129 protein-coding genes and 7 pseudogenes (2 of these 136 cut by a window edge) are annotated in these 230686 nt (G+C 69.6%); 90 read left to right on the plus strand and 46 right to left on the minus strand.

All coding sequences use genetic code 11. The features are described from left to right. The 6 genes from ACMTAK_RS42915 to ACMTAK_RS42940 all read left to right on the plus strand — a co-directional run. A protein-coding gene (locus tag ACMTAK_RS42915) for a hypothetical protein (RefSeq protein WP_413811139.1) crosses the window boundary here: on the plus strand, positions 1-90 show its 3' portion. The gene continues 72 nt to the left of window position 1, outside the view; the window shows 90 of its 162 coding nt (coding positions 73-162); the start codon falls outside the window, past its left edge; it ends in the stop codon at positions 88-90. Further along, complete coding sequence (locus tag ACMTAK_RS42920) at positions 87-1733, plus strand: GMC family oxidoreductase (protein WP_413811140.1); 1647 nt, start codon at positions 87-89, stop codon at positions 1731-1733. The genes ACMTAK_RS42915 and ACMTAK_RS42920 overlap by 4 nt, the downstream gene beginning before the upstream one ends. Positions 1734-1762: 29 nt before the next feature. After that, positions 1763-3745 carry an oxidoreductase gene (locus ACMTAK_RS42925; protein ID WP_413811141.1) on the plus strand — a complete coding sequence of 661 codons (1983 nt, stop codon included), beginning with the start codon at positions 1763-1765 and terminating at the stop codon, positions 3743-3745. A 12-nt stretch (positions 3746-3757) separates the two neighbouring features. Continuing rightward, on the plus strand, positions 3758-4789 hold the full coding sequence (locus ACMTAK_RS42930; protein ID WP_413811142.1) for an NADP-dependent oxidoreductase: 1032 nt from the start codon (positions 3758-3760) through the stop codon (positions 4787-4789). 269 nt (positions 4790-5058) lie between these two features. Beyond that, positions 5059-5667 (plus strand): helix-turn-helix domain-containing protein, encoded by a 609-nt coding sequence (locus ACMTAK_RS42935; protein WP_413811143.1) that lies wholly within the window; start codon positions 5059-5061, stop codon positions 5665-5667. Positions 5668-5863: 196 nt separating this feature from the next. Further along, on the plus strand, positions 5864-7882 hold the full coding sequence (locus ACMTAK_RS42940; RefSeq protein ID WP_413811144.1) for an NB-ARC domain-containing protein: 2019 nt from the start codon (positions 5864-5866) through the stop codon (positions 7880-7882). Here the strand turns inward: ACMTAK_RS42940 and ACMTAK_RS42945 are convergent. Continuing rightward, entirely contained in the window at positions 7879-9477 is a 1599-nt protein-coding gene (locus tag ACMTAK_RS42945; protein WP_413813168.1) for a translation initiation factor 2, read from the minus strand. The two genes, ACMTAK_RS42940 and ACMTAK_RS42945, sit on opposite strands and share 4 nt — an antisense overlap. A gap of 373 nt (positions 9478-9850) precedes the next feature. On the opposite strand from ACMTAK_RS42945, the gene ACMTAK_RS42950 reads away from it, so the two are divergent. From ACMTAK_RS42950 to ACMTAK_RS42975, 6 genes are all read left to right on the plus strand, one after another. After that, complete coding sequence (locus ACMTAK_RS42950) at positions 9851-10306, plus strand: hypothetical protein (protein ID WP_413811145.1); 456 nt, start codon at positions 9851-9853, stop codon at positions 10304-10306. 498 nt (positions 10307-10804) lie between these two features. After that, positions 10805-11467, plus strand: a complete 663-nt coding sequence (locus ACMTAK_RS42955) for a HEAT repeat domain-containing protein (RefSeq protein ID WP_413811146.1) — start codon at positions 10805-10807, stop codon at positions 11465-11467. Continuing rightward, on the plus strand, positions 11461-12495 hold the full coding sequence (locus tag ACMTAK_RS42960) for a MerR family transcriptional regulator (protein ID WP_413811147.1): 1035 nt from the start codon (positions 11461-11463) through the stop codon (positions 12493-12495). Before ACMTAK_RS42955 ends, ACMTAK_RS42960 begins: the two co-directional genes overlap by 7 nt. Before the next feature lie 297 nt (positions 12496-12792). After that, complete coding sequence (locus ACMTAK_RS42965) at positions 12793-13686, plus strand: amidohydrolase (protein ID WP_413811148.1); 894 nt, start codon at positions 12793-12795, stop codon at positions 13684-13686. Between the two features lie 149 nt (positions 13687-13835). Further along, positions 13836-14231, plus strand: coding sequence for a nuclear transport factor 2 family protein (locus ACMTAK_RS42970; RefSeq protein WP_413811149.1), 396 nt, complete (start codon positions 13836-13838; stop codon positions 14229-14231). A gap of 656 nt (positions 14232-14887) precedes the next feature. Continuing rightward, entirely contained in the window at positions 14888-17803 is a 2916-nt protein-coding gene (locus ACMTAK_RS42975; protein ID WP_413811150.1) for an AfsR/SARP family transcriptional regulator, read from the plus strand. A 22-nt stretch (positions 17804-17825) separates the two neighbouring features. Here the strand turns inward: ACMTAK_RS42975 and ACMTAK_RS42980 are convergent, their stop codons facing one another. Continuing rightward, on the minus strand, positions 17826-17966 hold the full coding sequence (locus tag ACMTAK_RS42980) for a hypothetical protein (protein WP_413811151.1): 141 nt from the start codon (positions 17964-17966) through the stop codon (positions 17826-17828). A gap of 268 nt (positions 17967-18234) precedes the next feature. Here ACMTAK_RS42980 and ACMTAK_RS42985 point away from each other — a divergent pair, with 268 nt between their 5' ends. From ACMTAK_RS42985 to ACMTAK_RS43020, 8 genes are all read left to right on the plus strand, one after another. Further along, a complete protein-coding gene (locus ACMTAK_RS42985) occupies positions 18235-19017 on the plus strand; it encodes a class I SAM-dependent methyltransferase (RefSeq protein WP_413811152.1) in 783 nt (260 codons plus the stop codon). Positions 19018-19030: 13 nt separating this feature from the next. After that, positions 19031-19744, plus strand: coding sequence for a 7-carboxy-7-deazaguanine synthase QueE (locus ACMTAK_RS42990; protein ID WP_413811153.1), 714 nt, complete (start codon positions 19031-19033; stop codon positions 19742-19744). A 37-nt stretch (positions 19745-19781) separates the two neighbouring features. Next, on the plus strand, positions 19782-20144 hold the full coding sequence (locus ACMTAK_RS42995; RefSeq protein WP_413811154.1) for a 6-pyruvoyl trahydropterin synthase family protein: 363 nt from the start codon (positions 19782-19784) through the stop codon (positions 20142-20144). Positions 20145-20181: 37 nt separating this feature from the next. Next, positions 20182-20772: a GTP cyclohydrolase I gene (gene folE, locus ACMTAK_RS43000; protein ID WP_413811155.1), complete on the plus strand. Its 591-nt coding sequence runs from the start codon at positions 20182-20184 to the stop codon at positions 20770-20772. Between the two features lie 83 nt (positions 20773-20855). Next, the gene (locus tag ACMTAK_RS43005; protein WP_413811156.1) at positions 20856-21836 is read left to right on the plus strand and encodes an aspartyl/asparaginyl beta-hydroxylase domain-containing protein; all 981 of its coding nucleotides are present in this window, start codon (positions 20856-20858) and stop codon (positions 21834-21836) included. Position 21837: 1 nt separating this feature from the next. After that, positions 21838-22527: a 7-cyano-7-deazaguanine synthase gene (locus ACMTAK_RS43010; protein ID WP_413811157.1), complete on the plus strand. Its 690-nt coding sequence runs from the start codon at positions 21838-21840 to the stop codon at positions 22525-22527. Continuing rightward, the gene (locus tag ACMTAK_RS43015) at positions 22524-23549 is read left to right on the plus strand and encodes an isopenicillin N synthase family dioxygenase (protein WP_413811158.1); all 1026 of its coding nucleotides are present in this window, start codon (positions 22524-22526) and stop codon (positions 23547-23549) included. The genes ACMTAK_RS43010 and ACMTAK_RS43015 overlap by 4 nt, the downstream gene beginning before the upstream one ends. Positions 23550-23789: 240 nt before the next feature. Continuing rightward, positions 23790-25622, plus strand: coding sequence for an AfsR/SARP family transcriptional regulator (locus tag ACMTAK_RS43020; RefSeq protein WP_413811159.1), 1833 nt, complete (start codon positions 23790-23792; stop codon positions 25620-25622). A 3-nt stretch (positions 25623-25625) separates the two neighbouring features. Here ACMTAK_RS43020 and ACMTAK_RS43025 read toward each other — a convergent pair whose 3' ends face one another. Then, on the minus strand, positions 25626-25751 hold the full coding sequence (locus ACMTAK_RS43025) for a hypothetical protein (protein WP_413811160.1): 126 nt from the start codon (positions 25749-25751) through the stop codon (positions 25626-25628). Between the two features lie 24 nt (positions 25752-25775). Here ACMTAK_RS43025 and ACMTAK_RS43030 point away from each other — a divergent pair, with 24 nt between their 5' ends. The 6 genes from ACMTAK_RS43030 (at position 25776) to ACMTAK_RS43055 (ending at position 35230) form a co-directional block, all read left to right on the plus strand. Further along, positions 25776-27047: an ATP-grasp domain-containing protein gene (locus tag ACMTAK_RS43030; protein ID WP_413811161.1), complete on the plus strand. Its 1272-nt coding sequence runs from the start codon at positions 25776-25778 to the stop codon at positions 27045-27047. A 302-nt stretch (positions 27048-27349) separates the two neighbouring features. Continuing rightward, complete coding sequence (sbnA, locus tag ACMTAK_RS43035; RefSeq protein WP_413811162.1) at positions 27350-28300, plus strand: 2,3-diaminopropionate biosynthesis protein SbnA; 951 nt, start codon at positions 27350-27352, stop codon at positions 28298-28300. Between the two features lie 38 nt (positions 28301-28338). Further along, positions 28339-29334: a 2,3-diaminopropionate biosynthesis protein SbnB gene (sbnB, locus tag ACMTAK_RS43040; protein WP_413813169.1), complete on the plus strand. Its 996-nt coding sequence runs from the start codon at positions 28339-28341 to the stop codon at positions 29332-29334. Between the two features lie 3 nt (positions 29335-29337). Next, positions 29338-29547, plus strand: coding sequence for an MbtH family protein (locus tag ACMTAK_RS43045; protein ID WP_413811163.1), 210 nt, complete (start codon positions 29338-29340; stop codon positions 29545-29547). Beyond that, complete coding sequence (locus ACMTAK_RS43050; RefSeq protein WP_413811164.1) at positions 29544-30281, plus strand: thioesterase II family protein; 738 nt, start codon at positions 29544-29546, stop codon at positions 30279-30281. The genes ACMTAK_RS43045 and ACMTAK_RS43050 overlap by 4 nt, the downstream gene beginning before the upstream one ends. A gap of 14 nt (positions 30282-30295) precedes the next feature. Beyond that, the gene (locus tag ACMTAK_RS43055) at positions 30296-35230 is read left to right on the plus strand and encodes an amino acid adenylation domain-containing protein (protein ID WP_413811165.1); all 4935 of its coding nucleotides are present in this window, start codon (positions 30296-30298) and stop codon (positions 35228-35230) included. A 186-nt stretch (positions 35231-35416) separates the two neighbouring features. On the opposite strand, the gene ACMTAK_RS43060 is transcribed toward ACMTAK_RS43055, so the two are convergent. From ACMTAK_RS43060 to ACMTAK_RS43070, 3 genes are all read right to left on the minus strand, one after another. Then, positions 35417-36253 carry a hypothetical protein gene (locus ACMTAK_RS43060; protein ID WP_413811166.1) on the minus strand — a complete coding sequence of 279 codons (837 nt, stop codon included), beginning with the start codon at positions 36251-36253 and terminating at the stop codon, positions 35417-35419. Between the two features lie 58 nt (positions 36254-36311). Continuing rightward, a complete protein-coding gene (gene sbnA / locus ACMTAK_RS43065; protein ID WP_413811167.1) occupies positions 36312-37265 on the minus strand; it encodes a 2,3-diaminopropionate biosynthesis protein SbnA in 954 nt (317 codons plus the stop codon). Positions 37266-37422: 157 nt separating this feature from the next. Beyond that, entirely contained in the window at positions 37423-38574 is a 1152-nt protein-coding gene (locus tag ACMTAK_RS43070; RefSeq protein WP_413811168.1) for a GNAT family N-acetyltransferase, read from the minus strand. Between the two features lie 321 nt (positions 38575-38895). On the opposite strand from ACMTAK_RS43070, the gene ACMTAK_RS43075 reads away from it, so the two are divergent. Together ACMTAK_RS43075 and ACMTAK_RS43080 are read left to right on the plus strand one after the other, a co-directional pair. After that, entirely contained in the window at positions 38896-40299 is a 1404-nt protein-coding gene (locus ACMTAK_RS43075) for a hypothetical protein (protein ID WP_413811169.1), read from the plus strand. 9 nt (positions 40300-40308) lie between these two features. Then, positions 40309-41673 (plus strand): MFS transporter, encoded by a 1365-nt coding sequence (locus tag ACMTAK_RS43080; RefSeq protein WP_413811170.1) that lies wholly within the window; start codon positions 40309-40311, stop codon positions 41671-41673. A gap of 28 nt (positions 41674-41701) precedes the next feature. On the opposite strand, the gene ACMTAK_RS43085 is transcribed toward ACMTAK_RS43080, so the two are convergent. Continuing rightward, positions 41702-42691 (minus strand): helix-turn-helix domain-containing protein, encoded by a 990-nt coding sequence (locus ACMTAK_RS43085; protein ID WP_413811171.1) that lies wholly within the window; start codon positions 42689-42691, stop codon positions 41702-41704. Positions 42692-42971: 280 nt separating this feature from the next. Here ACMTAK_RS43085 and ACMTAK_RS43090 point away from each other — a divergent pair, with 280 nt between their 5' ends. Continuing rightward, the gene (locus ACMTAK_RS43090) at positions 42972-45683 is read left to right on the plus strand and encodes a helix-turn-helix transcriptional regulator (protein ID WP_413811172.1); all 2712 of its coding nucleotides are present in this window, start codon (positions 42972-42974) and stop codon (positions 45681-45683) included. Positions 45684-45737: 54 nt separating this feature from the next. Here the strand turns inward: ACMTAK_RS43090 and ACMTAK_RS43095 are convergent, their stop codons facing one another. From ACMTAK_RS43095 to ACMTAK_RS43105, 3 genes are read right to left on the minus strand one after another with little or no spacing between them, the layout of a single operon-like run. Further along, positions 45738-46508, minus strand: a complete 771-nt coding sequence (locus ACMTAK_RS43095; protein ID WP_413811173.1) for an FkbM family methyltransferase — start codon at positions 46506-46508, stop codon at positions 45738-45740. Positions 46509-46516: 8 nt separating this feature from the next. Then, positions 46517-47683: a C9 hydroxylase cytochrome P450 gene (locus ACMTAK_RS43100; RefSeq protein ID WP_413811174.1), complete on the minus strand. Its 1167-nt coding sequence runs from the start codon at positions 47681-47683 to the stop codon at positions 46517-46519. 30 nt (positions 47684-47713) lie between these two features. Further along, positions 47714-48718 (minus strand): FkbO/Hyg5 family chorismatase, encoded by a 1005-nt coding sequence (locus ACMTAK_RS43105; RefSeq protein WP_413811175.1) that lies wholly within the window; start codon positions 48716-48718, stop codon positions 47714-47716. 249 nt (positions 48719-48967) lie between these two features. Between ACMTAK_RS43105 and ACMTAK_RS43110 the strand changes: the two genes are divergently transcribed. The 4 genes from ACMTAK_RS43110 (at position 48968) to ACMTAK_RS43125 (ending at position 52488) form a co-directional block, all read left to right on the plus strand. Beyond that, positions 48968-49999, plus strand: a complete 1032-nt coding sequence (locus ACMTAK_RS43110) for an ornithine cyclodeaminase family protein (protein WP_413811176.1) — start codon at positions 48968-48970, stop codon at positions 49997-49999. Positions 50000-50092: 93 nt separating this feature from the next. Continuing rightward, positions 50093-51031, plus strand: a complete 939-nt coding sequence (locus tag ACMTAK_RS43115; RefSeq protein WP_413811177.1) for a class I SAM-dependent methyltransferase — start codon at positions 50093-50095, stop codon at positions 51029-51031. Between the two features lie 69 nt (positions 51032-51100). Then, positions 51101-52258 (plus strand): cytochrome P450, encoded by a 1158-nt coding sequence (locus tag ACMTAK_RS43120; protein ID WP_413811178.1) that lies wholly within the window; start codon positions 51101-51103, stop codon positions 52256-52258. 5 nt (positions 52259-52263) lie between these two features. Further along, positions 52264-52488, plus strand: a complete 225-nt coding sequence (locus tag ACMTAK_RS43125) for a ferredoxin (protein WP_413811179.1) — start codon at positions 52264-52266, stop codon at positions 52486-52488. A gap of 151 nt (positions 52489-52639) precedes the next feature. Here the strand turns inward: ACMTAK_RS43125 and ACMTAK_RS43130 are convergent, their stop codons facing one another. From ACMTAK_RS43130 to ACMTAK_RS43145, 4 genes and pseudogenes are all read right to left on the minus strand, one after another. Beyond that, positions 52640-53272, minus strand: a complete 633-nt coding sequence (locus tag ACMTAK_RS43130; protein WP_413811180.1) for a class I SAM-dependent methyltransferase — start codon at positions 53270-53272, stop codon at positions 52640-52642. A 67-nt stretch (positions 53273-53339) separates the two neighbouring features. Then, entirely contained in the window at positions 53340-54917 is a 1578-nt protein-coding gene (locus ACMTAK_RS43135; protein ID WP_461773850.1) for an acyltransferase domain-containing protein, read from the minus strand. After that, positions 54897-72092, minus strand: a pseudogene (locus ACMTAK_RS43140) (SDR family NAD(P)-dependent oxidoreductase); the annotation flags it as partial. The pseudogene ACMTAK_RS43140 and the gene ACMTAK_RS43135, both read right to left, overlap by 21 nt. Before the next feature lie 46 nt (positions 72093-72138). Next, on the minus strand, positions 72139-76737 hold the full coding sequence (locus ACMTAK_RS43145; RefSeq protein ID WP_413811181.1) for an amino acid adenylation domain-containing protein: 4599 nt from the start codon (positions 76735-76737) through the stop codon (positions 72139-72141). A gap of 395 nt (positions 76738-77132) precedes the next feature. Between ACMTAK_RS43145 and ACMTAK_RS43150 the strand changes: the two genes are divergently transcribed. The 5 genes and pseudogenes from ACMTAK_RS43150 (at position 77133) to ACMTAK_RS43165 (ending at position 134699) form a co-directional block, all read left to right on the plus strand. Then, positions 77133-102926, plus strand: coding sequence for an SDR family NAD(P)-dependent oxidoreductase (locus tag ACMTAK_RS43150; protein ID WP_413811182.1), 25794 nt, complete (start codon positions 77133-77135; stop codon positions 102924-102926). A gap of 23 nt (positions 102927-102949) precedes the next feature. Then, positions 102950-105706: pseudogene (locus ACMTAK_RS52755) on the plus strand (type I polyketide synthase); the annotation flags it as partial. Between the two features lie 654 nt (positions 105707-106360). Further along, positions 106361-126322 (plus strand): annotated as a pseudogene (locus ACMTAK_RS43155) (SDR family NAD(P)-dependent oxidoreductase); the annotation flags it as partial. Positions 126323-126379: 57 nt separating this feature from the next. Then, positions 126380-133585: pseudogene (locus tag ACMTAK_RS43160) on the plus strand (SDR family NAD(P)-dependent oxidoreductase); the annotation flags it as partial. Positions 133586-134081: 496 nt separating this feature from the next. Next, entirely contained in the window at positions 134082-134699 is a 618-nt protein-coding gene (locus ACMTAK_RS43165; protein WP_413811183.1) for a TetR/AcrR family transcriptional regulator, read from the plus strand. On the opposite strand, the gene ACMTAK_RS43170 is transcribed toward ACMTAK_RS43165, so the two are convergent. Then, entirely contained in the window at positions 134689-135768 is a 1080-nt protein-coding gene (locus tag ACMTAK_RS43170; protein WP_413811184.1) for a methyltransferase, read from the minus strand. The two genes, ACMTAK_RS43165 and ACMTAK_RS43170, sit on opposite strands and share 11 nt — an antisense overlap. A 295-nt stretch (positions 135769-136063) precedes the next feature. Between ACMTAK_RS43170 and ACMTAK_RS43175 the strand changes: the two genes are divergently transcribed. After that, positions 136064-137671 (plus strand): protein kinase domain-containing protein, encoded by a 1608-nt coding sequence (locus tag ACMTAK_RS43175; RefSeq protein ID WP_413811185.1) that lies wholly within the window; start codon positions 136064-136066, stop codon positions 137669-137671. 60 nt (positions 137672-137731) lie between these two features. Here the strand turns inward: ACMTAK_RS43175 and ACMTAK_RS43180 are convergent, their stop codons facing one another. Both ACMTAK_RS43180 and ACMTAK_RS43185 read right to left on the minus strand, forming a co-directional pair. Further along, a complete protein-coding gene (locus ACMTAK_RS43180) occupies positions 137732-138922 on the minus strand; it encodes a sensor histidine kinase (protein ID WP_413811186.1) in 1191 nt (396 codons plus the stop codon). Next, the gene (locus ACMTAK_RS43185; protein ID WP_413811187.1) at positions 138913-139575 is read right to left on the minus strand and encodes a response regulator transcription factor; all 663 of its coding nucleotides are present in this window, start codon (positions 139573-139575) and stop codon (positions 138913-138915) included. Before ACMTAK_RS43185 ends, ACMTAK_RS43180 begins: the two co-directional genes overlap by 10 nt. Positions 139576-139746: 171 nt before the next feature. Between ACMTAK_RS43185 and ACMTAK_RS43190 the strand changes: the two genes are divergently transcribed. From ACMTAK_RS43190 to ACMTAK_RS43200, 3 genes are read left to right on the plus strand one after another with little or no spacing between them, the layout of a single operon-like run. After that, positions 139747-141021 carry an ABC transporter permease gene (locus tag ACMTAK_RS43190; RefSeq protein ID WP_413811188.1) on the plus strand — a complete coding sequence of 425 codons (1275 nt, stop codon included), beginning with the start codon at positions 139747-139749 and terminating at the stop codon, positions 141019-141021. 34 nt (positions 141022-141055) lie between these two features. Then, a complete protein-coding gene (locus tag ACMTAK_RS43195; protein WP_413811189.1) occupies positions 141056-142435 on the plus strand; it encodes an ABC transporter permease in 1380 nt (459 codons plus the stop codon). Positions 142436-142441: 6 nt separating this feature from the next. After that, positions 142442-143149, plus strand: coding sequence for an ABC transporter ATP-binding protein (locus ACMTAK_RS43200; RefSeq protein WP_413811190.1), 708 nt, complete (start codon positions 142442-142444; stop codon positions 143147-143149). A gap of 120 nt (positions 143150-143269) precedes the next feature. Here ACMTAK_RS43200 and ACMTAK_RS43205 read toward each other — a convergent pair whose 3' ends face one another. Continuing rightward, positions 143270-143770, minus strand: coding sequence for a DinB family protein (locus ACMTAK_RS43205; protein WP_413811191.1), 501 nt, complete (start codon positions 143768-143770; stop codon positions 143270-143272). Between the two features lie 28 nt (positions 143771-143798). Continuing rightward, positions 143799-144425, minus strand: a complete 627-nt coding sequence (locus tag ACMTAK_RS43210; protein WP_413811192.1) for a class I SAM-dependent methyltransferase — start codon at positions 144423-144425, stop codon at positions 143799-143801. 789 nt (positions 144426-145214) lie between these two features. Between ACMTAK_RS43210 and ACMTAK_RS43215 the strand changes: the two genes are divergently transcribed. The 21 genes from ACMTAK_RS43215 (at position 145215) to ACMTAK_RS43315 (ending at position 172830) form a co-directional block, all read left to right on the plus strand. Further along, positions 145215-146693 (plus strand): sugar transferase, encoded by a 1479-nt coding sequence (locus ACMTAK_RS43215; protein WP_413811193.1) that lies wholly within the window; start codon positions 145215-145217, stop codon positions 146691-146693. A gap of 73 nt (positions 146694-146766) precedes the next feature. Beyond that, positions 146767-148092: a nucleotide sugar dehydrogenase gene (locus ACMTAK_RS43220; protein ID WP_413811194.1), complete on the plus strand. Its 1326-nt coding sequence runs from the start codon at positions 146767-146769 to the stop codon at positions 148090-148092. Further along, positions 148082-149320 carry a glycosyltransferase family 4 protein gene (locus ACMTAK_RS43225; RefSeq protein ID WP_413811195.1) on the plus strand — a complete coding sequence of 413 codons (1239 nt, stop codon included), beginning with the start codon at positions 148082-148084 and terminating at the stop codon, positions 149318-149320. Before ACMTAK_RS43220 ends, ACMTAK_RS43225 begins: the two co-directional genes overlap by 11 nt. Next, positions 149317-150714: a Wzz/FepE/Etk N-terminal domain-containing protein gene (locus ACMTAK_RS43230; protein ID WP_413811196.1), complete on the plus strand. Its 1398-nt coding sequence runs from the start codon at positions 149317-149319 to the stop codon at positions 150712-150714. Before ACMTAK_RS43225 ends, ACMTAK_RS43230 begins: the two co-directional genes overlap by 4 nt. Then, positions 150711-152231, plus strand: a complete 1521-nt coding sequence (locus tag ACMTAK_RS43235) for a Wzz/FepE/Etk N-terminal domain-containing protein (protein ID WP_413811197.1) — start codon at positions 150711-150713, stop codon at positions 152229-152231. Before ACMTAK_RS43230 ends, ACMTAK_RS43235 begins: the two co-directional genes overlap by 4 nt. A 3-nt stretch (positions 152232-152234) precedes the next feature. After that, positions 152235-154151, plus strand: coding sequence for an asparagine synthase (glutamine-hydrolyzing) (asnB, locus tag ACMTAK_RS43240; protein ID WP_413811198.1), 1917 nt, complete (start codon positions 152235-152237; stop codon positions 154149-154151). Continuing rightward, entirely contained in the window at positions 154148-156352 is a 2205-nt protein-coding gene (locus tag ACMTAK_RS43245; RefSeq protein ID WP_413811199.1) for a bi-domain-containing oxidoreductase, read from the plus strand. The genes asnB and ACMTAK_RS43245 overlap by 4 nt, the downstream gene beginning before the upstream one ends. Continuing rightward, positions 156349-158307 carry an alginate lyase family protein gene (locus ACMTAK_RS43250; RefSeq protein ID WP_413811200.1) on the plus strand — a complete coding sequence of 653 codons (1959 nt, stop codon included), beginning with the start codon at positions 156349-156351 and terminating at the stop codon, positions 158305-158307. The genes ACMTAK_RS43245 and ACMTAK_RS43250 overlap by 4 nt, the downstream gene beginning before the upstream one ends. Positions 158308-158505: 198 nt before the next feature. Continuing rightward, positions 158506-160041: a right-handed parallel beta-helix repeat-containing protein gene (locus ACMTAK_RS43255; protein ID WP_413811201.1), complete on the plus strand. Its 1536-nt coding sequence runs from the start codon at positions 158506-158508 to the stop codon at positions 160039-160041. A gap of 1 nt (position 160042) precedes the next feature. After that, entirely contained in the window at positions 160043-161269 is a 1227-nt protein-coding gene (locus ACMTAK_RS43260) for an O-antigen ligase domain-containing protein (protein ID WP_413811202.1), read from the plus strand. Between the two features lie 2 nt (positions 161270-161271). Beyond that, positions 161272-162492 carry a glycosyltransferase gene (locus tag ACMTAK_RS43265; protein ID WP_413813171.1) on the plus strand — a complete coding sequence of 407 codons (1221 nt, stop codon included), beginning with the start codon at positions 161272-161274 and terminating at the stop codon, positions 162490-162492. Further along, positions 162493-163728, plus strand: coding sequence for a class I SAM-dependent methyltransferase (locus ACMTAK_RS43270; RefSeq protein ID WP_413811203.1), 1236 nt, complete (start codon positions 162493-162495; stop codon positions 163726-163728). Positions 163729-163739: 11 nt separating this feature from the next. Next, positions 163740-164534 carry a glycosyltransferase family protein gene (locus ACMTAK_RS43275; RefSeq protein WP_413811204.1) on the plus strand — a complete coding sequence of 265 codons (795 nt, stop codon included), beginning with the start codon at positions 163740-163742 and terminating at the stop codon, positions 164532-164534. Next, the gene (locus ACMTAK_RS43280; protein ID WP_413811205.1) at positions 164531-165178 is read left to right on the plus strand and encodes a PIG-L deacetylase family protein; all 648 of its coding nucleotides are present in this window, start codon (positions 164531-164533) and stop codon (positions 165176-165178) included. Before ACMTAK_RS43275 ends, ACMTAK_RS43280 begins: the two co-directional genes overlap by 4 nt. Before the next feature lie 3 nt (positions 165179-165181). After that, a complete protein-coding gene (locus ACMTAK_RS43285) occupies positions 165182-166207 on the plus strand; it encodes an NAD-dependent epimerase/dehydratase family protein (RefSeq protein WP_413811206.1) in 1026 nt (341 codons plus the stop codon). Next, a complete protein-coding gene (locus tag ACMTAK_RS43290) occupies positions 166195-167478 on the plus strand; it encodes a DUF4910 domain-containing protein (RefSeq protein ID WP_413811207.1) in 1284 nt (427 codons plus the stop codon). Before ACMTAK_RS43285 ends, ACMTAK_RS43290 begins: the two co-directional genes overlap by 13 nt. Then, positions 167475-168782, plus strand: coding sequence for an MATE family efflux transporter (locus ACMTAK_RS43295; RefSeq protein ID WP_413811208.1), 1308 nt, complete (start codon positions 167475-167477; stop codon positions 168780-168782). The genes ACMTAK_RS43290 and ACMTAK_RS43295 overlap by 4 nt, the downstream gene beginning before the upstream one ends. Beyond that, a complete protein-coding gene (locus ACMTAK_RS43300; protein WP_413811209.1) occupies positions 168779-169726 on the plus strand; it encodes a glycosyltransferase family 2 protein in 948 nt (315 codons plus the stop codon). Before ACMTAK_RS43295 ends, ACMTAK_RS43300 begins: the two co-directional genes overlap by 4 nt. Next, the gene (locus ACMTAK_RS43305; protein WP_413811210.1) at positions 169723-170949 is read left to right on the plus strand and encodes a polysaccharide pyruvyl transferase family protein; all 1227 of its coding nucleotides are present in this window, start codon (positions 169723-169725) and stop codon (positions 170947-170949) included. The genes ACMTAK_RS43300 and ACMTAK_RS43305 overlap by 4 nt, the downstream gene beginning before the upstream one ends. Continuing rightward, positions 170946-171497: a dTDP-4-dehydrorhamnose 3,5-epimerase gene (gene rfbC / locus ACMTAK_RS43310; RefSeq protein WP_413811211.1), complete on the plus strand. Its 552-nt coding sequence runs from the start codon at positions 170946-170948 to the stop codon at positions 171495-171497. Before ACMTAK_RS43305 ends, rfbC begins: the two co-directional genes overlap by 4 nt. Positions 171498-171504: 7 nt before the next feature. Beyond that, positions 171505-172830: a glutamate-1-semialdehyde 2,1-aminomutase gene (locus ACMTAK_RS43315; RefSeq protein ID WP_413811212.1), complete on the plus strand. Its 1326-nt coding sequence runs from the start codon at positions 171505-171507 to the stop codon at positions 172828-172830. Positions 172831-172837: 7 nt separating this feature from the next. Here the strand turns inward: ACMTAK_RS43315 and ACMTAK_RS43320 are convergent, their stop codons facing one another. Together ACMTAK_RS43320 and ACMTAK_RS43325 are read right to left on the minus strand one after the other, a co-directional pair. After that, entirely contained in the window at positions 172838-173566 is a 729-nt protein-coding gene (locus ACMTAK_RS43320) for a phosphatase PAP2 family protein (RefSeq protein WP_413811213.1), read from the minus strand. Between the two features lie 209 nt (positions 173567-173775). Next, on the minus strand, positions 173776-174393 hold the full coding sequence (locus ACMTAK_RS43325; protein ID WP_413811214.1) for a TetR/AcrR family transcriptional regulator: 618 nt from the start codon (positions 174391-174393) through the stop codon (positions 173776-173778). A 138-nt stretch (positions 174394-174531) separates the two neighbouring features. Between ACMTAK_RS43325 and ACMTAK_RS43330 the strand changes: the two genes are divergently transcribed. After that, positions 174532-175524, plus strand: coding sequence for a 4,5-dihydroxyphthalate decarboxylase (locus tag ACMTAK_RS43330; protein WP_413811215.1), 993 nt, complete (start codon positions 174532-174534; stop codon positions 175522-175524). 137 nt (positions 175525-175661) lie between these two features. Continuing rightward, a complete protein-coding gene (locus tag ACMTAK_RS43335) occupies positions 175662-176264 on the plus strand; it encodes a hypothetical protein (RefSeq protein ID WP_413811216.1) in 603 nt (200 codons plus the stop codon). A gap of 36 nt (positions 176265-176300) precedes the next feature. On the opposite strand, the gene ACMTAK_RS43340 is transcribed toward ACMTAK_RS43335, so the two are convergent. Next, on the minus strand, positions 176301-177665 hold the full coding sequence (locus ACMTAK_RS43340) for an LLM class flavin-dependent oxidoreductase (RefSeq protein WP_413811217.1): 1365 nt from the start codon (positions 177663-177665) through the stop codon (positions 176301-176303). Between the two features lie 200 nt (positions 177666-177865). Further along, a complete protein-coding gene (locus ACMTAK_RS43345) occupies positions 177866-178132 on the minus strand; it encodes a hypothetical protein (protein ID WP_413811218.1) in 267 nt (88 codons plus the stop codon). A gap of 500 nt (positions 178133-178632) precedes the next feature. Between ACMTAK_RS43345 and ACMTAK_RS43350 the strand changes: the two genes are divergently transcribed. Further along, entirely contained in the window at positions 178633-179574 is a 942-nt protein-coding gene (locus ACMTAK_RS43350) for an endo-beta-N-acetylglucosaminidase H (protein ID WP_413811219.1), read from the plus strand. Positions 179575-179732: 158 nt separating this feature from the next. Here ACMTAK_RS43350 and ACMTAK_RS43355 read toward each other — a convergent pair whose 3' ends face one another. Next, positions 179733-180410, minus strand: a complete 678-nt coding sequence (locus ACMTAK_RS43355; protein WP_413813172.1) for a TetR family transcriptional regulator — start codon at positions 180408-180410, stop codon at positions 179733-179735. A 204-nt stretch (positions 180411-180614) separates the two neighbouring features. Between ACMTAK_RS43355 and ACMTAK_RS43360 the strand changes: the two genes are divergently transcribed. Both ACMTAK_RS43360 and ACMTAK_RS43365 read left to right on the plus strand, forming a co-directional pair. Beyond that, positions 180615-181400, plus strand: coding sequence for an electron transfer flavoprotein subunit beta/FixA family protein (locus ACMTAK_RS43360; RefSeq protein ID WP_413811220.1), 786 nt, complete (start codon positions 180615-180617; stop codon positions 181398-181400). Between the two features lie 84 nt (positions 181401-181484). Next, positions 181485-182447: an electron transfer flavoprotein subunit alpha/FixB family protein gene (locus ACMTAK_RS43365; RefSeq protein WP_413811221.1), complete on the plus strand. Its 963-nt coding sequence runs from the start codon at positions 181485-181487 to the stop codon at positions 182445-182447. Positions 182448-182610: 163 nt separating this feature from the next. Here ACMTAK_RS43365 and ACMTAK_RS43370 read toward each other — a convergent pair whose 3' ends face one another. Next, on the minus strand, positions 182611-183039 hold the full coding sequence (locus ACMTAK_RS43370; protein ID WP_413811222.1) for a response regulator transcription factor: 429 nt from the start codon (positions 183037-183039) through the stop codon (positions 182611-182613). 99 nt (positions 183040-183138) lie between these two features. Here ACMTAK_RS43370 and ACMTAK_RS43375 point away from each other — a divergent pair, with 99 nt between their 5' ends. The 3 genes and pseudogenes from ACMTAK_RS43375 to ACMTAK_RS43385 all read left to right on the plus strand — a co-directional run. Next, entirely contained in the window at positions 183139-183387 is a 249-nt protein-coding gene (locus tag ACMTAK_RS43375; protein ID WP_413811223.1) for a Cif family virulence factor, read from the plus strand. A 262-nt stretch (positions 183388-183649) separates the two neighbouring features. After that, a complete protein-coding gene (locus ACMTAK_RS43380) occupies positions 183650-184153 on the plus strand; it encodes a hypothetical protein (protein ID WP_413811224.1) in 504 nt (167 codons plus the stop codon). Positions 184154-184162: 9 nt separating this feature from the next. Then, positions 184163-184381: pseudogene (locus tag ACMTAK_RS43385) on the plus strand (hypothetical protein); the annotation flags it as partial. 98 nt (positions 184382-184479) lie between these two features. Here ACMTAK_RS43385 and ACMTAK_RS43390 read toward each other — a convergent pair. Both ACMTAK_RS43390 and ACMTAK_RS43395 read right to left on the minus strand, forming a co-directional pair. After that, positions 184480-187290 carry an ABC transporter ATP-binding protein/permease gene (locus tag ACMTAK_RS43390; protein WP_413811225.1) on the minus strand — a complete coding sequence of 937 codons (2811 nt, stop codon included), beginning with the start codon at positions 187288-187290 and terminating at the stop codon, positions 184480-184482. A gap of 338 nt (positions 187291-187628) precedes the next feature. Continuing rightward, positions 187629-187814: pseudogene (locus ACMTAK_RS43395) on the minus strand (methyltransferase); the annotation flags it as partial. A gap of 309 nt (positions 187815-188123) precedes the next feature. On the opposite strand from ACMTAK_RS43395, the gene ACMTAK_RS43400 reads away from it, so the two are divergent. From ACMTAK_RS43400 to ACMTAK_RS43410, 3 genes are read left to right on the plus strand one after another with little or no spacing between them, the layout of a single operon-like run. After that, a complete protein-coding gene (locus ACMTAK_RS43400) occupies positions 188124-188933 on the plus strand; it encodes an ABC transporter ATP-binding protein (protein WP_413811226.1) in 810 nt (269 codons plus the stop codon). Next, a complete protein-coding gene (locus ACMTAK_RS43405) occupies positions 188930-189691 on the plus strand; it encodes an ABC transporter permease (RefSeq protein WP_413811227.1) in 762 nt (253 codons plus the stop codon). Before ACMTAK_RS43400 ends, ACMTAK_RS43405 begins: the two co-directional genes overlap by 4 nt. Before the next feature lie 15 nt (positions 189692-189706). Then, positions 189707-190507, plus strand: coding sequence for a MerR family transcriptional regulator (locus tag ACMTAK_RS43410; protein ID WP_413811228.1), 801 nt, complete (start codon positions 189707-189709; stop codon positions 190505-190507). On the opposite strand, the gene ACMTAK_RS43415 is transcribed toward ACMTAK_RS43410, so the two are convergent. The 3 genes from ACMTAK_RS43415 to ACMTAK_RS43425 form a co-directional block, all read right to left on the minus strand. Then, the gene (locus ACMTAK_RS43415; RefSeq protein WP_413811229.1) at positions 190501-190758 is read right to left on the minus strand and encodes a hypothetical protein; all 258 of its coding nucleotides are present in this window, start codon (positions 190756-190758) and stop codon (positions 190501-190503) included. The genes ACMTAK_RS43410 and ACMTAK_RS43415 overlap by 7 nt on opposite strands. Before the next feature lie 254 nt (positions 190759-191012). Beyond that, positions 191013-192956, minus strand: a complete 1944-nt coding sequence (locus tag ACMTAK_RS43420) for an ATP-binding cassette domain-containing protein (protein ID WP_413811230.1) — start codon at positions 192954-192956, stop codon at positions 191013-191015. A 359-nt stretch (positions 192957-193315) separates the two neighbouring features. Then, positions 193316-193540 carry a hypothetical protein gene (locus ACMTAK_RS43425; RefSeq protein ID WP_210945700.1) on the minus strand — a complete coding sequence of 75 codons (225 nt, stop codon included), beginning with the start codon at positions 193538-193540 and terminating at the stop codon, positions 193316-193318. Between the two features lie 139 nt (positions 193541-193679). Here ACMTAK_RS43425 and ACMTAK_RS43430 point away from each other — a divergent pair, with 139 nt between their 5' ends. The 3 genes from ACMTAK_RS43430 to ACMTAK_RS43440 all read left to right on the plus strand — a co-directional run bounded on the left by ACMTAK_RS43430 (position 193680) and on the right by ACMTAK_RS43440 (position 199280). Then, a complete protein-coding gene (locus ACMTAK_RS43430; RefSeq protein WP_413811231.1) occupies positions 193680-194609 on the plus strand; it encodes an aminoglycoside phosphotransferase family protein in 930 nt (309 codons plus the stop codon). A 187-nt stretch (positions 194610-194796) separates the two neighbouring features. Further along, a complete protein-coding gene (locus ACMTAK_RS43435) occupies positions 194797-195951 on the plus strand; it encodes a serine hydrolase domain-containing protein (RefSeq protein ID WP_413811232.1) in 1155 nt (384 codons plus the stop codon). Positions 195952-196142: 191 nt separating this feature from the next. Continuing rightward, entirely contained in the window at positions 196143-199280 is a 3138-nt protein-coding gene (locus ACMTAK_RS43440) for a discoidin domain-containing protein (RefSeq protein WP_413811233.1), read from the plus strand. A 38-nt stretch (positions 199281-199318) separates the two neighbouring features. Here ACMTAK_RS43440 and ACMTAK_RS43445 read toward each other — a convergent pair whose 3' ends face one another. From ACMTAK_RS43445 to ACMTAK_RS43455, 3 genes are all read right to left on the minus strand, one after another. After that, positions 199319-199576, minus strand: coding sequence for a hypothetical protein (locus ACMTAK_RS43445; RefSeq protein ID WP_413811234.1), 258 nt, complete (start codon positions 199574-199576; stop codon positions 199319-199321). Positions 199577-199662: 86 nt separating this feature from the next. Next, the gene (locus tag ACMTAK_RS43450; RefSeq protein WP_413811235.1) at positions 199663-200409 is read right to left on the minus strand and encodes a hypothetical protein; all 747 of its coding nucleotides are present in this window, start codon (positions 200407-200409) and stop codon (positions 199663-199665) included. 370 nt (positions 200410-200779) lie between these two features. Then, positions 200780-201688, minus strand: a complete 909-nt coding sequence (locus ACMTAK_RS43455) for a LysR family transcriptional regulator (RefSeq protein ID WP_413811236.1) — start codon at positions 201686-201688, stop codon at positions 200780-200782. Positions 201689-201796: 108 nt separating this feature from the next. On the opposite strand from ACMTAK_RS43455, the gene ACMTAK_RS43460 reads away from it, so the two are divergent. After that, positions 201797-202903 (plus strand): YeiH family protein, encoded by a 1107-nt coding sequence (locus ACMTAK_RS43460; protein ID WP_413811237.1) that lies wholly within the window; start codon positions 201797-201799, stop codon positions 202901-202903. Between the two features lie 9 nt (positions 202904-202912). On the opposite strand, the gene ACMTAK_RS43465 is transcribed toward ACMTAK_RS43460, so the two are convergent. Further along, positions 202913-203809: an NAD-dependent protein deacetylase gene (locus ACMTAK_RS43465; protein ID WP_413811238.1), complete on the minus strand. Its 897-nt coding sequence runs from the start codon at positions 203807-203809 to the stop codon at positions 202913-202915. A gap of 92 nt (positions 203810-203901) precedes the next feature. On the opposite strand from ACMTAK_RS43465, the gene nthB reads away from it, so the two are divergent. The 5 genes from nthB (at position 203902) to ACMTAK_RS43490 (ending at position 207854) form a co-directional block, all read left to right on the plus strand. Continuing rightward, entirely contained in the window at positions 203902-204573 is a 672-nt protein-coding gene (gene nthB, locus ACMTAK_RS43470) for a nitrile hydratase subunit beta (protein ID WP_413811239.1), read from the plus strand. Continuing rightward, positions 204570-205172 carry a nitrile hydratase subunit alpha gene (nthA, locus tag ACMTAK_RS43475; protein ID WP_413811240.1) on the plus strand — a complete coding sequence of 201 codons (603 nt, stop codon included), beginning with the start codon at positions 204570-204572 and terminating at the stop codon, positions 205170-205172. The genes nthB and nthA overlap by 4 nt, the downstream gene beginning before the upstream one ends. Then, positions 205169-205570 (plus strand): nitrile hydratase accessory protein, encoded by a 402-nt coding sequence (locus ACMTAK_RS43480; protein WP_413811241.1) that lies wholly within the window; start codon positions 205169-205171, stop codon positions 205568-205570. Before nthA ends, ACMTAK_RS43480 begins: the two co-directional genes overlap by 4 nt. A 322-nt stretch (positions 205571-205892) precedes the next feature. After that, complete coding sequence (locus ACMTAK_RS43485; RefSeq protein ID WP_413811242.1) at positions 205893-207008, plus strand: M24 family metallopeptidase; 1116 nt, start codon at positions 205893-205895, stop codon at positions 207006-207008. Between the two features lie 204 nt (positions 207009-207212). Beyond that, on the plus strand, positions 207213-207854 hold the full coding sequence (locus ACMTAK_RS43490; RefSeq protein ID WP_413811243.1) for a discoidin domain-containing protein: 642 nt from the start codon (positions 207213-207215) through the stop codon (positions 207852-207854). On the opposite strand, the pseudogene ACMTAK_RS43495 reads toward ACMTAK_RS43490, so the two are convergent. Beyond that, a pseudogene (locus ACMTAK_RS43495) lies at positions 207814-208080 on the minus strand (SpoIIE family protein phosphatase); the annotation flags it as partial. The gene ACMTAK_RS43490 and the pseudogene ACMTAK_RS43495 overlap by 41 nt on opposite strands. Positions 208081-208229: 149 nt before the next feature. Between ACMTAK_RS43495 and ACMTAK_RS43500 the strand changes: the two are divergent. The 4 genes from ACMTAK_RS43500 (at position 208230) to ACMTAK_RS43515 (ending at position 210400) form a co-directional block, all read left to right on the plus strand. Further along, the gene (locus tag ACMTAK_RS43500) at positions 208230-208919 is read left to right on the plus strand and encodes a siderophore-interacting protein (RefSeq protein WP_413811244.1); all 690 of its coding nucleotides are present in this window, start codon (positions 208230-208232) and stop codon (positions 208917-208919) included. A gap of 76 nt (positions 208920-208995) precedes the next feature. Then, positions 208996-209175, plus strand: a complete 180-nt coding sequence (locus tag ACMTAK_RS43505; RefSeq protein ID WP_413811245.1) for a ribbon-helix-helix domain-containing protein — start codon at positions 208996-208998, stop codon at positions 209173-209175. Between the two features lies 1 nt (position 209176). After that, on the plus strand, positions 209177-209521 hold the full coding sequence (locus tag ACMTAK_RS43510; RefSeq protein ID WP_413811246.1) for a VOC family protein: 345 nt from the start codon (positions 209177-209179) through the stop codon (positions 209519-209521). 21 nt (positions 209522-209542) lie between these two features. Then, complete coding sequence (locus tag ACMTAK_RS43515) at positions 209543-210400, plus strand: class I SAM-dependent methyltransferase (RefSeq protein ID WP_413811247.1); 858 nt, start codon at positions 209543-209545, stop codon at positions 210398-210400. 68 nt (positions 210401-210468) lie between these two features. On the opposite strand, the gene ACMTAK_RS43520 is transcribed toward ACMTAK_RS43515, so the two are convergent. Beyond that, positions 210469-211071, minus strand: coding sequence for a TetR/AcrR family transcriptional regulator (locus tag ACMTAK_RS43520; protein ID WP_413811248.1), 603 nt, complete (start codon positions 211069-211071; stop codon positions 210469-210471). A 99-nt stretch (positions 211072-211170) separates the two neighbouring features. Between ACMTAK_RS43520 and ACMTAK_RS43525 the strand changes: the two genes are divergently transcribed. Next, positions 211171-211785 carry a dihydrofolate reductase family protein gene (locus ACMTAK_RS43525; protein WP_413811249.1) on the plus strand — a complete coding sequence of 205 codons (615 nt, stop codon included), beginning with the start codon at positions 211171-211173 and terminating at the stop codon, positions 211783-211785. A 113-nt stretch (positions 211786-211898) separates the two neighbouring features. Next, positions 211899-213089 (plus strand): alginate lyase family protein, encoded by a 1191-nt coding sequence (locus ACMTAK_RS43530; protein WP_413811250.1) that lies wholly within the window; start codon positions 211899-211901, stop codon positions 213087-213089. Positions 213090-213113: 24 nt separating this feature from the next. Here the strand turns inward: ACMTAK_RS43530 and narI are convergent, their stop codons facing one another. From narI to ACMTAK_RS43565, 7 genes are all read right to left on the minus strand, one after another. Next, on the minus strand, positions 213114-213806 hold the full coding sequence (gene narI / locus ACMTAK_RS43535; protein ID WP_413811251.1) for a respiratory nitrate reductase subunit gamma: 693 nt from the start codon (positions 213804-213806) through the stop codon (positions 213114-213116). Then, entirely contained in the window at positions 213803-214438 is a 636-nt protein-coding gene (gene narJ / locus ACMTAK_RS43540; RefSeq protein WP_413811252.1) for a nitrate reductase molybdenum cofactor assembly chaperone, read from the minus strand. The genes narI and narJ overlap by 4 nt, the downstream gene beginning before the upstream one ends. After that, positions 214435-216069, minus strand: coding sequence for a nitrate reductase subunit beta (gene narH, locus ACMTAK_RS43545; protein ID WP_413811253.1), 1635 nt, complete (start codon positions 216067-216069; stop codon positions 214435-214437). Before narH ends, narJ begins: the two co-directional genes overlap by 4 nt. A gap of 1 nt (position 216070) precedes the next feature. Next, entirely contained in the window at positions 216071-219811 is a 3741-nt protein-coding gene (locus ACMTAK_RS43550) for a nitrate reductase subunit alpha (protein ID WP_413813173.1), read from the minus strand. Between the two features lie 286 nt (positions 219812-220097). Beyond that, positions 220098-221132, minus strand: coding sequence for a tellurite resistance/C4-dicarboxylate transporter family protein (locus ACMTAK_RS43555; protein WP_413811254.1), 1035 nt, complete (start codon positions 221130-221132; stop codon positions 220098-220100). A 479-nt stretch (positions 221133-221611) separates the two neighbouring features. After that, on the minus strand, positions 221612-224467 hold the full coding sequence (locus ACMTAK_RS43560; protein WP_413811255.1) for a hypothetical protein: 2856 nt from the start codon (positions 224465-224467) through the stop codon (positions 221612-221614). A gap of 58 nt (positions 224468-224525) precedes the next feature. Beyond that, on the minus strand, positions 224526-226094 hold the full coding sequence (locus ACMTAK_RS43565; RefSeq protein WP_413811256.1) for a purine-cytosine permease family protein: 1569 nt from the start codon (positions 226092-226094) through the stop codon (positions 224526-224528). 303 nt (positions 226095-226397) lie between these two features. Here ACMTAK_RS43565 and ACMTAK_RS43570 point away from each other — a divergent pair, with 303 nt between their 5' ends. Then, entirely contained in the window at positions 226398-227426 is a 1029-nt protein-coding gene (locus ACMTAK_RS43570; protein WP_413811257.1) for a LacI family DNA-binding transcriptional regulator, read from the plus strand. 73 nt (positions 227427-227499) lie between these two features. Here the strand turns inward: ACMTAK_RS43570 and ACMTAK_RS43575 are convergent, their stop codons facing one another. From ACMTAK_RS43575 to ACMTAK_RS43585, 3 genes are all read right to left on the minus strand, one after another. Further along, positions 227500-228396, minus strand: coding sequence for a geranyl diphosphate 2-C-methyltransferase (locus ACMTAK_RS43575; RefSeq protein WP_413811258.1), 897 nt, complete (start codon positions 228394-228396; stop codon positions 227500-227502). A 17-nt stretch (positions 228397-228413) separates the two neighbouring features. Next, positions 228414-229574, minus strand: coding sequence for a family 2 encapsulin nanocompartment cargo protein terpene cyclase (locus ACMTAK_RS43580; RefSeq protein WP_413811259.1), 1161 nt, complete (start codon positions 229572-229574; stop codon positions 228414-228416). A gap of 430 nt (positions 229575-230004) precedes the next feature. Next, positions 230005-230686, minus strand: the final stretch of a protein-coding gene (locus ACMTAK_RS43585; RefSeq protein ID WP_413811260.1) for a SpoIIE family protein phosphatase. It continues 1445 nt past the right edge of the window; 682 of the gene's 2127 nt are visible here — the last part of the coding sequence; its start codon lies off the right edge, out of view; the stop codon is at positions 230005-230007.

Here is a 230686-nt window from a genome sequence, read left to right on the forward strand (position 1 = left end):
CGCTTCGGCCACGTCGTCAGCAGTGAGACCGTCGCCTCGCTCGACGAGGCGACGATGTCCAGCGTGTGGATGGAGGTGGGGGCACCATGACGCCGACAGTGGAAGCCGACTGGGTGGTCGTCGGCGGCGGCAGCGCCGGGAGCGTGCTGGCGGCGCGTCTGAGCGAGGATCCGGCCAGCGAGGTCGTGCTGCTGGAGGCCGGGCGCGACTGGCGGCCCGCCGACGCCCCACCGCAGTTGCGCAGCATGAACGGCTGGCGGGCGTTGGACGAGACGGCCTGCGCGGAGTTCCAGTGGCCAGGTCTTACGTCACGGCGCAGCCGCGCACAGGCGCCGCGGCCGCATGTGCGCGGACGGGGCCTCGGCGGTTCGTCGTCGGTCAACGGCATGATCGCCGTCCGGGCCATGCCGGACGACTACGACCGGTGGGCGGCGTACGGCTGTCCCGGCTGGTCGTACGCGGACATGCTGCCGTACCTGCGACGCATGGAGAGCGACGCGGACTTCGGCGACCGCCCTCACCACGGCGATCACGGACCCGTACCGGTGCAGCGGCTCGGCCGCGAGGACTGGGGCCCCGCCGACCACGCGCTCGCCGAGGCCGCGCTGGGACGTGGCCATGCCTGGTGCGACGACCACAACGGGCCGGCGGGGACCGGTGTCTCGCCGTACGCCATCAGCTCCCGCGACGGTGCGCGGGTCACGACCAACGACGGATACCTCGAGCCGGCCCGACAGCGCCCCAACCTGCGGGTGTTCGGCGGCGCGACGGTGGACACGGTGCTCGTCGAGGGCGGCAGGGCCGTCGGGGTGCGGCTGCGGCGGGGGAACGACTGGACGGAAGTCCGTGCCCAGCACGTTGTCCTATGCGCCGGAGCGGTGCACTCTCCGGCGATTCTGCTGCGGTCCGGCATCGGACCGGACGGCCCCGTGGCGGCGCTCCCGGTCGGGGAGGGGATGCAGGAACATCCTCTGGCGCTGTTCTGGCTGTACGCCCGGCCCGGGGTCCATCCCGACGTCGATGCCCGGCAGACCAACTGCTGTCTGCGCTACTCCTCCGGACTCGAGGGAGCGGGTGAGAACGACATGATGATCGTCTCGATCAACCAGACGCTCGCCCTGCCGAACCCCGGCGACTCCCATCTCGTCGCGGAAGGCACCGGCGGAACCTGGGGCGGCGCAGGCGGCGGCCACACCGTGGGCGGGCCCGGCCTGCTCTGTCTGTGGGCGAACCGGCAGTTCTCGCGCGGCGTGCTGCGCCTGGCCTCCGCGGACCCCGACGCGCATCCGGTGATGGACCAGGATCTGCTGAGCCACCCCTCGGACCTCGTCCGGATGCGTGACGGCGTCAGGCACTGCGTGGAGTTGCTGCGCAGTGGGCCGTTCGACACCGCCTTCGAGCACATCGCCATCGACATCGCCGGCCGGGGCCTCGACACGCTGTCCGACGACGCGACGATCGACCGCTGGCTGATGGAGACCATCGGCGACACCGGCCACATCTGCGGAACCTGCCGCATGGGCGCACCCGACGACCCCCGTGCGGTGGTCGATCCGTCCGGCCGCGTCCTCGGCGTCGACGGGCTCTGGGTCGCCGACGCCTCCGTGTTCCCGGAGGTGCCGCGGGCCAACACGAACCTGCCGACCATCGCCGCCGCGGAACGGCTGTCGGACCTCATCCGCGGACGCCTCGCCGGCCCCGTCGCGGGCGAGAGCGCCGTCACCCCGGCGTAGTCACGATCATGACAGACCCCGGAGGGCCCATGGCCGCATCACATCTTCCGTCGGCCGCCGCGCCGCTGGTCATCGGTTCGTCGACGCTGCGGAACCGGCTGGTCGCCACGGCCCACGCCAGCGGTTTCGTACGGGACGGGCTACCGGTCGGCGGCGACGCCGAGTACTGGGGCCGTCTGGCCGCCGGTGGCGCGGCGCTGCTGGTCTGCGGCGGTACGACGGTGGCGCCGGAGTCCGCGCCGCGGCAGGGGAACATCCTTCAGCTCCATCGTCCGGAGGCGGTCCAGCCGCTGCGGGAGCGGGTGGAGGCCATTCACGCCGAAGGCGCGGTCGCCGTCTGCCAGCTCGTTCACCTCGGCCGGGAGACGCTCGGAGCGCAGTCGTACTACGCACCGGTCGCTCCCGCGGCCGTGCGCTCTCCCCGTGAGCAGACGGCGCCGCGTGCTCTGCTCGGCAGCGAGGTCGACGAGGTGGTGGAGGCGTTCCGGGTATCGTCCGCCCACGCTCTGGAGGCGGGGTTCGACGGCATCGAATTGCACGCCGCTCATGCCTACCTGCTGGAGCAGTTCCTCTCGCCGCGCACGAACCCGCGACGTGACGGGCTCGAGGTGCTGGAGCGGGTGATCGCCGCGATTCGCGGGCTGTCAACCACCGCCCTGCTGGGCATCCGTTTCAGCGTCGACGCCTCGGAGGACGTGGCACTGAGGCCGGACGAACTGGCCGAGCTGCTGCCGGCCGTGGATCCGCTGGTCGACTACGTCAACGTCACCGTCGGGGTGCGGACCACGTACGTCCGTGACATGGCCACCCAACGCCCGCCGGTGCTGGACGATCTGGCGCGTCTGCGGCCACTTGTCACCCGGCCGCTGGTGGCGTCCCACGCCTTCCGCACCGCGGCCGCGATCGGTGACGCCCTGGCGGCCGGAGCCGACCTGGTGGGGATGGCGCGCGCACTCATCGCCGATCCGGACCTGCCGCGCAAGGTGCTCACGGGACGTGCGACGGAGGTCCGGCCCTGCGTGGCCTGCAACGAGGACTGCCGGACGTTCGACCCGGTGCTGCTGTGCGTGGTCAACCCGGACCTCGCACCCCCCGGCGAACCGCGTCGGCCCGCCGCACCGCTGGTGCGCGCGTGGGATCCGGCACGCGTCACCGGACAGCGCGTCGCCGTCGTGGGGGCGGGACCCGCGGGCCTGGAGTGCGCGCTGAGTCTCGCCCACGCCGGGGTGGCGGATGTCGTCCTCTTCGAGGCCGCCGACCGGCTGGGCGGACAGCTCGCCACGGCGGCTCTGGCGCCCCACCGCACCGGTTGGGCCGCGCTGCTCGGCTTCTACGAACGGATGCTGTCCGCCGCGGGTGTCGACGTACGACTGGGGCAGCCCGTGGAGCCGGGCGCCGAACTCGAAGGATTCGACGCCGTGGTGCTGGCCACGGGCGCGGTGGAGACATCGCCGCTGCTGGAGGCCGGTGCCATGGCCTCGTCGGTCGCGTTGGCGCGGGGAGTTCCGTCATTGGCCGGTGCCGCCCATGTGCTGGTGGCCGACGACGGGTTCGGCTGGTGGCCGGGGTGCGACGTCGTAGAACTGGCCGTAGCCGCGGGGGTTCCCCGCATCACCTTCGTCACGCCGGGAACGGCCTTCGCCGGGGCGATCCCGCCCGAGAGCCGCGTCCAGTTGCTGGAACGTCTGTCGGGCACCTGCGAACTCGAGATCCTGCCGCTGTGCACGGCGACCGGCATCGGCCCCGGGGGCGTCACCGTCGATCACCGCACCTCCGGAGGGACCACCACCGTGCCCGCGGACCGGGTCGTCGTGGTGGGGGAGCGCCGCCCGCGCACCGCGCTGGACTGTGCCGTCCCCCTGGTACTGACGGTTGGCGACGCCGTGGTTCCGCGACGTGTGGCGCACGCGATCGCCGAGGGGCGGGAGGCCGCGGCCAGAATCGCCACCGCTGTACGACCCCGTATGCCGCACGGACGCGCTCAACCATTGCGCCCGGTCAAATCAAACTGATATTAGTTCAACATGGTGATGCGGACCGGACGGGAGATCCGGGTCAGGACATACCCGGTCGGCAGCGTCAGCCCGGACGACTTCGAGGTGGTCGAGGTCCCTGTACCCCGGCCCGGGCCGGGGCAGGTGCTCGTACGCAACACGTGGACATCGGTGGACCCCGGCCTTCGGCTGCGGCTGCGTCCCGACGCGCCCTCCGGCTATTTCGCCGCCTTCGCTCTCGGCCGCGCCATGGACGGCATCATGACAGTGGGGGAGGTGGCGGAGTCCCGGGCCGAGGGCTTCGCGCCGGGTGACGTGGTGTGGCACGCCCAGGGCTGGCGCGAGTACGCCGTCGTGGACGCGGGTGCCGAGCAGCTCGGCGGACTCGGCACCCTGACACGCCTGGACGTCGATGAATGCGAGCCGCAGTGGTATCTCGGCCCGCTGGGCGGCATGGGACTGACGGCCTACGCCGGTCTGCACGTCGTTGACGCGCTACGAGGTGGGGAAACGGTCTGGGTCTCGGCTGCCGCGGGGGCGGTGGGCAGCTTGGCCGTGCAGATCGCACGGCTCATGGGCAACCGGGTGGTGGCCAGCGCGGGCACCGACGACAAGGTCGCCTGGCTGCGCGACCGCTTGGGCGCCGACGCCTTCAACTACCGGGTGGGCGACATCGAGGCGAGGCTGGGCGACATCGCGCCCGACGGAATCGACGTCTATTTCGACTCCGTCGGGGGGACCCACCTCGAGGCCGCCCTTTCACACCTGAGGAGGGGCGGGCGCGTAGCGATGTGCGGCTCGATCTCGGAGTACGAGTCCGGCTCGGCCGGGCCACGGAACCTCTTCCTCGCGGTGTCCAAGGACTTGACCCTCCGTGGGTTCCGCGGGAGCAGCAATCTGCGTCTCATGGAGCAGATGCGGCACCGGATGACCGGGTGGCTGCGCAGCGGTGAGCTGGATTGTCGCGAGACCGTTTTCGCGGGTCTGGAGTCGGCTCCGCACGCGCTGACGGAGATGATCGCCGGCCGAACGGCTGGAAAGACGCTCGTCAGCCTCGGCTGACTCGATGGGTGAGGTGTGCTGTGCCGGCCGGTAGATGAACGCATCAAGAGGTCGATCCGTGGGAGGCGTTCGTCGAGGAGGGCCGGACCGCAGAGCTTCTGGAAGCCGGGTCCGATCGGGTGGAGACGGGCGGGGAACGCCCTCGCCACACGCCACGGGCCGAACGGCCAAGTGGTTCAGTGCGTTCGCGTGGTGTCGGTAAGCGCTCAGTCGTGGCAGGCGCACCACGACCTGGCACCAAAACTTGCGGTAATGGCAAGGTGGGCCTCATGGATCTCAAGACGGACGACGACGTGCTCGCCGCGGTGGGGCCGCGGCTACGTGTGTTGCGTCGTGACCGCGGCATCACCCTCGCCGACCTCGCGGCGAGGACCGGCGTGTCGGAGAGCACCCTGTCCCGGCTGGAGAGCGGGCAGCGCCGGCCGACCCTGGAACTGCTGCTGCCGCTGGCCCGTATCCATGACGTTCCGCTGGACGACCTCGTCGGTGCCCCGCGCACCGGCGACCCCCGGATACACCTCAAGCCGATCAGGCGGTTCGGCATGACGTTCGTGCCCCTGTCCCGGCGACCGGGCGGTGTGCACGCGTTCAAGATGATCATCCCCGCCGAGCGGGAACCACTCGAACCGACCCCGCAGACCCACGAAGGCTTCGAATGGCTCTATGTGCTCAACGGACGCCTGCGACTCGTGATCGGCGAGCGCGACCTGACGCTGCCGCCCGGTGAGGCGGCCGAGTTCGACACGTCCTTGCCCCACTGGCTGGGCAGCGCCGACGGCGGCGTGGTCGAGCTTCTCATCCTCTTCGGTCTGCAAGGGATACGTGCGCACGTACGCACCGACCCTCATCGGCCGTCCCGGGCCCAGAGCCGACGGTGAGCTCGTAACGCGCCCGAGCCACAACGTGGGCACACATGCACTCCGCCGGCGACCGAACCGGCCCGCACGACTACTCCGCAGAGCCCGAGTGTTCGCCACACCCGGCTCTTGGTCGAGGTCTCGGCAGAAAGTCTCTAGAGTGCGTGATCGTCGGGTAGTGCGCGCAGGGCACCGCAGATGGTCGAGGGGGGCTGTTGTGAGGGTCGAACTTCCGCCGGAACCGGTGTACTTCGTCAACCGCGACGATGAGCGGGAACGCGCCTTGCGCGCCGTGACGGACTGGCGGAGCCGTTCCCGCCCGTTGGTCCTCGCGCTGAGCGGGCCGGGCGGCTTGGGAAAGACGGAGTTGGCTGTCCTGATCGCCCGCACTCTGGGCGAGCGGTTTCCCTTCACGGATGGTGTGCTCTCCGTCGATCTGGACAACTTCCGCGCGGACGGCGTGCTGGACCCCGGTGATGTGCTCTCCCAGTTGCTGGATTCCCTCGGGGTGCTGCCGGACCAGGTGCAGGCCCAGTACGCGGCTCGGTGCCGGCAGTACTGGAACAGGACCTCCGACGCGAAACTGGTCCTCCTGCTGGACAACGCTCGCTACGCCTCGGAGGTCGTTCCCCTGCTCCCGGCATCGGGCGCCAGCGTGGTGATCATCACGAGCCACGGTCCACTCCACGATTTCGAGGCCGGCGCGTCGGTGGATCTGGTGCTGCCGCCACTGGACGAGCGGGCGGCGACGGAGCTGTTGGAACTGATCGTCCGTGACCACCGGCTGGCCGCGGATCCGGAGGCGGCGCGGGCGGTGATCCGGTTGTGCGACGGCCTTCCCGCGGCGCTGCATGTGGCCGGCCGGTGGGTGCGCACGCACCGGCTGCGTCCGCTCTCCCGTCTCCTCGCCGATCTCAGGGCCGAGCTGGACGAGAAGGGCGTGTCCGGTGTGGAGCGGATCTGGGACACGGTGTATGCCGATCTGACCCGCCCGGCGGCCCTCCTCTACCGGTTGCTGGCGCACCATCCCGGTGAGACGTTCACACTCCACTCCGCCACCGCGATGTCGGGGCTGGGACTGGAGGATTGCCAGGACGCCCTGGAGGAACTGGACCGGGCCGGGTTACTGGACCTGCGTCTGCTGTCGCTGACAGAGGCCGGTCAGATGAGGCTGGCAGGACCGCTGCGCGCACACGCCCTGCGCCAGTCCCGCCGCGAGGCGGCGGAAGGGGAGGTGGCCGAGGCACAGATGAGGCTGGTGCGCTGGTTCGTCCGGCAGGCTCAGCTCGCCGACCGGTTCGCCGCCGGTCGCCGACTGACCGTCGTGGACCTGTCCGATCCCGTTCCCGGTGTGCCGGACGTTCCACTGGAGGATCCGGAAGCGGCCGTGGACGACGAAGCCCGGGCTGAGCACGCCGCCCGCGCGGCCCGCTGGCTCGAGGAGGAACGGCATGTGCTCTTCGCGTGCTCGCGCCTGGCACACGGCCGTGAGATGGACACCGAGGTCGTGGCCCTGTCCGAGCCTGTGTGGACGCATGCCCTGGACCATCCCCACCAGTCCGAGGTCATCGAGGTCTTCCGGCGCGCCGTCGACTCGGCTGTCCGGCATGGGGGGAACGCGGGATGGCTGGTGCGCACGCGCTGCCAGCTGGCCAGGCCGCTGTGGGAGTCGGAGCAGCTGAGCGAGGCCCAGGAGCAGATCGACAGCGCGATGTCCGCCCTTGAACTGCTGGGGGACTCCGAACGGGACCGCAAGCTTGCCGCGTCGGCCGTTGAGCACCGCGGCATGCTCAAGGGCGTACGAGGCGAGTGGAATGCCGCTCTGGCCGACTTCACGGCCTCCCGCGACATGCACCGGGCGATCCCCAACCCCTATGGCGTCCTGCTCCAGACCTATCGCATGGGAGAGGCCGGCGCGAAGGCGGGTGACCTTGAGACAGCGCATCGTCTGCTGTCCGAGGCGCACGCCGGGTTCGTGGCGAAGAAGCGCGAGAGGCTGATCGGACGCTCCGCGTTCGCCCTCGCCGGCGTCCTGTACCGCCTCGGCCGGATGGACGAGGCCCGTGAGCTGTACCAGCGGTCGCTCGGGCAGGCCGACAAGCGGCGCTCGGGCTTCGACCTGGCACGTGTCCACGACGCTCTCGCCGAACTGGACGCGGCCGAAGGACACCTGGCCGAGGCTGAGGAGCACCGTGTGGCGGCCCGGACCTTCCGGCGGCGCAACGGCCTGGTCTAGATCACTCGCGCGGCTTCGGCGTCCGTGGCCGGGCGGAGGGTGATGCGGAAAGTCCGCTCTCCGACGAGGCAGTTCATCGTGGTGGGGCTGTCCGGGGCGGGCTGAGGCGAGACCAGCCGGGCGTGGACGGCCGACAGCGCGATGGCCGGGTCGATCAATACGATCCGGCCTGCCTCGGACCGGGGTTCGACCCGGGCGGCGTACATCCGCTCATGACCGCGGACTCTGAGCAGGCACCCGCCGGACGGCAGCACAGCCGCCGCGGAACGGCAACCGGGGTAAGCGGACAGGGCATGCCGGGTCCAGCCGTCGGCGGTCCAGGCCAGGTCCACGGGGGCGGCGGAGGCCGGGAGCGGACGACGGTACAACAGGCCCGCGGAACGGGCGGGCCGTTCGGCGGCAGCGCCATGCTCCACGGCCAGGTGGTGGCCGGGCGGCCCGAGGCCGGCCGGGTGCCGGGTGATCCGGACGCCGGCCGTGGTGGTCGCCACATGGACATCGAACGCCGCGGGGGCACGTGCGGCGGGTCCGGGCGAGGGCAGCGGCCGGGGTGTGACGCCGTGGGCGGGCGGCGCAAGGCCAAGCAGGCCGTAGACCTCGGTTCGCAGCCGGTCCACGGCCTCACCGGCGGGCGCGAACGCGGCCTGCGCGGCGGCGTGCCCGGGACCTGGCCGGTACGCCCGCAGCGCGTCGGCGATGTCCTCGGCTCGTCCCAACCGAGGTATCCGGTCGAGGAGTATGTCCATCGGGCTGCCGGGGATCAGTTCGCCGCCGCCTTGGTGGACGCTCACGACGGGGCGATCCTGGGCGGCGCAGTAGTACAGGGCGGCCGATCCGTGGTCGGTGACCAGGGCGTCCGCGGCGACCAGGACGGAGGCCCACTCCTCGTGCGGATCCGGCAGGATCAGTCCCGCGTCGAGGGCCTGCGCGAGGCGTTCGGTCAGCTCGTACGTCCCCAGCCGGCTGCGCTCATTGGGGTGGACCACGAGCGCCAACTGGTATTCGTCGTAGGGCAGTTGGGCCACGAGCCGGGCGGGCAGTCCGGGATGCCGCCGGACGAGGGACTCGGGCCCCCAGGTGGAGACCAGGACCAGCAGCTTACGCGCCCCGGTGCCCAACGCCGCCCGGTAGCGATCACGCAGGGACGTCGAGGCGAGGACGCGTTCCAGAGTGAGATCGCCGATCACCTTCGCGCGCCGGGCGGCCCGCGGGTCTGCGGCGGCCAGTCTGGCGATCTGATCGGGGTGGGCCAGGGCGTGCAGCGCTGCCGGGGCATGGTCGTGGGTTCGCCGCAGATACGCCGGGTCCAGTCCGGATGCCGAGTCTGCCGAACCCTCGCCGCGGATCGACTTGTTGAAACCCGCCCCGTGAGGGATGAGGACGTGTGGGCCGCGCAGCAGCCTGAGGTCGCCCTTCGGGCTCGCGGCGACGATCAGGTCGTACGAGCGACCGCGCGCTTCGCTCCACGGCACCGTGCGGCCCCCGAGGGCGTCGATCGCGGAGAAGGCGTCGGCTCCGAAGTCGGAACCGGGGACGAGGGTGAACAGGCGGGTGATCCTGGCGTCTCCGGAGAAGACCGGAAGAACGTCGAGCAGGCGGTATAGAGCAACCGCCGACCGAGCCGCGAACAGAACCGTTCGCCCGTCGCCCGTCGCCCGTCGCCCGTCGCCCGTCGCCCGTCGCCCGTCGCCCGTCGCCCGTCGCCCGTCGCCCGTCGCCCGTCGCCCGTCGCCCGTCGCCCGTCGCCCGTCGCCCGTCGCCCGTCGCCCGTCGCCCGTAAGTGTTCAGCCTAACGGAAACCGGCGGCCGGACACCGCTGTTTCCGCAGGTCGAGGTAGGTTCATTCGCGTCGTCGGGCGACATGATCCGATCCTATCGCGCGCTGTTCGAGGGTCGCGGAGAGTGATCCACGCCGCACATTTGGCAAGGGTGGTGTGGCATGCCATGGCTGATCGCGAGGATGGCGGCATGAGTGACTGGGGAATCGCCCTGATTGCCGCGGGCTCGGCGATCGCGGGCAGCGTCGTGACCGGCTGGTACGCCCGCAGTGCCGGGCTCCGGCAGGCCGCTGCGGCACGTCACGCGGGGGATCGCCAGGCGGACGCGCTACTCGAATCCGTGCGCATGACGCTTCGCGCGGAGTCCGGCCACCGCGAGTTCGCCCTTCGCCGTCAGACCTACGCGGAGTTCCTCGGAGCCGCGGAGGCGAGGATCCTCACCGAGCGGAACGGTCGGGGCCAGGCCGACGACGACGTCCTGCTGCAACGCGCCTTGAGCGGAGTACTCCTGGAAGGCCCGCCCGACGCCGCCGCCGCGGCACAGCACCTCGTCGACTGTCTGCGGCGCCATGAGAGGCCGGACGAACTCAAGCGTGCGAAGCTGGCCTTCGTATCGGTGGCGCAGGAATGCTGCCGGTCCCGGTGACCTTCCGGTGAGCGGGTTGTGGCGGTCAGTCGCGGGGATCCGGGGCCGCCCGGCCCCGCGGCGCCGGATCCACACCGTCGTCGCGATCAATCACGATCCCGGCGCGCCGGTCTTCGATCAGTGCGACATTGGTCTGGTGGCCGACTGCCGCTGACGCTCGGCTTCGTCGTCCTCATGCTGTCCGTTGCCGTCTGGACCGCGGGCCACCGCATCACCCCCCATCCCAGTCGGCGTTGGGCGGCGGCGCCGATCGTATGTGGTGTGCTTCCTGTCCTCGCGGCGCTCCTCCTGACCGGATTGCTGCCGTCGAGAGGCATCGCCCTGGCCGTGCAGTCCATCGCGGTCTGGGCCACTTTGGAGCTGGTCGCGCGGGGACGGATCGTGGGTGTGTCCGAGAGGCCGCTAACGGGTTTGACCTTGACACGGTGATAAGGTTTTTCCTTGGTGCCGGAGGTGGTCCCGATCAACACGACAAACGGAACTCCGCAGCACACCCGCGTGGCCAACGCCCTTGGCGCCGAAGACTCGTCGGTCCGGCTTCAGGCGGCCCTGGCGGTGGGCTCGAACCCCGATCCTGGCCTCCTGGAGACGCTCGTCGAGCGGTGCGCGGTCGAGCCGGACTTCTTCGTGCGAGACATGCTGTCCTGGGCGCTGACCCGCCTCTCGCCGGAGATCGCCCTGCCCCGGATTCGCCAGGAACTCGACTCCGAGCGCACTCAGGCCCGCAGCCAGGCGTTGCACACGCTCTCCAAGATCGGCGACAAGAGCGCGTGGGCCTGGATCACGCGCGACATGCTGCGTGACGCCGACGGCGAGGTCGCGCGGACCGCGTGGCGCGTCGCGGTCGTCCTCGTGCCCGAGGACGAGAAGAAGGACTTGGCCGACGAACTGGTCACGCAGCTCGGCCGTGGCGATCACAGCGTGCAGCTGAGCCTGAGCCGGGCCCTCGTCGACCTCGGCGAGGTGACCGAGCTCGTCCTGGAGAAGGCCGCGACGAACCCCGACCCGGAGGTGGCCGCGCACGCCCGTGCCACCGAGCTGCTCCGGCAGAACCCGGAGACCGGTTTCGACACGGCCATTGACGAGGCGAAGCGACTCGTCACACTCGGCCCGGAACGAGCCGCCGAGGCCGCGGAGCGTGCGGAGATCGCGGATTGCTGATCGGCGATGTGGCCCGTCACTCGGGGGTGAGCGCCCGGATGCTCCGGCACTACGACGCCCTCGGGTTGGTGCGACCGACCGGTCGCACCGTCGGCGGCTACCGCGAGTACTCCGCCGAGGACGTCCGCAGGATCTTCCACGTGGAGAGCCTGCGGTCCCTCGGGCTCTCGCTCAAGCAGATCGGGCGCGCGCTGGAGGACCCGGCCTTCACGCCGTCCGCCCTGGTCAGCGACCTCATCCGATGGACGGAAGACCGCTTGGAGCGGGAAGCGGAGCTGCTCGAGCGGCTCCGTACGATCGATGCGTCGGCGCCCACCGGCTGGCAGGATGTCCTGCGCATAGTCGAACTCATGCAGGGGCTCAACTCGACCAGCGCCGCGCGCAGACAGCAGGCAGTCCTGGCCCGGCCGGAGGGCGTGACGGTTCCCGCCGAGCTGCTGGCCGGGGCGGTGCTGGCCGAATCCGACCCCCATGTCGCGGGCGCCCTGCGCTGGGCGCTGGCCCGTTCGGGCGGCGACGGCGTGGCAACGCTGGCCGTCGGCGCGCGGTCGGAGGACGTCGACGTCCGGCGGCGCGCGGTGCTGGCGATCGCCGAGATGTGCGCGGCCCCGGGCGCGACCGCGGTGCTCGCGGACGCGCTCGGGGACCCGGACGCGACGGTGCGCAGACACGCCGCTCTGGCGTTGGGCAGGCGTGGCGTGACGGCGGCCGTGCCGACACTCGTCGGCTTGGTGGTCGAGGGCTCCAGCGACGTCGACGCGGCGGAGGTTCTGGGAACGCTGTCCCAGGACCCCGGGTGCGCGGACCGGATCATGACCGCACTGATCGGCGAACTCGCCGCGCCCACCGCGGACTCCGCGACGCGGATACGCCTGATCCAAGCGCTGATCGAGCTGTCGGGGACCACCGCGCAGGAGGTCCTGCGCCAACTGGCCCACGACGACGACCGCGCTGTCGCCCTCGTCGCCTCGTACTTCATCGGAGTTCTCGGCGCTCGGTCCCCCGAAGACCGAGGCGACGAGGACTGAGGATTTCCCGCACGCGCGCGATCGCGGCAACCAAGTGGATCGCGCCGTCGTCCTCAACGACGGGTCGCCTCAAGGAGGTCATGCGGTGCGTTCGCACGCCGACATCGTCGGACCGCTGCCGGAACTGCTCGGGGACCACGCCCGTCGCCTCGGGGACAAGGTCTGTTTCCAGGACCGGCTCGGGCGCGGGCGAAGGCCGGATGCAGATCCCGCGACTCGTACAGCTCACGGCCCATGCCGGCGCGTTGGCTGCCCTGACCGGTGAACAGCAGGGCCGACGGGCCGTGGTGGCGGGACGTGCCCGTGTGGACTCCCGGCGGATTCGCCTCGACGAACGGCGCGATGCACGCGTGCGGCCATGACGCCCACGCCACCATCGGTGTCGGCCTGCTCCACCGCCTGTCGGACCATGACTTCGAGGGCACGCTCCGGGTCCTGTTCCAGCCGGCCGAGGAGGGCGTCAGGGGAGCGCAGACGATGATCGACGCCGGGGTGGCCGACGAGATCGACAACATGCTCGCGGTGCACATGGCCGGAGACATGGCCGTCGGCGGGGTCGTGGGGAGCTTCACCGGTGGCATGGCGACCCGCAAGCTGAAGGTCGACTTCACGGGCAAGGCCGCTCACGCGGCCGGCACACCGGAGGCCGGCCGCAACGCGCTGCTCGCGGCATCGATGTCCGTGCTGGGCATCATGGGGCTCCCGCGCTTCAGCTCCGCGGACACGCGGCTCAATGTCGGCACGCTCGTCGCCGGCGACGGGGTGAACATCGTGCCCTCCTCCGCGGTGATGACCTGCGAGGCGCGCGCGACCGACGACGAGGTCGTCGATGAGCTGGCCGACCGGGTCCGATCGATTGTGGAAGGGGCGAGCCTGGCCCAGGGGGTCCGGGCGAACGTCGCGGTGATGGGCCAATCCGCGACCGTCGCGCCGGACGACGAACTGATCGACCGCATCGTCGACGTGGCCACCGCTCACGACGATGTCACCGAGGTCATCCGGACCCGGGCGTTCGCCGGAAGCGGTGACGCCAACCTTCTCATCAGGCATGTTCAGCGGCGTGGGGGCAAGGGCGCCTATCTGATGGTCGGAGCGGGCAGCCCAGGGCCTCATCACAGCGAGAACTTCGATATCGCGGAGGAATCGATTCCGACCGCGATCGAGATCCTCGAATCGCTGATCCGCGGGTAATCCACCGTCCGCCGACGCACCGGGATAGCCCACGGCGACCCGGTCGCGACGGCGCGTCCGGCCACAACACCCTCCGTTGACAATGGGAACATCGTTCCGTATAAGTAAAACGGAGGAAGCTCCGATTATTTTTCAGAGGAGTAAGGCCATTGAGTGACAGCCCGCGCGCGGTGTTCGAGAAGCTGCTGGCCGGCATGGTCAACCGCGACTTCGACAATCTCTGGCGGCTCTATGCGCCGGACATCGTGCTGGAGCACCCGTTCGCGGTGCCGGAGCCGACCGTGACCCGCGGTCAGGAGGGTCTGCGGCGGCTTCTGGACGGACTGCGGGAGTGGTTCGAGATGACCGCGAAGAACGTGGTCATCCATGAGACGGCCGACCCCGAGGTCATCGTGGCCGAATGGGACTACGAGATGCGCGTGCCCGGCACCGACAAGCGGCTCACCACGGCCAATGTGATCGTGATGCGCGTCCGCGACGGCCGGATCGTCGAGTCCCGCGACTACCACAACCATGCGGCCCTCACCCAGATCATCACCGGCTGAGCGCCCCGTGCCTGGCCGCGTACGGCCGTACCCGGTCCTCCGTGCCGCCCGGGGTGCCCGCGGTCCTGATGGCCGTCGAACCATTCGTCGCCGCGGCGCCCGCTTGTGGCGCTGATGTCCTATCGGAACGTCGCTGTGGTTCAAGTCCGCGCTGCGCCGATCTTCCTAGGCTTCGGAAGCAGCGGAACCCCGAGCGGTTGTAGACTCCACGTACTTGAAAGACGAGTGACCCGTGAACCAGGAAATTCCGGCCGCGTGGCCTTCATCACGGGTGTCGGTGCCGGCCTCGTGGGGCCGCTGTCGCGCACAGGTTCGCATCGACGGGTACACCGGGGTGCTCGTGGTCGCGCTGCGGCGGCTGCGCGGGAGCCCCTGAAAGAGCGCCCGGCCAACTGCGGCCAATCCACCGTATTGATCAACGGCTTGGCCGAATGTGCCATGAAAGGCCCCGAGAAGCACGGCGTGTCGCCCGTCAAGCGGACTGGTGACATCCGTGACCAGACATGGAACCTTTCGTGTCAGATACACATGTACCTGACTGTGGCAGCACTCGCGTTGGCCAACGGTCGCGGATGAGCGGCCCGGTCGGCATGAGTTCCGCCCCCCATTGCGCGAGCCGGACCAGGTCTGGCGGGTACCACAGAAACAGGGTGTGCATGGCATCTTCGGCAGAGTATGGCGGCAGCGGCGTGACGGCGGCTCCCTTCCGGGTGCTCGGGCCGCTTGAGGTGAGCGGCGAGCTGGGGGCCGTCTACGTGGCACCGGGGCGACAGGAGATCGTCCTCGGGGCGCTGGTGCTCGAACTGAACCGGGTGGTGGAGACCGCCTATCTGGTGGATGTGATCTGGGCCAACGATCCGCCGAAGACCGCACGTACCCAGGTGCAGATCTGCGTCTCCCGGCTCCGCAGGGCGCTGGCGGACGGGGGAGTCGACGCCACCATCGAGACCCGCGCTCACGGGTACGTCCTGAGGGCGCCGGAGGACGCGACCGACGTCGGCAATTTCCACCGCCTGGTGACTGAGGCGCATGCCCTGGCCCGTGATGGTCTGAAGGTGGCTGCGGTGGACGCGCTCCGCCCCGCGATAGGCCTGTGGCGGGGCCGGTGCCTGGCGGGTGTACCCAGCGAGGTCCTGGCCGGTACGGCGGCGCAGTTGGACGAGAGCCGCCTGGAAGCGGTGGAGACCTGCATGCGGCTGGAGCTGGAGCTGGGCCGTCACGAGCACCTGGTCGGCGAACTGCAGCAGCTCGTCGCCGGCCATCCGCTGCGCGAGCGGCTGCGGGGGCACCTCATGGTGGCGTTACACCGCTCGGGCCGGCAGGCGGAGGCGCTGGACGTCTACCACCAGGGCCGCGCGATGCTCACCGAAGAACTGGGCCTGGATCCGGGAAGGGAACTGCGCGACCTGGCGCAGGCGATCCTGACCGACGACGCCGACCTGGCACTGGCCGAACCCGCCGAACCACGTTCTCTCGTGGTGACGCCGGTCTCCGAGGCGGTGCAAGAGCGTGGTGCCGATCCCAACCCGGTGGTGACCCCAAGGCAACTTCCCGCCGACATCGGCGACCTCGTAGCCGACGACGTGATCGTTTCAGCCGTCTCCGACGCCGTTACCGGGGGACAGGAGAAGGGGCAACTGAACGTGGTCCTGGTGCTCGGCGGACCCGGTGTCGGCAAATCCACGTTGGCCAGGCATGTGGCGCACCGACTCGCGACCGCGTACTTCCCGGACGGACAGCTCTACTGCGACCTCCGGGGGCCGGGCGGACAACCGGTGAGCCCCGCCCAGGCGTTGGGGCGGTTCCTCCGAGCGCTGGGCGTACCGGGCCAGGCCATACCCGATGCGCTTGACGAGCGCGCGGAGATGTACCGCAGTCTGCTGGCCGATCGCCGGGTCCTGGTGTTGCTGGACCACGCGGTGAGCGAGTCGCAGGTGATGCCGCTGCTGCCCGGAACCGGCAGCAGCGGCGTGCTGGTCACCAGCCGCGGCCAGCTCACGGCGCTGCCGGGCACCCGCCGGTTCGACCTGGAGCCGCTGAGCCCGGAACCGGCCGTCCAGCTCCTGGGGCGGATCATCGGAGAGCACCGTGTGGAGAGCGAGCGGGAGGCGGCGCGGGCCCTCATAGGCTTGGTGGGCGGGCTGCCCCTCGCGCTGCGTATCATCGGCGCCCGCCTGGCCGCGCGCCCGCACTGGTCACTGACCTCCATGTGGCACCGGCTCGAGAACGAGCACCGCCGGTTGGACGAGCTGGCGTACGGCGAGCTGTCGATCCGGGCAAGTCTCTCACTCAGCTACGACGGCCTGGCGGCGGCCGACCGTCGCCTGTTATGCCTGATCAGCCTGGCCGAGGGGACGGAGATTCCGAGCTGGCTGGGTGCCGCCCTTATCGACGACCGCACGCCGCACCCCGCTGACCTGCTGGAACCGCTCATCGACAGGCGGCTCCTCGACATCACCGCCATGGACCAGGGCGGGGAGTTCCGATGCGGACTGTCGCAGATGGTACGGACGTTCGCGCACGAACGGCTGCCCGCGGAGATTCCCGAGGCAGAACGCGCCGAAGCGGTGCGGCGTATGGTCGGGGGCTGGATGGCGCTCGCGGAGAGGGCACACAAAGAGATCTACGGCGGTGCGTACACCATCATGACGGGCCGGGGCGAACGGTGGTATCCGCCGGAGGACCATGTCCGGCGGTGCCTGCGCGACCCGCTCGGATGGCTGGAGAGCGAGCAGACCAACCTGTTGAACGCGGTCGAGTTGGCGGCCCGGTCCGGGCTGGACGAGTTGTGCTGGGAGCTGGCCACGACTCTGGTGACGCTCTTCGAGGCCCGTGGCTATCCCGAGCTCTGGGAGCGCACCCATCGGATAGCGCTGACCGCGGTGCAGGAGGCCGGCAACGAACGGGGCCAGGCGGCGGTTCTCGGCTCGTTGGGGACCCTGCACCTGCACCGGGGCGAGCACGAGGCAGCGGGCCCTTACCTCAGCACCGCTTTGGAGATATTCGAGCGGATCGGGGAGCTGGGTGGCCAAGCGCTGTGCCTGCGTGACCTGGCGCGCATCGAGCGGCACCACGGTGACGACGATCGGGCGCTGGCCCTCTACGAGAGAGCCGAGCGCAACTTCGTGCGGGCGCAGGACGTCGTTGGCCGGGCGTACGTGCTTGGCGAGATGGCGCACATCACGATGCGGCGAACGGACTTCGCGCGAACCCGTTCGTATCTCGACGAGGCTCTCGGGATCTGCCGGTCGGCCGGCTTCGACCGGGGCCAGGCCCTCACCCTGCGGCGGCTGGGCCAAATGCTGATGTACCAGCATCGGTACGAGGCGGCGGAACGGACCCTGCTCGAGGTCCTCGCCATGGTCAGAGCCAGCGGCGACCTGGTCGGAGAGGGCTATGTGCTGCACGACCTCGGCCGGGTCAGTGCCCACCTGCGCCGCGTGGAACAGGCCGTCCAGTACTACTCGCAATCAGCCAGGATTCGGGAGCGGATCATGGACCACAGCGGAGCCGCCGTCGTGCGGGCTGACATCGTTGCCATCCTGGGCAGGCCGATGACGTCGGTCGGCTGATACCAGGAGGCATGCCGGTCCGTCACGTCCACGGAGTGTTGCCGACGGGCTTTTCGTCGGCCGATGTGACGGCGACAGGGCCCTGCCCCACGCCGTGCTGATTTCCTACGGTGCCCAGCACGACGGCGGCCCCCGCGGCAGCCGGCGACTTCTTGATGACCATCTCGGTTCTCCACCCTTCGCGATCTGTCCGGGCGTTGCTGAGACCAGCGTGAACCAGGTGCCCATCGCGGCCGCATGCTCGCGCTATCACCGCCCTATCCCGGCCGCGTCCCGCCGTGGAGGCGCCGTGATGCCGGGCCGATAGGGCGACGTCGGAGATTGGGTCCTGCCGACCTCGGAGCCCCTTCAGCCCCTTCGGGGGACGGCCCGCAAGGAGTGGTCCGCATGACCGTAGTGACCACTGTGACTCAGGGGAAGGTGCACGGCCGATGACGATGGACGCGGAGTTCTACTCCCGGGTGGCCGAGCGGTTCGGCGGCTACTTCAGCGATGCGCGGAGCACCGACGTATTCCCCGACGGCCGCCCGGACGCCGTCTTCGATGAACTGGTGACCGCACTGGGAGCGCCGCAGGCCCGCCTGCTGGATGTCGGCTGCGCCGACGGGCGTAGCTTGTTGCGCGTCTCTCCCGCGTACGGGGCCGCGACCGGGATAGATCTGTCGCCGTCGATGCTGGAATGCGCCGCGCGGTATCGAGCGGAGGCGGGCCTGGAGCACGTCACGTTCGAGCTGTGCGATGCCGCCCACACCGGGCTGCCCGATGGGCACGCCGATGTGGTCACGTCCCGCCGCGGTCCGCTGATCGCCCGGGAGTTCGAGCGGGTGCTCCGCCCCGGTGGAGCCGTGGTGTACATGGGAATCGGGGAGCAGGACGCGCGCGAGCTCAAGGAAACGTTCGGCCGCGGCCAGGACTTCGACAGCTGGAACGGCAGGCCACTGTCCGAGGGAATTGCTCAAGAACTGTCCGACGCAGGCTTCGTCGTGACAAAAAACCAGGCGTTCCGGTTCGAGGAGTTCTACCACTCGCCGGGCGATCTGGACACTTTTCTGCACCAAGTGCCAATCCTCGAAAACTACGATTCGACGGCGGACAGGGAGGCATTCGATCGATATGTCGCCGCGGCGACCGTCGATCAGGGCGTCCGGCTGAGTCGGCATTGGTTCATAGTGCAGGCGCAGAAGCCGACGGCCGTCGAGCCGTCCCACTCATAGGAAACGGTGCGCCATGGAGCAGGATCTCGTAGTCAACGAAATCTTCGGTCCGACCGTCCAGGGCGAGGGCCGGTCCCTGGGACGCAGATGCGCGTTCCTGCGGCTCGGCGGGTGCAACCTTTCGTGCTCGTGGTGCGATACGCCGTACACGTGGGACTGGACCGGAGCCAGTGAGAGCGGGGTCGCCCACGATCCGCGCAAGGAGCTGCACCGCCGCCCGGTCGGAGATGTCGTCGCAGAGTTGCTCGCATTCGACACCGAACTGATCGTGATCTCCGGCGGTGAGCCCCTGGGTCAGCAGGAGCGACTGATTCCTCTGGTGGCGGAACTGACCGGACGCGGTAAAGAGATCGAGATCGAGACCAACGGGACGCACGCCGCGCACCCCGAACTCATCGCCGCCGGCGTCAGGTTCAACGTCTCGCCGAAGCTGTCGCACTCGGGCGACGCCCTGCGGCGCAGGATCGTCCCGGACGCACTCACCAGTCTCTCGGCACTGCCGGGAAGCACGTTCAAGTTCGTCTGCCAGAGCACCCGCGATCTCGAAGAAGTCGCCCAGCTGGTTTCCACCTTCGACCTGTCCTCGGTATGGATCATGCCGATCGGGCGGACCGCCGACGATGTCACAAAACACATGAGCGAGTTGGCCGACGCTGTGGTGGAGCGCGGCTGGAACCTGACGACCAGACTTCACACCTTGTTGTGGGACGAAAAACGCGGCGTGTGAGCAACGGCACACGCAAAGGAGAAGGGAACTCGGATCGATGACATTTCGAATCACGAAGAAGTTTGAATTCTCGGCCAGTCATCGGCTTACCGGCCTTGCTCCTGAGCACCAGTGTGCCCGAATGCACGGGCACAACTATGTGATCGAGTTGGAGCTTTCAGCGGGTGATGCGAATCTGTTGCCCGTGGGCTTCGTCCGGGACTACGGAGACCTGTCCGCATTCAAGGCCTGGCTGGACAACCATCTTGATCACCGGCATCTGAACGATGTGATGGACGAAAATCCGACGGCTGAGAATATGGCAGCCTGGGTCTACAAGACATGGTCGATGGAGTTTCCCGAATTGACCTGCGTGCGGGTTTCGGAAACTCCCAAGACTTGGGCCGAGTACCGGCCGTGAGGTCAGTGACTCCCAAGCCCAGAGGAAAGGTGACCGCATGTCGGTGACAGAATTGGACCTCGATGGTGACTCGTCGGCGTCGAGGACGACCGAGGACCCACTGGTCGGGCTCGCCCGCCAACTGTTGGAGGAGATCGGCGAGGACCCGAATCGCGAAGGCCTGCGCGACACACCTGCGCGGTTCGCTCGCTGGTGGCGAGAGTTCATCAATTACGACCCGGGTTCGCTGGGCACTCTTTTCGAGTCCATCGGCACGAGCCAGCTCGTCGTCGTCTCGGACATTCAGGTCTGGTCCCTGTGCGAGCATCACCTCCTGCCGTTCAACTGCTCCGTGACGATCGCCTACCGCCCGGCGGGGCAACTGCTCGGCCTGTCGAAGTTTGCCAGGGTCGCCCATCAGTACGCGCACAGGCTGCAGGTCCAGGAGCGCCTCGTGGACCAGATCGCGCTCGAGATCAGCACCCTGAGCGGCACCCCGGACGTGGCGGTCATAGCGAAGGGCGAGCACCTTTGCATGTCGATGCGCGGCATCAAGGCTGCCGCGCAGATGACATCGACCGCATATCGCGGCGAGTTCAGCACGGACTCCGGGCTCCGGGGCGAGCTGTTCGACCTGCTCCGGGCGTGACGAGCCATCCGATTCGAATCGGCGCTGATCGACTTCGCCAGCATCGCCGGAGCGGTGGGTTTTCTCGTCATGAAAGGACAACGATGAACGACAATGACTCTTTGACGCCCGCGGAAGCGGTTCGCCTGCTCCCCGCGCTGGACGCCGACCGCCTGGTGGCCGATCTCATGACGGCGCGCGACCACCTGTGGGACCAGCAGCGCGTGTACCGGGACGGCGCTGTGGTCAGGCAGGCCGAGGAGGACTGGCGCTGCCTCGCGGTGCGCAGCCCCGGTGGTGACAAGACACGTACCGACCCGGGCGGCCCCGGTGGTGCGGAGTTCGCCGACACCGAGTGGCTCGACCATATGCCGTATGTGCGGGAGATCCTGCGTTCGATCCCCGGACCCCTCTTCGCGGCCCGATTCATGGATCTCGGACCCGACACCGTCGGATACCGCCACTGTGACTTCAAGTTTGCCCCGGACTGGGGAATGGCCCGGCTGCACATCCCGGTCATCACTCATGAGAAGGCCACGCTGGAGCTTGACGGAGTGACCTATCGCTGGCAGCCCGGCGAGTTCTGGTTCGGTGACTTCAGCCGCATGCACCAGATCGAGAACCTTGGCCCCGAGCACCGGGTGCATCTTGTCGTCGACGTACTCGTCACACCGGAGCTCGCACAGCTCTTCCCGGCTGACTGGGCCGACTACTTCAACGGCCCGGATGTGCTCTACAACCGGTCGTCGGTGGCCCTGGCCGACAGCGAGCGGGAAGCGGCACCGTGTTCGTTCGACGCGCCGGCGCACCTGCTGGAGGTGGAGGAGTTCGGGTCGCTCACCGGCCCGCAACCACAGGCCACCTTCCACGTCGTCGACACCGGCACGGATCTCGCCATCCGATCTCCCCGGGACCACCTGTTCCCGCTGGTGGCCCTCGGAGGAGACGAGTACCGCCTGGTCGGGTGGAGCGAGGAGCGAACCGTGACCATGCGGCTGGACGGTCCGCGGCCCGAGGTCGAGCTGACCTACCGCAGGGGCCGGCGGGCGACCCGGCTGGTCGTCCCGGCCACGCTGGCGGCATGACATGCCCAAAACTGTCGCAATCGTGTCCGGCGGCCTGGACTCGGTCACCATGGCCTATCACCTCCAGGCACAAGGACACACACTCCGACTGCTGTCCGTGAACTACGGGCAACGCCACCTCATCGAGCATGAGTTCGCCGCGAAGGCGGCTCGAACGCTCGGGGTGCCGCACGACGTCGTCGATCTCAGCCCGGTCGGCAAGCTCATGCACGGCTCCTCGCTCACCGACCCGGACGTCGACGTGCCGGATCAGAAGAGGGATTCGCCCGGCGAGAGCCCGAACGTCGTGCCCAACCGCAATGCCCTGCTGCTGTCCGTCGCCTTCGCGGTCGCCGTCGCCGAGAAGGCGGAAGCGGTGGCCATCGGGGTGATCGACGACGCACAGGCCGCGCCCGACGCCAATACCGCGTTTCTCGACTCCTTCCTCGCCATGGAGAAGATCGCGACCCGCGGATACGCGCACCCCGAGCTGACCTTGACGGCGCCGCTGGCCGAGCTGCGCAAGAGCGGCGTGGTGTCGCTCGGAGAGGAGCTCGGCGTTCCCTGGACCGAGACCTGGACCTGTATGCGTGGTGGCGCGCTGCACTGCGGACGGTGCGCTTCCTGCTGGGACCGGCAGGAAGCGTTCCGAGACGCGGGCGTGACCGACCCGACGACCTACCAGACCAGCCATGCGAAGGTGCTGCCATGACCGACCCCTTTCCGGTACTCGACCTCCGTGACGCCGCCGGTTCGGAAGAAACCCGGGCAGAGTTCCTGAACCGGTTGCGCGGGGCCATCCACGAGGTCGGCTTCTTCCAGCTTGTCGGCCACGGTGTCGAGGACGCCGAGGACATGCTCGAGCTGGCCCGCCGGTTCTTCGCCCTGCCCGAGGCCGATCGGCTCGCGCTGAACATCCTCGACTCGCCGCTGTTCCGCGGCTACTCCGAACTCGGCCGCGAACACACCAAGGGCATCCCCGACCAGCGCCAGCAGCTGGACATCGGGCCGGAGCAGCCCACGACGACGTCCGCGCCCGGCGACCCCGCCTACCGGTGCCTGATCGGCCCGAACGAGTGGCCCGAGGCGATGCCCGAGCTGCGCCCGGCCATCGAGTCATGGATCGCCCGGCTGACCGATCTGTCCCATCGGCTGCTGCGGCTGATGCTCGAGTCGCTGGACGCCCCCGCCGGGTTCCTGGACGACGTGGTCGATCCGGATCCGCAGATCCACCTCAAGCTTCTGCACTACCCCGGTCCCACGCAGCAGAGCGAGGACGACGGCTCCGGCCAGGGGACCGGCATCCACAACGACCTCGGGCTGCTCACCCTGCTCGTCCAGGACGGCAACGGCGGCCTCCAGGTCGCGGTCGAGGACGACAAGTTCATCGATGTGCCGGTGATCCCGGGGGCGTTCGTGGTCAACCTGGGAGAGCTGCTGGAGGTGGCGACGAGGGGCTATGTGCGTGCCACCCTCCACCGGGTGGTCCGGCCCGCCCCGGGCGTCAACCGCTACTCCATTCCCTTCTTCTACAACCCTCGGCTGGACGCCACGATGCAGCCACTGCCCAGCCCCTATGTCGAGGGCGCCGGCGGAGTCATCGACGTCGCCGACAACCCGTTGTTCGCACTGTATGGCGACAACGTCATGAAGGGGCTGGTCCGCTCCTTCCCCGACATCGTGGCCCGGCACCACCCGGCCCTGGCCGCGGCGGCCAAGTCCACGAGTGCCTGACCGGGAGCCGCACACCCGAGCAGGTCATCGGGCCGGCCCGCCGATTCAGCCGCGTCGGAGTGGCGAAGTTCGACGACAGGGCGCGACTCGCCGAAGGGATTGTTCGTTCGCCGGGCCACTCACCCGGAGGGGTCCGGGCGGACGGCGTCGCCGGCCGGGGTGACGCCGGGCCGGGCGGCTGCGATCCGGCACCGAACCCCTCTGACGGGGACCGAACGAACATGAGGCAGGGCGAATTTCATGAGAATCAACCTTCTCGGGCCGCTCCAGGCCTACGGGGACGATCACCGCGTCGACCTGGCGCCGGCCGCCCAGAAAGTACGTCAGACACTGGCACTGCTCGTGCTGAACGCGGGCCGGGTGGTGCGCTTCGAGCAACTCATGGACGAGTTGTGGGACGACGACCCGCCGGCCAGCGCGCACACCGCTCTGCAGACGTATGTGTACCAGCTCAGGAAGCGGTTCTCCCTCGGCAACCCGAGGAGCGGTGGCGCGGTACGGGCGGCCGGCCCGCTGCTGGGCACGGTCGACGGCGGCTACCAGCTGTCGCTGCCCGCCGACCACGTGGACGTCTTCCGGTGCGAGCCGCTGCTCGCCCGTGCCCGTGCGGAATTCCGTGACGAGGACTTCGCACGGGCCCGTGACACGGCCGCCGCGGCGCTTCAGCTGTGGCGGGACGACGCCCTGGTGGACGTGCGCAAGGGGCCCGCCCTTCAGGCCGAGGCGGTCCGCCTGAAGGAGTTGCGTATCAGCGCACACCATCTGCGGATCGAAGCCGACCTGCACCTCGGCCGGCACCACGAGGTTCTCGGCGAGCTCACCTCGATGGCCAAGCGGGAACCCACGAACGAGTGGGCCCAGCGCAATCTGATGACGGCTCTCTACCGTATGGACCGGCGGGTCGAGGCGCTCCAGGTCTACCAGCGGGCCCGCGAGCGGATCGCCACCGAGCTGGGTCTCGACCCTTCCCCCGAACTCCAGGCCCTGCACACGGCCGTGCTCACGTCGGACGAGGAGCTGCTGCGTCCCGCCGGGCGGCTTACGGCCGTGACCGGCGCCACCCGGGCGCCCCGCCACCTGCCCGCCCCGCGCGAGCGTCTGACCGGACGCGCCGGCCAACTGGCGCGCATCACCGAGGCGCTGGCCGGCCGGGCGCGGGCGGACCGGCCGCTCGTGATCGTGGGGGGCGCTCCCGGCACGGGGAAGAGCGAGCTGTGCCTGCACGCCGCGCATCAGGTGAGCGGTCACTATCCGGACGGACGGCTCTACGCGCGGCTCCGTGACGACGCCGGCCGGCTGGTGCGGCCCGCCGAGATCCTCCGCTCGTTCCTGCGTGGACTCGGCGCGACTGAGGAGCAGTTGCGACTGGGCACGACCGACCTGAGCCTGCTGTTCCGTAGCTGGACCGCCGACCTGCGCGTCCTGGTGGTGCTCGACGACGTGTGCGACGTGGGGGACCTGACGCCGCTGCTGCCCTCCGGCGGCGGCTGCGGCGTGGTGATCGGCAGCCGACGGCGGCTGTTCGTGTCATCGTCGGCGGTCCACGTCGAACTGGCGGGACTGCCCTTCGACGACTGTCTGCACCTGCTGGCATCCTCCGTGCCGAGCCACCGGACCACCATGGACCCGGAGGGGCTGCGACGGCTGGCCGGGCTGTGCCGGGGGCTGCCGGGCGCGCTCTTCGCGGTCGCTTCGCAGCTGCGCCGCCGCCCGCACTGGACGGCCCGGCAGGCCATTGCCTGGGCCCTCGCGTCCGGGGGCGCCGACAGCGATCCGCTGGGCGTGCGAGCCGGGTTCGACCGGACGCTCGCGACGCTGCCCGCCGAGTCGCGGTCGCTGGCGTACGCGCTGTTGTCTCCCGGCGTCCCCGATCGGCTCACGCCGGCGCTTGCCGCCGTGGCCCTGGGGATCAGCGATCAGCGGGCCGAGGACCTGCTGGAGGAGCTGTCGGAGAGCTACCTGCTGCGCGCGCGGCACCCGTGCGTGAACGGCCGGTTCTCCTATGAGTGGGAGCCTGGGGTACGCCCGTTCGCGGCGCGGCAGAGCAACGCGCCGGTCATGTGCTCGGCCTGACGGTCACGGCTCCAGGCCGACCTTGCCCGTCGCGCCGCGCGTCTCCAGCGCGTGGCGCGGCTCCGTGCTCGCCGGGACGGTCTCACGCAGGACCGTACCGGCCTGCGCGCCTCGCCCGAACCCGCCCAAGCAACCGAACCTTGGAGAACCGTCATGCCACAGCGCCCGAAACTCGTCCTCGCCGGTCAGTTGTCCGTCTATCCCTGGGTGTTCGAAGCAGCCGAGCGTGCCGGTATCGACCTGATCCTCGTCCCCAGGGGGGACGACTCGGCGGAGTCCGCCGGGCGGGCCAAGGCGGTGGTCGAACTGCTGCCCCTGGACGTCGACGAAAACCCGGAAGGTGCGCTGGCCGAGCTCACCGACCGCTACCGGCGGGAGCCCTTCGACGGAATCATGGCGGGCAACGAGAGGGTCGTGCCGTTCGTGGCGCGCGCGGCTCGGGAGCTGGGCCTCACCGGCCTGACCGATGAGGCGGCGGCCGTGGTGCGCGACAAGCGCAGCATGCGCCAACGCCTGCGGGAGGCGGGTCTGGGCGCGCCCGGCTTCGTGGTCATCGAGGATCCGGACGGCTGGACCGACGCGCTGACCCTGCGGTTCCCCGTCGTGGTCAAGCCGGCGAACGGCCACTCCAGCCTCGGTGTGATCCGTGTGGATGACAAGGACAGCCTTGAGCAGGCCGTGGCCCGCGCCTGGAAGCTCGTCGAGACCCACCACCTCGGGGCCGCCGACGGATCGACCCCGGAGGCCGGTGTGCTGGTCGAGGAGTACCTGGACGGGCCGGAGGTCTCCGCCGAATCCCTCGTGTACCACGGGCAGGTACGGGTCTGTGGCATCAGCTGGAAGGGGGAACTGGCGGGGCCCTACTTCGAGGAGACCACGTTGCGGGCCCCCGCCCAGCTGCCCGCCGAGATACTCGCCGCGATCGAGAGGGAGGTGATCGGTGCCCACCGCGCCTTCGGCGTCACGGAGGGCACCACACACACCGAACTGCGGCTGGTCGGCGGGGTGCGGCCGGTGCTGCTGGAGATGGGCGCGCGCATCGGCGGCGGGGGCTTCATGCACCACCTCGTCCACCTCAGCAGCGGGATCGACCTGGCCGCCGAGGCGATGCGCATCCACCTCGGCCGGGAACCGCTCTGCTGGAGTGAGGAGCCGGTACCGGTCGGCCATGTGGCGGCCTATCAGGCGCCGGTCGGCAGCGGCGGACGGATGAAGCGGATACGCGGCCTGGACTCGGTGCGCAACGACCCGCGGGTGGACTACGTGGTGGAGGCCGTGAGCCCCGGCGAACTGCTGCCCCCCTACCCGGACCATGGCGGATACCCGGTCATGGTGATCTCCCGTCATGAGTCGGATGCCGAGGCCGAGGCGTACCGCGCCCACCTCGCGCGGACGCTGCACGTCGAGTACGAAGAGCAGGGTTGAGCACGAAGAGCAGGGTCGAGCACGCGCCACGGCGCGGCGCGCCGTGGCGGTGGGCCGCTTCCGGGCAGGCGGTCGGCGCGGCTGTCCGCCCGGCTCCGCCCGAGTGGCGCCGAGGGGCCGTTCAACCGTCCGTCGTGGACGGTTGAACGGCCCCTTTCCTTTCTGCCGCCCGGCCTTTGTCGTATCGCGCTTGAGTCGCGGTTGAGCCGCTTCGAGTGATTCCGTGCCAGACTCGGCCCATGCTCCACGGGCGTGCTGATCAATCTCTGATCGAACGGGTAAGGCAAATTCGCGGGGGCCTCATGGGAACCCCGCTGATTCCCCTGGCGGACGAGCGGTGCGATATCGTCGCCAAGCTGGAATTCTGCAATCCCACGGGAAGCAGTAAAGACCGTTCGGCACTGTGGATTCTGGAACAGGCGATCGGTCGCGGGGAGATAGCGCACGACACCACGGTGGTCGAGTCGTCGTCCGGCAACTTCGCGCTGGCCCTGGCTTTCTACTGCCGCATGCTCGGCATCGCGTTCGTCCCGGTCATCGATCCGAACTGCAACGAGGCCACCGAGGCCCAGCTGCGGCTGTTGTGCGAGCGGGTGGAGAAAGTCGCCATCCGTGATGTGACGGGCAGCTACCTGAAGAATCGGCTGTCCCGGGTGCGGGAACTGCTGGTCGAACTCGACTCGGCCTATTGGCCCAACCAGTACGCCAATCCCGATGCCCGTGACGCGCATTACCACTTCACCGCAGGCGAGTTGATCGCGCAGGCGGGCCCGCTGGACTATCTCTTCGTCGGTGTGGGCACGGGCGGCACGATCGCCGGGCTCTCCCGCCGGATCAAGGAAACGTATCCGGGGTGTGTGGTCGTCGCCGTCGACGCCGAGGGGTCGGTGATCTTCGGGGGTCCGCCGAAGGAACGGCGGATACCCGGCATCGGCTCCAGCATCGTGCCGCCACTGTGCGGTCAGGCGCTGATCGACCAGGTCGAGATCGTCTCCGAGGCGCGCGCCGTCGAGGCCTGCCGCGCCCTGGCCGCCCGGTACGGCTTGTACGCGGGCGGTTCGACGGGCAGTACCTATGCCGCCGTCCAGGACTACTTCGCCCGGCACCCACCCGGCGCCCACCGTCCCCGGGTCGCCTTCATCGCCGCCGACCGCGGCCACGCCTACGCCCAGACCGTCTACGACCCCACATGGGTCCAGCAGCTGCGCGCGGAAACGGCACAGCCCCCCGTCGAAGCCCTGGCCGCCAACTGAAGGAGAACCACTCCGTGTCCACCCTGGCCCCGCCGCCCATGACCGTGATCGGCGCGGGCGACATCGCCGCCGAGACGGATCGTCACCGTCCGGAACTCATCGAGGTCGTCCGTGCCGCCTACCTCGCGCACGACGCCGGACAGAGTTCGAACCCGCACAGCTCGTTCCTGCGCTTCCCCCACCAGAGCCGGTCGCGCATCATCTCGCTGCCCGCCTATCTGGGCGGCGAGTTCGAGGTCGCCGGCAACAAGTGGATCGCCAGCTTCCCGGACAACACGCGGCACGGAATCCCCCGCGCCTCGGCCACGCTGATCCTCAACGACTGTGTCACCGGCTATCCGTTCGCCTGCATGGAGTCCTCCATCGTCTCGGCGACGCGGACCGCGGCCTCCGCGGTACTGGGCGCGCGGACGCTGCTCGGCGCGCGCCGTGCCCGCCGAGTCGGCATCGTGGGCACGGGTCTGATCGCCCAGCACGTATGGCGGTTCCTGCGTGATCTCGAATGGGAGATCGACGGCTTCCGGCTCTTCGACCTCGACCCGGCGGCGGCGGACCGCTTCGCCGCCGTCGTGGCCGAGCACACCAAGGCCGAGATCGTGGTCGCCGACGCGGTGGAGGACGCGTTCACCGACTGCGACCTGGTGGTGCTGACCACGGTGGCCGGTGAACCGCATCTGCACGACCCCCGGCTGCTGGCCCACAACCCGGTGGTCCTGCACCTGTCCCTGCGCGACCTCGCCCCCGAGATGATCCTCGCCGCCCAGAACTTCACCGACGACGTCGACCACGCCGTACGCGAGCGTACCTCGCTGCACCTGACCGAACAGCGCACCGGCAACCGGGACTTCGTCGACGGCACCCTCGCCGACCTGCTGCGCGGGCGGCTGACCCGGGACCACGGACGCCCGGCGGTCTTCTCGCCGTTCGGACTCGGCGTACTCGACCTCGCCGTCGGCAAGTGGGTGCACGACCGGGTCGTCGCCGCGGGCCGGGGCCACCGTGAGAGGGACTTCTTCACCGGGGTGGGGGTCTGACGCATGAGCGCCTCGCCCGCCCCGCGCCCCGCCGGGGACCGGTACGTCGTCGTGGTGAACCACGAGGAGCAGTACTCGGTCTGGTTCGCCGACCGTCAGCTGCCCGCGGGCTGGACCGCCACCGGCGCGCAGGGCACCCGCCAGGAGTGCCTGGACCACATCGAGCAGGTGTGGACCGACCTGACCCCGCGCTCCGTACGAGCCTCACGATGACGGCCGGTGCCCTGGCAACGGCCTGGCTGCGCGGGCTCGGCAGCCGTGAACCCACCGCGCGGTGCCGCCTGTTCGTCTTCCCGCACGCCGGGGCGGGGGCCTCCGCCTACCGGCTGGCGGCGTACCTGCCGGACACCGTCGAAGTCTGCACGGTCCAGTTGCCCGGCCGGGAGAACCGGTTAGCCGAACCGGCCCTGACGTCCCTGGACGACGCCGTGGCCGCTCTCGCGCCGCTCATCGCGGACCATACGGACCTGCCGTACGCCTTCTTCGGGCACAGCATGGGCTCCCTGATCGCCTTCGAGACGGCCCGGAGACTACGTGCACTCGGCACGCGCCTGCCCGGCCGCCTGTTTCTGTCGAGCATGCGCGCCCCCGGCCTGCCGGACCGCGACCCGCGGCACACGCTGCCGGACGACAAGCTGCTCGCCACAGCCGAATTCGACGGCGTGGACCCCGAGTTGCAGGAGCTGTTGCTGCCGCTGCTGCGCGCGGACCTGACACTCTGCGAGACGTACACACACCGGGCCGAGGCACCCCTGCCCTGTGCCTTGACCGTTCTGGCCGGCTCGGACGACGACAGTGTCGACAGGACCGAGCTCGCCGGCTGGCGCGAGCACACCTCGGCCGACTTCGAACTGCACCTGTTCCCGGGCGCCCCCCACCTCTATGTGCGCGGCGCGGAACGACAGCTGGCAGAGACGATCACGCGTAGCTTCCCCGCACGGGGCTGAGGAGGGATCCGTTCATGGCGCCGACCACCCTGGTCGCACTGTGGGAGCAGCAGTCAGCTGCGACACCCGACGCGGTCGCCGTCGTCGCGGGAGCGCACCGCGCCACGTACGCCGACGTGGACCGCCGGGCCACGGTACTCGCCGCCGAGCTACAGGCGCGCGGCATCGGACCGGAGAACCTGGTCGGCGTGTGTCTCGGCCGTTCGGTCGAGTTGGTCGTGGCCCTGCTCGGCATCCTGAAGTCGGGCGCCGCGTACCTTCCCCTCGACCCGAGCTACCCGGCCGACCGGCTGCGGCACATGACCACCGACTCGGGCGCCGGGCTGTGGCTGTGCGACGCGGACCACCGCGCGCAGGCCCTGGCGTCCGGCGCGGCCGATGTCCTGCTGGTCGAGGACCTCCCCGCGGAACCCGCCGCTCCGGTGGCCCCGGTGGTACGCCCCCACCACCTGGCTTACGTCATCTACACCTCCGGTTCGACCGGGCTGCCCAAGGGCGTGGCCGTCGACCACGCGGCGATCGCATCGTTCCTGCGGAGTGTGGCCGAACGACCCGGCCTCGGGGCGGACGACCGGGTCCTCGCGCTGACCCCGCTGTCGTTCGACATCTCGGCGCTGGAGCTGTTCCTGCCGCTGACCCGGGGAGCGACGGTGGTGATGGCCCCGCGCGCCGCCAACACCGACCCCGAGCTGCTGGCCGCCACCATCGCCGAGGCGGGTGTGAGCGTCGTCCAGGCGACCCCCACCACCTGGCGGATACTGCTGGCGTCCGGCTGGACGGACGGGCACGGCCGGGTCCTGCTGTCGGGCGGTGAGCCGCTCGATCCGCGGCTGGCCCGCGACCTGCTCGCCACCGGCGGCACCCTGTGGAACCTGTACGGGCCGACCGAGGCGACGGTGTGGGCCACCGCCGCCCGTATCGACGCCGTCGCCGACCGGGTCACGGTCGGCACGGCCCTGTCCAACACCCGGCTGCACGTCGTCGACGAGACCGGGCGGGAGGCCGGCCCAGGAGTCACCGGCGAGCTGTGGATCGGCGGCGCGGGCGTGGCGCGCGGCTACCTCAACCGGCCCGCGCTGACCGCCGACCGGTTCGTGCCCGACCCGTTCGGGGACGGCTACGGGCGCCTGTACCGGACCGGCGACCTCGCCCGGTGGTCCGCCGACGGCACCCTGGAGGTGCTGGGGCGCGACGACCACCAGGTGAAGGTGCGCGGCTTCCGCATCGAGCTCGGCGAGATCGAGGCCTGTGTGCGCAGCCACCCCCTCGTCGCGGACGCGGTGGTGGTCGTCGACCGCGAGGCAGTCGGCGGCGACCAGTTGGTGGCGTACCTCGTGCCCGCGCCCGATGCCCGGAACGTGTCCGGGGACCTGCCCCGCCAGGTCCGCGACCACCTCGCGCGGCGGCTGCCCGCCCACATGGTGGCCCAGGGCTACGCGGTGCTCGACGCCCTGCCCCGCACCTCCGCGGGCAAGGCCGACCGCGGCGCCGTGCGGCGGATCCCGCACAGCCCGGTCCGGGCGAGCGGGCCGACGCCCGACGACGCCCCGCTGCCACCGCACACCGCGGCGGTGTGCCGCGTGTGGGCCGAGGTGCTCGGGCTCGACGACGTGTCCCCGTACGACGACTTCTTCGGCCTGGGCGGCCAGTCGCTCACCGCGGTACGGGCCGTGGCCCGGCTGCGTGCGGAGCTCGGCGTGCCGGTCGACGCCCAGTCGGTCTTCGCGCATCCGACACCCGCCACGCTCGCCGCCGCCCTGGACGGCGTGGCGCCCTCGGACGACGAGCCGATCACCGCGGCCGAGACCGCCGAACTCTCCTTCGGCCAGGAGCGGATCTGGTTCTTCGAGCAGCTGAACGACGCGGTGCCCGCCTACCATCTGCCGGTCGCCCTGGGCCTGCCCGGCGGGCGCGTCGACCTGACGCTGCTGGCGGACAGCCTGTCCGCGCTGGTGCGCAGGCACCCGGCGCTGCGCACCGCCCTGGTCGCCGTCGACGGCCGGGTCCGCCCCGAACCGCGCGAGGCGACCTCGGTGCCGCTGCGCCGCGTCGAGGTCGCCGAGGAGGACCTGGACGCGCTGCTGACCGAGCGGATCCGCGCCCCCTTCGCCCTCGACCGCCCACCGCTGCTGCGCGCGGACGTGCTGCGCACCCCGAGCCGTGACATCATCCTGCTGACGATCCATCACATAGCCTGCGACGGCGTGTCGATGGACCTGATGGTGCGGGAACTGGGCGAGCTCTACACGGAGCTCGCCGCCGGCCGCCGCCCAGCACCGGCACCGCTGCCCGTGACGTACGCCGACTACGCGGCCTGGCAGCGCGACCGGCTCACCGGCGCCGAGCTGGAGCGGCTGCTCGACCACTGGCGCACCCGGCTGTCCGGCGTGCCCGTCCTGGAGCTGCCGACCAGCCGCCCCCGGCCTGCCGTCGCGAGCCACCGCGGTCGCCGCGAACTGCTGCGCGTCCCCGCCGACCTGGCGCACCGGCTGCGCGCGCTGTGCCGGGCCGAGGGCGTCACCCTGTTCATGGGCCTGCTGGCCCCCTTGCAGGTGCTGCTGGGCCGGTACGCCGACGAGAGCGATGTCGCCGTCGGCACCCTGGTGGGCGGCCGGCCGCGCCCCGAACTGGACGAAGTGGTCGGTTACTTCGTGAACACCGTCGTCCTGCGCACCGACCTGTCCGGCGACCCGACCTGGCGCGAGCTGCTGGGCCGCGTCCGCGAGGTGGCGCGGCAGGCGTACGCGCACCAGGAGCTGCCCTTCGAGAAGCTGGTGGCGCGGCTGAGCCCGGAGCGCGACCTGAGCCGCAACCCGCTCTTCCAGGTGCTGTTCGCCCTGCACGAGGAGCCGAGGGCCGGTCACCTCACCGAGCTGTACGACCGCAAGGAGCTGGAGGGACGGCTCGGCACCGCCCGCTTCGACCTCGCCCTCGACGTGACGAACCACGCCGCCGGGGCCGGCGACCTCAGCGTCTCCATCGAGTACGCCACCGACCTGTTCGACGCCGACTTCGTCCGGGGCCTCGGCCGGCACTTCCTGCGGGTGATTGAGCAGATGGTGTCCGGCGCCACGGCCCGACTGTCCGAGCTGGAGATCGTCTCGGCCGATGAGCTGCGCGCCCTCTCCACCGGCGACCGGGCCGAGCCGCTGCCCGAGCCGACCACCCTGGTCCGCCTGTGGGACCGCCAGGTGCGGACCACCCCGGACGCGCTCTGCGTCGTGGGCGACGGCCGGTCGCTGACGTTCGCCGAGACCGACGCGCGGGCCTCCGCCCTGGCGCGGGAGCTGCGGGCCGGGGGCGTGCGCCCCGAAGGCCTGGTCGGCGTCTGCCTGGAACGCTCGGTGGAGCTGGTGGTCGCCCTGCTGGGAGTGCTGAAGGCGGGCGGCGCCTACGTCCCGCTCGATCCCGGCTACCCGCCGGACCGGCTGCGGTACCTGCTGGCCGACTCGGGCGTACGCCTGGTCGTCGCGGACCCGGGACACCCCACCTCGGCCCTGTTCGGCGACGGCGTTCGGCTCGTGGCGGTGGACCAGGAACCCGGGGCGGACCCCGGGCCGGCCGAGGAGGCACAACCGCACCACCTCGCCTACGTGATCTACACCTCCGGCTCGACCGGCAACCCCAAGGGTGTCGCGATCACCCACGCCAACATCACCGGGTTCCTGGAGTGGAACCAGCGGCTGTGCCGGCTCACCGGGCGGGACCGGGCCCTGCTCAACCACTCGGTGGCGTTCGACAACTCGGTCTGGGAGATCTTCCAGTGCCTGGTGTCCGGCGCCGAACTGCACCTGGCGAGCTCCACCGCCGCCTACGACCCCGAGGAGTTCCTGCGAGAGGTGGCCGAGCGCGGCATCACCACGCTCAACGCGACGCCCTCGCAGATGCGGATCCTGCTGGAGTCCGGCACGGATCCCGCTCCCCGACTCGCCTCCGTACGCCTGGTGTTCACCGGCGCCGAGGCCGTGCCGCACGATGTGGCCCGCCGCATCCTGTCCGCCACCGCGCCGGGATGCCAGGTCTTCAACGAGTACGGGCCCACCGAAGCGACCGTCACCTCGGCGTTCTGCCCGATCACCGAGGAGCTGCTCGACCGGCACAGCCATCGCCCGAGCGTCCCGTTCGGCCGCGCGACCGACAACGCACACCTCTATGTGCTGGACCCGCGGCTGCGCCCGGTCGCCCCAGGCTGTCGCGGCGAGCTGTACGTCGGCGGCAGCGCGGTCGGCCGCGGCTATCTCGGCAGGCCGGCCCGCACGGCAGGGGCGTACCTGCCCGACCCGTACGCCGCGGAGCCCGGCGCCCGTATGTATGCCACGGGCGACGTGGTCCGGTTGTTGCCCGACGGGAATCTGGTCTTCCTCGGCCGCAACGACCACCAGGTCAAGGTGCGCGGTTTCCGCATCGAGCTCGGCGAGATCGAGTCCGCACTCCAGACCCACCCCGCCTGCGCCGACTGCGTGGTGGCCGTGCGCCGCACCAGCGCCGGTGCGGACCAGCTGGCGGCCTACCTGATCCCCGAGCACCCCGACCGGCCCGCCCCGGACCCGGCGGAACTGCGCGCCCACCTGGCGGAGCGACTGCCGCTGTACATGCTGCCGCAGAGCTACACCGTGATCGACGAGATCCCACTCACCCCGAACGGCAAGGTCGACCGGGACGCACTGCCCGACCCGCGTCCGGTGCCCGCCCCGGCCCCCGCCACCCGCCGGGCCGTCACCAAGCGGCAGCTCCTCGTCGCCGACGTGTGGCGGGAGAGCCTGGGCGTCGAGGAGGACTTCGGGCCACAGGACGACTTCTTCGACGTCGGCGGCACCTCGTTGACCATCGCCACGGTCGCGGGCCGGCTCAGCGAGCGGCTCGGGCGCCGGGTCTCGCCGGTCCTGGTCTTCAGGAACCCCACCGTCGAGGGCCTCGCCGAGGCCCTCGGGGAGGACACCCAGCGGTGAGCGGCACCAACAGCACGAGCGTCGTCCTGGCCGACGCCCATCGGTCGAGTTAGGCGCCGGCGCGAGCGTTCACCGGGCCTGCCTCCCGCGCCGGGCGTCGACGGTCTCGCACGGAGTCGGCGAACGCTCGGGGGAGGCAGGCCCTGGATGTCTGCGGCGGCCGGTCACGCCGCCGGCCCGGTCGGCTCAGGTCCAGCTCACGACCGTCCGGGGATCGGTGAACCCCATGATGAAGGACACCGTGGTGCGGTTGCCGGTGTTGGCGTCCACCGCGTGCACGAACGCACCGTTGAAGGCGTAGACGTCGCCCTCCCTGATGTCCAGGCGCAGTTCCTCGAAGTCCGCCAGGGCCTCCGCCTGGTAGGGCAGCCCCGTCAGCTCGATGCCGAGCGAGCGCCGGGTCGCGTCGTCGGGGCGGATGTTCCAGATCACCAGCCGCCCTCCGGCGCTGTGTTCGGTGCACATGTTCACCGCGCAGATCTGGTGGTCCAGGACCCGCTGGATCTCGAAGCCGCTCTGTCGCGGGTCCTTGCACTGGGCCTCGTCCTCGTGCGGGTCGAGGGAGAAGTCGCCCTCCTTGTCCCACGCGCGGATCAGCGCGGCGCACGCCGAGCGGCCGTTCATCCGCGCCACCCGCAGGGACGCGCCCTCCTGCCGCAGGGCCTCGTCCACGCCCTGGCGGAACTCGTGCCAGGGCGAGTTCGGGGCGTCGATCACCTGCCGGACGTGCTCGGCGACCTCGGCGGACTCGTCGAGATAGGTGTCGGCGTCCTTGTTCCAGTGGTAGGCGCCGACGTAGTGCGAGGGCTCGCCCTCGCGATGCTGCCGGGCGGGGCTCGCCCAGAATCGTTCGGTCAGTTCCTTGCGCGCCACCGTTGGGATGACGTCCCGGAAGATCACTCCCAGCCTGCGGCCGTGCAGGACGTCCAGAACGAGCTGGTAGTCCAGTTCGCCGCGCTCCTCGAAGCGGAAGAACTCCGGATCGGCCTGCTGTCCGCTCAGCCGTATCTTGCTCTGCTGCATCTGTTCTCTCTCTTTCACGCGTACACCACTGCTCTCACGGAGCCGGGGTGGTTCTCCTTCAGTTGACGGCCACGGTTTCGACGCCGGGGGGCTGTGCCGTTTCCGCGCGCAGCTGCTGGACCCATGTGGGGTCGTAGACGGTCTGGGCGTAGGCGTGGCCGCGGTCGGCGGCGATGAAGGCGACCCGGGGACGGCGGGCGCCGGGTGGGTGCCGGGCGAAGTAGTCCTGGACGGCGGCATAGGTACTGCCCGTAGAACCGCCCGCGTACAAGCCGTACCGGGCGGCCAGGGCGCGGCAGGCCTCGACGGCGCGCGCCTCGGAGACGATCTCGACCTGGTCGATCAGGGCCTGACCGCACAGTGGCGGCACGATGCTGGAGCCGATGCCGGGTATCCGCCGTTCCTTCGGCGGACCCCCGAAGATCACCGACCCCTCGGCGTCGACGGCGACGATCACACACCCCGGATACGTTTCCTTGATCCGGCGGGAGAGCCCGGCGATCGTGCCGCCCGTGCCCACACCGACGAAGAGATAGTCCAGCGGGCCCGCCTGCGCGATCAACTCGCCCGCGGTGAAGTGGTAATGCGCGTCACGGGCATCGGGATTGGCGTACTGGTTGGGCCAATAGGCCGAGTCGAGTTCGACCAGCAGTTCCCGCACCCGGGACAGCCGATTCTTCAGGTAGCTGCCCGTCACATCACGGACGGCGACTTTCTCCACCCGCTCGCACAACAGCCGCAGCTGGGCTTCGGTGGCCTCGTTGCAGTTCGGATCGATGACCGGGACGAACGCGATGCCGAGCATGCGGCAGTAGAAAGCCAGGGCCAGCGCGAAGTTGCCGGACGACGACTCGACCACCGTGGTGTCGTGCGCTATCTCCCCGCGACCGATCGCCTGTTCCAGAATCCACAGTGCCGAACGGTCTTTACTGCTTCCCGTGGGATTGCAGAATTCCAGCTTGGCGACGATATCGCACCGCTCGTCCGCCAGGGGAATCAGCGGGGTTCCCATGAGGCCCCCGCGAATTTGCCTTACCCGTTCGATCAGAGATTGATCAGCACGCCCGTGGAGCATGGGCCGAGTCTGGCACGGAATCACTCGAAGCGGCTCAACCGCGACTCAAGCGAGCTGCGGCAAAAGCTTGATGGGAAAAGCGGGAGGCCAGGAGTCAGCAGTACGGCTCCCAGAGCTCGTATTCCAGGGCGTCGGAAACCGCGGGCGAGGAGTCGCGCAGGCGGGCGAGCAGGGCGCGGTTGTGCTCGCGGATCTCCCCGTCGTACCCGGCCAGCGGGCTGTCCTCGGACAGATCCAGCAGCCACAGCGGCCGGAGCGTCGCGCCGCGCAGGGCCTTTCCCTCCGCGGTCCCGGTGCCCGCGTGCAGCCGGCGCACTCCCGGGAGCCGCGCCTGCATGTAATAGGTGAGGTTGAAGTACTCGGCGGCCGAAACGAGTCGGTCGTGGTCGAAGCCGAGCGCCCGCAGGTACACGGTGTCGCCCCAGCGGTAGTACAGGCAGAACCCGACGGGCGGTTCGCCGAGGCGCGAGCACAGCACCACTTCGGCGCGCGAGCCGGCGAGTTCACCCTGCTCGCGGAAGGACTCGGCTATCGGGGCCACGTCGACAGTACTGCCGTAGCGCAGTAGCGAACGGGCCAGCAGCCGGGCGACGTCCTGCCAGGACTCGGTGAGCGTCCGGTGCTCCACCTCGTATCCGGCCTTCTCGAACTTCCGTGTCTCGCTGCGGATACGGCGGGCCCGGTGCGCCGACAGCGACGCCAGCCAGGCGTCGTAGCCGCCGGGCGGGATCTCGATCCAGGCGTCGGTATTCAGCGCGACCGGGGCGGTCCGCACCCCCGCCGCGCGCAGCGCCCGCACGTCCTCGGTGGTCAGGTACATCGCCACGCGGGCGATCTTCGATTCCTCGTGCAGGGGTGAGCGCAGGGCGCGGACCGCGTCGAGCACCGCGGCGGCGGCCTCGGTCCGATCGGTCCCCTCACCGGTCAGCAGGTGCGCCAGATAGCCGCGGCGCTGGCCGATGAGCAGGCCGCCCGGCTCGGGCGCCGGCAGGCCGTGCGCGGTGAGCAGGTCATGCCATCGCAGCTGCGGGTTGGGCTCGTCGGCCACCGCCGCCACGGGGATCGCGGCCCGGCCGCCGCCCGGGGTCTCCACATGCAGTCCGCCGGAGACCGACCCGGGCTCGAGGACGGCGCACTGGCGCAGCCACAGCGCCGACGAGTAGAACCTGCCGTCGGCGAGCCGGTCCCACTCGGTGTCCCCGAGCCCGCCGATGGCGTCGGCGAAAGTGTCCGTCGTGGCGGTCATGGCGCCTCCCATAGTTTCTGCCCGACCGTGCCCGGCAGCGAGAAGACGTGCTCGACTTCGGGCTCGGAAACCCCTTTGCCGCGCTTCGGCCGCCACGGCCGACAGCGGCGCGGCATGGCCGCAAATAAACCTTCCCCCATTGCTGCAGAGCCATTTCCTTCGGGTGTTCAAGGACTCTAGTGTTAACACAGATGCTCCATGCCCACAGGGGCCGTTGGCCGGGAATTGAGCCGCAATTGAGTCACGCATGAGATCGGGGTGAAACGTTGACTCCTGCGGGCTGAGGGGCTCAGTCACCATCGAGCGGGAGTTGGAGACTTCATGTCGGCGGAGCGGGTAACAGCCCAGTACAACGAGGAGTTCCGCACACCGGGCAGCGATTTGCCCACGGTCGCCCAGCACGTCAAGGACTTCCCGACGCTCGCACCGTGGCACGGCGAGTATTTGGCCAGGCCCCTCTTCGTCGCCGAGCGTGAGCTTCGCGAGTTCGCCGATGACCTGCAGCACCTCATCGAAACGGTCTTTTCCTTGCCGGACCGGATGTTCGGCGGCGATCTGGACGCATTCCGGTCGGTGCTCGGCATCAGCGACGGCCGCTGGGAAGTGATACGGCGGTTCGGTGACGTACTGCCACCCCAGTTCGGCCGGGCCGACATGTATCACGACGGCACCTCGTTCAAACTCCTCGAGTTCAATCTGGGGAGCGAGGCCGGCGGCTGGGGCCTCGCGAGTGAAATCTCCCGGGCCACGATGGAGATTGACGCCTTCGCCGACTTCGCGCGCCGGAACCGGCTTGGTTACGTGCATCCCATTCGCGCCGTGGTGGAGGCGCTGCGCCACTTCGGCGCCCGGGTGGCACCCGGGCGTGAGCCGGTGGTGGCCCTTCTGGAATGGCGTGGCGGTCTGGCGGACTACGGCGAGCTCTGGCTCAACTTCCAGTCCGCACTGCGCTGGGCGGGCCTCGACATCCTGGTGGCCGAGGTCTCCGACGTGCACGAACGTGGCGGGGCGCTCTACCTCGGGGACACGAAGATCGACGTGGTCTACCGCTCCTTCGTCCCGGACCAGATCGCCGAGGAACCCGGCGGCTGGGATCTGGTCGCGCCCCTGCTGCGTGCGCACCAGGCGGGCGAGACGCTGCTGTGGACCCCGCTTTCCAGCAACATGTTCGCCAACAAGGCCTGCATGGCGCTGCTTTCGGACCCGGCGCGGCGGCGCGACCTCAGCGAGGACGAGTGCCGGATCATCGACCGGGTGCTGCCCTGGACCCGGCTGATCAACACTGACGCGCTCAAGACCGACACCGACCTCATCGACGAATGCCTGGAGCGGCGCGAGCAGTTGATCCTGAAGGTCAACGGGCGCGGTGGCGGAGTCGGCGCGGTGGTGGGCTGGGAGACGGACGACGCCACTTGGCGGCGGGCTCTGGAGGACTCTGCCGCCGAAGGATGTGTCGTGCAACAGAGAGTGGTCCCCCGGCCCGAGCTCGTGGTGGACCCGGTGTCCGGGGAAACCGAGGAATGGCATGCGGCCTATGGCATGTTCTACACCCCGCACGGTTGTGCGGGAGCATTCGCCAAGGTGGTGCCGGCCGGTTCGGGCGGCATCATCTCCATCGCGGCGCATGCCAAGGCGCGCAGCGCGGCCGTCTTCCACCAGAGCGAGCCGCCCGCCGGGGGCGAAGTGCCTGCCGCGGGGGAATCGCCCGTCGATGCGGCGAAGTAAAGAGAAGTCATGACGCCGCGGCATTCCCCCGCGCCTTCGGCGTGGCGGCGGATTCATACGGCCTGGGGTCTGCCGGACCTCGCGGGAAAAGGCCGATTCGTCACGGCCAATCTGATCGACAGCCTGGGAAACGGGTTGGTGATGGCGTTCACCGTCGTCTTCTTCGTGAAGACGACGTCGCTGTCACTGGTCGCCGTCGGCGCCGCGCTGACCGTCGGCCAGCTGCTCGCCCTGCCCATTCCGCCCATTATCGGGCTGCTGTTGGACAGATATGGTCCGCGCATCGTGGTCGCCGCGGGTAACTGGATCTCGGTGGCCGGATTCATCGGTTTCCTGTTCTCGCACGCGGCCTGGCAGATCGTGCTGTGGCAGTTCGTGGTGCAACTGGGTTCCACCGCCTTCTGGATGGGCAACAGTCCGCTCATCGTGCTGGTCGCCCGGGGTGTCGAGCGGGCCCGCTGGTTCGGCTTCGTCCGTGCCCTGCGCAATGTCGGCGTCGGTTTCGGCGGCGCCGCGTCCGCGGTGGCCCTGAGCATCGGGACCGTCGCCGGGCTGCGGGCGGTCATGGTGATCAACGTGGTCTCCTTCGCCGTCGCGGGATGGCTCATGATCACCTTCCGGGGCGCGGACACGAGCGGGGCGGCCGACGCCGGGCCCGCGGAGCCGAAGCCCGCCGGGCCGGAGCAGGCGGCGGGCGAAACCACCGGACAACCCGCGGGCGGCTATCGCACCGTGCTGAAGGACACCCGGTATCTGCGGCTGGTCGCGACGAACATCTCCTTCGTCTTCGCCTCCACGGTGATCATGGTGCTGCTCGCCGTCTACGCGGCGGACGACCTCCATGTCGGCGCCTGGATCGTCGGCGTGCTCGTCGTGCTGAACGCGGCCATGGTCGCGCTGCTCCAGACGCTCGCCAGCCGGTGGATCGAGGCCCGCAGGCCGGTGACGGTGCTGGTGCTGGCCCTGCTGCTCAACGCGGCGGCGTTCGTCGTCTTCGGCACGCTGCTCGTGCTGCCCGGCTGGGCGGTGATCGCCGGGCTGCTGATCGCGATGGTGCTCTACACCGTGGCCGAGATCCTCAGCTCGCCGCCGACCAGCGAACTGAGCGTGGTGATGGCTCCCGAGCATCTGCGGGGCCGCTATCTGGGCGTCTACCAGATGTCCTGGTCGGTCGGCGGTGCCGTCGCCCCGGCGCTGCTCACAGCGCTGTTGGAGGGCGGTGCCGCGCTGCCCTGGGTGTTCCTCACCGCGATCAGCATGCTGGCCGTACCGCTGGTGCTCGGGCTCGACCGGCGGCCCGCGGCCACGAGCGGGGCCGCACCGGCCGGTGACGTGGCCCCCGTGGAGCAGTTCGACGGTGGCCCCGTCGGCTGAGCCTGCCGCGCCTGTTGAGCGGGCGGGTTCAGACTTCGGTCAGCCCGGTCGAGCGGGCGTACTTGGCGGGCGTCTGGCCGTAGGTCTTCTTGAAGATCCGGATGAAGTGGCTGCTGTCGGCGAACTGCCAGTGGGCGGCGAGTTCCGAGACGCTCAGCCTGCCGGCCGAGGCGATGAGAGCGCGGCGGGCCTCCTCCAGCCGCCGGTGGCGGATGTAGGCGATCAGCGACTCTCCCGCCACGGTGAACGCCCGCTGCAAGGTGCGTAAGGAGACATTGAGTTCACGCGCCAGCATCGTGGGAGAGAGCTCGGGGTCGGTGAGGTGGCTGTCCGCGAGATCCTTCGCGGCCTGGGCGAGCGCGGGAGCCAGCCCGGGTTCCGCGTCGTCGAACCGACGCCTCGCCACCGCCTGGGCCAGTTCGAGCAGGGTGCTGTGGGCGGCTTGCACACCGGCCGGGCCGAGGCCGGTCATGGTCTCGTACACCATATTCGCGTGGGCCACCAGCAGGCGTACTTCGGCCGAATCCGCCGGCCCGGTGATGGCCCGGTTCCCCAGCAGTGGTGTGAGCGGCGCGGGGGGCAGGAGGAGGATCTTCACCGTCGTGTGCGGCGCCGCCTCGAAGCGCCACGGCTGCCCGACGTGCCGGAGGAGGAACTGCCCGGCCGCCACGGTGTGCCGGTCCCGATCGCGCGAACCCTGCAACGTCCATGCGCCGCGTTTCACGACGTACATCCGTACGCGATCCTCCACGCCGCCCAGGGCGTGCGCGGTCCGGATGGCCGACATGCTGTGGAGATCGGTGAACGCCAGGTCGCGGACCTTGGCGGCGCGGCTCTTGACCCGGAAGTCACCGGTTACGTCCCGGTTGAAGCTCCGCAGTGGTAAGCCGTCGCCGAGCTCCGCGTCCCACCCGCGCCGGAAGGCTTGGAAAAATCCTTGTGGTGCCGCGCCCGGGACGGTGGAGTCCACGGAGAACACCCCGCGCGATCCATCGCCCACTCCAGCGCCGTTCGTCATCCGCCGGTCCCTTCGCCTGTGTTGCTCCGGCTTTGTCTTGTGGCGGTCATATTCCACCAGACGGCGGTGTGGTTCAAGTTCGTGTTGTGTGCATCTTCCTAGGCTGCGAAACAGGCAACCCCCGGGCTCTTCCGGCCCATATGAAGGCCCGAACAGGCCGCTTGGCCAGAACCCCACTAGAACTCCGCAATGTACTCGTCGATCAGCCGCAGAAGAGTCCGCTGTCACATACTTTGCGGTGGAAAGCAATTGGGTTGTCCGACGTGAGGTGATGCCTGCCGTGGAGAGCTATGAACTGGACGCCCGCGATGACGAGCTCAGAAGACTGGAGGAGGCTGTAGGCCAGGCGGGCAACGGCCGGGGTGTGGTGGTCACCATCACCGGACCGATCGCCTGCGGCAAGACCGAACTGCTCGACACGGCCGCTGCGAAGGGCGACGCCATCACGTTACGCGCGGTCTGCTCCGAGGAGGAACAGGCGCTCCCGTACGCCCTGATCGGTCAGCTCATCGACAACCCGGCGCTCGCCTCCCAGGTACCGGATCCGGCCACCATGGCCTTCCCGGGCGAGCATCTGTCGCCGGAGGCCGAGAACCGGCTGCGCAGCGACCTCACCCGTACCCTGCTGGCGCTCGCCGCCGAACGGCCGGTGCTGATCGGCATCGACGACGTGCACCACGCCGACACCGCCTCTTTGAACTGCCTGCTCCACCTGGCCCGAAGGGTCGGCTCGGCCCGGATCGCCATGGTCCTCACCGAGCTGCGCCGGCTCACCCCGGCCCACTCACAGTTCCAGGCCGAGCTGCTCAGCCTGGGGCACCACCGCGAGATCGCGCTGCGCCCGCTCAACCCGAAGCACATCGCCGAGCTGGCCCGCGCCGGCCTCGGTCCCGACGTCGACGAGGACGTGCTCACGGGGTTGTGCCGGGCGACCGGCGGCAACCTGAACCTCAGCCACGGGCTGATCAAGGATGTGCGGGAGGCCTGGGCAACGGGGGAGACGGGCATCAACGCGGGCCGCGCGTACCGGCTGGCGTACCTCGGTTCCCTCTACCGCTGCGGCCCGGTCCCGTTGCGGGTCGCTCGGGTGGCCGCCGTGCTGGGCCAGAGCGCCAACACCACCCTGGTGCGCTGGATCAGCGGGCTCAACGCGGACGCGGTGGGCGAGGCGACCGAGATCCTCACCGAAGGCGGCCTGCTGCACGACCTGCGATTCCCGCACCCGGCGGCCCGTTCGGTCGTACTCAACGACATGTCCGCCCGGGAACGACGCCGCCTGCACCGGTCCGCTCTGGAAGTGCTGGATGACGTACCCGTTGAAGTGGTCGCGCACCACCAGGTCGGCGCCGGTCTCATGCACGGCCCGAAGGCCGCCGAGCTCTTCGCCAAGGCCGGCCAGGAGCTGCATGTGCGCGGCGAACTGGACGCCGCGTCCGACTATCTGCAACTGGCCCACCAGGCCTCCGACGACGCCGTCACCCGGGCCGCGCTGCGGGTCGAGGCCGTGGCGATCGAGCGCCGCCGCAATCCGCTGGCCTCCAGCCGGCACCTCGACGAGCTGACCGTCGCCGCCCGTGCCGGTCTGCTTTCCCCCGAGTACGCGGCGCTGGTGATCCGCTGGCTGGCCGTCGGCGGGCGGTCCGGCGAGGCAGCCGAGGTGCTGGCCTCGCAGCGCCCGCGTGCGGTCACCGACCGGGACAGGGCCCATATGCGGGCCGCCGAGGTATCGCTCGCGCTGGTCAGCCCGGACGCGTCCGGCCCGGATCGGCAGCCGCGTCCGGTCCCGCCGGATGAACTCGCGAACCTGCCGAAGGCGGCCCGGCTTTCCGCGACCGCTGATAACGCTGTCATGTCGGCCCTGCGCGGTCGTCCCGAGCTTGCCGCCGCCGAGGCGGAGAACGTCCTGAAGCACGCTGACTCGGCGGCGGTCGGCACCACTGCCCTGGCCGCGCTGACGGCCTTGCTGTACGCGGAGAGCACCGACACCGCTCAGCTCTGGGCCGACAAGCTCGTCTCCGAGACCGGGGCGTCGAACGAGGAGGAGGCGGGCTACGCGGGGCCGCGCGCCGAGGCCGCGCTGCGTCGCGGCGACCTGGCCGCAGCGGTCGAGGCGGGCAGCGCCATTCTGGACCACCGGCGGCTGTCATCGCTCGGCGTCACCGCCGCGTTACCGCTGAGCAGTGCGGTAGCCGCCGCTATCCGGCTGGGCGAGACCGAGCGGGCGGAGAAGTGGCTCGCCGAGCCGCTGCCGCAGGCCATCCAGGACAGCCTGTACGGCCTGCACCTGCTCTCGGCACGAGGCCAGTACAGCCTCGCGACGGGCCGGCACGAGGCGGCGTACACGGCGTTTCGCATCTGCGGGGAACGTATGCAGAACTGGGGCGTTGACGTGCCGGGTCTGTCCCTGTGGCGCGTCGACGCCGCCGAGGCGCTGCTGCACGGCCGCGACCGGGACGAGGGCCGGCGGCTCATCGACGAGCAGCTCACCCGTGCGATGGGACCCCGTTCCCGCGCTTTGACGCTGCGGGCACAGGCGGCGTACAGCCCGCCGGCGAAGCGGGTCGACCTGCTCGATGAGGCGGCCGACCTGCTGCTCTCCTGCAACGACCGGTACGAGCGGGCCCGGGTGCTCGCCGACCTGAGCGAGGCGTTGAGCGCGCTCCGGCACCACAGCCGGGCGCGGGGACTGCTTCGGCAGGCCCGGCACCTGGCCGCCCAGTGCGGCGCGACCCCGCTGCTGCGCCGGCTCGGGGCCAAGCCCGGAGGCCCCGGCTGGCCGGAGGAATCCGGCCTGCCGCAGCGGATCAAGTCGCTGACCGACGCGGAGCGGCGGGTGGCGTCGCTGGCCGCCGGCGGCCAGACCAACCGCGTGATCGCCGACCAGCTCTTCGTCACGGCCAGCACAGTGGAGCAGCACCTCACGAACGTCTTCCGCAAGCTGGGAGTCAAGGGCCGCCAGCAGCTGCCGGCCGAACTCGCCAACGCGGAATAGCCGCGGACGACACGAGACCGCGCCGCTCGGGAAGGGGGAACGGGCGGCGTGTGGTCAGGCGTCCCCGCGGCGGGCGACGACCTGGTAGATGTCGGTGCCGGCGAAGAGCGGCTCCTGCTCGCTGAGGACCGTGAAGCCCTGCCCGCGCAGCAGTGTGAGGACCTCGTCGAGCCTTCCGTCGATGTCGTGCACCTCGGTGACGACCTGGCGGATGCGCGGCCAGTCGGCCGCGTCGATCCCGCCCATCACCTGCCGCTCGTTCTTCTCCACATCGATCTTGAGCAGGCCGATCGAGGTGATGCCCCGCTCGGCGATGACGTCGGAGAGGCGCACGACGGAGGTTTCGATCACCTGGCTGGTGTCCGGCAGCTCGGCCAGCATCCGGTCGGCGGCCTCGGCACTGTACCCGCCGTTGATGGCGAGCCTGCGCAGCAGCTCCGTGCGGGTCGCCGGATCCGGGTGGAAGCCCGACATCATCGTGGTATCCGTGTAGAACGTCATCGTGCCGCGGCCGGCCACGTCCGAGACCGCGCACTGCTCGAACCGGCCCGCGATGCCGTACCGCTCGGCGTTGGCCCTGAGCGCGGCGTACGGCACCGGCGCCGGCTCGAAGGCGTGCACCGTGACATCGGGGCACTCCAGGTGGGCGAAGAGCGAGAACATGCCGATGTTCGCGCCGACGTCGAAGACCACATCACCTGCTCGCAGCTCGAGACCGCGCCGCAAGTAGCACCGCTCGGCGAAGATCTCCTGGTAGAGGAACCGCGCCTCGCCCGGGTTGACGTGTGCGACGGTCTTGCCGTTCGGCAGCTTGATGGTCTGCACGGACGGGCTCACTCCGCTCCCCAGGTGACCCGCAGCTCGGCCGGGCTGAACAGGCCCAGGCCCTCGTTCATCGGCACGTCGCCGGCCAGCCGCACGTCCGGGAAGCGCTCGAACAGGCGCAGCGCGGCGACCTTGATCAACACGCGGGCGAGGTGCTGGCCCGGGCACTTGTGGATGCCGTACCCGAAAGCGAAGTTGTGCTCGGGCCTGCGAGTGATGTCGAACGTGTCGGGGTCGGCGAAGACGCCGGGGTCGCGGTTGGCCGTCGAGTAGAGCGGGATGACGCTGTCGCCGGCGCTGATGGTCTGGCCGCGCAGCTCGACGTCCTCGACGCAGACCCGCGGCACGCCGAGCTGGTTGAGCGGGAGGTAGCGCAGCAGCTCCTCGACCGCGCCGTCGATCAGGTCCGGGTTCTCCCGCAGAGCCGCCCGCTGCTCGGGATGGGAGAGCAGTGCGTACAGGCAGTAGCCCACCATCTGCTGCATCGAGTCGTGCCCGGCGAACAGCAGCGTGGCGAACACCCCGGTCGCCTCGTCGTCGCTGAGCAGGATCTCGTCCTCGCCGGCCTCGGCCAGCCGGTGCAGGAGTTTGTCGCCCGCCTGCTCCCGCTTGGCACGCACCAGTGCCAGTACGTGACCGAAGAATTCGTCGGTCAGTCTCTTGATGCTCTCCATGTCGGTGCCGCCCTCCATGGCCCGCATCTGGCCCTCCAGTACGGGCCCTTCCTCCTCATTCAGGCCGTAGAGGTCGTGGATGGCCAGGGACGCCAGGCGCTTGGCGTACCCGGGAACCAGGTCGGTGCCGGGACCGGACGCCTCGATGTCGTCGAGGCAGGCGTCCGCCGCCTGGATGATGAACTCCTCCTGCTTGCGGGCGGCCCGCAGGGTGAAGTCCCGGGCGATCTTCTGCCGATAGCGGTTGTGCTCCGGCGAGTCCATCCCGGAGAACCAGCCCGGGCGCCGCTCGCCGAGTATCCCGGACGGTGCCGCCGAGCTGAACCGGGGGTCGTTGGTGACCAGCTTGACGTCCTCGGCCGCGGCCACGAGCCATTGCCTGACGCCGAAGAGTTCATGCGCGCCGATCGTGCCGGTCTCCAGGATCGTGCGGTGCCCGTCCTGGATCGAGAAGGGGCAGCGCGCGGTGGGCGTGCTCTCTTGCTGAGCTTCGGTGCTCATCGGTGGTCCTTCCAGGTCATCTCGGCGGGGTCACGCCACCACACCCTCGATCTCGACCAGCAGATCGGTGCGGGCGATGTCGGTGTGCAGTACGGCGACCGTGGCCTCGCGGGAGAGGCGCTCGGCGCAGATCCGACGGACGGTCGAAATATCCTCGCGGTGGCGTACGTAGACCTTCAAGTGATCGACGTCGGCGAGAGAGTAGCCTCGGCGGAGCCCGTGCCGCCCCAGGTTCTCGGCACCGATCACCCGGGCGATGTTCTCAAGCGATACCTCGCATTGCGCGGTGACGTCGCCGTGGTGCACCGTCTCGTGACCGAGGATGCCGGCGGTCGCGGAGATGAAGAGCCGGCCGTCGTCCGTCCCCGGCGGCGAGAGCCAGGTGGCGCGGGCGAAGACCGGTGGGCGGGGGCCGTACTGCTGCGGGTAGCGGTGAGCCGTGAGCACAGCCGGGTTCTCTATGTTGACCCGGTCACCGGCGCGTGCGGCGATGAAGTAGCACGTGATGCCGCCGCCGTGGGCGCCGATGCCGGTCGCCGCCGGCATGGTCGCCGGGTCGATCCCGCGGGCGTCCAGCGCCTCGGCGCGGCCCACGCAGAAGTCCCGGTAGACCTCGAGGCCGTCGGCGTTCGGCGTGTTGATCCCGCTGACGTAGTTCCAGGTGCGGGCCAGACTGGGGTATCCCAGTGTCCCGATCAGGTCGAAGATTCCGGTGTAGACGGCCGCGGTGCCGGCCGCGTACCGGTCGCCCTCGGGCACCCGGGCGACGCCGAAGAGGTAGTCGGCCGTCCGAGCCCAGGCGACGCCCCCGTGGCTGCCCGATTCCTTCGGTCCCTCCGCGTGCCACGCCTCGGCGAACGACTCGTCCTCGCGAGTCGTCGTGTGTACGGCCGTCCGGGGGTAGCCCTCGGCCAGTGAAACTCCGGTGTGTCCAGCGCGATGTTCGATGACGCCGAGAAGTGTCTCGTCGCCGTCGAGATCGGACGCCCCGATCTTCTCGAAGCGGCTGTACGGTGCCGTGACCGGCGGAGTCAATTGCCTCACCCTTCCCCGCCGTTCCCCGGCGTGTACCAGGAAGAAAATACGGGCGAGTCAGATCCCGCAACCCCCTACAAACGACCACCCGGAGCTGCGGAATCATCCAGGGGGGAGTTGGGGGGGTGATGGTTGTCAGCCGACTGCTAGCGTCGCCGATGTCCGCTCGTGACCTGCCTTGCGTGCCGGCGCCGGTGAGGACGAGATCCCTGAGACCCCGCCGGGCCAGGCGCACGAAAGAGAGGTGACATGCAGACCAAGGTTCTGTGCCAGCGTGACATCAAGCGGATCCTCTCGGTGGTCGGCCGCGACGTCATGATGGATCGTCTGATCAGCGAGGTGCACAGGGGTTTCGCGCGGTTGGGCCGCGGCGAGACCAACGAGCCGCCACCGCGTACCGGCTTTGCCCGCGGCGGCGACGTTCCGGGCGTCATCGAGTTCATGCCGCACCGCGCGTCGGGCATCGGTGTGACGATGAAGACAGTCAGCTACAGCCCGCAGAACTTCGAGCGCTTCAACCTGCCGACCATCGTCGGGACCGTGTCGCGGCTCGACGACGACAGCGGAAGCATGGTCGCGCTCGCCGACGCCGGCACCATCACCGCCATGCGGACCGGTGCGGTCGCGGCTGTCGCCACCCGGCTGCTCGCCCGGCCGGGCAGCGCCACCCTCGCCCTGACCGGCGCGGGCGCCCAGGCGGTCACCCAGGCACACGCCCTCAGCCGCGTCCTCCCGCTGGAACGCATCCTGATCAGTGACGTCAAGGCTGAGCACGCGGAGTCGTTCGCCGGCCGGATCGCGTTTCTCAAGGTGCCCGTCGAGGTCACCGACGCGGCGACCGCGATGGCGACCTCGGACGTCCTGTGCACCGTCACATCGGTACCGGTCGGCGGTGGGCCGGTGGTGTCGGCCGGACCGCGTCCGCCACATCTGCACGTCAATGGCATCGGCGCGGACGAGCAGGGCAAGACCGAGCTGCCCAAGGCGTTGCTCGACGACGCGTTCATCTGCGTCGACCACCCCGGGCAGGCTCGCGCCGAGGGCGAGTTCCAGCAGCTGCCCGATCGGGAGCTCGGCCCGTCGCTGGCCGACCTGTGCGCGGCGCCCGAGATCGCCGCTCCGCACCGGGAGAGCCTGAGCGTCTTCGACTCGACCGGCAGCGCGTTCGCCGATCACATAGCCCTCGACGTACTGCTCGGCTTCGCCGACGAGCTCGGCCTCGGCCGCAAGATGGCGATCGAGTCGACGCCCGAGGACGTCCTCGATCCGTACTCGCTGTAGTGGTGACCGACCATCTCGCGCGCGTTCATCCACTGGAGCAATGATCGAACCGATCCGGCGAATTCGGAGACCCGCATGATCCAACCCGACGTCGTGACCGCCTTCACCAGCGGTATCGAGAACATCAATCTCGATGAATCCGGCACCCCGCAGGCGGAGACGAAGGCCGCCACCTTCAAGTCCGCCAGCTCCTCCATCTACGACTTCGCCGCCGGCATGTCCGCAAAGGGCGAGCTGTGGAACTGGGGCGTGCACAACTCCGAGTTCGTCGCCGAGATCGAGGCCAGGCTACCCGGATTCACCGAGTACGGCACCGACGGATTCAGCGAACAGCTCTACTACCTGGCCCTGCGCGACCTTCCAAAGGGTTTGGAGAGCTGCGACGGCCGGACGGTCCTGGAGGTCGGCTGCGGGATGGGGGAGGGGCTCAACTTCCTGTCCCGTCTCGTCCCCACCGCCCGGATGACCGGGCTGGACCTGGCACCGAAGGCGATCGCCAGCGCCACCGCCACGCTGTCCCGCGGCGATACCCTGCGGTTCGTTCAGGGCGATGCCGAGGAACTGCCCTTCGAGGACTCCTCGGTGGATGTGCTCGTCAACATCGAGAGCTCGCACACCTACCCGAACCTGGGACGTTTCCTGCGGGAAGCCGCGCGCGTGCTGCGCCCGGGTGGCGCGCTGTCGCACATCGACGTGTTCACGCGGCAGCGCCTCCAGGCGATGCGGCGGATCACAGCGGAGATACCCGAGCTGGAGTGGGTCAGCGATCACGACATCTCCGATCAGGTCCGTGCCGCGGTGCGCCGGCGGATGGCCCCGGGCAGTCGCCTCCGCCGCAACCTGAACAAGCAACGGATGAACTGGCTTGCGCGCACGCTCGCCCTGCACAGCCAGATCACGGTGTTCGGCGGCACGTTCGCGGACTACCAGCCGCCTGCTTCGGTCAAAATGCTCAGCCGACTCGGCCTTGTGCCGCCGATGGACAGCCTGCCGATGGAAAGCTACCGGCACCAGATCGCCGTCCGCGTGTGAACGGAGAAAAGAATGTCGACGACCGATCCGGGGGAGGCCCGTAAGGCCTGCCCTTATCCTTTCGCCGAAATGCGGCGACTCGAGGTCCACCCCGAGTACAACCGGCTACGGGACGCCGGTGAGCTGGGCCGGGTCCGGATGCCTTACGGCGGGGAGACCTGGCTGGCCACCAGCTGGGAGGACGTCGCCAAGGTGTTCGTGGACCCGCGGTTCAGCCGCAGCGCGACGCTCGGCAAGGACGTCCCCCGGGTCCTCCCGGCGATCCAGGACCAGCCCGTCATCATGCTGATGGACCCTCCGGAACACACCCGCCTGCGCCGGTTGGCGACCAAGGCGCTGACCAGCCGCCGGATGGAGGCCCTGCGCCCGCGCACCCAGGAGGTCGCCAACGATCTGATCGACAAAATGCTGGCCAAGGGCGCCCCGGCCGATCTGATGGAGGATTTCGCCCTGCCTCTGCCGATCATCATGATTTGTGAGCTGCTGGGTGTGCCGGTCGAGGACCAGACCAAGTTCCGGACCTGGTCGGACCAGATGCTCTCGAACGGCGCCTACCCGCAGGAAGTCGTGATGGCGGCCGGCCAGTCGCTCTACCTCTACCTCTCCGAGCTGATCGCCGAACGCCGCAAGCAGGACACCAACGACCTGCTCGGGTCGCTGGTGCGGGCCCGTGACAAGGACGACCGGCTCAGCGAGACGGAGCTGGTCGGCTTCGCCGTCACGCTGCTGATAGCGGGGTACGAGACCACCGCCAACGCGATCGGCAACAGCGTCTACACGCTGCTGAACCACCCGGAGAAACTCGCCGAGCTGCAAAAGGACCTCTCGCTGATCCCGAAGGCGGTCGACGAGTTGCTCCGGATCATCCCGATCGCCAAGCAGGCGAGCTGGGTCCGGATGGCGGTGGAGGACGTCGAGCTCAGCGGCACGACCGTCAAGGCCGGTGAGGCGGTGGCGATCCAGACGTACTCGGCCAACACCGACCCGAAGATCTACGACCATCCGGACGAGATCGACTTCCACCGGACGAGCAACCCGCACATGTCCCTCGGGCACGGCGCGCACCACTGCATGGGCGCTCAGCTCGTCCGGGTGGAGATGCAGACCGCGCTCGGTTCGCTCATCTCCCGCATCCCGGCGCTGCGGTTCGCGGTGCCGGAGCCGCAGATCACGTTCCTGCGCGGGCGGCTGGTGCCCAGCCTCGAAGCGTTGCCCCTGGCATGGTGAGTGGCATGGCGCGATGGGAGCTGTGGGTCGACCGGAGCGAGTGCATCGGCTCGGCCGTCTGCGTGGCCAGCGCGGGCGCGTACTTCGAGATGCACGGGCACCAGTCGCGCGCCCGCGCGAGCGAGATCGACGCGGACGAGCACGTGATCGCGGTCGCGCAGGCCTGCCCGTCGGGGGCGATCCACGTCCGGGTCAAGCAGACCGGAGAACTGCTCGAACCCCAGGACTGAAGAAGCCGTCCGTGCAGCTTGTCGTCACACGTCCGAGGGGCGGCCTCCGTGAGGCTGCCCCTCACCACTTCCCATGACCCGATGCACTCCAGCCGCCCAGACAAACCCACGGGTCGGACAGCGAAATCCGGCTGGACCACTGAGGCGCGGCTCACGCCTCCAGGGTGGCGACGATCGACTGCGTCCATCCGTTCGGCCCGGCCGACTCGTGATGATCGATGGTGAAACCGTTCTCTTTCAACCTGTCCACCAGGCCACTTCCGAACACCTCGGGGGCAAACTTCGGCTCCATGACCTTCATGAAGAGATCCATCGTCCACCCGTACTTGGTCCGGCGGTCGAGATCGACGATGACGAAGCGGCCTCCGGGCTGGAGTACCCGCGCGGACTCGCGGATCGCGCTGAGGCGGCCCGCGGTCGGGACCTCATGCAGACCAAAGGCCGACATCACGGTGTCGAACGAGTTGTCCGGGTAGGGCAAGGCGGCAACGTCACCCTCGACCAGGGTGACGTTATCGACCCCCCGCGAGGCCAACTTGCGGCGGCCTACCGCGGTCAGCTCGGGTGACAGATCGATGGAGGTGGCCCGTACCTTCGAATGCTTTTCGGCCAGCATTCGCGATGCGAAACCGGTCCCGCCGCACAATTCCAGTACGTTTTCGATGCGGCCGCCCTCGAGGAGGCGGACCAGTACGTCGTAGGGATGGCCCTGTAGGTGCGGATTGACAGCTTCGAGGAGCTGTCCGGCAAATTTGAACTTTAAGCGGTTGCCCAATTCCAGCATTACATTAAATTATTCTTGCCCGATCGATATGTCAAGTGCGAGTAGCCACGCCACATGAGGCATCCCCTTATTCGTCCCCGGTCTTCCATTTTGCTGAGAGCTTTTCCAGTAGTGCGGAGATGGCCTTGTGTTCCGCCGCGGTCATGTCGACGGCTTCTGTATCCAGTTCGTTGATCTCTTCCAGAAGGGCATAAACGCCGGCCGCGTCAATATCGGAGTCAAGCAGCGCATCCAAGTGCGAGGCCAATTCGGCCGACGTGGGGTGCTCGAACAGCAGAGTGGCCGGTAGGTCGAGTCCGGTGGCCTTCGACAGCCGGTTGCGTAGCCGAACGGCGCTGAGCGAGTCGAATCCCAACTCGAGGAAGGACGAGTCGTCGAGTATGACGCCGGGGTCGGTCATGCCCAGGACGCTCGCCACCTCCATCTGAACGAGTTCCAGCATGGTGCGAGGCTCATCCGCATAGGAGGGCTCGTCATACTCACCGTCCTCCTCCTCGACCACAGGCGTCACAGCCGTGGCATCCGGGGCGGCCGGGGCCAGCCAGTAGGACTGGTGCTGGAACGGATAGACCGGCAGATCCACCGCCCGGCCGCCGGACAGCACCTTCGTCCAGTCGATTGCCGTCCCGCCCGCATGCAGCTCCGCGATGGCCGTCATCAGGCAAACGTCCTCCGGCGACCGCGGGCGCAGCACGGCGTGGAACGAGGCGTCGCCGCCCAGACACTCCATTCCGGCCGACGCGAGCGCCCCCGAAGGCCCTATCTCGACGAATGTGCCCACCCCCCGTTCGGCCAGTTCGCGGACGGCGTCCTGGAAGCGGACGGGTTGCCGGACCTGGCGCAACCAGTACTCCGGCGTGCCCATCTCATCCGGATCGATCAGATGCCCGGTCACGCTCGATACCATCGGCAGCGCCGGGGCGGAGAACTTCAGGGACTCCAGTGCCGTACGGAACTCATCGAGCACGGCCTCCACATGGCGGGAGTGAAAGGCATGGCGGACCCTCAGTCTCCTGGCCTCTCGCCCGGACGCCGCCCACGCGGCTTCGAAGCCTGCCACCGTGTCCGGCTCACCCGATACGACGACAGCCTCGGGGCTGTTGACCGCCGCCAGATCCAGCGCCGCACCGGTCTGGTCGAGGAACTCCCTCACCTCTTCCTCGCCTGCCCGCAGTGCGACCATGGCTCCCGGCGGTGTCGCCCGCAGCGCTCGCCCCCGGGCGACGATCAGAGTGGTGACGTGTTCGAGCGAAAGCATCCCGCTGGCGTAAGCGGCGGTTGCCTCACCGATGGAATGCCCGGCGACGAAGTCGGGGCGCACGCCCCAGTCCTCCAGCAGCCCGAACAGCGCGGCCTCCAGCGCGAAAATGCCCGCCTGCGCGTAGAGGGTGTCATCCACGAGCTCGGCCGTCGTCGAACCGCCCTCACCGAAGTAGACGTCCGTCAGCGAGTGGTCGAGGTGTTTGTCGAACCCGACGCTCACCGTGTCCCAGGCACGCGCGAAAGCGGGGAAGCCGTCGTACAGCTCCTTGCCCATTCCCAGCCGTTGGGCACCCTGCCCGTCGAACAGGAAGGCAACGCGCCTGGCCTTGGCGGTCGCGGTCGTGAGCCCGGGCCAGGAGACGCCGTCCGCCAGCTTTGACAGCGCACGCAGGAAATCCTCCCGGCCGGATCCCACGGCGACCGCTCGATAGGCGAAGTCCGATCGTGTGGTCGCCAGGGAGTATCCGATGTCCAGCGGATTCCACTCCGAGCCCTCGGCGAGGGAGGTGTGCAGCCGCCCGGCCTGCTCCCGTAGCGCTTTCGGGCTCTGCGCGGACAAGACCCACGGCAGCGGTCCGGGCTCGTTCGTCGTGACCGGCGTGGCTGACGGGGCGGGCGCCTGGTACTGCTCCAGCACTACGTGCGCGTTGGTACCGCTGAGCCCGAACGACGACACGCCGGCCCTGCGCAGCTTGGTGTCGTCCGGCCATGGCCGGCGCTCCGTCAGCAGCGCGACGCTCCCCGATGTCCAGTCCACGTGAGGCGATGGGGCGTCCACGTGGAGCGTACGGGGGAGCGAACCGTGCCGCATCGCCTCCACCATCTTGATCACGCCGAGCACGCCCGACGCCGCCATGGTGTGACCGATGTTCGACTTCAGCGAGCCGAGCCAGGCGGGCGTCGACCGTTCTTGCCCGTACGTCGCCAGAATGGCCTCCGCCTCGATCGGGTCGCCGAGCTTCGTGCCGGTGCCGTGCGCCTCGACCACATCCACCTCCGACGCGCTGAGACCGGCGTTGGCCAATGCCTGCCGGATCACCCGCTGCTGGGACGCGCCGTTCGGTGCGGTCAGCCCGTTCGACGCGCCGTCGGAGTTCACCGCGCTGCCCCGGACGATGGCGAGGACCCGGTGCCCCAGCCGGCGGGCATCGGAAAGTCGCTCCACCACCAGGACACCCACGCCCTCGGACCAGATCGTGCCGTCCGCCGATGCGGCGAACGACTTGCACCGGCCATCGGAAGACAGTCCGCGCTGGCGGGAGAATTCCACGAACATCGCGGGCGAGGACATCACCGAGACCCCGCTCACCAGCGCCAGCGAGCACTCACGCTGACTCAACGCCTGGCTCGCGAGGTGCAGCGCCACCAGGGAGGAGGAGCAAGCGGTGTCCACGGTGACCCCCGGTCCCTCCAACCCGAGCGCGTATGACACCCGTCCTGACAGCAGGCTGACCGAGCTACCGGTGATCCCGTTGTCGTGCTGCTGGTCGACGCCCACTCCGTAACCCTGTGCCGCGCCACCCACGTACACGCCCACATCGCGGCCGCGGAGGGACTTCGGATCGATCTGTGCGCGCTCGATCGCCTCCCAGGTGGTTTCCAGCAACAGCCGCTGCTGCGGATCCATGCCCAGCGCCTCACGCGGGCTTATACCGAAGAAGGGAGCGTCGAAGTCGGCCGCGGTGTCCAGGAAGCCGCCCTGCACGCAGTACGACTTACCAGGGGCGTCCGGGTCCGGATCGAACAGGCCCTCGACGTCCCAGCCACGGTCGGTGGGGAAGCTGGAGATCGCGTCAGTACCGGACTCCACAAGGCGCCACAAACCCTCCGGCGAACTGACCCCGCCCGGCAGCCGGCACGCCATCGCCACGATGGCGATCGGCTCGTTCGCCGACGGCTCACCGGCGACCGGTTCGGCCGGGCCGGTGCCCGTGCTCGGCGCCGGTGCTTCGAGGTGTTGCTGTACGGGCGGGATATCGAGCTTGTCCAGCAGATGCGCGGCCAGAGCGTTCGCCGTCGGGTAGTCGAACACCATCGTGGCGGAAAGCTGTAGCCCGGTTTCCGCCACGAGGCGGTTACGGAGTTCGATCGCCGTCAGCGAATCCATGCCCAGATCCTTGAACGACGTGTCCGTCGCGATCGCGTCCGCCGAGCCGTGACCGAGTACGGAGGCCGCCTCTCCCAGCACGAGTTCGAGCATGACGCGGTGCTGCTCGACGCTCGTACGGCCGGTGAGACGGGCGCTCAGGGGCTGCGAGCCGACCTCGTCGCGTGCCGCGGTCCTGGCCTGCGGACGCTTCACCGTTTGCAGTCCACGCAGCAGCGCGGGGACCTCGACGTCCCGTACCGGAGACATCGCCGCGGCGAACAGGACCGGCTCGCCGTGGCGTGACGCGCCGTCGAACAGCCGCATTCCGTGCTCAGCGGTGATGGTTCGCATGCCGCTGCGCCGGATCCGATCGTGGTCCGTGTCGGTCAGCCTGGAGGTGAGGCCGCTGGCGTCGTCCCACAGACCCCAGGCGAGCGCGAGTGCGGGCAGGCCCTCGGCTCGGCGTTGTTCGGCCAGGGCGTCGAGGAAGGCGTTGGCTGCCGCGTAGTTGCCCTGTCCCGCGCCACCTATGACACCGGCGGCGGAGGAGTACATGACGAACGTTGCGAGGTCGGCATCCCGGGTGAGTTCGTGGAGGTGCCAGGCGCCGTAGGCCTTGGGCCGCAGGACCGTCTCCAGTTGCTGTGTGGTCAGGGACTCCACGACGCCGTCGTCGAGTGCGCCGGCGGTGTGGATCACGGCGGTCAGGGGGTGTTCCGGTGATACGCCCGCCAGTACGCGCGCCAGTCCGGTGCGGTCCGATACGTCGCAGGCCGCGGTGTCGACCCGGGCGCCCAGCTGGGTGAGTTCGTTGATCAGTGCTGGGTCGGGGGTGGTGCGGGAGAGGAGCAGCAGATGGCGTGCACCGTGTTCGGCTACCAGGTGGCGGGCGAGGATGGCTGCCAGGACGCCGGAACCGCCGGTGATCAGGACGGTGCCGTCGGGGTCGGGTCGGCGGGGGATGGTGAGGACGATCTTGCCGATGTGGCGGGCGCGGCTCATCCAGCCGAACGCATCACGGGCCTGGCGGATGTCCCAGGCCTGCACCGGCAGTGGCTGTAGGACGCCGTGTGCGAACAGGCTGAGGATTTCGGTGATGATCTCCCGCAGCCGGTCCGGGCCGGCGTCCATCAGGTCGAACGCCTGGTAGGTGGTACCCGGCCGGTCGGCGGTGATCTGGTGCGGGTCGCGGATGTCGGTCTTGCCCATCTCCACGAACCGGCCGCCGCGGGGCAGCAGATCGAGGGAGGCGTCGACGAAGTCACCGCTGAGGGAGTTCAGGACGACATCGACACCCTGGCCGTGTGTGTTGTTGAGGAAGGTTTCCTGGAAACTCAGCGTGCGGGAGTCGGCGATGCGGGTGTCTTCCAGGCCGGCTTCGCGCAGGATGTGTTGTTTCCCGGTGCTGGCGGTCGCGTAGATCTGCGCGCCGAGGTGGCGGGCGATCTGGGTCGCCGCCATGCCCACACCGCCCGCCGCGGCGTGGATCAGCACGGACTCACCCGCGCTCAGCCCGGCCAGATCCACCAACCCGTAGTACGCGGTGGCGAACACGACCGGCACGGATGCCGCCGTAGTGAAGGACCAGCCATCAGGCATCACAGCGAGCATTCGACGGTCGGCGATCGCGACCGGCCCGAATGAGCCTGCCACCACGCCGAAGACGCGGTCTCCCGGAGCCAGATCGTGTACATCGGGGCCGACCTCGAGTACGACGCCGGCCGCTTCACCGCCCGTCGGCCGGTTGTCGTTGACCATGCCGAGGGCCACGACGACGTCGCGGAAGTTGAGTCCCGCGGCGCGTACGTCTATGCGTACTTCGCCGGGTTGCAGGGGCCGTTCGGCGGTGTCGGTGGGTACCAGCGCGAGGTCTTGCAGGGTTCCGCTGCGGGGTTGTTCCAGCAGCCAGGCACGATTGTCGGGGATCGTCAGCGGGCTGTCTTCGGGGGTGTTGGTCCGGGCCAGTCGAGCTGCCTCGTACCGGCCGTCGTTGATCCGCAGCCGCGGCTCGTCGAGCCCGACGGTGGCCGCCAGCTGGTCCGGGGTGAGGGTGTCGTCGTCGCTTTCGACCAGGATGAACCGGCCGGGGTGTTCGGACTGGGCCGACCGCATCAAGCCCGATACTGCGGCGGCGGCCAAACCGGTACCGGTCCGCACGACCAGTGTGCTGTCGGTGAAGCGTTCCCCGGCCAGCCAGGTCTGGACTGTCTGGAGGACCCGGGCGGTCAGCGTACGGGTCTGTGCCAGCGGGTCTGGCGAGTCCAGCGGATCCACCGGGTCCACCGGGTCCAGCGGGTCCAGCGGGTCCGGCGGGTCCGGCAGGTCCAGCGGGTTCTCGCTGCTGGTGGGAAGCGCGGTGAAGACCACCACGTCGGGCACCGGCATGTTGCCGTCCGCCAGATCTTCGAACCTGCCCCTGGTCAGGCTGGTCTCCTGAGGCGCGGGGATTTCCGTCCACGTCAGGGTGAGCAGGTCGTCCGTGATGGAGCCGAGTGTGTCGGCGGTTACCGGCCGGGTGATGAGGGAGCCGATGGTGGCCACGGGCCGGCCGGTGTCGTCGGCGACCCGCACACTCCAGCCGTCTCCTTCCTGTGTCACCGTGACACGCAGTGTGGCCGGGCCGGCGGCGTGGATTCGGATGTGATTCCAGGAGAACGGCAGCCCCACACCCTGCTCGGCGTCGGGTGTGTTCAGAGTGCAGGTGTGCAGAGCCGCATCGAGTAGGACCGGGTGCACGGCGTATCGTGCCGCCTCCTGCGCCTGCTCCTCGGCCAGAGCAACCTCGGCGTAGACGGTGTCCCCGTCGCGCCACGCAGCTTGCAGCCCTTGGAAGGCGGGACCGTACTCGTAGCCTTCTGCCATCAGCTGGTCGTAGAAGTCGGCCACGTTCATCGGCTGGGCCTGGGCTGGTGGCCAGGTGTCAGACTCCGGCAGCGAGAGGGGTGTGTCAGAGGCGCTGATCGTGGCGGAGACGTGCCGGGTCCATGTGTCCGTGTTATCCGCCTGGGAGAAGACTGTCACCGCGCGGTGTCCGGACTCGTCGGCCTCCGCGACGGAGACGGATAGTTGCACGCCTCCGGTCTGCGGCAGCAGGAGCGGGGTTTCGATCACCAGCTCGTCGATGGCGTCGCACTCGACCTCGTCGGCGGCGCGGACGACCAGCTCAACAAATGCGGTACCGGGGAGCAGGACACTGCCGCGCACCGCGTGGTCAGCCAACCATGTGTGGGTGGCCAGTGATACCCGCCCGGTGAGGACCACACCGTCGGAGCCGGGCAGCGCCACTACCGTGCCCAGCAGTGGATGACCGTCGGCAGACGACCGGTCCACGCTCTTGAGCCAGTACCGCTGGTGCTGGAAGGCGTAGGTTGGAAGGTCCAGTACCCGGGCTGTGGTGGTGCCGAGGATGGCGGGCCAGTCGACGGTGACGCCGTGGGTGTAGGCCTGTGCCAGGGCGGTGAGCATCCGGGCGGCGTCCCCGTCGTCGCGACGCAACGTGGCAACAGAGACGACATCGTCATTCATCGCCTGCAACAGCACCGGGCTGGCGCTGACCTCGACGAACACGGTCTCGCCCTCGGCACGCAACTGGCTGACGGCGGGGTCGAAACCGACCGGTTCACGCAGGTTCCGGTACCAGTAGTCCGCATCCAAGGGGCCCTCGACCCAGGTGCCGTCCACGGTCGACAGCCACGGCACCACCGGAGGCTGCGAGCCCATACCGGCGGTGATGCCGAGCAGTTCGTCGCGGATCAGCTCGACGTGCGGGGTGTGCGAGGCGTAGTCGACGGTGATCCGCCGCACCCGCACCCCTCGCGCCTCATGAACCGTAAGGACATGGTCCACCGCTTCCGGGGTGCCCGCGATCACGGTGGAGGCGGGACCGTTGTGGGCGGCGATCCAGGCGTCGTCGACCAGCTCGATCTCCTGTGCGGGCAACGCGATGGATGCCATCGCGCCCCGGCCCGCCAGACCGCGGGCGATCACCTGACTGCGCAACGTCACAATCCGCGCCGCATCCCGCAACGACACCGCACCCGCCACACACGCCGCGGCGATCTCGCCCTGGGAGTGACCGATCACCGCGTCCGGCCGCACACCGGCCGCCTGCCACACCGCGGCCAGCGAAACCATCACCGCCCACGAGGCAGGCTGGACCACATCGACCCGGTCCACCACCGCCGGATCATCCAGCACCGTGAACAGATCCCAGTCCACGAACTCACCCAACGCCGCCGCACACTCAGCCATCCGCTCCGCGAACACCACCGACGAATCACGCAGCGCACTGCCCATCCCCAGCCACTGCCACCCCTGCCCCGGGAAGACGAACACCACCCGGGGATCAGACATAGCAGCGCCGGTGCCGGTAACAGTGTCGTCGCCGAGGAGCACGGCACGGTGCTCGAACACCGACCGCGTCACCGCCAGCGTCAACGCCACAGCCCGCATGTCTGCCTCGGGTGTTGCGGCCAGGTAGGCGCGCAGCCGGTCTTCGACCTCGGCCAGAGCGGACTGGGTCCTGGCCGATACCACCAGGGGCAGCACATCCGAGGCCACCACCGGCGTCACAGCAGGCTGCGCCTCCTGCGTGGGCTGGGCGGGTGCGCTCTCCAGGATGACGTGGGCGTTGGTGCCGCTGACGCCGAAGGACGACACGCCTGCCCGGCGGGGCCGGTCGGTGTCGGGCCAGGACCGGTTTTCACTCACCAGTTCCACCGCACCGGCCGTCCAGTCCACATGCCGCGACGGCTCATCCACATGCAACGTGCGCGGCACCAGCCCATGCCGCAGCGCCATCACCATCTTGATGACACCCGACACACCCGAGGCAGCCTGCGTATGACCGATATTCGACTTCAACGAGCCCAGCAGCAGGGGCCGCTCACGGTCCTGGCCGTAAGTGGCGAGCACCGCCTGGGCCTCGATCGGGTCACCCAGCGTCGTACCCGTGCCATGCGCCTCGACCACATCCACCTCAGCCGTGCTCAGACCCGCGTTGCTGAGAGCGGCCCGGATCACCCGCTGCTGCGAAGGACCGTTCGGCGCGGTCAGCCCGTTGGACGCACCGTCCTGGTTGACCGCCGAGCTGCGGACCATCGCCAGCACCTGGTGGCCGTTGCGGCGGGCGTCGGAGAGCCGCTCGACCAGCAGCACACCGACGCCTTCGGCCCATCCCGTGCCGTCCGCGGCGTCGGCGAACGCCTTGCACCGGCCATCGGATGCCAGGCCGCGCTGGCGGGAGAACTCCACGAAGCTTTGCGGGGTGGCCATCACGGTGGCGCCGCCGACCAGGGCCAGCGAGCACTCACCCTGTCGCAGGGCGTACCCGGCCTGGTGCAATGCCACCAGTGATGACGAGCAGGCCGTGTCGACTGTGATGGCGGGGCCTTCGAGGCCGAAGAAGTACGACACCCGTCCCGACAGGACACTGGTCGCGCTGGCGGTGGCCGCGAAGCCGCCGAGGTCGGCACCGGCGCCGTAGCCACCGGCGTAGGCGCCTATGAAGACGCCGGTGTCGCTGCCGCGTACGGAACCGGGCTCGATCCCGGCCCGCTCGAACGCCTCCCAGGACACCTCCAGCACCAGCCGCTGCTGCGGATCCATCGCCAGTGCCTCACGCGGACTGATGCCGAAGAATCCGGCGTCGAAGCTTGCCGCGGCATCGAGGAACCCGCCCTCCACGCAGTACGACTTCCCCGGCGCATCTGGATCAGGGTCGAACAGGCTCTCTGCGTCCCAGCCACGGTCGGCGGGGAAACCGGAAATCGCGTCCGTACCCGACTCGACCAAGCGCCACAGATCCTCCGGCGACGACACCCCACCCGGCAGACGACACGCCATACCCACGATCGCCAACGGCTCGTCCTGCCCCACCACCGACACCGACGGGCGTACCGGTACGGGGCTCTCCCCCGTGAACAGCTCGCCCAGCCGGGCGGCCAGGATGGCCGGGGTGGGGTAGTCGAACACCGTCGTGTTGGGCAGCCGCAGCCCTGTGGCTTTCGCCAGGCTGTTGCGCAGTTCCACCGCGGTCAGCGAATCGATGCCCAGATCCTTGAATGCGGCGGCTACGGGGATGGTGCTGGCGTCGGCGTGTCCCAGGACCAGAGCGGCGCTGTCACGCACCAGCTTCAGCAGTGCCTTCTCTCGCTCGGTCGGTGCCAGGGCCGCCAGCCACCGCGCTGCCGAGTCGCCGGTAGAGGCGGCCTGCCGGGCGACCGAGCGATGCAACGAGCGGAGTAGCGCCGGGACTTCGGCCTCCCGCACCGGACCCAGCGGCGCGGCCACCAGAATCGGGTCGCTGTGGCGTGATGCGGTGTCGAACAGCCGCATTCCCTGTTCGGCGGTGATGGTTCGCAGGCCGCTGCGGCGGATTCGGTCGTGGTCGGTGCCGGTCAGTTTGGCGGTCAGGCCGCTGGTGTCTTCCCACAGACCCCAGGCGAGTGCGAGTGCGGGCAGGCCCTCGGCTCGGCGTTGTTCGGCGAGCGCGTCCAGGAACGCGTTTGCCGCCGCGTAGTTGCCTTGCCCCGCACCGCCCATGACACCGGCAGCCGAGGAATACATGACGAACGCGGCCAGGTCGGTGTCGCGGGTGAGTTCGTGGAGGTGCCAGGCGCCGTCGGCCTTGGGTCGCAGTACCGTGTCGAGCCGCTGCGGGTTCAAAGACTCGACGACACCGTCATCGAGCACGCCCGCAGTGTGAATCACGGCCGTCAGGGGATGCTCCGGCGACACACTCGCCAGCACCCGCGCCAGCCCGTCACGGTCGGACACGTCACAGGCCGCTGTGTCGACCTGGGCGCCCAGTTCACCGAGCTCGCCGATCAGCGCCTGGTCCGGGGTGCTGCGGGACAGCAGCAGCAGATGACGCACGCCGCGTTCGGTCACCAGGTGCCGGGCGACGATCCCCGCCAGGACGCCGGAACCGCCCGTGATCAGGACTGTGCCATCTGGATCCCACGCCCATTCTGACTCGGGTTCGGCCGCCTGCGTGCGGGCCAGTCGTGGCACTTCGAACCGGCCGTCGCTGATCCGCAGCCGCGGCTCGTCCAACCCGACAGACGCCGCCAGTTGGCGCGGGGTGAGGGTGTCGTCGTCGCTTTCCACCAGGACAAACCGACCCGGATGTTCCGACTGCGCCGACCGCATCAATCCCGACACGGCGGCGGCGGCCGGCCCGGTGCCGGTTCGCACGATCAGGGTGCTGTCGGTGAAGCGTTCCTCGGCCAGCCAGGTCTGGATTGTGTGGAGGGCCTGGGCGGTCAGCTTTCGTGTTTGTTCCAGCGGGTCGTCGTTGTGGGGGAGTGCGGTGAAGACCGCCACTTCGGGGACCGGCACGTCACCGTCCGACACCAGATCCTCGAACCGGCCTGTGGTCAGGCCGGTCTCCTGAGGGGCCGGGATTTCTGTCCAGGTCAGGGTGAGCAGGTCGTCGGTGCTGGTGGCCGGTTCGTAGACGGGAACAGCGCCCAGGGTGAGGGAACGGGCGGACAGGACAGGAAGTCCTGTGCTGTCGGTGGCCTCGGCCGACAGGGCGCCGTCATCGTGTGAGGTGAGACGGACGCGCAGCTCGCCGGGGTTGCGGGCGTGCAGGGTCAGGCCCTGCCACACGACGGGGGCCTCCTCCCCGGCGCTGGTGAGGGCGGCGGTCAGGAGGGCAGGGTGCAGGGTGTATGCGGCGGCGTCGTGGGTGCCGTCCAGGGCGACCTCGGCGAAGATGTCGCCGCCCAGGCGCCACACCCCGCGCAGTGATGGTGCTCGGGTCGCGACCGGTACCGCATCGGTCGGCGGCCACACCTCCCCGGCCTGCCAGCCGGACACCCTGCCGGTTGTGGTGGCCAGGGTCGCGGTGGCCAGGCGTGTCCAGGGCTCGCTGTCGCTGCAACGGGCGTGGACACTGAGTCGGCGGCGGCTGGTCTCGTCCGGTTCGCTCACCCAGGTCTGTATCTGGACGGCGCCCTTGTCGGGAAGCAGCAGCAACGCTTGGACGGTGAGTTCCTCGACGAGGCCGCAGCCGGTCTCGTCCGCCGCCGCCAGCGCCATCTCCACGAACACCGTCGCGGGCAGAACCGCCTGCTCCCGCAGCCACAGATCACCGCTCTGGGAAACCCGGGCAGTGAACAGCACCCCACTGGCCTCCGCCAGCCGCACCGCCGAACCCAGCAGCGGATGACCACCGGCAGCCGACCGGTCCGCACCCTCAAGCCAGTACCGCTGATGCTGGAAGGCGTAGGTCGGAAGATCCAGCACCCTCGCCGGGACATCACCGAGGACCGCGGTCCAGTCGACGGTGACGCCGTTGACATACAGGTGGGCCAGGGCGCTGATCGCGGCGTGTGTCTCGTGGTCGCCGTGCAGCATCGCGATGCCGTCGACCAGGCGGGCCAGTGACCGGTCGGCACCCAACTCGAGGAACACCGCGTCACCGTAGGAGGCGACCTGCTCCCCGAACCTGACCACATCGCGGACCTGCCGCACCCAATACTCAGCCGTCGTCACCTGCTCGCCCGCGGCCATGATGACCTGGGGTGTCCGATAGGTCAGGCCTTCGGCGACCGCCCGGAACTCCTCCAGCATCGGCTCCATACGGGCGGAATGGAAGGCGTGGCTGGTCGCCAACCGCGTCCACTTCCCCAACGTGCTGGCGGCCTGTAGCACGGCGGCCTCATCACCGGAGAGAACCACCGACGACGGGCCGTTGACCGCGGCGATCTCCACGCCTTCGCGCAGGACCGCTTTTGCTTCTTCCTCGGAGACCGGGACGGCGACCATCGCCCCACCTGCGGGCAGGGCCTGCATGAGGCGGGCCCGTGCCGAGACCAGCGTGCAGGCGTCTTCCAGTGACCACAACCCGGAGACATATCCGGCGGCGAGTTCGCCCACAGAGTGGCCGATCACCGCATCCGGTCCTACACCCCACGATTCCAGCAGCCCGAACAGAGCCACCTGCAAAGCGAACAGGGCGGGCTGGGCGTAGCCGGTCTCGTTCACCTCCAGATCGGGCACGTCGAGTAGGTCCCACACCTGCTGATGGATCTGTGCGAAGACGGGGAACGCGGCGGCCAGTTCCTCACCCATACCAGCACGCTGCGATCCCTGTCCCGGGAAGACGAACACCACCCGGGGATCAGACACCGCCGTCCCGGTAACGGTGTCTTCTCCAATGAGTACGGCACGGTGCTCGAACACCGAACGCGTCACCGCCAGCGTCGACGCCACAGCCCGCAAATCCACCCCGGGCGACCCCGCCAGATACGCACGCAACCGGCCCTCGTACGCGACCAGAGCCGACTGCGTCCTGGCCGACACCACCAACGGCACCCACTCCGGCACCGACTCGACCACCGTGCCGTCCGCCATCTGCGCGGGGGGCGCGCTTTCCAGGATGACGTGAGCGTTCGTACCACTGATCCCGAACGACGACACACCTGCCCGACGCGGCCGGTCGGTGTCCGGCCACGGCTGGTTCTCCGTCACCAGCTCGACCGCGCCCGCCGACCAGTCCACATGCCGCGACGGCTCATCCACATGCAACGTGCGCGGCACCAGCCCATGCCGCAGCGCCATCACCATCTTGATGACACCCGACACACCCGCCGCAGCCTGCGTATGACCCAGATTCGACTTCACCGAACCCAGCAACAACGGCCGCTCACGGTCCTGACCATAGGTCGCGAGCACCGCCTGAGCCTCGATCGGGTCACCCAACGTCGTACCCGTGCCATGCGCCTCAACCACATCCACCTCAGCCGTGGTCAACCCCGCATTGCCGAGAGCGGCCTGAATCACCCGCTGCTGCGAAGGACCATTCGGCGCGGTCAGCCCGTTGGACGCACCGTCCTGGTTCACTGCGGAGCTGCGGACTACTGCCAACACCTGGTGGCCCTTAGCTTGCGCGTCAGACAAGCGCTCTACCAGCAGGACGCCGACGCCCTCAGACCATCCCGTGCCGTCCGCGCTGTCGGCGAACGCCTTGCACCGGCCATCGGATGCCAGGCCGCCCTGGCGCGAGAACTCCACGAAGGTATGTGGCGTGGCCATCACGGTGACGCCGCCGACCAGGGCCAGCGAACACTCACCCTGCCGCAGGGCATACCCCGCCTGGTGCAGGGCGACCAGCGACGACGAACATGCTGTGTCGACTGTGAAGGCGGGCCCCTCAAGACCGAAGAAGTACGACACCCGGCCGGACAGGACACTGACCGAACTGGCGGTGGCGCCGAAGCCGCCGAGGTCGGCACCGATGCCGTAACCGCCGGGGTACGCGCCCATGAAGACGCCGGTGTCGCTGCCGCGTACGGAAAAGGGCTCGATCCCGGCCCGCTCGAACGCCTCCCAGGACACCTCCAGCACCAGCCGCTGCTGCGGGTCCATCGCCAGTGCCTCACGCGGACTGATCCCGAAGAACGAGGCATCGAAACCAGCCGCAGCATCCAGGAAGCCGCCCTCAGCGCGGTAAGACTTTCCGGCCGAGTCGAAGTTCTCGACGTCCCAGCCACGGTCCGTGGGGAAACCGGAGATCGCGTCCGTACCCGACTCGACCAAGCGCCACAGATCCTCCGGCGACGACACCCCACCCGGCAGACGGCACGCCATACCCACGATCGCCAGCGGCTCGTCCTGCCCCACCGCCGACACCGGCCCGCGTACCGGGACAGGGTTCTCGCCGGTGAACAACTCGTCCAACCGGGCTGCCAGGGCGGCCGGGGTGGGGTAGTCGAACACCAACGTGGCGGGCAGCCGCAGTCCTGTGGCTTTCGCCAGACTGTTCCGCAACTCCACCGCCGTCAGCGAATTGATTCCCAGATCCCTGAACACGGCGGCTACGGGGATGGTGCGGGCGTCGGCGTGTCCCAGAACCGTCGCGGCGCCGTCAGACACCAGCTTCAGCAGTGCCTTCTCCCGCTCGGCCGGTGCCAGGGTGGCCAGCCACCGCACTCCACCGGCGGAAGCGGCCCGCCGGGCGATCGGGCGGTGCAACGACCGCAGCAACGCCGGGACTTCCGCGTCCCGTACCGGCTCCATCGCCGCAGCCACCAGAACCGGCTCGTCGTGGCGCGACGCACTGTCGAACAGCCGCATCCCCTGCTCGGCGGAGATGGCCCGCAGGCCACCGCGCCGGATCCGGCTCCGATCCGTATCGGTCAGCTTCGCGGTCAGGCCACTGGCGTCCTCCCACAGACCCCACGCCAGTGAGAGTGCGGGCAGACCCTCAGCACGACGCTGCTCAGCCAGCGCGTCCACGAACGCATTGGCCGCCGCATAATTACCCTGCCCCGCACTACCGAGCACACCAGCGGCCGAGGAATACATGACGAACGCGGCCAGGCCGGCATCCCGGGTGAGTTCGTGCAGATGCCAGGCACCATCGGCCTTGGGCCGGAACACGGTCTCCAGCCGCTGCGCGGTCAGGGACTCGACGACACCGTCATCCACCACGCCCGCGGTATGAACCACCGCCGTCAGGGGATGCTCCGGCGACACATCCGCCAGCACTTGCGCCAGCTCGGCACGGTCGGACACGTCACAGGCCGCTGTGGCCACCTGGGCACCCAGTTCACCGAGCTCGCTGATCAGCGCCTGGTCCGGGGTGCTGCGGGAGACGAGCAGCAGATGACGCATGCCGCGTTCGGTCACCAGGTGCCGGGCGACGATCCCCGCCAGCACACCCGAACCACCGGTGATCAAAACCGTGCCATCCGGATCCCAACCCCTGTCTGACTCGGGTTCGGCGGCCTGCGTGCGGGCCAGTCGTGCTGCCTCGTACCGGCCGTCGCTGATCCGCAGCCGCGGCTCGTCCAATCCGACAGACGCGGCCAGCTGGTGCGGGGTGAGGGTGTCGTCGTCGCTTTCCACCAGGATGAACCGGCCCGGATGTTCCGACTGCGCCGATCGCATCAATCCCGACACGGCGGCAGCGGCCGGCCCGGTGCCGGTCCGCACGACCAGAGTGCTGTCGGTGAAGCGCTCCCCAGCCAGCCAGGTCTGGACTGTTTGCAGGACCTGGGCGGTCAGTACACGGGTCTGTTCCAGCGGGCTCGGCGGGTTCTCACTGCTGTCGGGGAGTGCGGTGAAGACCACCACCTCGGGCACCGGCACATCACCGTCCGACACCAAGTCCTCGAACCGGCCTGTGGTCAGGCCGGTCTCCTGAGGGGCCGGGATTTCTGTCCAGGTCAGGGTGAGCAGGTCGTCGGTGCTGGTGGCCGGTTCGTAGACGGGAACAGCACCCAGGGCGAGGGAACGGGCGGACAGGACAGGAAGTCCTGTGCTGTCGGTGGCCTCGGCCGACAGGGCGCCGTCATCGTGTGAGGTAAGACGGACGCGCAACTCGCCGGGGTTGCCGGCGTGCAGGGTCAGGCCCTGCCACACGACGGGGGCCTCCTCCCCTACAGCGGCGAGCGCGGCCGTCATCAGGCCGGGATGAAGCACAAACCTGGCGGCATCATGGGCGTCGTCCAGGACAACCTCGGCGAACACATCGCTGCCGCGGCGCCACACCCCGCGCAGTGACGGTGCCGATGTCGCGACCGGTACCGCACCAGCCGGCGGCCACACCTCCCCGGCCTGCCAGCCGGACACCCTGCCGGTTGTGGTGGCCAAGGTCGCCGTGGCCAGACGTGTCCAGGGCTCGCCGTCGCTGCAACGGGCGTGGACACTGAGCCGGCGGCGGCTGGCCTCATCCGGTTCGCTCACCCAGGTCTGTATCTGGACGGCGCCCTTGTCGGGAAGCAGCAGCAACGCTTCGACGGTGAGTTCCTCGACGAGGCCGCAGCCGGTCTCGTCCGCCGCCGCCAGCGCCATCTCCACGAACACCGTCGCGGGCAGAACCGCCTGCTCCCGCAGCCACAGATCACCGCTCCGGGAAACCCGGGCAGTGAACAGCACCCCACTGGCCTCCGCCAGCCGCACCGCCGAACCCAGCAGCGGATGACCACCGGCAGCCGACCGGTCCGCACCCTCAAGCCAGTACCGCTGATGCTGGAAGGCATACGTCGGAAGATCCAGCACCCTCGCCGGGACATCACCGAGGACCGCGGTCCAGTCGACGGTGACGCCGTTGACATACAGGTGGGCCAGAGCGCTGATCGCGGCGTGTGTCTCGTGGTCGCCGTGCAGCATCGCGATGCCGTCGATCAGGCGGGCCAGCGACCGGTCGGCACCCAGCTCAAGGAACACCGCGTCACCGTAGGAGGCGACCTGCTCCCCGAACCTGACCACATCCCGGACCTGCCGCACCCAATACTCAACCGTCGCAACCTGCTCGCCCGCGGCCATGATGACCTGGGGTGTCCGATAAGTCAGGCCCTCGGCGACCGCCCGGAACTCCTCCAGCATCGGCTCCATACGAGCGGAATGGAACGCGTGGCTGGTCGCCAACCGCGTCCACTTCCCCAACGTGCTGGCGGCCTGTAGCACGGCGGCCTCATCACCGGAGAGAACCACCGACGACGGGCCGTTGACCGCGGCGATCTCCACACCCTCACCCAGCACGGCCCGGGCCTCATCCTCCGACACCGGGACAGCAACCATCGCCCCACCCGCAGGCAGAGCCTGCATCAAACGAGCCCGCGCCGAGACCAAAGCGCACGCATCCTCCAACGACCACACCCCGGACACATACGCGGCCGCAAGCTCACCCACCGAATGACCAACCACCGCATCCGGACCAACACCCCACGACTCCAGCAACCCGAACAGAGCCACCTGCAAAGCGAACAGGGCCGGCTGGGCGTAGCCGGTCTCATCCACCTCCAGATCGGGCACATCCAGCAGATCCCACACCTGCTGATGGATCTGTGCGAAGACGGGGAACGCGGCGGCCAGTTCCTCACCCATACCAGCACGCTGCGACCCCTGCCCCGGGAAGACGAACACCACCCGGGGATCAGACACCGCCGTCCCGGTGACAGTACCGTCACCCAGCAGCACCGCCCGGTGCTCGAACACCGACCGCGTCACCGCCAGCGTCGACGCCACAGCCCGCAAATCCACCCCGGGCGACCCCGCCAGATACGCACGCAACCGGCCCTCGTATCCGTTCAGGGCGGGCAGCGTCTTGGCGGAAAACACCAGGGGCACCAGCTCCGAGCCCACCACTGGCGTCTCCATAGGACACGCATCGTCCACAGCCTGCGCGGGGGGTGCGCTCTCGAGGATGACGTGGGCATTAGTGCCACTGACTCCGAAGGAGGACACGCCTGCCCGGCGTGGCCGGTCGGTGTCCGGCCACGGCTGGTTCTCCGTCACCAGCTCAACCGCACCCGCCGTCCAGTCCACGTGCGATGTCGGCTCATCGACGTGCAGGGTGCGCGGCACCAGAGCATGCCGCAGGGCCATCACCATTTTGATGACACCCGACACACCTGCGGCGGCCTGGGTATGACCGATGTTCGACTTCAGCGATCCGAGCAGCAGGGGCCGTTCACGGTCCTGGCCGTAGGTGGCGATCACGGCTTGGGCCTCGATCGGGTCGCCCAGCGTTGTGCCTGTACCGTGGCCCTCGACCACGTCCACCTCGGCCGTGGTCAAACCGGCGTTGCCGAGCGCGGCCTGGATCACTCGCTGCTGGGAAGGGCCGTTCGGTGCGGTCAGGCCGTTGGACGCTCCGTCCTGGTTGACCGCCGAACTACGGACCACCGCCAAGACCTGGTGGCCCTTGGCCTGAGCATCCGACAAACGCTCCACCAACAGCACACCGATACCCTCGGAGAATCCGGCACCGTCCGCGCTGTCCGAGAAGGCTTTGCTGCGGCCGTCGGTGGCCAAGCCGCGCTGCCGGGCGAATTCGGTGAAGACGTCCGGCGTGGCCATCACGGTGACACCACCGACCAGGGCCAGGGAACATTCCCCCTGCCGCAGCGCATACCCCGCCTGGTGCAACGCCACCAGCGATGACGAACACGCCGTGTCCACCGTGATGGCGGGGCCTTCGAGGCCGAAGAAGTACGACACCCGGCCGGAAAGCACACTGGGACCGGATGTGGTGCCATAACCCTCAAGGTCAGCACCGGCACCGGCACCGTAGCCGCCGGGGTAGGCGCCGATGAAGACACCGGTGTCGCTGCCGCGGAGGGAACCGGGTTCGATCCCGACCCGTTCGAACGCTTCCCAGGACACTTCCAGGACCAGTCGCTGCTGCGGGTCCATCGCCAGGGCTTCCCGCGGGCTGATCCCGAAGAACGAGGCGTCGAAGCCGCCTGCGGAGTCCAGGAAGCCGCCCTGCACGCAGTACGACTTCCCGGACGCGTCCGGATCAGGGTCGTACAGGTTCTCGACGTCCCAGCCACGGTCGGCGGGGAAGCCGGAGATCGCATCCGTACCCGACTCGACCAAGCGCCACAGATCCTCCGGCGACGACACCCCACCCGGCAGACGGCACGCCATACCCACGATCGCCAACGGCTCGGTGCTGGCGGCGGTGAGTGCTTCCAGCTTGGCGCGGGTCGTGTGCAGCTCTGCGGTCGCCCAGCGAAGATACTCGACCACTTTGTCTTGCTCAGGCATGGCGCTATCTCCTTGCGTGGCCGTTTGCTGCGTATGCCTTGGATACGCGTACGGAGGGGGTGGCAGAGACAACGTGCAACGTCGACTCGACCGAGGAAAGAAGACTCTGAATCCTCGCTGGGTCGAACAGGGATCCGTCGAATACGACAGTGCCGTGCAGGGCACTGTCATCGTCGAAGAGCCAGATGGCGAGTTCGCCGTTCCCGACCCCCAGCTCGGCCTCGGCCATCCCGAAGCGCTCACTGGTGACGCCAGGCAGGACGAGATCGGAGCTCAGCGAGCTGATCAGCTGGAACTGCACCAGTGGCGGCGGCAGTTCAGATGACGTGGCCTCTATCGCCGCATAGGGGAGGTCCTGATGCGCGTGGGCACCCAGGACCGCCGTCTGGACGCGTCGCAGGACCTCGCGGAACGTCGGATCGTCGGAGAGATCGACACGGAGGGCGGCAACCTTGGCGAAGAAGCCGATCAGGTGGTCGATCTCGGGCCGGCCACGATTCGCGAAAGGAGTCGCCACCAGAATGTCGTCCAGGCCTGACAACCCGGCTGCGGCCAGCGTGAAGGCTCCGAGCATGGTCTCGTAAAGGGTTACGCCCTCTGCCTGCGCGAGCCTCCGCGCTGCGGATGTCGCGTCCGGGGAAACCGTCCACTCGAGGGATTTCCCGATCGGATCCGCGAGCTTTCGCGGCCTGTCGGTAGGCAGTTCCAGTGCGACGGCGTCCTTGAGGTGCTCTCGCCAATAGGCCTCGTGTTCCTCGCGGGTGGTCCCGGACAGGGCCTCGTGCTCCCAGAGGGTGAAGTCCGAGTACGTCGTGCCGACTTCCGCCAGACTGGCGGCGGGACCGCCGGTCAACTCGGTGTACAGCATGGACAGTTCCTGTACCAGAACATCGAAGGACCAGCCGTCGCCCGCGATGTGGTGCAACATCAGGACAAGGATGTGGTCGTCTTGCTCCAGCCGCAGCAGAACCGCGCGGAGCAGAACACCGTCGCCCAGGTCGAAGGGCCGCTCAAGTTCGTTCTTGAGGATTTCTGCCGCCGCTGCTTCACGGTCGGTCGTGTCCTTTCCGGTCACCTCGATGAAATCGGCCCTCACCGGCGCGGGCTCGCGGACGATCTGCACGAAGCCGTCGCCGTCGTCGCGGAAGCCTGTTCGCAGTGGCTCGTGACGCGCGACGATCCGGGTCAGAGCGCTGTCGAGTACGCCGCGGTCGATCTCGCCGCGTAGCCGGAATCCGTACGGGCAGACGGGAAATGCTCCCAGGTCGAGCAGCGAATCACTGATCCTGAGCAGCTGCCGCTGGGCCAGCGAGATCGGCGCGGGCGTGGTCCGAGGCGCTGGCACGAGCGCGGGCACATCCCTCGACGGCATCGACCCGATGGCCTGGGCGAGCAAAGCGGGAGTCCGGGCGTCGAACAGCGTACGAAGCGGTAGCTCGCAGCCCAACTCGGCACGGATACGCGAGACGGCGCGGGAGGCGAGCAGCGAGTGGCCGCCGAGAGCGAAGAAGTCGTCGTGCACGCCGACGGTTTGCACCTTGAGCACGTCAGCGTAGATCCCGCACACCGTGGATTCGGTCGCGTTACGCGGGGAGATCGGCAAGGTGGGGGCCGGCGACCAGCTCTCCGGGGTGGGGAGCGCACGCCGGTCGGTCTTTCCGCTCGTCGTCAGCGGCAGCTTGTCCAGGACGATGAACGTGGACGGCACCATGTAAGAGGGAAGCCGCGCCTCGACATGACCGCGCAATTCGACGGCGAGGTCCCCGGCATCCGAGTGGGGTACCACGTAGGCGACCAGTCGTTTGTCGCCGCGGTTGTCTTCTCGGACGGTCACCGCGGCCCGAGTTATGGCCGCGTGTTCGGACAGGATCGTCTCGATTTCGCCGAGTTCGATCCGGATGCCCCGGATTTTGACCTGGTCGTCGATTCTCCCGAGAAACTCGAGATTTCCGTCCGGCAGCCGCCGGGCCAGGTCGCCGGAGAGGTACATCCTCGGCTCCGAGCCGGTACCTTCGGTGATGAATCGTTGCTGGGTCAGTTCGGGCCGGGCCAGGTAGCCGCGGGCGAGACCGATCCCCGATATGCAGACTTGCGCCGGTACGCCGTCGGGTACGGGACGAAGCGCGTCGTCGAGAAGGTGGATGCGTGTGTTGTCGATCGGCTTCCCGATAGGGGCTGTGGCCGGCCAGGCAGAGACATCCTCGGGAAGCGTGTAGCCCGTGACGAGCTGGCTCTCCGCCGGGCCATAGTGGTTGTGCACCCGCAGATGCGGGCGGTGCAGGCACACCTCTCGCAGCTTGCTGTCCAACACGAGTGCCTCGCCGCCCTGGCAGAGGTGGCGCAATGTCGACAGGCCGGTGCCGTGCGGGTCGACGTACTCGACCAGCGCGCGCAGCACCGTAGTGGGTGCGTAGATACGCGTGATACGGCTGTCGTCGATCCATTGTGCGAGCCGCGCGGGGTCCAGCCGTATGTCGTCGGGGGGAATGACAAGCGTGCCCCCGAGCAGCGCGGAGAAGATTTCCTGAACCGAGTAGTCGAAGGTCGCGGTGATGAACTGGGCGGTGCGACTGGCCGGCTCGCGACCCATCGTGCGTTCCTGCCACAACAGTAGGTTGACGACGCAGATGCCGGGCATGAGCACGGCCTTGGGACGGCCCGTGGAACCGGAGGTGTAAATCGCATAGGCCAGGCTGTTGCGGTCGGTCGTCACATCGGGCGCGCTTGCGGGCTGACCTTCGAGGCCGGGGTCGTCCGGGAGAATGATGTCGCGGACATCGGAGAATCGAGTCCGGTACGTCTCCTGTGCGATGACCGTGGATATGCTGGAATCGTCCAACACGAAACGGGTACGCTCGATGGGATGCTCGGGGTCGATGGGCACATAGGCCGCGCCGGCTTTGAGAATGCCGAGCATTCCCACGATCATATCGGCGCCTCGGTCGACGCAGAGACCGACGAGTTCGCCGGGGCGAACGCCTCTACGTCGCAGCAGATGCGCCATCCTATTGGCCCGCCCACCGAGTTCGGCATAGGTCAGTGTGACCCGTTCGTCGATGACAGCAATCGCGTCGGGGTTTCGTGCCGCCGCGTCCGCCAGCAATTCCGGCAGCGAATCGAACGGCAAAGCCCGGTCTGTTCGGTTCGATTCCACCGTCGGTAGATCGGTATCGACCTCCGGCACGAGTGAAATCTGCGAGATCGGATCGTCCGGGTTGTCGAGTACGCTGCGCAGGACGAGCGTGAACTGATCCAGCATGCGTTCTATACGAGGCGCGTCGAACAGCGCTCGGCTGTACCAGACCTCGCCCGTCAACCTGTCGCCGGCGGGATCCTCGTAGACATGAAACTCCAGGTCCATGCGGGTGAAGAACTGGTTCATATCGAAAGGCTCGGCCGCGACTCCCGGCAGCGAAAGCGTGCTCGACACCAGCGGCATGAGCTGGAAGAGCACCTGCACGACCGGGTTCGCCGACAGGTCGCGCTGCGGTGCGACCTTCTCGACGAGGAGGTCGAACGGCAGCTCGGCGTTGGCGAACGCGCCCATGGCGTTCGTACGGGTCCGCAGGAGAAGCTCGCGGAAGGTCGGATCGCCTGACAGATCGCCGCGCAGCACCACCGTGTTCACGAACATGCCGATCAGCCCCTCCACCTCCGCGTGATTGCGGTTGGCGATCGGGGTACCGACCAGGACGTCATCGGTGCGCGCGTAGCGGGACAGCACCACCTGGAAGGCGGCCAGCAGCGACATGAACAGCGTGGTGCCCGTCGACCGGCTCAGCTCCTTGGCCGCGGTCACCAATTCCGTCGGTGGGCACCATGCCACCGTGCCCGCGTCCGAACTGCCGACCGGCGGTCGCGGCCGATCGGCCGGCAACCCCAGCACCATCGGGGCATCCCGCAGGTTCTCCTGCCAGTAGTCCAGCCGCTTTTGCAGCTTGGCGCCCGACAACGCCTTGCGTTCCCACTGGGCGAAATCCGCGTACTGCGACGGGAGTGCGGGCAGATCGGCCTCCGCACCGCGAAGCAGCGCCGCGTACTGCGCCGAGAGTTCCATCCGCAGGATGGCCAGCGACCAGCCGTCGCCGGCGATGTGATGCACCGTGAGCGCCAGCACGTGGTCATCGTCGGCGAGCCGTACCAGCAACGCTCTCATCACAGGGCCGGCGTGCAGGTCGAATGGCTCGGCCGTCTCCCGCCGGACCAACGCTCTGGCGTGCTCCTCGTCCCGGGCGTCCAGTTCTCGCAGGCGCACGACATCCGCGGGCTGGATCCGCTGGAGCGGCTCGCCGTCCTCCGCGTCGAATACGGTCCGAAGCGCCTCGTGACGGCTTGCGACGAGACCGAGAGCGCGCTTGAGGACCATGGTGTCCAGGGCGCCCCGCAGCCGCTGCACGAGCGGCAGATTATAGGAATTGCTGTCGGGCGCGAGCTGCTGCATGAGCCACAGACGTTGCTGTGCGAAAGACGCCGGGAGTGGCCCGTTCCGATCCGCGCGACCGATGCCGTGCTCGTCAAGTCTGCGACGCTGACGCTGACGCTGCGTCCGCGAAACAGCGAAAGTTGGTTTAACAGGCCTTGGGCGGGGACTGTCGGAAGCCATTCACCTCTCCTGGAAAGGCGTTCATTATCTGCGGTCGGATACGGCCTTCCCAAACAAATCCGATGGACGGTTTCCGGGTCCTCCCCGTGACCTATGTGCACCTTCTTGTGGCGCGGCTGGACTCCGGCGTAATGGATGGCCCGAAGGGCCGAGCGTGTCTTGATCCAAGAAGACACCTCAGGTCGCAGTCCACGCAACCCCCTAGGCTTCCTGCCTGCTGAATCGTGCACCGAGCGGTGATCAACATAGGGGGTGGAGGGGTATGGAGAACTTCTCCGCGAGGCTGCTATCGTTCGGATGGGATTGTCGGTGGTGCATCGCTGGTGGCTGATTAGAGTCGGTTTAGAGTCGGTTTAGAGGTATCAGAACACCGTACTTTGCCGGAAGGTGTATTAATGTCACGCGCGGAACTGGTACGGCCTATTTATGATCTGCTTCGCGCGAATGCTGAACGCCTTGGCGACAAAATGGCGTACGTGGACTCGCGGCTCGCACTGACACACGCCGAATTGGCCGCGCGGACCGGACGGATCGCCGGGCACCTGGTGGACATGGGTGTGGACCGGGGCGACCGAGTCGCGATCCTGCTGGGCAACCGCGTCGAGAACATCGAAAGCTATCTGGCGATCGCCCGGGCCAGCGCGGTGGCCGTACCGCTCAACCCGGACGCGACCGAGGCCGAGGTCGCCCACTTCCTGTCGGACAGCGGCGCCGTAGCCGTCATCACTGACTCCGCTCATCTCGAAGATGTGCGTCGCACGGCCCCTGCTGTGACCATCGTTCTGGTGGGCGAGGAACGAATTCCCCCAGGAGTGCGGTCATTCGCCGAGCTGGCCACCGCCGAGCCCGTCCAGTCAGCACGCGACGACCTGGGGCTCGATGAAGCAGCCTGGATGCTCTACACCTCCGGCACCACGGGCACCCCGAAGGGCGTCCTGTCGACCCAGGGCAGCGGCCTCTGGTCCGCGGCGTATTGCGACATCCCCGCTTGGGAGCTGACCGAGAACGACGTTCTGCTCTGGCCCGCGCCGCTGTTCCACAGCCTCGCCCTCCACCTGTGTCTCTTGGCCGCCACCGCCGTCGGCGCGACTGCGCGGATCATGAACGGTTTTGTGGCGAGCGAGGTGCTCGAAGAGCTCTCGGAGCATCGGTGCACGGTGCTCGTCGGTGTGCCGACGATGTTCCGCTATCTTCTGGGAGCCGCCGACGCGTTCGAACCGCGGACATCGTCGCTGAAAATGGGCCTGGTCGCAGGCTCCGTCGCGCCGGCTTCCCTCATCGAGGGCTTTGAGGACGTCTTCGGCGTACCGCTGCTCGACACCTACGGCTGCACCGAGACCACCGGATCCCTCACCGTGAACTGGCTCAGCGGACAACGGGTCCCCGGTTCGTGTGGCCTCCCCGTCCCGGGGCTGTCCCTGCGCTTCGTCGACCCCATCAGCGGCGCCGATGTCGCGGACGGCGAAGAGGGCGAGCTGTGGGCCAGCGGGCCGAGCATCATGATCGGCTACCACGAGCAGCCCGAAGCCACGGCCGAGGTGCTTTCGGCCGGGTGGTACCGCACCGGTGACCTGGCCCGCCGCAGCGAGACGGGACACGTCACCATCACCGGCCGGATCAAGGAACTCATCATCCGCGGTGGTGAGAACATCCACCCGCACGAGATCGAGGCCGTGGCGCTCGACGTGCCCGGGGTCAAGGACGCGGCAGCGGCAGGCAAGCAGCACCCCGTACTCGGCGAGGTTCCCGTGTTGTACGTCGTGCCGGAAACGGGCGGTGTCGATGCCGACATGGTGCTTGCCGTGTGCCGCGAACGGTTGTCGTACTTCAAGGTGCCAGAGGAGATCTACCGGGTCGACGCCATCCCGCGGACCGCGTCCGGCAAGGTGAAACGCTCCTCCCTCACGGAGGAACCGGCCGAATTGCTCGCCGGAGCGAGCGGCGGCGAAACCCTGCACCGGCTGGAGTGGATTCCCCTCGAACTGCCGGAACAGGCCTCCCCGGACGGTCATGTGGTCGTACGTGTCGACTCCCTGGCGTCCGAGGACGCCGACCTGGCCGACGCGGTCCGCGATCTCGCGCAGTCCTGGCTCGCCGACAAGCGGCGTGCCGATTCGACACTTGTCTTCGTCACCCGCCGTGCCGTGGACACTGGTCCCTCCGACATCCCGGTCCCCGGGCACGCAGCGGCATGGGACGCGATCCGCAGGGAACAGACGGAGAACCCCGGCGTCTTCGTCGTCATCGACATCGACATCGACATCGACGACCACGACCACGACCACGGCAACGTCGACGACAACGAACCCGACGACACCCTCCTGTCCGCTCTCGCCGGGCTCGGAGAGCCACAGGTCGCGCTGCGCGACGGTAATCCGCTCGTCCCGCGACTGGCCCACGCGAACACCCCGGACAGCGGCTCGCTCACGATCCCCGAAAACCGTGCGTGGCTGCTGGAGCACTCCCGCAGCGGAACCCTGCGAGACCTCGCCCTGGTACCCGCCGATACCGCTGAGCGGCCCTTGCACCCCGGCGAGGTGCGGATAGCCGTGCGCGCTGCGGGTTTGAACTTCCGCGACGTTCTCATCGCTCTGGGTACGTACCCGGGTGAGGGCCTGATGGGCGGTGAGGCCGCGGGCGTGGTGCTCGAGGTCGGCTCGGAAGTACCCGACCTGACCCCGGGAGACCGGGTCTTCGGGCTTGTGGGAAGCGCGTTCGGGACGGTCGCGATCGCCGATCGCCGTCTGCTCGGTGCGATACCCGATACATGGTCGTTCGCCACGGCGGCGTCCATCCCCATCGTGTTCGCCACCGCCTACTACGGGCTGGTGGACCTGGCCGGTCTCAGCGCCGGCGAATCCGTCCTGATCCACGCCGCCGCGGGTGGTGTGGGCATGGCGGCGACTCAGATCGCCCGGCACCTGGGTGCGCAGATCTTCGCCACCGCCAGCGCGGGCAAGCAGCACATCCTGAGTGAGGCGGGCCTGGAGGACACCCGGATCGCGGACTCCCGCACACTCGCTTTCCGGGAAGCGTTCCTGAACACCACCGACGGCCAGGGTGTCGACGTCGTCCTCAACTCTCTCAGCGGTGACTTCGTCGACGCCTCCCTCGACCTGCTGCCCCGCGGCGGCCGGTTCCTGGAAATGGGCAAGACCGATATCCGTGACGCGGAGCGGACCACCGCGGACCGGCCCGGTACCACCTATCAAGCGTTCGACCTGCTGGACGCCGGTCCGGACCGGCTGCGGGAGATCATCGCCGAGCTGCTCGCCCTGTTCGCGCAGGGTGTGCTGCGGCCGCTGCCCGTACTGACCTGGGATATCCGCAAGGCACGCGACGCGTTCAGCTGGATGAGCCGCGCCCGCCACACCGGCAAGATCACCTTCACCATTCCCCGGCAACTCGACCCCGGCGGTACGGTTCTGATCGCCGACGGGTCGGGCGTCCTGACGGGAACCGTCGCCCGGCATCTAGTGGCCGAACAGGACGTGCGTCATCTGCTGCTGCTGTCCCGCAGCACCCCGGACGAAGCTCTGGTCAACGAGCTGATCGAGTCGGGCGCCCGGGTCGACACGGCGGTCTGTGACATATCGGATCATGCCGGGCTGGGGCAGGCGCTGGCCGGGATATCACCGGAACGCCCCCTCACCGCGGTGATCCACGCCGGCGGTCCCGCCGTTGCCCACGAGAGCCACCAGCTGCACCGCCTCACGAAAAGCCTCGACCTCGCCGCCTTCGTCGTCTTCAGCCAAGACGCGCCTGCCTCCGTGGACGCCCTCGCCCGGCGCCGCCGCGCCGAAGGCCTGCCGATCACGGCAATCGCCTGGGGCATACCCGAAGCCGAAGCGGTCATGGTCAGAGGACCCCTGCTGGGCCGCGCAATGGCTTCCGCCGACTCGGCTCACATTGTCACGCGTCTGAACACTGTCGGTCTGCGAGCACTGGCCGCGGCCGGCACGCTTCCACCGCTCCTCCAGAACTTGGTCGGTGCGCAAACCGACGACGCCCAACAGCAAGCATGGTCACGGCAGTTCCTAGCCGCAGAGGCTGCCAGAGAACAGGCGTTGCGCGATCTGGTCCGCAGCAGCGTCATGGACATCCTGGGCCTCTCCTCGGCCGATCGGTACGCCGCTGACAAGACGTTCCGCGAGATGGGCATCGACTCACTGACCGCGGTGGAACTGCGCAACAGCCTGGCCAAGACAACGGGTCTGCAACTGCCCGCCACGATGGTGTTCGACTATCCGAACCCTGCCGTGCTCGTTGCCCGGTTGGGGGAGTTGTTCACGGGCGAGAGCCCTGTCCCGGTACGTGGGCCGGTGTCGGCGGTGGGGCAAGGCGAGCCGTTGGCGATTGTGGGTATGGCGTGTCGCTTGCCGGGTGGGGTGTCGTCGCCGGAGGATCTGTGGCGCTTGGTCGAGTCGGGTACGGATGCGATTTCCGGTTTTCCCGCCGACCGTGGCTGGGACGTCGAGGGCCTGTACGACCCTGATCCGGACGCGTCCGGGAAGTCGTACTGCGTGCGGGGTGGCTTCCTGGACACCGCGGCTGGCTTCGACGCCGGGTTCTTCGGGATCAGTCCGCGTGAGGCGTTGGCGATGGATCCGCAGCAGCGGCTGCTGTTGGAGGTGTCCTGGGAGGCGTTCGAGCGGGCCGGGATCGAGCCCGGTTCCGTACGCGGCAGCGACACCGGTGTCTTCATGGGCGGTTTCCCCGGTGGTTACGGCGTCGGCGCTGACCTTGAGGGTTTCGGGGCGACTGCTGGCGCGGCGAGTGTGTTGTCCGGCCGGGTGTCGTACTTCTTCGGTCTTGAGGGCCCCGCCATCACGGTGGACACGGCCTGCTCGTCATCGCTGGTGGCGTTGCACCAGGCCGGGTATTCCCTGCGTCAGGGTGAGTGTTCCCTGGCCCTGGTCGGCGGCGCCACCGTGATGGCCACGCCGCAAAGTTTCGTGGAGTTCTCGCGGCAGCGAGGCTTGTCAGCCGATGGCCGGTGTAAAGCCTTCGCTGACGCCGCGGATGGCACGGGGTGGGCCGAGGGCGTCGGTGTGCTGTTGGTTGAGCGTTTGTCGGATGCTCAGGCCAAGGGGCACCAGGTGTTGGGGGTGGTGCGGGGTTCGGCGGTGAACCAGGACGGTGCGTCGAACGGCCTGTCCGCGCCGAACGGTCCTTCGCAGCAGCGGGTGATCCGGGCCGCTCTCAGCAACGCGGGCCTGAGCACGGCTGAGGTGGATGTGGTCGAGGCACATGGCACGGGTACGACGCTGGGTGACCCGATCGAGGCCCAGGCGGTGCTCGCCACTTACGGTCAGGACCGTGAGCAGCCGTTGTTGCTGGGTTCGTTGAAGTCGAATATCGGTCATGCGCAGGCTGCTGCGGGTGTGTCGGGTGTTATCAAGATGGTGATGGCGCTGCGGCATGGGCTGGTGCCGCGCACGTTGCATGTGGATGAGCCGTCGCGGCATGTGGACTGGACGGCCGGTGCGGTGGAGCTGGTGAGGGAAAACCGGTCCTGGCCCGACACCGACCGGCCCCGCCGGGCAGGCGTGTCGTCCTTCGGCGTCAGCGGCACCAACGCCCACGTCATCCTGGAGAGCGCACCGGCTCAGCCTGCGGAGGAGGCGCAGCCTGTTGTGACGCCGGTGGTGGCCTCGGATGTGCTGCCGCTGGTGGTGTCGGCCAGGACCGAGTCCGCTCTGGCCGAGGTCGAGGACCGGCTGCGCGCCTACCTGGCCGCAACACCCGAGGCAGACATGCGGGCTGTGGCGTTGACGCTGGCGGTGACGCGGTCGGTGTTCGAGTACCGTGCCGTGCTCCTCGGCGACGACACTGTTACCGGCACCGGCGCTGCTATGTCGGATCCCCGGGTGGTGTTCGTTTTCCCGGGGCAGGGGTGGCAGTGGCTGGGGATGGGCAGTGCGCTGCGTGATTCCTCGGTGGTGTTCGCCGAGCGGATGGCCGAGTGTGCGGCGGCGTTGGGTGAGTTCGTGGACTGGGATCTGTTCACGGTGCTGGATGATCCGGCGGTGGTGGACCGGGTCGATGTGGTCCAGCCCGCTTCGTGGGCGGTGATGGTTTCGCTGGCCGCGGTGTGGCGGGCGGCCGGTGTGCGGCCGGACGCGGTGATCGGTCACTCCCAGGGTGAGATCGCCGCCGCCTGTGTGGCCGGTGCCGTGTCGTTGCGGGATGCCGCCCGGATTGTGACGTTGCGCAGTCAGGTGATCGCGCGGGGGCTGGCGGGCCGGGGTGCGATGGCATCCATCGCGTTGCCCGCACAGGATGTCGAGCTGGTCGACGGTGCCTGGATCGCGGCCCGTAATGGTCCCGCGTCGACGGTGATCGCGGGTGCGCCGGAGGCGGTGGACCGTGTGCTGGCGGTTCATGAGGCGGGAGGGGTGCGGGTGCGGCGGATCGCCGTCGACTACGCCTCGCATACCCCGCACGTCGAGCTGGTCCGCGACGAACTGCTCGGCATCACCGCCGGTGTTGGTTCGCAGGTTCCGGTGGTGCCGTGGCTGTCGACTGTGGATGGCACCTGGGTCGAGGGCCCGCTCGATGCGGAGTACTGGTACCGGAACCTGCGTGAACCGGTGGGTTTCGACTCCGCGGTGGGCGAGTTGCAGGCTCAGGGCGAGACCGTGTTCGTGGAGGTCAGTGCGAGTCCGGTGTTGTTGCAGGCGATGGATGACGATGTCGTCTCTGTTGCCACGTTGCGTCGTGACGACGGGGACGCCGCCCGGATGCTCACCGCCCTGGCGCAGGCCTATGTCCAGGGTGTGACTGTCGACTGGCCCGGGGTGGTGGGCAATGTCCCGGGCCGGGTGGTGGATCTTCCGACGTACGCCTTCCAGCATCAGCGGTACTGGCTCAAGAGCGTGGACCGGTCGTCTGCCGATGGTCATCCACTGCTGGGCACGGTAGTGGCGCTGCCCGGCTCCGACGGTGTGGTCCTGACCGGGCGGGTGTCGCTGGCCACCCACACATGGTTGGCTGATCACGCGGTGCGGGGCAGTGTCCTGCTGCCCGGTACCGCTTTTGTTGAGCTTGTTGTCCGCGCCGCCGGCGAGGTCGGTTGTGATGTTGTCGATGAGCTGGTGATCGAAACTCCGCTTCTGCTGCCGCGGACCGGCGGTGTGCAACTATCCGTCTCGGTCGCCGAGGTCGACGAGTCCGGACACCGCGCGATGACGGTCTTCTCCCAGGCGGACACCGCCGATACCTGGACCCGGCACGTCACGGCGACAGTCAGTACCTCTGACTCGACGGTCTCGCTGCCGGAGCTCGCTGCTTGGCCTCCCGCAGAGGCACAGCCGGTGGACCTGGGCGGTTTCTACGACCAGCTGACGGGAGCCGGTTACGAGTACGGTCCCGCGTTCCAGGGGCTGCGGACTGCGTGGCGTGACGGGGACACCGTCTACGCCGAGGTTGCTCTGGCTGAGGAGCAGGCGCAGGAGGCGGCACGGTTTGCGGTGCATCCAGCGCTGTTGGACGCCGCCTTGCACGCCAGCATTCTGAACACACTCGACACCGCTGAGCAGGGTGTGCGGCTGCCGTTCTCTTGGAACCAGGTTTGGGTCCACGCGGCAGGGTCGGCGATGCTGCGTGTCGCGATAACACGAACAGCGGACGGCTGGAGTGTGCGGGTCACTGACGACAGTGGGCGGCCAGTAGCTACCGTCGGCTCGCTTGTGACACGGGTGGTGACGGCCGATGCGCTCGGTTCCACTGCCGATGACCTGCTCGCCTTGACGTGGACGGAGATCCCGTCCCCTCAGGAGACCGGTCTGACGGTCGGTCGGTTCGAGGATCTGGTGTCGGGCGGTGATGTGCCGGTGCCCGAGGTGGTGGTCCTTACCGCACTCCCCGACAGCAGCGAGAACCCGCTGGACCCGGTGGATCCGCTGGATTCGCCGGACCCGCTGGCGCAGACCCGCACGCTGACCGCCCGGGTCCTCCAGACAGTCCAGACCTGGGTGGCCGGGGAACGCTTCACCGACAGCACACTGGTCGTGCGGACCGGGACTGGATTGGCCGCCGCCGGGGTGTCGGGGTTGATGCGGTCGGTCCAGTCGGAGCACCCGGGCCGGTTCGTGCTGGTGGAAAGCGACGACGACACCCTCACCCCGGACCGGCTGGCGGCCACCGTCGGGCTCGACGAGCCGCGGCTGCGGGTCTGCGACGGTCGGTACGAGGTACCGCGGCTGGCGCGGGCGAATGCGCCGGAAACCAGCCCGCTGACAATCCCCGATAGTCGTGCCTGGCTGCTGGAACAACCCCGCAGCGGAACCCTGCAAGACCTCGCTCTGGTACCCACCGACACCGCCGAACGGCCCCTGCAACCGGGCGAAGTACGCATAGACGTACGCGCCGCAGGTCTGAACTTCCGCGACGTCGTCGTGGCACTTGGCATGGTCGACGACAAGCGCCTGGCAGGCGGTGAGGCCGCGGGCGTGGTGCTCGAGGTCGGCCCGGAGGTGCAGGATCTGGTCCCGGGAGACCGAGTGTTCGGTCTTGTGGGCGGCGGGTTCGGGGCGGTCGCGATCGCCGACCGTCGAATGCTGGGTGTGATGCCTGATGGCTGGTCCTTCACTACGGCGGCATCCGTGCCGGTCGTGTTCGCCACCGCGTATTACGGGTTGGTGGATCTGGCCGGGCTGAGTGCGGGTGAGTCCGTGCTGATCCACGCCGCGGCGGGCGGTGTGGGCATGGCGGCGACCCAGATCGCCCGCCACCTCGGCGCGCAGATCTACGCGACCGCCAGCACCGGGAAGCAGCATGTCCTGCGCGAAGCCGGCCTGGAAGACACCCGCATCGCCGACTCCCGCACGCTGAGTTTCCAGGAAACCTTCCTCAACAACACACACGGCCGGGGTGTCGATGTCGTCCTGAACTCTCTCAGCGGTGACTTCGTCGACGCCTCGCTTGATCTGCTGCCTCGTGGTGGCCGGTTCGTGGAGATGGGCAAGACCGACATCCGCGACCCGCACCAGGTCACCGCCGACCGGCCGGGTACCAGCTACCAGGCGTTCGACCTGATGGACGCCGGCCCGGACCGGCTGCGGGAGATCATCGCCGAGCTGCTCGCCCTGTTCGCACAGGGTGTACTACAGCCCCTGCCGGTGCAGGCCTGGGACATCCGCCAGGCCCGTGATGCGTTCGGCTGGATGAGCCGCGCCCGCCACATCGGCAAGATCGTCCTCACCATCCCCCGCCGACCCGACCCGGACGGCACGGTCCTGATCACCGGCGGTTCCGGCGTCCTGGCAGCCATCCTCGCCCGCCACCTGGTAGCCGAACACGGTGCACGCCATCTGTTGCTGCTGTCCCGCAGCACCCCGGACGATGCGCTGATCAACGAGCTCGGTGAGCTGGGTGCCCGGGTCGACACGGCGATCTGCGACGTGTCCGATCGTGCCGGGCTGGCGCGGGTACTGGCCGGTGTATCACCGGAGCATCCGTTGACAGCGGTGATTCACACCGCCGGCGCACTCGACGACGGTGTGGTGGAGTCCCTGACCGCGCAGCGGTTGGAGACGGTCCTGCGGCCCAAGGCCGATGGCGCCTGGCACCTGCACGAGCTCACCCGGGATGCCGGCCTGGCGGCGTTCGTCATGTATTCCTCGGCTGCTGGTGTGCTCGGTAGTGCGGGGCAGGGTAATTATGCGGCGGCCAATGCGTTCGTGGACGCGCTGGCTGAGCAGCGTCGTGCTGAGGGTCTGCCTGCGCTGGCGGTGGCGTGGGGTTTGTGGGAGGACGCGAGTGGTCTGACCGCCGGAATGACCGATACGGATCGTGACCGGATCCGGCGTGGTGGCCTGCGGGCCATCTCCGCGGGCCATGGGATGGGTTTGCTCGACGCCGCGTCACGTCACGGTGCGTCAGTTCTGCTTGCTGCGGCGATGGGGCCTGTGCGTGATGCCGAGGTTCCGGCGTTGCTGCGTTTGTTGCATCGTCCGGTTGCCCGGCGGGCTGCTTCTACCGGTGATTCGTCGGTGCGGTGGTTGGCCCGGTTGGCGCCTGTGGAGCGGGAGAAGGCGCTGTTGAAGGTGGTGTGTGACGGCGCCGCGACGGTTCTGGGACATGCTGACGCCAGCACGATTCCGGCGACTGGTGCGTTCAGGGATCTGGGTGTGGATTCGCTGACGGCGGTGGAGTTGCGGAACGGTCTGGCGAAGGCGACGGGGTTGCGGTTGCCCGCCACGTTGGTGTTCGACTATCCGACTCCGGCGGCCTTGGCTGCGAGGCTGGACGAGTTGTTCACCGGCGAGAACCCCGTACCGGTACGCGGGCCGGTGACGGCGGTGGCGCAGGACGAGCCGCTGGCGATCGTGGGCATGGCCTGCCGCCTGCCCGGTGGAGTCTCCTCCCCGGAGGATTTGTGGCGTCTGCTGGAGTCGGGTACGGATGCGGTCTCGGGTTTCCCCACCGACCGTGGCTGGGACGTGGAGAATCTGTTCGGTCCCGCAGCTGGTGACTCCTACCGTCTGCAGGGTGGTTTCCTGGAGACTGCGGCCGGTTTTGATGCCGGGTTCTTCGGGATCAGTCCGCGTGAGGCGTTGGCGATGGATCCGCAGCAGCGGCTGGTGCTGGAGGTGTCCTGGGAGGCGTTCGAGCGGGCGGGGATCGAGCCCGGTTCCGTGCGCGGTACTGATACCGGTGTTTTCATGGGTGCGTATCCCGGTGGCTACGGCATCGGTGCCGACCTCGGCGGCTTCGGGACAACTGCCGGTGCGGTGAGTGTTCTGTCGGGGCGGGTGTCGTACTTCTTCGGCTTTGAGGGGCCGGCGTTCACAGTCGACACGGCGTGTTCGTCGTCGTTGGTGGCGTTGCACCAGGCGGGGTATGCGCTGCGGCAGGGGGAGTGTTCGCTGGCCCTGGTCGGTGGTGTCACGGTGATGGCCACGCCGCAGACTTTCGTGGAGTTCGCTCGTCAGGGTGGCTTGGCCGGTGACGGTCGCAGTAAGGCTTTCGCGGACAGTGCGGACGGTGCTGGCTTCTCCGAGGGTGCCGGTGTGCTGTTGGTGGAGCGGCTCTCCGACGCCCGCCGTAATGGTCACCAGGTGTTGGCGGTGGTGCGGGGTTCGGCGGTCAACCAGGATGGTGCGTCGAACGGGTTGACCGCGCCGAATGGTCCTTCGCAGCAGCGGGTGATTCAGGCCGCTCTCGGCAATGCGGGGTTGACCGCGGCTGAGGTGGATGTGGTTGAGGCGCATGGCACGGGTACGACGTTGGGTGACCCGATCGAGGCGCAGGCGGTGCTCGCCACTTATGGTCAGGGCCGTGAGCGGCCGTTGTTGCTGGGTTCGGTGAAGTCGAATCTGGGACATACGCAGGCTGCGGCCGGTGTGTCGGGTGTCATCAAGATGGTGATGGCGCTGCGGCATGGGCTGGTGCCGCGCACGTTGCATGTGGATGAGCCGTCGCGGCATGTGGACTGGTCGGCGGGGGCGGTGCAGTTGGTGATGGAGAACCAGCCGTGGCCGGACACCGGCCGACCGGGCCGGGCAGGTGTGTCGTCGTTCGGGATCAGTGGTACGAACGCTCACGTCATCCTGGAGAGCGCGCCCCCCGCGCAGCTGGCGGACGGCACGGTGGTCGAGTCGGTGCCGGAGTGGGTGCCGTTGGTGGTGTCGGCCAGGACGCAGTCGGCTCTGGTCGCGTACGAGGGCCGGTTGCGTGCGTATCTGTCGGGGTCGCCCGGGGTGGATTTGCGGGCTGTGGCGTCGACGCTGGCGGTGACGCGGTCGGTGTTCGAGCACCGTGCCGTACTCATTGGAGATGACAGCGTTACCGGGACGGCGGTGTCTGATCCCCGGGTGGTGTTCGTCTTCCCGGGGCAGGGGTCGCAGCGTGCTGGTATGGGTGAGGAGCTGGCCGCCGCGTTCCCCGTCTTCGCGCGGATCCATCAGCAGGTGTGGGATCTGCTGGATGTGCCCGATCTGGAGGTGGACGAGACCGGCTACGCGCAGCCGGCCCTGTTTGCTTTGCAGGTGGCTCTGTTTGGGTTGCTGGAGTCGTGGGGTGTTGGTCCGGATGCGGTGGTTGGTCATTCGGTGGGTGAGCTTGCGGCTGCGTATGTGTCCGGGGTGTGGTCGTTGGAGGATGCGTGCGCTTTGGTCTCGGCGCGGGCTCGTTTGATGCAGGCTCTGCCTGCGGGTGGGGTGATGGTTGCTGTTCCGGTGTCGGAGGATGAGGCCCGGGCCGTGCTGGGTGAGGGTGTGGAGATCGCCGCGGTCAATGGGCCGTCGTCGGTGGTTCTCTCCGGTGATGAGGCCGCCGTGCTACAGGCCGCCAGCACGTTGGGGAAGTGGACGCGGTTGGCGACCAGCCACGCGTTCCATTCCGCTCGTATGGAGCCGATGCTGGAGGAGTTCCGGGCGGTCGCCGAAGGCCTGACCTATCGGACACCCCAGGTCGCCATGGCCGCGGGCGAGCAGGTTGCGACGGCTGAGTATTGGGTGCGGCAGGTCCGGGATGTGGTCAGGTTCGGGGAGCAGGTCGCCTCCTACGGTGACGCGGTGTTCCTTGAGCTGGGTGCCGACCGGTCGCTGGCCCGTCTGGTCGATGGTGTCGCGATGCTGCACGGTGACCATGAGGCACAGGCCGCGGTCAGCGCTCTGGCCCACCTGTATGTCAACGGCGTCACCGTCGACTGGACCGCGGTGCTGGGCGATGTTCCGGCGAGGGTGCTGGATCTTCCGACGTATGCCTTCCAGCATCAGCGGTACTGGCTTGAGGGTGCGGACCGGTCGGCTGCCGGTGGTCATCCGTTGCTGGGTGAGGCGGTGCGGCTGGCGGAGGCCAGTGGGGTGCTGTTCACTGCCCGGGTTTCCCGGAGCGGTGATCTGTGGCTGCGGGAGCAGGCGGTTCTGCCCGCGACGGTGTTCGTGGAGATGGCGCTGGCGGCGGCGGACGAGACCGGCTGCGGCCTCGTCGAGGAACTCACCGTCCAAGCGTTGCTGCTGCTTCCCGACGAGGGCGCCGTCCAGATACAGACCTGGGTGAGCGAACCGGACGAGACCAGCCGCCGCCGGCTCAGTGTCCACGCCCGTTGCAGCGACGGCGAGCCCTGGACACGCCTGGCCACCGCGACCCTGGCCACCACCACCGGCAGGGTGTCCGGCTGGCAGGCCGGGGAGGTGTGGCCGCCGACCGGTGCGGTCCCGGTCGCGACCCGAGCACCGTCACTGCGCGGGGTGTGGCGCCGCGGCAGCGATGTGTTCGCCGAGGTTGCCCTGGACGACACCCACGACGCCGCCAGGTTTGTGCTTCATCCCGGCCTGATGACGGCCGCGCTCACCGCTGTAGGGGAGGAGGCCCCTGCCGTGTGGCAGGGCCTGACCCTGCACGCCGGCAACCCCGGTGAGCTGCGCGTCCGTCTCACCTCACACGATGACGGCACCCTGTCGGCCGAGGCCACCGACAGCACAGGACTTCCTGTCCTGTCCGCCCGCTCCCTCACCCTGGGCGCTGTTCCCGTCTACGAACCGGCCACCAGCACCGACGACCTGCTCACCCTGACCTGGACAGAAATCCCGGCCCCTCAGGAGACCGGCCTGACAGTCGGCCGGTTCGAGGACTTGGTGTCGGGCGGTGATGTGCCGGTGCCCGAGGTGGTGGTCTTCACCGCACTCCCCGACAGCAGTGAGAACCCGCCGAGCCCGCTGGAACAGACCCGTGTACTGACCGCCCAGGTCCTGCAATCAGTCCAGACCTGGCTGGCTGGGGAGCGCTTCACCGACAGCACTCTGGTCGTGCGGACCGGCACCGGGCCGGCCGCCGCCGCAGTGTCGGGATTGATGCGATCGGCGCAGTCGGAACATCCGGGCCGGTTCATCCTGGTGGAAAGCGACGACGACACCCTCACCTTGCACCAACTGGCCGCGTCTGTCGGATTGGACGAGCCGCGGCTGCGGATCAGCGGCGGCCGGTACGAGGCAGCACGACTGGCCCGCACGCAGGCCGCCGAACCCGAGTCAGACAGGGGTTGGGATCCGGATGGCACGGTTCTGATCACCGGTGGGTCGGGTGTGCTGGCGGGGATCGTCGCCCGGCACCTGGTGGCCGAACGCGGCGTGTGTCATCTGCTGCTGGTCTCCCGCAGCACCCCGGACCAGGCGCTGATCGGCGAGCTCGGTGAACTGGGCGCCCAGGTGGCCACAGCGGCCTGTGACGTGTCCGACCGTGACGGGCTGGCGCGGGTGCTTGCGGGTGTGTCGCCGGAGCATCCCCTGACGGCCGTGATTCATACCGCGGGTGTGGTGGATGACGGTGTCGTGGAGTCCCTGACCGCGCAGCGGCTGGAGACGGTCCTGCGGCCCAAGGCCGATGGTGCCTGGCATTTGCACGAGCTCACCCGGGATGCCGGCCTGGCGGCGTTCGTCATGTATTCCTCGGCTGCTGGTGTGCTCGGTAGTGCGGGGCAGGGTAATTATGCGGCGGCCAATGCGTTCGTGGACGCGCTGGCGGAGCAGCGTCGTGCTGAGGGTCTGCCCGCACTCGCGCTGGCGTGGGGTCTGTGGGAGGACGCGAGCGGCCTGACTGCGAAGCTGACCGATACGGACAGGGGCCGGATCCGGCGCGGTGGCCTGCGGGCCATCTCCGCCGAGCATGGTATGCGGCTGTTCGACAGTGCGTCGCGCCACGACGAGCCGGTTCTGGTGGCTGCGGGGATGGAGCCGGTACGGGACGCGGAAGTCCCGGCGTTGCTGCGGTCGTTGCACCGCCCGATCGCCCGCAGGGCCGCTTCCGCCGGTGGAGTGCGGTGGCTGGCCACCCTGGCACCGGCCGAGCGGGAGAAGGCACTGCTGAAGCTGGTGCGTGACGGCGCCGCGACGGTTCTGGGACACGCCGACGCCCGCACCGTCCCCGTAGCCGCCGCATTCAAGGATCTGGGTGTGGATTCGCTGACGGCGGTGGAGTTGCGGAACGGTCTGGCGAAGGCGACGGGGTTGCGGTTGCCCGCCACGTTGGTGTTCGACTATCCGACTCCGACGGCCTTGGCCGCCCGGCTGGGGGAGTTGTTCACTGGGGAGAGCCCTGTCCCGGTACGTGGGCCGGTGTCGGTGGTGGGGCAGGACGAGCCGTTGGCGATTGTGGGTATGGCGTGTCGTCTGCCGGGTGGGGTGTCGTCGCCGGAGGATCTGTGGCGCTTGGTCGAGTCGGGTACGGATGCGATTTCCGGTTTTCCCGCCGACCGTGGCTGGGACGTCGAGGGCCTGTACGACCCTGATCCGGACGCGTCCGGGAAGTCGTACTGCGTGCAGGGTGGCTTCCTGGACACCGCGGCTGGCTTCGATGCCGGGTTCTTCGGGATCAGTCCGCGTGAGGCACTGGCGATGGACCCGCAGCAGCGGCTGGTGCTGGAGGTGTCGTGGGAGGCGTTCGAGCGGGCCGGGATCGAGCCCGGTTCCGTACGCGGCAGCGACACCGGTGTCTTCATGGGTGCGTATCCCGGTGGCTACGGCACCAATGCCGACCTCGGCGGCTTCGGCGCCACCGCGAGCGCGACCAGTGTCCTGTCCGGCCGGGTGTCGTACTTCTTCGGTCTCGAAGGTCCCGCCTTCACGGTGGACACGGCGTGTTCGTCATCGCTGGTGGCGTTGCACCAGGCCGGGTACGCCCTGCGGCAGGGGGAGTGCTCGCTGGCCCTGGTCGGCGGCGCCACGGTGATGGCCACACCGGAGCTCTTCACCGAGTTCTCGCGCCAGGGCGGCCTGGCATCCGATGGCCGGTGCAAGGCGTTCGCCGACAGCGCGGACGGCACGGGATGGTCTGAGGGCGTCGGCGTCCTGCTGGTAGAGCGCTTGTCTGACGCGCAAGCTAAGGGCCACCAGGTACTGGCAGTAGTCCGTAGCTCCGCAGTGAACCAGGACGGTGCGTCCAACGGGCTGACCGCGCCGAATGGACCCTCCCAGCAGCGGGTGATCCAAGCGGCTCTCAGCAACGCGGGCCTTGCGGCGCACGAGGTGGATGTGGTCGAGGCGCATGGCACGGGTACGACGCTGGGTGACCCGATCGAGGCCCAGGCGGTGCTCGCCGCCTATGGCCAGGGCCGTGAGCGGCCGTTGCTGCTGGGCTCGTTGAAGTCGAATATCGGTCATACGCAGGCTGCCTCGGGTGTGTCGGGTGTCATCAAGATGGTGATGGCACTGCAACACAACACCGTTCCCCGCACCCTGCACGTGAACGAGCCGTCGCGGCATGTGGACTGGACGGCCGGTGCGGTGGAACTGGTGAGGGAAAACCGGTCCTGGCCCGACACCGACCGGCCCCGCCGGGCAGGCGTGTCGTCCTTCGGCGTCAGCGGCACCAACGCCCACGTCATCCTGGAGAGCGCACCCGCCCAGCCCGCGGACCAGACGCAGCCTGTTGTGACGCCGGTGGTGGCCTCGGATGTGCTGCCCATGGTGGTATCGGCCAGGACCCGGTCCGCTCTGGCCGAGGTCGAAGACCGGCTGCGCGCCTACCTGGCCGCAACACCCGAGGCAGACATGCGGGCTGTGGCGTTGACGCTGGCGGTGACGCGGTCGGTGTTCGAGCACCGTGCCGTGCTCCTCGGCGACGACACTGTTACCGGCACCGGCGCCGCTATGTCTGATCCCCGGGTGGTGTTTGTCTTCCCGGGGCAGGGGTGGCAGTGGCTGGGGATGGGCAGTGCGCTGCGTGATTCCTCGGTGGTGTTCGCCGAGCGGATGGCCGAGTGTGCGGCGGCGTTGGGTGAGTTCGTGGACTGGGATCTGTTCACGGTGCTGGATGATCCGGCGGTGGTGGACCGGGTCGATGTGGTCCAGCCCGCCTCGTGGGCGGTGATGGTTTCGCTGGCCGCGGTGTGGCAGGCGGCCGGTGTGCGGCCGGACGCGGTGATCGGTCACTCCCAGGGTGAGATCGCCGCCGCCTGTGTGGCCGGTGCCGTGTCGTTGCGGGATGCCGCCCGGATTGTGACGTTGCGCAGTCAGGTGATCGCCCGCGGTCTGGCGGGCCGGGGTGCGATGGCATCCATCGCGTTGCCCGCACAGGATGTCGAGCTGGTCGACGGTGCCTGGATCGCCGCGCATAACGGTCCCGCGTCGACGGTGATCGCGGGTGCGCCGGAGGCGGTGGACCGTGTGCTGGCGGTTCATGAGGCGGGAGGGGTGCGGGTGCGGCGGATCACCGTCGACTACGCCTCGCATACCCCGCATGTCGAGCTGGTCCGCGACGAACTGCTCGACATCACCGCCGGTGTCGGCTCGCAGCCCCCGGTGGTGCCGTGGCTGTCGACCGTGGACGGCACCTGGATCGAGGGCCCGCTCGATGCGGACTACTGGTACCGGAACCTGCGTGAGCCGGTGGGTTTCGACTCGGCCGTCAGCCAGTTGCAGGCCCGGGGCGAGACCGTGTTCGTCGAGGTCAGCGCCAGCCCGGTGTTGTTGCAGGCGATGGATGACGATGTCGTTTCTGTTGCCACGTTGCGTCGCGACGACGGGGACGCCGCCCGGATGCTCACCGCCCTGGCGCAGGCCTATGTCCAGGGTGTGACTGTCGACTGGCCCGGGGTGGTGGGCAATGTCCCGGGCCGGGTACTGGACCTTCCGACCTACGCCTTCCAGCATCAGCGGTACTGGCTCAAGAGCGTGGACCGGTCGTCTGCCGATGGTCATCCACTGCTGGGCACGGTAGTGGCGCTGCCCGGCTCCGACGGTGTGGTCCTCACCGGGCGGGTATCACTGGCCACCCACACATGGTTGGCTGACCACGCGGTCCGGGGCAGTGTCCTGCTCCCCGGTACCGCATTTGTTGAGCTGGTCGTCCGCGCCGCCGACGAGGTCGAGTGCGACGCCATCGACGAGCTGGTGATCGAAACCCCGCTCCTGCTGCCGCAGACCGGCGGTGTGCAACTATCCGTCTCGGTCGCCGAGGCCGACGAGTCCGGACACCGCGCGGTGACGGTCTTCTCCCAGGCGGACACCGCCGATACCTGGACCCGGCACGTCACGGCGACAGTCAGTACCTCTGACTCGACGGTCTCGCTGCCAGAATTCGCCTCGTGGCCACCAGCCCAGGCGCAGCCGGTGAACGTGGCCGATTTCTACGAGCGGCTGGCAGCGGCAGGTACTGAGTACGGTCCCGCGTTCCAGGGGCTGCAAGCTGCGTGGCGCGACGGGGACACCGTCTACGCCGAGGTTGCTCTGGCTGAGGAGCAGGCGCAGGAGGCGGCACAATTCGCCGTGCACCCGGCGCTGTTGGACGCCGCCATGCACGCCAGCATCCTGAACACACCGGATACCGACCAGCAGAGCGTGCGGATGCCGTTCTCCTGGAACGGTGTTCAGGTCCATGCCACGGGCTCGGCCACGTTGCGTGTGGCGGTGACACAGGCAACGGATGGCTGGAGTGTGCGGGTCGCCGATGACGACGGCCGGCCGGTGGCCACCATCGGCTCGCTCGTGACTCGGCCGGTAACGGCCGACGCGCTCGGCTCCGCAGCCGATGACCTGCTCAGGGTGGTCTGGACGGAGATCCCCATCCCCCAGCAGACGGGTCTGACCACTGGCCGGTTCGAGGATCTGGTGTCGGGCGGTGATGTGCCGGTGCCCGAGGTGGTGCTCCTTACCGCACTCCCCGACAGCAGCGAGAATCCGCTGGACCCGGTGGATCCGCTGGATTCGCCGGACCCGCTGGCGCAGACCCGCACGCTGACCGCCCGGGTCCTCCAGGCAGTCCAGACCTGGCTGGCCGGGGAACGCTTCACCGACAGCACACTGGTCGTACGGACCGGTACCGGGCTGGCCGCTGCCGCAGTGTCGGGGTTGATGCGGTCGGCCCAGTCCGAGCACCCGGGCCGGTTTGTCCTGGTGGAAAGCGACGACGACACCCTCACCCCGGACCAGCTGGCGGCCACCGTCGGGCTCGACGAGCCGCGGCTGCGGATCAATGACGGCCGGTACGAGGCAGCTCGACTGGCCCGGACCAACACCCCCGAAGACAGCCCGCTGACGATCCCCGACAATCGTGCCTGGCTGCTGGAGCACTCCCGCAGCGGAACCCTGCAAGACCTCGCGCTGGTACCCACCGACACCGCCGAACGGCCCCTGCGACCCGGCGAAGTACGCATAGACATCCGTGCCGCAGGCCTGAACTTCCGCGATGTTCTTATCGCGCTCGGCACTTACCCCGGTGAGGCTGTGATCGGAGCTGAGGCCGCGGGCACCGTGCTCAAGGTCGGCCCGGAGGTCCACGATCTGGCCCCGGGGGACCGGGTCTTCGGCCTGCTGAGTGGCGGGATCGGGACGGTCGCGATCGCCGATCGTCGCCTGCTCGCTGTGATGCCTGATGGTTGGTCCTTCACTACAGCGGCTTCTGTTCCGAGTGTGTTCGCCACCGCGTATTACGGGTTGGTGGATCTGGCCGGGCTGAGTGCGGGTGAGTCCGTGCTGATCCACACCGCGGCGGGCGGTGTGGGCATGGCGGCGACCCAGATCGCCCGCCACCTCGGGGCGCAGATCTACGCGACCGCCAGCACAGGCAAGCAGCACATCCTGTATGAGGCGGGTCTGGACGGCACTCGGATCGCGGACTCCCGCACCACGGGCTTCCGGGAAGCGTTTCTGGACACTACCGACGGCCAGGGTGTCGATGTCGTCCTGAACTCCCTCAGCGGTGACTTCGTCGACGCCTCCCTCGATCTGCTGCCCCGCGGCGGCCGGTTCGTGGAGATGGGCAAGACCGACATCCGCGACCCGCACCAGATCACCGCCGACCGGCCGGGTACCAGCTACCAGGCGTTCGACCTGATGGACGCCGGCCCGGACCGGCTGCGGGAGATCATCACCGAAATCCTCAACCTGTTCGCACAAGGCCTCCTACAGCCCCTGCCCGTGCAGGCCTGGGACATCCGCCAGGCCCGCGATGCGTTCAGCCGGATGAGCCGCGCCCGCCACATCGGCAAGATCGTCCTCACCATCCCCCGCCGACCCGACCCCGACGGCACCGTCCTGATCACCGGCGCTTCCGGCGTCCTGGCAGCCATCCTCGCCCGCCACCTGGTAACCGAACACGGTGCACGCCATCTGCTGCTCCTCTCCCGCACCACCCCCGACCCAGCACTGATCAACGAACTCACCCAGCTGGGCGCCCGGGTCGACACCGCGGCCTGCGACGTATCGGACCGCACCGGACTGGCGCACGTACTGGCCGGTGTATCACCGGAACACCCCCTGACCGCCGTGATCCACACCGCCGGCGCACTCGACGACGGCGTCGTGGAGTCCCTGACCACACAGCAACTGGACACGGTGCTACGGCCCAAGGCCGACGGCGCCTGGCACCTCCACGAACTCACCCGGGACACCGACCTCGCAACGTTCGTCATGTACTCCTCCGCCGCCGGTGTCATAGGTGGCGCGGGACAGGGCAACTACGCGGCAGCCAACGCCTTCCTCGACGCCCTGGCCGAACAACGCCGAGCCGAGGGCCTGCCCGCACTTGCGCTTGCCTGGGGTTTGTGGGAGGACACCGGAGACCTGACCGCGAAACTGACCGGCGCCGACCACGACCGAATCCGCCGCAGCGACAAGCGAACCATCACCGCTGAGCACGGAATGCGGCTGTTCGACACCGCGTCACGCCATGGCGAACCGCTCTTGGTGCCCGCTGTGATGGACCCGATCCGACACGGCGAAGTACCTGCGCTGCTGCGTTCGTTGCGTCGCCCGGTTGCCCGGCGAGCCGCTTCCGCCAGCGGTGGGGTGCAGTGGCTGGCCGCCCTGGCACCGGCCGAGCGGCAGAAGGCGCTGCTGAAGGTGGTGTGTGACAGTGCCGCCGTGGTTCTGGGGCACGCCGACGCCCGCAGCATTCCGGCGGCTGGTGCGTTCAGGGATCTGGGTGTGGATTCGCTGATGGCGGTGGAGTTGCGAAACAGTCTGGTGAAGGCGACGGGGTTGCGGTTGCCCGCCACGATGGTGTTCGACTACCCGACCCCGACGGCCTTGGCCGCCCGGCTGCAGGAGTTGTTCACCGGCGAGAACTCTGTCCCGGTACGCGGGCCGGTGTCGGCGGTGGGGCAGGACGAGCCGTTGGCGATTGTGGGTATGGCGTGCCGCCTGCCGGGCGGTGTGGCCTCTCCTGAAGACCTGTGGCGCCTTGTCGAGTCGGGTACGGATGCGGTCTCGGGTTTCCCCACCGACCGCGGCTGGGACGTAGAGAACCTGTTCGATCCGGATCCGGAGGCGGCAGGGAAGTCGTATTGCGTGCAGGGTGGATTCCTGGATGCCGCGGCTGGCTTTGATGCCGGATTCTTCGGGATCAGTCCGCGTGAGGCGTTGGCGATGGATCCGCAGCAGCGGCTGCTGTTGGAGGTTTCCTGGGAGGCGTTCGAGCGGGCTGGTATTGAGCCTGGTTCAGTACGCGGTACCGATACCGGCGTTTTCATAGGTGCATTCCCCGTTGGCTACGGTGCCGGGTTTGACCGCGAAGGTTATGGCGCCACGGCCGGCCCCAGCGTGTTGTCCGGCCGGGTGTCGTACTTCTTCGGTCTTGAGGGTCCGGCGATCACGATGGACACGGCGTGCTCGTCCTCCTTGGTCGCTTTGCATCTGGCGGCGCAGGCGTTGCGTAATGGTGAGTGTTCGATGGCGTTGGCCGGTGGTGTGACGGTGATGGCCACGCCGGAGGTCTTCACCGAGTTCGCTCGGCAGCGTGGTCTGGCCTCCGATGGCCGGTGTAAGGCGTTCGCGGACAGTGCGGACGGCGCCGGCTTCTCCGAGGGCGTGGGTCTGCTGCTGGTCGAGCGGCTCTCCGACGCCCGCCGCAACGGCCACCAGGTGCTTGCGGTGGTCCGCAGCTCGGCGGTCAACCAGGACGGTGCCTCCAACGGGCTGACCGCGCCGAACGGTCCTTCGCAGCAGCGGGTGATCCGGGCCGCTCTCAGCAACGCGGGTCTGAGCACGGCTGAGGTGGATGTGGTTGAGGCGCATGGCACGGGTACGACGCTGGGTGACCCGATCGAGGCCCAGGCGGTGCTCGCCACCTATGGCCAGGACCGTGAGCGGCCTCTGCTGCTGGGCTCGTTGAAGTCGAATATCGGTCATACGCAGGCTGCCTCGGGTGTGTCGGGCGTCATCAAGATGGTGATGGCGCTGCGGCATGGGCTGGTGCCGCGCACGTTGCATGTGGATGAGCCGTCGCGGCATGTGGACTGGACGGCCGGTGCGGTGGAACTGGTGAGTGAAAACCGGTCCTGGCCCGACACCGACCGGCCCCGCCGGGCAGGCGTGTCGTCCTTCGGCGTCAGCGGCACCAACGCCCACGTCATCCTGGAGAGCGCACCCGCCCAGCCCACGCAGGAGGCGCAGCCTGCTGTGACGCCGGTGGTGGCCTCGGATGTGCTGCCCCTGGTGGTATCGGCCAGGACCCAGTCCGCTCTGGCCGAGGTCGAAGACCGGCTGCGCGCCTACCTGGCCGCAACACCCGAGGCAGACATGCGGGCTGTGGCGTTGACGCTGGCGGTGACGCGGTCGGTGTTCGAGCACCGTGCCGTGCTCCTCGGCGACGACACTGTTACCGGCACCGGCGCTGCTATGTCTGATCCCCGGGTGGTGTTCGTCTTCCCGGGGCAGGGGTGGCAGTGGCTGGGGATGGGCAGTGCGCTGCGTGATTCGTCGGTGGTGTTCGCGGAGCGGATGGCTGAGTGTGCGGCGGCGTTGGGTGAGTTCGTGGACTGGGATCTGTTCACGGTGCTGGATGATCCGGCGGTGGTGGACCGGGTCGATGTGGTCCAGCCTGCCTCGTGGGCGGTGATGGTTTCGCTGGCCGCGGTGTGGCGGGCGGCAGGTGTGCGGCCGGACGCGGTGATCGGTCACTCCCAGGGCGAGATCGCCGCGGCGTGTGTGGCGGGTGCGGTGTCGTTGCGGGATGCGGCGCGGATTGTGACGTTGCGCAGTCAGGTGATCGCCCGCGGTCTGGCGGGCCGGGGCGCGATGGCATCCATCGCGTTGCCCGCACAGGATGTCGAGCTGGTCGACGGCGCCTGGATCGCCGCCCACAACGGTCCCGCGTCCACGGTGATCGCGGGTGCGCCGGAGGCGGTGGACCGTGTGCTGGCGGTTCATGAGGCGGGAGGGGTGCGGGTGCGGCGGATCACCGTCGACTACGCCTCGCATACCCCGCATGTCGAGCTGGTCCGCGACGAACTGCTCGGCATCACCGCCGGTATGGGCTCGCAGGCTCCGGTGGTGCCGTGGCTGTCGACCGTGGACGGCACCTGGGTCGAGGGCCCCTTGGATGCGGAGTACTGGTACCGGAACCTGCGTGAACCGGTGGGTTTCGACTCGGCCGTCAGCCAGTTGCAGGCCCGGGGCGAGACCGTGTTCGTGGAGGTCAGTGCGAGTCCGGTGCTGTTGCAGGCGATGGATGACGATGTCGTCTCTGTTGCCACGTTGCGTCGTGACGACGGGGACGCCGCCCGGATGCTCACCGCCCTGGCACAGGCCTACACCCATGGCGTCACCGTCGACTGGCCCGCCATCCTCGGCACCACCACAGCCCGGGTGCTGGACCTTCCGACCTACGCCTTCCAGCACCAGCGTTATTGGGTGGAGGGTGTGGATCGCTCGGCTGTGGGTGGTCATCCGTTGCTGGGTGTGGCGGTGGAGTTGCCTGAGTCCGATGGTGTGCTGTTGACCGGGCGGGTATCCCTGGCCACCCACGCGTGGCTGGCTGATCACGCGGTCTGGGGCAGTGTGCTGCTGCCCGGTACCGGGTTTGTTGAGCTGGTTGTCCGCGCCGCCGGCGAGGTCGGTTGTGATGTTGTCGATGAGCTGGTGATCGAAACTCCGCTCCTGCTGCCGCGGACCGGCGGTGTGCAACTATCCGTCTCGGTTGCCGAGGCTGACGAGTCCGGGCGCCGGGTGGTGACGGTCTTCTCCCGGGCGGACAACGCCGATTCCTGGGTCCGGCACGTTTCCGCCGTGATCGGTGCATCTGATTCGACGGTCCCGCTGTCGGAGTTTGCTTCATGGCCGCCGGCCCAGGCGCAGCCGGTGGATGTAATGGGTTTCTACGACCGGCTGATGGCAGAGGGGTATGAGTACGGTCCCGCGTTCCAGGGTTTGCGGGCTGCGTGGCGTGAGGGGGACACTGTCTTCGCCGAGGTTGCTCTGGCGGAGGAGCAGGCGCGGGAAGCGGCACGGTATGCGGTGCACCCGGCTCTGCTCGATGCGGCTCTGCATGCCTGCACCCTGAGCGCACCCGATGCCGAGCGGGCTGTGGGACTGCCGTTTTCCTGGAACGGTGTCCGGGTCCATGGCACCGGTTCGGCCATGTTGCGTGTGGCGGTGACACGAGCAGCGGATGGCTGGAGTGTGCGGGTCGCCGATGACGTCAGTCGGCCGGTGGCTAGCGTGGGCTCGCTGGTGACGCGCCCGGTGACGGCCGATGCGCTTGGTTCCGCTGCCGATGACTTGCTCGCTTTGACCTGGACGGAGATCCCGGCCCCTCAGGAGACCGGCCTGACCACAGGCCGGTTCGAGGATCTGGTGTCGGGCGGTGATGTGCCGGTGCCCGAGGTGGTGGTCTTCACCGCACTCCCCGACAGCAGCGAGAACCCGCTGGAACAGACCCGTGTACTGACCGCCCAGGTCCTGCAATCAGTCCAGACCTGGCTGGCTGGGGAGCGCTTCACCGACAGCATTCTGGTCGTGCGGACCGGTACCGGGCTGGCCGCTGCCGCCGTGTCGGGGTTGATGCGGTCGGCGCAGTCCGAGCACCCGGGTCGGTTTGTCCTGGTGGAAAGCGACGACGACACCCTCACCCCGGACCAGCTGGCGGCGTCTGTCGGGTTGGACGAGCCGCGGCTGCGGATCAGCGGCGGCCGGTACGAGGCAGCACGACTGGCCCGCACGCAGGCGGCCGAACCCGAGTCAGACAGGGTTTGGGATCGGGATGGCACGGTTTTGATCACCGGTGGGTCGGGTGTGCTGGCGGGGATCGTCGCCCGGCACCTGGTGGCCGAACGCGGCGTGCGTCATCTGCTGCTGGTCTCCCGCAGCACCCCGGACCAGGCGCTGATTGGCGAGCTCGGTGAACTGGGCGCCCAGGTGGCCACAGCGGCCTGTGACGTGTCCGACCGTGACGGGCTGGCGCAAGTGCTGGCGAGTGTGTCGCCGGAGCATCCCCTGACGGCCGTGATTCACACTGCCGGCGTGCTCGATGACGGTGTCGTCGAGTCTTTGAACCCGCAGCGGCTCGACACGGTACTGCGACCCAAGGCCGACGGCGCCTGGCACCTGCACGAACTCACCCGCGACACCGACCTGGCCGCGTTCGTCATGTATTCCTCGGCCGCCGGTGTGCTCGGCAGCGGGGGCCAGGGCAACTACGCGGCGGCCAATGCGTTCGTGGACGCGCTGGCGGAGCAGCGTCGTGCTGAGGGTCTGCCCGCACTCTCACTCGCCTGGGGTCTGTGGGAGGACGCGAGCGGCCTGACCGCGAAGCTGACCGATACGGACCGGGGCCGGATCCGGCGCGGTGGCCTGCGGGCCATCTCCGCCGAGCAGGGGATGCGGCTGTTCGACAGTGCGTCGCGCCACGACGAGCCGGTTCTGGTGGCCGCGGCGATGGAGCCGGTACGGGACGCGGAAGTCCCGGCGTTGCTGCGGTCGTTGCACCGCCCGATCGCCCGCAGGGCCGCCTCTGCCGGTGACTCGTCAGCGCAGTGGTTGGCAGCTTTGGCACCGGAGGAACGGGAGAAGGCGTTGCTGAGGGTGGTGTGTGACAGCGCCGCGACGGTTCTGGGACACGCCGACGCCCGCACGATTCCGGTGACCGCGGCGTTCAAGGATCTGGGCATCGATTCGCTGACGGCGGTGGAGTTGCGGAACGGTCTGGCGAAGGCGACGGGGTTGCGGTTGCCCGCCACGTTGGTGTTCGACTATCCGACTCCGACGGCCCTGGCCGCCCGGCTGGGCGAGTTGTTCGCTCCAGCGGAGCCCGAACCTCGCCTCCACGAGCAGGAGCTCCGCCGAGCGCTCGCGGGGATCTCGATTGCCAAGTTCCAGGAGGCCGGTGTGCTGGACACGCTGCTGAGGCTGGCAGCCATAGAGGGCCTGGCCGTTCCAAAGCCCGATTCGGAATCCGATGACGAGGCCTTCGTCGATGAGATGGACGCTGACGCTCTCATCAAGCACGTGCTGGAGGAGGAACGATGAGGGAAGACCAGCTTGTCGACGCATTGCGGAAGTCAGTCAAGGAGAATGCGCGGCTCCGCAAGGCGAACACATCGTTGCGGGCAGCCATGGACGAGCCGTTGGCGATTGTGGGTATGGCGTGCCGTCTGCCGGGTGGGGTGTCGTCGCCGGAGGATCTGTGGCGCTTGGTCGAGTCGGGTACGGATGCGATTTCCGGTTTTCCCACCGACCGTGGCTGGGACGTCGAGAACCTGTACGACCCTGATCCGGACGCGTCCGGGAAGTCGTACTGCGTGCAGGGCGGCTTCCTGGACTCCGCAGGCGGCTTCGACGCCTCGTTCTTCGGGATCAGCCCGCGGGAAGCCCTGGCGATGGACCCGCAGCAGCGGCTGGTCCTGGAGGCTTCCTGGGAAGCGTTCGAACGGGCCGGGATCGAGCCCGGTTCCCTCCGCGGTACTGATACCGGTGTTTTCATGGGTGCGTATCCCGGTGGCTACGGCATCGGTGCCGACCTCGGCGGCTTCGGGGCAACCGCCGGTGCGGTGAGTGTCCTGTCGGGTCGGGTGTCGTATTTCTTCGGCCTCGAGGGGCCGGCTGTCACGGTGGACACGGCGTGTTCGTCGTCGTTGGTGGCGTTGCACCAGGCGGGGTATGCGCTGCGGCAGGGGGAATGTTCCCTGGCCCTGGTCGGTGGTGTCACCGTGATGGCCACGCCGCAAAGCTTCGTGGAGTTCTCGCGGCAGCGCGGCCTGGCCGGCGATGGCCGGTGCAAGGCGTTCGCCGATGCCGCGGACGGCACGGGATGGGCTGAGGGAGTCGGCGTCCTGCTGGTGGAGCGTCTCTCGGATGCTCAGGCCAAGGGCCACCAGGTGTTGGCGGTGGTGCGGGGCTCGGCAGTCAATCAGGACGGTGCGTCGAACGGCCTGTCCGCGCCGAACGGCCCCTCGCAACAGCGGGTGATCCGGCAGGCGCTGGCCAATGCGGGTTTGACCACGGCTGAGGTGGATGTGGTCGAGGCGCATGGCACGGGTACGACGCTGGGCGACCCGATCGAGGCTCAGGCGCTGCTCGCGACCTATGGCCAGGATCGTGAGCGGCCGTTGCTGCTGGGTTCGGTGAAGTCGAATCTGGGACATACGCAGGCTGCGGCCGGCGTGTCGGGTGTCATCAAGATGGTGATGGCCCTGCGGCACAACACGGTGCCGCGCACGTTGCATGTGGATGAGCCGTCGCGGCATGTGGACTGGTCGGCGGGCGCGGTTGAGCTGGTGACGGAGAACCAGCCGTGGCCGGACACCGACCGGCCGCGTCGGGCAGGTGTGTCGTCGTTCGGGATCAGTGGTACGAACGCTCACGTCATCCTGGAAAGCGCGCCCCCCGCGCAGTCTGCGGACGGCACGGTGGTCGAGTCGGCGCCGGAGTGGGTGCCGTTGGTGGTGTCGGCCAGGACGCAGTCGGCTCTGGTCGCGTACGAGGGCCGGTTGCGTGCGTATCTGGCGGGGTCGCCCGGGGTGGATATGCGGGCTGTGGCATCGACGCTGGCGGTGACGCGGTCGGTGTTCGAGCACCGTGCCGTACTCATTGGAGATGACACCGTTACCGGGACGGCGGTGTCTGATCCCCGGGTGGTGTTCGTCTTCCCGGGGCAGGGGTCGCAGCGTGCTGGTATGGGTGAGGAACTGGCCGCCGCGTTCCCCGTCTTCGCACAGATCCATCAGCAGGTGTGGGATCTGCTGGATGTGCCCGATCTGGAGGTGAACGAGACCGGCTACGCCCAGCCGGCCCTGTTTGCTTTGCAGGTGGCTCTGTTCGGGTTGCTGGAGTCGTGGGGTGTGGGACCGGATGCGGTGATCGGCCACTCTGTGGGCGAACTCGCCGCCGGATATGTCTCCGGGGTTTGGTCGCTGGAAGACGCCTGCACGCTGGTCTCGGCACGGGCCCGCCTGATGCAGGCCCTGCCAGCAGGTGGGGTGATGGTTGCTGTTCCGGTCTCCGAGGAAGAAGCAAAAGCGGTCCTGCGCGAAGGCGTGGAGATCGCCGCGGTCAACGGCCCGTCGTCGGTGGTTCTCTCCGGCGACGAAACCGCAGTACTACAGGTCGCGGCGGCCTTGGGTAAGTCAACACGTCTGGCGACCAGCCATGCCTTCCACTCCGCCCGCATGGACCCCATGCTGGACGAGTTTCGGGCGGTGGCCGAAGGTCTCACCTACCAGACGCCCCATCTCACCATGGCCGCGGGCGAGCAGGTCACCACACCCGATTATTGGGTACGGCAGGTCCGTGAACCGGTCCGGTTCGGGGAGCAGGCCGCTTCCTACGGTGACGCGGTGTTCGTCGAGTTGGGTGCCGACCGGTCGCTGGCCCGCCTGGTCGATGGTGTCGCGATGCTGCACGGTGACCACGAGACACGGGCCGCGGTCAGCGCTCTGGCCCACCTGTATGTCAGCGGCGTGACGGTGGACTGGCCTGCGGTCCTCGGTGATGTTCCGGCGAGGGTGCTGGATCTTCCGACGTATGCCTTCCAGCATCAGCGGTACTGGCTTGAGGGTGCGGACCGGGCGGCTGCCGGTGGTCATCCGTTGCTCGGGCCGGCGGTAGGGCTGGCCGAGGCCAGTGGAGTGCTGTTCACCTCGCAAGTCTCCCGGAGCGGTGATCTGTGGCTGCGGGAGCAGGCGGTTCTGCCCGCGACGGTGTTCGTGGAGATGGCGCTGGCGGCGGCGGACGAGACCGGCTGCGGCCTCGTCGAGGAACTCACCGTGGAAGCGTTGCTGCTGCTTCCCGACGAGGGCGCGGTCCAGATACAGACCTGGGTGAGCGAACCGGATGAGGCCAGCCGCCGCCAGCTCAGTGTCCACGCCCGTTGCAGCGACGGCGAGCCCTGGACACGCCTGGCCACCGCGACCCTGGCCACCACCACCGGCAGGGTGTCCGGCTGGCAGGCCGGGGAGGTGTGGCCGCCGACCGGTGCGGTACCGGTCGCGACATCGGCACCGTCACTGCGCGGGGTGTGGCGCTGCGGCAGCGATGTGTTCGCCGAGGTTGCCCTGGACGACGCCCACGATGCCACCGGGTTTGTGCTTCATCCCGGCCTGATGACGGCCGCGCTCACCGCTGTAGGTGAGGAGACCCCTGCCGTGTGGCAGGGCCTGACCCTGCACGCCCGCAACCCTGCCGAGCTGCGCGTCCGTCTCACCTCACACGATGACGGCACCCTGTCCGCAGAGGCCACCGACAGCACAGGACTTCCTGTCCTGACCGCCCGCTCCCTCACCCTGGGCGCCGTTCCCGTCAACGAACCGGCCACCAGCACCACCGACCTGCTGACCCTGACCTGGGCAGGAATCCCCACCCCCCAGCAGACCGGCCTGACGGTGGGTGCGTTTGAAGACCTGGCGGTGGACGGTGATGCGCCGGTGCCCGACGTCGTGGTGTTCACCGCGCGCCCCGGCAACGACGACCCGCTGGCACAGACTCGCATACTGACCGCCCAGGTCCTGCAAACAGTCCAGGAGTGGCTTGGCGGGGAACGCTTCAGCGACAGCACGCTGGTCGTGCGGACCGGCACCGGGCTGGCCGCCGCCGCCGTGTCGGGCTTGATGCGGTCGGCCCAGTCCGAACACCCCGGGCGGTTCGTCCTGGTCGAAAGTGACGACGACGCCCTCACCCCGGACCAGGTGGCCGCCACCGTCGGATTGGACGAGCCGCGGCTGCGGATCAGCGACGGCCGGTACGAAGTGCCCCGGCTGACCCGCACGCAGGCCGATGAGCCTGAGCCTGAGCCTGAGAGGGCGTGGGATCCAGATGGCACGGTCCTGGTCACGGGCGGTTCCGGCGTCCTGGCGGGGATCGTCGCCCGGCACCTGGTGGCCGAGCGCGGCGTGCGTCATCTGCTGCTGCTGTCCCGCAGCACCCCGGATGAGGCACTGATCGGCGAGCTCGGTGAATTGGGCGCCCGGGTCGGCACAGCGGCCTGTGATGTGTCCGATCGTGCCGGGCTGGCGCGGGTGCTGGCGGATGTGTCGCCGGAGCATCCGTTGACGGCGGTGGTTCATACCGCGGGTGTGGTGGATGACGGTGTGGTGGAGTCCCTGACCGCGCAGCGGCTGGAGACCGTGTTCCGGCCCAAGGCCGATGGTGCCTGGCATCTGCACGAACTCACCCGCGACACCGACCTGGCCGCGTTCGTCATGTATTCCTCGGCTGCCGGTGTCATGGGCGGTGCGGGGCAAGGCAACTACGCGGCGGCAAACGCGTTCCTGGACGCGCTCGCCGAACAACGCCGAGCCGAGGGCCTGCCCGCACTTGCACTCGCCTGGGGTCTGTGGGAAGACACCAGCGGCCTGACCGCCAAACTGACCGGCACCGACCACGACCGAATCCGCCGCAGCGGCCTGCGAACCATCACCGCCGAGCATGGGATGCGGCTGTTCGACACCGCATCGCGTCGTGGTGAGCCGGTTCTGGTGGCCGCGCCGCTGGGTCCGGTGCGGGAGGCCGAAGTCCCGGCGCTACTGCGGTCATTGCACCGTCCGATCGTCCGGCGTGCTGCTTTCGCCGGTGGAGTGCGGTGGCTGGCCGCTCTGGCACCGGAGGAACGGGCGAAGGCACTGCTGAAGGTGGTGTGTGACACCGCCGCGACGGTTCTGGGGCACGCCGATGCGCGCACCATTCCGGTGACCGGAGCGTTCAGGGATCTGGGTATCGATTCGCTGACGGCGGTGGAGTTGCGGAACGGTCTGGCGAAGGCGACGGGGTTGCGGTTGCCCGCCACGTTGGTGTTCGACTATCCGACTCCGACGGCCTTGGCCGCCCGGCTGGGGGAGTTGTTCACCGGCGAGAATCCTGTATTGGTACGCACCGCCTCGGTGGTGGGGCAGGACGAGCCGTTGGCGATTGTGGGTATGGCGTGTCGTCTGCCGGGTGGGGTGTCGTCGCCGGAGGATCTGTGGCGCTTGGTCGAGTCGGGTACGGACGCGATTTCCGGTTTCCCCGCCGACCGTGGCTGGGACGCAGAGAACCTGTACGACCCGGACCCGGACGCGCCGGGGAAGTCGTACTGCGTGGAGGGCGGTTTCCTCGATGCCGCGGCCAGCTTCGACGCCGGGTTCTTCGGTATCAGTCCGCGTGAGGCACTGGCGATGGATCCGCAGCAGCGGCTGGTGCTGGAGGTGTCCTGGGAGGCGTTCGAGCGGGCCGGGATCGAGCCCGGTTCCGTACGCGGCAGCGACACCGGCGTCTTCATGGGCGCCTACGTCGGTGGCTACGGCGCCGGTGCCGACCTCGGCGGCTTCGCGGCCACCGCCAGCGCGACCAGTGTCCTGTCGGGACGGGTGTCGTACTTCTTCGGCCTCGAAGGCCCCGCCATCACAGTCGACACGGCCTGCTCGTCATCACTGGTGGCATTGCACCAGGCCGGGTACGCCCTGCGGCAAGGGGAGTGCTCGCTGGCCCTGGTCGGCGGCGCCACCGTGATGGCCACGCCGCAAAGCTTCGTGGAGTTCTCCCGCCAGCGCGGCCTGGCATCCGATGGCCGGTGCAAGGCGTTCGCCGACGCCGCGGACGGCACGGGATGGGCCGAAGGCGTCGGTGTGCTGCTGGTCGAGCGGCTCTCCGACGCCCGCCGCAACGGCCACCAGGTGCTTGCGGTGGTCCGCAGCTCGGCGGTCAACCAGGACGGTGCCTCCAACGGCCTGTCCGCGCCGAACGGCCCCTCCCAGCAGGGGGTGATCCGGCAAGCATTGGCCAACGCGGGCCTGAGCACGGCTGAGGTGGATGTGGTCGAGGCGCATGGCACGGGTACGACGCTGGGTGACCCGATCGAGGCTCAGGCGGTGCTCGCCACCTATGGCCAGGACCGTGAGCGGCCCCTGCTGCTGGGCTCGTTGAAGTCGAATATCGGTCATACGCAGGCTGCCTCGGGTGTGTCGGGCGTCATCAAGATGGTGATGGCCCTGCAGCACAACACCGTTCCCCGCACCCTGCACGTGAACGAGCCATCACGGCATGTGGACTGGACGGCCGGTGCGGTGGAACTGGTGAGGGAAAACCGGTCCTGGCCCGACACCGACCGGCCCCGCCGGGCAGGCGTGTCGTCCTTCGGCGTCAGCGGCACCAACGCCCACGTCATCCTGGAGAGCGCACCCGCCCAGCCCGCGCAGGAGGCGCAGCCTGTTGTGACGCCGGTGGTGGCCTCGGATGTGCTGCCCCTGGTGGTATCGGCCAGGACCCAGTCCGCTCTGGCCGAGGTTGAGGACCGGCTGCGCGCCTACCTGGCCGCAACACCCGAGGCAGACATGCGGGCTGTGGCGTTGACGCTGGCGGTGACGCGGTCGGTGTTCGAGCACCGTGCCGTGCTCCTCGGCGACGGCACCGTTACCGGCACCGGCGCTGCTATGTCTGATCCCCGGGTGGTGTTCGTCTTTCCGGGGCAGGGGTGGCAGTGGCTGGGGATGGGCAGTGCGCTGCGTGATTCGTCGGTGGTGTTCGCCGAGCGGATGGCCGAGTGTGCGGCGGCGTTGGGTGAGTTCGTGGACTGGGATCTGTTCACGGTGCTGGATGATCCGGCGGTGGTGGACCGGGTCGATGTGGTTCAGCCCGCTTCGTGGGCGGTGATGGTTTCGCTGGCCGCGGTGTGGCAGGCGGCTGGTGTGCGGCCGGACGCGGTGATCGGTCACTCCCAGGGCGAGATCGCCGCCGCCTGTGTGGCCGGTGCGGTGTCGCTGCGGGATGCCGCCCGGATTGTGACGTTGCGCAGTCAGGTGATCGCGCGGGGGCTGGCGGGCTGGGGTGCGATGGCATCCATCGCGTTGCCCGCACAGGATGTCGAGCTGGTCGACGGTGCCTGGATCGCCGCGCATAACGGTCCCGCGTCGACGGTGATCGCGGGTGCGCCGGAGGCGGTGGACCGTGTGCTGGCGGTTCATGAGGCACAGGGGGTGCGGGTGCGGCGGATCACCGTCGACTACGCCTCGCATACCCCGCACGTCGAGCTGATCCGCGACGAACTGCTCGGCATCACCGCCGGTGTTGGTTCGCAGGCTCCGGTGGTGCCGTGGCTGTCGACCGTGGACGGCACCTGGGTCGAGGGCCCCTTGGATGCGGCGTACTGGTACCGGAACCTGCGTGAACCGGTCGGTTTCGACTCCGCCGTCAGCCAGTTGCGTGCCGAGGGCGAGACCGTGTTCGTGGAGGTCAGTGCCAGCCCGGTGTTGTTGCAGGCGATGGATGACGATGTCGTCTCTGTTGCCACGTTGCGTCGTGACGACGGGGACGCAATCCGGATGCTCACCGCCCTGGCACAGGCCTACACCCACGGCGTCACCGTCGACTGGTCCGCCATCCTCGGCGCCACCACAGCCCGGGTGCTGGACCTTCCGACCTACGCCTTCCAGCACCAGCGGTACTGGGTCGAGGGTGTGGATCGCTCGGCTGTGGGTGGTCATCCGTTGCTGGGCGTTGCGGTGGAGTTGCCTGAGTCCGATGGTGTGCTGTTGACCGGGCGGGTATCCCTGGCCACCCACGCGTGGCTGGCTGATCACGCGGTGCGGGGCAGTGTGCTGCTTCCCGGTGCAGCTTTTGTTGAGCTGGTTGTCCGCGCCGCCGACGAGGTGGAGTGCGGCGCCATCGATGAGCTGGTGATCGAAACCCCGCTCTTGCTGCCGCAGACCGGCGGTGTGCAACTATCCGTCTCCGTCGCCGAGGCCGACGAGTCCGGACACCGAGCGGTGACAGTCTTTTCTCGGGCGGATAACGCGGACACATGGACCCGGCATGTTACCGCCACGATCAGCGCCTCTGATGCCCCCCTCTCGCTGCCGGAGTTTGCTTCGTGGCCACCAGCCCAGGCGCAGCCGGTGAACGTGGCCGACGTCTACGAGCGGCTGGCAGCGGCAGGTACTGAGTACGGTCCCGCGTTCCAGGGGCTGCAAGCTGCGTGGCGCGACGGGGACACCGTCTACGCCGAGGTTGCTCTGGCCGAGGAGCAGGCCCAGGAGGCGGCACGATACGCCGTGCACCCGGCGCTGTTGGACGCCGCCATGCACGCCAGCATCCTGAACACACCCGATACCGACCAGCAGAGCGTGCGGATGCCGTTCTCCTGGAACGACGTCCAAATCCGAGCGACCGGCACCGCCATGCTGCGCGTCGCGGCAACACCCGCAACCGACGGCTGGAGTGTGCGGGTCGCCGACGACACCGGCCGGCCCGTGGCCACCATCGGCTCCCTCATCACCCGGCCGGTGACAGCTAACACACTCGGTTCCGCTGCCGATGACCTGCTCACGCTGGTATGGACGGAGATCCCGACTCCCCAGCAGAGCAGCCTGAGCGTCGGCGGGTACGAAGACCTGGCGGACGGTGACGTACCGGTCCCCGCCGTGGCGGTCTACACCGCGCGCCCCGATACCGATGGCAGCCCTGATCCGCTGGTACAGACTCGTACGCTGACCGCCCAGGTCCTCCAGACGGCCCAGGAGTGGCTTGGCGGGGAGCGCTTCACCGACAGCACGCTGGTCGTGCGGACCGGTACCGGTTTGGCCGCCGCCGCGGTGTCAGGTCTGATGCGTTCAGTCCAGTCCGAACACCCCGGCCGCTTCGTCCTGGTGGAAAGCGACGACGACAGCCTCACCCTCCACCAGCTGGCCGTGACCGTCGAATTGGACGAGCCGCGGCTGCGCGTCAGCGACGGCCGGTTCGAAGTGCCACGGCTGGCCCGTGTGAACGCCGCTGAGCCCGAAACCGAAAAGGTGTGGGATCCGGATGGCACGGTCCTGATCACGGGCGGTTCGGGCGTCCGGGCAGGCGCCCTCGCCCGCCACCTGGTAGCCGAACGTGGTGTACGTCATCTCCTGCTGCTGTCCCGCACCGCTGCCGACGAGGGATTGCTCAACGAACTCGGCGAGCTGGGTGCCTGGGTCGACACAGCAATCTGTGACGTATCGGATCGTGCCCGGCTGGCCCAGGTACTGGCCGGTGTATCACCGAAACACCCCCTGACCGCGGTGATTCACACCGCCGGCGCACTCGACGACGGCGTGGTCGAGTCCCTGACCGCGCAGCGGCTGGACACGGTGCTACGGCCCAAGGCCGACGGTGCCTGGCACCTGCACGAACTCACCCGGGACGCCGACCTGGCAGCGTTCGTCATGTATTCCTCGGCCGCCGGTGTCATGGGTAATCCGGGACAGGGCAACTTCGCGGCGGCCACCGCGTTCTTGGACGCGTTGGCCGAGCAACGCCGTGCCGAGGGCCTGCCCGCGTTGGCGCTGGCCTGGGGTTCGTCAGAGGAGACCAGTGGTCTGACCGGTCTGCGGACCATCTCTGCCGAGCATGGGATGGGTCTGTTCGACAGCGCATCGCATCGTCGCGAGCCGCTTCTGGTGGCCGCGTCGATGGATCCGGTACTGGCAGCAGAGGTTCCGGCGTTGCTGCGTTCGTTGCGTCGCCCGGTCGCCCGGCGGGCCGCTTCCGCCGACGGGGTGCAGTGGCTGGCCGGTTTGGCGCCGGAGGAGCGGGCGAAGGCACTGCTGAAGGTTGTGTGTGACAGTGCCGCCGTGGTCCTGGGGCACGCTGACGCCCGCACCATTCCCGTGACCGGTGCGTTCAAGGATCTGGGCGTGGATTCGCTCACCGCGGTGGAGTTGCGCAACAGCCTGATGAAGGCGACGGGGTTGCGGCTGCCTGCCACGTTGGTGTTCGACTATCCGACTCCGACGGCCTTGGCCGCCCGGCTGGGGGAGTTGTTCACCGGCGAGAACTCTGTCCCGGTACGTGGGCCGGTGTCGGTGGTGGGGCAGGACGAGCCGTTGGCGATCGTGGGTATGGCGTGTCGTCTGCCGGGTGGGGTGTCGTCGCCGGAGGATCTGTGGCGCTTGGTCGAGTCGGGTACGGACGCGGTCTCCGGTTTCCCCACCGACCGCGGCTGGGACCTCGAGGATCTGTTCGATCCGGACCCGGATGCGGCAGGGAAGTCGTACTGCGCAGAGGGTGGCTTCCTTGATGCCGCGGCTGGCTTCGACGCCGGGTTCTTCGGGATCAGTCCGCGCGAGGCGTTGGCGATGGATCCGCAGCAGCGGCTGCTGTTGGAGGTGTCCTGGGAGGCGTTCGAGCGGGCCGGGATCGAGCCCGGTTCCGTACGGGGCAGCGACACCGGCGTCTTCATTGGTGCATTCCCCGTTGGCTACGGCGCCGGTGCTGCCCGCGAGGGTTACGGTGCGACCGCGGCTCCCAACGTATTGTCCGGCCGGCTGTCGTACTTCTTCGGTCTTGAGGGTCCGGCGATCACGATGGACACGGCGTGCTCCTCGTCCCTGGTTGCTTTGCATCTGGCGGCGCAGGCGTTGCGTAATGGTGAGTGTTCGATGGCGTTGGCCGGTGGTGTGACGGTGATGGCCACGCCGGAGGTCTTCACCGAGTTCGCTCGGCAGCGTGGTCTGGCCTCCGATGGCCGGTGTAAGGCGTTCGCGGACAGTGCGGACGGTGCCGGCTTCTCCGAGGGCGCGGGTCTGCTGCTGGTCGAGCGGCTCTCCGACGCCCGCCGCAACGGCCACCAGGTGCTCGCAGTCGTTCGTGGATCTGCAGTAAACCAAGACGGCGCGTCCAACGGCTTTACGGCGCCGAACGGACCCTCCCAGCAGCGGGTGATCCAGCAGGCGCTGGCCAACGCGGGTCTGACCACGTCCGAGGTGGATGTGGTCGAGGCGCATGGCACGGGTACGACGCTGGGTGACCCGATCGAGGCCCAGGCGGTACTCGCCACTTACGGCCAGGACCGTGAGCGGCCCCTGCTGCTGGGTACATTGAAGTCGAACATCGGTCATACGCAGGCTGCCGCAGGTGTATCGGGTGTCATCAAGATGGTGATGGCCCTGCAGCAGAACACGGTGCCGCGCACGTTGCATGTGAACGAGCCGTCGCGGCATGTGGACTGGTCGGCGGGTGCGGTTGAACTGGTGACGGAGAACCAGTCCTGGCCCGTCACCGATCGGCCGCGTCGGGCGGGTGTGTCGGCTTTCGGGGTCAGTGGTACGAACGCACATGTCATCCTGGAGAGCGCACCCGCCCAGTCGGTGAACAACGCGCAGCCCGTGCAGACACCGGTTGTGGACTCGGAGCTGGCGCCGCTGGTCATATCAGCCAAGACGCTCCCGGCCTTGGCCGAACACGAGGACCGGCTGCGCGCCTACCTGGCCGCAACACCCGAGGCAGACATGCGGGCTGTCGCTTCGACGCTGGCGGTGACGCGGTCGGTGTTCGAGCACCGTGCCGTACTCCTCGGCGACGACACTGTTACCGGCACCGGCGCTGCTATGTCTGATCCCCGGGTGGTGTTTGTCTTCCCGGGGCAGGGGTGGCAGTGGCTGGGGATGGGCAGTGCGCTGCGGGGTTCGTCGGTGGTGTTCGCGGAGCGGATGGCCGAGTGTGCGGCGGCGTTGGGTGAGTTCGTGGACTGGGATCTGTTCACGGTGCTGGATGATCCGGCGGTGGTGGACCGGGTCGATGTGGTTCAGCCCGCCTCGTGGGCGGTGATGGTTTCGCTGGCCGCGGTGTGGCAGGCGGCTGGTGTGCGGCCGGACGCGGTGATCGGTCACTCCCAGGGTGAGATCGCTGCGGCGTGTGTGGCGGGTGCGGTGTCGTTGCGGGATGCGGCGCGAATTGTGACGTTGCGCAGTCAGGTGATCGCCCGCGGTCTGGCGGGCCGGGGCGCGATGGCATCCATCGCGTTGCCCGCACGGGATGTCGAGCTGGTCGACGGGGCCTGGATCGCCGCGCATAACGGTCCCGCGTCGACGGTGATCGCGGGCACCCCGGAGGCGGTGGACCGTGTCCTCACAGCTCATGAGGCGGGAGGGGTGCGGGTGCGGCGGATCACCGTCGACTACGCCTCGCACACTCCGCATGTCGAGCTGATCCGTGACGAACTGCTGGATGTCATCGCCGGTGTTGATTCGCAGGCTCCGGTGGTGCCGTGGCTGTCGACGGTCGATGGCACCTGGGTTGAGGGCCCGCTCGATGCGGAGTACTGGTACCGGAACCTGCGTGAACCGGTGGGTTTCGACCCCGCCGTCAGCCAGTTGCGTGCCGAGGGCGAGACCGTGTTCGTGGAGGTCAGTGCGAGTCCGGTGTTGTTGCAGGCGATGGATGATGCGGTGACTGTCGCCACGCTGCGTCGCGACGATGGGGACGCCGCTCGGATGCTAACGGCTCTGGCACAAGCGTTTGTCGAGGGCGTGACCGTTGACTGGCCCGCCATCCTCGGCACCGCCACGACACGGGTTCTGGACCTTCCGACCTACGCGTTCCAGCACCAGCGCTACTGGGCCGAGGGTGTGGACCGGTCGGTCGCGGGCGGTCATCCGTTGCTGGGTGTGGCGGTGGAGTTGCCTGAGTCCGATGGTGTGCTGTTGACCGGGCGGGTATCCCTGGCCACGCATGCCTGGCTGGCTGATCATGCGGTGCGGGGCAGTGTGCTGCTGCCCGGTACCGGGTTTGTGGAGTTGGTCGTCCGCGCCGCCGATGAGGTGGAGTGTGACGTCGTCGATGAGCTGGTGATCGAAACCCCGCTTCTGGTGCCGTCGTCCGGCGGTGTGCAACTGTCCGTGTCGGTCGGCGAGGCTGACGAATCCGGGCGCCGGGGTGTGACGGTCTTTTCCCGGGCGGATAGCGCCGACACCTGGACTCGCCACGTTTCGGCTACGATCGGCGCCTCTGACTCTGCCCTCTCGCTGCCAGAGCTTGTTGCTTGGCCTCCCGCAGAGGCACAGCCGGTGGACCTGGGCGATTTCTACGACCAGCTGACCGGGGCCGGTTATGAGTACGGTCCCGCATTCCAGGGGCTGCAGGCCGCGTGGCGTGACGGGGAGACCATCTTCGCCGAGGTTGTCCTGGCTGAGGAGCAGGCGCAGGAGGCGGCACGGTTCGCGGTGCATCCGGCGCTGTTGGACGCTGCCCTGCACGCCGGGATTCTGAACACACTCGACACCGCCGCCGAGCAGGGTGTGCGGCTGCCGTTTTCCTGGAACGGTGTCCAGGTCCAGGCCACTGGCACGGCCACGCTACGCGTTGCGATAACACCAGCAGCAGACGGCTGGAGTGTGCGGGTCGCCGACGAGAGCGGCCGACCGGTGGCCACCGTCGACTCGCTCGTAACGCGGCCGGTAACGGCCGACACGCTCGGTTCCGCTGCCGACGACCTGCTCACGGTGATCTGGACGGAGATCCCCACCCCCCAGCAGGCCGACCTGAGCGTAGGCCGGTTCGAAGACCTGGCAGACGGTGATGTGCCGGTGCCCGAGGTGGTGGTCTGCACCGCACTCCCCGACAGCAGCGAGAACACGCTGGGCCCGCTGGACCCGCTGGCACAGACCCGCACGCTGACCGCTCAGGTTCTGCGAACAGTCCAAGCGTGGCTGGCCGCGGAACGTTTCACCGACAGCACGCTTGTCGTGCGGACCGGTACCGGTTTGGCCGCTGCCGCCGTGTCGGGTCTGATGCGGTCTGCCCAGTCGGAACACCCCGGCCGGTTCGTTCTGGTGGAAAGCGACGACGACAGCCTCACCCTCCAGCAACTCGCGGCGACTGTCGGCTTGGACGAGCCGCGGTTGCGGGTCTGCGACGGTCGGTACGAGGTACCGCGGCTGGCGCGGGCGAACGCGCCGGAAAGCAGCCCGCTGACGATTCCTGGGCATCGTGCGTGGCAGCTGGAGCAGTCCCGCAGCGGAACCCTGCAAGACCTCGCGCTGGTACCCACCGACACCACCGAACGGCTCCTGCAACCGGGTGAAGTACGAATAGAGGTACGCGCCGCAGGCCTGAACTTCCGCGATGTTCTTATCGCGCTCGGCACTTACCCAGGTGAGGCGGTGATCGGGGCTGAGGCCGCGGGCGTGGTGCTCGAGGTCGGCCCGGAGGTGCAGGATCTGGTCCCGGGAGACCGAGTGTTCGGTCTTGTGGGCGGCGGGTTCGGGGCGGTCGCGATCGCTGATCGTCGCCTGCTGGGTGTGATGCCTGATGGTTGGTCCTTCACTACGGCGGCATCCGTGCCGGTCGTGTTCGCCACCGCGTACTACGGGTTGGTGGATCTGGCCGGGCTGAGCGCGGGTGAGTCCGTGCTGATCCACACCGCGGCGGGCGGTGTGGGCATGGCGGCGACTCAGATCGCTCGGCATTTGGGTGCGCAGATCTTCGCGACGGCCAGCACCGGTAAGCAGCGCGTCCTGCGTGAGGCGGGTCTGGAGGATACGCGGATCGGGGACTCGCGTACCACTGGCTTCCGGGAAGTGGTCCTGGACACCACTGACGGCCGGGGTGTCGATGTCGTCTTGAACTCCCTCAGCGGTGACTTCGTCGATGCCTCGCTTGATCTGCTGCCTCGTGGTGGCCGGTTCGTGGAGATGGGCAAGACCGACATCCGCGACCCGCACCAGGTCACCGCCGAGCGGCCGGGTACCAGCTACCAGGCGTTCGACCTGATGGACGCCGGCCCGGACCGGTTGCGGGAGATCATCGCCGAGCTGCTCGCCCTGTTCGCACAGGGTGTACTACAGCCACTGCCGGTGCAGGCCTGGGACATCCGCCAGGCCCGTGATGCGTTCGGCTGGATGAGCCGCGCCCGCCACATCGGCAAGATCGTCCTCACCATCCCTCAGCAACTCGACGCCAACGGCACGGTCCTGGTCACCGGTGGTTCAGGTGTCCTGGCGGGGATCGCGGCCCGGCATATGGTGGCCGAGCAGGGTGTGCGTCATATGTTGCTGCTGTCCCGCAGCACCCCGGACGATGCGCTGATCAACGAGCTCGGTGAGCTGGGCGCCCGGGTCGACACGGCGATCTGCGACGTGTCCGATCGTGCCGGGCTGGCGCGGGTACTGGCCGGTGTATCACCGGAACACCCCCTGACCGCCGTGATTCACACCGCCGGCGCACTCGACGACGGCGTCGTGGAGTCCCTGACTACACAGCAACTGGACACGGTCCTGCGGCCCAAGGCCGACGGCGCCTGGCACCTCCACGAACTCACCCGGGACACCGACCTGGCCGCGTTCGTCATGTACTCCTCCGCGGCTGGTGTGCTCGGCAGCGGGGGCCAGGGCAACTACGCGGCGGCCAATGCGTTCGTGGACGCGCTGGCGGAGCAGCGTCGTGCTGAGGGTCTGCCTGCGCTGGCGGTGGCGTGGGGTTTGTGGGAGGACGCGAGTGGTCTGACCGCCGGAATGACCGATACGGATCGTGACCGGATCCGGCGTGGTGGCCTGCGGGCCATCTCCGCGGGCCATGGGATGGGTTTGCTCGACGCCGCGTCACGTCATGGTGCATCAGTTCTGCTTGCTGCGGCGATGGGGCCTGTGCGTGATGCCGAGGTTCCGGCGTTGCTGCGCTTGTTGCATCGTCCCGTTGCCCGGCGGGCTGCTTCTACCGGTGATTCGTCGGTGCAGTGGCTGGCCCGGTTGGCGCCCGTGGAGCGGGAGAAGGCGCTGTTGAAGGTGGTGTGTGACGGCGCCGCGACGGTTCTGGGACATGCCGACGCCAGCAGCATTCCGGCGACCGCGGCGTTCAAGGATTTGGGCATTGATTCGCTGACGGCGGTGGAGTTGCGGAACGGTCTGGCGAAGGCGACGGGGTTGCGGTTGCCCGCCACGTTGGTGTTCGACTATCCGACTCCAGCGGCCTTGGCTGCAAGGTTGGGGGAGTTGTTCACCGGCGAGAACTCTGTTGCGGTACGTGGGCCGGTGTCGGCGGTGGGGCAGGACGAGCCGCTGGCGATCGTGGGCATGGCGTGTCGTCTGCCGGGTGGGGTGTCGTCGCCGGAGGATTTGTGGCGTCTGCTGGAGTCGGGTACGGATGCGGTCTCGGGTTTCCCCACCGACCGTGGCTGGGACGTGGAGAATCTGTTCGGTCCCGCAGCTGGTGACTCCTACCGTCTGCAGGGTGGTTTCGTGGAGACTGCGGCCGGTTTTGATGCCGGGTTCTTCGGGATCAGTCCGCGTGAGGCGTTGGCGATGGATCCGCAGCAGCGGCTGGTGCTGGAGGTGTCCTGGGAGGCGTTCGAGCGGGCGGGGATCGAGCCTGGTTCCGTGCGCGGTACTGATACCGGTGTTTTCATGGGTGCGTATCCCGGTGGCTACGGCATCGGTGCCGACCTCGGCGGCTTCGGCGCCACCGCGAGCGCGACCAGTGTCCTGTCCGGCCGGGTGTCGTACTTCTTCGGTCTTGAGGGCCCCGCCATCACGGTGGACACGGCGTGCTCGTCGTCGCTGGTGGCGTTGCATCAGGCGGGGTATGCGCTGCGGCAGGGTGAGTGTTCGCTGGCTCTGGTCGGTGGTGTCACGGTGATGGCCACGCCGCAGACTTTCGTGGAGTTCGCTCGTCAGGGTGGCTTGGCCGGTGACGGTCGCAGTAAGGCTTTCGCGGACAGTGCGGACGGTGCCGGATTCTCCGAGGGCGTCGGTGTGCTGTTGGTGGAGCGTTTGTCGGACGCTCAGGCCAAGGGCCACCAGGTACTGGCGATGCTCCGTAGTTCGGCGGTCAACCAGGATGGCGCCTCGAACGGGTTGACCGCGCCGAATGGTCCTTCGCAGCAGCGGGTGATCCAGGCCGCTCTCAGCAACGCGGGGTTGACCACGGCTGAGGTCGATGTGGTCGAGGCGCATGGCACGGGTACGACGTTGGGTGACCCGATCGAGGCCCAGGCGGTGCTCGCGACCTATGGCCAGGATCGTGAGCGGCCGTTGTTGCTGGGTTCGGTGAAGTCGAATCTGGGACATACGCAGGCTGCGGCCGGTGTGTCGGGTGTCATCAAGATGGTGATGGCGCTGCAGCACGGTCTCGTGCCGCGCACGTTGCATGTGGATGAGCCGTCGCGGCATGTGGACTGGTCGGCGGGCGCGGTTGAGCTGGTGATGGAGAACCAGCCGTGGCCGGATATGGGTCGGCCGCGTCGGGCAGGCGTGTCCTCCTTCGGGATCAGTGGTACGAATGCCCACGTCATCCTGGAAAGCGCGCCCCCTGCACAGCTGGCGGACGGCACGGTGGTCGAGTCGGTGCCGGAGTGGGTGCCGTTGGTGGTGTCGGCCAGGACGCAGTCGGCTCTGGTCGCGTACGAGGGCCGGTTGCGTGCGTATCTGGCGGGGTCGCCCGGGGTGGATATGCGGGCTGTGGCATCGACGCTGGCGGTGACGCGGTCGGTGTTCGAGCACCGTGCCGTACTCATTGGAGATGACACCGTTACCGGCACCGGCGCCGCTATGTCTGATCCCCGGGTGGTGTTCGTCTTCCCGGGGCAGGGGTCGCAGCGTGCCGGTATGGGTGAGGAACTGGCCGCCGCGTTCCCCGTCTTCGCACAGATCCATCAACAGGTGTGGGATCTGCTGGATGTGCCCGATCTGGAGGTGAACGAGACCGGCTACGCCCAGCCGGCCCTGTTCGCTTTGCAGGTGGCTCTGTTCGGGCTGCTGGAGTCGTGGGGTGTTGGTCCGGATGCGGTGATCGGCCACTCTGTGGGTGAGCTTGCGGCTGCGTATGTGTCCGGGGTGTGGTCGTTGGAGGATGCGTGCGCTTTGGTCTCGGCGCGGGCCCGTCTCATGCAGGCTCTGCCTGCGGGTGGGGCGATGGTCGCCGTCCCGGTGTCGGAGGATGAGGCCCGGGCCGTGCTGGGTGAGGGTGTGGAGATCGCCGCGGTCAATGGGCCGTCGTCGGTGGTTCTCTCCGGTGATGAGGCCGCCGTGCTACAGGCCGCCAGCACGTTGGGGAAGTGGACGCGGTTGGCGACCAGCCACGCGTTCCATTCCGCCCGTATGGAGCCGATGCTGGAGGAGTTCCGGGCGGTCGCCGAAGGCCTGACCTATCGGACACCCCAGGTCGCCATGGCCGCGGGCGAGCAGGTTGCGACGGCTGAGTATTGGGTGCGGCAGGTCCGGGATGTGGTCCGGTTCGGGGAGCAGGTGGCCTCGTTCGAGGACGCGGTGTTCCTTGAGTTGGGTGCCGACCGGTCACTGGCCCGCCTGGTCGACGGCATCGCGATGCTGCACGGTGATCATGAGGCACAGGCCGCGGTCAGCGCTCTGGCTCACCTGTATGTCAACGGCGTCACCGTCGACTGGCCCGCGGTGCTGGGCGATGTTCCGGCGAGGGTGCTGGATCTTCCGACCTACGCCTTCCAGCATCAGCGGTACTGGCTTGAGGGTGCGGACCGGTCGGCTGCCGGTGGTCATCCGCTGCTGGGTTCGACGGTGGCGGTCCCCGGCTCGGATGGTGTGCTGTTGACCGGGCGGGTGTCGTTGGCTACGCATGCGTGGTTGGCTGATCACACCGTGCGGGGCAGTGTGCTGCTGCCCGGTACCGGGTTTGTGGAACTGGTCGTCCGCGCGGCCGATGAGGTGGGCTGCGACGTCGTCGATGAGCTGGTGATCGAAACCCCGCTCCTGCTGCCGCAGACCGGAGGCGTGCAACTGTCTGTCGCGGTCGCCGAGTCCGACGAGTCCGGACGCCGGACGATGACGGTCTTCTCCCGGGCGGACAACGTCGATACCTGGACGCGGCACGCCACGGTCATGGTCAGCAACTCCGACGCGACCCTCTCGCTGCCGGACCTCAATGCGTGGCCACCTGCCCAGGCCCAGCCGGTGAACGTGGCCGACTTCTACGATCAGTTGACCGTGGTGGGCTACGAGTACGGTCCCGCGTTTCAGGGTTTGCAGGCTGCGTGGCGTGACGGCGACACCGTCTACGCCGAGGTCGTCCTCGCCGAAGAGCAAGCGCAGGACGCGGCCCGATACGCCGTGCATCCCGCGCTGCTGGATGCTGCCCTGCACGCCGGGATCCTGAATACACCCGACACCGAGCAGGGCGTGCGGTTGCCGTTCTCCTGGAACCAGGTTCAGATCCACGCGCCCGGGTCGGCGATGTTGCGTGTCGCCGTGACACAGGCGGCGGACGGCTGGAGTGTGCGGGCCGCTGATGACACCGGCCGGCCGGTGGCCACCATCGGCTCCCTCGTGACTCGGCCGGTAGCGGCCGACACACTCGGCTCCACCACCGATGACCTGCTCGCCCTGACGTGGAAGGAGATCCCGGCCCCTCAGGAGACCGGCCTGACCACAGGCCGCTTCGAAAACCTGGCGGATGGTGATGTGCCGGTCCCCGAGGTGGTGATCTTCACCGCGCGCCCCGACAGTAGCGAGAACCCGCTGGTCCAGACTCGTACGCTGACCGCCCAGGTCCTCCACACAATCCAGGAGTGGCTGGCCGAGGAACGCTTCACCGACAGCACACTGATGGTGCAGATCAGCACTGGCTTGGCCGCTGCCGCCGTGTCGGGGTTGATGCGGTCGGCGCAGTCGGAACATCCGGGTCGGTTTGTCCTGGTGGAAAGCGACGACGACACCCTCACCCCGGATCAACTGGCGGGGACTGTCGGGTTGGACGAGCCGCGGCTGCGGGTCAACGGTGGCCGGTTCGAAGTGCCACGACTGGCCCGCACGCATGCGGCCGAACCCGAGTCAGAGAGGGTTTGGGATCCGGATGGCACGGTTCTGATCACCGGTGGTTCGGGTGTGCTGGCGGGGATCGTCGCCCGGCACCTGGTGGCCGAACGTGGCGTGCGTCATCTGCTGCTGGTCTCCCGCAGCACCCCGGATGAGGCACTGATTGGCGAGCTCGGTGAACTGGGTGCCCAGGTGGCCACAGCGGCCTGTGACGTGTCCGACCGTGCCGGGCTGGCGCGGGTGCTGGCGGGTGTGTCGCCGGAGCATCCGTTGACGGCGGTGGTTCATACCGCGGGTGTGGTGGACGACGGTGTGGTGGAGTCCCTGACCGCGCAGCGGCTGGAGACGGTGTTGCGGCCCAAGGCCGACGGCGCCTGGCACCTGCACGAACTCACCCGTGATGCCGACTTGGCCGCTTTCGTCATGTACTCCTCGGCTGCCGGCGTATTCGGTAGTGCGGGGCAAGGCAACTATGCGGTGGCGAACGCTTTCCTGGACGCTCTCGCTGAGCAGCGTCGTGCTGAGGGTCTGCCCGCACTCGCGCTGGCCTGGGGCCTCTGGGAGGACACCAGCGGTCTGACCGCGAAGCTGACCGATACAGACCATGACCGGATCCGGCGCAGCGGCCTGCGGGCCATCTCCGCCGAGCATGGTATGCGGCTGTTCGACAGTGCGTCGCGCCATGACGAGCCGGTTCTGGTGGCTGCGGCGATGGAGCCGGTACGGAACGCGGAAGTCCCGGCGTTGCTGCGGTCGTTGCACCGCCCGGTCGCCCGGCGGGCGGCCTCCGGCGGTGCGGTGCGGTGGCTGGCCGCTCTGGCGCCGGAGGAGCGGGCGACGGCACTGGTGAAGGTGGTGAGTGACAGTGCCGCGACGGTTCTGGGACATGCCGACGCCAGCACGATTCCGGTGACTGCCGCGTTCAGGGATCTGGGTGTGGATTCGCTGACGGCGGTTGAACTACGGAACAGTCTGACGAAGGCCACGGGACTGCGGCTGCCCGCCACGATGGTGTTCGACTACCCGACCGCAGGTGCCCTGGCTGCGCGGTTGGAGGAGTTGTTCACCGGCGAGAATCCCGTTCAGGTACGCACGCCAGTGTCGGCGGTGGGGCAGGACGAGCCGTTGGCGATCGTAGGTATGGCCTGCCGCCTGCCTGGTGGAGTCTTCTCTCCTGAGGACTTGTGGCGTCTTGTGGAGGCGGGTACGGACGCGATCTCCGGTTTCCCCACGGACCGTGGCTGGGACGTGGAGAACTTGTTCGACTCGGATCCGGATGCGGCCGGGAAGTCGTACTGCGTAGAGGGCGGCTTCCTGGAGACCGCGGCCAACTTTGATGCCTCGTTCTTCGGGATCAGTCCGCGTGAGGCGTTGGCGATGGACCCGCAGCAGCGGCTGGTGCTGGAGGCGTCCTGGGAGGCGTTCGAACGGGCCGGGATCGAGCCCAGTTCCGTACGCGGCAGCGACACCGGCGTCTTCATGGGCGCTTTCCCGGGCGGTTACGGCATCGGCGCAGACCTCGAAGGTTATGGTGCGACCGCTGGCCTCAACGTGCTGTCCGGCCGACTGTCGTACTTCTTCGGTCTTGAGGGACCCGCGGTCACGGTGGACACGGCCTGTTCCTCGTCGCTGGTCGCCCTGCACCAGGCGGGGTATGCCTTGCGGCAGGGTGAGTGTTCGCTGGCCCTGGTCGGTGGTGTCACCGTGATGGCCACGCCACATACCTTCGTGGAGTTCTCGCGGCAGCGTGGCCTGGCATCCGATGGCCGGTGCAAGGCGTTCGCGGACAGCGCGGACGGCACGGGATGGTCTGAGGGCGTCGGTGTCCTGCTGGTGGAGCGTCTCTCGGATGCTCAGGCCAAGGGCCACCAGGTATTGGCAGTGGTCCGCAGCTCGGCGGTGAACCAGGACGGTGCGTCGAACGGCCTGTCCGCGCCGAACGGCCCCTCCCAGCAGCGGGTGATCCGGCAGGCGCTGGCCAACGCGGGGTTGACCACGGCTGAGGTGGACGTGGTTGAGGCGCATGGCACGGGTACGACGTTGGGTGACCCGATCGAGGCGCAGGCGGTGCTCGCGACCTATGGCCAGGATCGTGAGCGGCCGTTGTTGCTGGGTTCGGTGAAGTCGAATCTGGGTCATACGCAGGCTGCTGCGGGTGTATCGGGTGTCATCAAGATGGTGATGGCGCTGCGGCATGGGTTGGTGCCGCGCACGTTGCATGTGGATGAGCCGTCGCGGCATGTGGACTGGTCGGCGGGCGCGGTTGAGCTGGTGACGGAGAACCAGCCGTGGCCGGACACCGACCGGCCGCGTCGGGCAGGTGTGTCGTCGTTCGGAGTCAGTGGTACGAACGCCCACGTCATCCTGGAGAGCGCGCCCCCCGCGCAGCCGGCGGACGGCACGGTGGTCGAGTCGGTGCCGGAGTGGGTGCCGTTGGTGGTGTCGGCCAGGACGCAGTCGGCTCTGGTCGCGTACGAGGGCCGGTTGCGTGCGTATCTGGCGGGGTCGCCCGGGGTGGATTTGCGGGCTGTGGCGTCGACGCTGGCGGTGACGCGGTCGGTGTTCGAGCACCGTGCCGTACTCATTGGAGAAGACACCGTTACCGGGACGGCGGTGTCTGATCCCCGGGTGGTGTTCGTCTTCCCGGGGCAGGGGTCGCAGCGTGCTGGTATGGGTGAGGAACTGGCCGCCGCGTTCCCCGTCTTCGCACAGATCCATCAGCAGGTGTGGGATCTGCTGGATGTGCCCGATCTGGAGGTGAACGAGACCGGCTATGCCCAGCCTGCTTTGTTCGCTTTGCAGGTGGCTCTGTTCGGGTTGCTGGAGTCGTGGGGTGTTGGTCCGGATGCGGTGATCGGCCACTCTGTGGGTGAGCTTGCGGCTGCGTATGTGTCCGGGGTGTGGTCGTTGGAGGATGCGTGCGCTTTGGTCTCGGCGCGGGCCCGTCTCATGCAGGCTCTGCCTGCGGGTGGGGCGATGGTCGCCGTCCCGGTGTCGGAGGATGAGGCCCGGGCCGTGCTGGATGAGGGTGTGGAGATCGCCGCGGTCAATGGGCCGTCGTCGGTGGTTCTCTCCGGTGATGAGGCCGCCGTGCTGCGGGCCGCCAGCATGTTGGGGAAGTGGACGCGGTTGGCGACCAGCCACGCGTTCCATTCCGCTCGTATGGAGCCGATGCTGGAGGAGTTCCGGGCGGTCGCCGAGGGCCTGACCTATCACATGCCTCGGGTCGCCATGGCCGCGGGCGAGCAGGTTGCGACGGCTGAGTATTGGGTGCGGCAGGTCCGTGATGTGGTCAGGTTCGGGGAGCAGGTGGCCTCGTTCGAGGACGCGGTGTTCCTTGAGTTGGGTGCCGACCGGTCGCTGGCCCGCCTGGTCGACGGCATCGCGATGCTGCACGGTGACCATGAGGCACAGGCCGCGGTCAGCGCTCTGGCCCACCTGTATGTCAGCGGCGTGACGGTGGACTGGCCTGCGGTGCTGGGCGATGTTCCGGCGAGGGTGCTGGATCTTCCGACGTACGCCTTCCAGCACGAGCGGTATTGGGCCGAGGCCGGCCGGTCTGCCGATGTGTCGGGGGCGGGTCTGGATGCGGTGCGGCATCCGTTGCTGGGGGCGGTGGTGGCGTTGCCGGGTTCGGATGGTGTGATGCTGACTGGGCGGGTGTCGTTGGCTACGCATGCGTGGTTGGCTGATCACGCGGTCTGGGGCAGTGTGTTGCTGCCCGGTACCGGGTTTGTTGAGCTGGTTGTCCGCGCTGCGGATGAGGTGGGCTGCGACGTCGTCGATGAGCTGATCGTTGAAGCCCCGCTTCTGCTGCCGCAGAGCGGTGGTGTGCAGGTGTCGGTGTCGGTTGGTGAGGCTGACGAGTCCGGGCGCCGGGTGGTGACGGTCTTCTCCCGGGCGGACAGCGCCGATTCCTGGGTCCGGCACGTTTCCGCCGTGATTGGTGCATCTGATTCGACGGTCCCGCTGTCGGAGTTTGCTTCGTGGCCGCCGGCCCAGGCGCAGCCGGTGGATGTGATGGGTTTCTATGACCGGCTGGTGGCAGAGGGGTATGAGTACGGTCCCGCGTTCCAGGGTTTGCGGGCTGCGTGGCGTGAGGGGGACACTGTCTTCGCCGAGGTTGCTCTGGCGGAGGAGCAGGCGCGGGAGGCGGCACGGTATGCGGTGCACCCGGCTCTGCTCGATGCGGCTCTGCATGCCTGCACCCTGAGCGCACCCGATGCCGAGCGGGCTGTGGGGTTGCCGTTTTCCTGGAACGGTGTCCGGGTCCATGGCACGGGTTCGGCCATGTTGCGTGTGGCGGTGACACGAGCAGCGGATGGCTGGAGTGTGCGGGTCGCCGATGACGTCGGTCGGCCGGTGGCTAGCGTGGGCTCGCTGGTGACGCGCCCGGTGACGGCCGATGCGCTTGGTTCCGCTGCCGATGACTTGCTCGCTTTGACGTGGACGGAGATCCGGTCCCCTCAGGAGACCGGTCTGACGGTCGGTCGGTTCGAGGATCTGGTGTCGGGCGGTGATGTGCCGGTGCCCGAGGTGGTGGTCTTCACCGCACTCCCCGACAGCAGCGAGAACCCGCCGAGCCCGCTGGAACAGACCCGTGTACTGACCGCCCAGGTCCTGCAATCAGTCCAGGCGTGGCTGGCTGGGGAGCGCTTCACCGACAGCATTCTGGTCGTGCGGACCGGTACCGGGCTGGCCGCTGCCGCCGTGTCGGGGTTGATGCGGTCGGCGCAGTCCGAGCACCCGGGTCGGTTTGTCCTGGTGGAAAGCGACGACGACACCCTCACCCCGGACCAGCTGGCGGCCACCGTCGGGCTCGACGAGCCGCGGCTGCGGATCAGCGGCGGCCGTTACGAGGCAGCACGACTGGCTCGCACGCATGCGGCCGAACCCGAGTCAGAGAGGGTTTGGGATCGGGATGGCACGGTTTTGATCACCGGTGGTTCGGGTGTGCTGGCGGGGATCGTCGCCCGGCACCTGGTGGCCGAACGCGGCGTGCGTCATCTGCTGCTGGTCTCCCGCAGTACCCCGGATGAGGCGCTGATCGGCGAGCTCGGTGAACTGGGTGCCCAGGTGGCCACAGCGGCCTGTGACGTGTCCGACCGTGACGGGCTGGCGCGGGTGCTTGCGGGTGTGTCGCCGGAGCATCCCCTGACGGCCGTGATTCACACTGCGGGCGTGCTCGATGACGGTGTCGTCGAGTCTTTGAACCCGCAGCGGCTCGACACGGTACTGCGACCCAAGGCCGATGGTGCCTGGCACCTGCACGAACTCACCCGCGACACCGACCTGGCCGCGTTCGTCATGTATTCCTCGGCCGCTGGTGTGCTCGGCAGCGGGGGCCAGGGCAACTATGCGGCGGCCAATGCGTTCGTGGACGCGCTGGCTGAGCAGCGTCGTGCTGAGGGTCTGCCCGCACTCTCACTCGCCTGGGGGCTGTGGGAGGACGCCAGTGGCCTGACCGCGAAGCTGACCGATACGGATCGGGGTCGGATCCGGCGCGGTGGCCTGCGGGCCATCTCCGCCGAGCTGGGGATGCGGCTGTTCGACAGTGCGTCGCGCCATGACGAGCCGGTTCTGGTGGCCGCGCCGATGGACCCGGTACGGGACGCGGAAGTCCCGGCGTTGCTGCGTTCGTTGCACCGCCCGATCGCCCGCAGGGCCGCCTCTGCCGGTGACTCGTCAGCGCAGTGGTTGGCAGCTTTGACACCGGCCGAGCGGGAGAAAGCACTGCTGAAGCTGGTGTCTGACGGCGCCGCGACGGTTCTGGGACACGCCGACGCCCGCACGATTCCGGTGACCGCGGCGTTCAAGGATCTGGGTATCGATTCGCTGACGGCGGTGGAGTTGCGGAACGGTCTGGCGAAGGCGACGGGGTTGCGGTTGCCCGCCACGTTGGTGTTCGACTATCCGACTCCGACGGCCTTGGCCGCCCGGCTGGGGGAGTTGTTCACCGGCGAGAACCCTGTCCCGGTACGCGGGCCGGTGTCGGCGGTGGGGCAGGACGAGCCGCTGGCGATTGTGGGTATGGCGTGCCGTCTGCCGGGTGGGGTGTCGTCGCCGGAGGATCTGTGGCGCTTGGTCGAGTCGGGTACGGATGCGATCTCCGGTTTTCCCACCGACCGTGGCTGGGACGTCGAGGGCCTGTACGACCCTGATCCGGACGCGTCCGGGAAGTCCTACAGCGTACGGGGCGGTTTCCTGGACACCGCGGTTGGCTTCGACGCCGGGTTCTTCGGGATCAGTCCGCGTGAGGCACTGGCGATGGATCCGCAGCAGCGGTTGATGCTGGAGGTGTCCTGGGAGGCGTTCGAGCGGGCCGGGATCGAGCCCGGTTCCGTACGCGGCAGCGACACCGGCGTCTTCATAGGTGCTTACCCCGGCGGTTACGGCGTTGGCGTTGACTTCGAAGGGTTCGGGGCGACTGCTGGTGCGGCGAGTGTGTTGTCGGGCCGGGTGTCGTACTTCTTCGGTCTCGAAGGTCCCGCCTTCACGGTGGACACGGCGTGTTCGTCATCGCTGGTGGCGTTGCACCAGGCCGGGTACGCCCTGCGGCAGGGGGAGTGTTCCCTGGCCCTGGTCGGCGGTGTGACCGTGATGGCCACACCGCAGACTTTTGTGGAGTTCTCGCGGCAGCGAGGCTTGTCAACCGATGGCCGGTGCAAGGCGTTCGGGGACAGCGCGGACGGCACGGGATGGGCTGAGGGCGTCGGCGTCCTGCTGGTTGAGCGTTTGTCGGATGCTCAGGCCAAGGGGCACCAGGTGTTGGGGGTGGTGCGGGGTTCGGCGGTGAACCAGGACGGTGCGTCGAACGGCCTGTCCGCGCCGAACGGTCCTTCGCAGCAGCGGGTGATCCGGGCCGCTCTCAGCAACGCGGGTTTGACCACGGCTGAGGTGGATGTGGTCGAGGCGCATGGCACGGGTACGACGTTGGGTGACCCGATCGAGGCCCAGGCGGTGCTCGCCACTTACGGTCAGGACCGTGGGGAGCCCCTGCTGCTGGGTTCGCTGAAGTCGAACATCGGCCATACCCAGGCCGCTGCGGGTGTGTCGGGTGTTATCAAGATGGTGATGGCGCTGCAGCACAACACGGTGCCGCGCACGTTGCATGTGGATGAGCCGTCGCGGCATGTGGACTGGTCGGCGGGCGCGGTCGAGCTGGTGGCGGAGAACCAGCCGTGGCCGGACACCGGCCGACCGGGCCGGGCAGGTGTGTCGTCGTTCGGGATTAGCGGCACCAACGCCCACGTCATCTTGGAGAGCGCACCCGCCCAGCCCGCGGAGGAAGTGCAGCCTGTTGTGACGCCGGTGGTGGCCTCGGATGTGCTGCCGCTGGTGGTGTCGGCCAGGACCCAGTCCGCTCTGGCCGAGGTCGAGGACCGGCTGCGCGCCTACCTGGCCGCAACACCCGAGGCAGACATGCGGGCTGTGGCGTTGACGCTGGCGGTGACGCGGTCGGTGTTCGAGCACCGTGCCGTGCTCCTCGGCGACGACACTGTTACCGGCACCGGCGCTGCTATGTCTGATCCCCGTGTGGTGTTCGTTTTCCCGGGGCAGGGGTGGCAGTGGCTGGGGATGGGCAGTGCGCTGCGTGATTCGTCGGTGGTGTTCGCGGAGCGGATGGCTGAGTGTGCGGCGGCGTTGGGTGAGTTCGTGGACTGGGATCTGTTCACGGTGCTGGATGATCCGGCGGTGGTGGACCGGGTCGATGTGGTCCAGCCTGCCTCGTGGGCGGTGATGGTTTCCCTGGCCGCGGTGTGGCGGGCGGCAGGTGTGCGGCCGGACGCGGTGATCGGTCACTCCCAGGGTGAGATCGCCGCAGCCTGTGTGGCCGGTGCGGTGTCGTTGCGGGATGCGGCGCGGATTGTGACGTTGCGCAGTCAGGTGATCGCCCGCGGTCTGGCGGGCCGGGGTGCGATGGCATCCATCGCGTTGCCCGCACAGGATGTCGAGCTGGTCGACGGTGCCTGGATCGCCGCCCACAACGGTCGCGCCTCCACGGTGATCGCGGGCACCCCGGAAGCGGTCGACCGTGTGCTCACGGTTCATGAGGCGGGAGGGGTGCGGGTGCGGCGGATCACCGTCGACTACGCCTCGCATACCCCGCATGTCGAGCTGGTCCGCGACGAACTGCTCGGCATCACCGCCGGTATGGGCTCGCAGGTTCCGGTGGTGCCGTGGCTGTCGACCGTGGACGGCACCTGGGTCGAGGGCCCCTTGGATGCGGAGTACTGGTACCGGAACCTGCGTGAGCCAGTGGGTTTCGACTCCGCCGTCAGCCAGTTGCGTGCCGAGGGCGAGACCGTGTTCGTCGAGGTCAGCGCCAGCCCGGTGTTGTTGCAGGCGATGGATGACGATGTCGTCTCTGTTGCCACGTTGCGTCGTGACGACGGGGACGCCATCCGGATGCTCACCGCCCTGGCACAGGCCTACACCCATGGCGTCACCGTCGACTGGCCCGCCATCCTCGGCACCACCACAGCCCGGGTACTGGACCTTCCGACCTACGCCTTCCAGCACGAGCGGTATTGGGCCGAGGCCGGCCGGTCTGCCGATGTGTCGGGGGCGGGTCTGGATGCGGTGCGGCATCCGTTGCTGGGTGCGGTGGTGGCGTTGCCGGGTTCGGATGGTGTGATGCTGACTGGGCGGGTGTCGTTGGCTACGCATGCGTGGTTGGCTGATCACGCGGTGCGGGGCAGTGTGTTGCTGCCCGGTACCGGGTTTGTTGAGCTGGTTGTCCGCGCTGCGGATGAGGTGGGCTGCGACGTCGTCGATGAGCTGATCGCTGAAGCCCCGCTTCTGCTGCCGCGGACCGGCGATGTGCAACTGTCCGTCTCGGTCGCCGAGGCCGACGAGTCCGGACACCGCGCGGTGACGGTCTTCTCCCGCGCGGACAACGCCGATACCTGGGTCCGGCACGTTTCAGCCACCGTCAGCGTTTCCGACACGGCTGTCCCGCTGTCTGACCCGGACCTCACCGCGTGGCCCCCTGCGCAGGCCCAGCCGGTGGACGTGACGGGCTTCTACGATCAGCTGCCCGGGGTGGGTTACGAGTACGGACCTGCCTTCCAGGGTTTGCAGGCTGCGTGGCGTGACGGGGACACCGTCTACGCCGAGGTTGCTCTGGCCGAGGAGCAGACACAGGACGCGGCACGATTCGCCGTCCACCCTGCGCTGTTGGATGCCGCCCTGCACGCCGGGATCCTGAACACACCCGATGCCGACCGCGACACCGTGCGACTGCCGTTCTCTTGGAACGGTGTCCGGGTCCACGCCACGGAGTCGGCGATGTTGCGTGTCGCGATGACACGGGTCGCGGATGGCTGGGGTGTGCGGGTCGCCGATGACATCGGCCGGCCGGTGGCCACCGTCGGCTCGCTGGTGACCCGTCCGGTGGCAGCCGATGCGCTCGGTTCTCCTGTCGATGATCTGTTCGCCCTGACGTGGACGGAGGTTCCGGTCTCCCAGCAGGTCGGCGTGACGGTGGGCAAGTTTGAAGACCTGGCGGACGACGAGGTGTCGGTGCCCGATGTGGTGGTGTTCACCGCACGCCCCGACAGCGGTGACCCGCTGGTACAGACTCGTGGGCTGACCGCTGAGGTTTTGCAGGCGGTTAAGGTGTGGCTGGCGGGGGAGCGTTTCTCTGACAGTACGCTGGTTGTGCGGACCGGGACTGGTTTGGCCGCTGCCGCGGTGTCGGGGTTGATGCGTTCGGCCCAGTCGGAGCACCCGGGCCGGTTCGTTCTGGTGGAGAGCGATGACGACGCCCTTACCCTCCACCAGTTGGCCGCGACGGTCGGGCTCGATGAGCCACGGCTGCGGGTCAGCGACGGACGGTACGAAGCACCGCGACTGACTCGTACGAACGTCGCTGAGCCTGAGCCTGAGCCTGAGTTTGAGTCTGAAGGGGACTGGGATCCGGATGGCACGGTCCTGATCACCGGTGGTTCGGGCGTCTTGGCGGGGATCGTCGCCCGGCATCTGGTGACCGAGCGTCGTGCGCGTCATCTGCTGTTGCTGTCCCGTAGCACCGCGGACGAGGCGCTGGTCAGTGAGCTGGGCGAGTTGGGTGCCGCGGTGGACACGGCGGTGTGTGATGTGTCGGACCGGGCCGGGCTGGCGCGGGTGCTGGCGGGTGTGTCGCCGGAGCATCCCCTGACGGCGGTGATTCACACCGCGGGTGTGCTGGACGATGGTGTGGTGGAATCGTTGACGGCGCAGCGGTTGGACACGGTGCTGCGGCCCAAGGCCGATGGTGCCTGGCACCTGCACGAGCTCACCCGTGATATGGACCTTGCCGCGTTCGTCTTGTACTCCTCGGCTGCCGGTGTGCTCGGTAGTGCGGGACAGGGCAACTATGCGGCGGCGAACGCGTTCGTGGACGGGCTGGCCGAGCAGCGTCGTGCCGAGGGTCTGCCCGCACTCTCACTGGCCTGGGGCCTGTGGGAGGACGCCAGCGGCCTGACCGCGAAGCTGACCGGTACCGACCAAGACCGGATCCGGCGCAGCGGCGTGCGGGCCATCTCCGCCGAGCACGGGATGCGGCTGTTCGACGCGGCAGCACGTCAGGCTGAACCGGTTGTGGTGGCCACGCCGATGGAGCCGGTGCGGGGGGCCGAGGTTCCGGCATTGCTGCGTTTGTTGCATCGCCCGGTTGCCCGGCGGGCCGCTTCCACCGGTGATTCGTCGGCGCAGTGGCTGGTCGGCTTGGCGCCGGAGGAGCGGGCGAAGGCGCTGCTGAAGTTGGTGTCTGACAGCGCCGCGACGGTTCTGGGACATGCCGACGCCCGCAGTATTCCGGCGACCGGTGCGTTCAAGGATTTGGGTGTGGACTCGCTGACCGCGGTGGAGCTGCGAAACAGTCTGACGAAGGCTACGGGGCTGCGGCTGCCCGCCACGATGGTGTTCGACTACCCGACCCCGGCAGACCTGGCCGCCCGGCTGGGCGACCTCATGAACCCGAAGGTTCAGTCAACGACCCTGCTCGCCGAAATCGATCGCATAGAAGCGATGTTCACGTCCGTGACCTTCGACGACCGGCAGGCATCCGCGATCAAGGATCGGCTGTCCTCGGTTCTGAATAAATGGCAGCGGATTTCGCGACCCGAAGAGGTTTCTACGACCGCACTCTCAAATGCGAGTGCCAGCGAAATCCTTGACTTCATCGATCGGGAGTTCGGTGATCCCACGGCCTGAGAGCAACCTGACCGGCATGTGGTGGCCCGCTGCCGGCGGGTCCGGACGCGGGCGCGGGCGGCGAAGGAGTACCCGAGTACCCCTCGGACCTGCGGGCGACGGCGGGTCGGCCGCTCGGCGGGGCGATGAGCTGGACCCGTACCGGAAGTACTGGGTGTCGCGGATCGAGCGGATGCGGCCCGTGCAACTGCTGCCCACCGACCGGCCTCCGCGCACCCCCGGACTCGGCACGGCGCGGGCAGATGCCGTCCCGGTACGTCCCGGGCGAGGTCGTATGGACCGCGCGGGAGTTCAGCGGCACCGCGTGGGAGTTCAGGGGCACCGCGCGGGAGTTCAGCAGCACCGCGCGGGAGTTCAGCGGCACCGCACAGGACTCAGCCGGACCGCACAGGATTCAGCGGCCGGAACGGCGCGTCGCTGTGCATGACCATGCCGGCGGTGTTCGCCACCGCGTAGCGGCTGGGATCCCCGCCTGGGCCCTTGCTACGGTCGGCACATGTCAGGTCGCCGCTACCATTCGCCCCGCCGCGCGGAGGCCGCTGCCGCGACCCGGCAGTCGATTCTGGACGCCGCCAAGGAGCTCTTCGCCACCCACGGCTACGTGGCCACCACGGTCACTCGGATCGCCGCCGCGGCCCGGGTCGGCACCAACACCGTCTACACCAACACCGGCGGCAAGCCGCAGATTCTGCGCGACCTGGTCACCGTGGGCGTCGAGGACCCCATCGCCGAACAAACCCTGGCCCGGATCGCGGCGGCCGACGACGCCCTCGACGTCGTCGTGTACGCCGTCGAGGGCATCCGCCGCGACAGCGAGAAGCACGCAGAAGTCGTTGAGATCCTCCTCGACGCGGCCTCGGTCGACGCGCACGCCGCCGAGCTGCTGCGCTTCGCCCAGGAGCGATTCCGTGACGCGCTGCGGACCACCACCGACCGGATCGTCGCGCTGGGCGGCCTGCGGGAGGGGCTCGACGCAGCGGGCGCGACGGATGTGCTCTGGTACTACCTCGGCCTGTCGTCCTGGCGCGTGCTGGTGCGGGAGAACGGCTGGGACTGGGACACCGCCGAGCGGTGGCTGCGGGACCAAACCGTGGCCGCCCTGCTCACCGGGTGAGCGTGGCCTCCAAGATGGCGAACGGGCTGTCCACAGGCCCTGGGACGCGCCGGTCGAGGGTGAATCCGGCACTGGCGAACAGCGCCGCGAACTCCGTCTCCCGGCGCTCGTGGCCGGACACCATGCCGAGCATGGTCAAGTCGAGCTGCTTGCTCGGATGCGGGTCGTCGCCCTCCGAGAGCACCGTTTCCACCACCACCAGCCGGGCGCCGTGGGGCGCCGCCTCCGCGATCCGGCCCAGGATGCGCGCACACGACACGTCGTCCCAGTCGTGCAGCACGGTGGACAGCAGGTAGACGTCGGCGGCCGGTACGCTCTCGAAGAAGTCACCGGCCTGTACCTCGACGCGGTCGGCCATCCCCTGGTCGGCCAGCCGCGCGTGTGCGGTGGCCACCACGTGCTCCATATCGAAGACGATGCCACGTCGACCGGGTTCGTCGGCCAGCAGCCGGGCCAGCACGGAGCCGTCGGCGCCGCCGATATCGGCCACCACCTCGCCAGGCGGGAGCCGGTAGCCGGCCAGCGCGGCGTCCTTGGGTCCGTATGTCAGGTTGGCCATCGCGGACGCCATCACGGGCATGTGCTCGGGGTGGGTGCCCAGCCACTCCGCGAAGGACTGCCCGAAGTGCGCCGTGGCCGCCGGGATGCCCGTACGGACGGTGGTGACCAGCTCGGAGAAGGGCGCGTAGTGCGTCTCCATCCACATGATCGCTATGTCGCGCACCGAACCGGGCACATCCGCCACCAGCGTGCGGCCGAGCGGGGTGAGCGCGAAGGCGTCCTCGCCGTGATGGGTCACCACCCCGATACCGGAGAGGATGTGCAGCAGCCGCCCCAGCGCGTCGGTGTCCGTCTCCGTGGTCTTCGCCAACTCCCCGACCGTCATCGGACCGCCGTGCAGCGCCGTGGCCACATCGAGCTTGGCCAGCGCGTACAGCGCCTGGGACTGCTGGAAACCGGACAGCAGGCGCAGCATCTCCATGGACTGCCCGGACGCGGACGCCTCGGGTGCCGTCGTGGGCCGGGCGGTTGCCGCGTCGGCCTGCGGGGGAGTGGACGCGGGGGGCATGGGCCTCTCCAGGAGGTGTAGGAATTCGCGGTAATACAGCTACCGCTAAATCGTATCGCACCGTCGCGTTCGCGATCGCCCCAGACATTGGTGCTGGTAAGGCCGTTGTGGTGAGGACGTTGTGGCGAGGTCGTGGTGGCAAGGCCGGTGACCTGGTTCGCCGAGGAGTTGGAAAGAACGGCGAAGGACGAACCCGTCCGGCATACTTGCGAGCGCGGACCACTTCGCTCATCAGCACGTAAGCCAAGGTCCAGCGCGTTCGAGCGCTGATGCACACTTCCGGGGAACAGTCGTCATGAATAACCTTCAGCCTTCGGACCCGACGTCCATAGGCGGCTATCCGTTGCTCGGCCGCCTGGGTGCGGGCGGTATGGGGCAGGTGTTCCTATCCCGTACGGCTTCGGGCCGGCTGCTCGCGCTGAAGACGATCCGCGACGATCTCAGCTCCGAGCCGGGGTTCGAGGAGCGGTTCGCCCGCGAGATACGCAACAGCGACCGTGTCCGGTCGCCGTGGACCGTGACCGTCGTGGACTACAGTGCCCTGGGCCAGCGCCCGCAGTGGATGGCCACCGAGTATGTGCCCGCGCCGTCGCTCGCCGAATGGGTCACGGCCCATGGTGCGCTGCCGCGGACCGCGCTGCTCTCACTCGCCGCCGAACTGTGCGGCGCCGTGCGGGCCGTCCACGAGGCCGGCCTTGCGCACCGGGACGTCAAGCCCGGGAACATCCTGCTGGCACGCGACCGTCCACGGCTGATCGACTTCGGTGTTGCTCGGGCCGCCGACGACAGCAGGCACACCCGTCTCGGTGTCTCCGTCGGCTCTCCCGGATTTCTCGCACCGGACCAGGCCATCGGCGGTGTCGCCGCCGAACCAGCCGACGTGTTCTCGCTGGCCGCTGCGCTGGTCTACGCCGCAACCGGACGCGGCCCCTTCTCGCACGCGGAAGAACAGATCCCCGCGGCCGCCCTGATGTACCGAGTGGTCCACGAGGAACCCGATCTCGACGGCGTCCTCCCGGAGCTGGTGCCGCTGTTCACCGCGTGTCTGGCCAAGGACCCGGCCGCGCGTCCGACGGCGGCTCAGCTGGGCGGATGGCTGGAGGAGCGGGGTGGCCGGATCGGGCGTTGGCCCGAGGAATGCCCCACGGTTCTCGCCGGAAAGCTGACCGAGGCCGAGCATTCGGCACGCACCCTGGTCGACCTCGCGCATCGCCCCGTCGTGGCCCCCGCCGGTCAGGACTCGGTCCCGAGGGCGATGAAGTCCGACACTGTCCTCGCCGCCCCCTCCGAGCCCGGCCGGGGCCGTCGGCACGCCTGGCCGCTGACCACGGCCATCGCGGCGGTCGCGGTCGCGGTCGTTGTGGCGGTGGTGGTGGCGGCCGTCCACTTCGGTACGCAGCGTTCCTCGGCCGACGCCGCCCCGTCCGACGCCGCCCCGTCCGCGCACGGGCGGCCGTCCGGCGCGGCCGCCTCGGCGACTGCGGGGAAGACGCCGCCCGCCTCGACCCAGGGACCCCAGGAAGGACCTCAGGGACCCCAGGAGTCCCAGGGATCCCAGGAGAAGGACGCCGCGGCACTCAAGGTCATAAAGGCCACGTTCGAGCTGGCCACCGGAGAGTCCGTGGTGGCCGGGGCCAGGAGTCTGATCATGCAGGAGGACGGCAACCTGGTGGTCAACGACCAGGACCACAAGCCACGCTGGGCCGCGATGACCAAGGGCCAGGGCAACTCCGCCCGCTTCCAGGCGGATGGCAACCTGGTCGTCTACAACAGTGACGGGCAGCACCTCTGGTCCTCACGGACCGATGGCCACCCAGGAGCGGTCCTCGTGTTCCAGGCCGACGGAAATGTTGTGATCAAGTCCGGCGACACCGTGTTCTGGGCCGCGGGAACGGAGCGCTGACCGTTCCGGTTCCGGGACGGCCCGACACCGCTACGGCGCCGCTCACTCGCCAACTGGGGCTCAGGGGAAGCGCAGGGTGAGGGTGAGTCCGCCCTCGGTGCCGGGTCGTGCCGTCAGCGTGGCGTGGTGGGCTTTGGCGATCGAGTAAGCGATGGACAGTCCCAGACCGTGGCCGTTGGTGGCGGTACGGTCCCCATTCAGGCGGTGGAAGGGCTCGAACAGGTCGGGGATCTGTTCCGGGGACACGTGGGGGCCGGTATTGGTCACCGTCACGGTGTGGGTGTCGAGTCGGATGCGGACATGGCCGCCGGTGTGGTTGTACTGGATGGCATTGCGGATCAGGTTCGTGAGCAGGTGGCGTAGCAGGACCGGGTCACCGGGAACGGCCAGCGGGGTATCGGCGTCGAGGTCGATGCGCACGCCGTTCTTCGTTGCCAGTGAGGTGAGGCCGGCGGACACGAGCCGGACGATGGCCGCGACGTCCACGGTCTCGGTCTTCTCCATGCCGCGGTCGCTGCGTGCCAGCAGCAGGAGGCCGTTGATCAGCTGTTCGGCCTCGTGGTTGGCGGTGAGCAGGTCCTCGCGGACGTCCGCGAGTCCCGCGGGGAGGGGGTCGGCGAGGCCGACCTGGAGGCTGGTGCGCTGGACTGTGAGAGGGGTCTTGAGTTCGTGGGAGGCGTTGGCGACGAAGCGGCGCTGGCTCTCGAAGGACTTCTCGAGCCTGTCGAGCATGGTGTCGAAGGTGTCGGCGAGGCGGTGGAGTTCATCGTCGGGGCCGGTGAGCGCGAGACGCTGGTGGAGGTTCTGTTCGCTGATGCGGCGCGCGGTTTCGGTCATGGAGGCGACGGGCCGCAGTGCTCGGCCGGCCAGCCACCAGCCGAGCACTCCGGCAAGGAGCGCCATGGCGAGGAGGCCGACGGCGGACCAGAGCACCATCTGGCGCAGCGCGGTGTCCTGGACGTCTTGTACGGTCTGGTCGATCCTCTGGAACATGGCGACGTCGCCAGGGGCCCGGGGCGCGAGATCCGGCCGGGTGGGGCGCGTGAGCTCCAAGGGCGCCGCACGGCCGCTCGGCACATCCCCGTATGTGACCGACAGCCCCTGGGCCTGCTGCTGCGTTCCGTGGCGGGCGAGTAGCACCACGAAGGCGAGCAGTGCGGTGCCGGCGATCAGAAAGAGGGCGGAGAAGGCCGCGGTCAGGCGGGCGCGGAAGGGCAGTCGGCTCAGCGGCGCCCATGGGTTCAGTCGCACAGCCGGTAACCCTCCCCCTTGTCGGCGAGAATGAGGCCGGGGTCGCCGAGTTTGCCGCGCAGTCGGCTGACGGTGGCGCGGACCGCGCTGGTGCGCGGGTCGAGGTGCTCGTCCCAGACGGTGCGGACGAGTTCGTCGTGCGCCACCGGCGCGCCACCGGCCACAAGCAGCAGGCGCAGGACCGCGTGCTCCTTCGGGGTCAGCTCCAGCGGGCGGCCGTCCACGGACACCTCGCGCCGCGTCTCGTCCAGGGTGATGCTTGCGAAGCGCAGCACGGTAGGGGGCGGCTTCGGCGCGCGACGGCTCAACGCCCGTATCCGGGCGACCAGTTCGGCGAAATCGAAGGGTTTTGCCAGGTAGTCGTCGGCGCCGAGCGTGGTGAGGCCGTAGACCTTGTCCGTCAGCTCGCCGGCCGCGGTCAGCATCAGGATCCGCGGAGGGTCCTGGAGTTCGCGCAGTCGTCGGCACACCTCGTCGCCGCTCAGGACCGGCAGATCCCGGTCGAGGATCAGTACGTCGTAGGCGGTGAGCAGACACATCCGCTCGGCCTCGTCGCCGGCGGCCGCGACGTCGACGGCCATCGCCTGGCGGCGCAGGCCGGTAGCGATGGTGCGGGCGAGAACACGGTGGTCCTCGGCTACCAGAACTCTCATGCCCCCATCAAACCAAGATCACGATTGCAGCCGGATAAGGACGTGGCCGCCCGTGCCGCGAGCCGTCCAGGGCCGTGCGGCGCCGGTCGCGGGGCCACAGCGCGAGCAGGTCCTTATGTCGCTGTAACACGCTTATCCCGCTGCAAACAGCGAGCTGCTTCTGTCTTCGGCATGAACTTCGTCAAGCGCGCCGGGATGAGCCTGGGTGCCGGAAAGTCCAAGAGTGCCGCGTTGCTGGCGATCTTCGCCGTCATCTGCACCCTGCTTCTCGGTGGCTTTCTGCTGCAGGTCGCCGCGGCCCGTCAGGAAGCCAACGCGCAGCGCACCATCGGCGTCGACGTCACCGTCGAGAAGAAGGGCCTTACCGCGGTCCTCGCGGACCGGCTCGGCGCCTCGGAGCTGGTGTACCGCTACAACCCGGAACTTCCGGTGCGGGCCGGAGCGCGTGGCTTCACGCCGCTGACGTCGGACGCGCCGAAGCCGGGCGATGCCGGTGCCCGGAAGAAGGAGCGGGGCCCGCTGGCCGTGAACGGCGTCCGTGACTCGGGCATGCTGCTGTCCTTCTCGTACGGCTCGACGAAGATAACGGCAGGGCGCGGCATCACCCCCGAGGACGCGGGTCGCGACGTTGCGGTGATCGAGCAGCGCCTGGCCGACCGGAACCACCTCAAGGTGGGCGACACGATCCATGCGCGGTCGGCGGACGACGAGGAAGCCGTTCCGCTGAAGGTGGTCGGCGTCTTCCAGGACCCCACACAGGATCCGACGCGGTGGACGGCACCGCACAAGCTGCCCGGCAACGCGCTGTACGTGCCGATGAGGACGGCGCAGAAGCTCGGTACCGGCACCGCGTCGGTCAGCGAGGCGGTGTACAAGATCGGCTCGCCGAAGCAGGTCGAGCGGCTGCACGCCGAGGCCGAGCATCTCCTGGGCGGGGACAGCTTCGACTTCCGCGTCAACGACAAGGCGTACAAGGACCAGGTCCGCCCGATCCAGCGGGTCGGCGCGTTCGCGGGACTGATCGTCTGGGTGATCGCCCTGGCCGGGACGCTGATCCTCGGCTTGATCGTGACGCTGCGGATCCGCGAGCGGCGCACCGAGCTCGGGGTGCTCCTCGCGATGGGCGAGAAGAAGTGGAAGCTCATCGGCCAGCACGCCGTGGAGGTGGCGGCCGTGGCCCTGCCCGCCGTCGCGCTCGCCGCGCTGGCCGGTTCACTCGCCGGACAGCCGACGGGTGACGCCATCCTCGGCCGGCAGGACGGCACACCGGCCGCGGCGGCCGGTGTGCCCGATGCCGAGATCGCGCCGCCGACCGTACAAGTCGAGCCCGCCACCGTCGGCAAGGTCGCCGGTATCGGGCTCGGCATCTCCCTGGTCGCCACCGTCATCCCGGGCATGGGGATCCTGCGCCTGCACCCCCGCTCCATCCTCACGGACACCGAATAGCCACTCACCGGCACGGACTGAGAAAGCCGATCCCATGAACTTCGTCAAACGCGCGGGACTCAGCCTGTGGTCCCGCAAGGGCCGCACCCTGATCACTCTCGCCACCTTCCTCGTCATCTCCGTGATGGTGCTGGCCGGTGTCCTGATCAACGACGCCACGGCCCAGGCCGAGCAGGACGCCAAGCGCTCCGTCGGCGCCGAGGTCAACCTCCGGACGGATGTGGACCAGTTGGGCGGCGGGAGCGAGCTGAGGGCTCCGCGCATCGACACCGCGACTGTCGACAAGGTCGGGGCTCTGCCCCAGGTGCGGAAGTACACCTACTCGATGTGGGACCGCGTCCTCCTCAAGGGCGGCACCCAACTGGTCGACGGTGGGCCGAAGGACCCCATGGGCCCCGGCGGCACCGTGGGCATGGGCGTTCTCGACACCTCGCTGCTGGCCGACTTCCGCAGCGGCAAGTTCACGCTCCTGTCGGGTGCGCACCTCACCGCCGCCGACAAGGGCAAGAAGCAACTCCTGATCGAGGAACGGCTCGCCAAGGAGAACAAGCTCGACGTCGGCGACACGATCACCCTGACCGGCAACGACGAGAAGACCACGGCCGACTTCACCGTGGCCGGCGTCTACCGCGACCCGAGCCCTGTCACCGAACCGGACGGCGAGTACGGCATCAGTCCGGCCAATATGGTGTACGGCACGGTGGGCGGCCTCTCCGCGCTCGGCTCCGAGCGGAACGGCCCGCTCCAGGCAGCCGAGGCGACCTTCCTCCTCCAGGACGCCGACATGCAGGGCGCGTTCAAGGACGAGGCCCCAAAGGTCGCGGGCTCGGCGCTCGACGGTTTCAAGCTGGATGCCAACGACAAGGCCATCCGGCAGATGACCGGCCCGCTCAAGTCCATCAGCACCACCGCCACCCTGGCCATGTGGCTGATGGGTCTCGCCGGCGCGACCGTCCTGACCCTGCTGGTCAACCTCGCCGTCAAACAGCGCCACACGGAGTACGGCGTCCTCCTGGCCATGGGCGAGAAGAAACCCAAGCTCATCGCCCAGCAGGCCCTGGAGATCGTCGTCGTCGCCGCCCTCGCCATCGGCCTGAGCTCCCTATTCGCCCCGCAGCTGACCCAGAGCGCCGGGCAGGCCCTGCTCGGCAAGGAAGCCACCAGCGCCCAGCACAAGATCGACTCCTGGCAGGGCCCGCCGTCCGGCAGTACCGGCCTCGGCGGGGGCATTGACCCCAACGACAAGCCCGTTGAGGACGCCGACCCCATCGACAGGATCACCGTACGACTCGACCCGGCGGACCTCGCCACCCTCGGCGCCATCGGCCTCGGCATCGGCCTGCTCGCCACTGCCATCCCGGCCGGTGCCGTGCTGCGGCTGAGCCCCCGCACCATCCTCACGAAGGGCAAGTGACCCGCCATGACCAGCGCCACCGCCGCTCCGCCTGTCCTGCGTCTCGCGGGCGTCAGCCACACCTACTCTGGCCAGCGCCGCAGGACCGCGGTCCTCAAGGACATCGACTACGCCTTCGAACGCGGCACCTTCCACACCATCCTGGGCCCTTCCGGCAGCGGCAAGACCACTCTGCTCTCCCTCGCCAGCGGTCTCGACACCCCCACCAAGGGCACCATCACCTTCGAGGGCCAGGACATCACCGAACTGGGCCTCGGCCGATACCGCAGTCAGCACGCCGCCACGATCTTCCAGCAGTACAACCTCCTCACCTACATGACCGCCCTCCAGAACGTCACCTGCGCCATGGAGATCACCGGCACCAAACCCACGACCGGCAGCCGCAAGGCCCGAGCTCTGCACCTGCTGGAGAAGATCGGCCTCGACAAGGCGATGGCCACCCGCAACGTCCTCCAGCTCTCCGGAGGCCAGCAGCAGCGCGTCGCCATCGCCCGCGCCCTCGCCTGCGACGTCGACATCCTCTTCGCCGACGAACCCACCGGAAACCTCGACGAGGACACCGCCCAGGGGATCATCGACACCTTCCGCGAACTCGCTCACGACCAGGGCAAATGCGTAGTCGTCGTATCCCACTCCCAGCAACTGGCCGCCCAGTCCGACCGCATCCTCATCCTGCGCAAGGGCAAACTCACAGAACAGGCAAACGCCCGATGAAGGCGCGTGCCCTGTCGGCGGCAGCCGCCGAACGCCGAGCCGCCGAAGGCGACTTGCGGGGAGAACAGCGCCAGGTCCCCACAGGCCGTCGTCTGCGACGACGGCCTGTGGGCGGGTGGGTCAGCGTCCGGTCGCGCCGTCGAGGAGTTCGCGGAGGACGTCGGCGTGGCCGGCGTGGCGGCCGGTTTCCTCGATCATGTGGGTGAGCGCCCAGCGGACGGCGGGGGCCGGTGTGTCCGGCCGGGAGCGGGGCAGTGGCGCGCCGAGGTCGGCACAGGCGTCGAGAACCTCGTTGGCCTCCGCGACGGTCTCCCGGTAGCGGGTGACGATGGCGGTGGCGCTCTGCTCGGGGGCGGCGTGGAAGGTCGCCTGCCAGTCGGTGATCCGGGCGCCGAGGAACAGCGCTTGCTCGACGCAGGTGAGGTGGTGGAGCAGGCCGAGCAGGTTCGTGCCCGAGGGCACTGCGGCTGTGCGGATCCCGGGTTCGGGAGCGCCTTCGACCTTCGCGGCGATCGAGCCGCGCAGGTAGTCGAGGAATCCGCGCAGGACCTCGGTCTCGGTGTTCCCGGTGCGCGGTGGCGGGGCGTCGCGGCGGCGGTGGGGGCGCGGGGAGGTGGTCATGGTGGCTGCTTTCGACGGCCGTGCCGGTTCAGGCGTCACGGCGGATGATCAGGATGTGGTCGGTGACGTCGGCCGTGCGGCCGTCCGGTCCGGTCGCCTCGCGCACCTGGGCGTCGGCTCGCTCGACCGTCCAGGTCCCGGGGGCCAGGGCCAGGTCCGCCGCGACCTCCTGCGCGGTCGGGTACCGGATGTGCGGGTCCTGCGTCCATGACCACGGCGCGGTCGATCCGTGGTCGACCACCAGCAGTCGTCCCCCCGGGCGCAGGGCGCGGGCTGCCGTGCGCAGCACGGCCGTCCGGTCCAGGTCGAGGGGGGTGTGCAGGTAGTGGGCGCAGACCAGGTCGAAGCCGCCCGCGGGGAAGGACGTGCGCAGGTCGTGCTGGTGTGCCGTCAGCCGGTCGGCGAGGCCGGCCTCGGTGGCGAGGCGGGTGAGGCGCCCGACGGCCATGGAGGAGACGTCGACGGCGGTGACCTGCCATCCGCGGCCCGCCAGCCACAGGGCGTCGCCGCCGTCGCCGCACCCCAGGTCCAGGACGTCGCCGGGCGGCATGCCGGTGACCGTCGCGGTGAGGCACGCGTTGGGGCGGGGGGAGGCGGCCGCGGGCCGGGCCGCGTAGATGTCGTTCCAGTACGTACCGGCGTCTGTTGCGCTCATCGGGACTCCTTGTGCGGGAAGGGGTGCGCACCACTCTCGCCAGGCTTTGCCCGAACTGGCACGTCATCTTGCGGTTCCCGCAAGATGGGGCGATGGACGGCGCACCGCGGCACGAGTTCTGCTCGGTGAACGCGACCTGACCCGGGGGCCGGGCGAGCCGGCCCGGCCGTACATACCGGCACCGGCAGTGAGCTTTCCGGCATTCCGGAGTACTCCCGTCATCACAGGTCACAAGGCACGTCTTCGTCGTCAAGGTCCGTCGGCGGTCGCCGATCGGTGGAGTCGGCTTCAAATTTTGGGCACAAGTTGCACACATTCCCTCTTCAGGTGGGACCCCCGATGGTCTAGATTGGCCGTGCTTCACATGTTTGGACACCAGGCGACAAATAGTGATCTATGAGTCCGGATCTACGGGCAGTCAGCAGTCGCGTCGACGGCGCCAGACATGGGGGTGATCAATTCCTGGAGCCCGAGAGGGGCCTTGGGTGTGGGGAGCACCCGAGGTTTCGACGGGCTCCCGCGCACCTCGAGAGTCCGGCCGGACATGCGAGTCGGCTGCCACCAGGGTGGGTTGTTCGAGTAGCTCGGAAATAGCCGGCAGGTCATGCGCGGGGGGTGGGGGCCTCCCGCGGGGAGGAACAGCGCGGCGCGGAGGCGGGGGCCTCCGGGGGGAGGAAACAGCACCGGGGGTGGGGGCCTCCCGAGGGGAGGGACAGTACGGGGGGCGGGGGCCTCCCGAGCACAGTGTGAGGCGAATACGTCGAACCACTGGGGACCTTGGGGGGTTCTGTGCGGCAAGGGGGATTACTCAACCCGTTTCCGTCGGCGCGCGGGCGGCTGGCGGACGGGGCGATCAGACAGCCCGCGACCGACTGGGAGCAGCGGTACCGCCGTACCGTGATCACCAGCGATACCGTGGCCACCGCCTTCGTGGTGGCGGCGATCGGCAACTTCTTCGGGGCCCGGGACGCGGCCAACTGGCACGAGAAGTGGGGAATTCTCGCATTCGGCACCGAGCTGCTGGTGCTGGGGGCGCTCGCGGTGAGCCGGTCGTGGGCTCCGGCCGTGCTCGGCCAGGGCGCCGAGGAATTCCGCAGGCTCGGACGCTCACTGTTCACGGCGACCGTCGTACTGGCGCTGGGCGGGATCGCCCTCACCTCGCGCAACATCAAGCTCTGGATCTTCGTCGCGATCCCCGCGATCGCGCTCATCACCATGTCCGCGCGGTATCTGCTGCGCCTCTGGCTGCACAAACAGCGGAAGGAAGGACGGTGCCTGCGACCGGTGCTCGCTGCCGGGAGCCCGGCCACCGTGCGCGACCTGATCACCCGAACCCGCAAGTTCCCGCACCTCGGCTGGCGGGTGGAGGCGGTGTGCACGACGGACGGTCGCGGGCTCGACGGTGACCAACTGGACGGAGTGCGGGTCGTCGGCCGGCTGGCGGACGTCGCCAAACACGTCCGCCACGAAGGCTACCGTGTCGTCGCCGTCACACCGGACCCGCACTGGACACCGGACCGGTTGCAGCGGCTGGCCTGGAACCTCGAAGGCAGCGACGCCGAGATGGTCGTGGCCCCCGTGCTGATGGAGGTGGCCGGCCCGCGGCTGCACATCGACGCGGTGCTCGGGATCCCGCTGCTGCGGGTCAGCATGCCCACCTTCACCGGCGGCCGCCGGGCGGTCAAAGGGGTCGTCGACCGGATGGGTGCGGCGATCCTGCTGGTGCTGTTCGCGCCGCTGATGGTGTTCGTCGGGCTGCTCGTGCTGGTGGACAGCCGGGGTGGGGTGTTCTACCGCCAGCGCAGGGTCGGCAAGGACGGCCGCGAGTTCACCATTCTCAAGTTCCGCACCATGGTCGCCGGGGCTGACCGGTCACGTGCCGAGCTCGCCGACCGCAACGAGGGCGCGGGGCTGCTGTTCAAGCTCCGCCGGGATCCGCGGGTGACCCGGGTGGGAGCGGTGCTGCGCCGGTACTCGATCGACGAGCTGCCGCAGCTTTTCAACGTGCTCACCGGATCGATGTCGCTCGTCGGCCCGCGGCCTCCACTACCGGAGGAGTCCGCCGCGTACGGCCCGGACATCCGGCGGCGGCTGCTGGTCAAGCCCGGCCTCACCGGCCTGTGGCAGATCAGCGGACGCAGCGACCTGCCATGGGAGGAGGCGGTCCGGCTGGACCTGCGGTACGTGGAGGACTGGTCGCTCGCCCTGGACACAGTGATCTTGTGGAAGACGCTGCGTGCGGTGCTCCAGGGGCAGGGGGCCTACTGATGCGCGGGGGGCGTCGTCCGGCCGACGCACGGAGGGCAGGCCGGAAGGGCTTGCCCGGGGGGAGGAACGGGTCATGAGAGTCAGCGTTTTCGGGCTCGGCTACGTGGGCTGCGTGTCGGCCGCGTGCCTGGCCGGCATGGGTCACGAGGTCATCGGAGTGGACGTGAACCAGGTGAAGGTCGACCTGGTCAACGACGGCAAGGCCCCGGTGGTCGAGGAACGGATCGGTGAGCTCATCGCCGAGGTCGTGCGGACCGGAGCGTTACGCGCCACCGGCGACGTCCGCGAGGCGATCACGGGCAGCGAGGTGTCGCTGGTCTGCGTGGGCACGCCGTCGGAGCCCAACGGCAGCCTGTGCACCACGTACTTGGAGCGGGTCACCGAGCAGATCGGCGCCGCGCTGGCCGAGGGGGCCAAGCAGGGGGGCCGGCACACCGTCGTGTTCCGCAGCACCATGCTCCCGGGCACCTGCCTGAACCTGCTGGTGCCGGTCCTGGAGAAGTACGTCGGCGGCACGGCCGGGGTGGACATCGGGGTCGCGGTCAACCCGGAGTTCCTGCGCGAGGGCACGAGCGTGCGGGACTTCTTCGACCCGCCCAAGACCGTCATCGGCGAGCTCGACCCGGCAAGCGGCGACGCGGTGACGGCGCTGTACGAGGGCTTGCCCGGCGAGGTGTTCCGGGTGCCGGTCCCGACGGCCGAGGCGATCAAATACGCGGACAACGCGTTCCACGGCCTCAAGATCGGCTTCGCGAACGAGCTGGGCGCGGTGTGCCAGGCGCTCGGGGTGGACTCGCACCAGGTGATGGACGTGTTCCTGGCCGACCGCAAGCTGAACATCAGCCCCGCCTACCTGCGGCCCGGCTTCGCCTTCGGCGGCTCCTGCCTGCCCAAGGACCTGCGCAGCCTGGTCCACGCGGCACAGCGGGCCGACGTCTCGGTGCCCATCCTCGCCCATGTGCTGCCCTCCAACTCCGAACATCTGCGGCGCGCGGTGGAGCTGGTCGAGCGCACCGGCAAGCGCCGGGTGGGCCTGTTCGGGCTGTCGTTCAAACCCGGCACCGACGACCTCCGCGAGAGCCCGCTCGTCGAACTGGCCGAGAGGCTCTTCGGCAAGGGTTACGACCTGAAGATCTACGACGCCAACGTGAGCCTCTCCCGGCTGCTCGGCGCCAACCGCGAGTACATCGAGACCCGGCTGCCGCACCTCTCGCAGCTGCTCGCGGACTCCGTCGACGAGGTGCTCGAGCACGCCGAGGTGTGCCTGGTCGGAACCAGGGATCCGGCCGTGCTGTCGGCGCTGCCCCATGGCGACGGCCCGGTGATCGTCGACCTTGTCCACCTTCCCGACGCCGACGCGCGCCGCACAGAACCGGGGTACATAGGCCTTGCTTGGTGACGCAGTCAGCGGCGACGGATCGAACCGGCGCGCGCTGATCCTGGTGGAGAACCTGTCGGTGCCGTTCGACCGGCGGGTGTGGCAGGAGTGCACGACGCTGCGCGACGCGGGCTGGACGGTAAACGTCATCTGTCCCCGGGGGAGCAAGCGGGACACGGAGCCGGAGGCGGAGATCGAGGGGGTGCGGATCCACCGTTACCCGTTGCGCGCGGCCACCGGAGGACCGGCCGGCTACCTGCGGGAGTATGGATCGGCACTGTGGCATACGGCCCGGCTGGCCCGGAAGGTCGGCCCGGTCGAGGTGGTCCACGCCTGCAACCCGCCCGATCTGCTGTTCCTGCCGGCACTGTGGCTGAAGCGGCGCGGAGCGCGGTTCGTCTTCGACCAGCACGATCTGGTGCCCGAGCTGTACCTCTCCCGGTTCGACCGCGGCAAGGATCTGCTCTACCGCGCCGTGTGCGCGCTGGAACGGCGGACCTACCGGGCCGCGGACGTCGTGCTCGCCACGAACGAGAGCTACCGGGACGTCGCGGTGCGCCGTGGCGGCAAGCGGCCGGAGGACGTCTTCGTGGTGCGCAGCGCGCCTCAGATCGACCGGTTCCAACCGGTGCCGCCCGAGCCGGAGTTGAAGCGCGGCAAGCCTCATCTGCTGTGCTACCTCGGCGTCATGGGCCCGCAGGACGGCGTCGACTACGCCCTGCGCGCCCTCGCGAAGCTGCGCGACGAGCTCGGGCGGACCGACTGGCACGCGGTGTTCGTCGGCTCCGGTGACGCCTTCGACGCGATGGTGGAGCTGTCCCGGCGGCTCGGCCTCACCGAGCGGGTGCGGTTCACCGGGCGCATTCCGGACGCCGACCTGGTGCGCTACCTGTCCACCGCGGACGTATGTCTCTCCCCCGACCCGCGCAATCCGCTCAACGATCTGTCGACCATGAACAAGGTTCTGGAGTACATGGCGATGGGCCGGCCGATCGTCTCGTTCGACCTGAAGGAGGCGCGAGTCTCCGCCGGTGACGCCGCCGTCTACGCGCCCGCCAACGACGAGACCGAGTTCGCGGGGCTCATCGCGCTGCTCCTCGACGATCCGGAGAGGCGGGCCCGGATGGGCAAGATCGGCCAGGAGCGGATCGGCGGGCCGCTCTCCTGGCGGAACTCGCAAGCGTCGTTGCTCGCCGCCTACGCGTCGGCGGGCGACCCGGACCGGGCAGGGAAGAGGCCGCGCCGTTGAGCGATGACACGATACGCCTGGTCACGATCGGGCGGATGGTCCGTCGGCGGTGGCGGCTTCTCACCATCCTCGCCGTGGTGGGGGCACTCGTCGGCTACGGCACCTCTTTGCTGTTTCCACCGCGCTACACGACGTCGGCATCGGTACTGCTGCCGGGGGCGTGGGAGGAGCGCGAGCTGCTGACTCAGACGGAGATCGCGACCAGTTCGGTGGTGGTCGACCGCGCGGCCGCCACGCTCGGCTGGACCGGGGTCAGCGGCAGCGAGCTGCGGGACCGGGTGAGCGCCAAGGCCGCCGACGGGAACATCATCAAGATCTCGGGTACGGCCGACACCCCGGAGCGCGCGCAGCGCCTCTCCGACGAGGTGGCCCGGCAATTCGTCACCTTCGCCGCGCGGCTCGCGGGCGACGGCACCGACTCCGATGCCTCGGCCGGGCCCGAGACCCTGCGGAAGATGGTGGTGCGGACCAGCCGCCGCATCACCGAGCTGGCCGATGCGGCCGATCCGGGGCAGACCGTGGAGAGCGTGCAGGGCCGCACCGAGCTGGAGAAGCTGCGCATCGCGCTGCAGGAGGCCATGAAGAAGCTGGCCGAGGCCGACCCGGTGACCAGCAAATCCAACATGGTCGTCATGGGTCCCGCGGCCCGGCCGTCCGGCGAGGCACCGCCGACGAGGGCGCAGCTCATCGTCGCGGGGGCGCTGCTGTTCTTCCTGCTCGCGGTCATCGGCCATCTCACCGCCGCACGGATGAGCCGCCGACCGCGCACCGAATCGGAGATCGCCGCGGCGCTGGGCTCGACGCTGCTGGGTACCGTCGACGTACCTGGTGAAGGGCGCGCGCACCGGCCCGAAGGCGGTGGCCCAAGGGCCCGGATCCGCCGGCTCATCGGCGTCGACACCCGGTGGGACATACCGACCCCGCGGAGGTCCGGCGACGAGGCCAGCAGGCAAATCCGCTACCGGCGGGTGTGCGCCCGCCTCCGGGACCAGTTGCCGGCTCCCGGGCGGCTGCTGGTGGTCGTACCGGACGGCGACGAGATCGCCCGCCGGGCCGCCGGGCAGCTCGTCGCCGAGGCCAAGGGCGATCCTTCCCCAACCGCTTCGAGCAGGGGATACCCCATGCTGCGGGTGGTGGAGGTTTCGGTGGACCGGCCGATCGTGCCGGACCGCGACACCGAGTCCGGTGCCCTGCTCGTCCTCAGTGCGGGCAGCTGGACCGCGGAGGAGCTCGCCGGCATCGCCGAGGCGTGTGCGGACGCCGGGCATGAGGTCGTCGGCATCGTCGTCGCCGGAACTGTCCGGGCCCGTCCGACGCGAACGGCCGACCGTCCCGCGGACGAGGCCACTCTGGAGCTCGCGGTGCGCGGCCACGCGACGGGAGGTTCAGCGTGACGACGGGCAAGACCCCGGAGTCGTCGGCCGCCGCTCCGCTCCTTGATCTGCAGGCGCTGGTGGTGGCGGTGCGCAGGCGCCGCCGCCTCTGGTGCGCCATGGCTCTGCTGGGGCTGCTGGCCGGCGCGTCGATGGCGGTCCTGCTGCCGCCGCCGCCGACCGCGGTGAGCAAAGTGCTGGTCGCGCATCAGGAGGACCAACCGAACGACACCGGAACGCTGATCCGCACCGACGTCGCGCTGCTGGGGACCTCGCGGATCGCCGGCGAGGCCCTGCGGTCCCTCAAGTCCGCGGAGAAACCGGAAGACTTCATGGGGGACTACCGGGGTACCGGCTTGACCAACAACCTGCTGCAGATCACTGTGACGGGTGACAGCGACGCGGAAGCGGCGGCCCGAGCCAAGGCGCTGGCCGACGCGTTCGTCGCGGACCATGTGCGGCGGATGCGGGAGACCGCGAAAGCCGAGTCCAAGGCCCTGCTCGACCAGCGTGACCGCGTGCGGGACGAACTCGCCGAGGTCAACAAGGCGATCGGAGGCCGATCGCCGGGCAGCGACCCGGAGGCGTCGGCGAGCATCGAGTCGCTCTTCGCCCGCCGGGCCGAGCTCAACTCGCGGATCGCCGATTTCGACCAGCGAGCCGCCGAGGCGCGCACCGGCACGCCCCGGATCATCGCCGGCACGCAGATCGTGGACGCCCCGCGCGCGGTGCGGCACTCCCTGCCCAAGGCCGCTGCCACCAACGCCGCGATCGGGCTCGTCCTCGGGCTCGCCCTCGGGCTCGCGGTGGCCGCGGTCGGCACGGTGGTGGCGGACCGCCCCGTGCTGCGCCGGGAGATCGCGGCGAACCTGGGCGCCTCGGTCATCGCGGAGCTGCCCCTCCGGTCGGGCAGGCCGTGGCGGCGCCGACGGATCCGGGCGGCACGGACAAGGCTCACCGCGTCCCTGGCCCGCACCGTGCGCGACGCCGCGGAACCGGTGTCGCTGCTGGAACTGGGCTGTGCGCGCAGCACGAGCGTGATCGCCCTGGACCTCGCCAGGGCACTGGCGGCGGAGGGGCCAGTGGTCATCATCGATGGTCTGCCCGGCCCGCAGCTCGCGAGCCGCCGCCCGAAGCCAGGAGACCCAACCGTGGTCAGCGGCGAGCAGGCCGCTGCCGTGTCACATCAGGAGCGCCGGTTCGGCGTCGGCTCGGTCGCGCCCGGCACCGCGTGGACCGACCTCCAGTACCTCGGTACCCGGACCGTGCTCGTCGTGCGTGCCGGGCACGGCAGCGCCGCATGGCTGCACACCGTGGCGCGGCAGCTCGCGGACCAGCGCATCCCGGTGATCGGTGTGGTGCTGATCGACCCCGATCCGCGTGACGGGACCGACGGCACGCTGTGGGACGGACTGCACATCGCGCTGCGGGGCCATGGCGAGCGCCCGGCCCGGCGACACGGGATGGGCCAACTACGGACGGAGCGGCTGCCGATGTGGGCCGCGCGAGTCCCGGACAGCGACCAGGAGGCGCGGTAGGACATGTGTGGCATCGCAGGCACCTACCGATGGCCGGACGGGAAGGCCGTGGCCGACCGGCTCACCGATACCCTCGCCCACCGCGGTCCGGACGGGACGGGCCGGTACAGCCACCCCGCCGGCGTTGGCGAAGTGCACCTCGGGCACCGCCGGCTGGCCATCATCGACCTGTCCGGGACCGGCGCCCAGCCGATGGTCTCGGACGGCCTCGTCCTCACGTACAACGGCGAGCTGTACAACGCGCCCGAGCTGCGGGCCGAACTGGCGGCCGCCGGAGTGCGCTTCCGCGGCACCTCCGACACCGAGGTGCTGCTGGAGGCGTGGCGGCGCTGGGGCACCGACTGCCTGCCCCGGCTGCGCGGCATGTTCGCGTTCGGGATCTTCGACGAGCGCACCGGTGAACTGGTCCTCGCCCGCGACCAGTTGGGCATCAAGCCGCTGTTCCTGCTCCGGCGCGGCGAGGGCCTGGTGTTCGCCTCCGAACTCAAGGCGCTCGCCGCCGTGACCGGCGGGTCGCTGGAGGTGGACCATGCGGCGCTGGTGGCCTCGCTGCTGTACTACTGGGTGCCGGACTCGCGCTGCGCGTTCCGCGAAGCGGAGAAGCTGCCGCCGGGGAGCTGGCTGCGGTGCCGGCCCGACGGCCGGGTGGAGCGCGGCCGGTTCTGGAACCTCAAGGACGTCGCCGCCGAGGGCCGGGAGCGGGCCCGCAGCGGTGAGCAGCCGGACCTCGCCGCCATCGTCGAGGAGTCGACCCGTCGGCACCTGCTCTCCGACGTGCCCGTGGCGACCTTCCTCTCCGGCGGGCTCGACTCCAGCTACCTGACCGCTCTGGCGGCCCGCCACCAACCCGGGATCTCCGCCTACACGATCGGGTTCCGCGCCGAGGACGCCAGGTTCGAGGCGATGCCGGACGACCTGCGCTATGCCCGGCGGGTGGCCGAGCGGTTCGGCGTCGACCTGCATGAGATCGAGATCGCTCCGAACGTGCTCGACCTGCTGCCGCGGATGACGTACCACCTGGACGAGCCGATCGGCGACCCCGCCGCGATCAACACGTTCCTGATCTGCTCGGCCGCCCGGGAGGCCGGGGTCAAGGTGATGCTCTCGGGGATGGGTGCCGACGAGCTGTTCGCCGGTTACCGCAAGCACCTGGCCAACCTGATCGCGCTGCGCTACCAGCGCGTCCCGCGGCCCCTGCGGCGCGGGGTGTCCAGGGCCGTGGACCGGCTGCCGGTGGCCACGGCCCGCCGGGGGTACCGGTCGGTGCGCTTCGCGAAGCGGTTCCTCTCCTTCGCCGATCTGCCGGAGGAGACCGCCTTCCGGCGCAGCTACACCATGTACGACCAGGACGAGCTGCTCGCATTGATCGATCCGGACCTGGCCGGGACGGTCGAGGACGTGCTGACCGAGCATGCGGATGTCTACCAGGACAACGACCTCGACGACTTCGTCAACCGCATGTGCCTGGGCGACGCCCGGATGTTCCTGCCCGGCCTGAACCTCACGTACACGGACCGGTCGAGCATGGCCGCGTCGACCGAGGTGCGGGTGCCGTATGTGGACGTCGAAGTGGTCAGGGCGGCGTTCGCCGTGCCCGGTGACCGCAAGATCGTCGGACGGCAGGGGAAGGCCGTCCTCAAGGAGGCGGCCACCTCGATCCTGCCCCGGGAGATCGTGTACCGGCCCAAGGGCCTGTTCAGCGCCCCGTTGCGCGCCTGGATGAGCCGGGATCTGGCACCGCTGGTGCGCGAGGTGGTGCACGACGGCGTGCTCGTCCGTTCCGGGTTCCTGCGCCGTGACGCGCTGGCGCGGATGGTCGCCGAGGACGCCGCCGGGCAGCGGGACTTCTCCAAGCATCTGTGGCATGTGCTGACCCTCGAGTACTGGTATCGCGGCGCGACTTCTGGGGAGTTTGAGTGAAGCAGGTTGTGCAGAATTACAAGAGCGGCGAACTGGCGCTGCTCGATGTGCCGGTGCCGGGGTGCAAGCCGGGCGGTGTGCTGGTCCGCAGCGCCTACTCGCTGATATCCACCGGGACCGAGCTCATGAAGGTGTCCGAGGCCGGCATGTCGATGGTGGGCAAGGCCCGCTCCCGGCCGGACCAGGTGGCCAAGGTCATGCAGAGCGTGGCCACCAACGGGGTGGGCGCCACCTACCGCAAGGTGATGGGCAAGCTGGACTCCTACACGCCACTCGGCTACTCGCTGTGCGGGGTGGTCGAGCAGGTCGGCGCCGGGATCGACGATGTGAAGGTCGGCGACCTCGTGGCCTGCGCCGGCAATGAGCACGCGCTGCACGCCGAGCTGAACTGGGTGCCGAAGAACCTCTACGCCCCGGTGCCGGACGGCCTCGCGCCGCGGCACGCGGCCTTCGGCACGGTCGGGTCGATCGCGTTGCAGGGCGTCCGCCGCGGTGAACCACAGCTCGGCGACGTGGCGCTGGTCATCGGCCTCGGGCTGATCGGGCAGCTGGTGGTGCAGCTCCTTACCGCCTCGGGAGTCCGCGTCATCGGGGCCGACCCCGACCCGGTGCGCTGCGAGCTCGCCGAGCGCTTGTCCGCGGCGGCCTGCGGCGATCCCGCCTCCGCGGCCGTGGAGACCGCCGTCGCCGAACTCACCGGCGGCCTTGGCGTGGACCAGGTGTATCTGGCCGCCGGCGGCGGCAGCAACCAGCCCGTCGAGCTGGCCGCCCGGCTGAGCCGGGACCGCGGCCGGGTCGTCGACATCGGCAAGTGCCGCCTGGACCTGCCGTGGAACGCGTATTACGAGAAGGAACTCGACGTCCGGTTCTCCCGCAGTTACGGCCCCGGGCGCTACGACCCGGAGTACGAGCTCGAGGGGCGGGACTACCCGATCGGCTACGTGCGCTGGACCGAGCGCCGCAACCTGGCGTGTTTCCTCGATCTCCTCGCCCGCGGCAGCGTCGACGTGGAGCCCCTGGTCTCCCACATGGCCGACTTCGACGACGCGGTCGAGACGTACCGGCGGCTGAAGGACGGCGACCTGAAGGCCGTGGCGGTGCTGTTCCGGTACCCCGACCACCCCGGCCGAGTCACGGAAGCGGGGGCCCCCGAGGTGGCCGTGCCCGCGGTGCGACGCGGCGGCGGAGCGTCCGCCCCGGCCCGGTACGCCAACGCGTCGGTGCGGCTGGCGTTCGTCGGCGCGGGAAACTACGCGACGTCGATGCTGCTGCCGCACCTGGAACGGCGCGATGGCGTCGAGTTGGCCACGGTCGTCACCACGACGGCGCTGTCCGCGGCCAACGCGAAGCGCAAGTTCGGCTTCGCCGAGGCGACCACCGATCTCGACGCCGTGCTCGGCGACCCGTCCATCGACGCGGTGTTCGTGGTCACCCGCCACAGCTCGCACGCCGAACTGACCCAAAGGGCGCTGCGGGCCGGCAAGGCGGTGTTCGTGGAGAAGCCCCTGGCCCTCACCGAGGACGAGCTGGCCGGCGTACTCACGGCGGTGGAGGAGTCCGGCAACGACCGGCTTCAGGTGGGCTTCAACCGCCGGTTCGCGCCGCTGCTGCTTCAGGCCAGGAAGCGGTTCGGCTCCCGGACCGGGCCGGGACACCTCCGCTACCTGGTCAACGCGGGCCGCCTCGAGCACGGCAGCTGGTACCTCCAACAGGGCACCGAGGGCTCGCGGTTCGCCGGCGAGGGCGGACACTTCATCGACACGGCCGGCTGGTTGCTCGGGGCCGACCCGGTCTCGGTGTACGCGGTCGCCACGTCCGGCAACGAGGACCTCCAGGTCGTGCTGCGCTACCCGGACGGGTCCACCGCCACCATCGCCTACGTCACCACCGGCTCGCCGGGCTTCCCCAAGGAGACGCTGGACCTGATCGCGGACGGCAAGGTGCTGCGGCTCGACGACTTCGTCCGTGCCTCGCTGTATTTGGACGGCAGGGCCGGCCGCGACCGGTGGGTCAGTTCGCGGCTGCCCAAGGCCCGGGACAAGGGCCAGTCCGCCGAGCTGGCCGCGTTCATCAAGGCCGTACGGACCGGCGGGCCGATGCCGGTGCCGCTGGAGTCGCTGGTCGCCACCACGGCGGCCACCCTCGCCGTGCGGGCCGGCCTGGCCGGCGGTGCGCCGGTGACGTTGGCGAGGACGCGATGACCATGGGCGCGGGCTGGTACCTGCGGCGGCTGTCCCGGATGGGGCCGCGTGAGGTCGGCGGCCGGGTGGGCGACGCGGTGCGCAGGCGGCGGTGGCGGTCGGCGCGGCCGGACTGCCCGAGCGTGACCGGCGCCCGGTTCACCGCGGTACTGCCCGCGGGGACGATCGCCGCGGTGCCACCGGACGCCGCGAAACGCCTCATCGCCGAGGCGGACCGGCTGATGGCCGGGCACGCCGAGTACTTCGGGGTGGTCCGCGACGACCTGGCCGACCCGGACTGGTGGTACGACCCGAAGACCGGGCGCCGGGCTCCGCGGGGCTACGCCTTCGACGTGCCGTACCGCGACGAGGACGCGGTCGGGGACATCAAGCAGATCTGGGAGCCGTCCCGGCACCAGTACCTCACCCAGCTCGCCGCCGCCTACGCGATCACCGGGGACGAGCGGTACGCCGAGCGGGTGGCCGAGCACCTGCGGTCGTGGTGGACGGCCAACGCGCCGCTGCGCGGAGTGCACTGGACCAGCGGCATCGAGCTGGGGATCCGGCTGCTGTCGTGGGTGTGGATCCGCCGGCTCCTCGACGGCTGGCCGGGCGCGGCCGGGCTGTTCGAGGGCAACCCGGTGGCGCTGAACCAGATCTGGCACCACCAGCGCTGGCTGGCCGCCTTCCCGAGCCGGGGCTCTTCGGCGAACAACCATGTCATCGCCGAGGCCGCCGGGCAGTTCGCCGCGGCCTGCGCGTTCGGGTGGTTCCCCTCCTCGGCGCGCTGGCGGGCCGGCGCGCTGCGGTCGCTGGAGCGGCAGCTGCGAAACAACACCTTCGACTCCGGCCTCAACCGCGAGCTGGCCACCGAGTATCACGGACTGGTGCTGGAGCTCGGCCTGGCCGCGCTGGCCGAGGCGGACGCCGCGGGCAGGCCGGTCCCCGCGTCGATCCGGCTGGTGCTGCTGCGGATGACCGACGCGCTCGCGGCCATCGTGGACAGCCGGCTACGGCCGCCGCGCCAGGGGGACGCCGACGACGGGCACGGTCTGGTCGTGGACGGCGCGGGCACCGACCGCTGGGCCTCGCTGCTGGCCACCGGGGACGCCGTGTTCGGCCGGCTCGCCTGGTGGCCCGCGGTGACCGGCACCGATGTGCGCACCCCGCTGCTGGCCGCGCTCATCCGTCCGTACCCGAAGAAGGGAACCGCACCGGCCGTGTCCCGCCCGCCAAGCCGCCCGGCCCACTTCGCCGACGCGGGGCTCACCATCCTGCGCGGTCCGGAGGAGATCTGGTGCCGCTGCGACGGTGGTCCGCACGGCTTCCTGTCCATCGCCGCGCACGCCCACGCGGACGCGCTGTCCGTGGAGGTCCGGCACGACGGGGTCGATGTGCTCGCCGACCCGGGGACGTACTGCTACCACGGGCAGCCCGAGTGGCGGCAGTACTTCCGGTCGACCCTCGGCCACAACACCCTGCGATTGGACGACGGTGACCAGTCCGTCTCCGGCGGCCCGTTCCTGTGGACCCGGCATGCCCGCAGCCGTGTCCTGGCCGCGGACACCTCCGGCGAGGGTGTGGCCCGCTGGTGTGCCGAGCACGACGGCTACCAGGGCTCCGTGCACCGCCGCCGGGTGGAGCTGACGGCCGCGGCCAGGGAGCTGAGGGTGGTGGACGAGGTGCGCGGCCCGCGCCGGGACGTGCACCTGGCGTTCCACCTCGGCCCGGCGATCGCCGCGGACCTGGTGGACAACCGGGCACGGCTCACCTGGACCCGGGACGGCGAGGACCGCTCCGCGGTGCTCGACCTGCCGGGGCAACTGGCCTGGCGGGCACATCGCGGCGAGACCGGACCGCCGCTGGGCTGGTACTCCGCCGGCTTCGGGCGCAAGGAACCCACCACCACACTGGTCGGCACCGGCTTCGCCGACGGCGCGCAGGGGTTCACCACCGTACTCAGGTTCCGCGGCTAGGGGGCGTCTTGTCGATCAGGCTGGATCAGCGAGCGGCGTCTGGTGCGGGGGGCACCTCCCAGCGGCAGCTGGGGGAGCATCGCAAGCCGCGTGAGAAGAGCGCAGCGGCGCCGCGTGCGACGAGCGCGGGGCCGCGAGGTGCCGTGCCGGGCGTCGGGAGCCCGGCATGATCGGCAAGACGCCCCCCAGGGGGGACGCATGGTGATCAAGCGGCGGAACTGGGCGTTACCGGTGGCGGTGGCGGCGCTCGTCCTGCTGGCGGCGACCGGCTGCGAGAGCACGCCGGGCGCCCCGGCGGCGGAGCCGACCGCCGCGCCGTCCACGTCCGCGGCCCGGTCCGTGGCCCGGGTGTGCGCCAATCCCGCGGCCGGGCCGGCGAAGGCGCCGGCGGGCGCGGTGACGGTCGACCCCGCGGTGGTCGGTGACCTGGCGGCGAAGACCAAGAGCAACCCCCCGAACACCACGTTCTGGCTACGACCGGGCAAGCACAGGCTCGACCCGGACCGCTATGCCCAGGTCATCCCCAAGGAGGGGAACCGCTACCTCGGCGCGCCCGGCGCGGTGTTCGACGGCCGGAGGAAGAACCAGTACGCGTTCGGCGGCACCGCCCGCGACGTCACCATCCGCTACCTGACCGTGCGACGTTTCGTGGCGCCACCGGACGAGGGCGTGGTCAACCATGACTCGGCCGACGGATGGGTGATCGAGCACGCCACGATCCAGGACAACTCCGGCGCCGGGCTGATGGCCGGTGCCCGCCAGCGAGTCCGCGCCAGCTGCCTGCGCGACAACGGCCAGTACGGCATGAACGCGTACAAGGCCAAAGGCCGGATCGGTGGCCTGGTGGTCGAGGGCAACGAGATCGTGGGCAACAACACCGGCGACTGGGAGCGGCGGCGGAAGGGCTGCGGCTGCACCGGAGGCATCAAGTTCTGGGCCGTCAACGGCGCCGACATACGCGGCAATTGGGTGCACGACAACCGTGGAACCGGGTTGTGGGCGGACACCAACAACAACGACTTCCGCATCGAGAACAACGTGCTCGAGGACAACGACGGTGCCGCGCTGATCTACGAGACCAGCTATAACGCGGTCATCCGGAAGAACACGATCCGGCGGAACAACTGGGTCGAGGGCCGCAGGGAGGCCGACCGCGGCGACAACTTCCCCTATCCGACCGTCTACGTGTCCGAGTCCGGTGGCGAACCGCGTATCGAGGCCCGCACCGACAAGATCGAGATCTACCGGAACGCGCTGGAGAACAACTGGTCCGGGATCACCCTGTGGGAAAACGCCGACCGGTTCTGCAACAGCCCGGCCAACACCTCGTCCGGTGACTGCACCTTGCTGGTCCGGGACACCGACCGCTGCGCGGAACCGGCGATCGACAAGCCACCGCTCTACGCCGACTGCCGGTGGAAGACCCAGCGGGTGGACATCCACGACAACCGCTTCGTGCTGGACACGTCCGTCGTCAAGTGCACGGTGAAGTGCGACCGAATGGCGGTGCTGGCCAACTACGGCACCTATCCGGACTGGTCCCCGTACCAGGGCGAAGGGGTGGCCGAGGCGATCACCCACGAGCAGCACAACCGCTGGCACGACAACGTCTACCTCGGACCATGGATGTTCGTCGCCTACGACCCGAGCCGGGTACTCGACTCCGGGCAGTGGCAGAGCACGCCGTACCAGCAGGACGCGGGCAGCACCTTCCGCGCACGGGACGGTGGCTGAGATGGGCGGGGGTCACACACCGAAGATCGTCGGGACGGTCTGGGGGCTGCTGGTCCTCAACACGCTCGGCTCCGCCGGGGCGAAGACCATCGTCCCGCTGCCCCGCTCCCTCATCCAGATGGTCACCATGGGCGCGCTGGTCGCCGCGTTCGCGCTGGCGCTCGCGGTCAATCTCCGGCCGCGCATCCGAGCCAGTGCGTATGTGTTCCTGCTCACCCTGCTGCTGGTGACGAGCGTGATCTCCAGCGCGCACCTGGAATCCGGGTTCGGCGCGCTGTTCCGCTGCACCCGGCTGGCTCTCTTCGTCGGCACGCTCTGGCTGCTCAGCCGCTGGTGGGACGGCAGCCTGACGTTCGTCCGGCACCACATCCGGATGTACCTCGCGGTGCTCGGGTCGGTGGCCGTCGGCCTGGTCGTCTCCCCGGGCGCGGCCCTGCCCGACCTCTACGGCGGGCGGCTGGTCGGCGCGCTGTGGCCGCTCACCCCGCCGCAGATCGGACAGTACGCAGCGGTGATCACCGGGCTCACCGTGCTGCTCGTACTGGGCCGCCGGACCGACAGGGCCGGCGCGGTGGTGGTCATCGTGCCGTCACTCGTCCTGCTCGCGCTGACCCACACCCGGACGGCCACGCTCGGCCTGTTCCTCGGCCTGGCGTTGGCGATCGGCTCGCTCCTCCTCACCAGCGCCGCGGCCCGCCGCTTCTTCACCTGGGCGGTGCTGTGCGCCACCGTGGCCGCGGTGGGGTTCGCCTCCGTGCTCCAGGCGTGGTTCCTGCGCGGACAGAGCCAGGAGAACTTCTCCAGCCTCACCGGCCGGGCCAAGGTCTGGGACGCCCTGCTGGCCGCGCCCCGGACGCCCGGGGAGAAGTGGTTCGGCGTGGGCCTGGGCGACAAGTCGTTCGGCGGGCTGCCGATCGACAACAGCTGGCTGGCCGTCTACAACGAGCAGGGTCTGGTCGGCGTCACCCTTGTCGCCGCGATCGTCATCGTGCTGGGCGGCGTCGCGTTGCTGCGGCCACCGTCGCTGGAGAGGGCCTGCGCGATCTTTCTGATCAGCTACTGCGCGATCGCGTCGTACACCGAGGCCGGTCTTGGCGACGCCTCGCCGTATCTGCTGCATCTGGCCCTGGCCGCCACGCTGTTGGCGGCGCCTGCCGCTCCTCTCGCGACGCGCGAAACCCCTCCACGACACATTCCGCGCTGGGCCCGGAGATCGGAGGTTCCTTGAGCATGCACGTCCTCGTGGTGCACAACCGCTACGCCTCGGCGCAGCCGAGCGGGGAGAACAAGGTCGTCGACCAGGAGGTGGCGCTGCTGCGCGCGGCCGGCCATCGGGTCGGGGTGTTCGAGCGGCGCAGCGACGACATCGCCGCCCGGTCCCTCCTCGGCAAGGCCGCGGTGCCGCTCCTCGTGCCGTGGAACCCGGCGGTCCGCGCGGAGCTCGCCGCCCGGCTGCGCATCGAGCGGCCGGACGTGGTCCATGTCCACAACGTCTTCCCGCTCTTGTCGCCCGCGGTGCTCGCCGCCTGCGCCGACGCCGGTGTGCCCGCCGTCGCCACGCTGCACAACTACACCCAGGTCTGCCCTCCCGGCACGCTTCAGCGGGACGGGAGGCCGTGCGCCGAGTGCGTCGGCTCCGCACCACTGCCCGCCGTCCGGCACGGCTGCTACCGCGGTTCCCGCCTTGCGACGGTGCCGCTCGCGGTCAGCCTGTCGGTCAACCGGCGGCGTTGGTGGTCCGGCGTGGAGCGGTTCTTCTGCATCTCCGCGGCGCAGCGCGACGTCCTGGTACGGGCCGGCATGCCGGCCGAGCGGCTGGCGGTGAAGCACAACTTCGTGCCCGACCCGGGCGCCCGCCGAGCAGGCGGGGGAGAGCATCTGCTCTGTCTCGGCCGGCTCGCGGAGGCCAAGGGCATTCGGCTGCTCATGGCCGCGTGGGACGAGATCGCGGCGAGCGGCGGTGTGGGCGTACCGCTCGTGATAGCGGGTGCGGGGCCACTGGAGCGAGAGGTGACCGCCTGGGCGGCGGGCCGGGACGACGTGGCTTTCGTCGGCCTGTTGGACCCGGCGGAGTGCGCCAAGGCCATCGCGCGGTCGGTCGCCGTGGTGGCTCCCTCGACATGGCTGGAGGCGTTCGGCCTGGTGGTCGTCGAGGCGATGGCGGCCGGGGTCCCGGTCGTCGCCGCCGGTCACGGCTCCTTCGTCGAACTCGTCGAGGACGGCGTGACCGGGCTGCTGCACCAGCCTGGCGAGCCCGCCTCGCTCGCGGCCCGCATGCGCCGGATCGCGGCCGAGCCGGCCCTGAGCCGGGAGATGGGCCAGGCAGCCCGGCTCCGTTACGAACAGGGTTTCAGCCCGGCCGTCGGGCTGGAGCGCCTGGAGGAGGAGTACCGCACCGCGATCGCGGGTCGGTCGGAATCAATGGGGGACGGAATCAATGGGGGGCAGTAGATGACACGATGCCGACTCTGCGGCTCGGCGACGCTGGCGAGCGTCGTCGATCTCGGGGCGACGCCACCGTGCGAGAGCTTTCTCGCCGCGGACCAACTGGACCAGCCGGAGCCCGCGTACCCGCTGCACCTGCGGGTCTGCACCGACTGCTGGCTCGCGCAGATCCCGCCGCTGATCACGCCGGAGGAGACGTTCGAGGAGTACGCGTACTTCTCCTCGTACTCGACCTCCTGGGTGGAGCACGCGCGCACGTACGTCGCCGAGGCCGCGGACCGGGTGGGGCTGGGGTCCGACGCCTTCGTGGTCGAGGTCGCGAGCAACGACGGATACCTGCTGAAGCACGTGGTGGACCGGGGGATCCGCTGCCTGGGGATCGAGCCGTCGGTGAACGTCGGCGCCGCGGCCCGCGAGGCGGGTGTGCCCACGCTCACGGAGTTCCTGAGCCCGGAAACCGGCGCGGCCGTACGCGCCGAGCACGGCCCGGCGAACCTGGTCGTGGCGAACAACGTGTACGCGCACATCCCCGACGTGATCGGCTTCACGCGGGGGCTGCGCGCCCTGGTCGCCGACGACGGCTGGGTCTCCATCGAGGTGCAGCACCTGCTGACCCTGATCGAGGAGAACCAGTACGACACGATCTACCACGAGCACTTCCAGTACTACACGGTCGCGTCCGCGACCCGGGCGCTGGCGAGCGGCGGACTCGCGCTCGTGGACGTCGAGCTGCTGCCCACGCACGGCGGCTCCATCCGGCTGTGGGCCCGGCCGATCGAGGCGGCCGGTGAGCCGACTGGGCAGGTGGCCGACGTGCTCGACCGGGAGAAGGCCGCCGGGCTGCAGGAGCTTTCCGGGTACACCGAGTTCTCCGCCCGGGTGGCCAAGGTGCGCCGGGATCTGCTGCGGTTCCTCATCGAGGCGGCCGAGCGCGGCGAGACGGTCGTCGGCTACGGCGCCCCGGGCAAGGGCAACACCCTGCTCAACCACTGCGGCATCCGGCCCGACCTGCTCCCGTACACGGTCGACCGCAACCCCTACAAGCACGGCAGGTTCACCCCTGGCACCCGCATCCCGATCCTGTCGCCCGAGCGGATAGCCGCCGACAAACCGGACTACGTGCTCGTCCTCCCGTGGAACCTGCGGGCCGAGCTGGTCGAGCAGCTGTCCTTCGTACACGACTGGGGCGGCCGACTGGTCTTTCCCATCCCGGAACTGAGCATTGCCGAGGTCGCGTCTTGAAAGGTCACAGCATGAAGGTCGTCCTGTTCTGCGGCGGTTACGGGATGCGGATGCGGAGCGGTGCCGCGGACGACGTGCCCAAGCCGATGGCGATGGTCGGCCCCAGGCCGCTGATCTGGCACGTCATGCGCTACTACGCGCACTTCGGGCACACGGAGTTCATCCTGTGCCTCGGGTACGGGGCCCACCACATCAAGGACTTCTTCCTCAACTACGAGGAGACGGCGTCCAACGACTTCGTGCTGCGCGGCGGGCGGACCGAGCTGCTGTCCACCGACATCTCGGACTGGACGATCACGTTCGCGCAGACCGGCGTCGAGTCGCCGATCGGGGAGCGGCTGCGCCGGGTGCGGCACCACCTGGACGGCGACGAGATGTTCCTCGCCAACTACGCCGACGTGCTCACCGACGCCCCGCTGCCGGAGATGATCGAGAAGTTCGCCCTGCGCGACGCCGGTGCGTCGATGATGGTGGTGCCGCCGCAGTCCTCGTTCCACTGCGTGGATCTGGGCGAGGACGGCCTGGTGGGCGGCATCACCGCGGTGAGCGAACTGCCGCTGTGGGAGAACGGCGGCTACTTCGTGCTCCGCCAGGAGGTCTTCGACCACATCCCGGAGAACGGGGACCTGGTCGCCGACGGATGCGCCCAACTGGCCAAGCGCGGCCGGCTGGTGGCGCACCAGCACCGCGGCTTCTGGAAGCCGACCGACACCGTGAAGGAACGGGCCGCGCTCGACGCCGCCTACGTCCGGGGCGACCGCCCGTGGGCCGTATGGGAACGGGACGGCGCGGGGGCGAGGGCGTGATCCGTCTCCACACCGGGCGCCTGGACCGGATCGTCGCCATGGGCGCGCACTGCGACGACATCGCCATCGGCGCCGGCGGCACGCTGCTGACGCTGTGCCGCGCGCGGCCGGGCGTCCGCGTCGACGCGCTGGTGCTCACCGGCGGTGGTGGTGAGCGGGAGCAGGAGGAGGCGGCCGCGCTCGCCGCCTTCTGCCCGGACGCCGACCTGCGGCTGACCGTGCACAAGCTCCCCGACGGTCGGCTGCCCGCGCACTGGGACGAGGCCAAGGCCGCGGTCGAGGAACTGCGCGCGCGGACCGAGCCGGATCTGGTGCTGGCGCCGCGCACCGATGACGCGCACCAGGATCACCGCGGCCTGGCGCAGCTGATACCCACCGCCTTCCGCGACCACGTCGTGCTCGGCTACGAGATCGTCAAGTGGGACGGCGACCTCGGCCCCCTCGCGGCGTACCAGCCACTGTCACCGGAGACCGCCGAACAGAAGGTGCGGCTGCTGCAGGAGCACTACCCCTCGCAGCGGCACCGGCCCTGGTACGACCGGGAGGCCTTCCTCGGCCTCGCGCGGATCCGCGGCATCGAATGCCACGAGCGATACGCCGAAGCGTTCGCCGTCACCAAACTCACGCTCAACCTGGGGGGTTGACCCTTGCGCGTACTCCTGACCGGACACCAGGGCTATCTGGGAACCGTCATGGCCCCGGCCCTTGCCGCGGCCGGGCACGAGGTCGTCGGCCTCGACGCCGGCCTGTTCGCCGACTGTGTGCTGGGCCCGGCGCCCGCGGATCCGCCGGGGCATCGGGTGGACCTGCGCGACGTCACGGCCGAACACGTGGCCGGGGTGGACGCCGTGATCCACCTGGCCGCCCTGTCCAACGACCCGCTGGGGTCGCTGGCGCCGGAGCTCACCCACGACATCAACCACCACGCGTCCGTGCGGCTGGCCCGGCTGGCTCGCGACGCCGGGGTGCGGCGCTTTCTGTACGCGTCGACCTGCTCGGTCTACGGGGCCGCGGGCGGCGACGACCTGGTGGCCGAGGACGCACCGCTGCGCCCGGTGACGCCGTACGCGGAGTCCAAGGTGCGAGTGGAGGACGACCTGCACGGCCTGGCCGACGGCGACTTCAGCCCGGTGTTCCTGCGCAACGCCACCGCCTTCGGCTACTCGCCCCGGCTGCGTGCCGACATCGTGCTGAACAACCTGGTGGGCCACGCGCTGCTGTCCGGCGAGGTGCTGGTGCTCTCCGACGGCACCCCCTGGCGCCCGCTGGTGCACGCCGTCGACATCGCACGGGCCTTCACGGCCGCGCTGACCGCGCCGCGGGAGGCGGTGCACGACCGGGCGTTCAACATCGGAAGTGAGACCAACAACGTCACGGTCGCCGAGATCGCCGGGCAGGTCGCCGAGGCGGTGTCCGGCTCCAAGGTGGTGATCACCGGGGAGACCGGTGCCGATCCGCGCTCCTACCGGGTGGACTTCTCCCGGTTCCGCGCCGCGATACCCGGCTTCGACTGCGAGTGGACGGTGAAGCAGGGCGCGCTCGAACTCGCCGACGCCTACCGGAAACACGGGCTGACCCGCGAGGACTTCGAGCGGCGCTTCACCCGCCTCGCCGTGCTGCGCGCGGCGTCCGACGCCGGCACCGTCGACGAGACTCTGCGGTGGCGCCGGTGACCGCGCCAGGCGATGAGATGTACGCGCTGGTGGAGCGGCTGTATCCGCTGTGCCGGAGCATCACGGGCGACGGTGTGCGCGCCACCCTGGAGATCGTCGGCGAGCATGTCCCGCTGCGGGTGCACGAGGTGCCGACCGGGACCCAGGTGCTCGACTGGACGGTGCCGCAGGAGTGGAACATCCGGGACGCGTACATCGCCGACCCCGCCGGCAACCGGGTCGTCGACTTCGCCGCGTCCAGCCTGCACGTGCTGGGCTACAGCGTGCCGGTGTCGGCGACCATGCCGCTGGCCGAGCTTCGTCCGCACCTGCACACCCTGCCGGACCACCCGGCCTGGGTGCCGTACCGCACCAGCTACTACCAGCCGGAATGGGGGTTCTGCCTGGCCCAGGAGACCTTGGACGCGCTGCCGGACGGCGAGTACGAGGTGTGCGTGGACTCCACACTCACCGACGGCCACCTCACCTACGCCGAGCACATCGTCCCCGGGCAGGTCCCCGACGAGGTGATCGTCTCCTGCCACGTCTGCCACCCGTCGCTGGCCAACGACAACCTGGCCGGCATCGCGGTGGCGACCTTCCTGGCCCGTGCGCTGGCCGAGCGGACGCCGTACTACACCTACCGGTTCATCTACGCGCCCGGCACCATCGGGGCGATCACCTGGCTGGCGCGCAACGCGGAGCGGATCGACCGGGTCAAGCACGGCCTCGTGCTGGCTTGCGCCGGTGACCGGGGCCACCTCACGTACAAACAGAGCAGGCGCGGCGACGCGGAGATCGACCGGGTGATGCGGCATGTGCTGACCGCCTCCGAACGCCCGCACCGCGTCGCCGAGTTCACCCCGTACGGCTACGACGAGCGGCAGTTCTGCTCGCCCGGGTTCGATCTCGGGGTCGGCTCGCTCACCCGGACCCCGTACGCGGGCTACCCCGAGTATCACACCTCGGCGGACAACCTGGACTTCGTCTCCCCGGAGGCGATGGCGGACACGCTCGCCGTCTGCCGCGAGGCGTTCGCCGTCCTCGACCGCAACCGGCGGTACCTCAACCTCAGCCCCTACGGCGAACCACAGCTGGGCCGACGTGGGTTGTACGACTCGCTCGGCGGCCGCAGCGACGCGAAGCAGGCCCAGATGGCCATGCTCTGGGTGCTCAACCTCTCCGACGGCGAGCACAGTCTGCTGGACGTCGCCGAGCGTTCCGGGCTGCCGTTCGACACCGTCGCGGACGCGGCCGGCGCCCTGCACGGCGCCGGGCTGATCAAGACATGACGCCGATGCCCACCGAGGGGGAGAACCCGCGGACAACGGCGCCACCGGCCGGATCCGCCAAGCGGGCCCTCGTCGGCCGGCTGTCCTGGGGACTGGCCGACCAGGCGGCCTCCAGCATGTCCAACTTCGCGGTGGGCATCTACGTGGCCCGCTCGCTGGGGGTGACCGCGTTCGGCGTGTTCAGCCTCGCCTGGGTGACCTACGGCGTGGTGCTCAACATCTCCCGCGGGCTGGCCACCGATCCGCTCGTGGTGCGCTTCAGCGGTGTGCCGGACGCGTCCTGGCGCGAGGCGGTGGCCCGGTCGTCGGGTACCGCACTCGGGGTAGGCGCGGCCATCGGCGCGGCGTGTCTGGTGGTCGGGCCGGCCCTCGGCGGCCGCGTGGGGCCCGCGTTCGTCTGCCTCGGCGTCATGCTGCCTGGGCTGCTTCTGCAGGACGCCTGGCGGTTCTCGTTCTTCGCCGCCGGCGCCGGGCGGAAGGCGTGTCTCAACGACGTCGTGTGGGGCGTCGCGCTCGTCCCGGCCATGATCGTGGCGGCCCGGGTGGGCAGCGTGGCCGCTTTTGTGCTCGCCTGGGGCGCGTCCGCCACGGTGGCGGCGGGGTACGGCTACCTCCAGTCCGGTATCCGGCCCCGGGTGACCGGGGCGCGCGGGTGGCTGCGCGAGCAGCGCGACCTCGGCTACCGGTACCTCGTCGAGAACACCTGCCTCAGCGGCGCGAGCCAGCTGCGGGCGTACGGGCTCGGCGCGATCGTCGGGGTCGGCGCCGTGGGCGCGGTGCGGGGCGCCGAGCTCCTGCTCGGCCCGTTCCTCGCCGTACTGATGGGCCTTTCGCTGGTCACCGTCCCGGAGGCGGCACGCGTGCTGCGGCGGACCCCGCACCGCCTCGGCGCGTTCTGCCTCCTGCTGGGTGGCGGGCAGGCCGCCGGCGCGCTGCTCTGGGGCGGGGCGCTGCTGCTGATGCCGGACCGGCTCGGCGCGTTGGCGCTCGGCGGTGTCTGGCACTCCGCCGCACAGCTCATCGTGCCGGTCACCCTCGGTGTCGCGGGCGCCGGCCTCGGCACCGGCGCGGCGGCCGGACTGCGCGCGCTCGGCGCCGCCCGGCGCAGCCTGCGCTCCCAGCTTTTCGCCTCCGCCTGCTATGCCGGCGGCGGGCTCGGCGGGGCGGCCGTCGCCGGCACGGTCGGCTCGGCCTGGTGCGTCGCCGCCGCGACCGTCAGCGGCTCGGCCGTGTGGTGGCTGCACCTGCGGTCCGCCCTGCGCGAGCGCCACCACGATTCCATCCGCGAAGTGAGGACCTCATGACAGCCCAACCCAGGCTGAGCATCGGCCTGCCCGTGTACAACGGCGAGGAGTACCTGGCCGAGTCGCTCGACGCCCTGCTCGGTCAGACCTACGAGGAATTCGAGCTGGTCATCTCCGACAACGCCTCCACCGACGGAACCGAGGACATCTGCCGCAAGTACGCCGCGCAGGACGCGCGCATCCGGTACCTCCGGCTGCCCCGGAACATCGGCGCCACGCCGAACCACAACCGGGTGTTCGCCGAGTGCCGCGGCGAACTGTTCAAGTGGGCCTCGCACGACGACCTTTACGCCCGCGATCTGCTGCGGGCTTGCGTCCAGGCGCTGGACGAGCGGCCCGACGTGATCCTCGCGCACGCGGACCAGGCGGTCATAGACGGCGACGGCCAGGTGAAGGTCCCGTACGAGTACACGCTCGCCACCGACTCACCGCACCCGCCGGAGCGCTTCCGCAGCATGCTGTTCGAGCCCGGTGGCGACGACTTCTACGGGGTGATCCGGGCCGCCGCGCTGCGCCGGGTGAAGCCGATGGACAGCTACCACCACGCGGACCGCACGTTCGTCGCCGAGATCGCCCTGCACGGGCGCTTCCACCAGGTGCCGGAGCTGCTGTACTTCCGCCGCGACCACCCCACCCGCGCCGAGCGGGCGAACCCGAGCAAGCGCTCCCGGTGCGTCAACCTGGACCCGCGCCGGGCGGGCCCGCTGCACCCGACGCCCCGGCTGCTCGCCGAGTACGTCTGGGGCTTCGCCTCGGCGATCCGGCGGGCCCCGTTGTCCGCGGCCGACCGGCGCGCCTGCCACCGCCACCTGGCCGCATGGCTGACCAGCCGGGTCCGGCCGGGCGCCGGTGAGCGGGTCGAGGACCGCGCCCCGGTCGACCCGGCCAAGCTGACCGTCTCCGTCGACGCCCTCGTCGCGGGCCGTGAGGGGAGGCGGGTATGAGGACCGCGCCACGTGTGGGGGTGTTCGGCCTGCTCGGCTCCGGCAACCTCGGCAACGACGGATCGCTCGAGGCCCTCCTCGGCTACCTCCGCACCGAACACCCGGAGGCGGTCGTGGACGCGCTGTGCGGCGGACCCGAGGCCGTCACGGCCCGGTTCGGGATCCCCGCCACGCGGCTGCACTGGAACCGCGCGGAGTACCGGACCGCGTCGCGTGCGGGCGCGATCGCGGCGAAGGGCCTGGGCAAACTCGTCGATGTCTTCCGCACCGCTGCCTGGGTGCGCCGGCACGATGTGGTGATCGTGCCGGGCATGGGCGTCCTGGAGGCCACACTGCCGCTGCGGCCGTGGGGCTTCCCGTACTCGCTGTTCCTGCTCTGCGCGAGTGGCCGGCTGCTGCGCACCCGGGTCGCGCTGGTCAGCGTCGGCGCCGCCGAGATCCGCAACCGGCCGACCCGGGCCCTGGTGCGCTGGTCGGGGCGGCTGGCCGTGTACCGGTCGTACCGGGACACCCAGTCCCGCGACGCGATGCGGGCGATGGGTGTGGACACCGCGCGCGACGAGGTCTACCCCGACCTCGCGTTCGCGCTGCCGACGCCGAGGGCGAGCGAGCCCTCGGACTCGGGATCGCCGGGCCCGGTCTGTCTCGGTGTCATGGATTTCCACGGCGGCAACGACGACCGCGCCCGGGCCGACGAGATCTACCGGCGCTACCTCGACGGGACGATCCGGTTCGTTCGCGCGCTGGTCGACGAGGGCCGGCCGGTCCGGCTGCTCACCGGTGACGACTGCGACGCGCCGGTGGTCGCCGCCATCCTCGACGCGGTGGACTCAGCCCTGGTCACCGCCGCCGAACCGGCCTCACTGGCCGACCTGATGAACGAGATGGCGGCTGCCGACACCGTCGTGGCGGTCCGGTACCACAACCTGATCTGCGCGCTGAAGACCGGCACGCCGGTGCTGGCCCTCTGCTATGCGGCGAAGAGCGACGCGCTCATGGACCGGATGGGCCTCGGCGCGTACTGCCACCCGGCGCGCGCGGTCGACGCCGACCGGCTGCTCGAACAATTCAGGGACCTGGAGAAGCACTCGGCCGAGCTGCGGCACACCCTCACCGAGCGGAACCGGGCCGCCGCACAGCAACTCGCCCACCAATTCGCCGCGTTGACCACGACGCTGTTCCCGGCGAACGCCCATGCCCACGCCCCTCGGGAGGCTCGATGAAAGCGACCGAAGTCCCGGAGATCGCCGGCGCGTACCTGTTCGAGCCGACGCCGTACGCCGACGAGCGCGGCTTCTTCTGCCGCACCTTCGACGCCGATGTGGTCCGCTCGGTGGGCCTCGACCCGCACGCCTTCGTCCAGGACAGCGTGTCCCGCTCGGTCCGGGGTGTGCTGCGCGGCCTGCACCTGCGCTCCGGCGCGGGTGAGGCCAAGCTGGTGCGGTGCTCGTACGGGAGGATCTTCGACGTCGTCGTGGATCTGCGTCCGGCCTCACCGACCTACCGCGCCTGGGCCTCCTTCGAGCTGTCCGGCGAGACCCAGCACACGCTCTACGTCCCGGCGGGGTGCGCGCACGGCTTCCAGGCGCTGACCGAGACCGCCGACACCTCGTACCGGATCGACCGCGAGCATGACCCGGCCGAGGACGTGACGATCGCCTTCGACGACCCGGAGCTCGCCATTCCCTGGCCGCTGCCGGTCACATCGATGTCCCAGCGGGACCGCGAGGCGCCGAGCCTCGCCGAGGTCCTGAAGCACAAGGAAGGGTGAAGTCGGCTTGGACACCGAAAAGTTCCAACTGCCCCGGTCACGGGCGGCGAACGAGCGGCTGCACACCCTGGTCCCCGGAGGCGCCCACACCTACGCCAAGGGCGACGACCAGTACCCCGAGAACCTGGCCCCGGTCATCAGCCACGGCCGTGGTGCCCACGTGTGGGACATCGACGGCAACCGCTACGTCGAGTACGGCTCCGGACTGCGGTCGGTCAGCCTCGGCCACGCCCACCCACGCGTGATCGAGGCGGTACGGCGGGAACTCGACCGCGGCAGCAACTTCGTCCGGCCGTCCATCCTGGAGGTCGAAGCCGCGGAACGTTTCCTGGCCACGGTGCCGACCGCCGAGATGGTGAAGTTCGCGAAGAACGGCTCCGACGCCACCACCGCCGCGGTACGCCTGGCCCGCGCCGCCACCGGGCGCCCGCGGGTGGCCATCTGCGCCGACCATCCGTTCTTCTCCATCGACGACTGGTTCATCGGCACCACGCCGATGAACGCCGGTATTCCGGCGGCGACCAGCGAGCTCACCGTCTCCTTCCCCTACGGAGACCTGGCCGCCACGGAGGAACTGCTCACCCGGTACCAGGACGAGGTCGCCTGTCTCATCCTCGAACCCGCCGCCGTCGCCGAGCCGCCGCCCGGCTATCTCGCCGGTCTGCGCGAACTGGCCGACCGGAACGGCTGTGTACTGATCTTCGACGAGATGATCACCGGCTTCCGCTGGTCCGAGGCGGGCGCCCAGGGTCTGTACGGCGTCGTCCCCGACCTCTCCACGTTCGGCAAGGCGCTGGGCAACGGTTTCGCCGTCTCCGCGCTGGCCGGGCGCCGCGATCTGATGGAGTTGGGGGGCTTGCGTCACTCCGGCGACCGGGTGTTCCTGCTGTCCACCACGCACGGTGCGGAAACCCACTCGCTGGCCGCCGCGATGGCCGTGCAAACCACCTACGCCGAGGAGGGCACCACCGCCCAACTGCACCTCCTCGGGGAGCGGTTGGCCGCTGGTGTCCGCGAGGCGGCGGCCGCCATGGGCGTCGGCGACCACATCGTCGTCCGGGGCCGGGCCAGCAACCTGGTCTTCGCCACCCTCGACGAGAACGGGCAGCCGTCGCAGCGGTACCGCACCCTGTTCCTGCGCCGCCTCCTCGCGGGCGGGGTGCTGGCCCCGTCGTTCGTGGTGAGCAGCGCGCTCAGCGACGCCGACATCGATCACACCGTCGACGTGGTGGCCCAGGCATGTGCGGTGTACCGGAAGGCACTGGACGCCGCCGACCCCACCCCCTGGCTGGCCGGACGACCGGTGAAGCCCGTATTCCGCCGCTTGGCGTGACGTGACCTCAGCGACCGCCACTCCGGGTCGGTCGTCCACGAGTCCTTCCTCGTCGCCGATCCCGCCGACGGGTGTCGGCCATCCGATCGGCCAGCCGGTCGGCCATCCGATCGACCAGCCACGCGGTCGCCGGAATCACCGCCAGCGCGGTGCACCAGCCGCCGAGGACGTCGGTCGGATAGTGCGCGCCCAGGGCCACCTGTGCCCATCCCATCGCGGCGCCGGCCACGAGCGCCGCGGCGAGCACGAGTGATGTGCCGGCCGTCCTGCCGAGGCCGAACCGGCCGGTCGCGAGCAGCGCCACGACGAGGGCGAGTGCGGTGAAGAAGGCGGTGTGCCCGCTCGGATAGGACAGGTTGCCGTCGCCGTGGATGGTGCGTCCCACCAGACGCTTGAGCAGCGTCGCCGTCCCCACGGTCATGGTGGGGCCGGCAACGACGAGCACCGCCGCGGGAGGACGCCGAAGCAGCAGGCAGCCCGTCACAGTGACCACGATCAGCGTCGCCGCTCCGGCGGGTTCCCCCAAGAAGTCCATGGCCAGAGCGACGCGCCTCCAGGGCGGCCGCACACTGTCCGCCGTCGGCTGGATGATCCATCTGTCCACCCGGCCGGGCTCGCTGTGGCCGGCATACAGGACCCCGAGCACGCCGACCACCAGCGCGGCGAGGACCGCGATCGGCCCGAGCCGAGCGCGTGGCGATCGGGGCAGCACCGCAGGCGCCGGCCGGCCGGTCATATGCCCACCTCACCCGGTCGACCCGCGGTAGTGAACTTCTTGTCTGCCGTGGGCAGCGTCAGGCGATCCAACGCGAGCCCCCCGTCGTGTCCGACCCACCCTCCAGCGACCAGCCTGGCCATCGCCCTGGCCAAGTGCGCCAGGATCAACCGCTGCTTGTCATCCTACTGCCCGAGCCGATCGCGCCGGTCTGGCACAGTCATCGCCCATCACAAGAGCAGCCCGGCCCGCAGGTCGTCCGCGATGTCGGCCGTGTCCGTGAGTCCGAAGGCCACGCGCTGGAGCAGGAATCCGTGCAGCAGCCCCATCACCACGCGGGCTCCGCGGTCCGGGTCCACGGCGGTGGGCACCGCGCCCGCCGCTCGGCCGCGGCGCAGCGCGCCGGCGATACTGGCTCGGACCCTCTCGAAGCCCTCCGCGGCCGGGCCACGCACCTCGTCATTGCGCAGTACCTCCGACCACACCTGCACCACGCAGCGCAGCAGCTCGTCGACCGCGACCGTGTGTCCCGCCGCGTCCCGCACTGTCTCGCCGCTGATCGTGTCGAGCGCGGCGGCCACCAGTTCCGCGACGGTCGGGGCGTCGGTGCCGTCGGCCAGCCGCTCAACCGGTTCGAAGATCAGCCGGAACGCGTCGCCCGCGATAGCGAGGACGATCTCCTCCTTGCTCGTGAAGTAGCGGTAGGGCGCGCCGGCCGAGACGCCCGCCTCGGCGGCGATGTCCGGCATCGAGCTCTGGTGGAACCCGTCGCGGGAGAAGCAGCGGCGGGCCGCCGCGACGATCTCGGCGCGCTTGGCCTCGCGGCGCTCGGCTGTGATGCGCGGCATGACGGCCCCTTTCCTCGTGAATGAACGTTCACCTTGACGGCTCGGCCGCTCTGGGACCACCATAAAAGTGAACGGTCATTTACGGAAGCGGGCCTCTGAAGCGAGCCTCTCCACGAACTCCCGGAGAAGGGATCCACGATGGGCACGGAGCTGAGCATCGGCGTATACACCTACGAGCACACCGAGGCACTGTTTGACGGCCGGGTCGCGGTCGACGGGGTGGACGCGGTGTTCGAGACGGCACCCCTCGTATCGGACATCTTCCGTCGCGCCATCGAGGGGCACTACGACCTCGCCGAGTTCGGTCTCACCTACTTCCTGCGCACCTTCGACCTCGACGATGCGCCGTTCCTGGCGCTGCCGATCCTGCCCAACCGCAACTTCCGCCACTCGGCGATCTTCGTGAACACCGCCAGCGGGGTCGAGAAGCCGCAGGATCTCGTCGGCAGGACCGTCGGCGAGTTCATGCTCTACGGCCACGATGCCGGGATCTGGCCGAAGGGCATCCTGGCTGACGAGTACGGTGTGACCCCCGACCAGTGCCGCTGGGTCATCGGCGGCACCAACCACCCCGTCCCCGCCTGCGACTGGATCCCGCAGCCCGTCCCCGACGGCGTCGACGTGCGCCACGCGGAGGACGGTCAGACCCTGGGTGCCATGCTCGAATCCGGCGAGATCGACGCACTGATCTCCATCGACGTGCCGCAGGCGGTGCTGGACGGCTCGCCGAAGGTCGCCCGCCTATTCCCCGACTACGAGGCCGTCGAGCGCGACTACTACCGCCGCACCGGGATCTTCCCTCCGATGCACATCGTCGCGATCCGCGGGGAACTGGCACAGCGGCGAGGCCTCGCACGGGCCGTCTACGACGCCTTCACGGAAGCCAAGGAGCTCGCCGAGCGGAAGTACCTCGTCGACGCCGCCAAGCAGCACATGGGTGTCATCACGCCGTGGTTCAGCGCGCTGTTCGAGGAGAACCGTCGGCTGCTCGGCGACGACTGGTGGCCCTACGGGATCGGTGAGAACCGAAAGGCCATCGACACCTTCTTGCGCTACCACCACGAGCAGGGGCTGTCGAAGCGCCGGCTGACGTGCGAGGACATCTTCGTGCCGGAACTCCTCGACACCTGAGCCGACCCGGCAACGACGTTTCTGATCCGCCGATCCCAGGGCTCGCCGTCCCCGGGGCTTTCTGACGGTACGTCAACCGCCCTCGGTGGCGCATGATGGAGGCGCCCATCCCATCAGAAGCGAGGTGTCGCGTCCCGATGAAGCGCAAAACCAGAATCCTCCTGGTGGGCCTGGCTTCCGTGGGCGCCGTCACCGCCGCGGGCATGGCGCACAACCATCGGCCTGATCGCCGGGAACTCCTCCACGCCACGGTCTTCAGCGAGCCCGGCTACCGGGGCCGTAACCAGACGCTGACCTGGAACGGCGGCAAGCACGAGGTCGTCCCGCTCAACCGGGTACAGCTGCCGCGCGTCGGCTCGATCACGCTGGACCGGCTCGTGTACCGCTTCAAGCCCGATGTGCGGCTGCCGAATATGCACTTCCTGTGGCACGCCCTCACCGAGCGCCCGGACAGCACGGACCCCGAGAGCGGTGTGGCCAGCTTCATCGCCATGCATGAGCTCGCCGGCATGTTCTCGATGGGTTGGTGGGAGCCGGTCCGCGAGTCCGAAGCGCGGTCGGGGGTGCGGCTCTGGGCCGGGCGCCCGGGCTCTCCGCGGCCCGCGCACGACGAGACGGCCGCTCCCGGCGCCCAGCCCTGGCACGACGTCCTGGCCAACACGCCCGACCTCGGCTCCTGGAGCACCCGCGCCCGCTATCTCGAACTCGGCTACCACGGCGGAAACGGCCACCGCGGCTGACCGGACCGCCTGAACGACCTCCGACCGCGCGACCGCTCAGCTTCTCAGCGAGGAGGACTCCTCCTCGCGGGCTTTCGTGTAGCGGTTCTCCGGTACCGGGAGGCCCAGGTTGCCGCGGAGGGTGGGGGCCTCGTACTCGGTGCGGACGATGCCGCGTTCCTGGAGGATCGGAACGACCTCCTCGCGGAAGCGCCGCCACTGGCTGGGGTGGCCGATGGGGTAGTTGAAGCCATCGAGGGCGCGGCCCTCGAACCACTCCTGAAGCCGGGTGGCCACCGTTTCCGGCGATCCCGCGAACGGGGTCGGGCGCGGGCTTGAGATGAACTCCACGGTCTGGCGGAGCGTCCAGCCCTTTTCCTTCGCCTTGCCGGCGATCTTCTCGGCGTTGGTACGGAAGCCGCGTTGCGCGTGGGCGAGGGCCTGTTGCGGGAACGGGGCGTCCAGGTCGTACTGGCGGAAGTCGTGCCAGCCGAACGGGCGGCCGAGTCCCGCCAGGGCTTGGTCGAAGTCCCTGTCCCTGGTGTGGATCTCGTGCTCGATCTCCCTGGCCTGGTCGTCCGTGTCGCCGACGAATACCGAGGCACCGGGCATGACGACGATGTGGCTCGGGTCGCGGCCCTTCTTCGCCGCCCGAGTCTTGATGTCGTTGTAGAACGCCTGGCCCGCCTCGATGGACGAAGCGTTGGTGAAGATGGCCTCGCCGATCGTGGCGCCGAGGTCACGGCCCTGCTCGGAGTCGCCTGCCTGGAAGATGACCGGCTGGCCCTGCGGGGAACGGGAGACGTTCAGCGGGCCGACGACCTGGAAGTGCTCGCCCTTGTGGTTCAGGGCGTGCTGCCTGGCGGGGTCGAGGAAGGTGCGCGTGGCACGGTCGCGCGGGAACGCGTCCTGCTCGTAGGAGTCCCACAGTCCCTGGGCGACCTGGACGAACTCCAGGCCCCTGGCGTAGCGGGTGTCGTAGTCGTAGTGCTCGTCGCGGGAGAAATTGCCCGCGGCGCCCGCGTCGCCGGTGGTGACCACGTTCCAGCCGGTCCGGCCGCCGGAGATGAGCTCCAGGGAGGCGAGGCTGCGGGCGATGTTGAACGGGTCGTTGTAGGAGGTGGTCACGGTGGCGACCAGACCCAGGTGGCTGGTGCTGACCGCCAGGGCCGACAGCAGGGTCAGCGGCTCAAGGCGGTTGAGGTAGTGCGGCGCCGAGTCCGCGGTGATGAACAGACCGTCGACGATGAAGACCAGGTCGAACTTGGCCTCCTCGGCCAGGCGGGCCTGCTCGACGTACCAGTTGATGCTGACGCTGGCATCGACCGGAAGGTCCTCGTCAAGCCAGAGGTAGGGCTGGCCGGGGCCGCCGGCGCCCATCGTGATCGCGCCCAGCTTGAGCTGCCGCTTCTGAGCGCTCATGCCGCCACTCCCGCGCTCTCCGCCAGGGGTTCGCCCCACAGGGCGTAGATGACCGACTCGTCCCTGGTGCTGATCATGCCAATTAACTCGACAGGCATGCGGTTGGTTCCCTCCTGGTACCGCCGACTTCTTCCCGTGACTGCTGCTTGCCTGGCTTGTCGTGAGACGATCAGCTTAGCGGTCGCGTGGAATTGGCGGCGTCATCCGGCGGGTTTGATGCGGAGGACGGCGGCGGCGTCGTGGATCTTGACGACCTTCAGGCTCATGGCGTCGTTGATGGTCGCGGCGGGTCCCTCGCCGCAGCTCAGTCCGACGCCGCCGCCGCCCTCCGATGACACGCCGCCGCCACCGGAACAGCCCGAAACGCTGAAGCCCGAACCCGTCAGCTGCGCGGCCATCTCGACCTCGTCGCCAGTGATCGCCGTCACCTTGATCCGCCCGAGGCCGTACGTCTCCGGCACGGTCACGACATCCCCCGCGGCGACCTCGATCTCGCACGTTCCGTCAGCGCACGGCCCGGTCGGCGAGGGCGACGGCGTGGCCGACTCCGTGGGGGTCGGCGCGGGATCGGACGCCGGTGACCCGGAGTTGGACCCGCTGGACCGGCCCTTCGCGTGGGGCCCGTCCGAAGAATCCGAGGAACACGACGTGAGAGCGGCGAACACGACAGCGACAACGACGCCGAGGACGGCGGTGGATGACGTTCTATGCATCATGGCCCCATGGGACCCCGCCCCGACCGGGACCCCTCCCGCCCCCCTGGGCAGGCCCGCCGAACGCCCGGCGCTCCACTGGGCTGGGAAGACGGCTTGCCCAGGCGCCGGTGTGCGGCGTGAGGTGCGTGGGAGTCGTGAAGAGTTCGCACGCGATTCTCGGGATTCGGTTACCGGAGCGGAAGACTTGGAGGGCTCACTCGGCGCTCCGAACAGGTCGGGCGCCGACCCATGCGAGGGGAGACCAGTCAACGATGTTCACTCTCTTACGGAGCAGAGTACGGAGGACCGCGTTCGCGCTCTCGGCGGTCGCGGCCCTCGCCTTCGCCGGGACCGCCGTGACCACCGCGACCGCCACGACCGGCGCGGCGGCGGCTCCCGCTCCCGCTCCCGCGAAACAGGGGCCGACCTCGGTGGCGTACGTCGAGGTGAACAACAACAGCATGCGCAATGTCGGCAAGTACACCCTCGCCAACGGCGGCGGCAACGTCTTCGACGTCGCCGTGGTCTTCGCGGCGAACATCAACTATGACACGGGTACGAAGACGGCGTATCTGCACTTCAACGAGAACGTGCAGCGCGTCCTCGACAACGCCGCCACGGAGATACGGCCGTTGCAGCAGAAGGGCATCAAGGTCGTCCTCTCGGTGCTCGGCAACCATCAGGGCGCGGGCTTCGCCAACTTCCCTTCCCAGCAGGCGGCTTCGGCGTTCGCGAAGAAACTGTCGGACACCGTGGCTGAGTACGGCCTCGACGGCATCGACTTCGACGACGAGTACGCGGAGTACGGCAACAACGGCACCGGCCAGCCCAACGACAGCTCGTTCGTGCACCTGGTGACGGCGCTGCGCGCGAACATGCCGGACAAGATCATCAGCCTCTACAACATCGGCCCGGCCGCGTCGCGCCTCTCCTACGGCGGCGTCGACGTCTCGTCCAAGTTCGACTACGCCTGGAACCCGTACTACGGCACCTGGCAGGTTCCCCGTATGGCACTGCCCAAGTCGAAGCTGTCACCGGCGGCCGTGGAGATCGGCCGGACCTCGCGGAGCACCGCCGCCGACCTCGCCCGCCGCACCGTCGGCGAGGGCTACGGTGTCTATCTGACGTACAACCTCGACGGCGCCAATCGCAGCGCCGATGTCTCCGCGTTCACCAGGGAACTGTACGGCAGTGACGCCGTCTACACGCCGTAAGGCGACCGCACGCCCCCGCGCTCAAAGTGTCTCACCTCGCCGTGTGAGCACCCGATAGCGGACGGTGCCTGACCGGAGCTTTCCCAGGTCAGGCACTGCGGGTGCCGCCGTAGGGCACTGAGTACCCTCGGCCAAGGCTCTGAGTGCCATGCGGGGAGCTAGTCGTCTCCCAAAGCCTTCTCGATCTTCTGCACCACGCGCCACATGGGAGCGCTCCGTGGCGCCACCATGACGATCACATCGTCCTCCGGCGCGGGCGCGATGCTGCTCTCCGCGGATTCGCCGACGCCGCCCCACGTCTGCCGGACGAAGGCCAGCGACTGATCCACCGCCCTCGCGGCATCGCCCTGCCCCCCACCTCGCAGCCAGGTCCGCAGTCCGTTGTTGTGCGCGGCGACGACAGCCGCGGCCTGTACTTCGGCCCGAAGCGCTCCAGCATGGTCCCCCGCGTACCGTTGCCGGAGGTAGTGGGCCAGGGTCCGCTCGTAGCGGTGCACCACGGACAGCTCATAGCCGCGAAGGCTGGGCACTTCGCGCGTGAGCCGGTAGCGCCGCACGGAGAACTCGGGGTTCGCGGCATACATCCGCATGACGAGGCGGGCCGCGTCACAGACGACGTCGAGCGGTTCGCCGTCGGTGCTCGTGGCGAGGAAAGCGCTCATCTCGGCCAGGCAGCGCTCATGCTCGGGGAAGACGACGTCTTCCTTGGACGGGAAGTAGCGGAAGAACGACCGGCGTCCCACTCCGGCCCGCGCCACGATGTCGTCCACTGTGGTCCGCTCGAAACCGTGCACCAGGAAGAGCTCGAACGCGGCCTCGATGAGCGCCTCGCGCATGGGCGCCTTGTCGGACGGCTCGGGCCCGCCGGCCGCCGCGGTGGCCCTGCCCTCGTCGCGTACGTCCGTCATGGAGGGAACCTAGCATCAGCATCAGCAGGGGTTGGCACTGAGTACCTTTACGTAGGGAACTGAGTGCCATACCCTCGTTCGGGTGCTCCGCTGCGGCAACGCAGACATTCGGGAACCGTGAGGAGAGCCGGCGTGAGCTTGAGGATCGTTGTCTGTGTGAAGTACGTGCCCGACGCCACCGGCGACCGGCATTTCGCCGAGGACCTGACCGTCGATCGTGATGACGTGGACGGGCTGCTCTCGGAGCTGGACGAGTACGCGGTCGAGCAGGCCCTGCAGATCGCCGATGAGGCGGATGAGGCGGAGATCACCGTACTGACCGTCGGTCCGGAGGACGCCAAGGACGCGTTGCGCAAGGCGCTGTCGATGGGTGCGGACAAGGCCGTGCATGTCGAGGACGACGATCTGCATGGCACCGATGCGCTGGGTACCTCGCTGGTGCTGGCCAAGGCGGTCGAGAAGACCGGCTTTGACCTGGTGGTGTGTGGGATGGCCTCCACGGACGGCTCGATGGGTGTGCTTCCGGCGATGCTGGCGGAGCGCTTGGGTGTGGCGCAGGTGTCGCTGTTGTCGGAGGTGTCGGTCGAGGACGGCGTCGTGAAGGGGCGCCGGGACGGGGATACCGCGACCGAGCAGCTTCAGGCGTCGCTTCCGGCGGTGGTGTCGGTGACCGACCAGTCGGGTGAGGCGCGTTACCCGTCGTTCAAGGGCATCATGGCGGCGAAGAAGAAGCCGGTGACGTCCTGGGACCTGGAGGACTTGGAGATCGAGTCGGACGAGGTCGGTCTCGAGGGTGCCTGGACGGCCGTGGACGGTGTCATCGAGCGTCCGGCCCGCACGGCGGGCACGATCGTCAAGGACGAGGGCGAGGGTGGCAAGCAGCTCGCCGCGTTTCTCGCGGAGCGCAAATTCGTCTGAAGCCGCCTGGCGGGTCAGAAGTTCGTCTGAGCCGCGCCGCCCCTACCGTCCAGATCTTTCGCATTTCGCAGGAGAGCGATTCCCATGGCTGAAGTCCTTGTCTACGTCGATCACGTGGACGGTGCCGTCCGCAAGCCCACTCTGGAGCTGCTGACGCTGGCCCGCCGTATCGGCGAGCCCGTCGCGGTCTCCCTCGGTTCCGGTGCCGGGAACACCGCGTCCATTCTCGCCGGGCACGGCGCCGTGCGGGTGCTGACCGCGGATGCGCCCGAGTTCGCCGATTACCTCGTCGTCCCGAAGGTGGACGCGGTCCAGGCGGCGTATGAGGCTGTGTCGCCGTCGGCCGTGCTGTTCCCGTCCTCGGCGGAGGGCAAGGAGATCGCGGCGCGGCTGGCGGTCCGTATCGGTTCGGGCATTATCACCGACGCGGTGGACCTGGAGGCCGGTGAGGAGGGGCCGGTGGCTACGCAGTCGGTGTTCGCTGCCGCGTTCACCACCAAGTCCCGGGTCAGCAGGGGTACTCCGGTGATCACCGTGAAGCCGAACTCGGCCGCGCCGGAGGCGGCTCCGGCCGCGGGCGTGGTCGAGGTGCTCGAGGTGTCCTTCTCGGAGCGGGCGACCGGTACGAAGGTGGTGGCGCGTACGCCGCGTGAGTCGACGGGGCGTCCGGATCTGACGGAGGCCGCGATCGTGGTCTCGGGGGGCCGTGGTGTGGGTGGCGCGGAGAACTTCCCCGTCGTCGAGGCTCTCGCCGATTCCCTCGGTGCGGCGGTCGGTGCTTCGCGTGCGGCGGTGGACGCGGGCTGGTACCCGCACACCAACCAGGTGGGGCAGACCGGTAAGACTGTCTCGCCGCAGCTTTACATCGCGGCGGGTATCTCGGGTGCGATTCAGCACCGGGCGGGTATGCAGACCTCGAAGACCATTGTGGCGGTCAACAAGGACGCCGAGGCTCCGATCTTCGATCTGGTCGACTATGGCGTGGTCGGCGACCTCTTCGAGGTCGTCCCGCAGCTGACCGAGGAGGTCAAGTCCCGCAAGGGCTGACGTCGGATCAATGGGCTGCGCCTCGGGCGAGCGTGACGCGTCTGGCAGTGACACCAGCGGGACTGGCAGCTGAATTTCCTTGAACGGTCCCGCAGTCACCAGGTGACTGAGTGCTGAACCAGAGCCGGGTCGGTGTGGCGGCTTCCGGTCCCAGCGCGTCGAACTACCGCAGGCCCCAAGACAACCGGTCCGTCGGCCGTCGCCGGGACCTGCCCCGTCCCGATCGGCCGCGCGCGGTGACGGTCTCCTCCCCGGTGCGGACCCTTTCTCTCCGTACCGGGCGGCAGAGGAGGAAGCGGCGCCACGAGTTGGTGGCGGCCGCGTATATGACGGCTTGAGTGCGATCACGCAGGCCCAGCTTCGCCAGGATCCGGGACAGGTGTGTCTTGACCGTCTCGTCGCCGATGCCCAGGGCGCGTGCGATTTCCGTGTTGCTGTGCGCCTGGGCCACGAGGATCAGGACCTCGTGCTCGCGGGCCGTCAATCTCTCGAGCGTCGTCTCTTCGGGAGGGACGCTCTTCAGGAGGAATCCGCTGACTCCCAGGTGGAGGGCGCTGTAGACGTAGCTGTCGTCGTCATAGGTGGTGAGCACGATGACTTTCGTGGTGTTGCCCGGGCTGCCGAGGATGCGTTCCGCCGCGCGACGACAGCCACCGCGTACGGCTCGATTTGGGAGCCCGCCTTTCACACCATGGTTTCCGCGCATCACGCGGTCGACGACGGCCCGCATGTCATCGCGGGCCACGATCTGGCCGCGTCCACCCTGACATTCGTGGCGCGGATCACCAGGCCCGACGTCACCACGGATATCCGTACCACGACCTCGCTGGTCTGGCACCGAACGCCGGACGGCTGGTGGATCGTCCGCGAACACAACTCGGCCAAGGTTCTGCCCGCGGGGGAGCTCGACGGCATGCCGTCGGCGCACGAGGCTCCCTGAGCCCGTACGCCGACCGGAGCTCAAGAGGCCTGCTCGTTCCGGGCAAAGAAGTTGATTACGTCCTCGAGCGCGGGTTGTCAGGGTCTTCGGCCGTCGCGAGCCCGACCGGCAGCGTGTAGAGGGGGGCAGGACCGGTGCGGTGTCAGGATCGCTCAAGCGCCTGGCACCTGTGGTGGGTGCTAGCGTGAAGCGGACTCGGCCGGTCCGTCCGGCGAATCCGTGTCCTGACGGGGGACTTCTCACCATGCACCAGCTTCCTCGCGTGGCCGCTTTCGGCGCGCTCGCCGCCTCCGCTCTCCTTGCTCTCTCGGCCTGCTCCGGCGGTGGGTCGGACGACGCGTCGTCCGCCGCCGGGAAGGAAGGGAAGAAGGGTACGGGCAGCAGCGGCTCGCCGGGTTCGAAGAGCACGTCGTCGCCGTCCGCCGGGGCGAACGGGTCGACCGGCGGATCCAACACCGCCCAGACCGTCACGTCCAAGGCCGAGGTCAGTATCAAGTCGTGCCAGCTGCGCGATGCGTCCAAGCTGTTCGCGGTCGTCCAGCTCGACAACGCGAATGGCGCGGCGGACTACGCCTACACCGTCAAGGTCCGTTTCCTGAACTCCGCACACCCCGGTCAGGCGGTCTACACCACCCTCGCCCATCAGCCCGTCCAAGCCGGAGCCATGAAGAGCGCGCTCGCGTCCGCCGCGTGGAAGGGCGACTCCGCCGCGATGCCGAAGACATGCGAGGTCGCCAAGGCGACCAAGGTGAAGACGGCTGGCTGACCCCGGCCTGGCTACCACGCCGTGTGCATCGACCACTTCGACCGCGGCGGCGAGCAGCAGGTCACCCTCCAGTGGAAGCCGTCGGGCGCCGACGACTTCTCCCTCGTCCCGAACTCCGTGCTCAGCACCGACGCCGGCGTCGTCCCTGCCACCGCCCCGGGCCGCAAGGAGTGCGAGGGCAGCTATGACACCCCCGGCGACGGACCCCCGCTGACCTCGGTCAACCCGATCGGGGGCCTCGGTCAGGGCGGCTGACCTGCGGCTTAGCGATACCTGAGGCAGGCCCACGATCTCTGATCGTGGGCCTGACTGCTATGTCTCGCGGGCTAGTCCCGCATGATCTCGGGCTCGTGCCGGCGCAGCAGGCGGGCCACCGCGAAGCCGCAGAGCAGTCCGATCGCCAGGAGCACACCGAGGTCGATGCCCCACTGGGTGACGGTGTGGGCCCACAGCGGGTCGAGGTCGTCCGGCCTGTCGAGATTCCAGGGCGGCATGGTGTGCGCGAGGTCGAGTGTGGTCCCGGCACCGGCGACCGCCCAGCGGGCGGGCATCAGCCAGCCGATCTGTTCGATGCCCGGAGAGTCGAACAGCTTGAAGAGGACCCCGGTGAAGACGACCTGGACGACGGCGAACATCACGAGCAGCGGCATGGTCTTCTCCGGGGTCCTCACCAGCGCGGAGATGACCAGACCGAACAGCATGGCGGTGAAGCCCAGCGCACTGATGACCACGCAGACCTCGACGGCCGTGGGCATGAGCAGCCCCTGGCCGGGCAGTTGACGGACGGAGAAGCCGATCGCGCAGATGACGGCACCCTGCATCGCGGTGATCAGACCGAGGACGATCACCTTTGACATCAGATACGCGGATCGGGACAGACCTGTGGCTCTCTCTCGTTCGTAGATCACCCGTTCCTTGATCAATTCACGTACGGAGTTGGCCGCGCCGGAGAAGCACATGCCGACGACCAGCACCAGCAGAATGGTTCCGGACTCCTGGTTGTAGCGGAAACCGCTGTCGGGCGGTGGCGGGGCGAGCCCGTATTTCGCCGGAATCAGACAACTCACTCCGCCCAGCACGGCCGGGAGCAGCAGCATCAGCGCCATGAAGCCCCTGTCGGAGGCGATGACCGACACATAGCGGCGCATCAGCGTCCACAACTGGCCGAGCCAGCCCTGTGGTTTGGGCTGCAGAGCTCGGGCGCGCGGCTGCGTCCCAGGGGTGCCGGACTGCTGCGATGGCACGGCCGAGTCGATCTCCGCGATGCACCGGTCGTACTGCTGGGAAGCCCGCCAGCGCCCGCCCCAGTCGTCGTCGTGATGGTCCTCGAAGGCGGAGAAGACATCGGCCCAGCTGTCGTGACCGAAGAAGTCCAGGGCCTCGCCGGGGGGACCGAAGTACGCCGCGGAGCCACCGGGCGCCATGACCAACACCCGGTCACACATGGACAGTTCGGCGACCGAGTGCGTCACCACCAGCACGGTGCGGCCGTCGTCGGCGAGCTCCCGCAGCAACTTCATGACGGAACGGTCCAGGCCCGGGTCCAGGCCGGAGGTGGGCTCGTCGAGGAAGAGCAGGGAGGGCTTGGTCAGCAGTTCCAGGGCAACGGACACCCGTTTGCGCTGACCGCCGGAGAGTGAGGCGACCTTCTTGGCCCGGTGGACGTCGAGCCTGAGTTCCTGGAGCACCTCGTCGATTCGGGCCTTGCGCTCGGCCGCCTTGGTGTCACCGGGAAAGCGGAGCTTGGCGGCGTACTTCAGAGCGGTGTCGACGGTCAGCTCCTTGTGCAGGATGTCATCCTGCGGGACGAGTCCGATACGGCGGCGCAACTCGGCGAACTGGGTGTAGAGATCGCGGTGGTCGTAGAGCACCTGTCCACGGTCGGCGGGACGGTAGCCGGTGAGTGCGCGCAGAAGGGTGGACTTCCCGGAGCCCGACGGCCCGATCACCGCGACCAGGGACTTCTCGGGGACACCGAAGGAGACGTCGTCCAGGATGGTCTTGCCGCTCCCGACGGTCACCGTCAGGTTGCGGGCGGTGAAGGAGACCTCACCGGTGTCGACGAACTCCTCCAGCCGGTCTCCGGCGAGACGGAACGTGGAGTGGCCGACACCGACGATGTCGTATGGGCCGATGACCTGGCGATGCACGGGCTGCCCGTTGACATAGGTGCCGTTGTGACTGCCGAGGTCGACGATTTCGAATCGGCCACCGGGCAGGGGCCGGAACTCCGCGTGGTGGCGGGAGACATACGGGCCCTCCACCACGAGTTCGTTGTCCGGTGCGCGACCGATGCGCAGCCGTTGTCCCAGGTCGAGTCGGTGCACGCCCGAGGGGTCCCGGTCGATGGAAAGGGCCGCGGCGGCTCCACGGGGACCGGCTGTGGGCCCTTCGGGCCGGTGGGTGTCCCGGGCGTCACCCGCGTCTCCGGGAGGCCCGGGAACCGCGGCACGGGTGGGATCGGACGCGGCGTGGTGGGGGAGGGGCCGGAACAGGTCGTCGCCATGGGCCGCCGCCCCCGTGGGGGCTGCCGGAGCCTCCCCCGCCCGGGGACCAGGCGCCACCGGGGGTGTGGCGGCGGCCGCCGCCGACGCGCCCCGATCCGCGGCACCCTGGGCCTGGGGACGGGCCTCGCCCCGGGGCAGCCCCGCGCGTATCCGAGCGTCGGCACGCACCTGATCGTCACCCACCGCCGCCGAGGCTCCGGTGAAGACCGCGGTGAAGTCCAGCCGCATGCCGGTGGAGACGTTTCCCAGCCGGACGATGGAACCGTGGCCAATCTCGATCCGCTGGATACGACGCCCCTCGGCGAACGTGCCATTCGCGCTGCCGAGATCTTCGATGACCCACGTCCCGCCGTCACAACGGATCACGAGGTGCCGCCGGGAGACCCGGCGGTCGATGCAGGAGATGTCGGCCTGCTGGTCGCGCCCGATGGTGTAGCTCCGGGACGCGTCCAGGGTCCAGGTGCGTCCATTGGCATGCAGCACAAGTTCCGGTACGTCTGCCGCCACCGGTCCATACGAGGGCGACGATTCCCCGGGGACCGAGCTGTGCGTTTCCCGACGAACGCGACGGGCTGCGCGCGGACGATCGGTGAGCTCGTCGGCGATGCGGTCGAAGTGTTCGTCAGCCATCACAACGGTGTTTCCTCGTGGAGTCGGGGTCGGGTTGGATTCGGGGTCGGGTCGGGTCGGAGCCGGAGTCGGTCAGCCGGTGCGCGGCCCGGACCGGGGCACTCCGGCGCGTACGGACATCGCCGGTATGGAAGAGGGCGCGGGACATGCGGAGGTTGCGCGTCATGGCGTGGAGCCTCGACGGCGTGAACGCCTTGAAACGGGGTGCCCACTCCCCTCGTATCGTTCCGACCCGGATCGCCGAACTCGTCACCCGAGCCGTGCTCGTCGGAGTGGGGGACACCAGGCCGTCCTACTGCACGCGCCCAGCTGATGAGCGGTCGTTTTCTCCGTTCGCGTCAGGCGTAGGGAATGAAATGCGCTGGGGTGTGGTCGATGGGCAGGTCGGGGCGCCAGGCGGTGAGGATTTGGGCGCTGCATACGAACAGGCCGTCAGGCAGGTGGTCCAGGGGGTACCAAGCCCAGTCACCGACGCTCTCTTCCGGCTGGGTGACCGGTCGGCCTTGCCAGGCGCCGACGGTGACCGCACCTCGAGGGACTCCTCGGCCTCTACGGTGCCTCCCGGTGAAGCGGGCGGGTTCGCCGATTTCTGGCCGGGGCGTCGCAGGAACCCGCGCGTGAGTGCGTCATCGGCGGCTTTGAGTACGGCGGGTTCGCGGCCGAACAGGCTCTGGGCGAGTGGTCCGTCATTGCTGCGATGTGTTTGGCCGACTGGCGACGTGGATGCCGTGGTCGGAACGGACTTGACCTTGACGCTGGGTCAATCCTCCATCCTTCCGGGAGGAGCTTCAGCGCAGCCGCCTGGAACAGCTCCGCGAAGGAGGCAGATGACCATGACGGCCCAATCGATCGCCGGTACGGCGATTCGCGTGCGGGGTCTCGAAAAGTCGTACGGGAAGCTCGAAGTGCTGCGCGGTGTCGACTTCGAGGTGGCGCGGGGCAACATCTTCGCCCTGCTCGGCTCCAACGGGGCGGGCAAGACCACGACCGTGAGGATCCTCGCCACGCTCCTGAAAGCCGACGCGGGGGCGGCGAGCGTCAATGGCTTCGACGTTGCCACGCAACCGGCGAACGTGCGGGAGTCCATCAGTCTCACGGGGCAGTTCGCGGCCGTCGACGAGATCCTCAGCGGTCGGGAGAACCTCGCCCTCGTCGCCAGGCTGCGCCACGTCAAGGACCCGTGCGCAATCGCGGATGACCTGCTGAGGCGTTTTTCGCTGAGCGAGGCGGGCGCGCGGCGAGTGTCCACGTATTCGGGTGGGATGCGACGCCGGCTGGACATCGCGATGAGCCTCATCGGGAATTCGCCGGTGATTTTCCTGGACGAGCCGACGGCCGGTCTTGACCCCGAGGCGCGCATTGAGGTGTGGGATGCGGTCAAGGAGCTGGCCGACCAGGGGACGACGGTGCTGCTCACCACGCAGTATCTGGACGAGGCCGAGCAGTTGGCCGACCGGATCGCGATCCTCCACGCGGGTCGGATCATCGTGAACGGCACCCTCGCCGAGCTCAAGCGGCTCTTCCCGCCCGCCAAGGTCGAGTACGTCGAGAAGCAGCCGACCCTGGAGGAGATCTTCCTCGCTGTCATCGGTGGCGGCGACAGGAGCGACGCCACTGGCACGACAACTGGGGGACGAGGATGACCGCGTACTTCTTCAGCGACACTGCCGCGCTCACGGGGCGGACCCTGCGTCATGTCACACGCAGCATGGACACCATCATCACGACCGTCATTACGCCGGTCGCCATGATGCTGATGTTCGTCTACGTGTTCGGCGGCGCTATTGATACCGGGTCGGTTTCCTATGTGAACTACATGCTGCCCGGCATCCTGCTCATGACCATCGCATCGGGCATCTCCTACACCGCGTACCGGCTGTTCACTGATGTGAAGAGCGGGATCTTCGAGCGATTCCAGTCCATGCCGATCGCTCGGTCGGGTGTGCTGTGGGCCCATGTCATCACCTCTATGGTCGCCAACCTGATCGCGCTCGTGCTCGTCGTGGGCGTCGCTGTGCTCATGGGCTTCCGCTCAGGGGCAGGAGTATCGGCATGGCTCACGGTCGCCGGCATCCTGCTCTTGTTCACCCTGGCGCTGACCTGGCTCGCCGTGATCCCAGGGCTCTCCGCGTCGTCGGTCGAGGGAGCGGGTGCATTCGCCTACCCGCTCATCTTCCTGCCGTTCGTCAGCTCGGCGTTCGTGCCCACAAAGACGATGCCCGGCCCGGTGCACTGGTTCGCCGAGCATCAGCCGGTGACGTCGATCGTTAACACGATCCGTGCTCTGTTCACAGGGCGGCCGGTCGGCGACGACATCTGGATCGCGCTCGCGTGGTGTGTGGGCCTCCTCGTCGTGGCGTATGTCTTCGCGATGATCGCCTATCGCCGGAAGATTGCCTGAGGCAGGCTGAGACCCATGCTCACCATCAGCCAGCTGGCGGCGTACGCCGGGGTGACGGTACGGGCGGTACGCCATTACCACCAGATCGGGCTGCTGCCGGAGCCCGAGCGTGACCGGTCCGGGTACCGGACCTACGATGCTGCCGCGGTCGTGCGGTTGATCCGTATCCGCACCCTGGCCGATGCCGGTGTGCCGCTGGCCAGGGGGCAGGAACTTCTCGACGCCGGCCCGGAGGAGTTCGCCGACGGCGTTCAGGAGATCGACAAGGATCTGCGCGCCGAGATCCGGCGGTTGCAGGGCACCCGCAGACGCCTCGCCAGGCTCGCCGCCGGAGAGCACCTGGCGCTCCCGCAGAGCGTCGTGGACTACCTCGACCGGCTGCGCGGTCTCGGCGTCGAGGAGCGGTACATCGAGATGGAGCGGGATGCCTGGATCATGATCGCAGCCCAGGTGCCGCACCAGATCGACGCCGTGATCGCCAAGAAGCACGAGGAGTTGGACAACCCCGACATGGTGAAGCTCTACAGCATTCTCAGCGGGGCACTCGACTGGCCGGTCGACGATCCGCGGGTAGTCGAGATCGCCGACATCCTGGAGCGCCTGATGATTCGCGCCGAGGAAGCCGGCGAGGTGGGTGCCGGCGGCTTCGACGACCAGTTCGTCGACCTGATGGACTCAACCATGGCCAACTCCTCACCGGGCGCCAAGCGACTCCTGGCGATCCTGGAGGAGAGGGGCTGGAGGGGCTGGACCCGCATTGAGCGAGTGCCTGCCGACAGGGTCAACACTGAGTTGCCGTCACCTCTGACTCAGTGAGGAACCGGGCCGACGCGGTGGGGGTGGGCGGCGTGGAGGTACTTCATAGCCGTGGTGGTGGAGATCCCGAAGACGCGGATCAGGAGGACTGGGTCCTCGGTATCGCGGGCCTCGTCCAGGATTCGGTCGGCGCGCACGGCGCGCAAGGTGACCCCGGCGGGGGCGAAGCAGGTGCTGAGGTAGAAGTCGCTGACGGGGTCGGTGGTGCTGGCGGTCTGCTGGGTGATGTTGTGGAGGAGCGAGCGGATCAACGGCGCGCCGGGGCGCAGGCCGTCCCGCAGCGCGGGCGGGGAGCGGTGCGGGACGGTGAAGGCGAGACTCCAGATGGCGTACGCGGCGTCGAAGAGCTGGGCGGTGCGGAGGTCGTGCGGATCCCCGGCGGATCAACAGTGCCCGCGCGGCCCTGGCGGGTGCGTTCGATGGCATCGGGACGGGCGAAGGGCAGCTCGCCCATGAGCTGTCACCACTGGGCGGGATCGGGGGCCGGGGCGGGTGGCGCTGGTGGTCACGCACAGCTGCTCGCCTCGCCGCCCGTGCGCTGCTGAAGTGTCCACAGGGTCCTGAACAGCCCCGGCTCCCCGGTGAGTTGGGCGTACGTTCCTTCCTGGACGACCCGTCCTTGGTCGAGGACGACGATCCTGTCCGCCACAGCGACGTTGGCGAGCCGGTGTGTGATCAGCAGGATCGCTCGGTCCTTGGCCAGACCCCGCAGTCCGGTGAAGATGTGGTGCTCCGCGCGAGCGTCCAGCGCGGCGGTGGGCTCATCCATCACGAGCAGAGCCGCCTTCCGGTGGAACGCCCTCGTCAGCACCACACGCTGCCACTGCCCTCCGGACAGCTGCTGCCCTCCGTACCACTCCGACGTCAGAAGGGTGTCGAGTCCTGACCGCAGGCCGGGCAGCATGTCCATCGCTCCGGACGCCTCGCAGGCTGCCAGGACGGCGGTGTCGCCGGTGTCACCCTGCCCGAAGGTGATGTTGTCGCGGAGGGTGAGTGGCAGGTAGGTGTACTTCTGCGGGGCCAGGGCGGCATGTTTCCACGCCTCCCAGGGCTCCAGCTCCGCCGTGGTCGTGTGGTCCCACGCCACTTCGCCGGATGTGGGCAACAGCAGACCGCAAATGAGCCGGGACAGGGTGGATTTGCCCGATCCGTTCTCCCCGACCAGCGCCACGATCTCCCCACGCCGCACGCGCAGGGACACCCTGCTGAGGCTGTCGTTGTCGGCGCCGTCGTACCGGTAGGTGACGTCGCGGACCTCGAACCGCTCCGGCGCCCCGGTGAGGGTCTTGGTGCCTCGGGACGCCGTCATGGCCTGTCCATGGGCGTTGTCGAGGAAGTTCTGCCAATCCTGGACGTACCAGCCGGTGCGTACCAGCCGGGCTCCGCCGTTGATGATGCCGCGCACGGAGCCGGTCGCGGTTTGGAGGGCGAAGACCGCGCCGCCTCCGGCCGCGAGGTTCATACGGCCGGAGGCCAGGAGCCAGAGCAGCGCGGCCCACACCGCGGCGGACGCCACGCCGCCGGCGACCGCGCCGACCAGCCCCATCCACGCACCGGTGTCCGCGGCCTTGCGCTCCGCGGCGTTGACCGAGGCGGCGAGCCGCCGGTACCGGCCGATGAGGAAGGGGCCGGCCAGACAGGCCCGCATCTCCTCGCTGGACTCCACGTAGGCCATGTGCCAGCGGAGCTTGTGCAGCATCCGGCGCCGACCCGAGGTCTCCAGCGCCGCCAGGTACACCACCCGGGCGGCCCGCACATACGCGGCGGCCTGCGGCATACACGCCAGAAGGAGCAGCGGAAGAAGCGCCGGGTGCAGCACGGTGAGAACGGTCGCGCCGGCGGCGAGCGTGGCCGAGGCGGCCAGCACGTTCTGGGCCTCGTCGACAAGGTCGGGAGTGACCTGGGCGCCGCGGTCGGCGATGTCGTAGAAGTCGTTGTAGCCGGGCTTGTTGTTCGCCGCGAGCTCCGCGCCGAGCGCCGCCTCGATCATCGTCAGCTCCGCCGCCCGGGCCAGCACCGGCCGCAGCCGCGCGGTCAGCCACGTGACCGAGATCCCCAGCAGGGCCCGCAGACCGGCCGCCACGGCGATGACCGCCAGCCGCGGAGCCGCCTCCCACAGTCGCTCGGCGATGTCTCCAGACGAGATCAGCGCGTTGATCGTCCCCGTGACCGCGAGCAGCCCCACGGCGGCGAGCACGCCGGTGCCGATCTGGCACGCCAGCAGGCCGAGCGTGGCGCCGCGATCCACCTGCCACGCCATCTTCAGGGACCGCAGCACCAGCGCGGGCAGCCGCCGTGCCATCGTGCTGGTCGTCATCTGTGCGCCGGCCTGGAGTCTGGACTTGTCGCGGTACAGGAACTCCTCGTCCCGTGCGCTGCTCATGGCGTCCGGCGTGCTGGTGTCCGATGGGCCCGGAGTCGGTTGTTCCTGTGTGCTGGCCGAAGTCAACGTGGTCCCCCTTGGCGGTCGCGCGGCTGGCTTGTGAGGGTCAACGACTCAGCGGGAATTTCGAACACATGTGTTTCGGACGGCCTTGGAACCCCGTGATTGAGCGTGTGCCGGAGCGTGCGGGTTGCACCGGCCCTTGCCGCGCAAGGGCCGGGCCCGGAAGGGGGAGTGGCCAAAACGCCGACGGTGCGGCTGACGCCACGGACTGCGCGGTATGCCTCGTCCGGATCACCGGGCAGACCTGGCCAGAGCAGGCCGACGCCCCGCCAGCAGCTACGCGGGCGGGGCGTCGAAGCCCGGAAGGCCCCGGTGTGCGACGCGCGACCGCTCGCACGGGCGTCCGGGCCGACGAGGGCCGACTACACCTCGTCGGTGGCGAACAGTTCGAGGTGCCCGCACTTGGGGCAGCGGAATGCCACTATCTGCCGCCGGGGCCGGCCCGTCCGCTTGGCACCCCCGAAAAACCCCCGCTCCATCGCGCCCTCGATCCAGCGCGCATACCCGCGCGAGTGCTCGCCGGCGTCCTCGATGAAACCTTCCGCCAGACCGACGGTGCCACAATGGGTGCACGTGTAGTTGTTCATCCTGTGAGTGTAGGAAACCCTGCGGCCAGGACCGACCCGCAGCCGTCGTCTCCTGCCCGGCTGGGACGACGGAGGCCCAGGACCACGTCCTGCCGGATGTCGCGAACGTCGGGTCACTGTCCGGCTATCGTGGCTCCGCATGACCCACCCCGAGATCGAGATCACCGCGGAACTGGTCCGGGATCTGCTGCGCGACCAGCACCCCGACCTGGCCGATCACCCTGTGCGGCTCGGTGCGCGGGGCTGGGACAACCAGCTGTGGCGGCTCGGCGACGACCTCGCCGTCCGGCTGCCCTGGGCGACGCCGTCCGCGGACGCGCTGCTGCGCAAGGAGCACGCCTGGCTTCCCGCCCTCGCCCCGCGTCTCCCTCTGCCGGTCCCCGTCCCGCAGCGCCTCGGCGAGCCCTCCGAGCGGTTTCCGCGGCCTTGGATCGTCACCACCTGGGTGCCGGGAACGCCCGCCGACCGCGCCCCCGCCACGCGCGCCGCGGAGGCGGCCGACACCCTGGCCGCGTTTCTGACCGCTCTTCACCGGCCTGCCCCCGACGGGGCGCCGACCGGCCGCGACCGTGGAGGACCGCTGACCGACCATGCCGAGGGGTTCGCCCGGACCTTGGCCTCGGCCACCGAGCCGGGGCTGATCGCCGACCCGGACGCCGTCCGCGCCGTCTGGGAGGACGCCGTCGCCGCGCCCGACTGGACGGGACCGGCACTGTGGCTGCACGGCGATCTGCATCCGGCCAACGTCCTCACCGAGGACGGCGCCTTCTGCGGCGTGATTGACTTCGGCGATCTCTTCGCGGGCGATCCGGCCTGCGATCTCGCCGCCGCTTGGATGCTGCTGCCGGACGGCGCCGTCGACCGCTTCTACGACGCCTATCAGCCGACCCCGGACACAGCGACCCGACGCCGCGCCCGCGGCTGGGCGGTGCTGAAAGCCCTCGTCTGCATCCTCATCGGAGAGGCGGGCGTCCACGGCCGTCCGGGTGGCAAGCGCACCTGGGGCCCACCCGCCCATGCCGCGCTGCGACGCCTCACCACGACGATCCACCGGCATGTCGCCCGGTGACAGCCTTCGCGGCCAGTGCGCGGAGGCGGCCTCTTCTTCAACGCGCCCCACAGCTCGACGTCGTCGGCGGTGACGGTCTGTCCTCAGACACCAGCTTCGACCGTGGCTTGCTTCTTCTTTAACCCGCGTGCCGCCCGGTTTTGACCCCTGCTCCTTGACGTGGCGTCAGCTGTTAGCGTGGGCGGCTATGAGCAACATAGACGGAAGGCACGACGCCCGGTTCGACACCGTCCGCGCCAAGTTCGAACAGAACGTGGCCTCCGGCGAGGAACTGGGCGCGTCCCTGGTCCTCGACATGGACGGCGACGTCGTCATCGACCTGTGGGGCGGCTTCCGCGACCCGGCTCGCACCGTGGCGTGGGACGAACACACCATCACCAATGTGTGGTCGACCACGAAGGCCGTCACCAGCCTGGCAGCGCTCATGCTGGTCGATCGTGGCGAACTCGACATCCACGCACCGGTGGCGGAGTACTGGCCGGAGTTCGCCGCCAACGGCAAACAGGGCGTCGAAATCCGCCACCTTCTTTCGCATACCTCCGGGGTCGGCGGTCTTGACCAGCCCGCCGTGCTCGAGGACCTCTACGACTGGGAGAGGTCCACCGCCCGGATGGCCGCTCAGGCCCCGTGGTGGCAGCCGGGAACGGCATCGGGCTACCACTTGACGAACTTCGGTCACTTGCTCGGCGAGGTCATCCGCCGCGTGAGCGGAAAGCCCCTGAAGCGGTTCGTCGCCGAGGAGATCGCCGGCCCGCTGGGCGCCGACTTCCAGATCGGCGCCGCCGAGGAGGACTGGGGCCGGATCGCGAACGTGATCCCGCCACCCCCCGTGCGCTTCGACGCCGACGCCCTGGGAGCGGACAACCCGGGCGTCAAGGCCGCGACCGGACCCTCCGTGGAGGCGAACGACGCCAACACACCGGACTGGCGCCGCGCGGACATGGGCGCGATCAATGGGCACGGCAACGCTCGCTCCGTCGCACGTGTGCTGTCCGCGATCGCTCGCGGTGGTGAGGTCGACGGCATCCGCCTGCTCGGCCCGGACACGATCGATCTCATCTTCAACGAGCAGGCATGCGGTGTGGACCTGGTCCTTGGCATCCCGCTGCGCTGGGGTGTCGGCTATGCGCTGCCCAAGAAGGACACCATCGCCTGGATCCCCGACGGAAGGATCTGCTTCTGGGGAGGCTGGGGCGGGTCAATGATCATCATGGACCTCGATCGGCGCATGACGATTTCCTACATGATGAACAGGATGGCCCCCGGCATCATCGGTTCCGACCGAAGCGGCACCTATGTCACGGCCATCTACGACGCGCTCCGGAACGACGGCCAGCGGTGAATTCCGCTTTGCGCGGCCGCATCCACTGACCACGGGTGGCGAATCGTGGACGGCGAGGTGGCCGGCGCACCCCGCGGATCGAAAGCCGGTGAATGGCTCTCACGTCACACCTGTTGACGCGCGGACCGGGACCGCCGAAGAATGTGCGGACACCCTCTGACAACGTTGTCCAGCCTCCGAGGTGGCGTTCCGTGTCGCACCGATCCCTGTCCCTCGACCGCCGCCGCTTCCTGCACCTCGCCGGTCTCACGGGCGCGCTGGCCGCCCTGCCCCCGCTCACCGGAGCCGCGAGCGCCCACGCGGCGCAGGGCCGTACGGACTCGGACCCGTCGCCCGACGCCGTCGCGGCCACCTACCTGCGGGTGCTCCTGGACCACACCCGGTGGTCCGAGACGCAGTGGGACGAGGCCCAGGGCCACTACCGGGCCAAGGACTTCGGGTTCGTTGTGGTCCTCGGCCACGCGGTCCTGCTCACCCATGGCACCTATGACGCGGAGCGCGCCGGCACCGACCGGGAGACCCTCGAGCGGCGCACGCTCGCCACCATCCGTCACTTCGCCGCGTCGAACCGGCTCACCGGCGGCGACGAGTGGGGCCGCACGCTCTTCTTCGACACCACCTTCCAGTCGTACTTCGTCCTCGCCGCCCGGCTGCTGTGGAAAGACCTCGACACCGCGACGCGGCGACACGTCGAGACCATCGTCCGCGAACAGGCCGCCTACACCACCTCGTTGGGCAGCGGCGACGACCCCGCCTCGGGCGACTGGACACCGAACGGCCTGACCGGCGGACACGTCGGCGACACCAAGCTGGAAGAGATGGGCCTGTACGCGCAGACCCTCGCACCGGCGCTCGCGTGGGCCCACGACGACCGCCGCGCCGCCGACTGGGCCACGTGGTACGGCATCTGGTCGCGCAACGAGGCGGGGCTGCCGCCCGCCGACCTCGCCAACCCCGCCCGCGTGGACGGCGTCGCCGTCTCCGAGAACACCGCCCGCAACCTCTACGACACCTTCATCGTCGAGAACCACGGCTCCTTCGGCCCGCACTACCAGGAGGAGCTGTGGCGCACCTCCGGCCGCAACGCCGCGCACTTCCTGGCCGCCGGGCGCCCCCTCCCGCAGGTCCTCACACGGCAGCCGAACGCCCAGCCGCTGTGGCGCACGCTGCTGGGCGTCATGAGCGACGCGGGCGAACCGCTGATGCCGATGGTCGACGACCGCGAGCACCTCTACGGCAGGGACGTCATCCCGCTGGCCTTCCTCTCCCAGGTGATGCGCGACCGGGCCGCGGCGCGCGCGGAGCAGGAACTGGCGGCACGGCTGGAGGCGTACCAGCAGTACCCGCCCGAGCACCGGATGGCGAAGTTCTCCGGGGAGCCGAAGTACGAGCCGGAGGCACGCGCCGAGATCGCGATCAGCTACCTGCTGCACGTGTGGGCGGCGGCGTCGGGGCGGCCCGTCAAGGCGCTGTCGCGCGAGGAACTGTTCGCGCGGGCCTCCGGTGTCACGGACTTCGGGACCGGCCCCGGACTGGTGTCGCACCAGTCGCGAACCGCGTGGGCCGGTGCCGTGACGAAGCCCGGGTTCGTGAAGTTCGCCTGGCAACCGGCCCATGACGACTGGCTGTTCCGGGTCAGCGGCGCGACCCCGATGTTCCTGCCCACCACCGCCGCGCAGGTCCAGGGCCGTACCGTGCGCGTGTACGAGTCCCCGCGCGACGGCTTCGACGGCAGCGCGACGCTTCTGCGCCTCGACGGCGGCTGGGCCGGGTTCGCGACGCTCCCGACGGGCTCGATCGTCTACGCGAGCGGCGGCACCGCCGACGCGGAGGGCCACCTCGAGGTGCACAACCTGACGATGCCCGGCATGCCGGGGCTCGACGGCGCGCGCACCTACCGCTTCGAGGAGGGCGAGGCGACCGTCCGCGCCCGCGACACCTCCACCGAAACACCCGCCGGGCGGGTCGACGACCTCGGCTTCACACCCGCGACGGTGCGCCACGTCCGCATGCTCGGCGTACGGCCCGACCCGGCCTACGGATACTCCCTGTACGCCTTCGAGGTGCGCGACGGCGCCCAGGGCGCGGACCTCGCGCACGGCGGGTCCGCCACCGCCTCGTCGGCCGACGCCGGGAAGGGCGCGCCGCTCGCGGTCGACGGCGACGCGGCCACCCGCTGGGCGGTGTCGAAGGCCGATCGTCCGCGTGCCGACAGCTGGCTGGCCGTCGACCTCGGCGCCGAGCGCCGGGTCGACCGGGTCACCCTGCGCTGGGAATCGGCGGCCGGCCGCGCCTACCGCGTCCAGGGCTCCACGGACGGCCGGGACTGGAGGGATCTGGCGACCGGGCCGAGGCCGGCGGTGAGCAGCCGCGGCGGCTGGCTCGACGTCGACGGCCGCGCCGGGCTCGTGGTGCGGGACGGCCGGAATCCGATCGGCGTCTACGACGACAAGATCGTCCTCGGGGACGGCCCGGCGGCACCCCTCCTCGTCGAGGGCTTCCCCGGCACGTCGGCCGGGAGGCTGCGCGCGATCGCCCGGAGGACCGCGCCCACGGCGGAGGCCACCGAGGTGCGCACGACGCTGACGGACGGGCACCTGACCCTGTTCAACCTCTCCGGCGAGTCCGTCAGGACGCGGATCACGATCCCGCGCACCGGCACGGACACGGTGGTCTTCGAGGGCACCCAGAGACTGACCGCCGACGGCACGTCCTTCGAGGCCGCGCTGCCCGCCGCCACGGCGGTCGTGCTGGCCCCGCGCTTCACGCTCACCCCCCTCACCAGCCGGGGCCTGCCGCCGGGCCTACGGGTCCAGGTGGTCGACGGCGCGACCGTGCGCCTGTCCGGGGCCTCCTGCGCCCTGCGCGTCCGGGCCCAGGGGCACAGCAGCGTCGCCGTCGTCAGAGCGGACCGGACGATCACCGTCGTCCTGGACGGCGCGGCCGCCCACCCGCACGACGACCTGGCCCTCGGCAGGACCGTCTTCCCCACGAGCCCGCTGCCGGAGGGCATGTCCGACCCCGCGGCGGCGGTGGACGGCGACGCCCACACGGCCTGGAAGCCGGGTGCGCGCGGCCGCATGGTCGTGGACCTCGGCGCGGCCCGCCCGGTCCGCCTGGTGGAGACCGAGTGGACGACGGGCACGGCGCCGGGCGCGAAGGTCGGCTTCAGCACGGACGGCATCACCTACCGGGACGCCGGGACCCTCACCGGCCGGGGCCGGGTGCGCCGACTGACCGCCTCCGCGACGGCCCGCTACGTCGGCATCGAGGTCGACGGGTCGGCGCATGCGGCGGTGTCACACCTGCGGCGCCTGACGGTGCGCTGACAGCTCCGCGTCCCCCTCCGGATGGATCGGCGGCGGGGTCAGCCGAGGTAGGGGTGGCGGTGGCGGACCGGGCTGATTTCCTCAAGGGCCGCGCCGAGCCGCAGGATCGTCGCCTCGGCGGTGCGCGCCGCGTCGAGTGCCCGTTCGGCGGTCACCGTCACGGCGTTGATCTTCGGGTCGACGGCCGCGATACGGTCCAGACGCGCCCGCACCACTTCCATGGCGGATACCTGCCGTCCCGCGATGAGTTCCGCCGGCTCGGTCGCGTCCCGGTAGTACAGCTCACTCTCGCCCACAGGCCGGCCTCTCCGCCATCAACACGATGCGGGCGAAGAAGCAGGTGCGACCGCCGCGCGCCGCGATACCCGAAGAGGGGGATGGCTCAGCCGCGTATGGTCACGCCGTGGCGTGTGCGCAGTCGGTGCAGCTCCCACAGGGAGAGCACGGTCACCGACAGCGGCCCGCCGAACAGGGAGCAGAACTGGGCCCACAGCGGCCCGTTGGGCATGCCGCTCCCGGTCAGGTTGAAGACGGCGATGATCCAGACCATCACCACGGTGAGCACGGCAGGCAGCGCGGCGTGCACATAGGCGGTGTTGAAGGCGGAGCGGGCGACGTAGGCCGAGGCCAGGAAGAAGAACGGCAGCCCCCACAGCAAGAACGCGAGTGCGGGGACGGCGGCCACGAACAGCCACACCCCGTGCAGCCCTTCCAGTACCCCGGTGTTGGCCGAAATCCCCCACAACGTGGCGGCGAGGACGGCCACGGTCAGGACGTACCAGCCGACGGTCTTGGCCGGGACACTGAGCCGGGAGCGCAGCAACCGCCGCCGCTCCGCGGGCGCGTAGCGGATGAAGAGGGCGATGATCAACGGTCCGGCGATGAGGAGCAGGACCGGGGTCACGATGAGTTGGGCGGCACTCTCACTGGCCTGGTCCTTCAGGTCGCCGTCCGATCCGTACGTGTAGTAGAGGGCGAACGTCGCGAGGACACCGAGCACCGTGCGGGTGATCTGGACGCGGTCGACCACGGGGTCGTGGACACGCCCGCCGCCGTCCTGGTCGAACAGTTTCCGCGCGGGCCGGTGGGCCAGGCGGAGCAGGGGGACGAGGAAGGAGAGGAAGGGCACTCGCCGGTACCAGCGCCGGCCCCTGGGCGCCGGACGGTAGGGCCCGGGCGGCGGGGGCGGGGGCCCATAGGGGTTCGGTATCGGTGGCGGCCCGTACGGACCGGGTGCCGGTGGCGGCCCGTACGGATCCGGTGCCGGTGGCGGCCCGTACGGACCGGGTGCCGGTGGCGGTCCCCAATGATTGCCGCCCTGCCCGGGGTCGTTCGGCAGACCCCATCCCCCCGTTGCCATCGCGGCTCCTCCTTGCCCATGCCTTCGACCGCGCGTTTTTCGCCAGCTGGCCGGGAATTGTACGGGCTCTGGGAAGTGCGCCGGGCATGGCGTCGGTCCAGCAGTTCCGCGGCGTTGGCCATGTCGGCCCCGCAGCGCCTCAGGCCTTCTTTCCGCGGCGTCTCGTCACGGCCAGGAGTTCCGCCGCGGGGCCGACGGGGACGCGGCCCGAAGCCCAGACAGCCCGCAGATCACGGCGTAGTTCGATGCCCTCGACCGCCACCGACACGAGGCGGCCATCGGCGAGGTCGGCCTCTACCGCGAGCTCGCTGATCACTGCCGGGCCGGTTCCGGCGATCACGGCATTGCGCACGGCGGTCGCCGACCCCAGCTCCAGGAGGGGCTGCGGTTCGCCCACGCCGGCCTTGCGCAGAGCCTGGTCCAGGGTTTCGCGGGTGCCCGATCCGCGTTCGCGCAGCACCAGCGGCGCGGCCACGAGCTCGGCGACGCTCAGCGGGCGGCGGCGGCGCGTCCAGGGGTGCCCCGGGGCGACCACCACGAGCAGCCGGTCGCGGGCGACCTGCCGGGCGGACAGCCCCGCCGGGGCCCGCGGTGACTCGACGAACCCCAGGTCCACCGCTCCGCTGCGCAGCAGATCCGGAACCTGTTCGCTGTTGGTCACCTGGAGACCGACGTACAACTCCGGCCGCGTGCGGCGCAGCTCGCCGATCCAGCCCGGTACCAGACACTCGGCCACCGTCATGCTGGCCGCCACCCTCAGCTCGGCGTCCCGCTTCGTGCGCAGCGCCTCCGTGCCGGTCAGCAGCCCCTCCATCTCCTGAAGGACCCGCTGTGCCCAGCCCGCCACGGCCCGGCCCGCGTCGGTGAGCTGCGATCCCCGCCGCGTCCGGTTCACCAGCACCAGGCCCAGCCTGCGCTCCAGCGCGGACAGCCGCTTGCTCGCCGAGGGCTGCGTAAGACCGAGCTGCGCCGCCGCACCGCTCAAGCTCCCCACGTCTCCGACCAGGACGAGCAGCCGCAGCGATTCCGGATCCGGCAACTGGCTCATAGCTCCAGGGTATGGGGCGGACCCGGTCGGCAGTCATGCCTCTTGGCTATGACCTCCTCACGATCTCGGGGCTACAACCCTGGTCCGGAGCGCATCAGAGTCGAGGCCATGAGCGAAGTCGAGGCCATGAGCGAAGATCTGGACTGTCCGGTCACTGCCCGGCCGGAGGCTGATGCCCGGCCGGCGGCCGGACCGGCGCGGGCGTCCCGGCCCGCCGTGGCCTCTCTCGTACCCGGTCTGGCCCTCGTCCTGGCTCTCGCGGTGGCGGGCACGGCGGTGGGGAAGACGTTCCCGCTCGTCGGCGGCCCGGTGGCCGGGATCGTCCTCGGTGTGCTGCTGGCCGCCCTGAAGAGGCCAGGAGCGCGGTGGAGTCCCGGCATCGGCTTCGCGAGCAAGTGGGTCCTACAGGTTTCGGTCGTCGTCCTGGGCTCGCAACTGTCGCTGGCCCAGATGGTCCAGGTGGGCGTGGGCTCGATTCCGGTGATGACCGGCTCGTTGGTGGTCTGTCTGACCGTCGCGTACGGCATCGGCCGGTGGCTCGGCATCGCCGGGGACCTGCGGACGCTGATCGGCGTGGGCACGGGCGTCTGCGGCGCGTCGGCGATCGCGGCGACCGCCCCGGTCATCGGCGCGGCGGGGGTCGAGGTGGCCTACGCGGTCTCCACCATCTTCCTGTTCAACGTCGCCGCCGTGCTCACCTTCCCGCTCCTCGGCCACCTCCTGGGGATGAGCCAGCACAGCTTCGGCCTCTTCGCGGGGACGGCGGTCAACGACACCTCCTCAGTGGTCGCCGCCGCCACCGGCTACGGCCGCACCGCGGCGGACTACGCGGTCGTCGTCAAACTCACCCGCAGCCTCATGATCATCCCCATCTGCCTGGGACTGGCCTGGCTGGTGGGACGCCGCAACCGTGCCGCGCCGGAGGCCACGGGCCGTCCCCGGCTTCAGGTGGTCAAGCTGGTGCCCGTGTTCCTGATCGGCTTCCTGCTGATGACCACGGCGAACAGCCTGGGTTTCATCCCGTCCGCCGCCCACCACGGACTCGGCGAGCTCTCGGTCTTCCTCATCACCGTCGCGCTCTGTGCGACGGGCCTGTCCACCGACCTCGCCGCACTGCGCCGCACCGGCCCCCGACCGCTCATCCTCGGTGCCTGCCTGTGGGCGGTGGTCTCGGTGACCAGCCTGGTTCTCCCACTCCTGACCGGTTCCCTGTGAGCGGTCAGATCACGGATCCGGCTGCTGACCGGGGATGCCCAGCCGGTCGGCCACGGCGGTGAGGGCCGTTCCCAGCGGGAGCGCGACCCGGGTGGCGGCGTGCCGGTCGCCCCGGGTCGGGTCCAGGTTGACGATCAGTACCGGCTTATCGGCCCGGTCCGCCTGGCGGACGAACCGGAGCCCGGACATCACCGTCAGTGAGGAGCCCAGGACCAGCAGCGAGGCCGCCTCACGGACCAGCTCGCGGCAGTGCTCGACCCGCTTCGGCGGAACGGCTTCGCCGAAGAACACCACGTCCGGTTTGAGGATGCCGCCGCAGACCGTACAGGGCACCACGCGGAAGTCCCCGACCTGTTCGTCGGTGAGGTCGGCGTCGCCGTCCGGGTTGATTCCGGCGGCCACCGGCTCGAAGCCCGCATTGGCCTCCTCCAGCCGCCGGGCCAGTTCGCGGCGCGGGCTGAAGGCGCCGCAGGAGAGGCAGACGACCCGGTCCAGGCTTCCGTGGAGTTCCACCACGCCCTCGCTGCCGGCCGCCTGATGCAGGCCGTCGACGTTCTGGGTGATCACGCCCGAGAGCAGGCCGTGCCGCGCGAACGCGGCCACGGCCCGGTGCCCGGCGTTGGGACGGGCGCGGCCGAAGGTGCGCCAGCCGAGGTGGCTGCGGGCCCAGTACCGGCGCCGGGCCCGGGCGTCGGCTGTGAAGTCCTGGTAGGTCATCGGGGTATGCCGGCTCAGGCTCCCGCCCACGCCCCGGTAGTCGGGGATGCCCGACTCCGTGGAGATGCCGGCCCCGCTGAGCACCAGCACACCGCCGGTGCTCAGCGCGTCGGCGACCGGTTCCAGATCCGTGCTGCCCGGCGGCAGGTCCTCGGCAGGGGTCCAGCTCAAAGTGGGGCGCATGCGCATGCCGCCAGAGTACGGAACGCGACACGGATGACACCTGGCGTATACGATTCGGGCCATCTAATCCATTATGTCCATATTTGGGGAGTGGTGTCGTGGAGGGGATTGCCGATATGGGCGGTACCCCGGGATGGGGCCCCGTTCAGCCGCCGAGGCGCGATGAGCCGGTCTTCGAGGAGCCCTGGCAGGGCCGGGCATTCGCGCTGGCGAGCCTCTCCGGCCGCATCGCGTTCGGCGGCGTCAACCTGGACGCCTTCCGGCACGCGCTCGAGCGCCTGGACCGGGCCGCCTACCTGAACGACGGCTACTACGGGCGATGGCTCAACGGCGCGGAGCTGATGCTCACCGACAGCGCCATCCTGGCGCCGGGTGCCATCGACGCCCGCGCCCGCAACCTACGGGGCGAACACGTGGCGGAGCCGCCGATCCCCGAGCCCGCGGTACCCGACTACGCGCCGACCGCCGAGGGCTCGCTGCGCTCCGTGGCCACCGCCCCCGCCTTCGCCGTCGGCGAGCGGGTACGGGCCAGGGCCATGCCGGTGCCCGGGCACACCCGGCTGCCGGGCTATGTACGGGGACACACCGGGATTGTCGAGATCGTCCAGCCCGCTTTCGTGCTGCCGGACACCAACGCCCACTTCCAGGGCGAGCATCCGCAGCACGTCTACTCGGTGCGATTCGACTCACGCGAGCTGTGGGGCGCCGACACCGAACCCTTCGCGCTCACCGTTGAGCTGTTCGAGAGCTACCTGGAGACCACCTCATGACCGCCACCAACGGCGGGGCGGGCGAGACCCTTCCCGCGGCCCTGCGTACCGAGGCACTCGAGCAACTGCTCACCGAACGGGGTCTGATCGACCCGAAGGTGCTGGAGGGGGTGATCACCACGTACGAGACCAATGTGGGCCCGCTCAACGGCGCCAAGGTCGTCGCCAGGGCCTGGACCGACCCGGAGTACCGGCGGCGGCTGCTCGACGACGGCACGGCGGCCATCAAGGAGCTCGGCTTCTCAGGGGCGCAGGGTGAGCACATCATCGTCGTGGAGAACACCGCGACCACCCACAACGTGGTGGTGTGCACCCTGTGCTCGTGCTACCCGTGGCCGGTGCTCGGCCTGCCGCCGAGCTGGTACAAGGACCCTGCCTACCGCGCACGCGTGGTGAAGGAGCCCCGCACGGTGCTGTCCGAGATGGGACTCGAACTCGACGACGACGTGCGGATCACCGTCCACGACTCCACCAGTGAGGTGCGCTGGTTCGTACTGCCCGAGCGCCCGGCCGGGACCCAGCACCTGTCCGAGGAACAACTCGTGCCGCTGGTGACCCGGGACGCGATGGTCGGCGTGGCCAAGGTGGTGGCGCCATGACCGCGCCGCTGGACATCGAGGGCCCGGCCGCACCGCCGCGCTCCAACGGCGAGTTGGTGTTCGCCGAGCCCTGGGAGGGCCGCGCCTTCGCCATGGCCGTCAGCCTGTACGAGGCGGGCGCCTTCACCTGGCCGGGGTTCCAGGCCGCGCTGATCGCCCGGATCGCGGCCCGGGAGACCGCGCCGACACAGGAGGAGCCATTTCACTACTACCGGCTCTGGCTGGCCGCCCTGGAGGACGTGCTCGTCGGCCTGTGCGTCGTGTCCACGGACGAAGTGAGCGCACGCGCCCGCGCCCTGGCGCGACGTCACCCGGGCCATGACCACCGGGACGACCACGACCATGTGTTCAAGCCGCTCCCGATGGCCGACGGCATCACTCCGGTCCGCCGGAGGTGACCGGTGCCCGGCGGCCGGTGAGGTCCGGAGCGATGAGCCGGGCCATCGTGGGGACGGCTCACCGCTCGGGACGGAGGGTCAACGAGCTCAGGGTCTCAGTTTCGGCCCAAGCTGATTGCGTTCATGACCGGTGAATGACGTGATGCCAGGTGGCGATCGCGGTCTTGTCGCTCGGCAAGGCCTCGTGTTGGCTACGCCGGGCTCGTGCCGCACTCTATGGAGACTGAGGCCGTGAGAAGGGGCTCCGACCGGGGCTCCGGCCGGTCGAGGCGCTCTGGTCTGCTGCCTCGGGCCGGTCCGACACCAGGATGGAGAACTCCCTGTGATCCCTGCCGATCTCTACCCCGCCGACCGTCTGGTGCGCGCGCGGGAGGCCGCTGCCGACGCGGGTCTGGGCGCGCTGTTGATCAGTCCCGGCGCCGACCTGCGGTATCTGACGGGGTACCACGCCCTTCCCCTGGAGCGGCTCACCTGTCTTGTGCTCCCCGTGGACGGCGAACCCTTTCTCCTGGTACCGGAGTTGGAGCGGCCTGCCGCGCTCGCGTCCCCGGCGGGGAACCTCGGGATCGAGATCAGCGGATGGGCCGAGACCGAGGACCCGTACGCCCTCGTCGCGGCCAGGCTGCCCGCCGGTATGGCCCGGGTCGGCGTCGACAACCACATGTGGGCCGAGAAGGTCGTCGCCTTCCGTGCCGTGCTGCCCGACACCGACCAGGCACTCGCCGGAGAGGTACTCGGCCGGCTGCGGATCCGCAAGACCGAGGCCGAGGCCGAGGCGCTGCGCCGGGCGGGGGCGGCCATCGACCGGGTGCACGCCCGCATGGGCGAGTGGCTGCGCGCCGGGCGCACCGAACGCGAGGTCGGCCGGGACATCGCGGACGCCATCGTGGCCGAGGGCCATGTGCGGGCCGACTTCGTCATCGTCGGTTCCGGACCGCACAGTGCCAGCCCCCACCATGAGCTGTCGGACCGGGTGATCCTGCCCGGTGACCCCGTGGTGGTCGACATCGGCGGGACCACCGAAGACGGCTACTGCTCCGACTCCACCCGCGATTACGTCGTCGGCGAGCCACCGGCGGAGTACCGACGGCTGTACGAGGTGCTGCTGACCGCCCAGCGTGCCCAGACCGACGCGGTACGGCCCGGTATCACCGCCGAGCGGTTGGACGCGATCGGCCGGGATGTCATCACGGACGCGGGCTTCGGGCCGCACTTCATCCACCGCACCGGTCATGGCATCGGGCTGGAAACGCACGAGGAGCCCTACATCGTGGCGGGCTCCGCCCTGCCGTTGGAGCCCGGTATGGCCTTCTCCGTGGAGCCGGGCATCTATCTTCCCGACCGGTTCGGAGCCCGCATCGAGGACATCGTCATCTGCACCGACGACGGCGGGGAGCGGCTCAACCGCACCAGCCGTGAACTGGTCGTACTGCCCTGACCTTCCCCGAGCGGGGTTCGTTCCCGCTGCGGCCGACCAAGCGCCGCCGGGTGCCGAGTCGTTGACAGAGCCGATGAGCGGTAGAAATCTGTCAAAGCATCGCTGCAAAAGATAGACGAAATCACTCAACTCTCGCACTGCGGCTGGCTCGGCACCACCGCGGCATCGTCTGGGCCTGCTCAGGGGAAGGATCGAGAAGGCCTTATGAGACATCACGGTCGGCGGTTATCCGCCGGGCTTGTGACGGCGGGTCTGCTCACGGTCGGGCTGCTGCCCGTGACAGCCCATGCCGCGGAGGGCGCCCGGGCCGCGGAGGGAGTGAATCCGGCGCTGGGCAGGCCGGTGACGGCCAGTGGGGCCCACGGCTCCTATCCGGCGAGCAATGTCACCGACGGCAGCCAGGCCTCCTACTGGGAGGGGCCCGCGGGCTCGTTCCCGCAGTGGGTGCAGATCGACCTCGGGAGCGAGACGGGCCTCGACGAGGTGGTACTGAAGCTCCCCGCGTCGTGGGAGTCCCGCACCGAGGCGGTGAGAGTCCAGGCGAGCACCGACGGCCAGGACTTCACCACCGTGGTTCCGGACGTGCGCAAGGACTTCTCGCCATCGTCCGGCAATACCGTGGCGCTCGACGTCACGGCCGAGGGGCGGTACGTACGCGTACAGGTGACCGGCAACACGGGCTGGAACGCCGTCCAGCTCTCCGAGGTGGAGGTGCGCGGGGAGGCGGGCGGGGAGAATCCGGGGGACCCGCCCGCGGGCACCAACCTGGCGCTGCGCAAGCCGATCGAGGCGTCGCAGTTCGTGATCAACGGCTCCGCGAACCGGTCCTCCGCACGGCGCGATTGAGCGCCGTGTCCGGGGCGTCCCGCCGCCACCGAGTTCTCCCTGAACGGCGAGCCCGGCGTCCGCCGTACAGCCGCAACGCGTAGGGCTGGACGTCGGCGCCAAGGGTGTCGGCCAGTGTCCGCACCGCCGTCCGCGGGCGGCCCATGCCGGCCGAGGCGTGGATGCCGTGGCCCACCACATCGCCGACGACCAGTGCCACACGGGCGCCCGGCAGCGGGATCACATCGTCGTCGACCGCGAGCTGGTGTTCCCCCTCGGCGAGGTGCCAAGTCGCGTACTATCGCATTCGATCGAGAACGCGTACTATCGCGTTCTGACCGGTCGTGGCCGCCCAACTCCCCCCGCACGCCCCCGAGTTCCCCGAGGAGCACTCCCATGCCCACGCTGCTGGACCCGGTCCTGGACCTGCTGACGCTCCGCGGCACCGTCACTGAGGCCGAACCGATCGCCGCCCGTATGCGGCGGCTGCGCATCGAGGGCGACGCCCTCGCCGGGCTCGACGTCCGTCCCGGGCAGCAGGTGCGCGTCCTGGTCGGCTCCGGGCTGATCCGTCGTACGTACTCCGTGTGGGCCTATGACCCCTCCGGCGCCGTCGAGTTGTGCGTGCTGGACCACGCCGGAGCGGGGCCGGGGGCGCGCTGGGGCGGGAGCGTCGAGGTCGGCGCGCGGGTGCGGCTGGGCAAACCCGAGGGGTCCTTCACGCTGCGGCCCGAGGCCGCCCATCACGTCTTCGTCGGGGAGGAGACGGCGTCCGTCGCCTTCGGCGCGATGCTGGCCGCACTGCCGCCCGGGGCGCGCGTCTCCGGCTGCGTGGAGACGGAGACGGCCGCGGACCGGCTGCCGCTGACCCACTCGGACCGCATCGACTGGCTGTCCAGGGGCGGCACTTCGCTCCCGGACGCGGTGCGACGCCTCGCCCCGGAGTCGGGCGGGATCGCCTACGTCGCCGGGGAGGCCCGGACCGTGCAGCGGGTGCGGCAGGTGCTCGTCCGGGAGGTGGGCTGGGACCGGCGCGCGGTGCTCACCAAGCCGTTCTGGGCGCCGGGGAAGCGGGGGCTGGAGTAGGCGCCGGCACTGGATGGTTCGCCATGGCCGCCGCGCCTATCGTCTTCTAGCTTGCTAGGATGCTAGCATCGCACTCGTGGGTGACAGGGAAGTCAAGCAGTTCAACGTGTACCTGCCGATCGAGCTGATCAAGCAGGTCAAGTACCACTCCATCGAGTCGGGCATGTCGTTGTCGGCACTGGTCGCCGAAGCGTTGCGCGCCTACCTCGACGACGCCCATGAGCACGAACAGCGATCGACCGAGAAGGAGGGCTGACATGGCGACCGAAGGAATCGAGGCCGTGTTCCTGACGACCCACAACTGGGGTAAGTCGGCGAGGTTCTTCCAGGCGCTGGGGTACGAGCTGGAGTTCGCCACCGACCACGACTCCGGCCGGCTCCGCAACGGCGACGGGCCGTACGTCTTCATCTCCGAGGTCCCCGAGGATCGAGAGCCGCAGACGCGGATCGTGCTGAAGGTGGCGGACGCGGACGCGTTCCGTCCCGACCCCGCCGTCGAGGTGGTCACGCCGTTCGAGGACACCCATTACGGGACCAGGGAGATGACCGTCCGCGACCCCGACGGACGCCTGTGGAACCTCCAGGCCCCCGGCAAGGACTGACCGCGACGAAAGGGGAACACCGTGGTGGACGAGCAGACCGGGGCGCCGGACAGTACCGCGGTAAGGACCGCCCTCTGGCGGGCGATGCATGTCCAGGTCGACCCACCGCCCCATGTGCTCGAGGACGAGATCGGTCTGCTGCTGGCGGCCCCCGACGCTGACTGGCGCCGCCGCCCCGACATGGACCCGGACGCCACCAGAGGGTTCCGGGCGGCCATGGTGGCCCGCGCGCGTTTCATCGAGGACCTGATCGCCGAGCGGGCCGACCACGGCGTCACCCAGTACGTCATCCTGGGGGCCGGCCTGGACACCTTCGCCCAGCGCAGGCCGGAGACCGCCTCCCGCGTGCGGGTCTTCGAGGTCGACCAGCCCGGCCCGCAGGCATGGAAACGCCATCGCCTGGACGAACTCGGCTATGGCGTCCCCGACTGGCTGCGCCTGGTGCCGGTCGACTTCGAGGCGAGCGAAGACTGGCTGAAACAGCTGGCCGCGGCCGGTTTCGAGGCCGGCAGGCCCGCGGTCATCGTCTCCACCGGCGTCACCATGTACCTCACCGAAGAGGCCACCGCGGCCACCCTGCGGCAGATCGCCGGGCTCGCGCCCGGCTCGACACTCGCCATGACCTTCCTGCTGCCGGCCGAACTTCTCGACGCCGCCGACCGCCCCGGCCTCCGCGCGAGCAAGGAAGGCGCGCAAGCGGCCGGAACGCCGTTCATCAGCTTCTACACACCGCCCGAGATGCTGGAACTGGCCCGCGAAGCCGGATTCAAGGACGTCCGGCATGTGCCGGGAGCTTCGCTCGCCGAGCGCTACTTCGCCGATCGCGCCGACGGCCTCCGCCCATCGAGCGGGGAAGACCTGCTGCTGGCCACCACCTGACGCGCACGACCGGACGGCGTCCCTCCATGGCGACGCGACTCGTGCCCTTCAGGCGGAACTCATGCCCTTTAGGGGACACGCAATGCCTGGCGCCAGTGGTCGGTGACGGTGTGGCGCAGCCGTGCGGTGTCGACGGTGTGGGGGTCGAGGAGGCATTGCAGTCCGATCCCGCGCAGCTGTCCGAGGACCGCGATGGCGACGTCGTCGGGGACGATGTCCGGGCGCACGTCGCCGTCGGCGATCCCGGCGGCGACGTCGATGCGCAGATCGGAGCGGAACGCCTCGTCGCGCTCGCGGAAGATCGGGGCCAGCTCGGACGCGGTGGCCGCTTCGGCCCACAGCAGCAGGAAGGCCCGGTTCATCGTTCCGGCGCCCCCGGAGGCGCCGATGTAGCCGTCGACGAGGCGCAGGAGCCGGTCCAGTCCGGGCGGGAGGTCCGCGAGCCCGGGGACGAAGCCGGTTTGCGTCGTGCGGGCCAGCCGCTCGATCAGGGTCTGCTTGGAGCCGAAGTGGTGGGTGACGATCCCACGGCTGTACCCCGCTTGTTCGCCGACCCGTGCCAGCGTCAGCGACCGCACACCGTGCTCCACGACCAGTTCGGCGGCGGCGTTGAGCAACGCGGCCTCGGCCTGGGCGCGGCGCTCCTGCTGGGTACGGCGAGTGGTGACCACGCGGATATCCTAACAAGTAACTTGCGTGTTGACCGGCAAGTATGTGAGGCCGATGTGCCGGAGCGATGAGTTCGGGCGGCGGATCGGGTCTGCCCTGACATGACTCGAATCATCGCTGACATCTCGGTCTCCCTCGACGGCTTCGTCACCGGGCCCGACCCCGGCCCGGACAGCGGCCTGGGCACCGGCGGCGAGGCCCTGCACACCTGGGCGTTCTCCGACGACCCCGACGACCGCCGGGTGCTGCGCGAGGGGACCGTCCGCTCGGGCGCCGTCGTCCTCGGCCGCCGGCTCTTCGACGTGGTCGACGGGCCGGGCGGCTGGGACGACACGGTCGGCTACGGCGCCGGCGAGGTCGGCAGGCCCGCGTTCGTCGTGGTGACGAGCTCGCCGCCGGAGTCGGTACGGCTCACCGACCTCGACTGGACGTTCATCACCACCGGTCTGCCCGACGCCGTCGCCGCCGCGCGTGAGCGCGCCGAGGCGGCGTCGTCGGACAGCGGCAAGGATCTCGACGTCATCCTCATGGGCGGCGGCGCCACGGTCGGCTCGGCGATCGAGGCCGGACTGGTCGACGTGGTGTCGCTGCACCTCGCGCCCGTCGTGCTGGGTGCCGGAACGCCACTGTTCACCGGCGGAGCGCCGCGCACACTGGTCCAGCGGAGCGTGACCCCGACAACGACCGCGACGCACCTGACCTACGACGTCCTCTGACCACGTCCGACGTCGACCGGCATTGACTTGTTCACGAGCTGTCCTTATGGTCCAGACCATCCTGTCCGTATGTGGGAACTGTGTTCTCATCCATGAACAGAAGAGGTCATGGGATGGCACGAACCAGAACCGCGTTACTCAGTGTTCTCGCCCTGCTGGCCGGTCTGCTGAGCCTCCAGCTCGGCGGACCGGCCGCACGGGCCACGGCCGCGCCGGCCGCCTTCACCCACCCCGGGGTGCTGGTGAGCCGGGCCCAACTCGACTACGCCCGCTCGAAGGTGCAGGCAGGCCAGCAGCCCTGGAAGGCCGCCTACGACGACATGTTGGGCAGCTCCTACGCCTCGCTGTCGCGTACCCCCCAACCGCGCGCCGTCGTGGAGTGCGGCTCGTCGTCCAACCCCAACCACGGGTGCACCGAGGAGCGCCAGGACGCCATCGCGGCGTACACCGACGCGCTCGCCTGGTACTTCACCCGGGACAGCAGATACGCCAAGAAGTCGATCGAGATCATGGACGCCTGGTCCTCCACGATCACTGATCACACCAACAGCAACGCCCCGCTCCAGTCCGGCTGGTCCGGCGCCACCTGGCCGCGCGCCGCCGAGATCATCAAGTACACCTACGACGGCGGCTGGTCGGGCGCCGGACGCTTCGCCACCATGCTGCGCGACGTGTACCTCCCCGAGGTGATCAACGGCGCCGCCACCAAGAACGGCAACTGGGAACTGGTGATGACCGAGGCGGCCATCGGCATCGCGGTCTTCCTCGATGACCGTTCCGCCTACGACAAGGCGGTCAGCACCTACCTCGACCGCGTCCCGGCGTACGTATACCTGACCAGCGACGGCGACCTGCCCAAGCCGCCCGCGGACAGCAGCATCGACACCGAGGCCGAGATCATCAAGTACTGGCAGGGCCAGAGCACCTTCGCCGACGGCCTCGCCCAGGAGACCTGCCGCGACTTCGGGCACACCGGCTGGGGCATCGCCTCCATCGCGGACATCGCGGAGACCAGCCGCATCCAGGGCCAGGACCTCTACCCGAAGATCCAGGACCGGCTGCGCTACGCACTGGGCTTCCACACCGCCTATGAGAACGGCACCGCCGTGCCGTCCTGGCTGTGCGGCGGCTCCGTCAAGAAGGGCCTGGACCAGGTCACCGAGGTCGGCTTCAACGCCCTCCACAACCGCCTCGGCATCAGCATGTCCAACACCCAGAAGTACACCGAGGCCCACCGCCCGTCCGGCACGGACAACTACTTCAACGCCTGGACGACCCTCACCCACGCGGACAACCCGTCCTGACCGGGCGATGCCCCGGCCCCCCCGCTACCGCCGGGGGGCCGGGGTGCGGGAGCGGTAGACGACGTAGGGCCTGGTGAGGTAGCCGATAGGGGCGGTGAAGGCGTGGACGAGGCGGCTGAAGGGCCAGAGGGCGAACAGGGCCATCGCCAGCAGGGCGTGGATCCGGTAGACCAGAGGTGCGTGGGCCATGGCGGGCACGTCGGGGTCGAGGGTGAACAGGCTGCGGAACCAGATCGAGACGCCCCGCCGATAGTCGTAGGAGTGGTGGCCGGCGCCGGTGGCGGTGGCGGTGAGCCCGGCGAGCAGGACCGTGGCGAGCAGCGGGTACACGACGCGGTCGCCGCGGCTGGTGGCGGCGCGTACGGCGGGCACGCGCAGCCTCCGGTACAGCAGGATGCCGAGACCGGTGACGGTGGCCAGCCCCGCGGTGCCGCCGACGAGCAGGGCGTTGGCGTGGTACAGCGATTCGCTGACGCGCAGCCGTTCGGTGAGCGTTTCGGGGATGAGCAGGCCCACGACATGGCCGGCGATCACGAAGAGCAGCCCGTAGTGGAAGAGCGGCCCGCCGATGGCGAGCATGCGGTGTTCGTGGAGCTGGCTGGAGCGGGTGGTGAAGCCGAACCGGTCGTAGTGGTAGCGCCAGGCGGTGCCGGCGGTGAAGAGAGTGAGGACGAGGTAGGGGAGGACGCCCCACAGGGCGATGTGCAGGTGGTTCACTGGCCGGTTCCTCTCGCGAGGGGGGTGGCGGTGGGGGTGTTCGCGGCGAAGGGGGCCAGGCCCACGGTTTCGGTGGGCGGTCCGCCGCGGGCGAGTGCGAGGGCCGCGGCGCGGTCGGCGGGTGAGGGGCCGGGCAGGGTGTCGCAGACGGCGCACAGGATGTCGGCGTACGGACTGCCGTGGTCGGTGAGGGCCATCCGCAGCAGCTCCAGGGCGGCGCGGTGGTCGAGCAGCAGCCGGGTGCCCGGGTCCGGGCAGCGGGCGGCGAACTCCAGCATCAGCGGCAGGTGGTCGGGGAGTTCGTCCTCGGGGGGCGCCCATCCGTGGGCGCGGTAGTGTGCCTTGAGAGCGGCGAGGGTGCCGCCGCGGCGGCGGGTGTCGCCGTCGGTGTAGTAGGTGAGGTGCAGGGTGCGGCGGCGGCTGCGGTCGAAGGTCCGGACGTAGGCAGAGGCCAGGTCGAGCACCGGGACGCCGTCGACGGCGGCGCAGAACCGCAGCAGCGGCGTGGCGGCGGGGACGGTGAGTTCGGTCAGGCAGTCCCGTACCAGGGCGTGGCGGGCGGGCCAGTCCGGCCCGGGGTAGCCGAGGAGGAGGGCGGCGGCCTGGTGCGCCGCGGGGGCGGCCGGGTTCACCGGGTGCCCTCGTCGCGCTGGGGGAACAGCCCGGCGGGGCGGCCGCGGCCGTTCCAGTTCAGCAGGTTGAGCCGGCCGGCCAGGCCGGATCCGGCACCGGCGGGTTCGGGTGCCGGGGGCGCGTGGAAGGCGCCGGTGTCGCCGTACGGCATCATGCCGGGCAGGCCGTCGCCGTCGAGGCTGCAGGAATCCGTGGGAGCGTCGCCGCCGGGTGTGGCGGTGTAGCTGGTGGGGATGACGTACCGCTCCTCGTACTTGGCGAGGGCGAGCAGCCGGTACATCGCCTCGATGCCGTCCTGGTCCAGGCCGACGGCCGCCGCGATGGCGGGGTCGCGCTCCTCGCCGAGGTTGATCCGGCGCATATGGCTGCGCATCGCGGCCAGCCGGCACAGGGCGGCCTCGACCGGCCCGGGATCGCCCGCGGTGAAGAGTTCGGCGAGATAGCCCAGCGGGATGCGGAGGCTGTCGATGGCGCCGAAGAGGTTGACGGGATCCTCGCCGTCGTGGCCGGTGGCGGTGAGCGCGTCGACGACCGGGGACAGCGGGGGGACGTACCAGACCATGGGCATGGTGCGGTATTCGGGGTGCAGCGGCAGGGCGACCCGGTATCGGCTGATGAGCGCGTGCACCGGGGAGCGCCGGGCGGCCTCGATCCAGTCGTGCGGAATGCCGGAATCGGCGGCGGCGCGGGCCACGTCGGGGTCCTCGGGGTCGAGAAAGCAGCCGAGCTGGGCCTCGTAGAGGTCCTTCTCGTCGGGGGTGGCGGCGGCCTCGCCGACCTTGTCGGGGTCGTAGAGGATGACGCCGAGGTAGCGCAGCCGCCCCACACAGGTCTCCGAGCACACGGTGGGCTCCCCGGCCTCGATACGCGGATAGCACAGGGTGCACTTCTCGGCCTTGCCGCTGCGGTGGTTGAAGTAGACCTTCTTGTACGGGCAGCCGCTGACGCACATGCGCCAGCCGCGGCAGCGGTCCTGGTCGACCAGGACGATGCCGTCCTCGATCCGCTTGTACATCGCGCCGGAGGGGCAGACGGCCACGCAGGAGGGGTTGAGGCAGTGTTCGCAGATGCGCGGCAGGTAGAACATGAACGCCTGCTCGTACTCCAGCCGGACCTTGTCGCTCATCTTCGCCAGGACCGGGTCGCCCGCGATGTGCTCGGGGCCGCCGCCGAGGTCGTCGTCCCAGTTGGGGCCCCAGGTGACGGCGGTGGGGCGGCCGTCGACGAGGGAGCGGGGCGGGGCGGTGGGCACGTCGTCGCCGAGCGGGGCGGTGGTGAGGGTGTCGTAGTCGTACGTCCAGGGCTGGTAGTAGTCGTCCAGCCGGGGCAGTTCGGGGTTGGCGAACAGCCGGGCGAGGCGGCGGGCGCGGCCGCCGGTGCGGGGCACCAGCCTGCCGCCCTTGAGGTGCCAGCCGCCCTTCCAGGCATCCTGGTCCTCATAGCCGCGGGGATAGCCCTGGCCGGGGCGGGTCTCGACGTTGTTGAACCAGACGTATTCGGTGCCGGAGCGGTTGGTCCAGGTCTGTTTGCAGGTGACCGAGCAGGTGTGGCAGCCGATGCACTTGTCGAGGTTCATGACCATGGCGACCTGGGCCATCACCCGGGGGCTGCGCGGCCGTTGGCGCGGCATGTCAGTACTCCACGTTCTGGGAGCGGCGCCGGATGACGGTGACCGCGTCCCGCTGGTTGCCGGTGGGTCCGTAGTAGTTGGGGGCGAAGGAGAGCTGGGCGTAGCCGCCGATGAGGTGGGTGGGTTTGATGAGGAGCTTGGTGAGGGCGTTGTGCACTCCGCCGCGGCGGCCGGTGGCCTCGGACTTGGGCACGTTCACCAGCCGTTCCTGCACGTGGTACATGAACACCGTGCCGGTGGGCATGCGGTGGGAGACCACGGCGCGGGCGACCACGACGCCGTTGGCGTTGACGGCCTCGATCCAGTCGTTGTCCGATACCCCGATGGCCTCGGCGTCGGGGACGCTGAGCCAGATGACCGGGCCGCCGCGGGCCAGGGTCTGCATGATGAGGTTTTCCTGGTACTCGGAGTGGATGGACCACTTGGAGTGCGGGGTGAGATAGCGGACGGTGACCGAGCGTCCGGTGTCGCCGCGTCCGGTGTCGCCGTCCGCCCCGGGTGGGGCCTCGCCGAGGGCGGCGAGGTCCAACGGCGGCCGGTAGACGGGGAGTTGTTCGCCGAGCTCGGCCATCCAGGAGTGGTCGAGGTAGAAGTGCTGGCGGCCGGTGAGGGTGTGCCAGGGCTTGCGGTGTTCGGTGTTGATGGTGAACGGCGCGTAGCGGCGGTCGGGGGCCTCCTTGCCGGACCATTCGAAGCTGGCGCCGACCTGGACGGGGCGGGCCTGGGTGTCGGAGAACACCACCCGGCGTTCGGCCACCGAGGCGCCCAGTTCGGTGAGGCCGGAGCCGGGGCCGCAGTGCTCGGCGAGCCGGGCGAATCCCTCGGCGGCGAGACGCCCGTTGGTGGTGCCGGACAGCGCGAGGATGGCCTCGCACATCTTGGCGTCGGTGTCGAGGAGGGGCCGGCCGGCCGCGGCGCCGCGGGTGGCGGTGGAGCAGCGGTCGGCCAGCCAGGCGACTTCCTGGTCCGGGATCACCGTGATGCCCTTGACCTGCATGCCCGACTGCTGGGCCAGCGGACCGAAGGCGGCGAGGCGGTCGGCGACGGCGGTGTAGTCGCGGGTCACGAGGGTGACGTTCGGCAGGTTCACGCCCGGTACGGCGGGGGTGTGGCCGTCGCGCCAGTCCGGTACGGTCCCGCCGGGCTGGGCGGTCTCGTCCGGGGTGTCGTGCATGAGGGCGGTGGCGACCAGGTCGTGGGCGGTGTCCAGCCGTCCGGCGGCGAGTTCGCTGAGCTTGCGGGCGAGGCCGTGGAAGATGTCGAAGTCGGTGCGGGCCTGCCAGGGCGGGCTGATGGCCGGGGTAAAGGCATGGACGTAGGGGTGCATGTCGGTGCTGGACAGGTCGTGTTTCTCGTACCAGGTCGCGGCGGGGAGCACGAGGTCGGCGAAGAGGGTGGTGGAGGTCATCCGGAAATCCAGCGCGAGCAGCAGGTCGAGCTTGCCGCGGGGCGCCCGGTCCTGCCAGGTGAGGTCCGCCGGCCGGCGGTCCGGTGGGGTCTCCTCGGCGGTGGTGTTGTCCTGGGCGCCCAGCAGATGGCGCAGGAAGTACTCGTTGCCCTTGGCGGAGGAGCCGATGAGGTTGGCCCGCCATACGGTGAGCACGCGCGGCCAGTTCTCGGGCGCGTCGGGGTTCTCGCAGGCGAACTCCAGCTCACCCCCGGCGAGTTGTTCGGCGACCCACTCCCGCGCCGGCCGTCCGCTCTGCCGCACCAGGCGGCCGAGCTCCAGGGAATTGGCGGAGAAGGTCGGGTAGGAGGGCATCCAGCCCAGCCGCATCGACTGTGCGACCAGATCGGCGGTGTGACGGCCGGTGAACAGCCCCTGGCCGGTGGGCGAGGCGAGCGCGTCGGCGCCGTACCGCTCGTAGCGCCACTGGTCGGTGTGGAGGTACCAGTACGGGGTGCCCGCCATCTGCCGGGACGGCCGTGTCCAATCGGCGGCGGTGGCCAGTTGCTGCCAGCCGGTGTACGGGCGCACCTTCTCCTGGCCGACGTAGTGGGCCCAGCCGCCGCCGTTGACGCCCTGGCAGCCGGTGAGCAGCAGCAGGGTGAGGAAGGAGCGGTAGATGGTGTCGGAGTGGAACCAGTGGTTGGTGCCCGCGCCCATCACGATCATGCAGCGGCCACGGGTCTTCTCCGCCGTGCCCGCGAACTCGCGCGCCGCGCGGATCACGGCCGCGGCCGGGACCGAGGTGATGGCCTCCTGCCAGGCCGGAGTGGCGGGTGCCGAGGCGTCGTCATAGCCGGTGGGCCACTGCCCGGTGAGGCCGGGGCGGCCCACCGCGTACTGGGCCAGGAGCAGATCGAAGACGGTGGTGACCAGCCGTCCGCCGAGGCGTCGTACGGGGACGGCGCGCCGGACGGTGGCGCCGGGTTCGTCGAAGCGGGGCAGTTCCACTTCGGCGGTCCGGGCGCCGGGGGTGCGGTGGAGGGTGAGCCGGGGGGTGATGCCCTCCAGATCGAGGTTCCAGCGGCCTTCGCCGCCCTTGCTCCAGCGGTCGCCCAGGGTGCCATGGGGGACCACGGGCCGGTCGGTCTCCGCGTCGTAGAGCACCGGCATCCAGTGCCGGGCCGCCTCGTCGGCGTGGGCGCCCAGGCGCGGTTCGGTGTCCGCCAGGGCGGCGGCGGTGAGGAAGGCGCCGGGGATGTGGTGCCCGTTCCGTTCCGTCAGTTCGACCAGGAAGGGCAGGTCGGTGAAGCGCCGGACGTAGTCGGTGAAGTAGGGCACCTGGCGCTCGACGAAGCACTCCTTGAGGATGACGTGACCCATCGCCATGGCGACCGCCCCGTCGGTGCCGGGGTGGGGGTGGAGCCATTCGTCGGCGAACTTGGTGGCGTCCGCGTAGTCCGGGGAGACCACGACCACCTTCTGGCCCCGGTAGCGGGCCTCGGCCATCCAGTGGGCGTCGGGGGTGCGGGTGACCGGCACGTTCGAGCCCCACAGCATCAGATACGCCGCGTCCCACCAGTCCCCCGATTCGGGGACGTCGGTCTGGTCGCCGAAGACCTGCGGGGAGGCGATCGGCAGATCCGCGTACCAGTCGTAGAACGAGATCATGGGCGCGCCGATCAGCGCCATGAAGCGGGCGCCGACGGCGTGGGAGGCCATCGACATGGCGGGGATCGGGGAGAAGCCGGCGATCCGGTCCGGGCCGTGGGCGCGCAGGGTGTGGACATGGGCGGCGGCCGCGATCTCCAGGGCCTCCTCCCAGCCGATCCGCACCAGCCCGCCCCTGCCGCGGGCCGACTGGTAGCGGCCCCGCTTGACCGGGTCGCCGGTGATCTCGGCCCAGGCGGCCACCGGGTCGCCGAGCCGGTCCCGGGCCTCCCGGTAGAGCTCGACCAGCACACCGCGGGCGAGGGGGTGGCGCACCCGGGTGGGGGAGTAGGTGTACCAGGAGAAGGAGGCGCCGCGCGGGCAGCCCCGCGGTTCGTACTCGGGGCGGTCCGGGCCGACCGAGGGGTAGTCGGTCTGCTGGGTCTCCCAGGTGATCAGCCCGTCCTTGACATAGACCTTCCAGGAGCAGGAGCCGGTGCAGTTGACGCCGTGGGTGGAGCGCACCACCCGGTCGTGCGCCCAGCGTTCGCGGTAGGGGGAGTCCTCCACGCTCTGGTCCGTCCGGTAGACGGCCCTCAGGTCGGGGGTGGTCGGGAGGCGGCGGAGCGCGGTCCCGGCCGCGAGCAGTCTCTCCGTCACCGCCGAGGCGGCGGTTCCGGCCTTCTCTCGTGCTGTGCGGCGCACCAAGGTCCAGCTCCTTCGGCTGTGGCTCCGCGCCGAACGGTCGGCCGGGGCCCTGATTGCGTTTCGCGCGACAGCATCACTCGCGCATCAGCCGTGTCGTATGACCCATTTGAGTCATTTAGCATCACCTGGATTGCTTTTTCCTTGCGGTTTGCCTTTCCTGTGGCGGACGCGTGTGCCGATGAAGGCGGCGCGATGAACGGAACTTGACAGCGTGTCAGTATTGCCTGGTAGGCAAACGGGGGGAGCTCACCAGTTAGGCGAAGGACGTCCTTCCGCCGGACTTTCATATCTCTTGACCCGGTTTCTGGCCTGAATTCGCTGCCGCCGTCCAATGACAGCGCGTCCGCACCAACCCGGCCGCGACCAGCGACCACACACCCAGCGCCACCCAGACCGCGAGATGCCCGAGGAGCACCAGGCGGTGGATCCCCTCGGCCTCGCCGAGTGCGCTGGTGGACACGGCGTACATGCCCGTGGGGAAGACGATGGTCCACCAGGCAGGCTCGTACCTCAGGGGCACCCGGTGCAGCAGATGCCGCCAGATCCCGGCGGCCAGCAGCGGTGGCAGCAGGCAGGTGGCCCAGCCCCACAGGGCGATCAGGGCGACGCGGATCACCGCCTGGAGGTGGGGGATGCCGAACCCCTGGTGCACCAGCCGGGCACCGGCGAGCAGGCTGATCGCGCAGGCCCCCATCGTGATCCAGTACGGCGGGGACAGCTCCCGGGGCCGTACCCCGAACCGCGCCAGCCGGCATGCGACCACCGTGGCCACCGCCGCGTACAGCAGCACCCCGGCCGCCCAGCCGAGCGCTTCGGCCGGCCGGGCGCGGCCGGGGGCCAGCGCGGCCACCGCCAGGACGGCGGACTGGATCCCCACCACGCACAGGAACCAGATCCCGTCCGCGCGCCTGACCATCCCGCCCGCGCCGAGCCGGTGCGCCATGAACGCCACACACCCCAGCAGGAGGACGGCAACGGGTATGGCCAGCACCGGCAGGGCCGCCGCGGCCGCCCGCGCCGGGCCCGCGGCCAGCCGGACGGCGAGCACATCGGAGCCGGCGACGAAGGTGAAGAAGCCGAAGAGCCGTGCGGGATCCCGCAGGTCGGCCGCCACCTCGCGTGGATATCGCGCCACCCGCCACACCAGCCCCGCCAGCAGCCCGCCGTAGAGCACCACGGCCACGGCCAGCAGAACGCCGGACAGCCGTGGGGCGCCCACCGCCGCCAGTCCCTGGGACACGATTCCGGTCGCCATCACGGGGGCGAAGGCACTGGGCGGCAGGTTGCGCGCCGTCACCCCGTTCATCGTTCGCAGCACGCCAGCAGGCTGCCACCCCAGTGGAGTCCGGGTGCGGTGGCGGGGAGGGGCGGAACGCGGCAAGGAGTTCACCGGCCACCGGTTCCCCAAGGAACGCGCGGGTCCTGCTTGGTACGCGCTTGAACCAACGCAGACCGTTCCGATATCCGAGGGGTCCCGGGCCGACCAGGGCCGACCGTGGGAAAGGGGCCACCGTGGCGTGAAGGCGCACCCCGAACACCTGTCCCCGGCCCCGGACGGCGATCAGCCGGGCAGGGGCGGGGGCGACTCCTTCTCGGGACCGATCGGTGAGCGGGCCACCGCGTGCGCCGCCCCGCGGCGTGCTGCCTGTCGGCCGCCCGGTTCGCGTCCGCGTGCCACGGGCATGATCAGGTCAGGTCGTCGGGCCGCTGCCGGAGTGTGCGCGGCGGCCAGTCCGCCTGGCGACCTGAGTCAACGATCCGGGTCAGGAACGGGTCGAGTCCCGTGAGCACGACAGATCACCTTTCCGCGATCGTGGATGAGCGGGGGCCGGAGCCGAAAACATCCGGGAACGCACCGGGGTTCGGAGTCTTGCGCGGGTGGCGCAGCAGTGGCGGCGCGAGCAGTCCGCATGGCTCGGGCTCGGCGCGGAGCCCGGTCCCGGCGTAGTAGCGGTTGGCCGCCGACGGCGCGACCCGGATGCGGAGTTCGTTCCCCCCGGGCCGCAGGGCGTCGGCGGGGATCGTGACGCGGTACGGCGCCCAGGCGCGCTCCGCCACCCGCGCGCCGTTCACGGACACGGCCACGGCTCCGGCGACCGCCGGGAGCGTCAGCTCCAGGGGGACCGGCGTGTCGAGCTCGATCCGCCGCACATAGTCGGCGGTGCCCGCGAACGCCGGAAGGCCCTGGCGCTCCCAGCCGCATGTCACCGCGATGTCGCGGCGGGTGCCCGCCTCCTCGTACGAGTCCTCGGCGACCTCGAGCAGCCAGCCGGATTCCAGCGCCTCCGGCGCCGACCACTCCGGTGTGCCATGACCGGCCGCGGCCCCGGAATCCTCCGTGGCGTCCGCCCGACCGGAAGCGGGATCCGCGTCCCCGCGCACACGCAACAGGCGCAGCGCGTTCTGCTCCAGCCGCAGCGCGACCGGGTTCTCGGCTGCGTCGAGGGTGCGCACGGTGCCGTCGGCGGCCTCCCATTCCTCGATGTGCCAGGGCCCGTCGGGCAGCAGGAGCTCCACCGTCCCTTCGGCCTCGGTGAAGCACGCGAAGCGGAAGCCGCCGGCCGTGTCCGGGCCGCCGCGCCAGCGCACCGGCGAGCCCGCGGGCACGCGCAGCGTCGGCTCAGTCCGTCCACGCTGTGCGGTGAGCCCGCGCAGGGCCGCCTCCTCGGGGACCGCGTGGAACATCTCCACGGCGGGAGCGAGGTCCGCCCAGTCCTCGGCGGCGGTCTGTGGGCCCTCCTGGTAGACGGCGGGCGTCGCGCCGCCGGCGAGCACCCGTACGCCCGATTCGGCCAGGCGGCGAAGTTGGCGCAGCGACGCGGCAGAGCGCAGCGTTGTCACGGCGGGGAGCACGAGCGCCCGGTACCGGCGGTCCCCGAAGCACACCGCGCCTTCCTCCACGGTGGCGGCGTCGAGATCGCGTTCGTCCACGAGGTGGAAGCCCACCCGGGATTCGGTGAGCGCGCGGGCCCACTCGCCCAGCGCCGACGCCTGCTCGCCGAGCTGACCCGCGGTCCACACCGTACGCAACGGGTACAGGACCGCCACGTCGTTCTGTGGTGACACCGGATCGAGGAACTCGCTCAGCCGCGCGCTCTCGAGCGCGAACCGCGGGTGATGTTCGGCGAACCAGGGCTCGAAGTTGATGCCCGGGGGGAAGTCGAAGCGCGGGTTCCGCAGCGACTCGTGATCGTCTCCATGGCCATGGGTCTGGTAGAAGCCATGGAAGATCATCTGTCGCATGCCCTGGAGATGGTGGTTGATCGCCGTTGTGCGCAACTCCTGCAAGGTGAGCCCCCAGTGGCCGGACCACGGGGTCCCGCCTTCGGGCGGGGTGACGAAGTACTGCTCGACCATCGTCCCGCCGCGGCCGTGGTGGCGGGCGACCGAGTCGCCGAACACGGGGCTGAGCTGCACCAGGGCGTCCTGCGCGTCCACCGCGGTCAGGTCGCGGTAGCCGTCCACGCCGAAGTGGTCGAGCCCGAAGTTCACCCGCAGGTCCCAGTTCGCGAACGCGGTGTCGAGCGCCCAGCCGCCGACGTGCCCGAGGACTTCATGGCCGGACTGACGCAGACCGTGGGCGTGGCTCCAGGTGCGCAGCCTGCCGAGGAACGTCTCCATCGCGTAGCCGCTGAAGTGCTCGTAGAACTGGGCGCGGAGGCCCAGCCGCTCCGGGTCGTCCCCGTCCAGCACGGCGGCGAGCACCTGCGGGGTCCGCCCGCCCCAGCGTTCCCGGATCGAGACGGCCAGACGCTCGTGGAACGGCATCGCCGAGCGCAGGTCTCCCGTGCGCTCCGCCCAGTCGTAGTACACGGCGTGCGGCTGGTCGAAGAACACGTAGGCGACGGTGGAACCGAAGAAGTCGCCCAGGGCGTCGGCGAAGGGCTGGTAACCGGCCTCGATGAAGCGATCGACCGCGACCGGGTCGACGGGGTTCACGAGCCGGGAGGTCGCGCAGCGGGCGGAGACGAACACGATCGCCTCCGCGCCGCCGGGCACGGGGTCGACGAGGCGGACACGGCATCTGTCGGCGGCGCCGTCCACGCGGTCGACGAGCTCGGGCCGCTCGGCGGCCGTGCCCTGCTCCCTTTCCGCGGCTTCCACGGCTTCCGCGGATTCCACGGCTTCCGCGGATTCCACGGCTTCCGCGGCTTCCACGACGAGCGCGTACTCGACCCGCCAGTCGGCCCAGGCGACGACGCCGCCCTCGTAGTGCCAGTCCATCGCGGCCGGGCCGAGGTTCTCGGTCGCCGAGCGGATCCCGCTGAGCGAACCCTCGCTCGCGCCCGCGGGGATCCGCACCCAGAACAGATGCCGTTCGCGCAGCTCGTCGTGTCCGGCCACGGCCCGGCCCGCCGCGTGACCGGTCTGCCAGTTGTAGTCGTCATAGATGCCGACGATCATGCCGAGCTCGGCGGCCGCCTCGACGGCCGTACGGCACGCGGCGAGGTAGTCGTCGTCGAGGTAGCCCTCGATCGGGTACGACAACCGCGCCTGCACCTGGAAGCTCCGGATCCCGGCGTCGTGCATCTGCCGCACCTGGGCGCGGATCGTGTCCTTCTCGGGCAGCCGGTGCCAGAACCAGTAGGCGGCGGGCGCATGCCAGGGGTCCGGGTTCCGGAATCGGTGCAGCGCGGTCTCATGTGCGGACACGGGTGTCAGCTCCTCGAGTGGCGGCGAGACCCGCGCGGGCCTCGCCGCCACGGGTCGGTCAGCGTTCGGTGACGTCGGCCGCGCTCTTGCCGGCGTTGGGGGCCGGAACCTCGAGCCCGCCGTCCCCGCGAGCGGCGTCTCCCGCGGTCATGAGCGAGTAGTCGGGCTTCGGGTCCAGCCGGAGCGCGAACGTGAGGATGGCGTAGAGCGCGGCGCCGAGCGCCAGGGCGATGACGATGCCGAGCCCGCTCGACCCGAACACGCCGGTGCGGCCCTGTTCGGTGAGGAGGAATCCCGTGATCCTCGCGAAGTTCGGGTCGGAGCTGGTCACGAGGCCGAGACCGACGACGGTTCCGGTGATCAGGCTCAGGATCGCCGTCCAGCGCCCGTCGCGGCCGCCGTAGCCGCGCGGGTTCGCCATGTCGGTGTTCCAGCCCATGCGCCGCTGCCGGATGAAGTCGATGAGCTGGATGCCGCCCATGGTGCCCATCATCACGGCGATGAGCGACAGGAACGACTGGAACGTCGCGAGGAACGAGGCGGAGATGAACAGCAGGTAGAAGGCGCCCGCCGCGATGATGATCGCGTTGATCGCGGTCGTCACGGAGCGGCGCAGCGGTACGCCCACGGCCATGAGCGCGAGGCCGGAGCTGTACATGCCGGTGATGGCGGCCGAAACGAGCGAGATGACGATTACGACGGAGAAGGGAACGAAGAACCACATCGGCAGGAGCGCGGTGAGCGCCCCGATCGGGTCGGACGCCGTGGCGGCACCGAGCTTGGAATCGCCGCCGACGAGAAGCGCGCCGACGGCGAGGAGGATGACGACCGGCAGGCTGAGCCCGGTGACCGTCCAGCTGATCACACCCCGCGCCGGGGTGTCGCGCGGGAGGTAACGGGCGAAGTCGCCGCCGTAGTTGAGGAAGCCGAGACCGACGAGGGTCATCGCCATGATGATGCCGCCGATGAACACCAGCGGTCCGCCCGCAGGGGTGTCACCGAGACGCGCCCACTCGATCTCGGGCACCATGAATCCGAGGAACGCGACCGTCATGACGCCGGTCACCCACGAGATCCAGACCTCGACTTTCATGATGAGCTCGTGGCCGAGGACGGAGACCGTCATCGTCAGGGCGAGCACGAGCACGAACCACAGCACGATCGTGGAGGTGGCGCTCGACCCGTCGGTGTCGGCGAACACCGACGGCCACAGCTTCGCGAACAGGTTCGCGCCGGTGGTCGAGGCAAGGGTGATGATCGTCACCTTCCAGCCCATATTGGATAGGTAGGCGAAGAACGCGGGGATCCTGTTGCCCTTCATGCCGAACGCGAAACGCGTCTGGGCGAGGGTCGGCAGTCCGGTGCGGGGCCCGCCGACCGCGAGGATGCCGACGAGGGTGGCCGAGATGAGGTAGCCGACGGTCCCGGCGACGATCGTCTGCCAGACGTTCAGGCCGAGGCCGAAGACGAAGATGCCGTAACTGATGCCGAGGATCGAGATGTTCCAGGCGAACCACACGGCGAACAGGCCCCGCGGCTTCCCGCGCCGTTCGGCATCGGGGACGGGGTTGACGCCGTTCGATTCGACGGTCGTGCCTCTACGACCTTGCTGAGCCTCAGTGCTCATGGAAGGGCGCCTTTCGACGTATGGCGATGTGGGGAGGGGCGGATGGTCGAACTCGGGGACATCGTGGGTTCGCGTTCGAGGGGCGCGTCGACCGCGCCCGGGGGCGACGCGGCTCCGCGTGAGATGTGCGGCGTATGCGGTGCGCGGTGACCGTCATCGCGCCCGTGGTGGGAGGCGTGTACGGCGGCGAGGCGGAGCGCTAAGCGGCGGGGTGGGCCGCTAAACCGCCGGTGTGGCGGTCGTGGGGTACTCTCGCCGGGAAAACCATTTCCGAACCCAAGCACGCCGGTCCCTGCCGCGTCAATGGGTCGCCGAGACCGTCCTGATAGTGTCGGCGGGCAGGAATCAGGGGAGATCAGGATGGGTGCGCGCATAGGCTTGAAGGACGTGGCGTTGCGCGCGGGGGTGTCAGTGCCGACGGCGAGCCGTGTGCTGTCCGGTGTTCAGCGCAATGTCGATCCCGAGCTGGCGCTGCGGGTGCGGAACGCGTGCGACGAACTGGGCTACCGGGTGAACGCGGCGGCGCGGGCGCTGCGGATTCAGTCGACGGATTCCTTGGCCCTTGTCGTTCCGGCGATCGCGAACGCGTACTTCGCGGAGCTGGTATCGGCGTATTCGCGCCGCCTGGACCTTCAGGGCAAGCGGCTGGTGACGATCGACACGGGCGAGAGCCCGGAGACCGAGCGGCGTCAGCTCGGTGCCATGGATCGGGTGCTGGTGGACGGGGTGCTCGTGGTGCCCGCGGCGTTCGAGCGGAGCGGCGCGGCGATCACGGAGCTCGCGCGGTCCAACCGCGTCGTGCAGGTCGACCGCCGCGCACGAGGCGTCGAAGCGCCGTCGGTACGGCTCGACAACGCGGCGGGGGTCCGCCTGCTCGTGGAACACCTGCGGGCGCGGGGCCGCCGCAGCATCCTGATGGTCGACGCGCAGGAGGACTCCTCGTCGAGCATCGAGCGCACAGCCGCGTTCCGCGCACTCGCCGGACCGGACGACCGGATTCTGGAAATGCCGAACTTCACGGTGGCGAGCGGCACCAACGCGGCGAAGCTCCTGCTCGCGAACCCCGGCGACACAGACGCGATCATCTGCACCGCCGACACTGTCGCGCTCGGCCTGCTGACGGCGCTTCAGCACGCCGGTAAACGGGTGCCTGCCGAGTACGCGATCACGAGCTTCGACGGTACGTACATCTCCGACACCGCCGCGCCGGGGCTCACCACCCTGGGCTCGACCGCCGAGCGCATGGTCGAGGCCTCCCTCGCCCTCCTCGACGGCGGCAGCGCTGACGCCGTCCTGAAGCCCGAGCTCGTGGTCCGCGGTTCCAGCGGCTGACCGCGTTCCTGGGTGGGGAGCATGAGCGCCGTCCGGATCCCATGCTCCCCACCCGCGGAGTGGGTGCCGCCGATCAGACGCGGTCGGCGGCGATGAGCAGGTACTGGAAGGAACCGTCCTTGTAGGAGTTGATGAACGCCTTCTCAATGCCTGTGACCAGTGAGGACGTGGCCCGCAACTCCCAGTACGGCAGGGTCGCGGGAGTGAGGTCGATGACGGCCTGCGGTACGAGGCGGTTGTCGGCCATGGCGCGCAGGTATTCCCGGCGGGAGTGGATATTGCACTCGAAGTGCGCGTTGATCTGGGAGACATGCTTCGAGGGCTGGCCGTAACGCGGGTTCCAGCAGCCGGTGATGGTCACGTAGCGGCCGCCGATCGCGAGGATGCGGGAGTGCTCGGCGAAGAGGTCTTCCAGGTCCACGTACATGGTGGACTCGTTGTTCCACGAGGCCGCGGCCCGCCCGGTCTCGAAGGGCATACCGAGCATGTCGCAGACGCGGGCGCGGACATGGTCCTCGATGCCGAGTTCGCGGGCGCGCTGGTTGGCGAAGTCGGCCTGCTTGGCCGAGAGTGTGACGCCCTCGACCCGGCACCCGAAGCGCCGGTGGGCCATGACCATCGAGCCGCCACGGCCGCAGCCGACGTCAACGAGTGTGTCATCACGTTCAATGGGGCCGAGGTGGTCCAGGAGGAGTTCGGCCTGTGCCGACTCCAGGCGGTGGAGCTCGGCGATCAACTTCTTCTCGTATGTGCTGTCGTCGGCGTCGCCGAGGGCGGCGCGGTCGACGTCTCCGATGCCGTAGTGGTGGTGGTAAAGGCCGTCGACATCGCCGAGACGCAGGTTCACCGGCCTGGCCTCGCGGTCCCAGTAGCGGGCGATGTCCCCCTGGTAGGGGGTCGCCGGGGCCGGGATGAACATGGCGGCGCTGGAGGAGGCGGCGACGTCGGCGCTGAGGTCGGTGCTGGTCACAGATGGTTCCATTCTTCTTACCAGAAATCGGGCAGGCTGTAGCGGAAGGTGTTGGTCTGGTGCCAGTAGTGGTTGCCGTCGACCCACGCGGCCACGCCCCGGAGAAAGCGCTGCACGGTCGGGAGGGGGAAGGCGACGGCCACGGCCGCGGCTTCGGCCTCGAAGTCGCGCATGAGGTCGTTGTGGACCTCGACCGCCTTCAGATAGGCGTCGCGTTCGGAGCGGCCCTCGCGTTCGGCGATCACCACGGGCAGGTTCAGATGCCGGCCCGGGCCGGCGAGTTCCTTGGTGTACGAGTACAGGTCGTTCACGATGGTGGTGGCGTTTCCGGCGAGCGCGATGACCCGCTGCATGGCGGGCTGGGCGTGCAGGTCGGCCGGTAGTTCGTAGCCGCCGACGGTGTCGGTGATGGTGGGGCAGGGGCGGAAGTTGTTGAACTGGCGCATCGCCAGGTACTCCCACACCTCGGGGACGTGGTCCGTCTGCGCCCAGGCGGCCTCGGCGAGGTACCCCATGTGCAGACGGGCCATGTCGTGCCGGAACCGGTCGGCCTGGGAGGGGCCGGCCGCCTGGACGAAGTACTCCATGGCGGAGCGGTAGGCGCGCCGAGGCGCGTCCGAGTGGAGCGACTCCGCCCACCGCGGCTGGTACTCCTGCGTCGTGTGCAGGGCGTCAAGGGCGGTGTGCGCCAGCAGCAGGCGTCCGCCGAGGCCGATGGGCGAGCCTCCGTGGTCCTCGCAGTAGCAGTCGTCCACCGCGTTCTCCGCCACCATCAGGCGCGTGGCGAGCATCAGGTGGTCGATGGTGGGAGCGTCCGGGTGGCAGGCGACCATATAGCGCCCCACGGAGAAGCCGTCGAACTGCTCCTCCCACTCCTCGGGGTACAGGTCGACCTCGTCCAACGCCCAGGCCTTGATCCTGCGGCTGACCTCCTCCACCCGCACGGGGTCGGGGTCCGGCACCGGGTGGTGGTAGAGGCCCGGGATCGGGTTGCCCTCCGTTGGACCCGCCGACGGCGTCGGTGGCGTCGGCGGCTCCTCGCGCCGGGCCAGGCGCAGACCTGCCGTGCCGAGGCCGCTGGGACCACGCAGGATCCGTCCAACGTCGGCGTTCGCCCAGGAGCGGGAAGCGGCCGCGGGCAGGCGCGATTGCGGAGGGGAAGGCTCGGGGGCGGGCATGCGTGGCTCCTCGGTGGGGTGGGTGGCTGGGGTGCGTGCGGGTCACCGGGAAAGGAGAAGGGGGCAAACGTCCAGGAATCCGTCCAGATCCGCAGGAACACTAGCGGCTGGTGCACCCGGTTGGCCCTGAGAAGCCATGGACATTAACTCGATAAGATGATCTAGTCCCGCGCGATGTTTGCCCGGGTGGACGACGGTCCCCGGCGCGTTCGGCCTGGGTCTGTCGGCCGAGCCGGACCTGCGCAGCGAGACGATCGCACGGGCCCCGGCCCGCGTCATCGTCCCGGCCGGTCATCCGCCGGCCCGGCAGGGCACCGTGGAGCTGGCCAGGGGGCTCGGATACTCCGTGCTGAACCAGCGGCCGGCGACCAGCCAGACCTACGGCGGCGGCGAGATCGCGGAACTGGAGCTGCGGGACGGACGGCGGGCGTCAGGCCGACGGTCCGCGGTGGCCCCCGTGGGCGGCCGCCCGGCCGCCGTCGCCGGCGCGTGTCCGGGCCATGAGCAGAGCGATGTCGTCCTCCGGGGGTGCGTTCGTGGTCATCCTCGCGATGACGCGGGCGCACAGGTCCTCGAGGCTCCCCGAGGGGCGTTGCAGCGCGGCGAGCAGCCGGTCAAGACCGGCGTCGATGTCGTCGTGCCGGGTCTCCACCAGTCCGTCGGTGAAGAAGGCGAGCAGGCTCCCCTCGGAGAGCTCCAGGTCGACGGATTCGTAAGCTCCGGTGCCGATTCCGAGCGGTGGGCCCACCGGTGTGTCGGGGATCCTGGCGTGGCCGTCGGGGGCCACCAGCATCGGTGGCGGATGCCCGGCGCGGGCCAGGGTGCAGAGGCGGGTGGCCGGGTCGTAGACGGCGTAGAGGCAGGTTCCGCCGGTGACCGACGAGTACTCCGGGGACCAGGTGCCCGTCTCGGCGAGCCGGGCGGTGACCTTGTCCAGGTGGTCGAGCAGTTCCGCGGGGTGCTGGTCGAGTGCGGCGAGGGTGTGGACCGCGGTGCGCATCCTGCCCATGGCGGCTGCCGCGTTGATGCCATGGCCGATGACATCGCCGATGACCAGGGCCATCCGGTCGCCCGGCAGCTGGATGGCGTCCATCCAGTCCCCGCCCACCCCC

Source organism: Streptomyces lacaronensis (assembly GCF_047337785.1).
GTDB classification, from domain to species: domain Bacteria; phylum Actinomycetota; class Actinomycetes; order Streptomycetales; family Streptomycetaceae; genus Streptomyces; species Streptomyces lycopersici.

Excerpts from the sequence above, each read along its gene's own strand:
- ACMTAK_RS43050 (WP_413811164.1), top strand. The coding sequence starts at position 29,544 with ATGACGGCCGGTGCCCTGGCAACGGCCTGGCTGCGCGGGCTCGGCAGC.
- ACMTAK_RS43530 (WP_413811250.1), top strand. The coding sequence starts at position 211,899 with ATGGCACGAACCAGAACCGCGTTACTCAGTGTTCTCGCCCTGCTGGCC.
- ACMTAK_RS43055 (WP_413811165.1), top strand. The coding sequence starts at position 30,296 with ATGGCGCCGACCACCCTGGTCGCACTGTGGGAGCAGCAGTCAGCTGCG.
- ACMTAK_RS43390 (WP_413811225.1), bottom strand. The coding sequence starts at position 187,290 with ATGGCTGACGAACACTTCGACCGCATCGCCGACGAGCTCACCGATCGT.
- ACMTAK_RS43410 (WP_413811228.1), top strand. The coding sequence starts at position 189,707 with ATGCTCACCATCAGCCAGCTGGCGGCGTACGCCGGGGTGACGGTACGG.
- ACMTAK_RS43340 (WP_413811217.1), bottom strand. The coding sequence starts at position 177,665 with ATGAGCGCTCAGAAGCGGCAGCTCAAGCTGGGCGCGATCACGATGGGC.
- ACMTAK_RS43565 (WP_413811256.1), bottom strand. The coding sequence starts at position 226,094 with ATGAGCACTGAGGCTCAGCAAGGTCGTAGAGGCACGACCGTCGAATCG.
- ACMTAK_RS43460 (WP_413811237.1), top strand. The coding sequence starts at position 201,797 with ATGAGCGAAGTCGAGGCCATGAGCGAAGATCTGGACTGTCCGGTCACT.
- ACMTAK_RS43175 (WP_413811185.1), top strand. The coding sequence starts at position 136,064 with ATGAATAACCTTCAGCCTTCGGACCCGACGTCCATAGGCGGCTATCCG.
- ACMTAK_RS43430 (WP_413811231.1), top strand. The coding sequence starts at position 193,680 with ATGACCCACCCCGAGATCGAGATCACCGCGGAACTGGTCCGGGATCTG.
- ACMTAK_RS43490 (WP_413811243.1), top strand. The coding sequence starts at position 207,213 with ATGAGACATCACGGTCGGCGGTTATCCGCCGGGCTTGTGACGGCGGGT.
- narH (WP_413811253.1), bottom strand. The coding sequence starts at position 216,069 with ATGCCGCGCCAACGGCCGCGCAGCCCCCGGGTGATGGCCCAGGTCGCC.
- ACMTAK_RS42925 (WP_413811141.1), top strand. The coding sequence starts at position 1,763 with ATGGCCGCATCACATCTTCCGTCGGCCGCCGCGCCGCTGGTCATCGGT.
- ACMTAK_RS43220 (WP_413811194.1), top strand. The coding sequence starts at position 146,767 with ATGAGAGTCAGCGTTTTCGGGCTCGGCTACGTGGGCTGCGTGTCGGCC.
- ACMTAK_RS43300 (WP_413811209.1), top strand. The coding sequence starts at position 168,779 with ATGACAGCCCAACCCAGGCTGAGCATCGGCCTGCCCGTGTACAACGGC.
- ACMTAK_RS43435 (WP_413811232.1), top strand. The coding sequence starts at position 194,797 with ATGAGCAACATAGACGGAAGGCACGACGCCCGGTTCGACACCGTCCGC.
- ACMTAK_RS43305 (WP_413811210.1), top strand. The coding sequence starts at position 169,723 with ATGAGGACCGCGCCACGTGTGGGGGTGTTCGGCCTGCTCGGCTCCGGC.
- sbnB (WP_413813169.1), top strand. The coding sequence starts at position 28,339 with ATGACCGTGATCGGCGCGGGCGACATCGCCGCCGAGACGGATCGTCAC.
- ACMTAK_RS43275 (WP_413811204.1), top strand. The coding sequence starts at position 163,740 with ATGAAGGTCGTCCTGTTCTGCGGCGGTTACGGGATGCGGATGCGGAGC.
- ACMTAK_RS43190 (WP_413811188.1), top strand. The coding sequence starts at position 139,747 with ATGAACTTCGTCAAGCGCGCCGGGATGAGCCTGGGTGCCGGAAAGTCC.
- ACMTAK_RS43510 (WP_413811246.1), top strand. The coding sequence starts at position 209,177 with ATGGCGACCGAAGGAATCGAGGCCGTGTTCCTGACGACCCACAACTGG.
- ACMTAK_RS43455 (WP_413811236.1), bottom strand. The coding sequence starts at position 201,688 with ATGAGCCAGTTGCCGGATCCGGAATCGCTGCGGCTGCTCGTCCTGGTC.
- ACMTAK_RS43015 (WP_413811158.1), top strand. The coding sequence starts at position 22,524 with ATGACCGACCCCTTTCCGGTACTCGACCTCCGTGACGCCGCCGGTTCG.
- ACMTAK_RS43525 (WP_413811249.1), top strand. The coding sequence starts at position 211,171 with ATGACTCGAATCATCGCTGACATCTCGGTCTCCCTCGACGGCTTCGTC.
- ACMTAK_RS42930 (WP_413811142.1), top strand. The coding sequence starts at position 3,758 with ATGGTGATGCGGACCGGACGGGAGATCCGGGTCAGGACATACCCGGTC.
- folE (WP_413811155.1), top strand. The coding sequence starts at position 20,182 with ATGTCGGTGACAGAATTGGACCTCGATGGTGACTCGTCGGCGTCGAGG.
- ACMTAK_RS43080 (WP_413811170.1), top strand. The coding sequence starts at position 40,309 with ATGACGCCGCGGCATTCCCCCGCGCCTTCGGCGTGGCGGCGGATTCAT.
- ACMTAK_RS43350 (WP_413811219.1), top strand. The coding sequence starts at position 178,633 with ATGTTCACTCTCTTACGGAGCAGAGTACGGAGGACCGCGTTCGCGCTC.
- ACMTAK_RS43330 (WP_413811215.1), top strand. The coding sequence starts at position 174,532 with ATGGGCACGGAGCTGAGCATCGGCGTATACACCTACGAGCACACCGAG.
- ACMTAK_RS43210 (WP_413811192.1), bottom strand. The coding sequence starts at position 144,425 with ATGAGCGCAACAGACGCCGGTACGTACTGGAACGACATCTACGCGGCC.
- ACMTAK_RS43265 (WP_413813171.1), top strand. The coding sequence starts at position 161,272 with ATGCACGTCCTCGTGGTGCACAACCGCTACGCCTCGGCGCAGCCGAGC.
- ACMTAK_RS43580 (WP_413811259.1), bottom strand. The coding sequence starts at position 229,574 with ATGCCCGCCCCCGAGCCTTCCCCTCCGCAATCGCGCCTGCCCGCGGCC.
- ACMTAK_RS43125 (WP_413811179.1), top strand. The coding sequence starts at position 52,264 with ATGGCGCGATGGGAGCTGTGGGTCGACCGGAGCGAGTGCATCGGCTCG.
- ACMTAK_RS43500 (WP_413811244.1), top strand. The coding sequence starts at position 208,230 with ATGCCCACGCTGCTGGACCCGGTCCTGGACCTGCTGACGCTCCGCGGC.
- ACMTAK_RS43070 (WP_413811168.1), bottom strand. The coding sequence starts at position 38,574 with ATGACCGCCACGACGGACACTTTCGCCGACGCCATCGGCGGGCTCGGG.
- ACMTAK_RS43260 (WP_413811202.1), top strand. The coding sequence starts at position 160,043 with ATGGGCGGGGGTCACACACCGAAGATCGTCGGGACGGTCTGGGGGCTG.
- ACMTAK_RS43165 (WP_413811183.1), top strand. The coding sequence starts at position 134,082 with ATGTCAGGTCGCCGCTACCATTCGCCCCGCCGCGCGGAGGCCGCTGCC.
- ACMTAK_RS43005 (WP_413811156.1), top strand. The coding sequence starts at position 20,856 with ATGAACGACAATGACTCTTTGACGCCCGCGGAAGCGGTTCGCCTGCTC.
- ACMTAK_RS43325 (WP_413811214.1), bottom strand. The coding sequence starts at position 174,393 with ATGCCGCGCATCACAGCCGAGCGCCGCGAGGCCAAGCGCGCCGAGATC.
- ACMTAK_RS43570 (WP_413811257.1), top strand. The coding sequence starts at position 226,398 with ATGGGTCGCCGAGACCGTCCTGATAGTGTCGGCGGGCAGGAATCAGGG.
- asnB (WP_413811198.1), top strand. The coding sequence starts at position 152,235 with ATGTGTGGCATCGCAGGCACCTACCGATGGCCGGACGGGAAGGCCGTG.
- ACMTAK_RS43010 (WP_413811157.1), top strand. The coding sequence starts at position 21,838 with ATGCCCAAAACTGTCGCAATCGTGTCCGGCGGCCTGGACTCGGTCACC.
- ACMTAK_RS43295 (WP_413811208.1), top strand. The coding sequence starts at position 167,475 with ATGACGCCGATGCCCACCGAGGGGGAGAACCCGCGGACAACGGCGCCA.
- ACMTAK_RS43120 (WP_413811178.1), top strand. The coding sequence starts at position 51,101 with ATGCGGCGACTCGAGGTCCACCCCGAGTACAACCGGCTACGGGACGCC.
- ACMTAK_RS43030 (WP_413811161.1), top strand. The coding sequence starts at position 25,776 with ATGCCACAGCGCCCGAAACTCGTCCTCGCCGGTCAGTTGTCCGTCTAT.
- ACMTAK_RS42975 (WP_413811150.1), top strand. The coding sequence starts at position 14,888 with ATGGCATCTTCGGCAGAGTATGGCGGCAGCGGCGTGACGGCGGCTCCC.
- ACMTAK_RS43335 (WP_413811216.1), top strand. The coding sequence starts at position 175,662 with ATGAAGCGCAAAACCAGAATCCTCCTGGTGGGCCTGGCTTCCGTGGGC.
- sbnA (WP_413811162.1), top strand. The coding sequence starts at position 27,350 with ATGGGAACCCCGCTGATTCCCCTGGCGGACGAGCGGTGCGATATCGTC.
- ACMTAK_RS43355 (WP_413813172.1), bottom strand. The coding sequence starts at position 180,410 with ATGCGCGAGGCGCTCATCGAGGCCGCGTTCGAGCTCTTCCTGGTGCAC.
- ACMTAK_RS43320 (WP_413811213.1), bottom strand. The coding sequence starts at position 173,566 with ATGACCGGCCGGCCGGCGCCTGCGGTGCTGCCCCGATCGCCACGCGCT.
- ACMTAK_RS43270 (WP_413811203.1), top strand. The coding sequence starts at position 162,493 with ATGACACGATGCCGACTCTGCGGCTCGGCGACGCTGGCGAGCGTCGTC.
- ACMTAK_RS43185 (WP_413811187.1), bottom strand. The coding sequence starts at position 139,575 with ATGAGAGTTCTGGTAGCCGAGGACCACCGTGTTCTCGCCCGCACCATC.
- ACMTAK_RS42980 (WP_413811151.1), bottom strand. The coding sequence starts at position 17,966 with ATGGTCATCAAGAAGTCGCCGGCTGCCGCGGGGGCCGCCGTCGTGCTG.
- rfbC (WP_413811211.1), top strand. The coding sequence starts at position 170,946 with ATGAAAGCGACCGAAGTCCCGGAGATCGCCGGCGCGTACCTGTTCGAG.
- ACMTAK_RS43130 (WP_413811180.1), bottom strand. The coding sequence starts at position 53,272 with ATGCTGGAATTGGGCAACCGCTTAAAGTTCAAATTTGCCGGACAGCTC.
- ACMTAK_RS43170 (WP_413811184.1), bottom strand. The coding sequence starts at position 135,768 with ATGCCCCCCGCGTCCACTCCCCCGCAGGCCGACGCGGCAACCGCCCGG.
- ACMTAK_RS43465 (WP_413811238.1), bottom strand. The coding sequence starts at position 203,809 with ATGCGCATGCGCCCCACTTTGAGCTGGACCCCTGCCGAGGACCTGCCG.
- ACMTAK_RS43255 (WP_413811201.1), top strand. The coding sequence starts at position 158,506 with ATGGTGATCAAGCGGCGGAACTGGGCGTTACCGGTGGCGGTGGCGGCG.
- ACMTAK_RS43375 (WP_413811223.1), top strand. The coding sequence starts at position 183,139 with ATGGTTTCCGCGCATCACGCGGTCGACGACGGCCCGCATGTCATCGCG.
- ACMTAK_RS43145 (WP_413811181.1), bottom strand. The coding sequence starts at position 76,737 with ATGGCTTCCGACAGTCCCCGCCCAAGGCCTGTTAAACCAACTTTCGCT.
- ACMTAK_RS42985 (WP_413811152.1), top strand. The coding sequence starts at position 18,235 with ATGACGATGGACGCGGAGTTCTACTCCCGGGTGGCCGAGCGGTTCGGC.
- nthA (WP_413811240.1), top strand. The coding sequence starts at position 204,570 with ATGACCGCCACCAACGGCGGGGCGGGCGAGACCCTTCCCGCGGCCCTG.
- ACMTAK_RS43045 (WP_413811163.1), top strand. The coding sequence starts at position 29,338 with ATGAGCGCCTCGCCCGCCCCGCGCCCCGCCGGGGACCGGTACGTCGTC.
- ACMTAK_RS43200 (WP_413811190.1), top strand. The coding sequence starts at position 142,442 with ATGACCAGCGCCACCGCCGCTCCGCCTGTCCTGCGTCTCGCGGGCGTC.
- ACMTAK_RS43250 (WP_413811200.1), top strand. The coding sequence starts at position 156,349 with ATGACCATGGGCGCGGGCTGGTACCTGCGGCGGCTGTCCCGGATGGGG.
- ACMTAK_RS43020 (WP_413811159.1), top strand. The coding sequence starts at position 23,790 with ATGAGAATCAACCTTCTCGGGCCGCTCCAGGCCTACGGGGACGATCAC.
- ACMTAK_RS42950 (WP_413811145.1), top strand. The coding sequence starts at position 9,851 with ATGAGTGACTGGGGAATCGCCCTGATTGCCGCGGGCTCGGCGATCGCG.
- ACMTAK_RS43150 (WP_413811182.1), top strand. The coding sequence starts at position 77,133 with ATGTCACGCGCGGAACTGGTACGGCCTATTTATGATCTGCTTCGCGCG.
- ACMTAK_RS43365 (WP_413811221.1), top strand. The coding sequence starts at position 181,485 with ATGGCTGAAGTCCTTGTCTACGTCGATCACGTGGACGGTGCCGTCCGC.
- sbnA (WP_413811167.1), bottom strand. The coding sequence starts at position 37,265 with ATGGGAACCCCGCTGATTCCCCTGGCGGACGAGCGGTGCGATATCGTC.
- ACMTAK_RS42995 (WP_413811154.1), top strand. The coding sequence starts at position 19,782 with ATGACATTTCGAATCACGAAGAAGTTTGAATTCTCGGCCAGTCATCGG.
- ACMTAK_RS43195 (WP_413811189.1), top strand. The coding sequence starts at position 141,056 with ATGAACTTCGTCAAACGCGCGGGACTCAGCCTGTGGTCCCGCAAGGGC.
- ACMTAK_RS43205 (WP_413811191.1), bottom strand. The coding sequence starts at position 143,770 with ATGACCACCTCCCCGCGCCCCCACCGCCGCCGCGACGCCCCGCCACCG.
- ACMTAK_RS43405 (WP_413811227.1), top strand. The coding sequence starts at position 188,930 with ATGACCGCGTACTTCTTCAGCGACACTGCCGCGCTCACGGGGCGGACC.
- ACMTAK_RS42920 (WP_413811140.1), top strand. The coding sequence starts at position 87 with ATGACGCCGACAGTGGAAGCCGACTGGGTGGTCGTCGGCGGCGGCAGC.
- ACMTAK_RS42935 (WP_413811143.1), top strand. The coding sequence starts at position 5,059 with ATGGATCTCAAGACGGACGACGACGTGCTCGCCGCGGTGGGGCCGCGG.
- ACMTAK_RS43480 (WP_413811241.1), top strand. The coding sequence starts at position 205,169 with ATGACCGCGCCGCTGGACATCGAGGGCCCGGCCGCACCGCCGCGCTCC.
- ACMTAK_RS43110 (WP_413811176.1), top strand. The coding sequence starts at position 48,968 with ATGCAGACCAAGGTTCTGTGCCAGCGTGACATCAAGCGGATCCTCTCG.
- ACMTAK_RS43100 (WP_413811174.1), bottom strand. The coding sequence starts at position 47,683 with ATGAGCACCGAAGCTCAGCAAGAGAGCACGCCCACCGCGCGCTGCCCC.
- ACMTAK_RS43075 (WP_413811169.1), top strand. The coding sequence starts at position 38,896 with ATGTCGGCGGAGCGGGTAACAGCCCAGTACAACGAGGAGTTCCGCACA.
- ACMTAK_RS42990 (WP_413811153.1), top strand. The coding sequence starts at position 19,031 with ATGGAGCAGGATCTCGTAGTCAACGAAATCTTCGGTCCGACCGTCCAG.
- ACMTAK_RS43400 (WP_413811226.1), top strand. The coding sequence starts at position 188,124 with ATGACGGCCCAATCGATCGCCGGTACGGCGATTCGCGTGCGGGGTCTC.
- ACMTAK_RS43085 (WP_413811171.1), bottom strand. The coding sequence starts at position 42,691 with ATGACGAACGGCGCTGGAGTGGGCGATGGATCGCGCGGGGTGTTCTCC.
- ACMTAK_RS43425 (WP_210945700.1), bottom strand. The coding sequence starts at position 193,540 with ATGAACAACTACACGTGCACCCATTGTGGCACCGTCGGTCTGGCGGAA.
- ACMTAK_RS43060 (WP_413811166.1), bottom strand. The coding sequence starts at position 36,253 with ATGCAGCAGAGCAAGATACGGCTGAGCGGACAGCAGGCCGATCCGGAG.